This is a genomic window from Edwardsiella sp. EA181011 (assembly GCF_000800725.1).
GTDB lineage: Bacteria > Pseudomonadota > Gammaproteobacteria > Enterobacterales > Enterobacteriaceae > Edwardsiella > Edwardsiella anguillarum.
On record NZ_CP011364.1, the window covers coordinates 57,672 to 286,843 of the forward strand.

Annotated in this window: 211 protein-coding genes, 11 tRNA genes, 8 pseudogenes and 1 riboswitch (2 of these 231 cut by a window edge); of the genes and pseudogenes, 110 read left to right on the top strand and 120 right to left on the bottom strand. The window is 59.7% G+C overall.

From position 1 onward, the window contains the following. The 4 genes and pseudogenes from mtgA to QY76_RS00260 form a co-directional block, all read right to left on the bottom strand. Window positions 1–540, bottom strand: partial view of a monofunctional biosynthetic peptidoglycan transglycosylase gene (gene mtgA, locus QY76_RS00245; RefSeq protein ID WP_045425278.1) — the 5' portion only. Its footprint begins 195 nt before the window's first position; 540 of the gene's 735 nt are visible here — the first part of the coding sequence; the start codon lies at window positions 538–540; the stop codon falls past the left edge of the window. Next, window positions 537–1,189: pseudogene (elbB, locus tag QY76_RS00250) on the bottom strand (isoprenoid biosynthesis glyoxalase ElbB). The gene mtgA and the pseudogene elbB overlap by 4 nt, the downstream one beginning before the upstream one ends. A 375-nt stretch (window positions 1,190–1,564) precedes the next feature. Beyond that, on the bottom strand, window positions 1,565–3,901 hold the full coding sequence (gene arcB / locus QY76_RS00255; RefSeq protein WP_045425281.1) for an aerobic respiration two-component sensor histidine kinase ArcB: 2,337 nt from the start codon (window positions 3,899–3,901) through the stop codon (window positions 1,565–1,567). 150 nt (window positions 3,902–4,051) lie between these two features. Continuing rightward, window positions 4,052–4,957: a TIGR01212 family radical SAM protein gene (locus QY76_RS00260; RefSeq protein ID WP_034162970.1), complete on the bottom strand. Its 906-nt coding sequence runs from the start codon at window positions 4,955–4,957 to the stop codon at window positions 4,052–4,054. A 679-nt stretch (window positions 4,958–5,636) separates the two neighbouring features. Between QY76_RS00260 and gltB the strand changes: the two are divergent. Then, window positions 5,637–10,093, top strand: a pseudogene (gene gltB / locus QY76_RS00265) (glutamate synthase large subunit). Between the two features lie 15 nt (window positions 10,094–10,108). Then, on the top strand, window positions 10,109–11,527 hold the full coding sequence (locus QY76_RS00270) for an FAD-dependent oxidoreductase (protein ID WP_045425287.1): 1,419 nt from the start codon (window positions 10,109–10,111) through the stop codon (window positions 11,525–11,527). Here QY76_RS00270 and QY76_RS00275 read toward each other — a convergent pair. Continuing rightward, window positions 11,512–12,513 carry a LysR family transcriptional regulator gene (locus QY76_RS00275; RefSeq protein ID WP_045425532.1) on the bottom strand — a complete coding sequence of 334 codons (1,002 nt, stop codon included), beginning with the start codon at window positions 12,511–12,513 and terminating at the stop codon, window positions 11,512–11,514. The two genes, QY76_RS00270 and QY76_RS00275, sit on opposite strands and share 16 nt — an antisense overlap. Before the next feature lie 396 nt (window positions 12,514–12,909). Between QY76_RS00275 and QY76_RS00280 the strand changes: the two genes are divergently transcribed. The 6 genes from QY76_RS00280 to nanQ all read left to right on the top strand — a co-directional run bounded on the left by QY76_RS00280 (window position 12,910) and on the right by nanQ (window position 18,360). Continuing rightward, window positions 12,910–14,706: an aryl-sulfate sulfotransferase gene (locus QY76_RS00280; RefSeq protein ID WP_034162773.1), complete on the top strand. Its 1,797-nt coding sequence runs from the start codon at window positions 12,910–12,912 to the stop codon at window positions 14,704–14,706. A gap of 62 nt (window positions 14,707–14,768) precedes the next feature. Then, window positions 14,769–15,440 carry a thiol:disulfide interchange protein DsbA/DsbL gene (locus QY76_RS00285; RefSeq protein ID WP_034162774.1) on the top strand — a complete coding sequence of 224 codons (672 nt, stop codon included), beginning with the start codon at window positions 14,769–14,771 and terminating at the stop codon, window positions 15,438–15,440. Window positions 15,441–15,456: 16 nt separating this feature from the next. Continuing rightward, a complete protein-coding gene (gene dsbI / locus QY76_RS00290; protein ID WP_034162775.1) occupies window positions 15,457–16,158 on the top strand; it encodes a protein-disulfide oxidoreductase DsbI in 702 nt (233 codons plus the stop codon). A gap of 165 nt (window positions 16,159–16,323) precedes the next feature. Beyond that, window positions 16,324–17,031, top strand: coding sequence for an N-acetylmannosamine-6-phosphate 2-epimerase (locus QY76_RS00295; protein WP_034162776.1), 708 nt, complete (start codon window positions 16,324–16,326; stop codon window positions 17,029–17,031). Continuing rightward, entirely contained in the window at window positions 17,012–17,887 is an 876-nt protein-coding gene (locus QY76_RS00300; RefSeq protein ID WP_034162777.1) for an N-acetylmannosamine kinase, read from the top strand. The genes QY76_RS00295 and QY76_RS00300 overlap by 20 nt, the downstream gene beginning before the upstream one ends. After that, window positions 17,884–18,360, top strand: coding sequence for an N-acetylneuraminate anomerase (gene nanQ / locus QY76_RS00305; protein WP_034162778.1), 477 nt, complete (start codon window positions 17,884–17,886; stop codon window positions 18,358–18,360). Before QY76_RS00300 ends, nanQ begins: the two co-directional genes overlap by 4 nt. Before the next feature lie 213 nt (window positions 18,361–18,573). Here the strand turns inward: nanQ and sspB are convergent, their stop codons facing one another. The 5 genes from sspB to zapE form a co-directional block, all read right to left on the bottom strand. After that, window positions 18,574–19,068 carry a ClpXP protease specificity-enhancing factor gene (sspB, locus tag QY76_RS00310; protein WP_034162779.1) on the bottom strand — a complete coding sequence of 165 codons (495 nt, stop codon included), beginning with the start codon at window positions 19,066–19,068 and terminating at the stop codon, window positions 18,574–18,576. A 2-nt stretch (window positions 19,069–19,070) separates the two neighbouring features. Further along, on the bottom strand, window positions 19,071–19,712 hold the full coding sequence (gene sspA, locus QY76_RS00315; RefSeq protein ID WP_045425290.1) for a stringent starvation protein SspA: 642 nt from the start codon (window positions 19,710–19,712) through the stop codon (window positions 19,071–19,073). A gap of 335 nt (window positions 19,713–20,047) precedes the next feature. Further along, window positions 20,048–20,440, bottom strand: coding sequence for a 30S ribosomal protein S9 (rpsI, locus tag QY76_RS00320; protein WP_005281735.1), 393 nt, complete (start codon window positions 20,438–20,440; stop codon window positions 20,048–20,050). Window positions 20,441–20,454: 14 nt separating this feature from the next. Beyond that, window positions 20,455–20,883: a 50S ribosomal protein L13 gene (rplM, locus tag QY76_RS00325; protein WP_005281730.1), complete on the bottom strand. Its 429-nt coding sequence runs from the start codon at window positions 20,881–20,883 to the stop codon at window positions 20,455–20,457. Window positions 20,884–21,139: 256 nt separating this feature from the next. Then, window positions 21,140–22,255 carry a cell division protein ZapE gene (gene zapE, locus QY76_RS00330; protein WP_174434949.1) on the bottom strand — a complete coding sequence of 372 codons (1,116 nt, stop codon included), beginning with the start codon at window positions 22,253–22,255 and terminating at the stop codon, window positions 21,140–21,142. Window positions 22,256–22,470: 215 nt separating this feature from the next. Here zapE and zapG point away from each other — a divergent pair, with 215 nt between their 5' ends. The 3 genes from zapG (at window position 22,471) to degS (ending at window position 25,467) form a co-directional block, all read left to right on the top strand. Further along, entirely contained in the window at window positions 22,471–22,863 is a 393-nt protein-coding gene (gene zapG, locus QY76_RS00335) for a Z-ring associated protein ZapG (protein ID WP_034162781.1), read from the top strand. Window positions 22,864–23,018: 155 nt separating this feature from the next. After that, the gene (locus QY76_RS00340; protein WP_034162782.1) at window positions 23,019–24,314 is read left to right on the top strand and encodes a Do family serine endopeptidase; all 1,296 of its coding nucleotides are present in this window, start codon (window positions 23,019–23,021) and stop codon (window positions 24,312–24,314) included. 91 nt (window positions 24,315–24,405) lie between these two features. Beyond that, window positions 24,406–25,467 carry an outer membrane-stress sensor serine endopeptidase DegS gene (degS, locus tag QY76_RS00345; RefSeq protein ID WP_045425298.1) on the top strand — a complete coding sequence of 354 codons (1,062 nt, stop codon included), beginning with the start codon at window positions 24,406–24,408 and terminating at the stop codon, window positions 25,465–25,467. Between the two features lie 81 nt (window positions 25,468–25,548). Here the strand turns inward: degS and murA are convergent, their stop codons facing one another. The 7 genes from murA to mlaF form a co-directional block, all read right to left on the bottom strand. Then, window positions 25,549–26,805 (bottom strand): UDP-N-acetylglucosamine 1-carboxyvinyltransferase, encoded by a 1,257-nt coding sequence (gene murA / locus QY76_RS00350; RefSeq protein WP_034162785.1) that lies wholly within the window; start codon window positions 26,803–26,805, stop codon window positions 25,549–25,551. 59 nt (window positions 26,806–26,864) lie between these two features. Beyond that, entirely contained in the window at window positions 26,865–27,119 is a 255-nt protein-coding gene (gene ibaG / locus QY76_RS00355; protein WP_045425301.1) for a BolA family iron metabolism protein IbaG, read from the bottom strand. Between the two features lie 140 nt (window positions 27,120–27,259). Continuing rightward, on the bottom strand, window positions 27,260–27,574 hold the full coding sequence (gene mlaB, locus QY76_RS00360) for a lipid asymmetry maintenance protein MlaB (protein ID WP_034162787.1): 315 nt from the start codon (window positions 27,572–27,574) through the stop codon (window positions 27,260–27,262). Further along, window positions 27,571–28,221, bottom strand: coding sequence for a phospholipid-binding protein MlaC (gene mlaC / locus QY76_RS00365; RefSeq protein WP_045425304.1), 651 nt, complete (start codon window positions 28,219–28,221; stop codon window positions 27,571–27,573). Before mlaC ends, mlaB begins: the two co-directional genes overlap by 4 nt. Window positions 28,222–28,241: 20 nt before the next feature. Next, window positions 28,242–28,775 (bottom strand): outer membrane lipid asymmetry maintenance protein MlaD, encoded by a 534-nt coding sequence (gene mlaD / locus QY76_RS00370; RefSeq protein ID WP_012847378.1) that lies wholly within the window; start codon window positions 28,773–28,775, stop codon window positions 28,242–28,244. A 4-nt stretch (window positions 28,776–28,779) separates the two neighbouring features. Continuing rightward, on the bottom strand, window positions 28,780–29,562 hold the full coding sequence (gene mlaE, locus QY76_RS00375) for a lipid asymmetry maintenance ABC transporter permease subunit MlaE (protein WP_034162790.1): 783 nt from the start codon (window positions 29,560–29,562) through the stop codon (window positions 28,780–28,782). Further along, window positions 29,552–30,382, bottom strand: coding sequence for a phospholipid ABC transporter ATP-binding protein MlaF (gene mlaF, locus QY76_RS00380; protein ID WP_034162791.1), 831 nt, complete (start codon window positions 30,380–30,382; stop codon window positions 29,552–29,554). The genes mlaE and mlaF overlap by 11 nt, the downstream gene beginning before the upstream one ends. A gap of 279 nt (window positions 30,383–30,661) precedes the next feature. Between mlaF and QY76_RS00385 the strand changes: the two genes are divergently transcribed. The 12 genes and pseudogenes from QY76_RS00385 (at window position 30,662) to rnk (ending at window position 39,408) form a co-directional block, all read left to right on the top strand. Continuing rightward, complete coding sequence (locus QY76_RS00385; protein WP_034162792.1) at window positions 30,662–31,651, top strand: calcium/sodium antiporter; 990 nt, start codon at window positions 30,662–30,664, stop codon at window positions 31,649–31,651. A gap of 54 nt (window positions 31,652–31,705) precedes the next feature. Further along, window positions 31,706–32,691 (top strand): annotated as a pseudogene (kdsD, locus tag QY76_RS00390) (arabinose-5-phosphate isomerase KdsD). A gap of 15 nt (window positions 32,692–32,706) precedes the next feature. Further along, window positions 32,707–33,273 (top strand): 3-deoxy-manno-octulosonate-8-phosphatase KdsC, encoded by a 567-nt coding sequence (gene kdsC / locus QY76_RS00395; protein WP_034162795.1) that lies wholly within the window; start codon window positions 32,707–32,709, stop codon window positions 33,271–33,273. Further along, window positions 33,270–33,842, top strand: a complete 573-nt coding sequence (gene lptC / locus QY76_RS00400; RefSeq protein ID WP_034162796.1) for an LPS export ABC transporter periplasmic protein LptC — start codon at window positions 33,270–33,272, stop codon at window positions 33,840–33,842. The genes kdsC and lptC overlap by 4 nt, the downstream gene beginning before the upstream one ends. Then, the gene (lptA, locus tag QY76_RS00405; protein WP_034162797.1) at window positions 33,817–34,374 is read left to right on the top strand and encodes a lipopolysaccharide ABC transporter substrate-binding protein LptA; all 558 of its coding nucleotides are present in this window, start codon (window positions 33,817–33,819) and stop codon (window positions 34,372–34,374) included. The genes lptC and lptA overlap by 26 nt, the downstream gene beginning before the upstream one ends. A 6-nt stretch (window positions 34,375–34,380) precedes the next feature. Then, a complete protein-coding gene (lptB, locus tag QY76_RS00410; protein WP_012847370.1) occupies window positions 34,381–35,106 on the top strand; it encodes an LPS export ABC transporter ATP-binding protein in 726 nt (241 codons plus the stop codon). 123 nt (window positions 35,107–35,229) lie between these two features. After that, the gene (gene rpoN / locus QY76_RS00415; RefSeq protein ID WP_034162798.1) at window positions 35,230–36,699 is read left to right on the top strand and encodes an RNA polymerase factor sigma-54; all 1,470 of its coding nucleotides are present in this window, start codon (window positions 35,230–35,232) and stop codon (window positions 36,697–36,699) included. A 21-nt stretch (window positions 36,700–36,720) separates the two neighbouring features. Continuing rightward, entirely contained in the window at window positions 36,721–37,008 is a 288-nt protein-coding gene (gene hpf / locus QY76_RS00420) for a ribosome hibernation promoting factor (protein WP_034172536.1), read from the top strand. 119 nt (window positions 37,009–37,127) lie between these two features. After that, a complete protein-coding gene (gene ptsN, locus QY76_RS00425) occupies window positions 37,128–37,592 on the top strand; it encodes a PTS IIA-like nitrogen regulatory protein PtsN (RefSeq protein WP_071844090.1) in 465 nt (154 codons plus the stop codon). 108 nt (window positions 37,593–37,700) lie between these two features. Further along, window positions 37,701–38,552: an RNase adapter RapZ gene (gene rapZ, locus QY76_RS00430; protein ID WP_045425307.1), complete on the top strand. Its 852-nt coding sequence runs from the start codon at window positions 37,701–37,703 to the stop codon at window positions 38,550–38,552. Window positions 38,553–38,559: 7 nt separating this feature from the next. Continuing rightward, the gene (npr, locus tag QY76_RS00435) at window positions 38,560–38,832 is read left to right on the top strand and encodes a PTS phosphocarrier protein NPr (RefSeq protein WP_012847365.1); all 273 of its coding nucleotides are present in this window, start codon (window positions 38,560–38,562) and stop codon (window positions 38,830–38,832) included. Window positions 38,833–38,997: 165 nt separating this feature from the next. Further along, a complete protein-coding gene (gene rnk / locus QY76_RS00440; protein WP_034162801.1) occupies window positions 38,998–39,408 on the top strand; it encodes a nucleoside diphosphate kinase regulator in 411 nt (136 codons plus the stop codon). Between the two features lie 36 nt (window positions 39,409–39,444). On the opposite strand, the gene QY76_RS00445 is transcribed toward rnk, so the two are convergent. From QY76_RS00445 to deoC, 6 genes are all read right to left on the bottom strand, one after another. Further along, window positions 39,445–39,954 carry a cytochrome b/b6 domain-containing protein gene (locus tag QY76_RS00445; RefSeq protein WP_034162802.1) on the bottom strand — a complete coding sequence of 170 codons (510 nt, stop codon included), beginning with the start codon at window positions 39,952–39,954 and terminating at the stop codon, window positions 39,445–39,447. A gap of 6 nt (window positions 39,955–39,960) precedes the next feature. Beyond that, window positions 39,961–40,347, bottom strand: coding sequence for a cytochrome b562 (gene cybC, locus QY76_RS00450; protein ID WP_045425309.1), 387 nt, complete (start codon window positions 40,345–40,347; stop codon window positions 39,961–39,963). Window positions 40,348–40,518: 171 nt separating this feature from the next. Continuing rightward, entirely contained in the window at window positions 40,519–41,244 is a 726-nt protein-coding gene (gene deoD, locus QY76_RS00455; RefSeq protein ID WP_045425311.1) for a purine-nucleoside phosphorylase, read from the bottom strand. Between the two features lie 66 nt (window positions 41,245–41,310). Further along, a complete protein-coding gene (gene deoB, locus QY76_RS00460; protein WP_034162804.1) occupies window positions 41,311–42,534 on the bottom strand; it encodes a phosphopentomutase in 1,224 nt (407 codons plus the stop codon). A gap of 100 nt (window positions 42,535–42,634) precedes the next feature. Further along, window positions 42,635–43,957: a thymidine phosphorylase gene (gene deoA, locus QY76_RS00465; protein WP_045425314.1), complete on the bottom strand. Its 1,323-nt coding sequence runs from the start codon at window positions 43,955–43,957 to the stop codon at window positions 42,635–42,637. Between the two features lie 108 nt (window positions 43,958–44,065). Continuing rightward, on the bottom strand, window positions 44,066–44,845 hold the full coding sequence (gene deoC / locus QY76_RS00470; RefSeq protein WP_034162974.1) for a deoxyribose-phosphate aldolase: 780 nt from the start codon (window positions 44,843–44,845) through the stop codon (window positions 44,066–44,068). 473 nt (window positions 44,846–45,318) lie between these two features. Here deoC and QY76_RS00480 point away from each other — a divergent pair, with 473 nt between their 5' ends. Both QY76_RS00480 and QY76_RS00485 read left to right on the top strand, forming a co-directional pair. Then, the gene (locus QY76_RS00480) at window positions 45,319–46,869 is read left to right on the top strand and encodes a YjjI family glycine radical enzyme (RefSeq protein ID WP_034162807.1); all 1,551 of its coding nucleotides are present in this window, start codon (window positions 45,319–45,321) and stop codon (window positions 46,867–46,869) included. Then, the gene (locus QY76_RS00485) at window positions 46,841–47,704 is read left to right on the top strand and encodes a YjjW family glycine radical enzyme activase (RefSeq protein WP_034162808.1); all 864 of its coding nucleotides are present in this window, start codon (window positions 46,841–46,843) and stop codon (window positions 47,702–47,704) included. The genes QY76_RS00480 and QY76_RS00485 overlap by 29 nt, the downstream gene beginning before the upstream one ends. Before the next feature lie 60 nt (window positions 47,705–47,764). Here the strand turns inward: QY76_RS00485 and QY76_RS00490 are convergent, their stop codons facing one another. The 6 genes from QY76_RS00490 to QY76_RS00515 all read right to left on the bottom strand — a co-directional run bounded on the left by QY76_RS00490 (window position 47,765) and on the right by QY76_RS00515 (window position 53,918). After that, entirely contained in the window at window positions 47,765–49,030 is a 1,266-nt protein-coding gene (locus tag QY76_RS00490; RefSeq protein WP_174434948.1) for a NupC/NupG family nucleoside CNT transporter, read from the bottom strand. A gap of 260 nt (window positions 49,031–49,290) precedes the next feature. After that, complete coding sequence (locus QY76_RS00495; RefSeq protein WP_045425535.1) at window positions 49,291–50,079, bottom strand: TatD family hydrolase; 789 nt, start codon at window positions 50,077–50,079, stop codon at window positions 49,291–49,293. Then, a complete protein-coding gene (locus QY76_RS00500) occupies window positions 50,079–51,095 on the bottom strand; it encodes a patatin family protein (protein WP_034162810.1) in 1,017 nt (338 codons plus the stop codon). The genes QY76_RS00495 and QY76_RS00500 overlap by 1 nt, the downstream gene beginning before the upstream one ends. Window positions 51,096–51,317: 222 nt before the next feature. Beyond that, window positions 51,318–52,907, bottom strand: a complete 1,590-nt coding sequence (prfC, locus tag QY76_RS00505) for a peptide chain release factor 3 (protein ID WP_045425320.1) — start codon at window positions 52,905–52,907, stop codon at window positions 51,318–51,320. A 194-nt stretch (window positions 52,908–53,101) separates the two neighbouring features. Further along, window positions 53,102–53,548 carry a ribosomal protein S18-alanine N-acetyltransferase gene (gene rimI, locus QY76_RS00510; RefSeq protein ID WP_045425324.1) on the bottom strand — a complete coding sequence of 149 codons (447 nt, stop codon included), beginning with the start codon at window positions 53,546–53,548 and terminating at the stop codon, window positions 53,102–53,104. Further along, window positions 53,508–53,918: a DNA polymerase III subunit psi gene (locus QY76_RS00515; protein ID WP_034162814.1), complete on the bottom strand. Its 411-nt coding sequence runs from the start codon at window positions 53,916–53,918 to the stop codon at window positions 53,508–53,510. Before QY76_RS00515 ends, rimI begins: the two co-directional genes overlap by 41 nt. A gap of 195 nt (window positions 53,919–54,113) precedes the next feature. Between QY76_RS00515 and rsmC the strand changes: the two genes are divergently transcribed. The 4 genes from rsmC (at window position 54,114) to QY76_RS00535 (ending at window position 55,659) form a co-directional block, all read left to right on the top strand. After that, a complete protein-coding gene (gene rsmC / locus QY76_RS00520) occupies window positions 54,114–55,154 on the top strand; it encodes a 16S rRNA (guanine(1207)-N(2))-methyltransferase RsmC (protein WP_045425327.1) in 1,041 nt (346 codons plus the stop codon). A 176-nt stretch (window positions 55,155–55,330) separates the two neighbouring features. Continuing rightward, a tRNA-Leu gene (locus tag QY76_RS00525) sits at window positions 55,331–55,417 on the top strand. Window positions 55,418–55,452: 35 nt separating this feature from the next. After that, window positions 55,453–55,539, top strand: a tRNA-Leu gene (locus QY76_RS00530). 33 nt (window positions 55,540–55,572) lie between these two features. Continuing rightward, window positions 55,573–55,659: transfer RNA gene (locus QY76_RS00535), tRNA-Leu, on the top strand. Window positions 55,660–55,832: 173 nt separating this feature from the next. Here the strand turns inward: QY76_RS00535 and ygiD are convergent. After that, entirely contained in the window at window positions 55,833–56,618 is a 786-nt protein-coding gene (ygiD, locus tag QY76_RS00540) for a 4,5-DOPA dioxygenase extradiol (RefSeq protein ID WP_034162815.1), read from the bottom strand. 218 nt (window positions 56,619–56,836) lie between these two features. Here ygiD and zupT point away from each other — a divergent pair, with 218 nt between their 5' ends. After that, a complete protein-coding gene (gene zupT, locus QY76_RS00545) occupies window positions 56,837–57,604 on the top strand; it encodes a zinc transporter ZupT (protein WP_034162817.1) in 768 nt (255 codons plus the stop codon). A gap of 65 nt (window positions 57,605–57,669) precedes the next feature. Here zupT and ribB read toward each other — a convergent pair whose 3' ends face one another. After that, entirely contained in the window at window positions 57,670–58,329 is a 660-nt protein-coding gene (gene ribB, locus QY76_RS00550) for a 3,4-dihydroxy-2-butanone-4-phosphate synthase (RefSeq protein WP_034162977.1), read from the bottom strand. Window positions 58,330–58,442: 113 nt separating this feature from the next. Then, window positions 58,443–58,599, bottom strand: a riboswitch (FMN riboswitch). A 215-nt stretch (window positions 58,600–58,814) separates the two neighbouring features. Here ribB and QY76_RS00555 point away from each other — a divergent pair. After that, the gene (locus tag QY76_RS00555; protein ID WP_034162818.1) at window positions 58,815–59,081 is read left to right on the top strand and encodes an accessory factor UbiK family protein; all 267 of its coding nucleotides are present in this window, start codon (window positions 58,815–58,817) and stop codon (window positions 59,079–59,081) included. A 20-nt stretch (window positions 59,082–59,101) separates the two neighbouring features. On the opposite strand, the pseudogene yjeH reads toward QY76_RS00555, so the two are convergent. Continuing rightward, a pseudogene (gene yjeH, locus QY76_RS00560) lies at window positions 59,102–60,348 on the bottom strand (L-methionine/branched-chain amino acid transporter). 31 nt (window positions 60,349–60,379) lie between these two features. Continuing rightward, window positions 60,380–61,813, bottom strand: a complete 1,434-nt coding sequence (hldE, locus tag QY76_RS00565; RefSeq protein WP_034162821.1) for a bifunctional D-glycero-beta-D-manno-heptose-7-phosphate kinase/D-glycero-beta-D-manno-heptose 1-phosphate adenylyltransferase HldE — start codon at window positions 61,811–61,813, stop codon at window positions 60,380–60,382. A 106-nt stretch (window positions 61,814–61,919) separates the two neighbouring features. On the opposite strand from hldE, the gene QY76_RS00570 reads away from it, so the two are divergent. Then, window positions 61,920–62,849: a Kdo(2)-lipid IV(A) acyltransferase gene (locus QY76_RS00570; protein ID WP_034162823.1), complete on the top strand. Its 930-nt coding sequence runs from the start codon at window positions 61,920–61,922 to the stop codon at window positions 62,847–62,849. 10 nt (window positions 62,850–62,859) lie between these two features. On the opposite strand, the gene glnE is transcribed toward QY76_RS00570, so the two are convergent. Together glnE and QY76_RS00580 are read right to left on the bottom strand one after the other, a co-directional pair. Continuing rightward, window positions 62,860–65,697: a bifunctional [glutamate--ammonia ligase]-adenylyl-L-tyrosine phosphorylase/[glutamate--ammonia-ligase] adenylyltransferase gene (gene glnE / locus QY76_RS00575; protein ID WP_045425332.1), complete on the bottom strand. Its 2,838-nt coding sequence runs from the start codon at window positions 65,695–65,697 to the stop codon at window positions 62,860–62,862. 79 nt (window positions 65,698–65,776) lie between these two features. Then, entirely contained in the window at window positions 65,777–67,081 is a 1,305-nt protein-coding gene (locus tag QY76_RS00580; RefSeq protein ID WP_117026482.1) for an inorganic triphosphatase, read from the bottom strand. Between the two features lie 150 nt (window positions 67,082–67,231). On the opposite strand from QY76_RS00580, the gene QY76_RS00585 reads away from it, so the two are divergent. From QY76_RS00585 to QY76_RS00600, 4 genes are all read left to right on the top strand, one after another. Then, the gene (locus QY76_RS00585) at window positions 67,232–67,912 is read left to right on the top strand and encodes a TIGR00153 family protein (RefSeq protein WP_034162826.1); all 681 of its coding nucleotides are present in this window, start codon (window positions 67,232–67,234) and stop codon (window positions 67,910–67,912) included. 22 nt (window positions 67,913–67,934) lie between these two features. Beyond that, window positions 67,935–69,200, top strand: coding sequence for an inorganic phosphate transporter (locus QY76_RS00590; RefSeq protein WP_034162828.1), 1,266 nt, complete (start codon window positions 67,935–67,937; stop codon window positions 69,198–69,200). Window positions 69,201–69,409: 209 nt separating this feature from the next. Next, on the top strand, window positions 69,410–70,027 hold the full coding sequence (locus tag QY76_RS00595) for a TIGR04211 family SH3 domain-containing protein (protein ID WP_034162829.1): 618 nt from the start codon (window positions 69,410–69,412) through the stop codon (window positions 70,025–70,027). Window positions 70,028–70,143: 116 nt separating this feature from the next. Beyond that, a complete protein-coding gene (locus tag QY76_RS00600; protein WP_045425341.1) occupies window positions 70,144–71,388 on the top strand; it encodes a multifunctional CCA addition/repair protein in 1,245 nt (414 codons plus the stop codon). 36 nt (window positions 71,389–71,424) lie between these two features. Here QY76_RS00600 and bacA read toward each other — a convergent pair whose 3' ends face one another. Together bacA and folB are read right to left on the bottom strand one after the other, a co-directional pair. Next, entirely contained in the window at window positions 71,425–72,243 is an 819-nt protein-coding gene (gene bacA / locus QY76_RS00605) for an undecaprenyl-diphosphate phosphatase (protein WP_045425345.1), read from the bottom strand. Between the two features lie 48 nt (window positions 72,244–72,291). Then, window positions 72,292–72,657, bottom strand: coding sequence for a bifunctional dihydroneopterin aldolase/7,8-dihydroneopterin epimerase (gene folB / locus QY76_RS00610; protein ID WP_034162833.1), 366 nt, complete (start codon window positions 72,655–72,657; stop codon window positions 72,292–72,294). Between the two features lie 178 nt (window positions 72,658–72,835). Here folB and plsY point away from each other — a divergent pair, with 178 nt between their 5' ends. Beyond that, entirely contained in the window at window positions 72,836–73,501 is a 666-nt protein-coding gene (gene plsY, locus QY76_RS00615; protein ID WP_045425348.1) for a glycerol-3-phosphate 1-O-acyltransferase PlsY, read from the top strand. A gap of 21 nt (window positions 73,502–73,522) precedes the next feature. On the opposite strand, the gene tsaD is transcribed toward plsY, so the two are convergent. Beyond that, window positions 73,523–74,548 carry a tRNA (adenosine(37)-N6)-threonylcarbamoyltransferase complex transferase subunit TsaD gene (tsaD, locus tag QY76_RS00620; protein ID WP_045425352.1) on the bottom strand — a complete coding sequence of 342 codons (1,026 nt, stop codon included), beginning with the start codon at window positions 74,546–74,548 and terminating at the stop codon, window positions 73,523–73,525. Window positions 74,549–74,761: 213 nt separating this feature from the next. Here tsaD and rpsU point away from each other — a divergent pair, with 213 nt between their 5' ends. The 3 genes from rpsU to rpoD all read left to right on the top strand — a co-directional run bounded on the left by rpsU (window position 74,762) and on the right by rpoD (window position 78,984). Next, the gene (gene rpsU / locus QY76_RS17475; protein WP_005295814.1) at window positions 74,762–74,977 is read left to right on the top strand and encodes a 30S ribosomal protein S21; all 216 of its coding nucleotides are present in this window, start codon (window positions 74,762–74,764) and stop codon (window positions 74,975–74,977) included. Between the two features lie 187 nt (window positions 74,978–75,164). Continuing rightward, window positions 75,165–76,913, top strand: coding sequence for a DNA primase (gene dnaG, locus QY76_RS00630; protein ID WP_045425355.1), 1,749 nt, complete (start codon window positions 75,165–75,167; stop codon window positions 76,911–76,913). Between the two features lie 235 nt (window positions 76,914–77,148). Then, complete coding sequence (rpoD, locus tag QY76_RS00635) at window positions 77,149–78,984, top strand: RNA polymerase sigma factor RpoD (protein ID WP_034162838.1); 1,836 nt, start codon at window positions 77,149–77,151, stop codon at window positions 78,982–78,984. A gap of 98 nt (window positions 78,985–79,082) precedes the next feature. Here the strand turns inward: rpoD and mug are convergent, their stop codons facing one another. Beyond that, window positions 79,083–79,589, bottom strand: a complete 507-nt coding sequence (gene mug, locus QY76_RS00640) for a G/U mismatch-specific DNA glycosylase (RefSeq protein WP_045425358.1) — start codon at window positions 79,587–79,589, stop codon at window positions 79,083–79,085. Between the two features lie 135 nt (window positions 79,590–79,724). Here mug and QY76_RS00645 point away from each other — a divergent pair. Continuing rightward, window positions 79,725–79,800 (top strand) — tRNA-Ile (locus QY76_RS00645). A gap of 222 nt (window positions 79,801–80,022) precedes the next feature. Here QY76_RS00645 and fsa read toward each other — a convergent pair. After that, window positions 80,023–80,685: a fructose-6-phosphate aldolase gene (gene fsa / locus QY76_RS00650; protein ID WP_034162840.1), complete on the bottom strand. Its 663-nt coding sequence runs from the start codon at window positions 80,683–80,685 to the stop codon at window positions 80,023–80,025. Between the two features lie 143 nt (window positions 80,686–80,828). On the opposite strand from fsa, the gene QY76_RS00655 reads away from it, so the two are divergent. Together QY76_RS00655 and QY76_RS00660 are read left to right on the top strand one after the other, a co-directional pair. Next, a complete protein-coding gene (locus QY76_RS00655; protein ID WP_034162841.1) occupies window positions 80,829–81,728 on the top strand; it encodes a glycyl-radical enzyme activating protein in 900 nt (299 codons plus the stop codon). A gap of 4 nt (window positions 81,729–81,732) precedes the next feature. Then, window positions 81,733–84,165: a formate C-acetyltransferase/glycerol dehydratase family glycyl radical enzyme gene (locus QY76_RS00660; RefSeq protein WP_045425361.1), complete on the top strand. Its 2,433-nt coding sequence runs from the start codon at window positions 81,733–81,735 to the stop codon at window positions 84,163–84,165. A gap of 58 nt (window positions 84,166–84,223) precedes the next feature. On the opposite strand, the gene QY76_RS00665 is transcribed toward QY76_RS00660, so the two are convergent. Continuing rightward, entirely contained in the window at window positions 84,224–84,625 is a 402-nt protein-coding gene (locus QY76_RS00665) for a YgiW/YdeI family stress tolerance OB fold protein (RefSeq protein ID WP_034162843.1), read from the bottom strand. Between the two features lie 213 nt (window positions 84,626–84,838). Here QY76_RS00665 and qseB point away from each other — a divergent pair, with 213 nt between their 5' ends. Both qseB and qseC read left to right on the top strand, forming a co-directional pair. Continuing rightward, on the top strand, window positions 84,839–85,498 hold the full coding sequence (qseB, locus tag QY76_RS00670) for a quorum sensing response regulator transcription factor QseB (protein WP_034162844.1): 660 nt from the start codon (window positions 84,839–84,841) through the stop codon (window positions 85,496–85,498). After that, window positions 85,498–86,862 (top strand): quorum sensing histidine kinase QseC, encoded by a 1,365-nt coding sequence (gene qseC, locus QY76_RS00675; RefSeq protein WP_034162845.1) that lies wholly within the window; start codon window positions 85,498–85,500, stop codon window positions 86,860–86,862. The genes qseB and qseC overlap by 1 nt, the downstream gene beginning before the upstream one ends. Window positions 86,863–86,901: 39 nt before the next feature. On the opposite strand, the pseudogene QY76_RS00680 reads toward qseC, so the two are convergent. Then, a pseudogene (locus QY76_RS00680) lies at window positions 86,902–88,058 on the bottom strand (histidinol-phosphate transaminase). Window positions 88,059–88,240: 182 nt separating this feature from the next. Next, window positions 88,241–89,395 carry a 23S rRNA (guanine(1835)-N(2))-methyltransferase RlmG gene (rlmG, locus tag QY76_RS00685; RefSeq protein WP_049648742.1) on the bottom strand — a complete coding sequence of 385 codons (1,155 nt, stop codon included), beginning with the start codon at window positions 89,393–89,395 and terminating at the stop codon, window positions 88,241–88,243. A gap of 77 nt (window positions 89,396–89,472) precedes the next feature. Here rlmG and QY76_RS00690 point away from each other — a divergent pair, with 77 nt between their 5' ends. Together QY76_RS00690 and QY76_RS00695 are read left to right on the top strand one after the other, a co-directional pair. After that, on the top strand, window positions 89,473–89,976 hold the full coding sequence (locus QY76_RS00690; RefSeq protein WP_034162848.1) for a M48 family metallopeptidase: 504 nt from the start codon (window positions 89,473–89,475) through the stop codon (window positions 89,974–89,976). 55 nt (window positions 89,977–90,031) lie between these two features. After that, the gene (locus QY76_RS00695; protein ID WP_034162850.1) at window positions 90,032–91,012 is read left to right on the top strand and encodes a Gfo/Idh/MocA family protein; all 981 of its coding nucleotides are present in this window, start codon (window positions 90,032–90,034) and stop codon (window positions 91,010–91,012) included. A 35-nt stretch (window positions 91,013–91,047) separates the two neighbouring features. Here QY76_RS00695 and QY76_RS00700 read toward each other — a convergent pair whose 3' ends face one another. Continuing rightward, window positions 91,048–91,956, bottom strand: coding sequence for a DMT family transporter (locus tag QY76_RS00700; RefSeq protein WP_034162851.1), 909 nt, complete (start codon window positions 91,954–91,956; stop codon window positions 91,048–91,050). Window positions 91,957–92,341: 385 nt separating this feature from the next. On the opposite strand from QY76_RS00700, the gene QY76_RS00705 reads away from it, so the two are divergent. After that, window positions 92,342–93,331 (top strand): TerC family protein, encoded by a 990-nt coding sequence (locus QY76_RS00705; RefSeq protein ID WP_049648743.1) that lies wholly within the window; start codon window positions 92,342–92,344, stop codon window positions 93,329–93,331. A gap of 329 nt (window positions 93,332–93,660) precedes the next feature. Next, complete coding sequence (sstT, locus tag QY76_RS00710) at window positions 93,661–94,902, top strand: serine/threonine transporter SstT (protein ID WP_034162853.1); 1,242 nt, start codon at window positions 93,661–93,663, stop codon at window positions 94,900–94,902. 113 nt (window positions 94,903–95,015) lie between these two features. Here sstT and QY76_RS00715 read toward each other — a convergent pair whose 3' ends face one another. The 4 genes from QY76_RS00715 to uxaC all read right to left on the bottom strand — a co-directional run bounded on the left by QY76_RS00715 (window position 95,016) and on the right by uxaC (window position 100,102). Continuing rightward, complete coding sequence (locus QY76_RS00715) at window positions 95,016–95,537, bottom strand: YgjV family protein (RefSeq protein ID WP_034162854.1); 522 nt, start codon at window positions 95,535–95,537, stop codon at window positions 95,016–95,018. Window positions 95,538–95,598: 61 nt separating this feature from the next. Continuing rightward, window positions 95,599–97,089 carry a UxaA family hydrolase gene (locus QY76_RS00720; protein WP_034162855.1) on the bottom strand — a complete coding sequence of 497 codons (1,491 nt, stop codon included), beginning with the start codon at window positions 97,087–97,089 and terminating at the stop codon, window positions 95,599–95,601. Between the two features lie 18 nt (window positions 97,090–97,107). Further along, on the bottom strand, window positions 97,108–98,586 hold the full coding sequence (locus QY76_RS00725) for a tagaturonate reductase (protein ID WP_045425367.1): 1,479 nt from the start codon (window positions 98,584–98,586) through the stop codon (window positions 97,108–97,110). Window positions 98,587–98,692: 106 nt separating this feature from the next. Continuing rightward, window positions 98,693–100,102 (bottom strand): glucuronate isomerase, encoded by a 1,410-nt coding sequence (uxaC, locus tag QY76_RS00730; protein WP_045425370.1) that lies wholly within the window; start codon window positions 100,100–100,102, stop codon window positions 98,693–98,695. 514 nt (window positions 100,103–100,616) lie between these two features. Here uxaC and QY76_RS00735 point away from each other — a divergent pair. From QY76_RS00735 to nrdG, 11 genes are all read left to right on the top strand, one after another. Beyond that, entirely contained in the window at window positions 100,617–101,912 is a 1,296-nt protein-coding gene (locus QY76_RS00735) for an MFS transporter (protein WP_045425373.1), read from the top strand. Window positions 101,913–102,084: 172 nt separating this feature from the next. After that, entirely contained in the window at window positions 102,085–102,852 is a 768-nt protein-coding gene (exuR, locus tag QY76_RS00740; protein ID WP_012847307.1) for a transcriptional regulator ExuR, read from the top strand. A 279-nt stretch (window positions 102,853–103,131) separates the two neighbouring features. Further along, window positions 103,132–103,539 (top strand): fluoride efflux transporter CrcB, encoded by a 408-nt coding sequence (crcB, locus tag QY76_RS00745; protein ID WP_045425376.1) that lies wholly within the window; start codon window positions 103,132–103,134, stop codon window positions 103,537–103,539. 172 nt (window positions 103,540–103,711) lie between these two features. Then, window positions 103,712–104,176: a hypothetical protein gene (locus tag QY76_RS00750; protein ID WP_034162860.1), complete on the top strand. Its 465-nt coding sequence runs from the start codon at window positions 103,712–103,714 to the stop codon at window positions 104,174–104,176. Window positions 104,177–104,276: 100 nt separating this feature from the next. Beyond that, complete coding sequence (locus QY76_RS00755) at window positions 104,277–104,957, top strand: DedA family protein (RefSeq protein ID WP_012847303.1); 681 nt, start codon at window positions 104,277–104,279, stop codon at window positions 104,955–104,957. A gap of 1 nt (window position 104,958) precedes the next feature. Then, window positions 104,959–105,372: an EnvZ/OmpR regulon moderator MzrA gene (mzrA, locus tag QY76_RS00760; protein WP_071844091.1), complete on the top strand. Its 414-nt coding sequence runs from the start codon at window positions 104,959–104,961 to the stop codon at window positions 105,370–105,372. Between the two features lie 272 nt (window positions 105,373–105,644). Next, on the top strand, window positions 105,645–105,950 hold the full coding sequence (locus tag QY76_RS00765) for a YqjD family protein (protein WP_012847301.1): 306 nt from the start codon (window positions 105,645–105,647) through the stop codon (window positions 105,948–105,950). Beyond that, complete coding sequence (locus QY76_RS00770; RefSeq protein WP_034162861.1) at window positions 105,950–106,354, top strand: phage holin family protein; 405 nt, start codon at window positions 105,950–105,952, stop codon at window positions 106,352–106,354. Before QY76_RS00765 ends, QY76_RS00770 begins: the two co-directional genes overlap by 1 nt. Continuing rightward, window positions 106,351–106,638, top strand: a complete 288-nt coding sequence (locus tag QY76_RS00775) for a YqjK family protein (protein WP_034162862.1) — start codon at window positions 106,351–106,353, stop codon at window positions 106,636–106,638. Before QY76_RS00770 ends, QY76_RS00775 begins: the two co-directional genes overlap by 4 nt. Before the next feature lie 410 nt (window positions 106,639–107,048). Beyond that, complete coding sequence (gene nrdD / locus QY76_RS00780) at window positions 107,049–109,187, top strand: anaerobic ribonucleoside-triphosphate reductase (RefSeq protein ID WP_034162864.1); 2,139 nt, start codon at window positions 107,049–107,051, stop codon at window positions 109,185–109,187. 83 nt (window positions 109,188–109,270) lie between these two features. Next, entirely contained in the window at window positions 109,271–109,735 is a 465-nt protein-coding gene (gene nrdG, locus QY76_RS00785) for an anaerobic ribonucleoside-triphosphate reductase-activating protein (RefSeq protein WP_034162865.1), read from the top strand. 12 nt (window positions 109,736–109,747) lie between these two features. Here nrdG and QY76_RS00790 read toward each other — a convergent pair whose 3' ends face one another. Both QY76_RS00790 and QY76_RS00795 read right to left on the bottom strand, forming a co-directional pair. Beyond that, the gene (locus QY76_RS00790; protein WP_034162866.1) at window positions 109,748–110,398 is read right to left on the bottom strand and encodes an NAD(P)H-binding protein; all 651 of its coding nucleotides are present in this window, start codon (window positions 110,396–110,398) and stop codon (window positions 109,748–109,750) included. 106 nt (window positions 110,399–110,504) lie between these two features. After that, the gene (locus QY76_RS00795) at window positions 110,505–110,960 is read right to left on the bottom strand and encodes a YhbP family protein (protein WP_045425380.1); all 456 of its coding nucleotides are present in this window, start codon (window positions 110,958–110,960) and stop codon (window positions 110,505–110,507) included. Window positions 110,961–111,045: 85 nt separating this feature from the next. Between QY76_RS00795 and QY76_RS17480 the strand changes: the two genes are divergently transcribed. Further along, entirely contained in the window at window positions 111,046–111,426 is a 381-nt protein-coding gene (locus tag QY76_RS17480) for a GIY-YIG nuclease family protein (RefSeq protein WP_071844092.1), read from the top strand. Here QY76_RS17480 and putP read toward each other — a convergent pair. The 3 genes and pseudogenes from putP to QY76_RS00810 all read right to left on the bottom strand — a co-directional run bounded on the left by putP (window position 111,347) and on the right by QY76_RS00810 (window position 114,177). Continuing rightward, window positions 111,347–112,830: pseudogene (gene putP / locus QY76_RS00800) on the bottom strand (sodium/proline symporter PutP). The gene QY76_RS17480 and the pseudogene putP overlap by 80 nt on opposite strands. Window positions 112,831–113,158: 328 nt before the next feature. Continuing rightward, window positions 113,159–113,662 carry a GNAT family N-acetyltransferase gene (locus QY76_RS00805; RefSeq protein WP_034162870.1) on the bottom strand — a complete coding sequence of 168 codons (504 nt, stop codon included), beginning with the start codon at window positions 113,660–113,662 and terminating at the stop codon, window positions 113,159–113,161. Further along, complete coding sequence (locus tag QY76_RS00810; protein WP_034162872.1) at window positions 113,656–114,177, bottom strand: SCP2 domain-containing protein; 522 nt, start codon at window positions 114,175–114,177, stop codon at window positions 113,656–113,658. Before QY76_RS00810 ends, QY76_RS00805 begins: the two co-directional genes overlap by 7 nt. 303 nt (window positions 114,178–114,480) lie before the next feature. Between QY76_RS00810 and QY76_RS00815 the strand changes: the two genes are divergently transcribed. Together QY76_RS00815 and QY76_RS00820 are read left to right on the top strand one after the other, a co-directional pair. Next, complete coding sequence (locus QY76_RS00815) at window positions 114,481–115,476, top strand: peptidase U32 family protein (protein WP_034162874.1); 996 nt, start codon at window positions 114,481–114,483, stop codon at window positions 115,474–115,476. A gap of 11 nt (window positions 115,477–115,487) precedes the next feature. Beyond that, a complete protein-coding gene (locus QY76_RS00820) occupies window positions 115,488–116,366 on the top strand; it encodes a U32 family peptidase (protein ID WP_034162875.1) in 879 nt (292 codons plus the stop codon). Window positions 116,367–116,425: 59 nt separating this feature from the next. Here the strand turns inward: QY76_RS00820 and QY76_RS00825 are convergent, their stop codons facing one another. The 19 genes from QY76_RS00825 to rlmE all read right to left on the bottom strand — a co-directional run bounded on the left by QY76_RS00825 (window position 116,426) and on the right by rlmE (window position 137,639). Continuing rightward, window positions 116,426–117,742: a serine dehydratase subunit alpha family protein gene (locus QY76_RS00825; protein WP_034162876.1), complete on the bottom strand. Its 1,317-nt coding sequence runs from the start codon at window positions 117,740–117,742 to the stop codon at window positions 116,426–116,428. 44 nt (window positions 117,743–117,786) lie between these two features. Then, entirely contained in the window at window positions 117,787–119,118 is a 1,332-nt protein-coding gene (locus tag QY76_RS00830) for an amino acid permease (protein ID WP_034162877.1), read from the bottom strand. Window positions 119,119–119,703: 585 nt separating this feature from the next. Beyond that, window positions 119,704–121,596 carry a DEAD/DEAH family ATP-dependent RNA helicase gene (locus QY76_RS00835; protein ID WP_034162878.1) on the bottom strand — a complete coding sequence of 631 codons (1,893 nt, stop codon included), beginning with the start codon at window positions 121,594–121,596 and terminating at the stop codon, window positions 119,704–119,706. Beyond that, on the bottom strand, window positions 121,589–121,666 hold the full coding sequence (gene yrbN / locus QY76_RS19655) for a protein YrbN (RefSeq protein ID WP_107775295.1): 78 nt from the start codon (window positions 121,664–121,666) through the stop codon (window positions 121,589–121,591). The genes QY76_RS00835 and yrbN overlap by 8 nt, the downstream gene beginning before the upstream one ends. A 103-nt stretch (window positions 121,667–121,769) precedes the next feature. After that, on the bottom strand, window positions 121,770–122,654 hold the full coding sequence (gene nlpI, locus QY76_RS00840; RefSeq protein ID WP_012847283.1) for a lipoprotein NlpI: 885 nt from the start codon (window positions 122,652–122,654) through the stop codon (window positions 121,770–121,772). A 119-nt stretch (window positions 122,655–122,773) separates the two neighbouring features. Continuing rightward, entirely contained in the window at window positions 122,774–124,897 is a 2,124-nt protein-coding gene (gene pnp, locus QY76_RS00845) for a polyribonucleotide nucleotidyltransferase (RefSeq protein ID WP_034162879.1), read from the bottom strand. A 256-nt stretch (window positions 124,898–125,153) separates the two neighbouring features. Beyond that, the gene (gene rpsO / locus QY76_RS00850; protein ID WP_005281373.1) at window positions 125,154–125,423 is read right to left on the bottom strand and encodes a 30S ribosomal protein S15; all 270 of its coding nucleotides are present in this window, start codon (window positions 125,421–125,423) and stop codon (window positions 125,154–125,156) included. Between the two features lie 147 nt (window positions 125,424–125,570). Further along, window positions 125,571–126,533, bottom strand: a complete 963-nt coding sequence (truB, locus tag QY76_RS00855; RefSeq protein WP_045425401.1) for a tRNA pseudouridine(55) synthase TruB — start codon at window positions 126,531–126,533, stop codon at window positions 125,571–125,573. Then, complete coding sequence (gene rbfA, locus QY76_RS00860) at window positions 126,533–126,931, bottom strand: 30S ribosome-binding factor RbfA (protein WP_034162881.1); 399 nt, start codon at window positions 126,929–126,931, stop codon at window positions 126,533–126,535. Before rbfA ends, truB begins: the two co-directional genes overlap by 1 nt. Before the next feature lie 96 nt (window positions 126,932–127,027). Continuing rightward, window positions 127,028–129,733 carry a translation initiation factor IF-2 gene (gene infB, locus QY76_RS00865; protein WP_034162882.1) on the bottom strand — a complete coding sequence of 902 codons (2,706 nt, stop codon included), beginning with the start codon at window positions 129,731–129,733 and terminating at the stop codon, window positions 127,028–127,030. Between the two features lie 24 nt (window positions 129,734–129,757). Beyond that, window positions 129,758–131,245 carry a transcription termination factor NusA gene (gene nusA, locus QY76_RS00870; RefSeq protein WP_012847278.1) on the bottom strand — a complete coding sequence of 496 codons (1,488 nt, stop codon included), beginning with the start codon at window positions 131,243–131,245 and terminating at the stop codon, window positions 129,758–129,760. Between the two features lie 21 nt (window positions 131,246–131,266). Beyond that, window positions 131,267–131,719 (bottom strand): ribosome maturation factor RimP, encoded by a 453-nt coding sequence (rimP, locus tag QY76_RS00875; protein ID WP_071844209.1) that lies wholly within the window; start codon window positions 131,717–131,719, stop codon window positions 131,267–131,269. A gap of 215 nt (window positions 131,720–131,934) precedes the next feature. Then, a tRNA-Met gene (locus QY76_RS00880) sits at window positions 131,935–132,011 on the bottom strand. Window positions 132,012–132,067: 56 nt separating this feature from the next. After that, window positions 132,068–132,154, bottom strand: a tRNA-Leu gene (locus tag QY76_RS00885). A 51-nt stretch (window positions 132,155–132,205) separates the two neighbouring features. Beyond that, window positions 132,206–132,541: a preprotein translocase subunit SecG gene (gene secG / locus QY76_RS00890; RefSeq protein ID WP_012847276.1), complete on the bottom strand. Its 336-nt coding sequence runs from the start codon at window positions 132,539–132,541 to the stop codon at window positions 132,206–132,208. A 186-nt stretch (window positions 132,542–132,727) separates the two neighbouring features. Continuing rightward, window positions 132,728–134,065 carry a phosphoglucosamine mutase gene (gene glmM, locus QY76_RS00895; RefSeq protein ID WP_034162885.1) on the bottom strand — a complete coding sequence of 446 codons (1,338 nt, stop codon included), beginning with the start codon at window positions 134,063–134,065 and terminating at the stop codon, window positions 132,728–132,730. A gap of 7 nt (window positions 134,066–134,072) precedes the next feature. Beyond that, complete coding sequence (folP, locus tag QY76_RS00900) at window positions 134,073–134,906, bottom strand: dihydropteroate synthase (protein WP_034162887.1); 834 nt, start codon at window positions 134,904–134,906, stop codon at window positions 134,073–134,075. A gap of 91 nt (window positions 134,907–134,997) precedes the next feature. Further along, window positions 134,998–136,956, bottom strand: coding sequence for an ATP-dependent zinc metalloprotease FtsH (gene ftsH, locus QY76_RS00905; protein ID WP_045425405.1), 1,959 nt, complete (start codon window positions 136,954–136,956; stop codon window positions 134,998–135,000). A gap of 56 nt (window positions 136,957–137,012) precedes the next feature. Further along, a complete protein-coding gene (gene rlmE, locus QY76_RS00910; RefSeq protein ID WP_034162889.1) occupies window positions 137,013–137,639 on the bottom strand; it encodes a 23S rRNA (uridine(2552)-2'-O)-methyltransferase RlmE in 627 nt (208 codons plus the stop codon). 130 nt (window positions 137,640–137,769) lie between these two features. Between rlmE and yhbY the strand changes: the two genes are divergently transcribed. Next, entirely contained in the window at window positions 137,770–138,063 is a 294-nt protein-coding gene (gene yhbY, locus QY76_RS00915; RefSeq protein ID WP_012847271.1) for a ribosome assembly RNA-binding protein YhbY, read from the top strand. Window positions 138,064–138,204: 141 nt separating this feature from the next. Here the strand turns inward: yhbY and greA are convergent, their stop codons facing one another. Beyond that, the gene (greA, locus tag QY76_RS00920) at window positions 138,205–138,681 is read right to left on the bottom strand and encodes a transcription elongation factor GreA (RefSeq protein WP_034162890.1); all 477 of its coding nucleotides are present in this window, start codon (window positions 138,679–138,681) and stop codon (window positions 138,205–138,207) included. 248 nt (window positions 138,682–138,929) lie between these two features. Between greA and dacB the strand changes: the two genes are divergently transcribed. From dacB to pmrB, 3 genes are read left to right on the top strand one after another with little or no spacing between them, the layout of a single operon-like run. Continuing rightward, the gene (gene dacB, locus QY76_RS00925; RefSeq protein ID WP_045425408.1) at window positions 138,930–140,363 is read left to right on the top strand and encodes a serine-type D-Ala-D-Ala carboxypeptidase; all 1,434 of its coding nucleotides are present in this window, start codon (window positions 138,930–138,932) and stop codon (window positions 140,361–140,363) included. Window positions 140,364–140,372: 9 nt separating this feature from the next. Next, window positions 140,373–141,035, top strand: a complete 663-nt coding sequence (gene pmrA, locus QY76_RS00930) for a two-component system response regulator PmrA (RefSeq protein WP_045425411.1) — start codon at window positions 140,373–140,375, stop codon at window positions 141,033–141,035. After that, window positions 141,032–142,105: a two-component system sensor histidine kinase PmrB gene (gene pmrB / locus QY76_RS00935; protein ID WP_034162895.1), complete on the top strand. Its 1,074-nt coding sequence runs from the start codon at window positions 141,032–141,034 to the stop codon at window positions 142,103–142,105. The genes pmrA and pmrB overlap by 4 nt, the downstream gene beginning before the upstream one ends. Window positions 142,106–142,151: 46 nt before the next feature. Here pmrB and cgtA read toward each other — a convergent pair whose 3' ends face one another. The 4 genes from cgtA to rplU all read right to left on the bottom strand — a co-directional run bounded on the left by cgtA (window position 142,152) and on the right by rplU (window position 144,989). Beyond that, window positions 142,152–143,330 carry an Obg family GTPase CgtA gene (gene cgtA / locus QY76_RS00940; protein WP_034162896.1) on the bottom strand — a complete coding sequence of 393 codons (1,179 nt, stop codon included), beginning with the start codon at window positions 143,328–143,330 and terminating at the stop codon, window positions 142,152–142,154. A gap of 48 nt (window positions 143,331–143,378) precedes the next feature. Then, complete coding sequence (locus QY76_RS00945) at window positions 143,379–144,314, bottom strand: DMT family transporter (protein ID WP_034162898.1); 936 nt, start codon at window positions 144,312–144,314, stop codon at window positions 143,379–143,381. 87 nt (window positions 144,315–144,401) lie between these two features. Further along, complete coding sequence (gene rpmA / locus QY76_RS00950; RefSeq protein WP_012847264.1) at window positions 144,402–144,659, bottom strand: 50S ribosomal protein L27; 258 nt, start codon at window positions 144,657–144,659, stop codon at window positions 144,402–144,404. 18 nt (window positions 144,660–144,677) lie between these two features. Further along, window positions 144,678–144,989 (bottom strand): 50S ribosomal protein L21, encoded by a 312-nt coding sequence (rplU, locus tag QY76_RS00955; protein WP_005281302.1) that lies wholly within the window; start codon window positions 144,987–144,989, stop codon window positions 144,678–144,680. Window positions 144,990–145,248: 259 nt separating this feature from the next. Between rplU and ispB the strand changes: the two genes are divergently transcribed. After that, window positions 145,249–146,220, top strand: a complete 972-nt coding sequence (ispB, locus tag QY76_RS00960; protein WP_045425414.1) for an octaprenyl diphosphate synthase — start codon at window positions 145,249–145,251, stop codon at window positions 146,218–146,220. Window positions 146,221–146,417: 197 nt separating this feature from the next. Beyond that, complete coding sequence (locus QY76_RS00965) at window positions 146,418–146,702, top strand: helix-turn-helix transcriptional regulator (RefSeq protein WP_034162900.1); 285 nt, start codon at window positions 146,418–146,420, stop codon at window positions 146,700–146,702. Window positions 146,703–146,801: 99 nt separating this feature from the next. Here QY76_RS00965 and mdh read toward each other — a convergent pair whose 3' ends face one another. Further along, complete coding sequence (mdh, locus tag QY76_RS00970; protein WP_034162901.1) at window positions 146,802–147,740, bottom strand: malate dehydrogenase; 939 nt, start codon at window positions 147,738–147,740, stop codon at window positions 146,802–146,804. A gap of 463 nt (window positions 147,741–148,203) precedes the next feature. On the opposite strand from mdh, the gene argR reads away from it, so the two are divergent. Both argR and QY76_RS00980 read left to right on the top strand, forming a co-directional pair. After that, window positions 148,204–148,674 (top strand): transcriptional regulator ArgR, encoded by a 471-nt coding sequence (gene argR, locus QY76_RS00975; protein WP_012847259.1) that lies wholly within the window; start codon window positions 148,204–148,206, stop codon window positions 148,672–148,674. Window positions 148,675–149,015: 341 nt separating this feature from the next. Beyond that, window positions 149,016–149,246 carry a YdgH/BhsA/McbA-like domain containing protein gene (locus QY76_RS00980; RefSeq protein WP_045425419.1) on the top strand — a complete coding sequence of 77 codons (231 nt, stop codon included), beginning with the start codon at window positions 149,016–149,018 and terminating at the stop codon, window positions 149,244–149,246. A gap of 155 nt (window positions 149,247–149,401) precedes the next feature. On the opposite strand, the gene mpl is transcribed toward QY76_RS00980, so the two are convergent. Then, a complete protein-coding gene (gene mpl, locus QY76_RS00985) occupies window positions 149,402–150,778 on the bottom strand; it encodes a UDP-N-acetylmuramate:L-alanyl-gamma-D-glutamyl-meso-diaminopimelate ligase (RefSeq protein WP_045425422.1) in 1,377 nt (458 codons plus the stop codon). 166 nt (window positions 150,779–150,944) lie between these two features. On the opposite strand from mpl, the gene fbp reads away from it, so the two are divergent. Continuing rightward, window positions 150,945–151,949, top strand: coding sequence for a class 1 fructose-bisphosphatase (fbp, locus tag QY76_RS00990; protein WP_015460810.1), 1,005 nt, complete (start codon window positions 150,945–150,947; stop codon window positions 151,947–151,949). A gap of 104 nt (window positions 151,950–152,053) precedes the next feature. After that, window positions 152,054–152,584: an inorganic diphosphatase gene (ppa, locus tag QY76_RS00995; RefSeq protein WP_034162904.1), complete on the top strand. Its 531-nt coding sequence runs from the start codon at window positions 152,054–152,056 to the stop codon at window positions 152,582–152,584. 48 nt (window positions 152,585–152,632) lie between these two features. Here the strand turns inward: ppa and QY76_RS01000 are convergent, their stop codons facing one another. From QY76_RS01000 to QY76_RS01010, 3 genes and pseudogenes are all read right to left on the bottom strand, one after another. After that, window positions 152,633–152,977 (bottom strand): gamma-glutamylcyclotransferase, encoded by a 345-nt coding sequence (locus QY76_RS01000; protein WP_012847254.1) that lies wholly within the window; start codon window positions 152,975–152,977, stop codon window positions 152,633–152,635. 2 nt (window positions 152,978–152,979) lie between these two features. Further along, window positions 152,980–156,745 (bottom strand): annotated as a pseudogene (locus tag QY76_RS01005) (translocation/assembly module TamB domain-containing protein). After that, complete coding sequence (locus QY76_RS01010) at window positions 156,742–158,478, bottom strand: autotransporter assembly complex family protein (protein ID WP_034162905.1); 1,737 nt, start codon at window positions 158,476–158,478, stop codon at window positions 156,742–156,744. The pseudogene QY76_RS01005 and the gene QY76_RS01010 overlap by 4 nt, the downstream one beginning before the upstream one ends. Before the next feature lie 352 nt (window positions 158,479–158,830). Between QY76_RS01010 and msrA the strand changes: the two genes are divergently transcribed. Further along, complete coding sequence (gene msrA, locus QY76_RS01015) at window positions 158,831–159,397, top strand: peptide-methionine (S)-S-oxide reductase MsrA (RefSeq protein WP_225865191.1); 567 nt, start codon at window positions 158,831–158,833, stop codon at window positions 159,395–159,397. A gap of 272 nt (window positions 159,398–159,669) precedes the next feature. Beyond that, entirely contained in the window at window positions 159,670–161,016 is a 1,347-nt protein-coding gene (locus QY76_RS01020) for a hemolysin family protein (protein WP_034162906.1), read from the top strand. A gap of 48 nt (window positions 161,017–161,064) precedes the next feature. Here QY76_RS01020 and QY76_RS01025 read toward each other — a convergent pair whose 3' ends face one another. Together QY76_RS01025 and cysQ are read right to left on the bottom strand one after the other, a co-directional pair. After that, window positions 161,065–161,271 carry a DUF1107 domain-containing protein gene (locus tag QY76_RS01025; protein ID WP_034162907.1) on the bottom strand — a complete coding sequence of 69 codons (207 nt, stop codon included), beginning with the start codon at window positions 161,269–161,271 and terminating at the stop codon, window positions 161,065–161,067. Between the two features lie 313 nt (window positions 161,272–161,584). Further along, window positions 161,585–162,325, bottom strand: a complete 741-nt coding sequence (gene cysQ, locus QY76_RS01030) for a 3'(2'),5'-bisphosphate nucleotidase CysQ (RefSeq protein ID WP_034162908.1) — start codon at window positions 162,323–162,325, stop codon at window positions 161,585–161,587. A 242-nt stretch (window positions 162,326–162,567) separates the two neighbouring features. Here cysQ and ytfE point away from each other — a divergent pair, with 242 nt between their 5' ends. Further along, window positions 162,568–163,233, top strand: coding sequence for an iron-sulfur cluster repair protein YtfE (gene ytfE, locus QY76_RS01035; RefSeq protein ID WP_034162909.1), 666 nt, complete (start codon window positions 162,568–162,570; stop codon window positions 163,231–163,233). 54 nt (window positions 163,234–163,287) lie between these two features. Here the strand turns inward: ytfE and QY76_RS01040 are convergent, their stop codons facing one another. Then, complete coding sequence (locus QY76_RS01040; RefSeq protein ID WP_012847246.1) at window positions 163,288–163,908, bottom strand: peptidylprolyl isomerase; 621 nt, start codon at window positions 163,906–163,908, stop codon at window positions 163,288–163,290. A 248-nt stretch (window positions 163,909–164,156) separates the two neighbouring features. Between QY76_RS01040 and QY76_RS01045 the strand changes: the two genes are divergently transcribed. Beyond that, window positions 164,157–164,801, top strand: coding sequence for a LysM-like peptidoglycan-binding domain-containing protein (locus tag QY76_RS01045; protein ID WP_034162910.1), 645 nt, complete (start codon window positions 164,157–164,159; stop codon window positions 164,799–164,801). On the opposite strand, the gene QY76_RS01050 is transcribed toward QY76_RS01045, so the two are convergent. The 5 genes from QY76_RS01050 to rpsF all read right to left on the bottom strand — a co-directional run bounded on the left by QY76_RS01050 (window position 164,785) and on the right by rpsF (window position 166,796). Next, window positions 164,785–165,153 carry a DUF488 domain-containing protein gene (locus tag QY76_RS01050; protein ID WP_034162911.1) on the bottom strand — a complete coding sequence of 123 codons (369 nt, stop codon included), beginning with the start codon at window positions 165,151–165,153 and terminating at the stop codon, window positions 164,785–164,787. The genes QY76_RS01045 and QY76_RS01050 overlap by 17 nt on opposite strands. 197 nt (window positions 165,154–165,350) lie before the next feature. After that, window positions 165,351–165,800, bottom strand: coding sequence for a 50S ribosomal protein L9 (rplI, locus tag QY76_RS01055; protein ID WP_015460802.1), 450 nt, complete (start codon window positions 165,798–165,800; stop codon window positions 165,351–165,353). Window positions 165,801–165,842: 42 nt separating this feature from the next. Then, window positions 165,843–166,070, bottom strand: a complete 228-nt coding sequence (gene rpsR / locus QY76_RS01060; RefSeq protein WP_000135199.1) for a 30S ribosomal protein S18 — start codon at window positions 166,068–166,070, stop codon at window positions 165,843–165,845. A gap of 4 nt (window positions 166,071–166,074) precedes the next feature. Then, window positions 166,075–166,392, bottom strand: coding sequence for a primosomal replication protein N (priB, locus tag QY76_RS17485; RefSeq protein ID WP_071844093.1), 318 nt, complete (start codon window positions 166,390–166,392; stop codon window positions 166,075–166,077). Window positions 166,393–166,400: 8 nt separating this feature from the next. Then, window positions 166,401–166,796, bottom strand: a complete 396-nt coding sequence (gene rpsF, locus QY76_RS01070) for a 30S ribosomal protein S6 (RefSeq protein WP_012847242.1) — start codon at window positions 166,794–166,796, stop codon at window positions 166,401–166,403. Between the two features lie 301 nt (window positions 166,797–167,097). Between rpsF and QY76_RS01075 the strand changes: the two genes are divergently transcribed. Beyond that, complete coding sequence (locus QY76_RS01075) at window positions 167,098–167,367, top strand: DUF1471 domain-containing protein (RefSeq protein ID WP_034162929.1); 270 nt, start codon at window positions 167,098–167,100, stop codon at window positions 167,365–167,367. Window positions 167,368–167,405: 38 nt separating this feature from the next. Here QY76_RS01075 and yjfP read toward each other — a convergent pair whose 3' ends face one another. Continuing rightward, window positions 167,406–168,155 (bottom strand): esterase, encoded by a 750-nt coding sequence (gene yjfP / locus QY76_RS01080; RefSeq protein WP_034162931.1) that lies wholly within the window; start codon window positions 168,153–168,155, stop codon window positions 167,406–167,408. A gap of 173 nt (window positions 168,156–168,328) precedes the next feature. On the opposite strand from yjfP, the gene bsmA reads away from it, so the two are divergent. Beyond that, window positions 168,329–168,640, top strand: a complete 312-nt coding sequence (gene bsmA, locus QY76_RS01085; protein WP_034162933.1) for a biofilm peroxide resistance protein BsmA — start codon at window positions 168,329–168,331, stop codon at window positions 168,638–168,640. Window positions 168,641–168,816: 176 nt separating this feature from the next. Beyond that, a complete protein-coding gene (locus QY76_RS01090) occupies window positions 168,817–169,092 on the top strand; it encodes a DUF1471 domain-containing protein (protein WP_034162983.1) in 276 nt (91 codons plus the stop codon). A 27-nt stretch (window positions 169,093–169,119) separates the two neighbouring features. On the opposite strand, the gene rlmB is transcribed toward QY76_RS01090, so the two are convergent. The 5 genes from rlmB to QY76_RS01115 form a co-directional block, all read right to left on the bottom strand. Beyond that, window positions 169,120–169,863: a 23S rRNA (guanosine(2251)-2'-O)-methyltransferase RlmB gene (gene rlmB, locus QY76_RS01095; protein WP_034162934.1), complete on the bottom strand. Its 744-nt coding sequence runs from the start codon at window positions 169,861–169,863 to the stop codon at window positions 169,120–169,122. Between the two features lie 90 nt (window positions 169,864–169,953). Continuing rightward, window positions 169,954–172,404, bottom strand: coding sequence for a ribonuclease R (gene rnr, locus QY76_RS01100; protein WP_034162935.1), 2,451 nt, complete (start codon window positions 172,402–172,404; stop codon window positions 169,954–169,956). Window positions 172,405–172,443: 39 nt separating this feature from the next. After that, a complete protein-coding gene (nsrR, locus tag QY76_RS01105; RefSeq protein ID WP_034162936.1) occupies window positions 172,444–172,866 on the bottom strand; it encodes a nitric oxide-sensing transcriptional repressor NsrR in 423 nt (140 codons plus the stop codon). A 289-nt stretch (window positions 172,867–173,155) separates the two neighbouring features. Further along, window positions 173,156–174,454: an adenylosuccinate synthase gene (locus tag QY76_RS01110; protein WP_034162937.1), complete on the bottom strand. Its 1,299-nt coding sequence runs from the start codon at window positions 174,452–174,454 to the stop codon at window positions 173,156–173,158. 98 nt (window positions 174,455–174,552) lie between these two features. After that, window positions 174,553–174,753, bottom strand: coding sequence for a DUF2065 domain-containing protein (locus QY76_RS01115; RefSeq protein ID WP_034162938.1), 201 nt, complete (start codon window positions 174,751–174,753; stop codon window positions 174,553–174,555). A gap of 190 nt (window positions 174,754–174,943) precedes the next feature. Between QY76_RS01115 and QY76_RS01120 the strand changes: the two genes are divergently transcribed. Next, complete coding sequence (locus QY76_RS01120) at window positions 174,944–176,056, top strand: acyltransferase (protein WP_034162939.1); 1,113 nt, start codon at window positions 174,944–174,946, stop codon at window positions 176,054–176,056. A 322-nt stretch (window positions 176,057–176,378) separates the two neighbouring features. Here the strand turns inward: QY76_RS01120 and hflC are convergent, their stop codons facing one another. From hflC to nnr, 9 genes are all read right to left on the bottom strand, one after another. Next, on the bottom strand, window positions 176,379–177,383 hold the full coding sequence (gene hflC, locus QY76_RS01125; RefSeq protein ID WP_045425441.1) for a protease modulator HflC: 1,005 nt from the start codon (window positions 177,381–177,383) through the stop codon (window positions 176,379–176,381). Next, on the bottom strand, window positions 177,383–178,648 hold the full coding sequence (gene hflK / locus QY76_RS01130) for an FtsH protease activity modulator HflK (RefSeq protein ID WP_034162941.1): 1,266 nt from the start codon (window positions 178,646–178,648) through the stop codon (window positions 177,383–177,385). The genes hflC and hflK overlap by 1 nt, the downstream gene beginning before the upstream one ends. Window positions 178,649–178,706: 58 nt before the next feature. Then, window positions 178,707–179,987, bottom strand: coding sequence for a ribosome rescue GTPase HflX (hflX, locus tag QY76_RS01135; protein ID WP_034162942.1), 1,281 nt, complete (start codon window positions 179,985–179,987; stop codon window positions 178,707–178,709). Window positions 179,988–180,085: 98 nt separating this feature from the next. Then, on the bottom strand, window positions 180,086–180,394 hold the full coding sequence (gene hfq, locus QY76_RS17490; RefSeq protein WP_014524170.1) for an RNA chaperone Hfq: 309 nt from the start codon (window positions 180,392–180,394) through the stop codon (window positions 180,086–180,088). 162 nt (window positions 180,395–180,556) lie between these two features. Then, a complete protein-coding gene (gene miaA, locus QY76_RS01145; RefSeq protein WP_045425449.1) occupies window positions 180,557–181,510 on the bottom strand; it encodes a tRNA (adenosine(37)-N6)-dimethylallyltransferase MiaA in 954 nt (317 codons plus the stop codon). After that, on the bottom strand, window positions 181,503–183,413 hold the full coding sequence (gene mutL / locus QY76_RS01150; protein WP_045425452.1) for a DNA mismatch repair endonuclease MutL: 1,911 nt from the start codon (window positions 183,411–183,413) through the stop codon (window positions 181,503–181,505). Before mutL ends, miaA begins: the two co-directional genes overlap by 8 nt. Before the next feature lie 16 nt (window positions 183,414–183,429). Next, entirely contained in the window at window positions 183,430–185,088 is a 1,659-nt protein-coding gene (amiB, locus tag QY76_RS01155) for an N-acetylmuramoyl-L-alanine amidase AmiB (RefSeq protein ID WP_034162947.1), read from the bottom strand. A gap of 13 nt (window positions 185,089–185,101) precedes the next feature. After that, a complete protein-coding gene (gene tsaE / locus QY76_RS01160) occupies window positions 185,102–185,566 on the bottom strand; it encodes a tRNA (adenosine(37)-N6)-threonylcarbamoyltransferase complex ATPase subunit type 1 TsaE (RefSeq protein WP_012847224.1) in 465 nt (154 codons plus the stop codon). Between the two features lie 30 nt (window positions 185,567–185,596). After that, a complete protein-coding gene (gene nnr / locus QY76_RS01165) occupies window positions 185,597–187,093 on the bottom strand; it encodes a bifunctional ADP-dependent NAD(P)H-hydrate dehydratase/NAD(P)H-hydrate epimerase (protein WP_045425455.1) in 1,497 nt (498 codons plus the stop codon). On the opposite strand from nnr, the gene queG reads away from it, so the two are divergent. Beyond that, window positions 187,092–188,231 carry a tRNA epoxyqueuosine(34) reductase QueG gene (queG, locus tag QY76_RS01170; protein WP_034162950.1) on the top strand — a complete coding sequence of 380 codons (1,140 nt, stop codon included), beginning with the start codon at window positions 187,092–187,094 and terminating at the stop codon, window positions 188,229–188,231. The two genes, nnr and queG, sit on opposite strands and share 2 nt — an antisense overlap. A 290-nt stretch (window positions 188,232–188,521) precedes the next feature. Here queG and QY76_RS01175 read toward each other — a convergent pair. From QY76_RS01175 to orn, 5 genes are all read right to left on the bottom strand, one after another. Beyond that, window positions 188,522–188,597 (bottom strand) — tRNA-Gly (locus QY76_RS01175). Between the two features lie 51 nt (window positions 188,598–188,648). Then, window positions 188,649–188,724, bottom strand: a tRNA-Gly gene (locus QY76_RS01180). A gap of 51 nt (window positions 188,725–188,775) precedes the next feature. Beyond that, window positions 188,776–188,851 (bottom strand) — tRNA-Gly (locus QY76_RS01185). Between the two features lie 47 nt (window positions 188,852–188,898). Continuing rightward, window positions 188,899–188,974, bottom strand: a tRNA-Gly gene (locus QY76_RS01190). 181 nt (window positions 188,975–189,155) lie between these two features. Next, window positions 189,156–189,701: an oligoribonuclease gene (orn, locus tag QY76_RS01195; RefSeq protein ID WP_015460793.1), complete on the bottom strand. Its 546-nt coding sequence runs from the start codon at window positions 189,699–189,701 to the stop codon at window positions 189,156–189,158. A gap of 149 nt (window positions 189,702–189,850) precedes the next feature. Here orn and rsgA point away from each other — a divergent pair, with 149 nt between their 5' ends. The 3 genes from rsgA to mscM all read left to right on the top strand — a co-directional run bounded on the left by rsgA (window position 189,851) and on the right by mscM (window position 195,298). Continuing rightward, on the top strand, window positions 189,851–190,894 hold the full coding sequence (gene rsgA, locus QY76_RS01200) for a small ribosomal subunit biogenesis GTPase RsgA (protein ID WP_034162951.1): 1,044 nt from the start codon (window positions 189,851–189,853) through the stop codon (window positions 190,892–190,894). A 124-nt stretch (window positions 190,895–191,018) separates the two neighbouring features. After that, window positions 191,019–191,918 carry an archaetidylserine decarboxylase gene (gene asd / locus QY76_RS01205; protein ID WP_045425541.1) on the top strand — a complete coding sequence of 300 codons (900 nt, stop codon included), beginning with the start codon at window positions 191,019–191,021 and terminating at the stop codon, window positions 191,916–191,918. Between the two features lie 56 nt (window positions 191,919–191,974). Continuing rightward, window positions 191,975–195,298, top strand: a complete 3,324-nt coding sequence (gene mscM / locus QY76_RS01210; protein WP_045425457.1) for a miniconductance mechanosensitive channel MscM — start codon at window positions 191,975–191,977, stop codon at window positions 195,296–195,298. Window positions 195,299–195,349: 51 nt separating this feature from the next. Here the strand turns inward: mscM and epmA are convergent, their stop codons facing one another. Beyond that, a complete protein-coding gene (gene epmA / locus QY76_RS01215) occupies window positions 195,350–196,327 on the bottom strand; it encodes an elongation factor P--(R)-beta-lysine ligase (protein ID WP_034162954.1) in 978 nt (325 codons plus the stop codon). A gap of 467 nt (window positions 196,328–196,794) precedes the next feature. Between epmA and frdA the strand changes: the two genes are divergently transcribed. The 4 genes from frdA to frdD are packed head-to-tail and all read left to right on the top strand — an operon-like array spanning window position 196,795 to window position 200,109. Then, window positions 196,795–198,594, top strand: a complete 1,800-nt coding sequence (gene frdA, locus QY76_RS01220) for a fumarate reductase (quinol) flavoprotein subunit (protein WP_015460789.1) — start codon at window positions 196,795–196,797, stop codon at window positions 198,592–198,594. Continuing rightward, the gene (locus QY76_RS01225; protein ID WP_034162956.1) at window positions 198,587–199,321 is read left to right on the top strand and encodes a succinate dehydrogenase/fumarate reductase iron-sulfur subunit; all 735 of its coding nucleotides are present in this window, start codon (window positions 198,587–198,589) and stop codon (window positions 199,319–199,321) included. The genes frdA and QY76_RS01225 overlap by 8 nt, the downstream gene beginning before the upstream one ends. 16 nt (window positions 199,322–199,337) lie before the next feature. Then, entirely contained in the window at window positions 199,338–199,736 is a 399-nt protein-coding gene (gene frdC / locus QY76_RS01230) for a fumarate reductase subunit FrdC (RefSeq protein ID WP_014524167.1), read from the top strand. A 16-nt stretch (window positions 199,737–199,752) separates the two neighbouring features. Then, entirely contained in the window at window positions 199,753–200,109 is a 357-nt protein-coding gene (gene frdD / locus QY76_RS01235) for a fumarate reductase subunit FrdD (RefSeq protein ID WP_005281123.1), read from the top strand. Between the two features lie 66 nt (window positions 200,110–200,175). Here frdD and sugE read toward each other — a convergent pair whose 3' ends face one another. After that, window positions 200,176–200,493 (bottom strand): quaternary ammonium compound efflux SMR transporter SugE, encoded by a 318-nt coding sequence (sugE, locus tag QY76_RS01240; protein WP_034162984.1) that lies wholly within the window; start codon window positions 200,491–200,493, stop codon window positions 200,176–200,178. A 192-nt stretch (window positions 200,494–200,685) separates the two neighbouring features. Continuing rightward, window positions 200,686–201,252: an elongation factor P gene (gene efp, locus QY76_RS01245; RefSeq protein ID WP_015869834.1), complete on the bottom strand. Its 567-nt coding sequence runs from the start codon at window positions 201,250–201,252 to the stop codon at window positions 200,686–200,688. A 42-nt stretch (window positions 201,253–201,294) separates the two neighbouring features. Here efp and epmB point away from each other — a divergent pair, with 42 nt between their 5' ends. From epmB to QY76_RS01270, 5 genes are all read left to right on the top strand, one after another. After that, window positions 201,295–202,323: an EF-P beta-lysylation protein EpmB gene (epmB, locus tag QY76_RS01250; RefSeq protein WP_034162957.1), complete on the top strand. Its 1,029-nt coding sequence runs from the start codon at window positions 201,295–201,297 to the stop codon at window positions 202,321–202,323. Between the two features lie 238 nt (window positions 202,324–202,561). After that, window positions 202,562–204,115 (top strand): L-lactate permease, encoded by a 1,554-nt coding sequence (locus QY76_RS01255; protein WP_034162958.1) that lies wholly within the window; start codon window positions 202,562–202,564, stop codon window positions 204,113–204,115. A gap of 49 nt (window positions 204,116–204,164) precedes the next feature. Then, window positions 204,165–204,884 carry a (Fe-S)-binding protein gene (locus tag QY76_RS01260; protein ID WP_034162959.1) on the top strand — a complete coding sequence of 240 codons (720 nt, stop codon included), beginning with the start codon at window positions 204,165–204,167 and terminating at the stop codon, window positions 204,882–204,884. A 10-nt stretch (window positions 204,885–204,894) separates the two neighbouring features. Further along, on the top strand, window positions 204,895–206,316 hold the full coding sequence (locus QY76_RS01265; RefSeq protein WP_045425465.1) for a LutB/LldF family L-lactate oxidation iron-sulfur protein: 1,422 nt from the start codon (window positions 204,895–204,897) through the stop codon (window positions 206,314–206,316). Beyond that, window positions 206,316–207,011 carry a lactate utilization protein C gene (locus QY76_RS01270; protein WP_034162961.1) on the top strand — a complete coding sequence of 232 codons (696 nt, stop codon included), beginning with the start codon at window positions 206,316–206,318 and terminating at the stop codon, window positions 207,009–207,011. Before QY76_RS01265 ends, QY76_RS01270 begins: the two co-directional genes overlap by 1 nt. An 83-nt stretch (window positions 207,012–207,094) precedes the next feature. On the opposite strand, the gene QY76_RS01275 is transcribed toward QY76_RS01270, so the two are convergent. Further along, the gene (locus QY76_RS01275) at window positions 207,095–207,442 is read right to left on the bottom strand and encodes a DUF4156 domain-containing protein (RefSeq protein ID WP_034162985.1); all 348 of its coding nucleotides are present in this window, start codon (window positions 207,440–207,442) and stop codon (window positions 207,095–207,097) included. Window positions 207,443–207,631: 189 nt separating this feature from the next. On the opposite strand from QY76_RS01275, the pseudogene QY76_RS19125 reads away from it, so the two are divergent. The 3 genes and pseudogenes from QY76_RS19125 to QY76_RS01285 form a co-directional block, all read left to right on the top strand. Further along, window positions 207,632–207,995, top strand: a pseudogene (locus tag QY76_RS19125) (IS110 family transposase); the annotation flags it as partial. Beyond that, window positions 207,996–208,367 carry a hypothetical protein gene (locus QY76_RS18935; protein WP_156119366.1) on the top strand — a complete coding sequence of 124 codons (372 nt, stop codon included), beginning with the start codon at window positions 207,996–207,998 and terminating at the stop codon, window positions 208,365–208,367. A 216-nt stretch (window positions 208,368–208,583) separates the two neighbouring features. After that, window positions 208,584–208,916, top strand: a complete 333-nt coding sequence (locus tag QY76_RS01285) for an Ig-like domain-containing protein (RefSeq protein WP_255640318.1) — start codon at window positions 208,584–208,586, stop codon at window positions 208,914–208,916. Between the two features lie 292 nt (window positions 208,917–209,208). Here the strand turns inward: QY76_RS01285 and groL are convergent, their stop codons facing one another. From groL to QY76_RS01300, 3 genes are all read right to left on the bottom strand, one after another. After that, window positions 209,209–210,852: a chaperonin GroEL gene (groL, locus tag QY76_RS01290; protein WP_045425468.1), complete on the bottom strand. Its 1,644-nt coding sequence runs from the start codon at window positions 210,850–210,852 to the stop codon at window positions 209,209–209,211. Between the two features lie 59 nt (window positions 210,853–210,911). Next, window positions 210,912–211,205, bottom strand: a complete 294-nt coding sequence (locus QY76_RS01295; RefSeq protein ID WP_005296032.1) for a co-chaperone GroES — start codon at window positions 211,203–211,205, stop codon at window positions 210,912–210,914. Between the two features lie 218 nt (window positions 211,206–211,423). After that, window positions 211,424–211,900 (bottom strand): FxsA family protein, encoded by a 477-nt coding sequence (locus tag QY76_RS01300; protein WP_034162964.1) that lies wholly within the window; start codon window positions 211,898–211,900, stop codon window positions 211,424–211,426. Between the two features lie 364 nt (window positions 211,901–212,264). Here QY76_RS01300 and aspA point away from each other — a divergent pair, with 364 nt between their 5' ends. The 5 genes from aspA (at window position 212,265) to QY76_RS01325 (ending at window position 217,922) form a co-directional block, all read left to right on the top strand. Then, window positions 212,265–213,701, top strand: a complete 1,437-nt coding sequence (gene aspA, locus QY76_RS01305; protein WP_034162965.1) for an aspartate ammonia-lyase — start codon at window positions 212,265–212,267, stop codon at window positions 213,699–213,701. Window positions 213,702–213,816: 115 nt separating this feature from the next. Next, window positions 213,817–215,118, top strand: a complete 1,302-nt coding sequence (locus QY76_RS01310; protein ID WP_012847187.1) for an anaerobic C4-dicarboxylate transporter — start codon at window positions 213,817–213,819, stop codon at window positions 215,116–215,118. A gap of 136 nt (window positions 215,119–215,254) precedes the next feature. Continuing rightward, window positions 215,255–215,623 (top strand): divalent cation tolerance protein CutA, encoded by a 369-nt coding sequence (gene cutA / locus QY76_RS01315; protein ID WP_045425482.1) that lies wholly within the window; start codon window positions 215,255–215,257, stop codon window positions 215,621–215,623. Next, the gene (locus tag QY76_RS01320; protein WP_045425485.1) at window positions 215,599–217,314 is read left to right on the top strand and encodes a protein-disulfide reductase DsbD; all 1,716 of its coding nucleotides are present in this window, start codon (window positions 215,599–215,601) and stop codon (window positions 217,312–217,314) included. The genes cutA and QY76_RS01320 overlap by 25 nt, the downstream gene beginning before the upstream one ends. Window positions 217,315–217,346: 32 nt before the next feature. Continuing rightward, window positions 217,347–217,922: a transcriptional regulator gene (locus QY76_RS01325; protein WP_034162967.1), complete on the top strand. Its 576-nt coding sequence runs from the start codon at window positions 217,347–217,349 to the stop codon at window positions 217,920–217,922. 108 nt (window positions 217,923–218,030) lie between these two features. On the opposite strand, the gene QY76_RS01330 is transcribed toward QY76_RS01325, so the two are convergent. Further along, window positions 218,031–218,672 (bottom strand): YfdX family protein, encoded by a 642-nt coding sequence (locus QY76_RS01330; RefSeq protein WP_034162968.1) that lies wholly within the window; start codon window positions 218,670–218,672, stop codon window positions 218,031–218,033. Window positions 218,673–219,253: 581 nt separating this feature from the next. Between QY76_RS01330 and QY76_RS01335 the strand changes: the two genes are divergently transcribed. Continuing rightward, window positions 219,254–219,329: transfer RNA gene (locus QY76_RS01335), tRNA-Phe, on the top strand. Between the two features lie 334 nt (window positions 219,330–219,663). Here QY76_RS01335 and QY76_RS01340 read toward each other — a convergent pair. Together QY76_RS01340 and QY76_RS01345 are read right to left on the bottom strand one after the other, a co-directional pair. Then, on the bottom strand, window positions 219,664–220,692 hold the full coding sequence (locus QY76_RS01340; RefSeq protein WP_034165945.1) for a LacI family DNA-binding transcriptional regulator: 1,029 nt from the start codon (window positions 220,690–220,692) through the stop codon (window positions 219,664–219,666). Further along, complete coding sequence (locus QY76_RS01345; RefSeq protein ID WP_045425489.1) at window positions 220,665–222,434, bottom strand: solute:sodium symporter family transporter; 1,770 nt, start codon at window positions 222,432–222,434, stop codon at window positions 220,665–220,667. Before QY76_RS01345 ends, QY76_RS01340 begins: the two co-directional genes overlap by 28 nt. A gap of 214 nt (window positions 222,435–222,648) precedes the next feature. On the opposite strand from QY76_RS01345, the gene QY76_RS01350 reads away from it, so the two are divergent. The 7 genes in view from QY76_RS01350 to QY76_RS01380 are tightly spaced (at most 20 nt apart) and all read left to right on the top strand, a layout consistent with a single transcriptional unit that may run on beyond the window. Then, the gene (locus QY76_RS01350) at window positions 222,649–224,400 is read left to right on the top strand and encodes an IlvD/Edd family dehydratase (protein WP_034165944.1); all 1,752 of its coding nucleotides are present in this window, start codon (window positions 222,649–222,651) and stop codon (window positions 224,398–224,400) included. Between the two features lie 6 nt (window positions 224,401–224,406). Then, window positions 224,407–225,201 (top strand): HpcH/HpaI aldolase/citrate lyase family protein, encoded by a 795-nt coding sequence (locus tag QY76_RS01355; protein WP_235439436.1) that lies wholly within the window; start codon window positions 224,407–224,409, stop codon window positions 225,199–225,201. Between the two features lies 1 nt (window position 225,202). Further along, entirely contained in the window at window positions 225,203–226,081 is an 879-nt protein-coding gene (locus QY76_RS01360) for an aldose 1-epimerase (protein WP_034165942.1), read from the top strand. Then, complete coding sequence (locus QY76_RS01365; protein ID WP_034165941.1) at window positions 226,071–226,946, top strand: SMP-30/gluconolactonase/LRE family protein; 876 nt, start codon at window positions 226,071–226,073, stop codon at window positions 226,944–226,946. The genes QY76_RS01360 and QY76_RS01365 overlap by 11 nt, the downstream gene beginning before the upstream one ends. A 2-nt stretch (window positions 226,947–226,948) precedes the next feature. Then, the gene (locus tag QY76_RS01370; RefSeq protein WP_034165940.1) at window positions 226,949–227,818 is read left to right on the top strand and encodes an NAD(P)-dependent oxidoreductase; all 870 of its coding nucleotides are present in this window, start codon (window positions 226,949–226,951) and stop codon (window positions 227,816–227,818) included. Window positions 227,819–227,838: 20 nt separating this feature from the next. Continuing rightward, the gene (locus QY76_RS01375; protein ID WP_034165939.1) at window positions 227,839–228,600 is read left to right on the top strand and encodes an SDR family NAD(P)-dependent oxidoreductase; all 762 of its coding nucleotides are present in this window, start codon (window positions 227,839–227,841) and stop codon (window positions 228,598–228,600) included. A 9-nt stretch (window positions 228,601–228,609) separates the two neighbouring features. Then, on the top strand, window positions 228,610–229,172 hold the 5' portion of the coding sequence (locus tag QY76_RS01380) for a sulfite exporter TauE/SafE family protein (protein ID WP_034165938.1). 322 nt of this gene lie beyond the right edge of the window; 563 of the gene's 885 nt are visible here — the first part of the coding sequence; its start codon is at window positions 228,610–228,612; its stop codon lies off the right edge, out of view.

Genomic DNA, 229,172 nt, shown 5'->3' on the forward strand with positions numbered 1-229,172 from the left:
GGCGGCCTCTTCAACCCCGAAGACGCCGGGGCCAAACTCCGCGATGTTCAGGTACACCGTTAAAATACGCCGCTTGCTCCACACCAGCTCTTCCGCCAGCGTCAGTGGCGCCTCGAGCCCTTTGCGTAGCCAGCTGCGACCGTCCCACAGTAGCAGGTTTTTCATGGTTTGCTGCGACAGCGTCGAGGCACCGCGCAGCGGGCCTCCCCCCTCATCCGCGCTGTCCAATGCCTGCCCGATAGCAGTGAGATCAAACCCCCAGTGCTGGGGAAACTTCTGATCCTCCGCGGCGATCGCGGCCAGCGCCATCTGTGGCGCTATCTGCGACATTGGCCGCCAGGTCTGGTGGGCAACATAGCTAAAATCACCGTGTAACCAGGCCCCGATTTGTCGCTGTACCATCACCGTGGAATAGGGCACCGGCAGCACGGCGAATATCAGCAGCGCGGCGATCCACGCCCCCAGCAGCGCGAGCACCAGGCGGCTCCCCCAACGCCTGATGCGCTGAAGCACCCGACGCGACGCTGCCGTTTGACTCATCGGGTCATATCCAGCACCTGTGCGACCAGCTTATCGATCCCCTCAGCCGCCTCGGCGATAGTGTTGGCCAGCATGTAGGCCGGCGTCGTCACGACCCGCTGCGCCTCGTCGACCACGATGTCATTCACCGCACAGGCCACGTGCTCCCCGCCCATCGCCGCAATCGCGGCGGCCGTGGCGGCATCGTTACCGATGGTCACCCGCACGGGCCCCCCAGCAGCCTGGGCAGTAGCGCCGGCGCAATGCAAATGAACCCCAGCGGCTTGCCGTCGCGGTGCATACGCGTCACCAGATGCTGCAGCGCCGGATCAATGCTGCATTCCGCGCCATCCGTCGCAAAGCTACTGAGATTTTTAGCCGCGCCAAATCCACCGGGCACGATCAGCGCATCCAGCTGGCTGGCATCCGCCTGCGCCAGCGGCGTCACATCGCCGCGGGCAATCCGCGCCGCCTCCACCAAAATATTACGCCGCTCCGCCGTCGGCTCTCCGCGCAGGTGATCGATCACCTGCGCCTGCTCCCGATCCGGCGCCAAACACACCGCCTGAGTCCCGGCGCGGGACAGCGCCAGCAGCGTTAATACCGCCTCGTGGATCTCACTCCCATCAAAGACTCCGCAGCCGCTGAGTACTACGCCGACTCGTTTCATCGCCTCTCCTCATTATCGGTGAATAGGCTCCCCATCCCGCGGACGGCAAGGAGAACGCCAAAGAATTAACCACGCTTAACTATTCGCTTTTTACGCTGCATCCGTGCCGTTCCTGCGCCCTGTGCATTAGTAACTACTTTAGGGGAAGTCAACACCCTACGGCTTTGTATTGGCAAAAAAACGAACACATCACACATTTAACTGAATGAACTAACATCCATAACCAACTTATTGGTATGTTGATGACGCTGTGCGTCGAACCGATTAGATCCATTTACGCAAACTTTTTCTTGATAATTTCTTTCATCAACTATGCGTAAATGTTCGTTTTCCCTGGTGTTGGCGCAGTCGTTGCGCACCCCGACTCCGTCGGGGTCATTTTTTATTAGCCTGCGCAACCCAGTCGCGTAAAATCTGCACGTCGTGGCGCCACTCCTGTTTCAGCTCGTCGATCCACTCCTGCACATTATCCCACCAGGCCGGCAGCGTCGGCGTCTGGATCTGCTGCGCCAGCTGCTGTAAATGACGCAGTCCCACGGAGCCTGCGGCGCCTTTAATCTTGTGTCCCTCTTCGGTAATCCCTTTCTGATCGCGCGCGGTCATATTGGACTCCAGCACCGACAGATAGCCCGGCATCATCTTCTCGAATACCGCCAGACTCTGATCGATCAGCTGCGGCCCGACCAGATCCAGATACTGCTGCAGCATCTCGGTATCCAGCAGCTCACAGAGATCGTGCGCATGGGACTCTCCCGCCTCGAGCGCCGTCGCCGGGGCGCTGTCCCAGAAGCGGCGGATCACCGCCGTCAGCGCCGGCACGGCCAGCGGCTTGCTCAGCACATCATCCATCCCTGCGTCCAGATACTCTTTCTTATCTTTCAATACATTCGCCGTCAACGCCACCAGCGGCGGCAGCGCTGGTTTTCCATAGCGCTGGCACAGCGTGCGGGCGATATCCAGGCCGGTCATATCCGGCAGCTGAATATCCAGCAACACCAGGTCATACTCCTGCGGTGCAAACATGGCCAGCGCCTCGGCGCCGCTCATCGCCACATCAACGCTGTTCCCCATCTTCTCCAGCACCGAACGTGCGACGATCACGTTCAACTCAATATCCTCAACCAGCAGGACGTGCAGCGCCGGCAGCGGCATCTCCTCCTCCTCGGGCGGCTCGCTCAACGCCTCCTCGACGACCGGCGCCCGGATGCTGAGGGTAAAACAGGCTCCCTCTCCCGCCACGCTGCTCACCACGATATCGCCGCCCATGGTCTGCGCCAGACGCTTGGAGACCGCCAGGCCAATGCCAGTGCCGGTGGCCGGTTTGCCGCCATGCATATCTTTCACCTGATAGTACATGGCGAAGATCTTATCCTGCTCCTCCGGAGGAATACCGATGCCGGTATCGCGCACCTCAAACAGCAGCTTATCCTGCTGCTCACGCCAGACGCGAACGCTGACACCGCCGCGCTGAGTAAACTTGACGGCGTTGCCGATCAGGTTCCACAGGATCTGGCGCAGGCGCGTTCCGTCCGCTATCACCTTATGCGGCAGCGCGGGATCCGGCGTCAGCGTAAAGCTCAGCCCCTTCGGCTGCACCAATAGCCCGGACAGATTCTCCAGATCCGTCAGAAAGCCGGTAAAATCGATGGCCTGGTTATCCAGCTGTACCTTGCGCCGCTCAAGTTTATCCATCTCAATGATGTCATTGAAAATATTCCCCAGCGCTATCGCGCTGACGTGGATGGTCTTCAGGTATTTCAACTGCTCCTCATTCAGCTCGGTATCCAACAGGATACGGCTGAGGCCGACGATCCCGTTCAGCGGGGTACGCAGCTCATGGCTGATGGTCGAGATAAAGGTGGTTTTTTCACGGCTTGCGTTCTCCAGGGCATCCTGATAGCGCTTGCGCTCGGTGATATCGCGCCCAAAGCCCATCAGGCCGTGGCGCTTGCCCACCCGATCATAGAAGGGCACCTTGCGCAGCTCAAAGCAGGCCTTACGCCCGTCGGGATAGACCAGCCACTGCTCGTAGGTGAGGGAAACATTATGGCGGAAAACCTTTTCATCGGTCTCGATAACCTTCTGGGCGATATCCGGATCGTACACATCGCGCGGCGTCAGTCCGATCAGCTGCTTTTCACTCTTGCCGGTCAGCAGCTCCATCGCCCGATTGCAGCCGGAAAACTCACCGTTCTCATTGCGGTAGTAGACCAGATCCGGAGAGGAGTCGAGGAATGAGCGTAGCAGCGCCGACTGCTGCTCCAGCTCTACCTGCGCCAGCTCGCGCTGATCGATCTCGTGCTGCAGGGTATCCAGTACCTGCAGGCGGGCCTCTTCGGCCTTGACGCGATCGGCAATCTCTTGGTTAAGCTGGCTGATATTGTCCTTGAGCTGCTGGTTCAGCTTCAGATCGCGGTGACGCATCTCCTCCAGCTTATTCACCAGCTTGCTCAGGCGCTGACGCGACTCCTCCAGCTGTTCCACCACCACCGACAGAAAATAGACGGCCCAGGGGGTGATCAACAGGCCGAAGAAGACCGAGCGCACCACGTCGATGCTGTCCACCTGACCACGCAGAAGCATAGTCACCGCCATCTGCACCACCATGGCCAGCAGCACCAGCGCCGATGCCAGTAGGATGGAGAAGCGCACCAGCCCAAGTTTTACCATTAAATCAACGTAATACTGGGCCAATACCCGAATTTGTTTCATCTTGCACTCCCCCGGCAATTATCTCGGTGTAAACCTATCCCCGGCGGATGTCATGACGGGAGCCAACGGCGGCGCGCCCCGTACGGCGACGCCGGTCGCTTAATAGGATAAGTTATTAATCATACCGTAAAATCCGCGCAGGAGGGCAGGCTACGACAGCGCCGAAGCCTGGCCGCCGCACTCCAGCAGATAGTTATTAATGGCGACCATCCCGGTCCAGCGGTTCTCGCACCACTGGGGGGCTAGCAGCGTGGGACGGCGAGCGCTGGCGGAAATCCGGTGATAGATGACCTCTGGCGGCGTGTGGCGGATCATCTCTCCGGCGGTGTGGACATAGCTATCTAACGCCAGATCCTGCAGGCGCCCAGCCTGCCAGGCCTTGGCCAGTACGCTGCCGGTCACAATATGCAGCGGATGCAGCTTGATCCCCTCGACGCCGGTCTCCACCACCCGCTGCAGCGTGCTGAGACTGTCCGCGTGCGCCTCGCCGGGCAGTCCAACGATCAGATGGCTGCATACTTTCAGTCCACGTGCCCGGGCGGCGCGGGTCGTACGCTGATAGCAGGCGAAATCATGTCCGCGGTTAATCCGGCGCAGCGTCTTATCGTTGGCGCTCTGCAGCCCGAGCTCCAGCCACACCTCGTAACCCTGTTCACGGTACTCCGCCAGCAGATCAAGCACGCTCTCCGGTACGCAGTCGGGACGGGTCCCGACGCACAGGCCGACCATATCGGCCTGCTGCAGAGCCTCCCGATACATATCCCGCAGGATGCAGACCTCGGCATAGGTGCTGGTATAGGCCTGAAAATAGGCCAGATAGCGTCGCGCCCGGTTAACTTTGCGCGCCTGCGCCTCCAGCTGTTCGGCGATGCTGCGCCGCTGCATCTGTTCATCGGCAAAGGAGGCCACGTTGCAAAACGTACAGCCGCCGCGGCCCAGCGTTCCATCGCGGTTAGGGCAGCTAAATCCGCCGTGCAGCGTGAGCTTATGAATTTTTTCCCCATAGCGGCGCTGTAGGTCGGCGCCGAACATATTGACCAATTGCTGCAACTGCATAATAGTAAAAGAGGCCTTATATAACCCGCTGGCAAGTTCCGCCATTATACTCCATGCCGCTTTTTTACGCGCCAACGGCGATCCCCTCGCGCCACCATCGCATCACAATTCATATTAAATGACTTTAAATTCACTGTTACACACGAAACAGCGCCGCGCTCTGCGACGATCCGCACCGGAATGAGTCTGCGATGAAAAAACAAAATTAATTATCAACATCTTCTTTATATACGACATATTAGTCTTAATTAACTTGTTTAAATAGCATACAAAATAACAAACAGGCTAATTTGACAGTGTTACCCGGTAGGCACCGCCGGTCCGCTTCTCGCGACACATCAAGGCACTTTTTTATATATTTTCATTAAAAATCAATCCTGTATCACAAAACACGCCCCGATAAACTGTGATATAGCCCACATTTGACCTGCGAAATCTTTCCCGATAAGTTGAAAAGCCGCCGGAAATAAAAACAACACCCTTCCGGATGGACACAACATCACATCATAGTTATCCAGTTAGTTACGATCCCCGCGCAACGCGTGACAGTGTGCTTGTGAATACTGATGCAGGCGGCTGCCCGACGGGCGCCCCCGGTCAAACGACCGAGAACCTGCCAGCCACAGGCCGCTGCGCCCGGCGGTGGGGGCCGCGCAGAGCTTGGGGAGGTTCACTGAATATGTTGTACGATGCATCCCATGAACGGGACAACTGCGGCTTCGGCCTGATTGCCCATATAGAAGGCGAACCGAGTCACAAAGTCGTGCGTACCGCCATTCATGCGCTGGCGCGCATGCAGCACCGCGGCGCCATCCTGGCCGACGGCAAAACCGGCGACGGCTGCGGCCTGCTGCTACAAAAGCCCGATCGCTTCCTGCGCATGGTGGCAGAAGAGCGTGGCTGGCGACTGGCCAAGAACTATGCCGTCGGTATGCTGTTCCTCAGCCGCGACGAAGAGCGAGCAGGAGCCGCTCGGCGCATCGTTGAGGAGGAGCTACAGAACGAGACCCTCTCCATCGTGGGGTGGCGCGACGTCCCCGTCAACCAAGAGGTGCTGGGCGACATCGCGCTCTCCTCTATGCCGCACATTGCGCAAATCTTCATCAATGCCCCGGCCGGATGGCGCCCGCGGGATCTGGAGCGCCGTCTGTTTATCGCCCGCCGGCGCATAGAAAAGCGCATCGAGGATCCGGATTTCTATGTCTGCAGCCTCTCGAATCTGGTTACCATCTACAAAGGGCTGTGCATGCCCGCCGACCTGCCGCGCTTTTACCACGATTTGGCTGACCTGCGCATGGAGTCGGCCATCTGCCTGTTCCACCAGCGCTTCTCGACCAACACCGTACCACGCTGGCCGCTGGCGCAGCCGTTTCGTTATCTGGCACACAACGGTGAAATCAACACCATCACCGGTAATCGTCAGTGGGCACGGGCACGAACCTACAAATTTAAGACGCCGCTGATCCCCGATCTGCAGGACGCCGCCCCCTTTGTCAACGAAACCGGCTCTGACTCCAGCTCTCTCGACAACATGCTGGAGCTGCTGTTAAGCGGGGGGATGGATATTGTGCGCGCCATGCGTCTGCTGGTGCCGCCGGCCTGGCAGAACAACCCAGACATGGATCCCGACCTACGCGCCTTCTTCGACTTTAATTCGATGCATATGGAACCCTGGGATGGCCCGGCCGGCATCGTGATGTCAGACGGACGTTTCGCCGCCTGTAACCTAGATCGCAACGGCCTGCGTCCCGCGCGCTATGTGATAACCAAAGACAGGCTGATCACCTGCGCCTCAGAGGTAGGAATTTGGGACTATCAGCCGGATGAAGTGGTGGAGAAAGGGCGCGTCGGCCCCGGCGAACTGATGGTGATCGACACCCGCGCCGGGCAGATCCTGCACTCGCGGGAAACCGACGACGATCTGAAAAGCCGCCACCCCTATCGCGAATGGATGGAGAAAAATGTCCGGCGCCTGATCCCCTTTGAGGATCTGCCCGATGAGCGGGTCGGCAGCCGTACGCTGGACGATGCGGCGCTGCTCACTTACCAAAAACAGTTTGCCTACAGTCAGGAAGAGATCGACCAGACCCTGCGGGTGCTAGGGGAGAACGGCCAGGAAGCGACCGGCTCAATGGGCGACGATACGCCCTTTGCCGTCCTCTCCAGCCGCCCGCGCCTCATCTATGATTACTTCCGCCAGCAGTTCGCCCAGGTCACCAATCCGCCGATCGATCCGCTGCGCGAAGCCCACGTCATGTCGCTCTCCACCAGCATCGGGCGCGAAATGAACGTCTTCTGTGAAGCCGAGGGACAGGCGCACCGCCTTAATTTTAAGTCGCCGGTGCTGCTCTACTCTGACTTCGCCCAGCTGATCGGGCAGGAAAAAGAGCACTATCGCGCCGAAACCCTGGATATCACCTTCGATCCCGGGCAGCAGGATCTGCAACTGGCCCTCGCCGCCCTGTGCGACGAGGCCGAAGCCCAGGTGCGCCGCGGCGCGGTGCTGCTGGTTCTGTCCGATCGCGCCATCGGCGCCCAGCGTTTGCCGATCCCGGCGCCGATGGCCGTCGGGGCGGTGCAGCGGCGCCTGGTCGAACAGAGCCTGCGCTGCGACGCCAACATCATTGTCGAAACCGCCAGCGCCCGCGACCCGCATCACTTTGCCGTGCTGCTTGGCTTTGGCGCCACCGCAATCTACCCCTATCTGGCCTATGAAACCCTGGCCAAGCTGGTGGACAGCGGAGCCATCGCGCGCAGCTACCGCCAGGTGATGCTGAACTACCGCAACGGGATTAATAAAGGGCTGTACAAGATCATGTCCAAAATGGGCATCTCCACGGTGGCCTCTTACCGCTGCTCCAAGCTGTTTGAGGCCGTCGGCCTCCACCCCGCGATCTGCGATCTGTGCTTCCCCGGGGTCGTCAGCCGCATCGGTGGAGCGACCTTCAGCGACTTCCAGCAGGATCTGCACAATCTGTCCCGCCGAGCCTGGCTGCCGCGCCAGCCCTTGGATCAGGGGGGACTGCTGAAATATGTCCACGACGGTGAGTACCACGCTTACAACCCCGATGTGGTGCAGGCTCTACAGCAGGCGGTCCAGAGCGGCGACTATCGCGACTACCAGCGTTACGCTAGCCTGGTCAACCTGCGCCCGATCACCACCCTGCGCGATCTGCTGGCGCTGCGCCCCGTCGCGCAGCCCTTGGCGCTGGAGCAGGTTGAGGCGGAAAGCGCCCTGTTCCAACGCTTCGATACGGCGGCCATGTCCATCGGCGCGCTGAGCCCCGAGGCCCATGAGGCGCTGGCCCAGGCGATGAACGGCCTGGGCGGCTTCTCCAACTCCGGCGAAGGCGGAGAGGATCCGGCGCGCTACAACACCGATAAAGCCTCGCGTATCAAACAGGTCGCCTCCGGGCGCTTCGGCGTCACGCCCGCCTATCTGGTCAACGCCGATGTGATCCAGATTAAAGTGGCGCAGGGCGCCAAGCCGGGCGAAGGGGGTCAGCTGCCCGGCGATAAGGTGACCCCGTACATTGCCCGACTGCGCTATTCGGTGCCCGGCGTCACGCTGATCTCTCCCCCGCCACACCACGATATCTACTCTATCGAAGACCTGGCGCAGCTGATCTTCGATCTCAAACAGGTCAATCCGCGGGCGCTGATCTCCGTTAAGCTGGTCTCTGAACCAGGCGTGGGCACCATCGCGACCGGGGTCGCCAAGGCCTATGCCGACCTGATCACCATCGCGGGCTATGACGGCGGCACCGGCGCGAGCCCGCTCTCCTCCGTGAAACACGCGGGGTGTCCCTGGGAGCTCGGCCTGGTAGAGACCCAGCAGGCGCTGGTAGCCAACGGGCTGCGCCATAAAATCCGTCTGCAGGTGGACGGTGGCCTGAAGAGCGGCGCCGATATCATCAAAGCCGCGATCCTCGGCGCGGAAAGCTTCGGCTTCGGCACCGGTCCCATGGTGGCGCTGGGCTGCAAGTATCTGCGGATCTGCCACCTCAATAACTGCGCAACCGGCGTCGCCACCCAGGATGAAAAGCTGCGCCGCGACCACTTCCACGGCCTGCCGCTGCGCGTGACCCACTACTTCCACTTTATTGCGCGGGAAACCCGCGAGCTGATGGCACAGCTGGGCGTCAGCCGCTTGGTCGACCTGATCGGTCGCACCGATCTGCTGACGGTACTGGAAGGAGAGACCGCCAAGCAGAGCCGCCTGGATCTCGCGCCTCTGCTACATACGGCCACGCCGCATCCGGGCAAGGGACTGCACTGCAGCGAAGGCAACCCCCCTTCGATTCGGGGCAGCTCAACCAAAGCCTGCTGTCTCAGCTACAGGAGAATATCGCGGCCCGTCAGGGGCGCACGCTGTTCTGCGACATCCATAACACGGATCGCTCGGTGGGCGCCTCGCTTTCCGGAGCCATCGCCGAACGCTACGGTGAGCAGGGCATGGCCGCCTCACCGCTGAAGATCCAGTTTAGCGGTACCGCAGGTCAGAGCTTTGGCGTGTGGAATGCCGCGGGCCTCGAGCTAACCCTGACCGGCGATGCCAACGACTATGTCGGTAAGGGCATGGCGGGCGGCCGTATCGTCATCCGACCGCCGGTCGGCTCCGCCTTCCGCAGCCATGAGGCCAGCATCATCGGCAACACCTGTCTGTACGGCGCCACCGGTGGCAGGCTGTTCGCCGCCGGGCGTGCCGGCGAGCGCTTTGCCGTGCGTAACTCCGGCGCCCTCACCGTAGTTGAGGGGATCGGGGATAACGGCTGTGAATACATGACCGGCGGTATCGTCTGCGTGTTAGGCCGCACCGGTATCAACTTCGGCGCGGGCATGACCGGTGGGTTTGCCTATGTGCTCGATGAAGACGGCGAGTTCCGCCAGCGCGTCAACGCCGAGCTGGTTGAGGTGCTGGACATGGCGGCGCTGCCCATCCACGAGGAGCACCTGCGCGGGCTGATCACCGAGCACGTCCGGCTGACGGGATCCGGGCGCGCAGAGACCATCCTAGCCGACTGGCCACAGTGGGCCGCGCGCTTTGTCTTGATCAAGCCGAAATCCAGCGACGTGAAAGCGCTACTGGGACACCGTAGCCGCTCCGCAGCCGAGCTGCGCGTGCAGGCACAATAAGGGGGCGGAGAAATCATGAGTCAGAATGTCTATCAGTTTATCGACCTACAGCGTATCGATCCGCCGAAAAAGCCGCTAAAGCAGCGCCAGGGCGAATTTATCGAGATCTATGAACCCTTCTCCGACGGCCAGGCGCAAGCGCAGGCCGATCGCTGTCTCTCCTGCGGTAACCCCTACTGCGAATGGCGCTGCCCGCTGCATAATTACATTCCTAACTGGCTGAAGCTGGCCAACGAAGGACGTATTTGGGATGCGGCGACGCTCAGCCATCAGACCAACAGCCTGCCGGAGGTGTGCGGCCGGGTCTGCCCGCAGGATCGCCTATGCGAAGGCGCCTGCACGCTGCATGATGAGTTCGGCGCCGTCACGATCGGCAGCGTAGAGCGCTACATTACCGACAAAGCGCTGGCCGAGGGGTGGACGCCGGATCTCAGCGGCGTACAGCCCACCGGGAAACGGGTCGCCATCGTCGGCGCCGGCCCCGCGGGCCTTGCCTGTGCCGACGTGCTGGCCCGCAGCGGCGTACAGGCCGAACTCTTCGATCGCCACCCGGAGATCGGCGGACTGCTCACCTTTGGCATTCCCGCGTTTAAATTGGAAAAGCAGGTTATGGTCCGCCGGCGCGAGATTTTCAGCGCCATGGGGATCCGTTTCCATCTGAATACCGAGATCGGACGCGATATCACGCTGGAGAGTCTGCTGAGCCAGTTTGACGCAGTCTTTCTCGGCGTTGGCACCTACCAGGCCCTCCCCGGTGGACTGGAGCAGGAGGAGGCCAGCGGCGTACACTCCGCCCTGCCCTACCTTATCGCCACTGCCCGCCATCTGATGGGCTACCCCGAGGATCCTCAGACCCCCCACGTCTCCATGCATGGCAAACGGGTGGTGGTGCTCGGCGGGGGAGACACCGCCATGGACTGCGTACGCAGCGCCCTGCGCCAGGGGGCCACCCAGGTCACCTGCGCCTATCGCCGCGATGAGGACAATATGCCCGGCTCCCGGCGCGAAGTGAAAAACGCCCGCGAAGAGGGCGCTGCGTTTCGTTTCAACCTGCAGCCGCTGGCCATTGAAACCAACGCCGCCGGGCGGGTGTGCGGCGTTCGCATGGCACAAACAGCGCTAGCGGATCCCGATGCCGCCGGCCGACGCGCCGTGCGTCTCGTGCCCAACGCCGAGGTCACGCTGGCAGCCGATGCGGTGATACTGGCGTTCGGTTTCCGCCCGCACGCCATGACATGGCTGGCGGAGCACGGCGTGGATCTCGATGCCCAAGGGCGCATCATCGCCGCAGACCACGGCGACTATCCCCATCAGACCAGTAACCCGCAGATTTTCGCCGGCGGCGATGCGGTACGCGGATCCGATCTGGTGGTGACCGCCATCGCAGAGGGACGCCGCGCGGCTCAGGGTATCCTAAGCTATCTCTGCGTGTAGCACTCTGCGCCGGCGCGGCCTCCCGCGGCGTCGGCGTTATCCCGTCCCCTCTCCAGCGCCGCCTCCTCCGAGACAAAGCGCAAAAACAGCGCCCGTAGCCACTGGATCACCGGATCATGGTGTACCCGATGATGCCAGATCAGCCGTGTATAGAAGGCGGTCTCACCATCGGGATAGGGTAGGATCGCCAGGTTGGCCATCTGGGAGAAATGGCGGGCGGTCTGGGTGGGCAAGGTCAGGACAAAGTCGGTCTGCGCCAGGATCATCGGTGCCGCCAAAAAATAGGGCACTGACATGGCGACATCATAGTCTTTTCCCTGACGATGAACCGCGTTACCCACCGTGGCGCCAGGCTGGCCGTCGTGCAGGCTCACCTGCAGCCGACGATAGGCGTTAATCTGCGCTAAGGTCGGCGTCTCCCCACGCAGCATCTGACGCGCCAGCGGATGCCCCTGACGCACCAGGCAGGAAAAGGTGGTCTTAAACAGATTGGCCTCGTGAAAATCGGCCGGAATGTCGATCAGCGGATAGATAGCCAGATCCATGCGGCCGAACTTCAGGCTAGAAAACAGATCGTCACCGATGGGCAAGATCTCGATTCGCGCATTGGGCGCTTGCTGGAACAATGACTTCACGACCCGTGAAAAGATCATCCAGACACCGTTGTCCACCGCGCCCAAGTACAGGGTACGCCGCAGCGCCTGCGGCTCGAACTCATAGGGCATCGTCAAATGATCCAGCGCCTGCAGCGCAGCGGTGACCCGCGGCATCAGCTCTCGGGCACGTGGCGTGGCCTGCATACCATAGCCCCCCTTCACAAACAGCTGATCCTGAAAGACGGCGCGCAGCTTACTCAACGCCCGGCTCGCCGCCGCCTGACTCAGGCCAACCCGGCCTGCGGCCTGCGTCAAAGAGCCGGTTTCCGCCAGCGCGCGGAACAGAGCCAGTCGCTCACTGTCTACGGCCACATTATTCATTTTACGCATGATCATTATCCGGAAATAAGCATTTATCTCCGAATAGAGATAACCTAATATCGGTATAAAAGAAATAAAGCCTGCGGTTAATTACGTGATACGTATCAAATAATAATATTATGGCGCCGTCAAACATATACGCATCATCAAACACATCAATTAATAATAAATAAAAATAATTCAAGCAAGATTAAATTCAACAATATATATTCACCTGCGTAATATCTTGGTTTATCACGACAATGATAACCATCCATCATTGCTCATCATCGCCCTATTTATGCTGCGCCCTGCGGCGTAGCAGATACCGAATTCCCCTTTTGGGATAGCGCGGACGGCATGCAACCCAACGTGGGCTGTCCACTGATGATAAAAATGGATTTATTGCAAAGTCAGGAGAATACCATGCTCAGCACAACCAGAAAAACGCTGGTCGCAGGTGCCATTGCATTCGCCATCGGCGCCGTCTCTCCCACCGTTCACGCCGCCGGCATGCCGGCAGCCCCAGCCGTCGGTAATCTCGGCTCCGTCGTGGTTGACCCCTATGGCAACTCACCGCTCACGGCATTAATCAACCTGAATGGACACACCATCTCCGATGTTAAAGTCACCGTGCAAGGGAAAGGAAAAAATGGCGTTGCCGTCAGTTATCCCGTCGGCAAATCATCCCTGTTAACCTACGATGGCATTCCTATCTTTGGCCTGTATCAAAAACATGATAACCAGGTCACAGTTGAATATAAGGAGGGTGGAAAACTCAAAAAAGATGCCTATACCATCCGAACCTCTGCCATCGTCAATAAATATATGGATAACCGCTCACTCACCGATTTACAGCAGGTGAAACCGGTTAAAGTTGCCAAAGGGTTTGAGGACCGTCTCTATTTAGTCAATACCCATACCTTTACCTCGCAGGGATCTGATCTGCACTGGAGCGGCGAAAAAGATAAAAATGCCGGTCTGCTGGATGCGAGCCCGGCGACCGGATCCCTGCCATTCGATATCGCGCCCTTTACCTTTGTTGTCGACACCCAGGGTGAATATCGCTGGTGGCTGAATCAAGATACGCTCTATAACGGCCATGATGTTGACATCAACCAGCGCGGCTATCTGATGGGGATCCGGGAAACGCCGCGCGGAACCTTTACCGCCGTGCAGGGGCAGCGCTGGTACGAGTTCGACATGATGGGCCAGATCTTGAATAATCACCGTCTACCGCGCGGCTACCTCGACGCCACCCATGAGTCGATCGAGATCCCTAACGGCAACGTAATGCTGCGCGTCGGCAAACGCAACTACCTGCGCGACGATGGGCAGCGCGTACACACCATCCGCGACCATATTCTGGAGGTGGACAAGGCCGGACGGGTGGTCGACGTCTGGGATCTTAACCTGATCCTCGATCCGCTGCGCGACAGCCTACTCGGCGCGCTCGACGCCGGCGCCGTCTGCGTTAACGTCGATCTGGACCACGCGGGCAAACAGGCCAAGCTGGAGCCGGATACGCCGTTTGGCGATGCACTGGGCGTCGGCCCAGGGCGTAACTGGGCCCACGTCAACTCCATCGCCTACGATCCTAAAGACGACAGCATCATCCTCTCCTCCCGTCACCAGGGAGTCATCAAAATTGGCCGCGACAAGCAGGTGAAGTGGATCCTGGCACCGGCTGAGGGCTGGAACGAGAAGCTCTCCGCCAAGCTGCTCAAGCCGGTTGATGCGCAGAATAAACCACTGAACTGCAGCGCCAAGGGTGTCTGCGAAAACAGCGATTTCGATTTCACTTATACCCAGCACACCGCCTGGCTATCGCCCAAGGGCACCCTGACGGTCTTCGACAATGGCGATGGCCGCCACCTGGAGCAGCCGGCGCTGCCCACCATGAAATATTCACGCATCGTGGAGTACAAGATCGATGAAAAGAATATGACCGTGCAGCAGCTCTGGGAGTATGGCAAGGATCGAGGCTATGAATGGTATAACCCGATCACTTCGATCGTCGAATACCAGCCGGATCGCGACACCATGTTCAGCTTCGGCGGCTCCACCAATCTGTTTGAGCCGGGCCAGCCGACCACCGGTCGCCTAAATGAGATCGACTACAAGACCAAAGACGTCAAGGTCGAGCTGGACGTGCTGTCCGACAAGGCTAACCAAACCCATTACCGTGCGGCGCTGATCCGGCCGCAGGGGCTGTTCCTGTAACGTCCATGGGCGTATCCCTGGATACGCCCATTCCGTATCGCTTTAGGAAAGGAGTCTCCACTATGCATTTAACGCTGGGTAAAACACACCTGAAAGCCCTACTGGGCGCCACACTGCTGACCTGCGCCTTCGGCGCGGCCGCCTTTAGCGAAGGCACGGACTACGTGGTGTTGGAAAAGCCGATTCCCAACGCCCAGAAGACTCTGATCAAGGTCTTCAGCTACGACTGCCCCTTCTGCTACAAGTATGATAAGGCGGTCACCGGCCCCGTCAGCGAAAAGGTTAAGGATGTCGTACGCTTCGAGCCGTACCACCTGGATACCAAAGGTGTCTATGGACCACAGGGCAGCGAAATTCTCGCCGTGCTGCTCAATAAGGATCGCGCCGCCGGTGTCTCCATCTTCGACGATGCCTCTCAGTTCAAAAAGGCCAAGTTTGCCTACTACGCGGCCTACCACGATAAAAAAGAGCGCTGGAAGGATGGCAAGGATCCGGCTGCCTTTACCCAAACCGGGCTGGACGCCGCCGGCCTGAGCCACGCCGATCTGGAGGAGGGGCTGAAGGATCCCGCGGTACAAAAGACCCTGGGTGAATGGAAGGCCTCCGCCTACGACGTAGCCAAGATCCAGGGCGTACCGGCCTATGTAGTCAACGGTAAATATCTGATCATGACCAAGAGCATCAAATCCGTCGACTCCATGGCCGATTTAGTCAAAGAACTGGCTGCCAAGTAGCCTAAGGATGATCGCTATGTTTGCAAAGATGTGGAGTGACCTGCGCCAAAATCCGGTCGAAACGCTGGTTCGCTGGCAGGAGCGGCGCTTTCTCTGGCTGCTGATGGCCCTGGTCATGGGCGGACTGATCGTCCTGGCGCATGCCTTTTTTCAGATCTATCTGTACATGGCCCCCTGTGAACAGTGCGTCTATATCCGCTTTGCCATGCTGATCATGGTTATCGGCGGACTGGTCGCGGCGATCAACCCACGCAATCTGGCGCTGAAGCTGTTCGGCTGTATCGCCGCCTTCTATGGCGCCATCATCGGCATGGGATACTCCATCAAACTGAACGGGATCCATCATGCGGTGCACAGCCCGGACGCGCTGTTTGGCGTACAGGGATGCTCCACCGATCCCCACTTTCCCTTTGGACTGCCCCTGGCCGAGTGGTCACCCTCTTGGTTTAAGCCGACCGGCGACTGCGGTTATGATGCACCGGTGGTGCCACAGGGGGTGGCGCTGGACAGCGTACAGCAGTGGTTTATCGACATATACGTGCAGGCTGAGGGCTGGTATCTGATCCCCTCCATGCAGTTTATGAATATGGCGCAGGCCTGTTTCCTGGCCTTTGCGCTGTGCTTTGCGATCCTAGTGATCATGAGCGTCGCCTGGGCTATCCATCTGCTGCGCCGTCGCGCGATGCCCGCGGACCATACCGCCTCTACCCCCCGCTAAATCGCTGGCGGAGTTTAACTCCGCCACCGCTTTCCCCTGTGGTACGCTCACCAACGATAGTTTGACCCTACTCACGCTTTGCTGCATTTTACCTTGATGGAGTATTGCTCCATAATATAAATTCATATGGAGTTCAATTTTAAAGCGTAATCAAGGTGAGGTGTCATGTCTGTATTCACCACTCTGCAACAGCATATTCAACGCAACGGTGCCCTGATCGTCTCCTGCCAACCGGTGCCGGGTAGCCCGATGGATAACCCGGAGATCGTCGCCGCCATGGCCGCGGCCGCGGCCCAGGCGGGAGCCGCCGCGCTGCGTATCGAGGGCGTGGCCAACCTGCAGGCGGTGCGCCCGCGCGTCACCCTGCCGATTATCGGGATCATCAAACGCGATCTGGATGACTCGCCGGTACGCATTACCCCCTTCCTGCGCGATATTGACGATCTGGTTCAGGCCGGCGCCGATATCATCGCCTTTGATGGCACCCAGCGTCCCCGCCCGGAGCGGCGGGAGGCCCTGCTGGCGCGCATACAGCACCATGGGCGTCTGGCGATGGCCGACTGCTCCTCGCTGGAAGATGGGCTGTACTGTCAGCGCCTCGGCTGCGATTTTATCGGTACCACGCTCTCCGGCTATACCCAGGGTGAGACGCCCTGCGAGCCCGATTTTGCACTGGTGCACGCGCTGAGCAATGCCGGGTGCAGGGTGATTGCCGAAGGGCGCTACAACACGCCTGCGCAGGCGGCGCAGGCGTTATCCCAAGGGGCCTGGGCCGTCACCGTCGGCTCGGCCATCACCCGCATTGAGCACATCTGTCAGTGGTATTGCCAGGCTCTCCAGGCGGAGGCGCATCATGAATACGCTGGCCATTGATCTGGGCGGAACCAAGCTGGCAGCAGCGCTGGTCGATACCAACGGCCAGCTCAGCCAACGCTGCGAGGTCGCCACGCCGGTCAGCGGTGACCCGGAGGCCCTAACGCAGGCGCTCTCCCAGCTAATCACCCACTATCGAGGAATGGCAGACAGGGTTGCCGTCGCCTCTACCGGCATTATCCATCAGGGGATCCTCAGCGCCCTGAATCCCGATAACCTGGGCGGACTGAACCGTTTTCCGCTGCAGGCGTGCGTTGAGAGGCTCAGCGCGCTGCCCTGCCACCTTCTCAACGATGCCCAGGCCGCGGCCTGGGCTGAGTATCTTGCCCTGACCCCCAGCGGTCAGGATATGGCGTTCATTACGGTATCGACCGGCGTCGGCGGCGGGCTGGTGCTCAACGGCCGCCTTCAGATCGGGCGCGCTGCCTTCGCTGGCCACATTGGCCATACACTGGCCGATCCGGCGGGACCACGCTGCGGCTGCGGGCGTAGCGGCTGCGTAGAGTCCATCGCCTCAGGGCGGGCTATCGCCGCGGCGGCGCAGGGCGATCTGGCTGGCCTCGATGCCCGCGCTATTTTTCAACGGGCCGCCGCCGGCGATGCCCAGGCACAGCGGCTCATCGCCCGCTCGGCCCAGGCGATCGCTCAGCTGATCGCCGATCTGCGGGCGACGCTGGATATTCAGTGCGCGGTGATCGGCGGCAGCGTCGGCCTGGCTCCAGGCTATCTGGCTCAGGTTCAGCATTTTCTGCGGCAGATGCCGCACGCTTACCACGCCACGCTGTATTCAGCCCGCCATCAACGCGATGCCGGCCTGATCGGCGCGGCACTCTGGAGTCGGAGAGAAACGACATGATACTTGGACATATTGATGATTTAGCCCAGCGCAGCGACCTGCCGAACCCTATTCGCCGCGCGCTGCAGCGCGCGCTGGAAGCCGGCGCAGCGCAGCAGGAAAACGGTACTCACCCCATCGACGGCGAGCGGCTGTACATGAATGTCATGACGCTGACGCCACAGGAGGCGGAGGAAAAACTGGGCGAGATACACCGCGACTATCTGGATATTCAGCTGGTGCTGCAGGGCGAGGAGCGCATCGACTTCGCCCTGGCAGGCCAGGCGCGCGAATGCCAAGCCTACCAGCAGGAGGGAGACTATCAGCTGTGTGCCGCCATGGCGCAGCCGCAGCGCCTGATCATGACGCCGGGGATGTTTGCCGTCTTTCTCCCCGGAGAGCCCCATAAGCCCGGCTGTATCAGCCGGACGTCAGACCCCATTAGGAAAGTCGTCGTCAAGCTGCACCGCGACTGTCTTAAGGAAGAGAAATAACGACGGTTCTGGCCATGGCTCCCGGCATACCCCTGCCGGCGATGTCCGCCATCCTCTTTGACGTGTGATCGCCCTGCTCCCCCTATGCGGGGCATCACACTTTTTTCTCTTTTCCCCACGGGCCACGCGAGAACAAAACAAAACCCCCTGCTAGGCAGGGGGGTTCAACAGAAAAAAACCGGGATCAAATCCCGGTCTCTATTAACGTTCGCGTTATTTTACCACGCGTAGGGCCGGACGGCCGCGCGGCGGAGGCTCATCGCCGCCGTCATCCTCGTCTGCGGGCGTGGGGTTATCCGGCGAGCGATCGCCGTCGATCAGCGTCATGGCCGGCTCATCGCTTTCCATCTCGGCGCGCGTCTCATCGCCATCCTGGTCATAGGCGGCCTCGGGCTCAAACATCGTACCGGCGCCGTTTTCACGCGCATAGATAGCCATCACCGCCGCCATGGGCACATATACCTGACGCGGTACGCCGCCGAAGCGGGCGTTAAAGCGCACCGCATCATCCGCCAGCTCTAGCCCACCAACGGCGCGTGGCGCGATATTCAGGACAATCTGCCCATCGCGCGCGTACTCCATCGGCACCATCACGTCGGCGCAGTGTACATCCACCACCAGATGCGGCGTCAGCTGATTATCCAGCAGCCAGTCATAGAAGGCGCGCAGCAGGAAGGGACGACGCGGTGACATTTGCGACAGCTCCATCATCAGCCCCGGGTATGCAGACGCATTTCACGCTCAGCCTCGGTCAGCGAGGCCAAGAAAGCATCACGCTCAAAGACACGCGTCATATAGCCTTTCAGCTCTTTGGCACCCGCGCCGCTCAGCTCGATGCCCAGCACCGGCAGACGCCACAGCAGCGGCGCCAGATAGCAGTCCACCAGGCTGAACTCATCGCTCATAAAGTACGGTTTCTGGGCGAAGACCGGCGCGATAGCCAGCAGCTCTTCACGCAGCTGTTTGCGGGCGGCGTCCGCCTCCTGAGCGCTGCCTTTTTCGATCTTGTACAGCAGAGAGTACCAGTCACGCTCGATCTGGTGCATAAACAGGCGGCTCTCGCCGCGGGAAACCGGGTAGACCGGCATCAGCGGTGGATGCGGGAAGCGCTCATCAAGGTATTCCATGATGATGCGAGATTCATACAGCGTCAGCTCGCGGTCAACCAGCGTCGGCACCGTGCGGTAGGGGTTGAGGTCGATCAGATCCTGCGGCAGATTGTCCATATCCACCTGCTCGATCTCGACGCTGACACCCTTCTCAGCCAGGACAATGCGCACTTGATGGCTAAAGATGTCGGTCGGCCCGGAAAACAGCGTCATTACCGAACGTTTGTTGGCAGCGACAGCCATGAAAACCTCCAAGTTTATCTAGAAAACGGTATGAACAGGTGCCCGTCAGGCTCTACACAGAGAGACGCGCAGCGCCTGTTGCACGGTTACGGGCGCAAAAAGGCAAGACAACGAAAACATTGACTTATCCCGACCTGCGGCGCTCAAATTTTATACGTTGCAACAGGAGACAAAAGTGAATGCTAGTTTACCAGAAATTGGCGTACTTGTGGGGGGCAGATAATGATTTCATGGATAAAATCCTTTACAGCGAATAAACCAACGCCGTACGGAAATAAAAAAACCCGGCCAGGCCGGGTTTTTTAGCATTAAGGATCTGCCGAAGCAGAAACCCATTAACGCTTGGAGAACTGCGGACGACGACGTGCTTTGCGCAGACCGACTTTCTTACGTTCAACCTGACGAGCGTCACGAGTGACGAAGCCAGCTTTACGCAGTTCAGAGCGCAGAGTTTCATCGTACTCCATCAGAGCGCGGGTGATACCGTGACGGATCGCACCTGCCTGACCAGAGATACCACCACCTTTAACAGTGATGTACAGATCCAGTTTTTCAACCATGTCGACCAGTTCCAGCGGCTGACGAACTACCATGCGGGCAGTTTCGCGACCGAAGTACTGTTCCAGAGAACGCTGGTTGATAACGATTTTACCGCTACCCGGTTTGATAAATACGCGAGCGGCGGAGCTTTTGCGGCGACCAGTGCCGTAGTATTGATTTTCAGCCATTGCCTATATCCCGATTAAATGTCCAGAACCTGCGGTTGCTGCGCCGCGTGATTGTGCTCGTTGCCCGCGTAAACTTTCAGTTTACGGAACATTGCACGACCCAGCGGGCCTTTCGGCAGCATGCCTTTAACCGCGATTTCAATTACACGCTCAGGATGGCGAGCAATCATCTCTTCAAAGGTCGCTTCTTTGATACCGCCGATGTGGCCAGTATGGTGGAAATACTTCTTGTCCAGGCGCTTGTTACCGGTTACGGCAACTTTTTCTGCGTTCAGGACGATGATGTAATCACCAGTATCCACATGCGGGGTATACTCCGCCTTGTGCTTGCCGCGCAGGCGACGAGCCAGTTCAGTTGCCAAACGGCCTAAAGTTTTGCCGGTAGCATCAACAACATACCAGTCGCGTTTTACGGTTTCTGGTTTAGCTGTAAAAGTTTTCATTAAAAGCTTACCCAATTTTTAGTTACACGTTGGTGAACACAACGCTTCGATTTTCAGTGTTGAGGTTCACACGACCATCGTCCAGCAAACCTACCCCTTCGAATAGAGCCATGCCGGCACATAAAGTTTTTGGGAAAAAAACTTTGTTGTAACGTGGGGTCGCGAGATTATAGAGAAGTCGGCCTCAAAGATCGATCGCTTTTTCGCGCAACGGCGGAATTTATTGCCCGCGCGTGGCGATGCTCTCCGTGCGCGCTCATGGCCGATGCGGCAGGCTCAGGTAGGCTTCGCTCTGCATCTCCTGCAGACGAGACAGGCAGCGCTGATATTCAAACGCCAGGCGTTCGCCGCGATAAAGCTCGCACATATCGCAGGCCGCGCTGATAATCAGCGTCACCCGGCGCTCATAGAACTCATCCACCAGCGCCAGAAAACGCCGGGCGCACGCTTCACGGTCGGCACCCATCGTGCTGACCCCGTACAACAGCACCGTATGATAGCGCTGGGCCAGCGCAATGTAATCCCGTGAGCTGCAGGGCGCCTCGCACAGCGCAGAGAAATGCAGCGCCACCACCGCCTCTGCGCGCCGCAGCACCGGCAGCGGACGATGGTTGATCGTCAGCGTACCGCCGATCTGCCCCGCCTGACCGGCCAAGCGCAGAAACAGCGCGTCCATGGCCTGCTCCGTGTCCGCCCCCAGCGGCGTCAGGTACAGGTGCGCTCGGGTCAGGGTCCGCAGGCGGTAATCGGTCCCCCCGTCAACGTTCAGCACCTGGCAGTGCGTCTGGATTTGGGCGATGGCGGGCAGAAAGCGGCCGCGCTGCAGGCCGTTGGGGTAAAGCTGCGCCGGAGGAATATTGGACGTGGCGACCAGCGTCACCCCGCGCGTAAACAGCGCCGGCAGCAGAGTGCCCAGCAGCATGGCGTCGCCGATGTCCGTCACAAAAAACTCGTCGAAGCACAGCACATCCGCCTGTGCTGACAGCGCATCTGCCAGCGCCGACAGCGGATCGGCCTGTCCCTGTTTATCCGCCAGCGACTCATGCACCCACAGCATGAATCGGTGAAAGTGCAGACGCTGCTTGCGCTGCCCTGGCAGAGTGTCAAAAAACAGATCCATCAGCCAGGTTTTCCCCCGACCAACGCCCCCCCACAGATAGAGTCCAACGATGGGCTCGGCGATTCGCCTCCCGCCGAGCCAGCGGGGCAGCCGAGTTCGCCACGCGGCAGGCCCGGCGGTATGCCAGCGCGCCGTCCACCGACGGTGGATCTCATCCAGCGCCTCTACCGCCCGCTGCTGAGCGGCGTCCGGCTGATAGTCACCGGCGGCCAGGGCCGTGCGGTAGCGGGCCAGCGGCGTATCGTACGTCAGGGCATAGGGCGAGGACATCGGCGTGGGTATCCTTATTCTGCATTATGGACGACGGTGCAACCGCCTGCGTCATCCCCTTCAGTGAGTCATAACCATATGCAAAATAGCGACGGGATTCCACTCTGGCTCGGTTAGCGGTTATAGTGTGGGTATTAGGGGATGTCCCGTAACTGCGTAATCACACGAGCAGGATTGTTCAGACAATAGGAGTCACCATGACTTGGGAGTATGCGCTTATTGGTTTGGTTGTCGGCCTCATCATCGGTGCGCTGGCGATGCGCTTTGGCAACCGGAAACTGCGCCAGCAGAAAACGCTGCAGGATGAGCTAGAGAAAAGTAAAACCGATCTGGATCAGTACCGTCAGGAGCTGGTCAACCATTTTGCCCGCAGCGCCGAGTTGCTCGACAACATGGCGAAAGATTACCGTCAGCTGTACCAGCACATGGCGACCAGCTCAAATAATCTGCTGCCGGATATGCCAGCGCATGATAATCCGTTCCGCTACCGTCTGACGGAAGCGGATAACGATCAGGCGCCGGTCGAGATCCCGCCGCGCGATTATTCCGAGGGCGCCTCCGGCCTGCTGCGCGCCGATCGCCACGATTGACCTATCACGCGCCGCCCGACGGCGCTGATGCGCTCTGCGCGTACCCTGGATAGTCTTTCCTCCGGCGGTGCGCGTCATCGCGCGCGGCGCCGCTGTTTCCTCTTTTTTCCCTTACTCCGTCGCAGCCCTTGCGCCACAGATTGCAGGATGGTGCCATGACCCGCAGATCGCTTCCCCTTCTCCTCGCGCTGAGCCTGACGCTCGGCGCGCTGCCCACGGTCCAGGCATCGCTGCCGGCGACCCTGAACGGCCAGCCGCTGCCCAGCCTGGCGCCCATGCTGGCCAGGGTACTGCCGGCCGTGGTCAGTATCTATGTCGAGGGCGGACAGACGCCGCGCCAGCGCCGCATGGAAGGACTCGGCTCCGGCGTAATCATTAACGCGGATAAAGGCTACGTTCTGACCAATAACCACGTCATCCGCGATGCCCGAACGATCCGAGTGCAGCTGGAGGACGGGCGGGAGTACCCAGCCCGGCTGATCGGTCGCGATGCCGCCGCTGACATCGCGCTGCTCCAGCTGATCGATGCCCGTCATCTGACGGCCATTCCCCTGGCCGACTCCGATAAACTGCGCGTCGGCGACTTTGCCGTGGCCATCGGCAATCCCTTTGGGTTGGGGCAGACGGCCACCGCCGGTATCATCTCTGCGCTGGGGCGCAGCGGGCTCAATCTGGAGGGGCTGGAAAACTTTATTCAGACCGACGCCGCCATCAACAGCGGCAACTCCGGCGGGGCGCTGGTCAACCTTAAGGGCGAACTGATCGGGCTCAATACCGCGATCCTGGCCCCCGCCGGCGGCAACATCGGTATCGGCTTTGCGATCCCCAGCAATATGGCGCGTAGCCTGAGCGATCAGCTGATCAAATACGGTGAGGCCAAGCGCGGCGTGCTGGGTATCCGGGGCCGTGATATGACCGCCGAGCTGGCCAACGCCTTCAAGCTGGACAGCCCGCGCGGCACCTTCGTCAATGAGGTCTTGCCCAAGTCCGCCGCGGCCCGCGCCGGGATCCGAGCCGGAGACGTGCTGCTCTCTCTCAATGGCACCCCGATCACCAGCTTCGCTGCGCTGCGGGCCAAGGTGGGATCCGTCGCGCCCGGCACCGCGCTGCAGATTGGGCTGCTGCGTAACGGCAAGCCGATGAGCGTAACCGTTACGCTGGAAAACCGGGCGCTGGCCAGCGTGCAGGGAGAGACGCTGACGCCGGCGCTTGCCGGGGCGAGCCTCAGCCCCGGAGAGGTCCAGGGAACGCCGGGGATCCGCATCGATACGCTAGAGAAGGGATCGCCGGCGGCACAGATCGGCCTGCATAAGGCGGATCTGATCATCGGCGTCAACCGTCTGCGTACTCGCGATATCGCCACCCTGCGCAGCGCGCTGGCCGGCGACCCGCCGGTTATCGCGCTGCATCTGATCCGCGGCGGCGAAGGCATGTACCTCCTGCTGCGTTGATTGCCCGCACAAAATCGGGGGGAGGGCGCTGCCCCACTCCCCGTTTCTCTGTTATTCTTGCGATTACCCTTTCCGCTCTACGTTGATAACCATGCTGGTAAAACTGCTGCGCTCCACCCTGCTCGGTCTGGCTGTGGCGATCGTATTGATGATTGCTCTGCCCTCTCTGCGCCCCCACGGCCTGATACCGCTGTTCAGCAAGGCGAGCTTCGAGGAGCAGCCGGTGAGCTATAATGCGGCGGTCAGACGCGCCGCGCCGGCGGTGGTCAACGTGTATAACGGCAGCATGAGCGGCAGCAACAGCGGACTGGCGATCAAAACCCTGGGCTCTGGGGTGATCATGGATGAAAAGGGCTATATCCTGACCAATAAGCATGTGGTCAGCGCCGCCGATCAGATCGTGGTCGCCCTGCAGGATGGCCGCTGGTTCGAGGCGATGCTGGTCGGATCCGATACCCTGACGGATCTGGCGGTGCTCAAGATCCAGGCCAGTAACCTGCCGGTGATCACCATTAACCCCAAGCGGGTACCGCATATCGGTGACGTGGTGCTGGCCATCGGCAACCCCTATAACATTGGGCAGACCACGACCCAGGGGATCATCAGCGCCACCGGGCGGGTCGGCCTGAGCACCTACGGCCACCAGAACTTCCTACAGACCGATGCCTCCATTAACCACGGCAACTCCGGCGGGGCGCTGGTCAACTCGCTCGGCGAGCTGGTCGGCATCAATACCCTCTCCCTGGATAAAAGCAACGACGGCGAGACGCCAGAGGGCATCGGCTTCGCCATTCCCACCGCCCTCGCCACCAAGATCATGAGTAAGCTGATCCGCGATGGCCGGGTGATCCGCGGCTTCATCGGCATCGGCGGGCGGGAGATCGTACCGGTGCGTAATCAACCGGCCAGCGCCGAGCGTATTCAGGGGATTATCGTCAATAGCGTCGCCGCAAACGGGCCGGCGGCCCTGGCAGGGATCCACCCCGGCGATATCGTCCTCAATGTCAACGGAAAACCGGCGATCAGCGCCACGGAAACGATGGATCAGGTGGCTGAAATCCGCCCGGGCAGCGAAGTGCCAGTCATCATCATGCGTAACGGCGAACGCCTGAAGCTGAACGTGACCATCGCCGAGTTTCCCAACGTAGACTAGGGCTGGGACGCCGCGCGCCGTTCAGCGCATAAAAAAGCCCCCGGCCTGACGGCGGGGGGCTTTTTTGCGCAGCGGCGGTGATTACTCGCCCACGCGCTCAATCTGGGCGCCCATGGCGCTCAGCTTGTCTTCGATACGCTCATAGCCGCGATCGATATGATAAATCCGGTCTACCAGCGTGGTGCCCTGCGCGATACACCCGGCGATCACCAGGCTGGCGGAGGCGCGCAGATCCGTCGCCATCACCTGCGCGCCGGAGAGCGTTTCAACGCCGTGGCAGATGGCAGTATTGCCTTCGATCTCCGCGTGCGCGCCCATACGAATCAGCTCAGGGATGTGCATAAAGCGGTTTTCAAAGATGGTTTCCGTAATCACCCCGGTGCCTTCCGCCACCAGGTTCAGCAGGCTGAACTGCGCCTGCATATCGGTCGGGAAACCCGGATGGGGCGCGGTGCGCACCGTGACCGCCTTCGGGCGCTGCCCGTGCATATCCAGCGATATCCAGTCTTCGCCCACCTCGATATCCGCCCCGGCCTCACGCAGCTTGGCCAGCACCGCATCCAGGGTATCCGGGCGGGTGTGACGGCAGACGACGCGCCCGCGTGAGACCGCGGCGGCCACCAGGAACGTCCCGGTTTCGATGCGATCCGGCAACACGCGGTAAACCCCACCGCCCAGACGCTCGACCCCTTCAATGATGATGCGATCGGTGCCGGCGCCGCTGATCTTCGCACCTAGCGTATTCAGGAAACCAGCGGTATCGACGATCTCTGGCTCGCGAGCGGCATTTTCAATCACAGTGGTGCCCTGCGCCAGCGTGGCGGCGCTCATGATGGTCACGGTTGCGCCAACGCTGACCTTGTCCATCACGATATGCGCTCCCTGCAGACGCCCCTGCACGGAGGCTTTCACGTAGCCCTCTTCCAGGCGGATCTCCGCCCCCAACTGCTCGAGACCGGAGATGTGCAGATCCACCGGGCGAGCCCCGATGGCGCAGCCGCCTGGCAGCGAGACCTGGCCGCGACCAAAGCGCGCCACCAGCGGTCCCAGCGCCCAAATCGAGGCGCGCATGGTCTTCACCAACTCATAGGGGGCGCACAGTTCGTTGACGCCGCTGGCGTCGACGTGCACCGAGCCGTTACGCTCAACCTTGGCCCCCAGCTGACTGAGCAGCTTCATGGTGGTGTCAATGTCGCGCAGCTTGGGGACATTTTGGATCTCTACCGGCTCTTCAGCCAGCAGCGCGGCAAACAGGATCGGCAGGGCGGCGTTCTTGGCGCCGGAAATCGTCACCTCACCGTCGAGACGGGTCGGCCCCTGCAAACGAAATTTATCCATTTAATTGCGTTCTCGCTTAATCAGTTATCTACCGCCGCCCGTTGGCCGACGGCGCAAAATCACAGACCGCTCAGCTTGCGGTCGCGCTGCCACTCGTCGAGCGTATAGGCTTTGATGGTCAGTGCATGAATACGGTTGTCCGCAATGTACTCCATCAGCGGGGCGTAAACCGCCTGCTGCTGCTTAACCCGGCTCATCCCGGCAAACAGCTCACCCACTACGATAACCTGAAAATGGCTACCGTCTCCGGTGACATGGACCTCTTGTAGGGCCAATGCCTTCATCAGCACGTCTTTGATTTGATCATTGTTCATGGCGTTCGAGTCTTTTCGGGTTACCAAGCCTATGCAATAGGCGAATAGGCTGTACATATTAGAGGAAAGTGGCGTCGGCTTAAACAGTGAAAAGCCCCCATCGGCGCCGCTGACGGGGGCTTGATGATTATTGCGAGGGATTACGCAAGGTTAGCCGAAGGCGCAGCGCACAGTACGATATCCTGCAGGTTATACAGGGTGATCAGGGTGCGCAGGCGCTCACTGACGCCCCGCAGCGGTATCGGCGCCTCCGGGCTCAGGTTTTGCACATGCAGCAGCAGAGCCAGCCCCGCCGAATCCACCCGCGACAGCTCGCTGATATCCACACACGCGATGCCCGTCAGCAGCGTCTGGCGCTGCTGCCAGAGCGCGTCCAGCGAATCGCACTCCAGCGTCCCCTGCAGGTACAGGGTCGCATCGACGCGCCGCCAGCGCAGTTCACCTCCCGCTGTCACTGCTTGGCGTCCAGCGTAATGGGCTGCTTGGCCACGGCGATCAGCTGCTGCGTCAGGCCATCAACCCCTTTCTCACGCAGAATGGCGGCCCACTCGTTCTGCTTGGTGGTGATCATGCTGACCCCCTCGGCAATCATGTCAAACGCCTGCCAATGGCCGGTCTGGGTGTTTTTGCGCCATTGGAAGTCCAGACGCACCGGCGGACGCCCCTGATTGTCAAAGATCGTGACCCGGATAGTCACGATAGAGGCATCGCCCAGCGGGCGCTCCGCGGCCACCTCATAGCGCTGGCCGTGATACAGCGCCAGCGCCTGGCCATACACCTGCTCCAGATAGCTCTGGAACGCCTTAAAGTAGGCGTCGCGCTGCGCCGGTGTCGCACCGCGGTAATACTGGCCCAGCACCAGCGCACCGGCATACTTCACCTGCACATAGGGCATCAGCTCTTCACGCACGATCGTGCGCAGATAGTCGGGGTCCTGCTTGATACGCGGCTGCTCGCTCTTCAGGCGGCTAAAGGTCGCGGCGGCGGCCTGATTCATCAGGGTATAAGGGTTGCTTTGGTCCAGCGTCGGCGCGGCGCTGGCCTGCGCGGAGAACCAGGGCGCCACGCACAGCAGCGCGGCCATCACAATACGTTTCAACATGTTCAACATCCTCGCTGTGATTAATGTGCGACGGGCGCCGGCGTATTGCCGGCGGGAGCGGTACTGGCGGAGGCGTTACCGTTCTCGCCGCCGCTCTTATACAGGAACTGCCCGATCAAATCCTCCAGCACGATGGCTGACTTGGTATCCTGAATAGTGCCACCGTCTTTTAGAATGGCCGTGCCCATCTCCGGATCTTCAAACCCGACGTTGAGGGCCAGATACTGCTCTCCCAGCAGGCCAGAGGTCCGGATCGCCAGGGAGCTGGTGTCGGGAATATGGTTGTAGCGCTGGTCAATGTCCATCGCCACCCGCGGCAGATAGGTCTGAGGATCCAGCGAAATCTCCGCCACCCGGCCAATCACGACGCCGCCGATTTTCACCGGAGAGCGCGCCTTCAGACCGCCGACGTTATCAAACGTAGCGTACAGACGATACGTCGGCTCGCTCCCCAGCGATTTCACGTTGGCCACCTGTAGACAGAGGAAAACGGCGGCACACAGGGCAATCAGCATAAACAGACCGACCCACACTTCAGCTTTTTTCGTTTGCATTGCATCAATTCCCAAACATCAGTGCCGTCAGCACAAAATCCAAACCTAAAACCGCCAGCGACGCATGCACGACGGTACGCGTCGTCGCACGACTGATCCCAGCCGAGGTGGGGACCGCATCATAGCCGTTGAACAGCGCGATCCACATGACCGTTATGGCGAAGACCAGGCTCTTGATCAGACAGTTCAGCAGATCGGTGCGATAGTCCACCGCTCCCTGCATCGCCGACCAGAAGAAGCCCGCGTCGATGCCTTTCCAGTCCACGCCGACCACCGAGCCGCCCCAGATTCCCACGGCGACAAAGATCACCGTCAGCAGCGGCATGCTGATCACCCCGGCCCAGAAGCGCGGCGCGACCACGCGCCGCAGCGGATCGACCGCCATCATCTCCAGGCTAGAGAGCTGCTCCGTCGCCTTCATCAGGCCGATTTCCGCGGTCAGCGCCGAGCCGGCGCGGCCGGCGAACAGCAGGGCGGTCACCACCGGCCCCAGCTCGCGCAGCAGCGACAGCGCCACCATCATGCCCAGGCTGGCTTCGGCGCTGTAGGTCGTCAGCACCAGATACCCCTGTAGTCCCAGCACCATGCCGATAAACAGCCCTGAAACGATGATGATCAGCAGGGACTGAACCCCGACGCTGTACAGCTGGCGGCGCAGCAGCGGCCACTGCTTGCCCGGCTCTGGCCGGCCAACCAGCGCGCTAAAGAGCATCAGCCCGGCGCGGCCAAAGGCGGCGCAGACCCGGATTCCACGGCGTCCAAAGGCCGCCACTCCATTAAGCAACATGTGATGAGCCCTCCCCCGACGCCAGCAGCGCATGGCGATAGTCACCCGCCGGATAGCGGAAAGGCACCGGCCCATCGGCGATGCCGTCAAGGAACTGGCGCACCCGCGGATCCCGATTAGCACGCAGCGACTGCCGATCGCCGTGCGCGATGACGCGCTGCTCCGCCACGATATACGCGTGGTCGGCGATACTCAGCACCTCGGGGACATCGTGCGATACCACCACGCAGGTGATGCCCAGCGCGTGATTCAGCTCATCGATCAGCTTCACCAACACGCCCATGGTGATCGGATCCTGGCCGACAAAGGGCTCATCGAACAGGATCATCTGCGGATCGAGCGCGATAGCCCTAGCCAGCGCCGCCCGGCGTGCCATGCCGCCGGACAGCTCTGATGGCATGAGATCGGCGGCACCGCGTAGTCCCACGGCCTCCAGCTTCATCAGCACGGTGGTGCGCAGCAGGATCTCCGGCAGCCACGTATGCTCGCGCAGTGGAAAGGCCACGTTGTCAAACACGCTGAGATCGGTAAACAGCGCGCCGGACTGAAACAGCATGCTCATCTTCTTACGTGCTTCAAACAGGCGGCCGCGGGAGAGCGCCGGAATATTCTCCCCATCGAACCAAATCTCCCCGCAATCCGGGCGTAGCTGGCCGCCGATCAGACGCAGCAGGGTGGTTTTACCGATCCCCGATGGCCCCATGATCGCCGTCACCTTCCCACGCGGAACGGTCAGATTAATGTCGGTAAAAATCTGGCGATTTCCGCGGCTAAAGCTCATTCCACGGATATCCACCAGATTATTTTCCTGATGATTCATCCACAATTATTCCTGGTTATTGATAAGCTAACTCAAGCAAAACACAGCCATGTGCTTTTTCTAGGTTATTAATGCTATTTTTTCGTCACTATGACATTCAGACAGTGAATTTCCCGCCTTGATAGCAGCATAAGTTTTACTTTTATCCCGCCTACCGTCAAAATTAAGTGAACTACTTACTGCCAGCGGTATCGGTGGCCGACTGACCGCGTTCAGTTAGACGTTAGAACTGTGTCGCCGGACACTGAGGTCCGGACTTCATTCACCCAAGGATCCTGCATGCTGCTCGCCACCCTGCTAATGCTCATCGGTTTACTACTTTTAGTGTATGGCGCAGACCGTGTAGTGTACGGCGCAGCGGCCGTTGCGCATGCGCTGGGCGTGGCTCCGCTGGTCATCGGCATGACCATCGTCAGTATGGGGACATCCCTGCCCGAATTGACCATATCCCTGACTGCTACGTTGCATAATCAAATAGATACGGCCGTTGGTAACGTTCTGGGGTCGAACATCACCAATATCTTGCTGATCCTTGGCTGTGCGGCATTGATCCGCCCACTATCCGTGCGCTCCGATATCCTGCGGCGCGAACTGCCCCTGACCCTGGGGGCCACTATCTTGTGCGGTTTTTTGCTGTATGACAATCAGCTTAATCGTATTGATGGTGCTATTTTAATGGCCTTTTTCGGCGCATTCTTATGGTTAATGCTTAATATGGCCCACAGGGTAATGCCGGGCGGCCAGGATAGCTATGCCCGTGAGCAGATCGCGGAGCTACCGCGGGATACCGGCCTACCGGTCGCCCTGCTGTGGATGGCGCTCGGGTTTATTATCCTGCCGCTGGCCTCGCGCATGGTGATCGACAACGCCACGGTACTAGCCCGCTATCTGGGCGTCAGCGAACTGATCATCGGCCTGACGGTGATCGCCGTCGGCACCAGCCTGCCGGAGCTGGCAACGGCCTGCGCCGGCGCCATAAAGGGCGAGCATGATATTGTACTGGGGAATATCATTGGCTCCAATACCTTCAATATTCTGGTGGTACTGGGGATACCGGCGTTAATCGGCCCGCGCAATCCCCTCATCGACGGCGCCGCGTTTGCCCGCGACTACTGGGTGATGCTGGCCTTTACGCTGGTGCTGACCCTGCTGTGCCTGCGGCGTAGGCACAGCATCGGCCGCCTCGCGGGCGCGCTGCTATTGTGTGCGTTTATCGCCTATATCGGGCTGCTGTATATGCAGCCTTCGCTGATGTTGTATTGGGATTGACTCCCCGGGCAGGGTCCGCCGAGTCAGTGGTTTTGCGAGACGTGAGAAAACAAAATGTCACATATGGAATTTCAGCCGGATTTTGATTTTCAGCAGGCGGGGAAAGATGTCCTACGTATCGAGCGGGAAGGGCTTGCGCAGCTGGACCATTTCATCAACCAGGACTTCAGCCGCGCCTGTGAGGCCATGCTGCGCTGCAGCGGTAAGGTGGTGGTCATGGGGATGGGCAAATCGGGCCATATCGGGCGTAAGATTGCCGCCACCCTCGCCAGTACCGGCACCTCCGCCTTTTTTGTCCATCCGGGCGAAGCCAGCCATGGCGACCTGGGCATGGTAGAGCCGCGCGACGTCGTGCTGGCCATCTCCAACTCCGGTGAATCCCAAGAGATCCAGGCGCTGATTCCGGTCCTTAAGCGCCAGAGCGTCACGCTGATCTGCATGACTAACAATCCGGACAGCGCCATGGGCCGCGCGGCCGATATCCACCTGTGCATCCGGGTACCGCAGGAGGCCTGCCCCCTGGGTCTGGCTCCGACGACCAGCACCACCGCCACCCTGGTGATGGGCGATGCCCTAGCCGTGGCGCTGCTGCAGGCGCGCGGCTTCACCGCGCAGGATTTTGCCCTGTCTCACCCCGGCGGCGCGCTGGGCCGCAAGCTGCTGCTGCGCGTCAGCGATATTATGCACAGCGGAGACGAGGTGCCGACGGTCTCGCCAACGGCCTCGCTGCGCGACGCCCTGCTGGAGATCACCCGCAAAAATCTGGGGCTGACGGTCATCTGCGGCCCCAATGCGCATATTGATGGGATCTTTACCGACGGTGATCTGCGCCGTATATTCGATATGGGCATTGATTTAAATAATGCCAAAATCGCCGACGTCATGACCCGCGGGGGATCCGCATTCGTCCCACGGCGCTGGCGGTCGATGCCCTGAACCTCATGCAGGATCGCCACATCACCTCGCTGCTGGTCGCCGAAAACGATCGGCTGATCGGCGTGGTGCATATGCATGATATGCTGCGCGCCGGCGTAGTCTGAAGAAACGGAGCTTGCATGCAACAGAACACCTCCCCGATTGCCACCTGCTATGGACCGGTTTCCGCCGATGTCATGGCGCGCGCCGCGCAGACCCGCCTGCTGATCTGCGACGTGGACGGCGTCTTATCCGACGGGCTGATCTACATGGGCAACCAGGGTGAAGAGCTGAAGGCGTTTAACGTCCGCGATGGCTATGGCATTCGCTGCCTGGTCACCCAGGGGATTGACGTGGCGATCATCACCGGCCGCAGTTCACAGCTGGTGGCCGACAGGGCCGCCACGCTGGGCATCCGGCACCTGTATCAGGGGCAGTCCGACAAGCTTATCGCCTTTGAGCGCATCCTGTCCGATCTGCAGCTGGCCCCCCATCAGGCGGCCTATATCGGCGATGACCTGATCGACTGGCCGGTGATGGCGCGCGTCGGGCTGTCCGTCGCCGTCGCGGACGCGCACCCGCTGCTGTTGCCCAACGCGCACTACACCACCCGCATCGCCGGCGGTCGCGGTGCGGTGCGCGAGCTGTGCGACATAATCCTGCAGGCCCAGGGCAGCCTGGAACAGGCCAAAGGGCTGTCGATATGAGTACGAGCAAACGCTGGGTGATCATCCTGCTGACCCTGATCGCGCTGGCGCTGATTGGCTGGAATCTGGCGGATAACTCGCCCGACGGCGCGCCGACGACGCTAGATCCCAATACGCCGAACTACCAGAGCCAGCACACTCTGACCGTCGTCTACGATCCCAGCGGCAAGCTAAGCTATAAGCTGGTGGCGCAGGATGTACAGCACTACAGCGAACAGGGCGTGACCTGGTTTACCCGGCCGGTGCTGACGACCTTCGATCCCCAGGCCGCGGCGACCTGGTCCGTTCGCGCCGATAAGGCCAAGCTGACGAAAGATAACATGTTGTATCTCTATGGAAATGTAGAGGTCAATAGTTTGACGCCGACCTCGCAACTGGAAAGGATTACCACCGATAATGCGCAGGTGAATCTGGTTACTCAGGACATAAGCTCGGATGATGAGGTGACGCTGTACGGCAGCAATTTCACCTCTCATGGGTTGAAGATGCGCGGAAATATGCGGGATAAAACCGCACGGTTGATTGACAAGGTAAACACCTATTATGAAATTCAAAGCAAGCACCCTTAAACTGCGTGATCTGATCCTTGCCGGCGCCCTGTTGAGCGCCAGTGCCTCTGCGCTGGCCGTTACCGGTGATACCGATCAGCCGATTCACATCAACTCGATGCAGCAGTCACTGGATATGCAGGGTAACATCGCCACCTTCACCGGCGATGTTATCGTGACCCAGGGCACCATCAAGATCACCGCCGATAAGGTGGTCGTCACCCGCCCTAACGGACAGCAGGGCAGCGAAATCGTAGAGGCCTACGGTAACCCGGTCACCTTCTATCAGATGCAGGATAACGGAAAGCCGGTAGAGGGCCACAGCCAACAGCTGCGCTATGAACTGGCCAAAGACTATGTCATTCTGACCGGGAAGGCCTTTCTGAAGCAGCTCGACAGCAACATCGAGGGCGATCGGATTACCTATCTGGTGAAGCAGCAGCAGATGGAGGCCTTCAGCGATAAAGGCAAACGCGTGACGACCGTGCTGCTGCCGTCCCAGCTGCAGGATAAAGGCAACGCCAAACCGGCGCCTCAGAAGAAGAGTAACTGATTCGTTATGGCAAGATTAATTGCGGAAAACCTGGCCAAGTCCTATAAGGGGCGCAGGGTCGTAGAGAACGTCAGTCTGACGGTAAACTCCGGCGAGATCGTCGGCCTGCTCGGCCCGAACGGCGCCGGGAAAACCACCACCTTCTACATGGTGGTCGGTATCGTGCCGCGCGATGCCGGGCGCATCATCATCGATGACGATGACATCAGCCTGCTGCCGCTGCACGCCCGCGCCCGCCGCGGCATCGGCTATCTGCCGCAGGAGGCCTCCATTTTCCGCCGCCTGAGCGTTTACGATAACCTGATGGCCGTGCTGGAGATCCGCGACGATCTCAACGCAGAGCAGCGCGCCGATCGGGCCGATGAGCTGCTGGAAGAGTTTCATATCGCCCATCTGCGCGATAACCTGGGGCAATCCCTCTCCGGCGGTGAACGGCGCCGGGTGGAGATCGCCCGCGCGCTGGCCGCCAATCCCAAATTTATTCTGCTGGATGAGCCCTTTGCCGGGGTGGATCCCATCTCCGTTATCGATATCAAAAAAATTATCGAACACCTCCGCGATCGTGGCCTCGGGGTGCTGATCACCGACCACAACGTGCGTGAAACGCTGGACGTGTGCGAGCGAGCCTACATCGTCAGCCAGGGTAATCTGATAGCCTACGGCTCTCCCGACGAGATCTTGGCCGACGAGCAGGTCAAACGCGTCTATCTGGGTGAGGAGTTCCGGCTGTAAATAGGCTAGGCGTCATGTCCGCCAGGGGCGCCTTGCCATGCCGACTCTTTGTTTTTCGCCGGCGAGCTCCATTGCGCATCGCCGGCCACCACTGTCAGCAATCAAGGAACAGAACGCGCGATTATGAAGCAAGGCTTGCAACTCAGACTCAGCCAGCAGCTGGCCATGACGCCACAGCTGCAACAGGCAATCCGCCTGCTGCAGCTCTCTACGCTGGAGCTACAGCAAGAGATCCAGCAGGCGCTGGAAAGTAACCCGCTGCTGGAGCAACTGGAGCCGAATGACGAAGCCGACGGCGAAAGCGCCGACGACGACCGCGTGCAGGATGACGCCGACGCACGCGATGACGACGATCCGCTTGATACCCGCGATGCGCTGGAACAGCGCGAAATGCCGGATGAGCTGCCGCTGGACGCCAGCTGGGATGAAATTTACACCGCCGGCACCCCCTCAGGAACAGGAACGGACTACCACGACGACGAGCTGCCGGTGTTTCAGGGTGAAACGACCCAGACCCTGCAAGATTACCTGATGTGGCAGGTCGAGCTTACCCCCTTCAGCGAGACGGATCTGGCCATTGCGACCGCCATCGTGGATGCCGTCGATGACACCGGCTACCTCACGGCCTCGCTGGAGGAGATTCTGGAAAGCCTCGGCGATGAGCACGCCTTGCCGGAAGAGGTTGAGGCTGTCCTGAAGCGCATTCAGCGTTTCGATCCCGTCGGCGTTGCCGCCCGCGATCTGCGGGACTGCCTGCTAGTACAGCTCTCCCAGTTTGCGCCAGATACCCCCTATTTAAACGAGGCGCGCGGCATTGTCGATCGCCATCTCGATCTGCTGGGCAATCACGATTTCCGAAATCTGATGCGTTCGACTAAGCTAAAGGAAGAGGTGCTCAAGGAGGCGATGCAGCTCATTCAGAGCCTCGACCCGCGGCCTGGGCTCTCGATTAATACCGGCGAATCCGACTACGTTATCCCCGACGTGCTGGTCCATAAGCATCAGGGACGCTGGGTGGTCGAGCTCAATCAGGACAGCGTCCCGCGCCTGCACATTAACCAGCGCTACGCGGCGCTGGGTGCCCAGGCACGCAGCGACAGCGATAGTCAGTTTATTCGCAGCAATCTGCAGGAGGCCAAGTGGCTGATTAAGAGCCTGGAAAGCCGCAACGATACCTTGCTGAAGGTATCCCGCTGCATCGTCGAGCAGCAGCAGGCGTTTTTCGAGCACGGCGCAGAATCAATGAAGCCCATGGTGCTGGCCGACATCGCGCAGCAGGTAGAGATGCATGAGTCGACGATTTCCCGGGTGACGACGCAGAAGTTCCTGCACAGCCCGCGGGGGATCTTTGAACTGAAGTATTTCTTCTCCAGCCACGTCAATACCGAGGATGGCGGCGAAGCCTCCTCCACGGCGATCCGGGCACTGGTGAAGAAACTGATAGCGGCGGAAAATCCGGCGAAGCCACTGAGCGACAGCAAACTTACCACCCTGCTGGCAGATCAGGGTATCATGGTCGCCCGGCGTACCGTTGCAAAATACCGAGAGTCTTTGTCCATTCCACCGTCCAACCAGCGTAAACAGCTGGTGTGACACACCGAGAAGGAAGACATGATGCAGCTCAACATTACTGGACACCATCTTGAAATTACTGACGCCATCCGTCAGTTTGTCAGCGAGAAATTTGCCAAACTTGAGCAGTATTTTGACCGGATCAATCAGGTCAACGTCACTCTCAGTATTGAAAAGGTCGATCATATCGCCGAAGCAACGGTGTTTATCAACGGAGGAGAGCTGCACGCCTCGGCCCAGCAGGAAGACATGTACGCCGCTATCGATGTCCTGATAGACAAACTGGCCCGCCAGTTAAACAAGCATAAAGACAAACTGAAACAACATTAACATTGCCCTATGGCTGGCACGCCAGCCTACCGACCGGCGGCCTACCCTGCAAGGGTGGGCCGTTTAAGCCTTAGGGGCTTCGCGTCGCCGGCACACAGCAGCCTTTTTGAAAAAACACCATGAGTAATGACTTAACTATGCCCTTAAGCGTCGTGCTGACTCCGGAATGCACGCGCAACGCCGTCCACTGCGCCAGCAAGAAGCGCGTGCTGGAAATCATCAGCGAACTGGCCGCCGCCCAGCTCAACCTGCCGACTCAGGTCGTCTTCGACGCCATCCTGACCCGGGAGCGTATGGGCAGTACCGGGATCGGCAACGGGATCGCCATCCCCCACGGCAAGCTAGAAGAGGATACCCTGCGCGCCATCGCCGTCTTTATCCACCTCGATCAGCCTATCAGCTTCGACGCCATTGACAATCAACCGGTCGACCTGCTGTTTGCCCTGCTGGTACCGGCAGATCAGTGCAAAACACACCTGCAAACCCTATCGCTGATGGCGCAAAAGCTCTCGGATAAGGGCGTTTGCCGCCGCCTGCGCGCGGCGCAAAGCGATGAAGATCTGTACCAGATCATCACCGAATGATCCTCGCCCGCGCGATCCGAGGCTATCGCTGACGATCCAGGCTTGCTAGTATGATGAGCGGGCAGGCAATACCGGCCCGCGTAACAATAACAACAGGGGAGTGGTGATATGGTGCTGATGATTGTCAGCGGCCGTTCCGGTTCAGGGAAATCCGTGGCCTTGCGCGCCTTGGAAGATATGGGATTCTACTGCGTCGATAACCTACCGGTCGAGCTGCTGCCGGAGCTGGCACGCACCCTGGCCACCCGGGATACCTCCGCGGCGGTCAGCATTGACGTACGTAACATGCCCGAATCGCCGGAGGTGCTGGAGACGGCGATGGACCATCTGCCGGAGAGCTTTACGCCGCAGCTGCTGTTCCTTGATGCCGATCGCAATACGCTGATCCGCCGCTACAGCGATACTCGGCGCCTACACCCTCTATCGAGCAAAAACCTATCGCTGGAAAACGCCATCGATCAGGAGAACGAGCTGCTGGAGCCGCTGCGTTCCCGCGCCGATCTCATTATCGACACATCGGAAATGTCGGTGCATGAGCTGGCGGAGATGCTGCGCGCCCGTCTGCTGGGCAAGCGCGAACGCGAGCTAACCATGGTATTCGAATCCTTCGGCTTTAAGCACGGCATTCCCATCGACGCCGACTATGTTTTCGATGTCCGCTTCCTGCCCAATCCCCACTGGGATCCCAAGCTGCGTCCGATGACCGGGCTGGATAAGCCGGTGGCGGCGTTCCTCGATCGCCACACCGAGGTACACAACTTTATCTACCAGACCCGCAGCTACCTTGAGCAGTGGCTGCCGGCGCTGGAGAACAATAACCGTAGCTACCTGACGGTAGCCATCGGCTGCACCGGCGGTAAACACCGCTCGGTCTACGTCGCCGAGCAGCTGGCGGACTACTTCCGCTCGCGCGGAAAAAACGTGCAGTCCCGTCACAGCACCCTGGAAAAACGCAGGTAGGCCAACCATGAGCGTGACGCAAACCGTAGAGATCAAAAACCGTCTGGGCATGCATGCCCGCCCCGCCATGAAGCTGTTCGAGCTGGTGCAAACCTTCGATGCCGACGTCATTCTGCGCAATGAAAACGGCATCGAGGCCGAAGCCAACAGCGTGATAGCCCTGCTGATGCTCGACTCCGCGCAGGGGGGACAGATAGAGATTCAGGCCACCGGCCCAGACGAGCGCCAGGCGCTGGACGCCGTCGTCTCGCTGTTCAACGCCGGCTTTGACGAAGAGTGATCCTGGCCGGCGACTCCCCAATTTGTGAGCCAGCTCTCTTTTAAAAGCCCTATCGGCTTACTATGATCGCATCATGAATAGCCCTCGCCGCCCATGTCGGAACGGTGAGGGTTTTCTTTTGTGACGAGACAGGACGCAGCCATGCGTCATACCATGGAGAGAACAATGTCCCGACCAGCGATTATCATCAATGAATTGGACGCTGAGCGCCTCGACAGGCTGCTGGAGCGGCCAGCCTTTGCCGCCCAGCCCGTCGCCCAGGCGCTGAATGAAGAGCTCGATCGCGCCCAACTGCTGGCACCGGCGGCGATGCCCGCCGACGTCGTGACCATGAACAGCCGCGTACGCTTCCGCGATCTGAATACCGGTGAAGAGCATGTCCGTACCCTGGTATACCCCCACCTGCAGGATAGCGCCGGAGATGGCCTGTCTGTGATGGCGCCGATCGGCGCCGCGCTGCTGGGACTGCGCGTCGGCGATGCGATTCGCTGGACGCTGCCCAACGGCAATCAGACTCATATTGAAGTGCTGGCGCTGCTGTACCAGCCGGAGGCGGCTGGCGAGCTGCTGCGCTAAGGCTCACGCCCGCCGCTGCGGGCGTTTACGGCGGCCCTACTCCCCGCCGCGGCGCCCCGGCAGCATCGCGCTGATCAGATTCCGCCGCAGCCAAAACGACATCGCAAATACCGCCGCTATATGCACGCAGACCACCAGCGTCAGCGCATCGACCAACCAGGCATGCCAGACGTCCAACGGCCAGCGAAAAACCAGGTCGGTCCCCTGCCCCCAGCCCGTCAGCGCAATCAGTAACAGCAGTAGCCAGGTCGCCCAGATACCGAGGGCCCCCAGCGGATTGTGGTGCAGCGCCGGCGGCACCGTACGGGTGCGCAGCTCATGCAGATGGTGGATCAGCGCGCTTGGCGTCGGAATAAACGCCGAAAGGCGCGCCGCCCCACGCGCCCACGTCACGCCCCACAGCAGGCGTAACAGCACCAGCCCGGCAACCGTCAGGCCAATGGCCTGGTGCGGCGTACTGCCGGGCGCCGTCAGATACAGGCGGTTACACAGAAAGCCCAGCGCCACGCTCCAGTGCGTCAGGCGTACTATGGCATCCCAATGCATCGATGCTTAACGGTACTTTTTATGGTAGACGTTGCGCGTCTGCAGCATCTGCTGCGCCTCGGCCTTAGCCTGATCCAGCTGGCCGGCGTCCGCCAGCTTCTCCACCTTGTCTATCTGGCCGATCAGCAGATCCAGACCGTGGCGATAGTCCTTCATGTCCGCGCTGTCGGAGGCCTGTCCCTGCAGCTTGCTGGGGACCGCTGACTTCGCCGCCGTCGTCGCCGCACGCATTGCCGTCAGCGCCTGCTTAAAATCCTGCGCCGTCGTTGCCTGCTGCGCCTGTCGATAGCTTTGATTGATGACATCCATATCTTCGCTTACGCTGGCCGCCTGTGCCAGGGCACTGCCCACCATCATCGCCAGACCCGCCAATGCCAATACGCTCTTACGCATGCTTACACCCTCACGATTCATTAACATTTAATCACGCTAATAAACATAAAGAGTCTAGGGAACATTGGCAAGTCCCTGACCGGGGCAATGATGATGGTATTACCTATCGTTGTACAAAATAAAAAGGGGACCCCGAGGGTCCCCTTACGCTCGCGGCGAACGCGCTATGCGTTATGCCTGCTCCTGGTCACCCAGCAGTACAGACTCCAGCGCGATTTCGATCATGTCGTTGAACGTCGTCTGACGCTCCGCGGCCGTGGTCTGCTCGTGGGTACGGATATGGTCAGACACGGTGCAGATGGTCAACGCCTTCGCGCCAAACTCCGCGGCTACGCCGTAGATCCCGGCGGCTTCCATCTCTACGCCCAGAATGCCATATTTCTCCATCACGTCGAACATAGTCGGATCCGGAGAGTAAAACAGATCGGCGGAGAACAGATTACCTACGCGGACATCGATCCCTTTAGCCTTGGCGGCATCGGCCGCATTACGCACCATGTCGAAGTCGGCGATGGCGGCAAAGTCGTTGTCTTTAAAGCGCAGGCGGTTCACCTTGGAGTCGGTGCAGGCGCCCATGCCGATCACGACGTCACGCAGCTTCACGTCCATACGGACGGCGCCGCAGGAACCGACGCGGATGATTTTCTTCACGCCAAAGTCGGTGATCAGCTCTTTGGCATAGATGGAGCAGGAGGGGATCCCCATGCCATGGCCCATCACGGAGATCTTACGGCCCTTATAGATCCCGGTGAACCCCAGCATGCCGCGCACGTTGTTGACCTGGCGGACATCCTGCAAAAAGGTTTCTGCAATGTGTTTCGCACGCAGCGGGTCGCCCGGCATCAGAACAACATCGGCAAAATCACCCATTTCGGCATTAATATGCGGCGTAGCCATAACTTTAATCCTTCTCTCTTAACGCAATAGACAAGAAAGCGCCATCCTCATGGATGGCGCTGACAATCAGAACAGCGGCTTACCGTAAGCCATCGGCGACAGCCCGAAATAGTGGGCGACGGTCTGGCCGATATCGGCGAAAGTATCGCGCTCGCCCAGGGAGCCCGGCTTCACCTTCGGCCCGTAGACCAGCACCGGAATGTGTTCGCGGGTATGATCGCTGCCATGCCAGGTCGGATCGCAGCCGTGGTCCGCGGTGAGGATCAGGATATCATCCTCTTTAACCAGCGCCAGCATCTCCGGCAAACGGCGGTCGAACAGCTCCAGCGCGGCGGCATAGCCAGCCACATCGCGACGGTGGCCATACGAGGAGTCGAAGTCGACGAAGTTAGTAAAAACAATGGTGTCATTCCCCGCCTGACGCATCTCCTGCAGCGTGGCGTCAAACAGCGCATCGATACCGGTCGCCTTCACTTTCTTGGTGATGCCAACGTTGGCATAGATATCGGCAATTTTACCGATGGACACCACTTCACCCTGCTTTTCATCCACCAACTTCTTCAGCATGGTCGGTGCCGGCGGCTCTACCGCGAGATCATGGCGGTTACCGGTACGCTGGAAATGACCGGCTTTGTCGCCGACGAACGGCCGGGCGATAACGCGCCCGATGTTATAGCCACCCTTGTTCAGTTCATCGCGCGCAATCTCGCACAATTCATACAGTCTTTCCAGCCCGAATGTCTCTTCGTGGCAGGCGATCTGGAACACCGAGTCTGCGGAGGTATAAAAAATCGGCTTGCCGCTCTTCATATGCTCTTCGCCCAGCTGATCGAGGATCACCGTGCCGGATGAGTGACAGTTGCCCAGGTAGCCCGGCAGATTGGCGCGTTCGACCAGCGTATCCAGCAGCGCCTGCGGGAAGCTGTTCTGATGCTCGTGGAAATATCCCCAGTCAAACAGCACCGGGACACCGGCGATTTCCCAGTGGCCTGACGGCGTATCTTTACCAGAGGAGAGTTCGTTGGCATAACCATAGGCGCCGATAATCTCAGCGTTTTCATCCAACCCTTCCGGGAAACGGCCGGTCGACTCCAATGCAGCTTTACCCAGCCCCAGACGGCTCAGGTTCGGCAGATGCAGCGGCCCCTGGCGCCCAATGTCAGCCTCACCGCGTGCACAGGCACGGGCAATATGACCCAGGGTATCGGCGCCTTCGTCGCCAAAGCTTTTTGCATCCTTGGCCTCACCGATGCCAAAGGAATCCAGTACCATGATAAATGCACGTTTCATCTTACTCTCCCGCGCTTGCGCGCCAAGCGCCCGAACGGCGTCACGGGGACGGCGCGAACGGGCCAAAATCATCAGACTCGGTTTGGTATTGGCGTAACCCTTACTGCATGATACGGCGATACACCACCGGCGTCGGCTCAGGCGCACGCTCTCCCAGCGTCACCGCGGCGCGCACCGCCTCAGCGGCCTGCTGCCAGCTCGCTTCATCGCGGGCATGAACCACGGCCAGCGGACGCTGCACATCGACCGAATCACCCAGACGAACCATATCGGTTAGCCCTACGCTGTAATCAATGCTATCGCTGGCCTGACGGCGACCGCCGCCCAGCCCGACAACGGACATCCCCAGCGCACGGGTGTCCATTGCTGTGATAATACCAGCTTGTTCGGCAAATACCGGTTTGCACAGCACTGCCTGTGGCAAATAGTGGTCATAGCGCTCAACGAAGTCACGCGGACCGCCCTGCGCCGCCACCATCCGGCCAAAGATCTCTGCCGCCTTACCGTTGTCGAGCACCGCCTGCAGTTTACTGCGGGCCTCCGTCTGATCTGCGGCCAGTTTACCGGAAATCAACATCTCGACGCACAGCGCCATGGTCACCTCGAACAGACGCGGATTGCGCGCCTCGCCCGTCAGGAACTGTACCGCCTCGCGCACTTCCAACGCGTTGCCGGCGCTGGAGGCCAGAACCTGATTCATATCGGTCAGCAGCGCCGTGGTGCGGCAGCCTGCGCCGTTGGCCACGCCAACGATCGCCTGCGCCAGCGCCTCAGACAGCTCGAACGTCGGCATAAAGGCGCCGGAGCCAACCTTCACATCCATCACCAGCGCATCCAGCCCTTCGGCCAGCTTCTTGGCCAGAATAGAGGCGGTGATCAGCGGGATGGAGTCGACCGTCGCGGTGATATCGCGCGTCGCATAAAAACGCTTATCCGCCGGCGCCAACGAGCTGGTTTGCCCGATAATGGCGACGCCGACATCGGCAATAATGCTGCGGAAACGGCTGTCATCCGGGAAAATATCGAACCCAGGGATCGATTCTAGCTTATCCAGCGTACCGCCGGTATGCCCGAGGCCGCGACCGGAGATCATCGGCACATAGCCGCCGCAGGCGGCGACCATCGGCCCCAGCATCAGAGAGGTAACGTCTCCCACGCCGCCGGTCGAATGTTTATCGACAATCGGCCCGTTCAGATTCAGGGATTTCCAGTCCAACACGGTACCGGAGTCCCGCATCGCCATGGTCAGCGCCACGCGCTCCGGCATGGACATGTCATGGAAAAAGATCGTCATCGCCAGCGCGGCGATCTGCCCCTCGGAGATTGTGTTATCCCGTATCCCGTTGATAAAAAAGCGAATCTCTTCTTCACTCAGCGCATGACCGTCGCGCTTTTTGCGGATAATTTCTTGAGCCAGAAACAAGGTAACCCCCTGTTAAACTGATTGTTAGGCCAGGATCGTCTGCGCGATCCGTGAGAGGTAAATGCCCTTGACGTCAGTCAGGCCGCCCAGCGGCGGCCTGTTCCCGCATCAGTAGCTGCTGCCGGTGCCCTTGGCGTCATAGCCTAAGGTCTGCAGCAGGCTAGCCAACAGGCTGGAGGCGCCGAAGCGGAAGTGACGGCTATCCGCCCATCCTTCACCCAGCAGACGATCGGCCAGCGCCAGATACTGCGCCGCATCCTCCGCCGTACGCACGCCGCCGGCCGGCTTGAAGCCCACGCGCTTCGCCACGCCCATATCGCGGATCACGCTCATCATGATTTCAGCGCTCTCCAGCGTGGCGTTAACCGGCACCTTACCGGTCGAGGTCTTAATAAAATCAGCCCCGGCCTTAATTGAAATTTCAGACGCCTTACGGATCAGCGCAGCGTCTTTCAGCTCACCGGTTTCAATAATCACCTTCAGCAGTACATTGGCGGCGACGCAGGCCTCTTTACAGGCTTTCACCAGATCGAAGCCCACCTGCTCGTTGCCCGCCATCAGGGCACGGTACGGGAAGACTACATCCACTTCATCCGCGCCGTAGGCGATCGCCGCACGGGTTTCCACCAGCGCGATCTCGATATCATCGTTACCGTGCGGGAAGTTGGTCACCGTCGCAATGCGTACGTCCGGCGTACCCTGTTCACGCAGGGTTTTACGGGCGATGGGGATAAAACGGGGATAAATACACACCGCAGCGGTGTCACCCGCCGGGCTTTTTGCCTGATGACACAGGGCGATCACTTTCTCGTCGGTATCGTTGTCATTCAGGGTCGTCAGATCCATCAGGCGCAGTGCGCGCTGAGCGGCAGTTTGTAACTCGGTCATAATACTCTCCAACTGGCTGAACGCGGCCCATGCCGGTTCAATCAAAAAAAACGGGACGAAGGTTTTAACGGCCTGCGCCGTAAAGCGATCCCACACGTTGGCGAGCGGACTTGGTTCCCTGAAGAGACATCCGGCCACGCCGGTATGTCATTGAGATCCATCTCACCGCACACAGCCCTTCTGGTATGATTATTTGAACACAAAACCTCCGTCATATTTGTGTTCACTGTCACATTAGATGAAAATCTGAATGTAACATAGGATCGCATTATGTGATTGACATCACATATAAATCATAACTATCGCCAAAATCGATGCTAACGCGCAAACGCGCGCAGGCCACGGCATTACACTGGCCAATCTCCGCTGTCCGCCGGTGAACCCCGCAGGCGCGACGCCGGGATACCATACCGTTACAGGACACAGCCCTGCGCTCATCCTGATCATCGCTCTCATCGCCCAGGACAACGATCATGCCTGAAACCTCTGCCAATGCACTGCACCAGCGCTGTATGGCTATCGCCTGCGATCCCCATCTCTCCGCCCTGCAAAAACGCCACTTTCTTGCACTGGAGGCAGAAAACGATCTGCCTTACCCCGCCCTACCGGAAGCGGCTCGCCAGGCGCTGGACGACGGCGTCATCTGCGATATGTTTGAAGGCCATGCGCCCTATAAGCCCCGCTACGTGCTACCGGACTACGCCCGCTTCTTGGCCAACGGCTCTGAGTGGCTGGAGCTGGAGCCGGCGCAGGGCTTTGACGATGCCCTCTCCATGCTGACCATCCTGTATCACCATGTCCCATCCGTCACATCCATGCCGGTATTTTTGGGGCATTTAGATCAACTATTGCTTCCATATGTTGGAATTTTAACAGAGAACGAATTATATATCCGCATAAAACGCTTTTGGCGTTATCTGGATCGCACTTTTCCCGATGCCTTTATGCACGCAAACCTGGGGCCGTCAGATAACATCCTGACACGCCTATTTTTACGCGCGGACGCAGAGCTGGCTCAGGTCGTCCCCAACCTGACCTTCCTCTATCACCCTGATATCACACCTACAGAGCGCCTGCAGCAGGCCATTGAAAACATCTGTACCTGCAGTAAACCGCACATCGCCAACGCGCCGCTGCATGATAATATTTTCACAGCGGGCGGCTACGGCATCGTCAGCTGCTACAACGCGCTGCCGCTGGGCGGCGGCGGCAGCACCCTGGTCCGGATGAACCTGAAAGAGGTGGCCCTGCGCAGCCGGGGAGAAGAGGACTTCTTTACCCGCACCCTGCCTGACTATTGCCGGCGCCAGACCGACATTCTCCGCGCCCGCAGCGACTTTCTGTTCACCCGTTCCCATTTCTTCAGCCAGAGCTTCCTCGTGCATGAAGGGCTGATCGACGCCCAACGTTTTGTGCCGATGTTCGGCATCTTTGCCCTGGCAGAGGCGGTCGATATTCTGTGTCAGCAAAGCGGCAGCGCCGCCCGCTACGGTCAGGATGAGACGGCCAACGCCTTAGGCTATCGGATCAGCGCCTGGCTGGATGCGTTTGTCCGCGCGACCCCGCTCCCCCATGCCTGGCAGCAGCGCGCGCTGCTGCATGCCCAATCCGGGATCAGCAGCGATCGGGATACGACGCCCGGCGCCCGCCTTCCCTATGGCAGCGAGCCGGATCCGATCGGCCATCTGATGGCCGTCGCGCCGCACCACGCCTATTATCCCGCCGGGATCAGTGACATCCTGACCCTCGATCCCACGGTGAAAAGCAACCCACAGGCCCTGATGCAGCTGTGCCTCGGCGCGTTCTCCGCCGGAATGCGTGAATTCACGGCCAACGTCAGCGGCAACGATCTGGTGCGGGTAACCGGCTATATGGTGCGCCTGTCCGATCTGGCGCGCTATGGACAGGAGGGATCGCGGCTGAACACCACCTGGCTGGCGGAAGAGGCGGCGCGCAATACGGGTATGCTGGAGCGCCGGGCGCGCGTGATAAGCCATGAACAACAGACGCGCTTTAGTCAGTAAGCTGCTGCCCTTCTCCTGCGTGGATGGGCCGGGCAGTCGTCTGGTACTGTTCCTGCAGGGCTGCAACCTGCGCTGCCGCAGCTGCCATAACCCCTATACCATTGGCCGCTGCGACGACTGTGCCCAATGCGTGGCGACCTGTCCGCATCAGGCGCTGTCGCTGCAGGCGGGAAAGGTGCTCTGGGATGCGCTCTCCTGCCGGCAGTGTGATACCTGTCTACAGGGTTGCCCACGTCGGGCGAGCCCAATGGCGCTATCCCTCAGCGTCGACGATGTGTTGATGCAACTGCGCCGTCAGGCGGCATTTATCAAGGGGATCACCGTCAGCGGGGGAGAGGCGACGCTGCAGCTGCCTTTCCTGCTGGCGCTGTTTCAGGCGATACGTCGCGATCCGGGGCTGCAGGCGCTCGACTCTCTGGTCGACAGCAACGGTGAACTGTCAGAGCCTGGCTGGACACGGCTAATACCGTGGTGCGACGGCGTGATGGTCGATCTCAAGGCCTGGGACGACGAGCGCCACCGTTGGCTAACCGGGCGCGGCAATCGGCGCATCCTGCACAGTATTCGTTGGCTGGCACGGCGGCGACGCCTGGCGGAGCTGCGCCTGCTGGTGATCCCGCAGCACAGCGACTACCTGGCCCACATCGATGCGCTGGCCGAATTTATCCTGTCGTTGGGCGATGTGCCCGTCCGCCTCAATGCCTTCCATCATCACGGCGTCTATGGCCCGGCGTCAGCGTGGCGACCCGCCGCAGAGGCCGATATCGAACGGGTGGCCCAGGCGCTGGAGGGCCGCGGCGTCGGCGCGGTGATCCGCCCGGCGCTCTACCTATAAATAAAAACGCGCCCCGGCCAATGACGGCGAGGGCGCGTGACCACCTTGTGCAGCGCAGGATTACAGCGCCAGGAAGAACCCGGCGATGGTGGCGCTCATCAGGTTGGAGAGGGTTCCTGCCGCGACGGCGCGCAGGCCGAAGCGGGCAATCTCATGACGACGCTTCGGCGCCATACTGCCCAGCCCGCCCAGCAGGATCGCCACCGACGAAAGGTTGGCAAAGCCGCACAGCGCGAAAGAGATGATCGCCTTGGTATGGCCGGAAAGCACCTGCAGACCGGCCGCCGCGACGTCGGCATCCGCCTTCAGGTATTCACCGAAGTTCATATAGGCGACGAACTCGTTAACGATCAGTTTCTGGCCGATGAAAGAGCCGGCAATCTGCGCCTCGCTCCAGGGTACACCGATCAGGAAGGCGATCGGGGAGAATACCCAGCCCAGGATCAGCTCCATCGACAGCTGCGGGTAGTTAAACCAACCGCCAATCCCGCCCAGCATGCCATTCAGCAACGCGATCAGGGCAATAAACGCCAGCAGCATTGCACCGACGTTCAGCGCCAGCTGCAGACCAGAGGCTGCACCGGAGGCCGCAGCGTCAATCACGTTGGCCGGACGATCCTCTACCGCCACCAGCGTGGTAGCATCTTCACGATCGTGGGTCTGCTCGGTTTCCGGCACGATCAGCTTGGCAAACAGCAGGCCGCCCGGCGCCGCCATAAAGGAAGCGGCGATCAAATACTCCAGCGGCACGCCCATCTGGGCATAGCCGGCCAGCACCGAACCGGCAACGGAGGCCAGGCCACCGCACATGACCGCGAACAGTTCCGACTGAGTCATGGTGGCGATATAGGGGCGTACCACCAGCGGCGCTTCGGTCTGGCCGACGAAGATATTGGCCGTCGCCGACAGCGACTCGGTACGGGAGGTGCCCAGCAGCTTGTGTAGCGCGCCGCCCAGCACGCGGATCACCAGCTGCATGATCCCCAGATAATAGAGCACGGCAATCAGCGACGAGAAGAAGACGATCACCGGCAACACGCGCAGGGCAAAGACAAACCCGCCGCCGCCGAACAGCTCAAACATCTTGTCGGATACCAGCCCGCCAAACATGAACGAAATGCCCTGATTACCATAGGCGATAACGTTTGCTACGCCGGTAGACATCGCGCCCAGCATATCGCGGCCAGCGGGCACATACAGAACAAAGGCGCCAAGGCATACCTGAACGACGAAGGCGCCGGCCACGGTACGCACCCTAATGGCGCGGCGGTTGTTGGAAAGCAGTACGCCGAGCAGGATCAGCGTGACCATTCCCACAACACCCATTAAAAGTTGCATGGTTATTATCCCTGTTGTGTGAGTCTTAATAAGGCTTACACGCCCAATGGCGCAAGCCGTCTCCTGGTGCCAGGCAAAAAACAGGAGGGGTCCATCGCCGGCGGGCGGATTATAACGGGGCTCCCGCGATGTTTGCGCGCATTGCTCACAAATTTATACAACTTGAAGCAAGTTAAATTGTTAAAAAGTGACGCATATCACATCACTTAATCGTTTACGTGCGTAAAAAACCGGCGATTCGGCGCGTGTCAGGCGCGCGGGGGGAAGTGAAATAGGCGGTGCGTGTTGTCATACAGCACCTGGGCTATCTGCGCAGGCGTTTCACTGCGCAGTGCGCACAGGGCCGCAAATACCCGCGTCAGCTGCTCCGGGCGATTGGGCGCGCCCTGGTAACCGGATAATGGCATATCCGGCGCATCGGTCTCCAGCAGCAGCGCCTCCAGCGGCAGCGCCGCCACCGCGGCGCGGGTCTTGCTCGCCCGTGCGTAGGTAATCGTGCCACCGACGCCAATCGCATACCCCAGACGCACGAAGGCCTGCGCCTGGGCCAGACTGCCGGCAAACCCGTGCACCACGCCGGTGCGCGTTAGCCGCCGCTGGCGCAGCGTCTTCGCCAGCAGATCGTGGCTGCGACGTGAATGCAGGATCACCGGCAGATCGTAGCGCTGAGCTAGAGTCAGCTGATCCTGCAGCAGACTCAGTTGACGCGCCGGCTGGCGGACGTCACCGTAGTGATCCAGCCCGATCTCGCCCAGCGCGACCACCGCCGGATCGGCCTGGGCCAGCAGCGTATCCAGCGCTGCAATATCCGTATCCCGATGGTGCTCGATGTATAGAGGATGCAGCCCCAGCGCCACATGCAGCATCGGATAGCGATGGGCAAGCGCCAGCACCGGCGCAAAACGAGAGGCATCGATGCTGGGCACAATGATGTCGCAGATCCCCGCCGCCCGGGCGCGGCGCAGGCTTGCCGCCTCATCGCCGCAGAAGGGAGCGAAGTCAAAATGGCAATGGGTGTCGATCAGCGCCGCGGCGATCACAGCGTCTCCCCCGCTGGCTGACGCACGGCTTCATGCGCCAGCGGCGGCACGGACGGCCTCGCCGGGCCATGGGCATGCGCCGGCAGGTCACGCGGCAGCAGCCAGTGCCCAACGGCCGCCAGAAAATAGCGGGCGCAGCGCCGTCCCAGATGGTAATCCGTGTTCAGTGATGCCACCGTACTGCCCAAGGCATGGCTCGCCAGCGGTTTGGGCGGATAAATCTCAAAGATACGCAGACGTCCCGGCGGCTGCTCAATAAAACGCTGGGTGCGACGATAGCTCTTCTCATGGCGCTGCATCATCCGCACCATCTGCTGCAGACTGCTCTCACTGAGCAGCGACTCCATGCGTTTCACCCAGCGGGGCGTGTAGAACATCTGAGACGGCACGGTGCGTATCACCACGATGGTATCGGCGCCCAGCCGGTACGCCTCGCGCACCGGCACGGCGTCTGCGATGCCGCCGTCCTGGTAGATCACGCCGTTCAGCTCCACCCCGCTGCGGTAAAAGCCGGGGATGGCGCTGCTGGCCTTGATCACCTGCAGCCAGCTATCGCGCTGCGCCGGAAAATAGGCCGCGCTAAAGTCATCGCTACGGCTGGCGACCATATAAAACTGACGCTGCTGTCCCAGCATACGCTCGGCGCGATCGAAAGCCAGCGGCATATCGCGGTAGGTGCAATCCACCAGCCAATCCAGATCAATAAGATGCCCGCCGCGGACAAAGCGCAGCGGGTTAAAAAACTCGCTGCGGGTGGTATAGCGGGTGATCACCCGCCGGGCATAGCCAGCCTGACCACAGACAAAGGCCGACAGGTTCTGGGCTCCGGCGGAGGTTCCCAAATAGAGATCGAAGGGGTTGAAGCGCGCGCGCAGAAACTCATCCAGCACCCCGGCGGTAAAAATACCCCGCTGTCCCCCGCCCTCGCACACCAGCGCGATGTTGCCAGGATGGTAGGGTTTATAGGCCAGGGGCTCAATGTTGCCCAGCGTAATCGGTATTCTGTATCCCACTCTACAACCTCATGACAACGCGCTCAGCCGCTATGTTGCCCCGCCAAACGGGGCGGCTCACATGGATTAAGCATACCTTGGATAAGGCTTTGGGATAAGTCCAGCGCAGGAGGGAAATATTATCATTCTGTCCGCTTTAACGGACGATGCGGCGCAAATAAGACGGCGGGCCGAAAGGCCCGCCGCGATCGTCCCGCCAACGCCCAAAAGGGGCTAGACCGATCAGTGTTCGCGCGTCTTGCGGAAGCGCACCTCAGGATAACGCTCCTGGGTCAGGTTCAGGTTCACCATGGTCGGTGCGATATAGGCCAGGTTGTCGCCGCCGTCCAGCGCCAGGTGCAGCTCGTTCTTACGCTGAAACTCATCGAACTTCTTGGCGTCGTCACATTCGACCCAGCGCGCGGTAGACACGTTAACCGACTCGTAGATCGCCTCAACGTTATATTCGCTCTTCAGGCGGGCCACCACCACGTCAAACTGCAGTACGCCGACCGCGCCGACGATCAGATCGTTATTGGCCACCGGACGGAAGACCTGTACGGCCCCCTCTTCCGACAGCTGCACCAGCCCTTTCAGCAACTGCTTCTGCTTAAGCGGATCGCGCAGGCGGATGCGGCGGAACAGTTCCGGGGCGAAGTTGGGGATCCCGGTGAACCTCATCTCCTCGCCCTGGGTAAAGGTATCGCCGATCTGGATGGTACCGTGGTTGTGCAGACCGATGATATCGCCCGGGTAGGCCTCCTCCACGTGGGCGCGGTCGCCGGCCATGAAGGTCAATGCATCGGCGATCACCACATCCTTACCGGTGCGAACCTGGCGTAGCTTCATCCCCTTGTCATAGCGGCCGGAGACCACGCGCATGAAGGCGACGCGGTCGCGGTGCTTCGGATCCATGTTGGCCTGGATCTTAAACACAAAGCCGCTGAATTTTTCTTCGTCGGCGCTGACCTCGCGCACATCGGTCATCCGCGGCATCGGCGCCGGCGCCCAGGCCACCAGGCCGTCCAGCATATGATCCACGCCAAAGTTACCCAGCGCGGTACCGAAAAAGACCGGCGTCAGCTGACCGTTGAGGAAGGCCTCCTCTTCAAACTCGGTAGATGCTCCCTGCACCAGCTCCAGCTCCTCGCGCAGCTGGGCCGCCAAGTCCTCGCCCACCGCGGCGTCCAGCTGCGGGTTATCCAGCCCCTTAATCACCCGAACCTCTTGGATGGTATGCCCCTTACCGCTTTGGTACAGGTAGGTTTCATCCTTGTACAGGTGGTAGACTCCCTTGAACAGCTTACCGCAGCCGATAGGCCAGGTGATCGGCGCACAGGCGATCCTCAGCTCGCTCTCCACCTCATCCAGCAGCTCCATCGGATCGCGGATATCACGGTCGAGTTTGTTCATAAAGGTCAGGATCGGCGTATCGCGCAGGCGGGTGACTTCCATCAGTTTGCGGGTGCGATCCTCGACCCCCTTAGCCGCATCGATCACCATCAGGCAGCAGTCCACCGCCGTCAGGGTCCGGTAGGTATCCTCGGAGAAATCCTCGTGCCCCGGGGTATCCAACAGGTTGACCAGACAGTCATGATACGGAAACTGCATCACCGAGGTGGTAATGGAGATACCGCGCTGTTTCTCCATCTCCATCCAGTCTGACTTGGCATGCTGGCTGGAGCCACGGCCTTTTACCGTTCCGGCGACCTGGATCGCCTGTCCGAATAGCAGCACCTTTTCGGTGATGGTGGTTTTACCGGCATCCGGATGAGAAATAATGGCAAAGGTGCGCCGTTTGGCGACTTCGCGGGCGTATTCACTTGGCGACATGATTTTCTATTCTGTATTGAGCTGCCCTGCCCGCGGACGCGCGCAAACGGCGTCCATCGGCGGGCAACACAGGCGTAAATGGGTAATCAGCGCGCCATTTTCCCTGATTTATCCAGGTTAGACAACGCGCAATTTCAGGCGTCCTGCCGCGGGCAGGGGAATACCATCGCGCCGCGGGCGTGCGAAAAAGACGGCTACCCCAGCGGCAGCGCCATGATACGAGCATCCTCACGGCCGTCCGCGGTCGGATAGTAGCCGCGCCTCAGCGATACCTCATTGAACCCCAGCGCATGATACAACGCGATGGCGGCCCGATTGGAGTCCCGCACCTCCAGCCACAGCGTCACCACGCCGCGCTCGGTCAGATCGTCAATCAGGCGCAGCAGCAGCGTACGCCCCAGCCCCTGACGCTGATAGGCGGGGGCAACGGCCACGTTGAACAGCGTCGCCTCATCCAGCACCACCTGCGTAATGGCAAAGGCGGCCAGCTGCCCCAGAGATTCCAGCTTCAGGTTATAGTAACGCTCGCCCTGATTGCTGAGAAAGGTGCTATGGGTCCAAGGAAATGCGTGACTGGCGCACTCCACGGCATAGGCGGCATCAGTGTCCGCCGGGGTCAGAGAAGAAATGATGTTGCTCATGACAAATTTGCTGCCACAGGGCGCGCTTGGCGCCGGGGTTATGGTAAAGCGCACCGAGCGCCGGAGAGCGGAGGCAAACCTCAGGGGAGGCAGACTCCCCCAGCCACCAACACAGGTAACGCTGGCGATCGCTGAGCATCTCATACTGCTCCGGCGTCAGGATCACCGCCTGCTCCGCCGTCAGCGACAACGCGCGTAGAATATCGCACAGTAACAGATCGTCCGGCGACAGGGGAGCCTCAGACACGATAAGCAGCCGTGTCTGCGCCGACAGCGTAATCGCGACCTCGCCGCGCAGTAGCGCCGGGCGACGCAGGACCCATTGGGTTATCCCCAGCTGCTGTAAAAGTTGATCGCGTCGCGAAGTCATACTGCCCCTGTCGGTTCTGCGCCGCCGCCGCGGCGGAATCCAGTGATACCTGTCTGCGCTACTATGCTAACAAACCCGTCGCGACGGCACCATCGCACCGTGCAGCGGATCGCCAGCGCCGCGGTGAATGGTGCGTTTCAGAACGCGGGTGAAAGCTCTATAATCACCGGTCAGCCTAATGAGGAGTTTTGTGCCATGTCCGCTTTTACCCCGGCCAGCGAAGTCGTGCTTCGCCACGGCGAAGAGTTTGAGCCACGCCGCGTCCTGTTCGCCGGCGATCTGCAGGATACGCTGCCCGCGCAGTTTAACGCCGTTGAAGTCCGCGCCCACACCACCCAGTACCATCACTGGCAGGCGCTGCATCCCGCCATGGGCGAGCGCTGCCTGTTCTCTCTGACCATCACGGCAGAGTTCGCCGCCGGCGTCGATACCCTGATCTACTTCTGGCCCAAGAGTAAGCCAGAGGCGCTGTTCCAGCTGACTCAGCTACTCTCGCAGCTGCCGGTCGGCTGCGATGTGTTTATCGTCGGTGAAAACCGCGCCGGCGTCCGCAGCGCCGAAGAGCTGGCGTCCGATATGCTAACGCTGAACAAGATAGACAGCGCCCGCCGCTGCGGCCTATATCACGGTCAGCTGGCCCAGCCGCCCCGCTTCGATCTGAACGACTGGTGGATGTCCTATGACACCGGCAGCCTGCGCATCGCCACGCTGCCGGGCGTATTCAGCCGCGACGGGCTGGACATCGGCAGCCATCTGCTGCTCTCTTCGCTGCCCCACGGCCTGGAAGGACGAGTCCTGGACGTCGGCTGCGGCGCCGGGGTGTTATCCGCCGCCATCGCCCGCATGTCGCCGAAGACCCATCTCACCCTGAGCGATGTGAACGCCGCCGCCCTGACCGCCAGCCGGCAAACGCTGGCGCAGAATGAAATCGACGGCGAGGTGCTCGCCAGTAACGTCTTCTCCGATATCAGCGGCCGCTTCGATCTGATCATCTCTAACCCGCCGTTCCATGATGGCGTACAGACCAGCCTGCTGGCCGCGCAGACCCTGATCCGCGGCGCCGTCAGCCACCTGCAGCTGGGCGGCGAGCTGCGTATCGTCGCCAACGCCTTCCTGCCCTATCCGCAGGTGCTGGACGCCATATTCGGTCGCCATGAGGTCGTGGCCCAGACCGGGAAATTCAAGGTGTACTCCGCCATTCTCGACCGGGCGGCGCTGGAGCACAGCCGTCGATAGACGCCGGGGCCGGCGTGCGTCGGCCTTTTTTTCAGCGCAAAACGGTTAAATTACGCCTCACGCGCCCAAATTTGCACCGATCGCAGAAAATTCAGGAAATAACTGTTGACGCCGCGACGAAAATCTCTAGAATTCGCCTCCGTGGTTACGTTACTCCAGCAGTAACGCAGCGGTATGCGAAGGTGGCGGAATTGGTAGACGCGCTAGCTTCAGGTGTTAGTGTCTTAACGGACGTGAGGGTTCAAGTCCCTCTCTTCGCACCACATAACCACGATTGATTGCGCTTTGACGGCACCTTGCGAAGGTGGCGGAATTGGTAGACGCGCTAGCTTCAGGTGTTAGTGTCTTAACGGACGTGAGGGTTCAAGTCCCTCTCTTCGCACCAAAGCCGACGAGCGACAATCAGCAACACCCGTGTGCGAAGGTGGCGGAATTGGTAGACGCGCTAGCTTCAGGTGTTAGTGTCCTAACGGACGTGAGGGTTCAAGTCCCTCTCTTCGCACCACTCTTGCTTTTGTCCTGCATCTCTTCATTCTCTCTGTTTCCGCTTGATTCCCGCAGTTGACCTATCCCGCTATCGCTATCCAGACAGACGCTCAACGCCGTCGATATATCGCGCTCGTCGCTCATCGCCGATAACGCCGCGCCCGTATGCCTCATCCCGACCCAACGTGACGCTTAGCCTATCTGCAGCGACAGCATGCTCAGCGATCCCATGACGATCCCCTGCTCGAACACCCGCAGCGGCTCCGCGCCATCCCAGCAGCCCAGCACCGGCAGCAGCGGCAGGAAGTGCTCCGGCGTCGGATTAGCCAGCGCAGCATCCGGATCATCGGTAAACCGCAGCAATGCGGCATCCTCACCACGTTCACGCAGCCCCTGGCGGACAACGTCTTCAAAGCGCCTCGCCCAAGGATAAGGTTCGGCCTCCGCCTCCCAGCGCAGCGTACGCAGGTTATGCACCACGTTACCGCTGCCCAAGATCAGGACGTCGCGCTGCCGCAGCGGGGCGAGCGCCTGCCCCAATCGATAGTGGTACGCCGCTGGCTGGCGCGGATCGAGGCTGAGCTGTATCACCGGAATATCGGCCTGAGGATACAGGTGAACCAGCAGGCTCCACGCGCCATGGTCCAGTCCCCAGCCACCCTCATCCAGCGACAACGTATACTGCGGCGCCAATAAAGACTGCAGTTCCCGGGCCAATGCAGGACTACCTGGCGCCGGATAGCGCAGCGCAGAGAGCGCCGGCGGAAAGCCGCCAAAGTCATGCAGGGTACGCGGCTGCGCCATCGCCGTTGCCCATAGCCCCTGGGTACACCAGTGGGCCGAGATCGCTACCACGGCCTTTGGCCGCGGCAGTTCACGTCCCAGGCGCTGCCACAGGGCGCTGAACGGATTATCCTCGATGGCGTTCATCGGACTCCCGTGCGCTAAAAACAGCGCCGGCATCGTCGCCTCGCTCATAGTGTATTGCCTCGCCGTAATCGCCCGCCGCTCGCCGCGGCTGTCATAAAAAAACGGCTCCGCGCATGGAATACGCGCCAGCCTCCCGCCTGATAGTCAGAAGCATAGAATAGGCACAGACAATCGGTGGAATTGTATATAACACGCTCACATTTATTTACTTCTGCTCACACTTAATAAATAATGAAAATCATTATCATCAACTACGAGGCGTGTCCATGTCCATTCCCCTGCTTCTGACGCTGCTTGCCGGCGGAGCCACCGCCGTCGGGGCTCTGCTGGCCATCATCGGGCAAAAGCCCTCCAATCGCGTACTGGCCTTTTCGCTCGGCTTCGCCGCCGGGATCATGCTACTGATTTCGCTGATGGAGATGCTGCCCGCGGCGCTGAATACGCCGCAGATGCCGCCGCTGCTCGGCTACGCGATGTTTATTCTCGGTCTGGTCGGATACTTTCTACTGGATCGCCTGCTGCCCCACCAGCACGCCCACGATATGGTCGCACTGGGGAATCGAAAGCCGCGTAGCCTAAAACGCACCGCGCTGCTGCTTACGCTGGGTATCAGCCTGCACAATTTCCCCGAGGGTATCGCCACCTACGTCACCGCCAGCGCCGATCTGGAGCTGGGGATGGGCATCGCCCTGGCGGTAGCCATTCATAACATTCCAGAGGGGCTGGCCGTCGCGGGCCCCGTGTATGCCGCCAGCGGCTCGCGTCTGCGCGCGCTGTGGTGGGCCAGCCTGTCGGGCGTGGCGGAGATCCTCGGTGGGCTGCTGGCCTTTACCCTGCTGGGGCCAGCGGTGTCACCGGTCGGGATGGCTGCGATCATGGCGCTGGTCGCCGGGATCATGGTCGCGCTGTCGGTGGATGAGCTTATGCCGCTAGCGCGGGAGATCGATCCGCACAGCAATCCCAGCCGCGGGGTACTATGCGGCATGACCGTTATGGGACTGAGTCTGGCCCTGCTGCAGGCGACACCGCTATAAAAACGCAAGGGATAGCCGCTGGCTATCCCCTTTATATATACGTCCGAGCCGCTGAGACTGCCGAATTAGCAGGCCTGCTCCTGCGGCTCACGGGCCTGACGATAGGCCACCAGATCCTCAATGGTCACTACCGGCATCTCATGCTGTCGTGCAAAGGCCATCACCTGCGGAGCACGTGCCATCGTACCGTCATCATTGGTCAGCTCACACAGCACGCCGGCAGGGCGGAAACCCGCCAGCGAAACCAAATCGATGGTCGCCTCGGTATGACCCCGGCGCGCCAGTACGCCGCCGGGGCGAGCGCGCAGCGGGAAGACATGCCCGGGACGATGAAGATCGCTCGGCTTGGCACCGTCGGCGATGGCCGCGCGTACCGTGGTCAGGCGATCCTGCGCAGAGACCCCGGTGGTCACTCCTTCCGCCGCTTCAATCGTCACGGTGAAGGCGGTGCCATAGTGGCTGGTGTTATTGCTCACCATCATCGGCAGATCCAGCTGCTGACGACGCGCTTCGGTGATACACAGGCAGACAATACCGCTGCCGTGGCGGATGGTCAGCGCCATCTGCTCCACGGTCATCTTCTCGGCGGCAAAGATCATGTCGCCTTCATTTTCACGATTTTCATCATCCAGCACCATGACGCCACGGCCATCGCGCAGGGCGGACAAGGCGCGCTCTACGCGCTCCATCGGGGTACCGAAATCGGAAAGCAGAATCTGATTCATGGTAAAAACCTCATCAATAATCGTATGAATTACCAGAACCAGGGCAAATTTGAGGAGCGGCACACGCGGCGGCGCGGCCAAAATAACGCGAGCGGGTGAATCCCGGCAGATATCGTTACTCTCTCCCATCCGGACTGTAACCGTCGGCTCCGGAATTACACCAGATCTGCTGACCCCGCACGGTCGTACGAGCGCTCGCGGGCTTTCGGTGACGCCGAAGCGTACCAATTTACCGCCGGTAGGGACTTTCACCCCGCCCTGAGAATAAGCAGACCGACTATAGCGCCAAAGCCGGTAGCGGGCAATCATCATTGCCGATTATTGGCGTTCGCTCACAAACAGGGTCATCAAGGCTCGTTATCGCGCATTTTTTATTCTTATGCCGCGGCCTGGAGGGATAATTACGGCCCGCTCTGGCATCCGCCATGACACTACGGTAACGTATCTGCTACCGCATAACTGCTCTGAAGCCCAAGGAACGCTCCATGATTGATCCCAAGAAAATTGAACAGATTGCCCGCCAGGTGCATCAATCCATGCCAAAAGGACTGCGCGAGTTCGGTGATGATATGGAGAAGCGCGTGCGCCAAATCCTCCAACAACAGCTCAGCCGGCTGGACTTGGTCAACCGCGAGGATTTTGAGATCCAGACGCAGGTTCTGCTGCGCACCCGCGAAAAGCTGGCGCTGCTGGAGCAGCGCGTAGCCGCCCTGGAGGCGCGCCTGAGCAAGGCTGAGGACGGGCAGGCATAATCCCGCCCTCCCCGCGACGATCACCCGCCGTGCGAGGCCGCGCGGCGCGGCAGCAGGAGATACAATACCAGCAGCATCCCCAGCGCATATAGGCTCTTCCCCCCACCATCGCCAGCAGCAGCAGACACAGCACGCTGCCCGTTAGCGCCATCAGCCGGGCGTGGCCGCGCAGCAGACGGCATCCGGCCAGCATACATAGCAGATAGATCATGATGAATACGCCGTTGGCATACACGATCAGCGCGTCCAGCGACAGGCCGCTGAGGAAAATCAGCAGCGAGCACAGCAAACAGCACAGCATCACCGCCGTCAGCGCGTTGACCGGCGCCTGACGGGCGGAGAGCTGTGCCAGACGGCTTCGCGGTCGCCGCTGCGCCTGCGACCACACCAGCCGGGCGAAGCTCTGGATATAAACATTCAGGCTGGCAAAGCAGGCCAAATAACCGATGACGCAGGCTACCCACAGCGCATGGCGGCCAAACAGCTGCACCACAATCCCCGGCAGCGACGCCGCCGCCGCTCGTCCATCGCCGAAGGCGTGAAAGTGGAGCACCGCCACGCTGCAGGCCCAGTAGACGGCCCCGGCCAACAGCAGCCCCAGCAGCAACGCCCGCGGGAAATCACGCTGCGGATGACGAAACTCCGACGCCAGATGGGCAAAGGCCTCGAGACCGACAAAGCACCAAAACATCACCGCCAACGCCCCCGTCAGGGACGAGAGCGAAAGCTGCGACGGCGCAGGCCAAGGGATCTGCGTCGGTGAGATCCCGCCGCGCCACCAGACAGCGGCAATCAGCAGTACCACCAGCAGTGCGATCAGGGTTTGCAGGTTGGCGCTGGATCCCGCCCCCCGCGTCCCCAGCAGCCATACGGCCAGCAGCGTAATCAGCTCAACCGCCAGCAGGGGCGCGCCCTGCCAGCCGAACAGCGCCTGCCAGAAGCCGGCGGCGATCTGCAGCGACGCGGGCAGTCCCACCGGAATCACCGACAGAAAAAGCCAGCCGGTAACCCGCGCCATGTGCGGGCCAAAGGCCTTGCCGACAAAATGCGCGGCGCCGCCGGCGCTGGGGAAATGACGCCCCAGCGCGGCGAAGCCGATAGCGATGGGAAAAACCAGAACGATCAATAATGGCCAGGCCCACAGGCTATCGTCGCCTGCGACCTGAGCGGCCAGCGCCGGAACCGCAAAGACCCCGGTCCCCAGCAGGGAGGTGGACAGCATTCCCACCCCCTGCACCAGCCCTAACTCCTGTTTTAACGTAGCCACTGCCCTATCCTGCCAAGACGCGATAGGCGGCTCAGTCGTTCTGACCCTGACGGATGGTATTGATAATATTGGTGGTCGAGCAGCCATCCTCGAAGTTCAGGACTCGCACGTCACCACCAGCGGCGATCACCTCTTTCCCCCCGGCGATCTCTTCTGGCCTGTAGTCGCCCCCCTTGACCAGCAGGTCAGGCAGGATCTCCGCAATAATCCGCTGCGGCGTATCCTCCTCAAACGGGATCACCCAGTCGACCGACTCCAGTGCCGCCAGCACCAGCATACGCTGGGCCAATGGGTTGACCGGACGCTCCGGCCCCTTAAGGCGGCTGGTAGAGGCATCGCTGTTCACCGCCACGATCAGGCGATCGCCCAGCTTGCGGGCATTGGCCAGGTAGGAAACGTGGCCGGCGTGCAGAATATCGAAGACCCCGTTAGTCATCACCACCTTCTCGCCGCGCTGACGCGCCTGAAGAACCGCCGTTTTCAGCTCCTGCTGGCTCATCACGCCAAAGCCGGTATCGGCGCGACCACGAATGGCATTCTCCAGTTCGATGGGTGACACGGTCGAGGTCCCCAGCTTACCCACGACGACGCCGGCAGCGGCGTTGGCCAGGAAACAGGCCTCGTCCAGCGACGTTCCGGCGGCAATCGACGTCGCCAGCATCCCGATCACCGTATCGCCGGCGCCGGTTACGTCATAGACCTCCTGCGCCTGCGTCGGCATATGCAGCGGCGCAATGCCGCGCTGCAGCAGCGTCATTCCCTGCTCAGAGCGCGTCACCAGCAGCGCCGTCAGATCGAAGCGATCCATCAGCGCCAGGCCGCGATCCACGATATCCTGTTCGCTGTGACAACGCCCGACCACGGCTTCAAACTCAGACAGGTTTGGCGTCAGCAGGGTCGCGCCGCGGTAGCGCTCAAAGTCGGTTCCTTTGGGATCGATCAGCACTGGCACACCGGCATCGCGCGCCAGGCGGATCATCGCCTGCACCGACGCCAACGCCCCTTTGGCATAGTCAGAGAGGATCATCGCCCCCAGCTGCGGCAGCGCCTGGCGAATTCGCGCCAGGATCGGCTCGGGATCGACGCCACCGAACCCCTCTTCAAAGTCCAGGCGGATCAACTGCTGGTTACGCGATAGGACGCGCAGCTTGGTGATGGTTGGCTGGGTCGGTATCGCAACGAAGTCACACTCGACGTGCACCTCATCCAGGCGCGCGCTCAGCGCACGGGCGGCGTCATCGACGCCGGTCAGACCGACCAGGCGCGCGTTGGCGCCCAGGGAGGCAATGTTCATCGCCACGTTGGCCGCGCCGCCGGGACGCTCTTCGATAGTTTCCACTTTCACCACCGGCACCGGCGCCTCCGGTGAAATCCGGCTAGTCGGCCCATACCAGTAGCGATCCAGCATCACATCGCCCACCACCAGCACCTGGGCGCGGCGAAAATCAGGCAGGGTTACTTTCATCCCCAGACTCCTACATATCAAGATGGGCGCAATGTTATCACAATCGTCCTGATATCAATTACACTAGCAATCTAAATCTATTTTCGAGAATACATTAACGATAACCATGTCTGACAATCACGTTTATCCGCAGTTTCAGCGCCGCATGCTGCATCCCCGCTATTGGCTGACCTGGCTGGGCATCGGGCTCTTCTACCTGGTGATGCTGCTGCCCTATCCCTGGCTCTATCGCCTGGGCAAGATGCTGGGAAAAACGGCGATGCGCTTTATGAAAAAGCGCGTAGAGGTGACCCGGCGCAATCTGGCGCTCTGCTTCCCACAGATGCCGGTGGCGCAGCGCGAAGAGTGGGTCAGGCAGAACTTCGAGTCTGTCGGCATGGCGCTGATCGAGACCGGAATGGCCTGGTTCTGGCCCGACTGGCGCATCCATCGCTGGTGCCGGGTCGAAGGCGAGGAAAACATGCGGCAGGCCAAGCAGACAGGAAAAGGCATTTTATTGATTGGAATGCACTTTCTTACGCTGGAGCTGGGCGCGCGCATCTTCGGAATGCACAACCCGGGCGTCGGCGTCTACCGCCCTAACGATAACCCGGTTCTCGACTGGCTACAGACCTGGGGCCGGCTGCGCTCCAACAAATATATGCTCGATCGCCGCGACGTGAAGGGAATGATCCGAGCGCTGAAAGAGGGTGAAATCGTCTGGTACGCGCCGGATCATGACTACGGCCCGCGCAGCAGCGTATTCGTGCCGCTGTTTGCCGTAGAGCAGGCGGCGACCACCACTGGTACCTATATCCTGGCCCGCATGGGCAAACCGACGATCCTCCCCTTTATGCCGCTGCGCAACGCGGACGGCAGCGGCTATACCCTGCGTATTCAGCCGATGCTGCAGGACGTTCCGCTGGACGACCAAACTGCGACGGCGGCCTATATGAATCGGGTGGTGGAGCGTGAAATCATGCTGGCGCCGACCCAGTACATGTGGCTGCACCGCCGCTTCAAAACCTGCCCGCCGGGGGTCGCCTCCCGCTACTGAGGCCAGGCGCTCAGCGCGCCGTCCCCAGCCAGCGCTGCCAGCTCTCGCAGACCCGCGCCCGCTCATCAGCAAAGCGAGCGCTCTCCACCACCCCCGGCTGCGCCTGCAGCGCCAGATGGTGCAGCGCATTACGCAGCGTCACATAGGCATGGGTCAGCGCATCGGCCTCAGCCTGCGGCATCACCGCGTATTGCGCCATCATCTCAAAGATGCGTACATTGTCTGACCAGCGGATCAGACCCGGCTGTTCAGCGCCGTAGCGCAGCACCAGATACTGCGCGATAAATTCGATATCCACGATGCCACCGCGATCGGCCTTGATGTCAAACTGTGCCGCGTCACGGCTGCCCAGATGGGAGCGCATCTTTCCACGCATCTCGGCCACCTCGCGCCGCAGCATCGCCGCATCGCGCCCGCGGCACAGGATCTCGCGGCGAATGGCGTCAAACTGGCGATGCATCTGCGCGTCGCCGTAAACCGGACGCGCCCGCACCAGCGCCTGATGCTCCCAGGTCCAGGCCTCGCTGCGCTGATAGTCGCCGAAGGCGGTCAGGGTGCTGACCAGCATGCCGGCGGCGCCGGAGGGGCGCAGGCGAGCATCCACCTCGTACAGAATGCCGGAGGCGGTACGGGCGCTAAACAGGTGCATAATGCGCTGCGCCAGACGCAGGTAAAACTGGCGTCCATCGATACAGCGTGGCCCGTCGGTCATCACCTCTGCCGGACAGTCCAGCAGAAACACCAGATCCAGATCCGAGCCATAGCCCAGCTCCCAGCCCCCCAGCTTGCCGTAGCCGATCACCGCAAACCCGCGCTGCCCATGGTCAGTCAGATGCGTCGGCTGGCCGTAGCGCGCCACCATTTGCTCCCAGGCCTGCTGCACCACCGCATCGATCACCGCCTCGGCCAGATAGGTCAGGTGATCGCTCACCTTCATCACCGGCAGCGCGCCGGCGATATCGCTGGCGGCAATGCGCAACTGCTGCGCATGCTTAAACTGGCGTAGCGCCTCCAGGCGTTGCTCTTCATCATCCGGAATACGCAGCAGATACTGACGCAGCTCGTCGCGGTAGGACGCCTGATCCACCGGGCGATACAGCGTGACAGGATCGAGCAGCTCATCGAGCAGTAGCGGATAGCGGGCCAGCTGCTCGGCCAGCATCGGCGAGGCCGCACACAGACGGATCAGCTGATGCAGCGCCGCCGGAAACTCCATCAGCAGTTCCAGATAGGTCGTGCGGGTCACGATGTTGAGCAGCAGAGGCATCAGACGCTGCTGCAGCACCAGCGCGTCATCACGCACGCACACCTGCGCCAGCAGCGCTGGCATCAGCATCGCCAGCACCTCCCGCCCACGCGGACCGATAGTGCGTTTGTCCACGTCGCGGCGGAACGCCTCCAGCGTCTGCTGCAGCCGGAGGCGCTGCGCCGGATCCAGCTGCGGCATCAGTGCGGCCAGCTCGCTCTCGTCCAAACGCTCTTGCCACAGCGGCGCAAAGCGCAGCGCCGCGTCATCGCCGCCCTCCTCTTCATCCTGTTCATCATCGCCAATCAGCGCATTGAAGATCGCGCGTACCGCCGCCATATACGCCTGGAGCGCCCGGCGCAGCGCCGCCCAGTCCGTCAGCCCCATCCCATAGGCCAGGCGAGCCCGGTTGAGATCGTCCGACGGCAGCGTCTGCGTCTGCTGATCGTCAATCGCCTGCAGCAGATTCTCCAGACGGCGTAAAAAGAGATAGGCGTCGCGCAGCGCCGCCACCTGCGCCGACGTCAGCAGTCCCAGCTCGCCGATCGCCGCCAGCGCGGGCAGCAGCGCACGCTGCTGTAGGCTGCGCTCGCGTCCGCCGCGGATCAGCTGGAATACCTGGGTGATAAACTCGATCTCGCGGATCCCGCCCGCGCCGAGCTTGATATTCTCCTTCAGCCCGCGCCGGCGCACCTCTCGGGCTATCATGCCCTTCATATTGCGCAGCGACTGGATCACGCTGAAATCGATATAGCGGCGAAACACAAACGGACGCAGCAGACGGTACAGCGCTTGCCCATCGCGATCCTGCCCTTCGCCCAGCAGACGCGCCTTCACCATGGCGTAGCGCTCCCAGTCGCGCCCCTGCTCTTGGTAATAGTCCTCCAGCGCGGAGAAGCTCAGCACCAAAGGACCGCTGTCGCCGAAGGGACGCAGACGCATGTCGACCCGATAGACAAAGCCATCCTCCGTCGGCTGATCCAGCGCCTTAATCAGGCGCTGGCCGAGGCGGGTAAAAAATTGGGCATTATCCAGCTCGCGGCGGCCGCCGCGGGTGGCCCCGGACTGCGGATAGACAAAGATAAGATCGATATCCGAGGAGAAATTCAGCTCGCCGCCACCCAGTTTGCCCATCCCCAGGATCAGCAGCGGCTGGGCCTCACCGGCGGCGTTGCAGGGAACACCCCACTCCTGACAACAGCGGTGGTATAGCCAGTCGCGCGCGCCGATAACCAGCGTCTCCGCCAGCGCGCTCAGCTGGAGCAGGGTCTGCTGACAGTCGGTCTGGTCGCTGGCCTGCATCCAGGCAATCCGCGTCAGCATGTGGCGGCGAAACAGGCGCAGCGCCTGCATCAGCGTCGCCTCATCCTGCACCGGCGCCAGACACTCCGCCAGCCATCCGGCATACTGCTGCCACTCCTGCACCTGCGGCGGCATCTGCTGCAGCTGCTGCCACCATGCGGGGTGAGCGGCCAGACTGTCGGCGGCAAAGTCGCTCAGCGCCAACGCCGGCAGCGCCGCCGACGTCGCGCCCTGCAACCGCGCGGCCTGACGCGCTCCCTGACTGTACAGCAGCGCCGGCAGCGCCCGGGTCTCAGACATATTCACTCCCTGCAGAATGCGGCGGCGCCAAAGCCGCCTGGGTTAGACCGTCGCCCGCGCGCGGCGGGATATCACCGAATTAATGCGCGCCGTTGCGCCAAAAGGCCGGCTGATGCAACGCCTGTGCGCAGGCGGCCTCCGGTGTCGCCGCGGCGGAATGGGCAATGGCATGCGCCAGCGTCTGCCACGGCGCCAGGTAGTCGTCTACCGCCGCCTCGCCATACGCGCCGCCCAGCAGGCGTATCGCCAGAATCTGATGCTGCAGACGCGGCAGTTTGTCCTGATACTCCTGAGGATGGCGTACCTGGGCAAACAGCGCCTTCAGTTCAGCACCGCAGCGTCCCAGCATGATGTCGGCAAAGCGCTTGAACGAGCCGGACAGCTTGGCGCTTCCCGCTGCATCGAGATAGGATCGCCAGCCGGACTCGGCTAGCCAGCGAGTGAGTGCCCACTGGGTGGCCAGGGAGTCTCGGCCGTAGCACAGCGTCTGCGCCGCGCACGCCGGCTGCTGTATCTGCACCTCCAGCGCGCTCAGGCCGGCGCGCAGCGCCGCGCTGGCCTTACGCGGCACGATGCCGCCGAAGAGGGTCAGACTCTGCCGCAGCGCCGCCAGCGCCTCCTGGATCCCGCCCCGGGACTCCGCGTCTCCCCGCAGCCAGGCCTCTTCGTGGTATTGCCAGTGCGCCAGAATCTGCGCCAACGCGGCAGACATGCCCTGTTCGACGCTGGCGCGGGCCGCGGGCCGCAGCAGCGGGAACGCCCGCCGCCGCAGCGCGGCATTTCCCGCCGCCAGACGGTAGCCACGGGCGGCCTTACTCATGGCCCCCATCCGGATCCCATCCAGCGTCAGCAACTGTTCGGCAAAAGCGAGCAGATCGCCCCGTTCGCCCTGCAGCAGCTCCAGCTCGATTTCATGCAGCGCCTCACGCACCCCCTCGGCGCAAATATCGCCCCGATCAAGCGCCACTTCAATCTGGCTCTCACGGTACGTCACCACCCACCTCTCCCGCTGAAAGTCGGTCGAGAACAGCGGCTGCAGCGCCGTCTGCAGCGCATCGATATCGCAGTCATCCGGCCACACCTGCGCCGGAAAGCGGCGGAGATCCAGCTGCGGCGCATCCAGCGCAACGTTGTATTCCGGCCGCTGATGCAGGCCGCCGACGTCGCTACCGGCGGTTTTCAGGGTCATCTCATAGGCGCCTTCGCCGCCGCGGATCCGCAGTCCCATATCATGGCGGCGCAAAGTCTGGCACGCCGTCTCATAATAGATATTGCTCAGCGTCTGGGCGGGCGTATGCTGAAGAGGCCAACGGGCCAGGCTCGCGGGCAATGCGTGTACAGCGGAGGGGAGGGCGATGAATTTCAGTTCAATTTCCACGGTCATTTTTTCTGTCATATTAAGGTTTTACCGAGGTATTCAGCATTGCTCGGTAAAAAATGTAAAAACGGTGTCCAATGCAGGGCACATCAGTTACCATGCGCACCTTTCTGACGAACTATGCGCAGAAAACCATCAATTTAAGGTGCATGAGTGATGCCAGTAAATACTATTTTAGGCTTGTTTGCCAAGTCTCCGCTCAAACCGCTTCAAGAGCACGCCAGCCGCGTGCACGAATGCTGCAGCCTGCTGGTTCCCTTCTTTGCCGCCACCGCGCAGCAGCAGTGGGATCAGGCGCAGAAGATCCGTGAACAGATCTCCAATCTGGAAAAGCAGGCTGACACGCTGAAGCGCGAAATCCGACTGAAATTACCACGAGGTCTTTTTCTGCCGGTCGATCGCGGCGACATGCTGGAGCTGGTTACCCAACAGGATCGTCTGGCCAATCGCGCCAAGGACATCGCCGGGCGGGTCATCGGCCGCCGGTTGCAAATCCCCGCCGTCATGCAGGCTGACTTTGTAAGCTACCTACAGCGCTGCCTGGATGCGACCGCACTCTCCAGCAAGGTTATTCACGAGATGGATGAACTGCTGGAGACCGGCTTTCGCGGCCGCGAAGCCGATCTGGTCGAGCAGATGGTGATGGAGCTGGATCATATTGAGGATGATACCGACCATCAGCAGATCCTGTTACGCCAGACTCTGCTCTCCCTTGAGCACCAGCTCAACCCCGTCGACATCATGTTTCTCTATCAAATCATTGAGTGGGTCGGCGGCCTTGCCGATAAAGCGCTGCGCGTGGGTTCCCGACTGGAACTGATGCTGGCCCGTAGTTAATCACCACACCCGGACACAATAGATGGAAATCATTGCCAATCACGGCTCATTACTAATCATGGTGGCGGCCTTCTTTGGCCTGCTGATGGCTATCGGCATCGGCGCCAACGACGTCGCCAACGCGATGGGCACCTCCGTTGGCGCCCGCGCCGTCACCATCCGTCAGGCGATCGTCATCGCCATGATCTTCGAATTCGCCGGCGCCTATCTGGCCGGCGGTGAAGTCACCCAAACCATCCGCAGCGGCATCATCGATACCAATGCCTTCGCCGGTCATCCCCAGACGCTGGTCTTCGGGATGATGGCCTCGCTGCTGGCCGCCGGTATCTGGCTGATCGTCGCCTCGCTGATGGGCTGGCCTGTCTCCACCACTCACTCCATCATCGGCGCCATCATCGGCTTTGCCTGCGTATCCGTCGGCCCCGAAGCGGTCGAATGGGGCGGTGTAAAGGGGATCGTCGGCAGCTGGATCATCACACCGCTGATCTCCGGGGTGGTGGCCTATGGCATTTTCCTCAGCGCCCAGCGGCTGATTTTTAACACCGAAAACCCCTTCGCTAACGCCCGCCGCTTTGGCCCGGTGTATATGTTCCTGACCGCGCTGGTTATCTCGCTGGTCACCATCAAAAAAGGGTTAAAGCACGTCGGCCTGCACCTGACGGACGGCGAGACCTGGCTGATTTCGCTGCTGGTTTCCCTACTGGTCATGCTCGGCGGCTATCTGTACCTGTCGCGTAAATCCTTTACCGACGACGCAGACGAGCAGGATCACTTCCGCGGCGTTGAGCGGGTATTCAGCCTGCTGATGGTTATCACCGCCTGCGCCATGGCCTTCGCCCACGGCTCTAACGACGTCGCCAACGCCATTGGGCCGCTGTCTGCCATCGTCGCCATCGTGCGCGAGCCGAGCGTGCTGGCCGGCACCTCCCCCATCGTCTGGTGGATCCTGCCGCTGGGCGGTATCGGTATCGTCGTGGGTCTGGCGCTGATGGGACGTCGCGTCATGGAAACCGTGGGGACCGGCATTACCGATCTAACCCCGAGCCGCGGCTTTGCCGCCCAGTTCGCCACCGCCTCAACGGTAGTGATCGCCTCCGGTACCGGCCTGCCGATCTCCACCACCCAGACGCTGGTCGGCGCCGTGCTGGGCGTCGGCTTTGCCCGCGGTATTGCGGCGCTGAACCTTAACGTGGTACGTAACATTGTCGCGTCATGGATTGTGACCCTGCCCGCGGGAGCCGCGCTCTCCATTGCCCTGTTTTATCTGCTGCAGGCGATTTTCGGCTAATTATCTGCCCATCGCGCCAATAAGTAACAGTAAACCGGTCGCAGAGTCTCCCTCTGCGGTCGGTTTTTTGATAACCGCCACCGCGCCAGACGCCGGGGCTACGCGATAAATAGCTCGGACAGTTCTCATTTTAAGATTTTTCATTGCCTCACCCTATACTTCCCCTTACTATCAGCCCAATTCCCTCAACCAACGAACCGATTATCGCCATGCACCTATTCCGCCGGTTACTCCTGCCCCTGCTCAGCCTCTGTCTGGCCTTTCAGAGCCATGCCGAAGAACAGCGCTTTATTTCCGATGCGCTCAGTACCTACGTACACAGCGGGCCGGGTAACCAGTACCGCATCGTCGGCACGATCAACGCAGGCGATCCGGTCACGCTGCTGGGCATTAATCAACAGAGCCAGTTTGCCCAGATCCGCGATGCCAAAGGGCGCAGCGTCTGGCTTCCCCTCGATCAGCTCAGCAACCAGCCCAGTCTGCGCACGCGCGTACCGGCGCTGGAGGCTCAGCTCTCAGCCCTGACGGCCAAGCTCAGCCATATCGACGGCGAGTGGCAGCAGAAAACCGCGGAGATGCAGAACAAAGTTGCCGGCAGCGACGATGCGATCGCCCGCCTGCAGGCGGAGAATCAGCAGCTGCGTCAACAGCTAGGCAGCGCACAAAAAAGCCTCGGTGCCCTCAACTCGCAGCTGGATGACAAAAAGCGGGCCATTATCCTGCAGTGGTTCCTGTACGGCGGCGGCGTCGCCGGTGCCGGTCTGCTGCTGGGCCTGCTGTTACCGCGCCTGCTGCCCCGGCGCAGGAAAGAGCGCTGGATGAACTGATCCCCCACAACGCCGCCGCCCGCGGCGTTTTTTCTCTGGGGCGGCCGATTGCCGTCCATGGACGCTTGCGGTAACATAAGATTAACATTTAATCGGCTCTCTACCGAGGTAGGCACGTGAAGACATATCTGGTCGGTGGCGCCGTGCGCGACAAGTATCTACAGCTTCCCACTCAGGATCGCGACTGGGTCGTCGTCGGCGCAACGCCGCAGGCGCTGTTGGCGCAGGGCTACCAGCAGGTCGGTAAGGACTTCCCGGTATTTCTGCATCCGCGCAGCAAAGAGGAGTACGCCCTAGCGCGCACCGAACGCAAGGCGGGCCAGGGCTACACCGGCTTTAGCACCTATTTCGCTCCGGACGTTACCCTGGAGCAGGATCTGCTGCGGCGCGATCTGACCATCAATGCGATGGCGGAAGACGATGAGGGTCAGCTGATCGATCCCTACGGCGGCCTGCAGGATCTGCAGCAGCGTCAGCTGCGCCACGTCTCCGAGGCCTTTGTCGAAGATCCGCTGCGCGTGCTGCGCGTCGCCCGCTTTGCCGCCCGCTTCGCACCGCTGGGCTTTGAGGTCGCCGCACCGACTCTGGCGCTGATGCAGCGAATGAGCCAACGGGGCGAGCTGGCCCACCTGACGCCGGAGCGGGTCTGGCTAGAGACGGAGAAAGCGCTGTCCGGCCCCGCGCCGCAGGTTTATTTCCAGGTGCTGCGCGACTGCGACGCGCTGGCGGTGCTGTTCCCGGAGATCGATCGGCTGTTCGGGGTGCCGGCCCCCGCCAAGTGGCACCCGGAGATCGACACCGGCATCCATACCCTGCTTACCCTGGCCATGGCCAGCCATCTGAGCGACGACGTCGCCGTGCGCTTTGCCGCGCTGACCCACGATGTGGGCAAGGGACTGACTAATCCCAATTTCTGGCCCCACCATCACGGCCATGGGCCGGCAGGCGTGCGCCTGGTGCGGGAGATGTGCCTGCGCCTGCGCACGCCAAACCCGGTGCGCGATCTGGCGCTGCTGGTCGCCGAATATCACGATCTGATCCACACGGTGGAGCGCCTTCGCCCCGCGACGCTGCTCAAGCTGCTCGACACCATTGACGTCTGGCGCCGTCCCCAGCGTCTGCAGCAAATGATTCTGTGCAGCGAGGCCGACGCCCGCGGACGCACCGGTCTGGAGGCGCAACCCTACCCGCAGGCCGACTATCTGTGCGCCGCCTACCATCGGGTCGCCCAGGTTGCCGTTCGCGAGGTCATCGCCGACGGTTTTCAGGGGGCGGCTATCCGCGAAGAGCTACAGACGCGGCGCCTACAGGTGCTCAAAAGTTGGAAGGCCGCCCAGAAGGCGGCCTTAAACGCGGAATAGCGGGGAAAACGGCAGCGGGCGCATCCGCCCGCAAGATCAGCAGAAGACCAGATAAACCGCCGCCGCCACGATAAAGCGATAAATGGCGAAAGGCACAAAGGAGATCCGCTTTATCACGTTCAGGAAGGTCTTGATGGCGATCAGCGCCACCACAAACGCGGTAACAAATCCCACGCTGAACATCGGCAGATCGCCCAGCGACAGATAGGGCAAGCTTTTGTACAGCTCCAGCGCGCTGGCGCCCATCATCATCGGCACCGCCAGAAGAAAGGAGAACTCTGACGCTGCGTAGCGGCTCACGCCCATCAGCATGCCGCCAGAGATCGTCGCCCCTGAGCGGGAGAAGCCAGGCCACAGCGCCAGGCACTGAAAGCAGCCAATCATAAACGCCTGACGATAGGTGATGTCATCCAGCCCGACCGCCCACGCCTGCGCCGGCTTTAGCCATTCAGCGGCCAGCAGCAGCAGACCGCCCACCACCAGGGCATAGGCCACCGTCAACGGGGTAAACAGACTCTTGATAAAATCATGGAACAGCAGCCCCAGCACCACCGCCGGGATCATCGCCAGCACAATATGGCCCAGCGTCAGCTGCCCCTGACCGCGCCCTTCGCGCGCCACCGGGCGACCGAAGTGGATCCCGATCAGCCCAAACAGACGGCGCCAGAACATCACCACCACCGCCAGGATCGAGCCCAGTTGGATAATCACCTCAAACGTTTTCGCCTTATCCCCTTCAAAGCCCAGCCAGTGGCCAACAATAATCATATGGCCGGTGGAGGAGACCGGTAAAAACTCCGTCAATCCCTCGACGACGCCCAGAATAAACGCATTAAGCAGCGTATGCAGATCCATATACTCTCATTCTCTTCTTAGTACAGACGGCCAGTGGGCCGTAAAACGTTAGATGTCTGCCGTGCGGCAACCGCGTTCAATCACCACCCCGACGCTGTGCGCCTGGGCGACCGCGCCCGGCTTGCTCACCCGCAGGCGAACCCAGGGGCTGTTAAAGCGCGCCATCAATAGGGCGGCAACCTCTTCGGCCACCCGCTCGACCAGGGCAAAGCGATTCGGCTCTACGTGCTGTAGGATAGCCTCACTCACCTCGGCATAGCTCAGGCAGTGCGCCACGTCGTCGCTCTGTGCGGCGCGGCGGTTATCCCAGCCCAGCTCGACGTCAAATACCAGCCTCTGACGGATCGTCTGTTCCCACTCAAATACCCCGATAGTGGTGACGACGGTCAACCCTTCGATAAATACGATGTCCATCACGCGATTCTCGTTTTTTAGCCTGCTTCGGATACCACTTCTTGTAGAATGTGCGTATTATCCACAGATATCCGACGCTGTCGCGCACTAATCCATCCTGCGGCACGGGTGACCGGTCAGCGGGCGTACGGCGGCTCAACACCCTGATTTCTCTTTTACTCAAGACGGAGATGAATCCATGAGTGCGACTGCGTTAGGCATGATCATTTTCGCCTACCTGTGCGGCTCCATCTCCAGCGCCATTCTGGTTTGCAAAACGGCCGGACTCCCCGACCCAAGGGAAAATGGTTCTGGTAATCCCGGAGCAACCAACGTGCTGCGCATCGGCGGCCGCTTAGCCGCCGCCGTGCTGATCTTCGATGTGCTTAAGGGGATGATCCCGGTCTGGCTGGCCTATAAGCTAGAGGTGTCCCCCTTTTACCTCGGCCTGACGGCCATCGCGGCCTGCCTGGGCCATATTTACCCGGTATTCTTTCGCTTCCGCGGCGGTAAAGGCGTCGCGACCGCCTTTGGCGCCATCGCCCCCATCGGCTGGGATCTGACCGGGCTGATGATCGGCACCTGGCTGCTGACCGTGCTATTGAGCGGATACTCCTCGCTTGGCGCCATCGTCAGCGCGCTGATCGCCCCCTTCTACGTCTGGTGGTTTAAGCCGCAGTTTACCTTCCCGGTGGCCATGCTCTCCTGCCTGATTTTGGTGCGTCACCACGACAATATCCAGCGTCTGTGGCGTGGGAAAGAGGGAAAAATCTGGAAGAAAAAGGGCGCCAAAGACGCCCAGGATAGCGAGGGGCAGGCCACGCCTACGCCTCCCCGCGATGACGAACCGCCAACGCCGCGCTGAATACGCGAACGCCGCGGAGCGTTAACCGCCGACCGCCGCCGGCGGCAGCTCCGCCAGCGGCCAGCGCGGACGTACGCGAATAGACAGATCGGCATCGACGCCGCTCTTCAGACGCACCATGCCGGCATAGGCGATCATCGCGCCGTTATCGGTGCAGAACTCCGGACGGGCGTAGAACACCGCGCCACCGCGCTGCTGCATCATCTGCGCCAGACGCCCGCGCAGCGCACGGTTTGCGCTCACGCCGCCGGCCATCACCAGGCGCTGAAACCCGGTCTGATCCAGCGCACGGCGGCACTTGATCGCCAGCGTATCTACCACCGCATCTTCAAAGGCACGCGCAATATCGGCGCGGGTTTGCGCGTCATCGCCGTTGGCGTGAATCGTATTGGCGGCAAAGGTCTTCAGACCGGAGAAGCTGAGGTCCAGCCCCGGGCGATCGGTCATCGGACGCGGAAACACGAAGCGCCCCGGCACGCCCTGCTGCGCCATCCTGGAGAGAACCGGCCCACCGGGATAGTCTAGCCCCAGCAGCTTAGCCGTCTTGTCAAAGGCCTCCCCTGCGGCGTCGTCAATCGACTCGCCCAGCAGGCGATACTCGCCGATGCCGGTGACGCTGATAAGCTGGGTATGGCCGCCGGAGACCAGCAGCGCGACAAACGGAAACGCCGGAGGATTCTCCTCCAGCATCGGCGCCAGCAGATGCCCCTCCATGTGGTGTACCGGCACCGCCGGCACGCCCCAGGCAAACGCCAGCGACCGACCGACTGTCGCCCCGACCAGCAGCGCCCCGACCAGCCCCGGACCGGCGGTATAGGCCACGCCATCCAAATCCGCCGGGGTCAGATCCGCCTCACGCAGCGCCGCCTGAATCAGCGGCACGGTCTTCCGCACATGGTCACGCGACGCTAACTCCGGAACCACGCCGCCATAGTCAGCATGCAGCTTAATCTGGCTATACAGCTGATTGGCCAGGATCCCTTTTTCATCGTCGTAAATGGCGATACCGGTTTCATCACAGGAGGTTTCGATCCCAAGAATACGCATGGCGGCTCCAACAACACGTTCAGTACAACTCAAAGTGGCGCATAATAGCACAATTCTGCTATACTACTTCGCTTTCTTACTGCGGCCCATCGCCGTTGAAGGATGAGACAGCGCTTTACAAGCGGGTGCTGTTCGGATTAAAATTCCGCACCATTTTTGAACAGCTGGCGCATGGCCAGCGAAAATACCGATTTTTATCGAGGTGAGAGGCACATGCCGGTAATTAAAGTACGTGAAAACGAGCCGTTCGACGTAGCTCTGCGTCGCTTCAAACGTTCCTGCGAGAAAGCAGGCATCCTGGCTGAAGTTCGTCGTCGTGAATTCTATGAAAAACCGACCACCGAACGTAAGCGCGCTAAAGCGTCTGCTGTTAAACGTCACGCCAAGAAACTGGCTCGCGAAAACGCACGCCGTACTCGTCTGTACTAATTTGACCGGGGTTTTCCCCGCCGAATCCAGGTCACAGACCATGTCGTTGTTTGTATCGCACGGGCAATGACATACGAAGGCCGTGCCTTCCGAAAGGAAAGCGCGGCTTGTTCTCGTTTAGAGGCTGTAAAACTGTTTGCCTGTCGCCCTCTCAGCGCCGACGGCGGACAACCACTGTAAAGGGCTTATGGCTGGACGAATCCCACGCGTATTTATCAACGATCTGTTGGCTCGTACCGATATTGTCGAGCTGGTTGATGCGCGTGTGAAACTTAAGAAGCAGGGGAAGAACTACCACGCCTGCTGTCCATTCCACTCAGAAAAAACGCCCTCGTTTACCGTTAACGCGGACAAACAGTTTTACCACTGCTTCGGCTGCGGTGCCCACGGCAACGCCATTGATTTTTTGATGAACTATGATCGGCTTGAGTTTGTCGAAAGCATAGAAGAGCTGGCGACCATGGCGGGGCTGGAAGTGCCCTATGAGTCCGGCAGCGGGCCGAGCCAGATGGAGCGGCATCAGCGCCAGAACCTGTATCAGCTGATGGATGGCCTGTGCGGCTACTATCAGCAGTCCCTGCGTCAGCCGGGCGCAACGCAGGCGCAGCAATATCTGACCGGGCGCGGCATGAGCCAGGCCATTATGGATAGCTTTGCCATCGGCTACGCGCCGCAGGGCTGGGACAACGCCCTGAAACGCTTTGGCCGCGACGCGGGCGGTCGTACGGCGCTCAACGATGCCGGGATGCTGGTGAATAACGAGAACGGTCGTAGCTACGATCGCTTCCGTGACCGTATCATGATCCCCATCCGTGACAAACGCGGGCGGGTGATCGCCTTTGGTGGTCGGGTTCTGGGCAGCGGCACGCCGAAATACCTGAACTCGCCCGAAACGGAGATTTTCCATAAAGGCCGCCAGCTGTTTGGCCTGTATGAGGCGCTGCAGCACGCCGCACAGCCGGAGCGTCTGCTGGTCGTCGAAGGTTATATGGACGTCATCGCGCTGGCGCAGTATGGCGTCAACTATGCGGTGGCATCGCTGGGAACCTCCACGACCGCCGAGCATATCCAACTGTTGTTCCGCCATACCGACAGCGTCGTGTGCTGTTACGATGGCGATAACGCCGGGCGCGAGGCCGCCTGGCGCGCGCTGGAGACCGCACTGCCCTACCTGAGCGACGGCCGTCAGCTAAAGTTTATGTTTTTACCCGAAGGGGAAGACCCGGATACGCTGATCCGCAAAGAGGGGGCCGAGGCCTTCGAACGGCGAATGAACGATGCGCATCCCCTGTCCACCTTTCTGTTCGACAGCCTGCTGCCGCAGGTCGATTTGAGTACCCCGGATGGCCGGGCCAAGCTGAGTGCGCTGGCGCTGCCGCTTATCGGCCAGGTACCCGGCGAGACGCTGCGTCTGTACCTGCGCCAGTCGCTGGGACAGAAGCTGGGAATACTCGACGATAGCCAGCTGGAAAAGCTGCTGCCTCGGCGCAGCGAAGCGGTAAAGAATTATCAGCCGCCGCGGTTAAAACCAACGACTATGCGTATACTTATCGCATTGCTGGTACAAAACCCGGCGTTAGCCGCCGAAGTACCGACGCTGGACGGATTACGCCAGCACCCGTTGCCGGGCCTACCGCTGTTCATCGAGCTGGTAGAAACCTGCCTGGCACAGCCGGGACTGACTACCGGGCAATTGCTGGAGCTGTATCGCGATAATAAATATGCGTCACAGCTTGAAACGCTAGCAACGTGGAACCACATGATTATTGAGCCTATGGTGCTCGAAACCTTCGTGGATACCCTCGGCAGTCTGTACGACGCCGTGCTGGAGCAGCGCCTGGAGCAGCTCATCGCCCGAGCCAGAACCGACGGGCTAACGCCTGCGGAGCGCGAAGAGGTGCGCTCACTGAATGAGGCGCTGGCCAAAAAGAACTAACGCATAATAAACACCGTCGGCATTAATAGGGCGGTGACTAAACTTAATAGTAAATTTAGCGGCTTGATTGCCGATACCACGCAGGATGTAGCCCCTGCATGCCGCAATACCGGGGAGCGGCGACGAATGAAAGTAACCCGCGTACGGCCCTGATAATCCGGGCCTTAAGCATCGTTGGCGGTCATAGATAATCCGACCAACACCAATTCAAACTCTGAAGTGTGGATACCGTCTTATGGAGCAAAACCCGCAGTCACAGCTCAAACTTCTTGTTACCAAGGGCAAGGAGCAAGGCTACCTGACCTATGCTGAGGTCAATGACCATCTGCCGGAAGATATCGTCGACTCCGATCAGATCGAAGACATCATCCAAATGATTAATGACATGGGCATCCAGGTGATGGAAGAAGCACCGGATGCCGATGACCTGATGCTGGCGGAGAACATTGCCGACGAAGACGCCGCAGAGGCGGCGGTACAGGTTCTGTCCAGCGTCGAATCCGAAATTGGCCGTACCACCGACCCAGTGCGCATGTACATGCGTGAAATGGGCACCGTCGAGCTGCTGACCCGCGAAGGGGAAATCGATATCGCCAAGCGTATCGAGGACGGTATCAACCAGGTTCAGTGCTCCGTCGCCGAATACCCGGAGGCCATCACCTACCTGCTGGAGCAGTATGATCGTGTTGAAGCCAGCGAAGCGCGTCTGTCCGACCTGATCACCGGTTTTGTCGATCCCAACGCCGAAGAGGAGATGGCGCCGACCGCAACCCACGTGGGTTCTGAGCTGCCGGAAGAGGAGCTGGACGACGACGAGGATGAGGACGAAGACGAGGACGACGACAGCGACGATGACAACAGCATCGATCCGGAGCTGGCGCGTCAAAAATTCGTTGAGCTGCGCCAGCAGTACGAAAAAACCCGTCTGGCCATCAAGGCCGAAGGACGCAGCAGCGGTAAGGCGCAGGAAGAGATCCAGAATCTGTCTGAAATCTTCAAGCAGTTCCGCCTGGTGCCGAAGCAGTTTGACTATCTGGTCAGCAACATGCGCGAAATGATGGATCGCGTACGTGGTCAGGAGCGCCTGATCATGAAGCTGTGCGTTGAGCAGAGCAAGATGCCGAAGAAGAACTTCATCACCCTGTTTACCGGCAACGAAACCAGCATCACCTGGTTTGACGCCGCGCTGGCCATGGGCAAACCCTGGGGCGAAAAGCTCAAGGATATGCGTGAAGACGTTGAGCGTAGCCTGCAGAAGCTGCACCTGATTGAAGAAGAGACCGGCCTGACCATTGAACAGGTCAAAGACATCAACCGTCGTATGTCCATCGGCGAGGCCAAAGCGCGTCGTGCGAAGAAAGAGATGGTTGAGGCTAACCTGCGTCTGGTTATCTCCATCGCCAAAAAGTACACCAACCGCGGCCTGCAGTTCCTGGACCTGATCCAGGAGGGCAACATCGGTCTGATGAAGGCGGTCGATAAGTTTGAATACCGTCGCGGCTACAAGTTCTCCACCTACGCGACCTGGTGGATCCGTCAGGCGATCACCCGCTCTATCGCCGATCAGGCGCGCACCATCCGTATCCCGGTGCATATGATTGAGACTATCAATAAGCTCAACCGTATTTCACGCCAGATGCTGCAGGAGATGGGGCGAGAGCCGACGCCGGAAGAGCTGGCCGAGCGCATGATGATGCCAGAAGACAAGATCCGCAAGGTGCTGAAGATTGCCAAAGAGCCGATCTCCATGGAAACGCCGATCGGTGACGATGAAGATTCGCATCTGGGTGACTTTATCGAAGATACCACCCTGGAGCTGCCGCTGGACTCCGCGACCTCTGAAAGCCTGCGCTCCGCCACCCGCGACGTGCTGGCCGGGCTGACCGCCCGCGAGGCGAAAGTCCTGCGCATGCGCTTTGGCATCGATATGAATACCGACCACACCCTGGAAGAGGTCGGTAAGCAGTTCGATGTTACCCGTGAGCGTATCCGCCAGATCGAAGCCAAGGCGCTGCGCAAGCTGCGCCACCCAAGCCGCTCTGAAGTCCTGCGCAGCTTCCTGGACGACTAAACCCGTCTCGGCCACGCGACGCTTCCCCACCCCGGTCTGCTGGCCGGGGTTTTTCTTTTTCAGCGCGCGGCGCGTTCACCCCGCTCCCGCCAACCCGCTCAGCTATCCTGCGGCGTCAGCGCCAGATAGAGCTCCCGGTAACGCTCTACCAGCGCAGTCAGCGTCGCCCGATTCAGGCCGCTGGGGTTAGGCAGCACCCACAACATCGTATCGCCGATACCCAACGCCTGGCGTCCCCAGGCGGGGCGGCGAATCCCAAATGCCTGGGTAAAGGCCTGTTTACCCAACACCGCCAGCGCCTGTGGCTGATAGCGCGCGATCTTCGCCTGTAGCGCATCCCCCCCGGCGCGCAGCTCCGCGGCCGTCAGCTCGGCGGCCGTTACCGTCGGGCGCTGTACCAGCGCGGTGATCCCACAGCCGGTATCCAGTAGATGACGCTCCTCCTGGGGCGCCAGCTGACGATCGGTAAAGCCCGCCAGATGGATCACCGACCAGAAACGGTTATGCGGATTAGCAAAATGGTAGCCCGTATGGGCCGAGCTCAACCCCGGGTTGATGCCGCAAAAAACCACCCGTAGCCCGGGTGCCAAAATGTCCACGCTCATCACGTCGCCTTTGCATTCTCGTCGTACCCGAAATCTTACCGTAATAACAACGAGCTAGCCATGTTCAAAAAAGCGGCGTCCGCTGCGCTAGCACTGGATCTTCCCCCTTGATTTACTCTATAATCCTCGCCATTCGGCCCCTTAGCTCAGTGGTTAGAGCAGGCGACTCATAATCGCTTGGTCGTTGGTTCAAACCCAACAGGGGCCACCAAATTTTAGCTTTAGATTCAATCGATTAAGCCACCCTCAACGAGGTGGCTTTTTTGTTGGTAAACGATATTGTCCCTTTTCCTCCCCCCCGCCCACGCGCGCAAGCGACGCGTATAACGGCCTAGTCCATATTATCTACGCGGCGGGAAAGGAAAGCAGAGGCGCTAAAGGGCGGGCTCCCGTCCGCGCGGCGGCGGACGATAGTCCACACGGAAGGGAGGGATTACAGCGTGCGACGGCCAAAGGCATCCTGCCAATCCTGCTCAAACTGGGCAACCGCGGCCGTGACGGCAGGGGCGCTGATAAACTGCTCGGCGACCTCCACCGGCAGGGTAATCGCGCCGCAGCCCGCCAACAGACAGTCCAGCGCCTGACGGGCATTCTTGAAGCTGGCGGCCAGCACCGTGGCCTGCGGCGCATGCAGGGTCAGTAGACGCTGCAGCGCCTCTACCGTCTGAATCCCATCTCCCCCCTGCGCATCCAGCCGGTTAACGTAGGGCGCGATATAGTCGGCACCGGCCAGCGCCGCCAACAGCCCTTGCCCGGCCCCGTATACCGCGGTACCAAGTGTAGGAATACCTTCCTGTTTCAACAACTTAATTGCTGCTAATCCTTCCGCCGTCACCGGCACCTTCACCACCAGATTGTCCACGATGGCGCGTAGCGCGCGCGCCTCGCTCACCATGCCCTGCGCATCGTTCGCCATCACCTGGGCAAACAGACGGCCGCGGCCGCCCAGCGCATCGTACAGGCGCGGTAGCGCCTGCGCGGGCGACAGGCCACTGCGGGCCAGAATGCTGGGATTGGTGGTGACACCCGCCAGCGGCAGGAGACGGGCCAGGCGCTGAACGGCCGCGCCGTCGGCTGTGTCGAGATAGAGTTCCATGCTTATGTCCTTAATCAAAGGTGACGCAGGGCTAATTTTTGTTCAGTATAGCGGCGAAAAGCGCTCCAATTATTGATTAAAATCAAATCAACTTTCATTCGAAAGTTATTTAATCTTCATAAGAAGAAAACGGAGCCTTGACGATGATCTTTAATATCCAGCGTTACTCCACCCACGATGGCCCGGGGATCCGCACGGTGATCTTCCTCAAAGGCTGTTCCCTGGCATGCCGCTGGTGTCAGAATCCAGAGAGTCTGACCCGAACGCCCCAGCTGCTGTATGACGAACGCAGCTGTCTGGCGGAGTGCACGCTATGCCAGCGGGCCGCCCCCGCGGTCGCCATACGCACTGGCCAGGGGCTTACACTGCGGCGCCAACGGGCCGATGCCGACGCCCTTGAGCGCCTGCGCGAGTGCTGTCCCAGCCAGGCGCTGACGGTCTGCGGTGAGGCACTCCCCGTCGATGAGATCCTGCGCCAGGCTGAGCGCGATCGCCCTTTCTATCAACGCAGCGGCGGCGGCATCACGCTCTCCGGCGGCGAGCCCTTTATGCAGCCGACGCTGGCCGAAACGCTGCTCCGGCGCTGTCATCAGTCGGGGATCCACACCGCCGTTGAGACCTGTCTGCATGTGCCCTGGCGCTATATCGCCCCGGCGCTGCCCCATACCAATCTGTTCCTAGCGGATCTCAAGCACGTCGATGAAGCGCGCTTCCGTGAGTGGACCGGCGGCAGCGCGCGGCGGGTTATGGATAATCTGGCGCGCCTGGCCGCCGCAGATGCGACGCTGATCCTGCGCGTGCCGCTGATCCCCGGCTTTAACGCCAACCTCGGCGATATCCGCCGGATCGTCGACTTTGCCGCCGCAGCGCTCACCGTCCGCGAGATTCATTTCCTGCCCTACCACACACTGGGGCGCAATAAATACCGTCTGCTCGGTCAGCCTTATCTGGCACCTGCGCAGCCACTAAACGATCCCGCTTTGCTCGATGCGGCGCGCGAGTATGCGTGCCAGCGCGGTCTGAGCGTGATTCTGGGAGGATAATACGATGACCATACTGCAGCTGAACACCCTGAGTGCGCGTATCCGGGCGCATAAAGAGGCGCTGATCCATATCGTCATGCCGCCGATCTGCACCGAGCGGGCGGTTCACTACACCGAGGCCTACCAGCGTCATCTGGACAAACCTGTGCCGGTACGCCGCGCGCTGGCGCTGGCGGAGCACCTGACCCGTCGCACCATCTGGATTAACCATGATGAGCTGATCGTGGGTAATCAGGCCAGCCGGGTACGCGCGGCGCCGATCTTCCCGGAGTATACGGTAAGCTGGATCGAGAAGGAGATCGACGATCTGGCCGATCGCCCCGGCGCCGGTTTCAACGTCACGGAGGAGGACAAAGCGGTTCTGCACCGCGTCTGCCCATGGTGGCGCGGGCAAACCGTGCAAGATCGCTGCTACGGCATGTTTACCGATGAGCAGAAGGCGCTGCTGGCCAGCGGCATCATCAAGGCGGAGGGCAACATGACCTCCGGCGACGCCCACCTGGCGGTCAACTATCCGCTGCTGCTGGAGATCGGTCTAGATGGGCTGCGCGAGCGGGTTGCCGCGCGTCGTCGTCGCATCGATCTGACGCAGCTGGACGATCTGCACGGCGAACAGTTCCTCAAGGCCGTCGATATCACGCTCGAGGCGGTTAGCCAGCACTGCCTGCGTTTCGCCGCCCTGGCCCGACGCATGGTCGTCGATGAGCCGCGGGCCGAACGGCGCAGCGAGCTGCTCACCATCGCCGACGGCTGTGAACACATCGCCCACCGACCACCGCAGAGCTTCTGGCAGGCGCTGCAGCTGTGCTACTTTATCCAGCTGCTGCTGCAGATCGAATCGAACGGCCACTCCGTCTCCTTTGGCCGCATGGATCAGTATCTCTACCCCTGGTATCGCCGCGATGTCGAGCTGGAGCATCGCCTCAGCCGCGAGCAGGCCATTGAGCTGCTGCAAAGCTGCTGGCTGAAGCTGCTGGAGGTCAACAAGATCCGTTCCGGCACCCATTCCAAGGCCTCGGCGGGCAGCCCGCTATACCAGAACGTCACCATCGGCGGTCAGAATCTGGTGGACGGCACGCCGCAGGATGCGGTGAATCCCCTCTCCTACGCCATTCTGGAGTCCTGCGGACGCCTGCGCTCCACCCAACCCAATCTGAGCGTACGCTACCATGCCGGGATCAGCGACAACTTCCTCGAGGCCTGTACTCAGGTGATCCGCTGCGGCTTTGGCATGCCGGCGTTCAATAACGATGAGATCGTCATTCCGGCCTTTATCGACCTTGGCGTCGCACCACAGGATGCCTATCAGTACGCCGCCATCGGCTGTATTGAGACCGCCGTGGCGGGAAAATGGGGCTACCGCTGCACCGGGATGAGCTTTATCAACGTTGCCCGCGTCATGCTGGCGGCGCTAGAGGGGGGACGCGACGCCACCAGCGGCGACATTTTCCTACCACAGCCACAGGCGCTGTCACAGGGGAACTTCGCGGATTTCGAGCAGGTGATGACCGCCTGGGAGCACCAGATCCGCTACTACACGCGCAAATCTATCGAGATCGAATACGTGGTTGATACGGTGCTGGAGGAGAACGCCCACGACATTCTCTGCTCCGCACTGGTGGATGACTGTATCGAGCGCGCCAAGAGTATCAAACAGGGCGGGGCCAAATATGACTGGGTCTCTGGCCTACAGGTCGGTATCGCCAACCTGGGCAACAGTCTGGCCGCGGTGAAAAAGCTGGTCTTTGAGCAGGGCAGTATCCGCCAGCAGGATCTGGCCGACGCGCTGGCGCAGGACTTTAACGGCCCGCAGCATGAGCTGCTGCGCCAGCGCCTGCTCAACGGTGCGCCCAAGTACGGCAACGACGATGACAGCGTGGACGCACTGCTGGTGCGGGCCTATGACGGCTATATTGATGAGCTGTCCCACTACTGCAACCCACGTCACGGTCGCGGGCCGGTCGGCGGCGGCTACTACGCCGGCACCTCGTCGATCTCGGCCAACGTCCCCTTCGGCGCCGCCACGCTGGCCACGCCGGACGGCCGTAAGGCCCATACGCCGCTGGCGGAAGGCGCCAGTCCCGCCTCCGGCACCGACCGTATCGGACCGACGGCGGTGATGGGCTCGGTCGGCAAGCTGCCGACCCGAGCCATCCTGGGCGGGGTGCTGCTGAACCAGAAGCTCAACCCTGCAACGCTAGAGAATGAGCGCGATCGCCAAAAGCTGATGCTGCTGCTGCGCACCTTCTTTGAGGTTCATAAGGGGTGGCATATCCAGTACAACATCATCTCACGCGATACCCTGCTCGATGCCAAGGCACACCCTGAGCGCTACCGCGATCTGGTGGTACGCGTCGCCGGCTATTCGGCATTCTTTACCGCGCTGTCGCCGGATACCCAGGACGATATCATCGCCCGCACCGAACACGTGCTGTAATAAAAAACGGCGCCGTCCAACCGGGACGGCGCCGCCATGCTCACCTTCGCTGCATTAATCAGTTCATCTTATGTAGGCGCTTAACATCGATCTTGGTGGTGTTCCAATCTTTGTCGACCTCACCCTGGATCTCCACCTTGTCTTTCGGCGTTACGGTCTGCCCGTTCCAGTACTTGTGGTCGATCTCAACTTCAATGGTACCGGTGGCATCGCGGAAAGTGTAGTGGTCGCCGCGCACGCGCTGTTCAATGTTGCCCTGCAGCACAACCCAGCTGTTATCGTTGAGATCTTTCGCCTTCGCCACGGTAGTCACCGCCTGCTGGCCGCCGACAAAGCCGCCGCTCTGCTGGGTATTCTGAACCTGTTGCGTCGTACCCGGGCCAGAGAATCCACCTGTCTGAGCCAGAACCGGTGCACTGCACAGGGCCAGAATAGCGAAAATAGCAGCACTTTTTTTCATCATTGTTCTCCCGTTATGGAATTCAGAAAGCAGCCTCGCTGACTGCCGATGAGTGCATTACACCAAACAGTCCTTAACAAGATCTTAAGTATGTATCATAGCGCCCAATTTTTTTTATCACCGCCGATAGTGCCCGATTACGCAGCGCTAACGCTGTACAAAACGCTTGCCACACGGTTAAATCAGGCGCAGTAGTCAAGGGAAAATGAGCATATGCGCGTACTGTTAATTGAAGACGATCGCCTGATCGGCGACGGCATTAAAGCCGGATTGAGTAAGATGGGATTTAGCTTGGACTGGTTTACCGATGGGCTGCAGGGTATGACGGCGCTGGAGAGCGCGCCCTATGACGCCGTGATCCTCGACCTGAGCCTGCCGGGCATCGATGGGCTGGAAATCCTGCGCCGCTGGCGCGAGGCGGGGCACGCGGAGCCGGTTCTGATCCTGACCGCCCGCGATGCCCTGGAGCAGCGGGTAATCGGGCTACAGCAGGGCGCAGACGACTACCTGTGTAAGCCCTTCGCCCTGATCGAGGTCGCCGCACGCCTGCAGGCCCTGATCCGCCGCAACCACGGTCAGGCCCAAACCCTGCTCAGCCACGGCGCGGTGAGCCTCGATCCCCTGAGCCTCACCGCCACCCTCGACGGCGCGTCGCTACCGCTAAAACCCAAGGAGTTTGCCCTGCTGGAGCTGCTGCTGCGCAACGCTGGGCGCGTACTGCCGCGCTCGCTGATCGAGGAGAAGCTCTACAGTTGGGATGACGATGTCTCCAGCAACGCCGTCGAGGTCCACATTCACCATCTGCGCCGCAAGCTGGGCAGCCACTTTATCCGCACCGTGCACGGCGTCGGCTACACGCTGGGAGACGCCTGATGCGCCATCTGTCCCGCCAGCTGACCCACAGCCTGCGCGCCAGGCTGACCGGCGGCTTTTTGATCCTGGTACTGCTGGTCTGGAGCAGCGCCAGCATCCTGACCTGGTATCAGACGCGCGACGCGCTCAACGAGCTGTTCGACACCCAGCAGATGCTGTTTGCCAAACGCCTGCTGGCCTTCGATCTCAGCCAGCTAAAGCACCCGCTGCAGCTGCCACAAAGCCATGATTTGCTACGCAAACACCGCGGCGATCAGGATAAGGACGCGCTGGCCTTCGCCATCTTCAACGCCGATGGACGCATGCTGCTCAACGACGGGGACAACGGCGATAATCTGGTGTATCGCTACCAGGGGGACGGCTTTACCGATGGCTATCTGGATAACGACGATGACAGCTGGCGGCTGCTGTGGCTCACCACCCCGGACGGACGCTACCGGATTTTAGTCGGCCAGGAGTGGGACTATCGCAACGACATGGCGCTGAGCATCGTCGGGGCGCAGATGGTGCCTTGGCTGGTTGCGCTACCGGTCATGGTGATCCTGCTGCTGCTGGTGGTCAGCCGCGGGCTGGCGCCCTTGCACCGCCTGGCGGCGGCGCTGGGGCGACGGCGCCCGGACGATGCCACCCCGTTACCCCGCGATGCCATTCCCAGCGAGGTCTGGCCGGTGGTCGAATCACTCAACACCCTATTTGCCCGTACCAACGCGCAGATGGTGCGCGAGCGGCGCTTTACCTCTGACGCGGCCCATGAGCTGCGAACCCCGCTGGCGGCGCTGCGAGTTCAGGCCGAAGTGGTACAGCTGGCGCAGGATGATATCGCCCTACGTCAGCGCGCGCTGGGCCAGCTGGAGCAGGGGATCGATCGCGCGACCCGCCTGGTGGATCAGCTGTTGACCCTATCGCGCCTCGACTCGCTATCCCAGCTGGATGATGTGCAGCCGCGGGCACTGGCCGAGCTCCTACAGACGGCGGTGATCGACATGGACGCGAAGGCCCATGCCGCAGGGGTCGCCCTGGCACTATCGGTAGACGATCCCAGGGTATGCCGGCGTATCCAGCCGCTGCTGTTCTCTCTGCTGCTCCGCAACCTACTGGATAACGCGATCCGCTACAGCCCGGCGGGCAGCCAGGTCACCCTGCGGCTGACCAGCCACAGCCTGCAGATCACCGATAACGGCGCCGGCGTCAGCGACGCCGTGCTGCAGCGCTTGGGCGAGCGCTTCTACCGTCCGCCGGGCCAGGAAAAAACCGGCAGTGGACTGGGTCTCTCCATCGTCCGTCAGATAGCCTCCCTGCATGGGATGCAGGTACAGTTCAGCCACGCGCCGGACGGAGGGTTTCAGGTCACGCTGCGCTGGTAAGCGACGCGCCCGCCGACGCGCGCTAAGTCTCTCCAGGGCTCAGACCCATCCCTGACGGCGGAACGCGTGTAGCTGCGCGACAAACAGCTGCATCTCCTGCGGCGTCCCCAGCGTCAGACGGTTCCAGTTATTTAACGGAGGGAAGGGGCGGCCGACCAGGATATGGTGCTGCTTCATTCGCGCCTGGTAACGCGCGGCATCACCGTTAACCTGATGAAAAATAAAGTTGGCCTGCGACGGCAGATAGGCCAGCTTCAGCTCATCCAGCGCCGCGCACACGATCTGCGCGAGAGATCCATAGTCTTACGGCTGTGCTCCACGAAGACGCGGTCCTGCAGGGAGGCCAGCGCCGCAGTGGCGCCTGCGCTGTTGGTATTATCCAGCGACATCAACGCCTCACTCTGCGCGGCGACCGACGGCGCCGCGACCCCATAGCCCACCCGCAGCCCGGCCAGCGCGTACAGCTTAGAGAACGTGCGCGTCACCAATAGATTCTCATGCCCCGCCTGCACCAGTGTCACGGCGCTGCGAAAGGCCGGATCGCTGACAAACTCGGCATAGGCCTCATCGATGACAAAGAAGGTATCCGGCGGCGCCTGAGTGATCCACGCCGCCAGCGCATCGGCCGAGGTGAGGGTCGCCGTCGGATTGTTCGGGTTACACAGATAGACCAGCGACAGGCCACTAAACGCGCGGGTGCGCCGCTGCATCTCCGCCAGCGGGAACCCCAGCTGCGCATCCAGCGGCACCTTGACCACCTCGACCCCCAGCGGCTGCAGATACAGCTCTGCGTAGTTAAAGGTGGGATCCGGCACCACCAGCTGCACCGCCCTTCCCTGGCGCTGTGCGGCGATCGCCTGCGCCTGCAGAATGGCACGAATACACTCCGAGGAGCCATTGCCCAACGACAGGTGGGCCGGCGTCAGCGCCATCTCGCTGGCCAGCGCGGCAATCAGCGCCTCCCGCGCCGCATCGGGATAACGAAAGGCCCCGGGCAACGCGGCGGCGATCGCCTGGCGCGCCTGGGCCGACATGCCGAGGGCATTCTCGTTAAAATTCAGCGCCAGCGGATGGTCAGCATCGGGCGCGGAGGGCCCTGGGGCGACAGACTGCGCCCGGGCCAGCGCGCCCGGGCCAGAGAGCGACAGCGCGCCCAGCAGGGCGACGGAGGATTTAAGCAGGGTGCGACGATCCATGGCAAAGTCCTTTTCTTTTTCCGGCCCGACCGATGCGAAGGCAGCCCCGGATCGGTCGAGCCGGAAGACAATATTGGGATAACGGCGAAATGGGGATAACCGCGTTCAGCATAACCAAAAGTTACACTACAACCAATATCTATTCACTTTCCATGATTGTTTATTTAACTCTGACGCGATATTCAGGCCGTTTTCACCGCCTTGAGCACCACAAATTTACGGTTCATTCCCAGGGTAGCGCAGTTGCCAAACAGGCGACGCAGCTTCGGATAATAATCCAGGTGACGGTTACCGACGATATACAGCGCCCCGTTGCGCTTCAAACAGCGACGCGCGGCGACGAACATGTCCCACGCCACCTGATCGGTAATCGAATGCTGCTGATGGAACGGCGGGTTACACAGCACGGCGTCCAGCGTGCCGCCTTCGCGCCCCGCCAGCCCGTTACCGACCCAGAACTCACAGCGCGCCAAATCCTGCGGACGGTTATGCTGCACGTTCAGGTGCGCCGAAGCCACCGCCATATAGGATTCATCGGCAAACAGCACCCGCGCCTGCGGGCTGCCGCTCAGCGCCGCCAGCCCTAGCACGCCGTTGCCACAGCCCAGATCGGCCACCTCGCCCTGTAGCCCCTCCGGCAGATGCTGCAGGAAAAAGCGCGCGCCGATATCCAGGCTGCCACGGGAGAAGACACCTGCATGATTATGCATGGTGTAAGGCGTCCCCTCCAGCGACCAAACGGTCGTAGCCGGCGCCGGCGCCACCGTACGCTCGCCCACCTGACAGTAAATCAGACGGGCCTTTTTCCACGCCAGAGAGGTATGCGTCTCCCCCAGGATCGACTCAAACAGCTGTAGGGTCGAGGTATGAATATCGCGCGCCTTGGCCGCGGCGATAATGCGGGTATCCGGCGCGACCACCGCCCGCAGCGCATGCAGCGCATGCAGCTGTTGCTCCAGCAGCGCCAGCATTTTAGGCAGCTTAATCACCACCAGCGCGGGGGCCTCCGGCAGCGGGCTCAGGCTGTCTAACAGGGTAATGGCATCCTCGTCCAGCTCGTTAAGCTGCAGATTATGGCGCGTCGCCAGCTGGCTGACGTAGGAGTCGCTCACCGAGTAGGGACGCAGATCGTGCAGAGCGCAGGCCAGCGCACCAAAGGCATCGTTAAAGATGATGGTCGGGCGTCCCTGCGTCTGGCTCGGATCGATCTGCTGCAGCAGGTATTCGTCTGCGGCCTCCCAGGCCTGCAGGGAAGGATCGTCAGACTGACGGGGAAAACGCGCCAGCGTCAGGCCGGTGATAGCCGGACAACCGGCGCTGGATTCGAGTTGGCTCATCGCCCCTCCGCAAAAGTGCCCCGCCGTAGGCGGGCATAAAGTACAATAGCCCGCCATTGTACCTGAAGGAGGGCCAAATGACGCACCTGAGTTACCTTGCCGGCTATCCGGAGCCCCTGCTGGCGCAGGTTCGTACCCTGTTGGAGCACAGGCGCCTGGGCGATACGCTGCGCCGTCGCTACCCCGAACGCCATGCGATCACGACTGACCGGGCCTTATATGACTATGCACAAAGCCTGAAAAATCGCTACATGCGCAATACCCCGCCCCTCAGCCGGGTACAGTACGATAGCCGCATTCAGGTGATCCAACAGGCGCTCGGCCTACACAGCGCCATATCCCGCGTCCAGGGCAACCGACTGAAGGCCAAGGCAGAAATCCGTATCGCCAGCCTGTTCCGTCAGGGGCCGGAGGCCCTGCTGCGGATGATCGTGGTGCACGAACTGGCCCACCTGCGCGAAAAAAATCACGACAAGGCCTTCTACAGCCTGTGTTGCCATATGGAGCCCGACTATCACCAGCTGGAGTTTGATGCCCGGCTCTACCTGACCTGCCTGGATGTTGAGGGAAGCGTATATTGATCGTACAGCGAGTGTGTTAGCCTGACGGGTAATTTTTATCCTCAGGGAGACTGTCATGATCCGCCTCGCTATCATCGGAACCAACTGGATTACCCAGCGCTTTGTCGATGCCGCGCTGGCCTGCGGCCAGTATCGCCTCAGCGCCGTCTATTCACGCCGCCTGGAGCAGGCCGCCGATTTTGCCGCGCCCTACGGAGCGGTGCACTGCTTCGACAGCCTTGAGGCGCTGGCCTGCAGCCCGGAGGTCGACGCGGTCTATATCGCCAGCCCCAACGCCCTGCACTGCGCCCAGACGCTGCTGATGCTGCGCCATGGCAAGCACGTCATCTGTGAGAAACCGCTGGCCTCCACCCACGCGGAAGCCCAGCGCGCGTTCGACTGCGCCCGCGCCAACGGCGTCGTTCTGTTCGAAGCCTTTAAAACCGCCTATCTGCCCAACTTTGACGTCATCCGTAGCGCGCTGCCGCGCCTTGGGCGCCTGCGCAAAGCCTTTCTCAACTACTGCCAATACTCCTCCCGCTATCCCCGCTATCTCAACGGTGAAAACCCCAATACCTTTAACCCGGCCTTTTCCAACGGATCTATCATGGATATCGGTTTTTACTGCCTGGCCAGCGGCGTCGCGCTGTTCGGCGAGCCGCAGCGGGTGAGCGCCGGAGCGGTACTGCTGGACTCCGGCGTTGACGCCCACGGCCACGTCGCCATGCGCTATCCCGGCTTTGAGGTCGTACTGTTTCACTCCAAGGTCAGCGATTCGGCGCTGCCCAGCGAGATCCAGGGCGAGGAGGGCAGCCTGGTGATCGAGCACCTCTCCCAATGCCAACGGGTAACTCTGATCCCGCGCGGCGGCGCGGCGCAAGAGATAGGCGTCGTTCAGCGTGAAAATACCATGGAGTATGAAGCGCAGGCCTTCGCCCGCCTGATACGGGAGGGCCGGGTGGCCCACGCGGGGATCGCCCGTGCGCTCAGCACGGCCCGCCTGCTGGACGAGATACGCCGCCAAACCGGGGTAGTATTTCCCGCCGATCGCGCCTGATGCCGCGCCGGCCGCCGACGGCGGCCGGCCCAGCGCTATCGACGGGTGCTCTGCGCCTGGGGCCCCTGCCTCTTGATGCTAATCGCCGCCAGCGCCAGCGCGATCAGCACAATACCGCTCCCCTCGACCGGACCGGGGTTCTCTCCCAGCAGCCACCAGGAAAACAGCACCCCGCAGACCGGTACCGCCAGGGTGCTCAGGCTAGCGATCCCGGCCGGCAGATTTTTCAACACGAACAGCCACAGACTCCAGGCCAGCGCCGTCGCCAGAATCGCGCTGTAGGCCAACGCCCAGAACACATAGGGCTGCCAGTCCACGCTGCGCTGCGGCACCAGCCAAGCCACCACGCTCATCACCACGGCGGCATACAGCATCTGCCAGGTTGTTAGCCCCAGCAAATCAACGCCCGGATAGCGGGCGTACATCCGCTTAGCCACGATGGCGCTCGCCCCCCAGCTGATGCCGGAGAGCACCGCCAGCAGCGCACTTTGCAGCGAGGAGAGATCTAGCTTCCACGGCTGCAGCACCAGCAGCAATCCCAGGGCCGCCACCGCAATCGCGGCATACTGCAGGCGCCGCATCCGTTCGCCAAGAAACAGGGCGGCCATGATCACCACCCAAAACGGCATGGTATAGCTCAAGATCGCCACCTTGCCGGCGCCGCCGCTCATGAGCGCCCACTGGGCCAGTCCGACCATACCGCAGGTTTGCAGCAGCGCGATGGCCAGCGTATAGCCAAACGGCGTCGGCCGCATACCACGCCCGCGCAGTCGCAGCACCAGCAGCAGTAGCAGCGCGCCGCAGACGCAGCGCAGTGCGGTAAAGTCGAACGCCCCGATATACTGTGTTACCTGTTTCATCGCAATCCAGCTGTAACTCCAGATCAGCGTCAGGGCGATCAGGCCCGCTATCGCCAGTGGATTGGTTTTTCTTGCAACTGCCATGACATTGCCACCCTTCTCTTATCCAACAGGCACTATAGCGGCTTCCGCCTGGCGATGCATGGGGCGCCCCCCTGATTACTTATGCCATCTCGATCTGAGAGAACAGCGGTTCATGCCTATCCGGAACAGCGCACAGGGATTGACCAATGACACATTTTGCATTATTTTCTGCGCAGCAAAGGGGAGTAACTTCTTATTTGCCGGTTAATCGTCATTACGGTGCGCAGCACCCGGTTACCGGGCAACCCCGCGGGCTCCCGCCCGTGGATGCGTTGTAAGTGAGACCTTGCCGGAAGGCGAGGTACAGGCAACGCGTGGTTAATAAATGCACGCACGGTGTACGCCCTCCGACACCCGTTATTGATTAACCTTACAGGAGACTTCCATGCTCAACTCTGTTGGCACCCCCTGGCTATGGGGGAGCTTCGCCCTGATTATCCTGATTATGGTGGCTATCGATCTACTGCTGCAGGGGCGGCGCGGTGCCCAGGCGATGACCATGCGTCAGGCCGCCGTCTGGTCGCTGGTCTGGGTCAGCCTGGCGCTGCTGTTCAACGCCGGTCTTTGGCTCTATCTGAGTGAAACCCTAGGTCGCGCGGCCGCCGATCAGCAGGCGCTGGCATTCCTCACCGGCTATTTGATCGAAAAGGCGCTGGCGGTCGATAACGTCTTTGTCTGGCTAATGCTGTTCAGCTATTTCTCCGTTCCGGCCAGCATGCAGCGCCGGGTGCTGGTCTACGGTGTACTGGGGGCAATCATCCTGCGTACCGTAATGATCTTCGCCGGTAGCTGGCTGGTGACCCAGTTCCAGTGGATCCTCTACCTGTTCGGCGCTTTCCTGCTATTTACTGGCGTTAAGATGGCCATGGCCCACGATGACGAAGGCGATCTCGGCGACCGCCCGCTGGTGCGCTGGCTGCGCCGCCACCTGCGGATGACCGACAGCATTGAAAGCGAGCACTTCTTTACTCGCCGCAGCGGTACGCTGTTCGCCACCCCACTGCTGCTGGTGCTGATCCTGGTCGAGCTGAGCGACGTGATCTTTGCCGTCGACAGCATTCCGGCGATCTTTGCCGTGACCACCGATCCGTTCCTGGTATTGACTTCCAACCTGTTCGCCATTCTGGGACTGCGTGCCATGTACTTCCTGCTGGCCGGTGTGGCCGAGCGCTTTACGCTGTTAAAGTACGGGCTAGCGGCCATTCTGACCTTCATCGGCATCAAGATGCTGATCGTCGATTTCTACCATATTCCCATCGCCTTCTCCCTGGGTATCGTCGCCGGAATCCTGGCGCTGACCCTGCTGATTAACGCCTGGGTCAACCATCGCCGCGCAGCGCACTCCCCCGATAACTCATCTTCCCCGGTATGCTAATACCGGGGAGCTATCCCTGACAAAACGTCAGAAACCCCGCCAACCCCTATAGAATAATTCTTATATATAGGTAATTTTTTAGTGAATTATTCTAATGCCACTAATTGCCATGTGAGCAAGGTTGGCTTTTTTCCCTGCATTTCGCCGCCATAGTTAATAAATATAATAAAAAGTAGAATTTGAGTTAAATTTACGGTGCAGCGACAGAATTTTATAAATTCAGCGTTCCCTATTGGGTCGATTTCCCTATACTGGGGTGGCAAGCACATTTAGTTACAGATTGCATCCGTGACATGCAATCCAAAAATATAACAAGTGGGTAATCGATTATGGAAAGACAATCTGGATTCGTGCGTTTCATTACGCGCGGTAGCCTGGTCGGACAGATCCTGGTAGGGCTGGTACTGGGGATCGCGCTGGCTTCGTTCTCCCAATCCGGCGCCATCGCCGCCGGGCTGCTGGGTACGCTGTTCGTCAGCGCCCTGAAAGCCGTCGCGCCGGTGCTGGTCTTCATTCTGGTGGCGGCCTCCATCGCCAACCACCGTCAGGGACAGAAAACCAACATGCGGCCTATCGTGCTGCTGTATTTGCTTGGCACATTCGCCGCCGCACTGGTAGCCGTGGTGGTCAGCTTCGCCTTCCCGTCGCAGCTGGCGCTCGTCAGCCACACCAACGATATCACCCCGCCGGGCGGGATCGTCGAGGTGCTGCAGTCCCTGCTGATGAACGTCGTGGATAACCCATTCCGCGCCCTGGCCAACGGCAACTTCATCGGTATCCTGGCCTGGGCCATCGGTCTGGGCGTCGCCCTACGCCATGCCTCAGACACCACCAAACGCGTGGTGGGCGACCTCTCCTACGGCGTCACCTTTATCGTTCGCGTGGTGATCCGCTTTGCCCCGCTGGGTATCTTCGGACTGGTCTCCTCGACGCTGGCTGAAACCGGGTTTGACGCCCTGTGGGGCTACGCCCACCTGCTGATGGTGCTGATCGGCGCCATGCTGCTGGTCGCCCTGGTCCTCAACCCCCTCATCGTGTTTTGGAAAATCCGACGGAATCCCTATCCGCTGGTCTTCACCTGCCTGCGTGAAAGCGGTCTGACGGCGTTCTTTACCCGTAGCTCGGCCGCCAACATCCCGGTCAACATGGAGCTGTGCAAGAAGCTGAGGCTCAATGAGGATACCTATGCGGTCTCCATTCCGTTGGGCGCCACCATCAATATGGCCGGCGCGGCCATCACCATCACCGTCCTGACGCTGGCGGCGGCGCATACGCTGGAGATCAGCGTCGATCTGCCGACGGCGCTGCTGCTCAGCCTGGTGGCGGCGGTCTGCGCCTGCGGCGCCTCCGGGGTTGCCGGCGGCTCCCTGCTGCTGATCCCGCTGGCCTGCAGCCTGTTTGGCATCAGTAGCGATATCGCCATGCAGGTCGTCGCGGTCGGCTTTATTATCGGCGTACTGCAGGACTCCTGCGAAACCGCGCTCAACTCCTCGACGGACGTCCTGTTCACCGCGGCCGCCTGCATGGCGGCAGAGGAGAGCACCGGCGATAGCGCCGCAGAGCTGGGATAACCTCACCCCATGGCATAGCATAACGGGCGCCGCGGCGCCCGTTTCTTCACCGCCTGAAAGCCGCGGCAAGCCCGTGGGATCTCGAGTTTAGCCCGAAGACGTTTCACTGACGGCTACGAGCGGAAGGGATCGATGCCGCGCCGCTGCATGCGGTAAAAGCGGACGATGTTGTAGCCATTGATCAGCAGGAAACTGCCCTCGATCAGCGAGCCCCCCAGCGAGCCCAGCCACAGATTGTGGATCACCCAGCAGGCGGTGGAGCACCACATGACACAGCGGGTGGTCAGGCCGCGGCAGCGGAACAGCGCCCAGGTGCTAGCAATCGTCCCCACGATAGGCAGAACTTCAACCGGGTGCTTCAGCTCCCAGCCGCCCAGCCCGAGGGTCAGCGCAATAAATAGCGCCATAATCCAGACATTGCGTGTGCGCGTCGCCACCACCGAACGGATCGCGTTCAGCTCGGCGCTCATCCCGGCGGCGCTGGCGCCCATCAGAAAAAAATGGGCACCGATGATCGCGCTGTACAGCGCCAGCTGCAGACGGAAACGACGCTCATCGCGGTTGAAGAACGTCGTAATCCCGACCAGAAAGGCGACGACGCCTACCCCCTGGGCAAACAGAAGCTCACCGTTCATAGCGTTAATCCCTTAAGGGGCGGGAGCCCGCCCCGCAGCGCCTCCCGCGATCCGACGGCGGTTACAGCGTTACGCCGCTTTTAAAGATGGCCAGCTCACGAAAGTCATTCTTCTCGTTACAGGTCTGTCTGCCGTCGGCGATCGCCACAATCAGATCGATAAACTCGCTCAGCAGCAGCTCCATCGGCTTGCCCTGCAGCAGCTGACCGGCGTCAAAATCTATCCAGTGCGGTTTCTTCGCCGCCAGCGGCGTATTGGTCGCCAGCTTCACCGTCGGCACAAAGCCGCCGTAGGGCGTACCGCGGCCGGTACTAAACAGCACCATATGACACCCGGCAGCGGCCAACGCACTGGTGGCGACCGCATCGTTTCCCGGCGCGCTGAGCAGGTTCAGCCCCGGCATACGCAGGCGCTCACCGTAGCGCAGTACATCCATCACCTGGCTCTGCCCAGCCTTTTGCGTACAGCCGAGGGATTTCTCCTCCAGGGTCGTGATGCCGCCGGCCTTGTTGCCCGGCGAGGGATTCTCATAGATCGGCTGCTGATGGTCGATGAAGTAGCGTTTGAAATCGTTGACCATCGCTACCGTCTTTTCAAAGGTTTCCCCATCGCGGCAGCGACTCATCAAGATCCGCTCCGCGCCGAACATCTCCGGGACCTCGGTCAGTACGCTGGTACCGCCGTGGGCTATCACATAGTCGGAAAAGCGCCCCAGCAACGGATTGGCGCTGATGCCGGAGAAGCCGTCCGAGCCGCCGCACTCCAGACCGAACCTCAGCTCGCTGAGGCGACCCGGCTCCCGCCGATCGCCGCGCATGACGCCATACAGCTCATGCAGCGCCTCAGTCCCGGCATCAACCTCATCATCCTGCTGCTGGCATACCAGAAAACGCACCCGCGCCGGATCATAGTCGCCCAGCGTCTCACGAAACGCCGCGATCTGGTTATTCTCACAGCCGAGCCCGACCACCAGAACGCCGCCGGCGTTCGGGTGGCGCACCATATTCTGCAGCAGGGTGCGGGTATTCTGGTGATCATCGCCCAGCTGTGAACAACCGAACGGATGGGTAAACAGATGGACGCCATCGATCTCCGGCGCCCCGTCACTTTCGCGCAGAAAGCGCTGCAGCATCTGGCGAGCCATGCCATTGACGCAGCCGACGGTCGGCAGGATCCACAGCTCATTGCGGATGGCCACCTCGCCGCTGGCGCGCCGATACAGGGATATCGCGCGATCCGCCGGCTGCACCGTCGGCGCGGCGAAGTCCGGCTGATACTGGTAACTGTCCAGATCGCTGAGGTTGGTACGCAGGTTATGGGCATGCACGTGATCGCCGGCGGCGATGGCCGTAAGCGCATGGCCGATCGGCAGACCATACTTAATCACCATCGCCTGCGGCGCCAGGCGGCACAGCGCGACCTTGTGCCCGCGCGGCACCGCGTCGCGCAGCGTCAGCGCCCCGTCGTCCAGCGCTATCGTCTCTCCGGACGCGAGATCGCGCAGGGCGACCGCCACGTTATCCTGAGGGTGAATCTTAATGATGCTTTGCATATGACTCGGTCCGCTCCGTTAACAAGATGATGCCAGCAGCGCGCTCAGCGCGGCGCGCATTCCCTGCTGTTCAATCGCCAGCAGCGCGCCGCTCACCTGCTGCGTCAGCCCGGGGATACGGTTGAGATCCTCGCCCCAGTGCGCCGACTGCGCCAACACCGCGCTGACCAGCTGCTCCAGCGTCTGCTCCCCTGCGCGCACCGCCTGCCAGCCGGCGGCGTAAAAATCCAGCCAATGGGCATCATCCTGCAGCGGATAGCGCAAGCCGTCGCGCTCGCCGCGGTAAAAGGCGATCAGCGCCGCCAGCGCAAAGCTCAGGCGTACCGGCACCGCATTCCGGCAGGCGCGGTAAGAGAGCAGCTGCGGCAGGATCCGGGTTCGGAATTTGGTCATCCCATTCAGCGCTATCGACAGCAGCTGGTGCTGAATATAGGGATTACGAAAGCGTGCAATCACCGCCGCGGAAAAGGCGTTCAGCTCCTCGGCGGGCAGATCCAGCTGCGGGACGATCTCCTGAGCGATCGTCTGCGTCACAAACGCGGCCACCAGGGCATCGTCCATGCTCTGACCCACGGTATCCAGGCCGGCCAGGTAGGCCACCGGAACCAGCGCCGTATGCGCACCGTTCAAAATCGCCACCTTACGCTCTTTATAAGGACGAATATCCTCTACGATACGGATATTCAACGGCCCCTGCGCGGCGGCATAGGCATCCAGGCACAGCGCCTGCGCCAGCCACTGCGGCCCCTGAATAACAAACAGATAGAAGTATTCTGCGGTATCCAGGAAGCTATCCTGGTAGCCGAGTTCACCGCACAGTGACGAGGCCTCATCACGCGGATATCCGGTGACAATACGGTCAACCAGGGTTGAGCAAAACGTATTGTGCTCGTTCAACCAGACGGTGAACGCCGGCGGCAGATCCCACTGCTCGGCGTAGCGCAGCACCAGCTCGTGTAAGGCCCCACCGTTATAATCGATCAGTTCACAGGGCAGCAGCACCCAGCCTCTATCCGCGGCGCCGTCGAAGTGGCAAAAGCGCTCATACAGCAGACGCGTCAGCTTGGCCGGGAAGCTGGAAGGCGGCGTATCGCCCAGGCGATCCTGCGGCGCATAGCTGATGCCCGCCTCCGTGGTATTGGAGAAGACAAAGCGAATATTCGGATCGCGTGCCAGCGCCAGAAATGCATCAAACTCGCGATAGACGTTCAATTCTCGGTTAACGCTGCGGATCACCCGGCTGACCGATACCGCCTCGCCCCGTCCATTCAAGCCGCGCACGATGGTGGTATACAGGCCGTCCTGACGGTTCAGCGACGGCGGGAAATCACCGTCGATCGGGCGGACCACCACGATCCCCGCATCCAGATCGGTATGTTCATTTAACAGATCCAGCTGCCAGTCGACGAAGGCGCGCAGGAAGTTGCCCTCGCCAAACTGGATCACTTTATCCGGGTGCTGGCGGCCAGGAAAGTCACGACGGTTTAGGGTTTGCATCAGGAGCCACCTCAATAGCGGGCCCTCCGCCCTGCGGCGGCCCGTAACAGTCAAATTTGGATTCAGCGGCAGCGGGCGGCGAACGCCGGCTGCCGTAGGTCAGCGATTACAGCTCAATGGCAAAGTAGTTTTTCGCGTTGTCGAAGCAGATGTTTTTCACCATGCTACCCAACAGGGCGATATCGGCTGGCGCCTCATCCTGCGCGACCCAGCGGCCGATCATCTGGCACAGGATGCGGCGGAAATACTCATGGCGGGTATAGGAGAGGAAGCTGCGGCTATCGGTAAGCATTCCCACAAAGCGGCTCAGCAGCCCCAGCTGCGCCAACTGCGTCATCTGGCGCTGCATACCGTCCTTCTGATCGTTAAACCACCAGCCCGAGCCAAACTGCATCTTGCCAGGCATCCCCTCGCCCTGGAAATTGCCGATCATGGTTCCCAGCACTTCGTTATCGCGCGGGTTCAGACAGTACAGAATCGTTTTTGCCAGTCCGCCGTTACGGCTCTGGGCATCCAGCAGGCGCGACAGCGGCTGCGCGACCGGCGCATCGTTAATCGAATCAAAGCCGATATCCGGCCCCAGACGCTCAAACATCGGCGTATTGTTGTTGCGCAGCGCGCCGATATGGTACTGCTGCACCCAGCCGCGCTTCTGATATTCGCCGCCCAAGAACAGCAGCACAGCCGTCTTGAACTGTGCAACCTCGGTCTCGCTCGGCGTACCACCGCACAGGCGGCGGGCCAGGATCCCATCCAGGGTCGCATCATCCGCCTCGCCGTAGACCACCACATCCAGCGCGTGGTCAGAGACCTTACAACCGTGGGCGGCAAAGTAATCCATGCGCACCTTCAACGCCTGACACAGATCGGCAAAGCGGGTGATATCGACGTCGGCCACGGCGCCCAGCTGCGCAATATAGTCAGAGAACAGCGCGGCATCGATGTTAAACGCTTTATCCGGGCGCCAGCTCGGCAGCACTTTAGTGGTAAAGCTACTGTCGGCGGCGATCGTCCGGTGATGACGCAGATCGTCGATCGGATCGTCGGTGGTGCCCACCATCTTCACATTCATCTGGCCCATAATGCCGCGCGCCGTAAAGCTATCCTCCGCCAGCATTCGGTTGCAGCGGGCCCAAATATCCTCGGCCGTCGCGGCAGACAGCAGCGTATCGGTGATGCCGAAGGGGCGGCGCAGCTCCAGATGGGTCCAGTGGTATAGCGGATTACCGATGGTATGCGGCACCGTCTCGGCCCAAGCCTGAAACTTCTCGCGATCGCTGGCCTCGCCGGTGCAAAAACGCTCCGTGACCCCGTTGGTACGCATCGCGCGCCACTTGTAGTGGTCCCCCTTCAGCCAGATGTCATACAGGTTTTTGAAACGATGGTTTTCGGCGATCTGCTCCGGCGGAAGGTGGCAGTGATAATCGAAAATAGGCTGTTCTGCCGCGTAATCGTGGTACAAACGGCGGGAAAATTCGGTATCAAGCAAAAAATCTTCGGTCAAAAATGGAGACATAATCGGGGTTCCTCAGATGCGGTTGATGCACTCGCACGGGGTGCGCTAGCGGAAGTTATCACACCAATTTTAAAGTTAGTCCAGAACTTTATCCAGGATTGCGGACTGCATGACAAAAAACGTCACATCACGGTGCTAAAAGCGCCATCCAGCTCACTTTCACTACCGTTGTTCCTCCCAATTATTATTCAGCAATCCAATTATGGTTTTTGTGATAGCTCTCAACCTTTGAATCTGTATGACAAGTTATCTTAGCCGTCGCACTAACTCGGCTGTAGGTCAACCAATTTAGCCCATTGTGGTTTGGCCAATCATCCACCGGCATACCGTCGCGGAGATCTCCGCACGCCCCCCCGGCCACTGTCAGGGCCACGGGAGCGCTCGGTATACGCCAACCATGTCTTTCCAGCAGGAAAGTGAACGATCGCACCGCCGATGCGGATATGGGTCTCGGCCGCCCCGTATCCGTCATGCGTGCACTATCGGTAATACATTAAACGGGGAGAGAGTTTAAATGCGTAAAATTAAAGGATTACGCTGGTACATGATCGGCTTAGTCACCATTGGTACGGTGCTAGGCTATCTGACGCGCAACGCCATTGCCGTGGCCGCGCCCGCGCTGGAAGACACCCTGCATATCACAACCCAACAGTACTCCTATATCATCGCGACCTATTCTGCCTGCTATACCATCATGCAACCCGTGGCCGGGTATGTGCTGGATCTATTGGGTACCAAAGTCGGCTATGCGGTCTTTGCTGTACTCTGGGCGCTGTTCTGCATGGGAACGGCGCTGGCCAACAGCTGGGGTGGGCTGGCCATCGCCCGCGGCGCGGTAGGGATGGCCGAGGCCGCCATGATCCCGGCGGGTCTGAAAGCCTCGTCAGAGTGGTTCCCGGCCAAAGAGCGCTCGATAGCCGTCGGTTATTTCAACGTCGGCTCCTCTATCGGCGGTATGATTGCACCACCGCTGGTGGTCTGGGCCATCATGGTCCACAGCTGGGAAATGGCCTTTATCATTACCGGTAGCCTGAGCCTGCTGTGGGCGATCGGCTGGCTTATCTTCTACAAGCAGCCCAAGGATCAAAAGCGCCTGAGCGACCAAGAGCGCCAGTACATTCTGAGCGGCCAAGAGGCTCAGCATAAGGGCGATAACGCCACCCGCATGTCAGCCTGGCAGATTCTGCGCAACCGCCAGTTTTGGGGCATCGCCCTGCCCCGCTTCCTGGCAGAGCCGGCCTGGGGCACCTTTAACGCCTGGATCCCGCTATTTATGTTTAAGGCCTACGGTTTCAATCTGAAAGAGATCGCCATGTTCGCCTGGATGCCGATGCTGTTCGCCGATCTGGGCTGCGTCATCGGCGGCTACCTACCGCCGCTGTTTCAGAAGTATTTCAACGTCAACCTGATCGTCTCCCGTAAGCTGGTCGTCACCATGGGTGCCGTACTGATGATTGGCCCCGGCATGATCGGTCTATTCAGCAGCCCGTATATCGCGATCGCCCTTCTGTGTGTCGGAGGATTTGCCCATCAGGCGCTCTCCGGCTCGCTGATCACGCTCTCCTCCGATGTCTTTGGCCGCAATGAGGTCGCCACGGCCAACGGCCTGACCGGCATGGCGGCCTGGACCGCCAGTACCCTGTTTGCCCTGGTGGTCGGTGCGTTGGCCGATACCCTGGGCTTCAGCCCGCTGTTCGCTGCCCTGGCCGTCTTTGATCTGCTGGGCGCCCTGATCATCTGGACCGTACTGCAAAACCGTACCGCCAACGATCTGCAGCCGATCCCCCGTCCGGCTAACTCAAACGCCTAACCTATCGATATCACAGGATCCGCCCGCGGGCGGATCCTTCTCCCCACGGGTTTTGTCCACGAAGGCTCACACTCTGTATCCTTGCCGCTGGTGGCTGCACGATGAAAGTGGTATAACAACTCGCACTGTGGCAGCGAGCCACCCGCGTTACCAACCCTAGCCGAGCACGAATATGGAATGCACGAGACTCTACCAACAGCTTGCCGCCGAACTGAAACAGCGCGTTGAAGGCGGCGTTTATCCCGTCGGCGATAAGCTGCCCGCCGAGCGTTTTATCGCCGAAGAGATGGACGTCAGCCGTACCGTCGTGCGGGAGGCCATCATCATGCTGGAGGTCGAAGGCTACGTTGAGGTGCGTAAAGGCTCCGGCATTCATGTCATCAATAATCAACCCAAATCGCTGATCCAGCCGGACAACGCCATTGAGTTCGCCAGCGCCGGGCCGTTCGAACTGCTGCAGGCGCGCCAGCTTATTGAAAGCAATATCGCCGAATTTGCCGCCACCCAGGTCACCAAACAGGATATTGTCGCGCTGATGGAGATTCAGGAGCGGGCGCGCCAGGAGGATCGATTCCGCGATTCGGAGTGGGATCTCAAGTTCCACGTTCAGGTGGCGCTGGCGACCCAGAACAGCGCCATGGCCACCATCGTAGAAAAGATGTGGAGCCAGCGTACCCATAATCCCTACTGGTTAAAGCTGCACGAGCATATCGATGACAAATCGATCGAAAGCTGGTGCGAGGATCACGATAAAATTCTCAAAGCGCTGATCCGTAAAGATCCCTATGGCGCCAAGATCGCCATGTGGCAACACTTGGAGAACACCAAGCAGATGCTGTTCCACGCCACCACAGACGACTTTGAGTTCAACGTCGATCGCTACCTATTTGCCGAGAACCCCGTCGTGCATCTTGACGCGGTAGCCAACGGCGGTAAGTAATTCCCATTGTATCTGAGATAAATAGGCTCCTATAATATCCACCGGTGATGGTGTTCCACCTTTAATTCGAAAAATGAATTAAAAACCGCCGGGGATAGCCGGCAGCGCGAGCCGATAGGGGTCGCACTGCCGTCGTAGCGAGCGACCTCGCCTAATCCTGTGCTGATGACGCCTGGCAAAAGGTGTGTTTCCCATTAATGGGCGGCATGCGTTTGCCCGGCGAGATCGTTTTCCGTGGCCTGCGCATTCCCCCAGCTTAGATTTGTAAAGGAGTCTGCCATGAATTATGGTCTCACGCTGCTGGTCGTCGCCTGCGGCGGCGCTCTCGGAGCCATTAGCCGTTTTCAAATCACCAATTGGTTCGGTTCGTGGTTTGGTAGCGGTTTCCCCTACGCCACGCTCACGGTCAACATCATTGGCTGCTTCATCATGGGTGCGCTGGTCTCGATGCTGGAGAGCGGTACCCTGATCGCGCCGCACTGGCGCCCACTGATCGGCGTTGGCTTTCTCGGCGCGCTGACCACCTTTTCCACCTTCTCTTTCGATACGTTCGCCCTGTTTAGCGAAGGTTTTTTGGTGAAGGCGATGCTGAACGTCGTACTTAACCTGATCCTGTGTATGGCGGCCGTGAGCGCAGGTTACTATCTGTTACTGTCCCGCAGCGCCTGGCGCGCTGGCAGCGGATAATCCCCGCCATATCAGTCCATTCCGGCGAATTTGTAGGACAAAACCGCCGGATAAAAAACATCGGATTTCACCTGATTTGGCCAGGAAATCCCCATTTTGTGCTGTCTCCAGGTGGGCGATTTTGCTAAAGTGAGCGCCTGTTTTTCTGTCTGTATCCGGAAACGACAAAATATTGAAGCGTGTAACCTCTGCCTCTCTGCTGCTGTTACTGTGTTGCTGGGCCGCCACGGCCATCGGCAAAATAGGGACATGGCATTCCCAGGCCGTCACCACGCTTCCGCTGAGCCAGTTTCCCTGCAATACGGCTGTCTTCAGCGAAAACTACCGCGATCCGGCGGGAAGCCACTGCCTGAGCCGAATACCGCACAATCGTAAGATCACCGCGCTGATCCGACTGCATATCTGCGGCGGCAGCGAGGTGGTGCGCAACGGCCTTATCCCACCGGATGTCCCGCCGCCGGAGACCCGCCAGCCCTATCGCCCCCAGGCGCCAGGCAACAACGGCCACTATGCGCGCCTATCGCGCATTCTGCTGCGAACCCTACAGCTACCGCCCCACCAAAATCGGCTGGGGGGCTGGAAGGAGAGTAATATCCTTTACCGCGGGCAGGTCACCTATCACCCAACGCTCGCCTAACTTAACAGTGTTGTATCAGGTGATACGTTAGCGGATCGCCCGGCGCTATCACTGCGCCAGACCGGCAAACGTTCTCCGAGGTTTCTGCTAGGAATTCGCGATGGATATTATTAGAGAATTAATCACTGCCCTGTGGCATCAGGACTATGAAACGCTGGCGAACCCTTCGCTGGTCTGGACGATTTACGGCATTCTGTTCGTGATCCTCTTCCTGGAAAACGGCCTGTTGCCGGCGGCCTTCCTGCCCGGGGACAGTCTGCTTATTTTGGTCGGGGTGCTGATCGCCCGCGATACCATGGATTTTCCGCTGACGCTGCTGGTGCTGACCTCTGCCGCTAGCCTCGGCTGCTGGGTGGGTTACCTGCAGGGTCGCTGGCTGGGCAATACCCACTTAGTTCAGAAATGGCTTTCACATCTGCCCGCCCACTACCATCAGCGAGCCCACCAGCTGTTCCATCGTCATGGTCTGGCCGCGCTGTTGATTGGGCGCTTTCTCGCCTTCGTCCGCACCCTTCTGCCGCTGATTGCCGGCCTCTCCGGGCTGAACGGTCCGCGCTTCCAGTTCTTCAACTGGATAAGCGGCCTGCTGTGGGTGTTGATCTTGAGCTCCCTGGGCTATGTGCTCGGCAAAACGCCGCTGTTCCTGCGCTATGAGGATCAGCTGATGAACCTGCTGATGCTGCTGCCGCTGGTGCTGCTGGTCTTTGGCCTGTGCGGTTCTCTGCTGGTGCTGTGGCGAAAAAAGCACGCCCATGCTACCGGTAAAAGCCCGAGGAAATGACGTGAACCAGGCAAACTCACAGCCATTTACCCGCCGGCCGGGCTGGAAACGCATGTTAGGCCTGCTGCTGTTCATCGTCGCCGCTCTCACGGCGGTGATCTTACCGCAGCTGGGCCATAAAGAGGTCTCCCTACAGATCCGGGCAACCCACAGCGGCCTGGCCACGCCCGACGGCTTTTTTGTCTATCAAAAGCTGGACGAGAACGGCGTCAGTATCACCAGCATCACGCCGGACAGAGAGGGACTGGTGGTACGTCTGGCACGCCCCGAACAGCAGGCGCTGGCGTTGCAGGTGCTGCAGCGTGAGCTGCCGCCCGGCTATAGCATCGCCGATAAAATCCTGCATCGTTCGCTGTTTCATAAGAGCGAGCGCCCCGCCGCCGCCCTTTCTTACAGCGCGGGCCGCAACAGCTAACCCTCGGCGGGAAGAGACTTTCCCGCGCCTTTCATCCCGCTTGGGCTAAAAGTGAGATTATTTCCGCCCATAGGGTGCCCAGGAACAACTATGATAGAGGATGGAGGGGCGATCTCTGCCTGGCAGAATCCCTGCGGCGCGACGCTGACCGTCTGCAATATGTTACGACAAAGCTAAGTTATTACAGAATGTTATGTAGCTATACCCTTTGCACTCTCTGTAAAAGCTCGCTATGTTGAAGGTCCTAATCAGTAACGTGAAGGAGCGTAAGAATGACTAACGATTCCACCGCTGAACATCTGCGTGCCGAGCTGAAATCCCTGGCTGACGCGCTGGAAGATGTCCTCAACTCATCCACAGATAAGCCCAAGGCCGAACTGGAAAAACTGCGCGCCCGCGCCCATGATGCGCTGCACAACAGCCGTGAGCGCCTGAGTCAGGCCGGTGAAAACGTGGCGACCCAGACACGAGAAATGGCCGGGCGAGCCGATGACTATGTCCGGGATAACCCCTGGACCGGCGTTGGCATCGGCGCCGCCGTCGGCGTAGTGCTTGGCGTGCTGCTGGCCCGTCGCTAATGGCAGGCGACACCTCCCCCGCCCAGGATTCCGCCACCGGGATCCTGGGTACAGCTCGGCGCATCGTCACCCTGCTGGTCGGTATGACGGAAACCCGTTTACGTCTGGCGGTTGTCGAGCTGGAAGAGGAGAAAGCCAACCTCATTCAGCTGCTGCTGATGGCTGGCGTCACGCTCTTGTTCACCGCCTTCGGTTTGATGTGCCTGCTGGTACTGCTGTTTTGGGCCGTCGAGCCAGCCTATCGCCTGATGGCCTTGGGGATAGCCACCGCTCTGCTGCTGCTGCTGGCCTGCGTCGGTGCGATCTGGACGCTGACAAAAGCGCGCCGTTCCACTTTTTTGCTAGCCACCCGCAAACAGCTTGAGATCGATCGCCAGCTGCTGGAGCGCCGGGAGAAGTCATGAACCGTCAACGTCAGGCCCTGGCCGCTGAAAAGGCGCGACTGCTGCAAAAAATCGCGCAGCAACGCGTGGATCTGCATACCGAGTCGCTGCGCGCCGAGCGGCTGTGCATCAACGTGGACCGCACCCTGACCACGCTGTGGCGCCTGCGTCGCGCCCTGTCGCTGGCCGCTGGCCTGGCCGCCGTTTACGCAGCCCGTCATCCCTCCCGTCTGCTCAGCGGTATAAAACGGGCCGTGGGCCTGTGGAGCACCCTGCGTTTGGCACGCCGTACGTTCTACCCATGATCGCCGCCGGCATCTTCGCGTACGGACCCGCTGCGCGCCGCTGATGCCCTCTTATCGACGACGTGCTCCCGCGCTGACGCGGGCGGCATATACGCATCCATAGATTATCCCATGTGACCATTAGCACATTTTTTATACAAAAATTTATTATTACATTATTAAAAAATGGTGCTGATCACCCTCTGTATAACGATTCTACCGATGCTAAAAATCATTGATTCAGGTCAATAAAATTTGCTTTATCAAATCGTCATTCCCATATATAGTGTCTCTGAAGTAAACAAACACCTATATATAGTAGTTATCCACAAAGCATCCACACAACGCGTGTAAAGCCTGATTTCACGCGGCTTTGTGCTGTGGATAACCGGTAGATGGATGCACACCACAATCACAGGAGCGAGAAAACGGTGAAACCTATAGTGATTAAACGGGACGGTTGTCAGGTACCCTTCAACGAACAGCGTATCAAGGAAGCGGTGCTGCGTGCAGCGCAGGCAGCTGACGTGGATGATGCCGATTACTGCGCAACCGTTGCCCGCGTAGTCGCTATGCAGATGGCCGATCGCGAGCGTGTGGATATCAACGATATCCAGCACGCCGTAGAAAACCAACTGATGGCGGGCAACTATAAGCAGCTTGCGCGCGCCTACATCGAGTACCGTCACGATCGTGACGTTGCCCGTGAGCAGCGTGGCCGTCTTAATCAGGATATTCGCGGACTGATCGAACAGAGCAACGCGGCCCTGCTCAATGAGAACGCCAACAAAGACAGTAAGGTTATCCCAACCCAGCGCGATCTGCTGGCGGGGATCGTCGCCAAACACTATGCCAAACAGCATTTGCTGCCGCGTGACGTGGTGCGGGCCCATGAGCGCGGAGAGATCCACTATCACGATCTCGACTACTCGCCGTTCTTTCCCATGTTCAACTGTATGCTGATCGATCTGAAAGGCATGCTGACTAACGGCTTTAAGATGGGCAACGCAGAAATCGAGCGGCCGAAGTCCATCTCTACCGCCACCGCCGTTACCGCACAGATCATCGCGCAGGTTGCCAGCCATATCTATGGCGGAACGACCATCAACCGTATCGATGAGGTGCTGGCTCCCTTCGTCAGCGCCAGCTTCGCCAAGCATCGCCAAATCGCCGAACAGTGGAATATCCCCGACGTAGAAGGCTATGCCCACGCGCGCACCGAGAAAGAGTGCTACGATGCGTTCCAGTCGCTGGAGTATGAAGTAAATACCCTTCATACCGCCAACGGACAGACCCCGTTTGTCACTTTCGGCTTCGGCCTGGGCACCAGCTGGGAGTCGCGGATGATCCAGCAGTCGATTCTGAAGAACCGTATCGCAGGCCTGGGTAAAAACCGTAAGACCGCGGTATTCCCCAAGCTGGTCTTCGCCATTCGCGACGGACTCAATCACAAGTTCGGCGATCCGAACTACGATATCAAGCAGCTGGCCCTCGAGTGCGCCAGCAAGCGCATGTATCCGGACATCCTCAACTACGATCAGGTCGTCAACGTCACCGGCTCCTTCAAGACCCCGATGGGCTGCCGTAGCTTCCTTGGCGTCTACGAAGAGAACGGCGAGATGATCCACGACGGGCGTAATAACCTGGGGGTCATCAGCCTTAACCTGCCGCGCATTGCGCTGGAGGCCCAGGGTGATGAGACGGCCTTCTGGAAGCTGCTCGACCGCCGTCTGGAGCTGGCCCGCAAGGCGCTGATGACCCGCATCGCACGTCTGGAAGGGGTGAAGGCCCGCGTTGCGCCGATCCTGTATATGGAAGGGGCCTGCGGCGTACGCCTGAAAGCGGATGACGCCATCGCCGATATCTTTAAAAATGGCCGCGCCTCCGTATCGCTAGGCTATATCGGGATCCATGAGACCATCAACGCCCTGTTTGGCACCCAGACGCACGTTTTTGACGATGCGGCGCTGCGCGCCAAGGCTATCGCCATCGTCGAGCGTCTGCGTCAGGCTACCGATACCTGGAAACAGGAGACCGGCTATGCCTTCAGCCTGTACAGTACGCCGAGTGAAAACCTGTGCGACCGCTTCTGCCGCCTGGATACCGCCGAGTTTGGCCTCGTTGACGGGGTCACCGACAAGGGCTATTACACCAACAGCTTCCATCTGGACGTGGAGAAGCAGGTCAATCCCTACGACAAGCTGGACTTTGAGGCGCCTTACCCTCCGCTGGCTAACGGTGGATTCATCTGCTACGGCGAATATCCTAACCTGCAGCACAATCTGAAGGCGCTGGAGGATGTCTGGGACTACAGCTATAGCCGGGTTCCCTACTACGGAACCAACACGCCGATCGATGAGTGCTATGAATGCGGCTATACCGGCGAGTTTGAGTGTACCAGCAAAGGCTTTACCTGCCCGAAATGCGGTAACCATGACTCAACCAAGGTATCGGTTATCCGCCGCGTCTGCGGCTATCTGGGCAGCCCGGACGCGCGTCCGTTCAACGCCGGCAAGCAGGAAGAAGTGAAGCGCCGCATCAAGCACCTGAACAACGGTCAGATAGGCTAAACGCGCCTGGTCGATCGCCATCCCATCCCGGGCAGTCCGCTGCCCGGTTGCTTTTGCGGGGGGCGCCCCGCAGGACAAACATCATGAATTACCATCAGTATTATCCGGTCGATGTCGTCAACGGCCCGGGCACCCGCTGCACGCTGTTCGTTGCGGGCTGCGTCCACCAGTGCCCCGGCTGCTATAACAAAGCCACCTGGCGCCTGGACTCCGGCGTACCGTTCACGGCGGCGCTGGAGGATCGCATCATTGCCGATCTCAACGATACCCGGATTAACCATCAGGGGCTCTCCCTCTCGGGCGGTGACCCGCTGCACCCGCACAACGTGGCGACGATCCTACGCCTGGTACAGCGGGTACGCGCCGAGTGCCGCGGTAAAGACATCTGGCTGTGGACGGGCTATCGCCTGGAAGAGCTCACGGCGGAACAGCAGGCCGTGGTGAAGCTGATCAATGTCTTGGTGGACGGCAAGTTTGTACAGGATCTCAAAGATCCCATGCTGATCTGGCGCGGCAGCAGCAATCAAGTCGTCCACTACCTGCGCTGAGCCGCCCCGGGCTCAGACGGCACCCGCCGCCGTCTCTCCCAGACGCTGCACCTGCTCAGATTCCAGGATCTGCAGGCGATACCCCGCCGGGTACAGCGCACAGTGCAGCATGGCACGCGCCACGCTATCGGCCTCGATCGCCTTCCATTTTTCAGGCAGCAGGCGGAACAGCGGCTCGGAGATCTGCTCCAGCAGACGCGGCTTGGCCCGTTCCCCCTGCAGCAGGGAAGGGCGCAGCAGAGAGAGCCGTCGCCAGGCCTGCCGCTCTAAAGCCTGCTCCATCTCCCCCTTGGTGCGGCTGTACAAAAACGGCGATTGGGCATTGGCCCCCAGCGCGCTGACCACTACATAGTGGCGGCAGCCGTGCTGCAGCGCGACCGCGCCGCACTCGACCACCAGCGAGTAGTCCACGTAGCGAAAGTCGCTGTCGCTGCCGGCCGCTTTGCGGGTGGTTCCCAGGCAGCAAAAGGCTACGTCGCAGGGGGTATCCCAGTCCAGCATAGCCCGGCAAATATCTGCGCCGACGGGGTTAATCAGCTTGGCCGACGCCGGCAACGCCGTACGCGTCGGCGCATAGATCTGGGTAACGCGGGGCTCTGACGCCAGCAGCGTCAATAGCGTACGCCCGATAAGACCGGTCGCCCCAAGAAGCAATACGTTCATCGGTGACTCCTCCCTGTTTTTTGGCGGCTTCCGCCACGGTATACACCGTCAACGACGGAAAGGATCGCCCGTTCCGCGCCGACGTCTCGCACAGCGATAGCTACTCTTAGTATACCCCCACGGGCTCGCCCTCGCGGGCCCAGTGACGCTTATGGCCAAAGCCACAGGTATTGTCGGTCATCTTCACCCGCATCAGACGCAGTCCCCAGACCGGCGATGGCCTAGCCCTCGCCAGCGGAAAACGGCGATAGTAGGCAGCATACGCCGCCGCTGCCGCCTCTCCGCCAAGGCACGCGATCCGGCCGTGAAACTGTATTCCCTGGATCTTCGCCACGCTGCGCGTCTGATGCGCCACCGTACCGACAACCCGAGGGTTGGCCGACATCAGCTGCCCGTGATGAGACGCCGGCGAGGTCAGCAGGTACAGCGTCATCGTCGGCGCATCCAGCACATAAAAACAGTCGGCGCACCACAGCGCCTCCTCCTGCCCGGCGGCCAGCGTCACAATGTGCTGGCGAGTCAGGAAGCGCCGGATGGCCGCCAACGTCTCGTCGTTGCTCATTCCCTCTCCTACCGCCGCGCCGGGGCTCGTCCCCGGCGCCGCCGTCGCGTACACTGATCCCTCCGTTTCCCACCGAGAGATCCCAATGCAGAATACTGTAGCGCATAATGGATGGTATCTGTACATGCTGCGTACCGCCGGTGGTGCGCTGTATACCGGTATCACCACCGACGTCGCGCGCCGCCTCCGCCAGCATCAGTCGGGTCGGGGAGCCAAGGCACTGCGCGGCAAAGGACCGCTGACGCTAGCATACCAGTGCGCGCTCTCGCGCGAGCTGGCCGCACGGCTGGAGTATTGCGTTAATCAGCTGAGCAAGAAACAAAAAGAGAGGCTGGTCGCCGACCAGCCTCTCCATCTGTTACCGTGGTTAGCCAACGGCGGCTACCTTACTTCGTCAGGTAAATCTTATTCGCCTGCGCAAAACGTTCCCGCATCTGCGGCGACGGCCCCCTACCCACCAGGCTGACCAGCACGATAGCCAACGAGGCCAGAATAAAGCCGGGAATGATCTCATACAGGTGGAACCAGGCATATTGCTTCCACACGACCACGGTGGCCGCCCCTACCAGCATCCCGGCCAGCGCGCCGTTACGCGTCATGCCCGGCCACAGCAGGGAGATAATAATCACCGGGCCAAAGGCGGCGCCGAAGCCGGCCCAGGCATAGCTCACCAGATCGAGCACATAGTTGTGCGGGTTGGCCGCCAGTCCGATGGCGATTAGCGCGATCAGCATCACCATGGTGCGGCTGACGATCACCAGCTCCCGCTGATTGGCATGCTTGCGCAAAAATGCCTTATACAGATCTTCGGTCACCGCGCTGGCGCTTACCAGCAGCTGGCAGCTCAGGGTGCTCATCACCGCCGCCAGAATAGCCGACAGCAGAATCCCGGCAATCCATGGATTAAACAGCAGCTTGGAGAGGGAGATAAAGACCCGCTCTTTGTTTTCGTGCACCTCCAGCGCCAGCTGCGGGTGCGTAGAGAAGAAAGCGATACCGAAGAAGCCGACCGCAACCGCCCCCCCAGACAAAAGATCATCCACACGATGCTAATTCGACGTGCCTTACGGATCGTATGGTGGGAGTCCGCTGCCATAAATCGCGCCAGAATATGCGGCTGCCCAAAATAGCCCAGACCCCATCCCATCAGGGAGACGATCGCCACCCAGTCTAGTCCACGGAACAGATCCAGATAGGCCGGGCTGCGCTGCGCAATGGCGTTCATGGCATCGTCAAAGCCGCCGACGCTGACCACCACCATCACCGGCGTCAGGATCAGGGCAAAAATCATCAGGGTCGCCTGTACGGTATCCGTCCAGCTGATGGCCAGGAAACCGCCGATAAAGGTATAGGCAATCGTCGCCGCCGCGCCGGCCCACAGCGCGCTTTCGTAGCTCATGCCAAAGGTGCTTTCAAACAGACGGGCCCCGGCGACGACGCCGGAGGCACAGTACACGGTAAAAAATACCAGAATAATCAACGCTGAAATCAGACGTAGAATACGCTGCTTATCCTCAAAACGCTGGGTAAAGTAGTCCGGCAGCGTCAGCGCATTATTGTTCAGCTCGGTGTGCACCCGCAGGCGCCCGGCCACGATGCGCCAGTTAAGGTAGGCACCCAGCACCAGTCCGATGGCGATCCAGCTCTCCGACAAGCCGGCGACAAAGATCGCACCCGGCAGTCCCATCAGCAGCCAGCCGCTCATGTCCGACGCCCCGGCGGAGAGCGCGGTCACCACGCTGCCCAAACGGCGTCCCCCCAAAATATAGTCAGAGAAGTTATTGGTGGCGCGATAGGCCAGCAGACCGATCAAGATCATGCCGAAGATATAAATTAGAAACGTGATTAGTGTCGGTGTATTAACACTCATCCTGTACCCCTGTCATCACGGTGTCACGCACCGTTTTTTTTGTTGTTAAAGGAGGCGCTGTCCACGGCGCGGAGCTGCGGGCGAAACACAGATGATACCGCCGCTGTCTGGGCTATGGCCCGGATGCGTACGGCAGTACGGCAGTGAAACGCCCAATACGCGATCAGGCGCGGCGAGAGGCGCAGACGATGGCGATAAATGCGTGGAGCAGGCTGACTTACTCCCCCGCCCGCCGGCAGGCGAACGGGGGGAAGCATGATAGACCCAGCGGGGAAGAACGACAAGCGTTCAGAAGATAAGCGGCGGGATCGGCACCCACCGCACAGGCTTAAAAACGATTAAACGGCTCGGCGTACTCGATGCGCCCGCGGGCCTGCTCCAGCGCCTGCGGCGCCAGCGCGTATACCTGAAAGAGCGCATCGCATCCCGGCCAGCGACAGTGCAGAGCGTGCTGCGCCGCATTAACAAAGCCAAAGCGCTGATAGTAGTGTGGTTCCCCCAGCACCGTCACACCGGCATAGCCGAACTCATTCAGGGTATCCAGCCCCTCATAGACCAGCCGCTCTGCGATCCCCTGACAGCGGTAGGCCTCATCCACCGCCAACGGTGCCAGTCCAACCCACTGGCACTCCTCACCGCCGACCGTCACCGGGCTGAAGGCGGCATAGCCGACCACGCCCCCCTCATCATCCGTGGCCACGACCCCGAGGGTCAGCAGCCCGTCCTCACGCAGGCAAGAGACCAGCTCGGCCTCGTCAGCGCCCGTAAAACAGCGGCGCAGCAACCTGTCAATGCCTGGCGCATCGACGGGGATCTCAGCCCGGATCAGCATGATGTCACCGCACGCGCAGCGATCGGCGTGCCCTCCCGCAGACCGGCCTCGACAAAATCAGCCAGCTGTATCAGCGCCAGGCGTAGCGGCGCCGGCATCAGCTCAGGATCGATGGCGTCCATCAGATTTTTCACCTGCAACCCCAGCTCGGTGTCGCCCTCAATACGCAGACGACGCTGGAAGAAAAGCGTATCGGGATCCTCTTTGCGGGCGGCGATCAGGATCAGATCGTTAGCATCCGCGCTGAAGCTGACATCCGCCGATTGATGACGACCAACGTGCAGCGTCCCCTGCTGCACGGTGACAAACCAGCGCAGACCGAGATCGCGCACGTCAACCTGCAGCCAGCGCCCGTCGAGAAACGCCAGCTCGTCCTCGGCCAGCGCCTGGCGAAACTGCCAGGCCAGCAGCTGCTCCAACACATGCCGCTGCAGGACAAACGGCGTAACTTTTAACGGCAGGCTCAAAAATGCCGGCCCCTGACGCACGATGCGTGCTCGCAATTGTTCCAACACCGCAGTGACTCCTTCTGATCAGACAGCGTCTATTCTGCCACAACCGCCCATGCAGACTGCGTCTTATATCAACAAAAAGGCCCGTCATTGTCACGGACTAATACACCGCCGCCGCCATTGCACAGGCCACCTGGTAACAGTGACTCAACACGCCGGAAACTGCCTGAAATCAAAACAATTACATAACATTTTATCTAGAATGACACCTTAGCGGACAGGACACCGCCCGGGCCGCGGTGTCGATATCCATCCCCTAACACGCCACGCCCGGCGCTATCCGTGGCCAAACTCAGGAATTCACCTATGGAGCTGCTGTGCCCCGCCGGCAACCTGCCCGCCCTCAAGGCGGCCGTAGAGAATGGTGCCGACGCTGTCTATATTGGACTGAAAGACGATACCAATGCCCGCCATTTCGCTGGCCTCAATTTTAATGAGAAAAAGCTGCAGGAAGCGCTGGAGTATGTGCACCAACGCGGCCGCAAGCTGCATATCGCGATCAACACCTTTGCCCATCCCGACGGCTATATCCGCTGGCAGCGGGCGGTAGATATGGCCGCCCAGCTGGGCGCTGACGCGCTGATCCTCGCCGATTTGGCCATGTTGGAGTACGCCGCCGAGCGCTATCCCCACATTGAGCGCCACGTTTCGGTGCAGGCATCGGTGACTAACGAGGAGGCGATCCGCTTCTACCAGCGCCACTTTGCGGTCGCACGCGTGGTGTTGCCGCGCGTGCTTTCGCTGCATCAGGTAAAGCAGCTGGCGCGCTGCAGCCCGGTGCCGCTGGAGGTCTTCGCCTTCGGCAGCCTGTGTATCATGTCCGAGGGACGCTGCTACCTCTCCTCCTACCTGACCGGAGAGTCTCCCAATACCGTCGGCGCCTGTTCCCCCGCCCGCTTCGTGCGCTGGCAGCAGACACCGCAGGGCATGGAGTCCCGCCTCAACGACGTCCTGATCGATCGCTATGCCAATGACGAAAATGCGGGCTATCCCACTCTGTGCAAGGGACGCTATCTGGTTGACGGCGTGCGCTACCATACGCTGGAGGAGCCGACCAGCCTGAATACGCTTGCGCTGCTGCCGGCGCTAATGGAGGCCAATATCGCCTCGGTTAAAATCGAGGGTCGCCAGCGCAGCCCGGCCTATGTCAGCCAGGTAACGCGGGTATGGCGGCAGGCTATCGATCGCTGCCGCCGCGATCCCGAACACTTCACCCCCGACGCCGCCTGGATGGAGGCGCTCGGCGCCGTTTCAGAAGGTGCGCAGACCACCCTCGGCGCCTATCACCGCCGATGGCAGTAAGGAGTCCGACCATGCAATTCGCACTCGGCGCAGTACTGTACTGCTGGCCACAGGCCCGCCTGGAGGCTTTCTATCGGGCCGCCGCCGTCAGCGAGGCCGACATCATCTATCTGGGCGAGACGGTCTGCAGCAAACGGCGGGCCATGAAGTCCAGCGACTGGCTGGCTCTGGCCCGCACGCTGGCTGACAGCGGAAAACAGGTGGTTCTGTCGACCCTGGCGCTGCTGCAGGCGCCCTCGGAGCTGAGCGAGCTACGCCGCTATATCGAGAACGGAGAGTTTCTGATCGAGGCCAACGATCTGGCGGCAGTCAACATGGCCGCCGAGCGGCATCTGCCGTTTGTCGCTGGCCCCGCGCTCAACTGCTATAACGCCGTCACGCTGCGCCTGCTGCTGCGACAAGGGATGGTGCGCTGGTGCATGCCGGTAGAGCTGTCGCGCGACTGGCTACGCAACATTCGCCAACAGTGCGATGAGCTGGGGATCCTCGGGCAGTTTGAGACCGAAGTCTTCGCCTACGGTCATCTGCCGCTGGCCTACTCCGCCCGCTGCTTTACCGCCCGCGCGGAAAACCTGCCCAAGGATGAGTGCGACACCTGCTGCATTCGCTATCCCCAAGGGCGACGGGTCCTGTCCCAGGAGCAGCAGCAGGTTTTTGTCCTCAACGGGATCCAGACCCTGAGCGGCTATTGCTACAATCTGGGCAACCAGCTGCGGGAGATGCAGGGATTAGTCGATATCGTACGCCTTTCTCCGCAGGGGGACGAGACGCTGGAGATGCTGAGCCGTTTCCGAGCGAACCAGCAGGGAGAAGCGCCGCTGACGCTGGCGCGTCAGGCCGAATGCAACGGCTACTGGCACCAGCTGGCCGGGCTGACCCTGTCAAACTGAGCCAGCCTGACAAAACGGGCGCACTGAGCGCCCGTTTGACTTCGTCTCACCGCCGTGGCTCACGAGGCCTTGCGCGCCATGATCTCAATAATCTGGGTATCCGTCTGGCGCATCGCGCCGCTGGCCAGCGCGCACAGGTTGGCGATCGACTGATCCACGTCGTGGGCCACGATCCCCTCATTGCCGCTCACCGCGCTGTCGTCCAGCGCCATCAGCACCGCCTTGAACGCGGCGCTGGCGCTGGTGGAGACCTTCATCGCGCAGCTGTTGGAAGCCCCGTCACAAATCATTCCGCTCACGTCGCCGATCATGCTGCCGATCGCCATGGCGACCGCCTCATAGCGGCCGTCGATCAGCCAAGCGATACCGGCCGCAGCGCCCATCGCCGCCGTCGTGGCGGCGCACAAGGCTGACAGCGTCGGCAGCTTACTGTGGATGTAGATCGCCGTCAGATGCGACAGCATCAGCGCTCGCGCCAGCTGCTCCTGCGAAGCCTGCATGTGCTCGGCGACCACCACCACCGGCATGGTCGCGGTGATCCCCTGATTGCCCGATCCCGAGTTGCTCATGGCTGGCAGCACCGCCCCTCCCATACGCGCATCGGAGGCCGCAGAGGTACGGATCATGATCTCGCTGAGCAGATCGTGAGAGAGCAGGCCACGCTCACGCTGCTGGGCCAGCGTAGCGCCGATGTGCAGACCATAGCGACTGCGTAGCCCTTCACGCGACAGCGCACCGTTCAGCTCCGCCGCATCCAGAATAAAGGCGATACGCGCCAGCGGGACATCGCAGGCAAAGCGGTAGACCTGCGCCAGCGAGGCCCGGGCCAGACAGTATTCCGCCGTCGTCGCGGCGTTCGCCACATCGGCGGCGCGAAAGATCTCGCGATCGTTATGCGCAATATGCACCACACGGGTATGATCGCCGGCAATGGTCACCTCGGCCCACGCCTCACCGGCGTAAACCCGGGCGCAGGAGAGCAGCACCTGCTCACAGGGCTGCTCCATACCGACGCTAACGCGGCCCTCTGCCAGCAGCGCACGGGCGGCGGCTACCGACTCGGCAGAGGCGTGTTTAATCACCTCCAGTCCAGCGTCCGCGTCCCCTCCAAGCGCTCCCAGCGCCGCGGCGATCGGCAGGCCGACCATCCCGGTACCCGGTACCGTGACCCCCATACCGTTCTTCATCAGGTTGGGCGACACGCGGCAGACAACGCGATCCACCGGCGCAGCCAGCTGACGCGCCGCGATGGCGGCGGCCAGTGCCAGGGAGACTGGCTCGGTACAGCCGACGGCCGGCTTGACCTCATGACGCACGGCGCGAATAAACTCCGCCCACAGCGCGTCAGTATCACAGGCGTTTTGTATCGTATTCATGCTTTAAACCTTTGGTTGTTACCGCTATCGTTGCACGTTATCCCTCAGGAAAAGGCCAGCAGCGGCGAGATACACAGCAGCAGCCCGGTGATGATAATCACCAGCAGGGATACGCCCTTATACTTATGCAGCGCCGGAACCCGGTACACCAGATAGGCGGGGATCAGGCATCCCACCATCCCGAAGATCGGGCTGCAGATGGAGGTAAAGCTCAGCACCGGCGCATTGAGGATAATCGCGCCCCAGGCCAGCAGAACGGCAAACACCATGATGCCGTTTTGAACCCAACGCCCCTTAATTCGCTCCGGCGGCATCATGCGCCGCAGCAGGTTCATCACGATTCCCTGAGTGGCTTCGCGAAAGCCCAGATACACGCCAAAGAATGCCGTCATCACCGCGAAGATATTCAGGATAACGCTCACCACGGTGACCCAGTTGCCGGCCCCACCGTCGATGAACTGCGCGGCGATAGCCAGCGCGGAGATATTCTGTTGATAGGCCTTAACCGCCTCGTCATGCCCCATCGCCAGCGTGAAGGAGACCGCGTAGAAGAAGACCGTCACGAACAGAACGCCAAAGGCGATGTTCATAGCACGCAGCGCCTTGTAGCGGGCCACCTCGCGCGATTTGCAGTGCGCCCGGTATGAGATAACCATCGGGCTGAGCGTCTGAATGAACAGGATCGAGGTCAGGGTAAACGGCAGCGTGATCACCGCATTTTTCACCAGCAGCCCCAGCGGCGGCAGCGCACCCACGTTATACAGATGCCACATTCCGACCATGGCAATCCCCAGTGCGGCCACTACCAACAGTTTGGTCAGCACCATAAAGCTGGAAAGCTTAAACAGCAGCTGCTCACCGCGCGAGGAGATGGCCACCAAGACACAGATCAGCGCCAGCCCGTAAAAGGGGTTTTCAGAGAGCAGCCCCTCCGTCACGCCGAAGGTGTGCAGGTAGGAGGCGCTGTCATTGGTAATGGCGGTGGAGTAGACGAACATCCAAATCACCAGCATCACGAAGTAGAGCGCTCCCAGTAAAATCCCCCAGTTTTTTCCCAGGTAGCCGCTGATCACGCTGGGATAATCACGGCACTCCGGCGACTCGGCCAGGGTATTGATAAACAGGCGCTGAAACAAATACATCGCCGGATAACCCACGACGGACGACAGCAGGAAAACCCACAGTCCCATCAACCCAACCTGAACCGGCAAAAAGACGATGCCGGCCCCGATCGCCATCCCGATGCTCATAATCACCCAGCCCACATCGGTACTGTCAAAACGGGTCGCCTCCCGCCACTCGCTGTCGCTCATACCGTCCCGGGGGACGGCGGGATGATCTGTCAGTGCCACACTGCTCATTTGTGTCGTTTCCATCGTCGCTCTCACTTGCCATTTCAACGGCGGGATCCGTGGCCAATAGGAGTCTGTCTCTACCGTGCCGGAGCCGCCTGTAGGGAATTATCATCGTTATGATTTACAGAATCGGATGCCGCGCGGCAGAGCGATGGCGCAATAACATCATGAGGTGCAGGCATTATTATTGTGATGTGATCATAGTGCCGTCGCGGGAGAAAAATTTTTCAACTCATCGCTCTGCCATTGGAGGTCACATAAAAAACTTTCTCCATAAAGGCGGATGTTTTGAATATTTACCTACATAAAGAGGAAAAGGTAAAAATATTTTTTATATGAATAAGGAATATATTAATAACTTATTGATATCTATTTTCTTTTTCTATCGAGACGAAGATGGGAGGACGAACAAGAAAAAAGGCGTCGGGAAGAAAAGTGTGCCGCCGATCTCGTTTTTTTATAGATACAGCGCACATTTTAGTTGATTATGCTGTTTTTTTTATTATTCAAGAAAATTTCAAAATAAAAAACCAGTGAACCGCATAGGCCTGGGCCATAAAAAAGGCCAGCCCGAGGGCTGGCCTTCTATGCGCTTATCGCTGCCGATTACGCATCGTTGAAGCGACGACGGCTGTGGCCATTGTCGTCTGAGCGGGTGCTGCGACTATCGCGATTGAACCCGCGATCGCCGCGGCGATCGTCAGAGAAACGACGCTGACCGCCAAAGCTGCGGCGATCGCCATCACGACCACCGTCGCGACCGCCGAAGCTGCGACGCTCACCACCGCGCTCACGACGCGGCTCACGCGCCGGCGCATCACCGATCAGCTGCATATTCATCGGCTTGTTCAGGATACGGGTACGGGTAAAGTGCGTCAGCAGATCGCCCGGCATGCCTTTCGGCAGCTCGATGGTGGAGTGCGAACCGAACAGACGAATGTTGCCGATATAGCGGCTGCTGATATCGCCTTCGTTAGCGATTGCACCCACGATATGACGAACTTCGACGCCATCGTCACGACCCACTTCGATGCGATACAGCTCCATATCACCGACTTCGCGGCGCTCACGACGCGGGCGCTCACCGCCGCGCTCATCGCGCTCGCGACGGGCGAAGCGATCGCCACCGCGCTCATCACGCTCGCGGAATTCACGACGCGGACGACGTTCAACCACCGGGTCCGGCGGCAGGATCAGCGGACGTTCGCCCTGCGCCATCTTCAGCAGCGCGGCGGCCAGCGTCTCCATATCCTGCTCATCTTCCGGCTGCAGCTTGGCCAGCAGCGCACGGTACTGATCCAGATCGCTGCTCTCCAGCTGCTGCTGAACACGGGCAGCAAACTTGGCCAGACGGCGAGTGCTAAGCAGCTCGGCGTTCGGCAGTTCCACTTCTGGAATGGTCAGCTTCATGGTGCGCTCAATGTTGCGCAGCAGACGGCGTTCACGGTTATCAACGAACAGCAGCGCACGGCCGGCGCGACCGGCGCGGCCGGTACGGCCGATACGGTGCACATAGGACTCGGCATCCATCGGGATGTCGTAGTTGACGACCAGGCTGATGCGATCGACGTCCAGCCCACGGGCGGCCACATCGGTCGCGATCAGGATATCCAGACGACCGTCTTTCAGGCGCTCCAGGGTCTGCTCACGCAGCGCCTGGTTCATGTCGCCGTTCAGCGCCGCGCTGCTGTAGCCGTTACGCTCCAGCGCTTCGGCCACTTCCAGGGTGGCGTTCTTGGTGCGCACGAAGATGATCGCCGCATCAAAGTCTTCCGCTTCCAGGAAACGCACCAGCGCTTCGTTTTTACGCATCCCATACACCGTCCAGTAGCTCTGGCTGATGTCCGGGCGGGTCGTCACGCTAGACTGGATGCGCACTTCCTGCGGCTCATTCATAAAGCGACGGGTGATACGTCGGATCGCCTCCGGCATGGTGGCAGAAAACAGTGCAGTCTGATGCTCCGCCGGGATCTGCGCCATGATGGTCTCAACGTCTTCAATAAAGCCCATACGCAGCATTTCGTCGGCTTCGTCCAGCACCAGTCCGCGCAGGCTGGTCAGGCTCAGCGTACCGCGCTTCAGATGATCCAGCAGACGGCCCGGCGTACCGACCACGATCTGCGGCCCCTGACGCAGGGCGCGCAGCTGAACGTCATAACGCTGGCCGCCGTACAGGGCAACCACGTTGATACCGTGCATATGCTTAGAGAAATCCGCCATGGCTTCAGCCACCTGTACCGCCAGCTCGCGGGTCGGCGCCAGCACCAGTACCTGCGGTGCTTTCAGGGACGGATCGATATTGTTCAGCAGCGGCAGGGAAAACGCCGCCGTTTTACCGCTGCCGGTCTGCGCCATGCCCAGCACGTCGCGCCCGTTCAGCAGGTGGGGAATACAGGCCGCCTGAATCGGTGACGGCTTCTCATAGCCCAAATCATTCAGGGCTTCAATAATAGGTGCGGCTAACCCCAGGTCAGCAAAAGTAGTTTCGAACTCAGCCATGTAAACGTGCCTCATGTGCAATGGCGGCCAGTCTGCATAACTCGTCTAGAAAACGAACAACATTTTTCATTGAAAAGTGTGAACCGGCTCAAATTAGATGAAATGACGAACAAAAAAACCTCGCCCGTTAGGACGATTAAATCAATGATTTAAGGATATAAATGCCCGTCAGCTTATTGCTGGTCCGATTCTGGTATGTCGTCTTGCTCTTGACCCAAGCGGGCCAATTCCAACAGTGCGTAACGGTTCTCAACAAAGTTATGAACGTTGTTGGCCACCGTCAGTTTGAACAATGCAGAAGCACTGCTCTTTTCCCCCAGACTCAGGTAATGTTTACCTAAATAGAAGTCAGTTTCACTGAGATGCTCAGCGAGCGAAGTGTTATCCGTTGCATCTGCCTGTAAGCGTTCCATCAGCGTTTTCTCGCTGATTTTGCCCAGGTAGAATTCGACAATATTCCATCCCCATTGACTCCGGTTCGCTTTATTATAGCGCTGGCTTAGCGCCGTAAGCGCCTGCTCCTGATTAAGCTCACGCTCAGCCAGGTAAAGCCATAACGACCGGAACGGATCGTTGGGATCGTCTTGATAAAACGCCTGCAGATCATCTTGCGCTAGCGAATACCGCCCGCCGTAGTAGAGGGCAATACCGCGATTTAAACGCGCATAGCTGTAAGTTGGATCAAGCTCTAGTACAGAATCAAACGCTTCATAGGCGGCATCAAAGTTGCCCGCCTGCGTTAAATAAATACCCAGATAGTTAAAAACCTCTGGCATATCAGGACGAATGGCCAGCGCCTGCGAAAAATCGTTACGCGCTAACGCCCTCAGTCCGAGACTATCATACAGTACTCCGCGCTCATAGAGAAGCTGTGCGCGTTCATCATCCGTTAATGCTCGGCTGGCAAGGATCTGCTCCATGCGCGCCAGCATTACCTCCTGCTGCAGCGAGGGCTGCAAAGGAATGGCCAGTACTTCGTTTTGGCGCCAATCAGCGTTGCTGCATCCTGCCAACAGAATTGCTGTCGCAACATAACACCAGCGCAAGATAGGCTTCATTTCCCAACTCCCGAAGACCAACACGGATAAACTTCCTATCATCCATCAACGTGCCATCGCATCCTGCGATAGCGTAACAAACGGCTTCCCAACAATGGGAAGCCGTAATACCAACGAGATTACTCTGCGTCAGTCGGTGCGTCCTGACCCGCAGCTGCGCTGGCGTTAGCTTCCTTGATGCTCAGGCGTACGCGACCCTGACGGTCGACTTCCAGCACCTTAACAGCCACTTCCTGACCCATCTGCAGGTAGTCGGTCACTTTCTCTACGCGCTTGTCGGCGATCTGAGAAATATGAACCAGACCCTCTTTACCGCCGCCGATGGCCACAAAGGCGCCAAAGTCAACGATACGGGTCACTTTACCCTGATAGATACGGCCCACTTCGATCTCGGCGGTGATCTCTTCGATGCGGCGAATGGCGTGTTTGGCCTTATCACCGTCGGTCGCTGCGATCTTCACGGTACCGTCATCTTCGATTTCGATGGTGGTACCGGTCTCTTCCGTCAGCGCGCGGATCACAGAACCGCCCTTACCGATCACGTCCTTGATTTTCTCAGGATTGATCTTAATGGTATGGATACGCGGGGCGAATTCGGAAATATCGCCGCGCGGCGCATTGATCGCCTGCTCCATCACGCCCAGGATATGCAGACGCGCACCCTTGGCCTGGTTCAGGGCAACCTGCATGATCTCGCGGGTGATGCCTTCGATCTTGATATCCATCTGCAGCGCGGTCACGCCGTCGCGGCTACCGGCCACTTTAAAGTCCATATCGCCCAGGTGGTCTTCGTCACCCAGGATGTCAGACAGAACGACAAAGTTATCCTGCTCTTTTACCAGACCCATGGCGATACCCGCTACGGCAGCTTTGATCGGCACACCGGCGTCCATCAGCGCCAGAGAGGCACCGCAGACAGAGGCCATAGAGGAGGAACCGTTGGACTCAGTGATTTCAGAGACCACACGCACCGTGTACGGGAACGCATCCTGAGACGGCATTACCGCCAGCACACCGCGCTTAGCCAGACGGCCATGGCCGATTTCACGGCGCTTCGGTGAGCCCATCATCCCGGTTTCACCGACGGAGTACGGCGGGAAGTTATAGTGTAGCAGGAAACGGTCGGTGCGCTCGCCCATCAGCTCATCGATATTCTGCGCATCGCGTTCGGTGCCCAGGGTCGCAGTCACCAGCGCCTGCGTTTCGCCACGGGTAAACAGCGCAGAGCCATGGGTACGCGGCAGTACGCCGGTACGCACGTCCAGCGCACGGATCATGTCCTTCTCACGGCCATCGATACGCGGCTCACCGCGCAGAACGCGGCCACGCACCACGGCTTTCTCCAACGCACCCAGGATATCGCTGATCTCACCGGCATCCAGCGCATCGTCTTCCGCCAGCAGATCGGCGATGACGGACTCTTTGATCTCGTCAACTTTCGCGTAGCGGGACTGCTTTTCAGTGATGTGATAGGCTTCGCCCAGGCGGGCCTCGGCCATCTCGGCCACGCGGCGCTGCAGCGCAACATTCACTTCCGGCGCATGCCATTCCCAGCGCGGTTTACCGACTTCGGCGGCCAGCGCTTTGATATTTTCGATGACGATCTGCTGCTGCTCGTGGCCGAAGACCACCGCGCCCAGCATCTGATCTTCGCTGAGCAGATCGGCTTCAGATTCCACCATCAGCACGGCGTTGTCGGTACCGGCCACCACCAGATCCAGACGGCTCTGTTTGAGCTCATCCTGAGTCGGGTTCAGCACGTACTGATCGTTGATGTAACCCACGCGAGCGGCACCGATCGGGCCGTTGAACGGGATCCCAGACAGGCTCAGCGCCGCGGATGCACCGATCATCGCCACGATATCCGGGCTGACCTGCGGATTCACGGAAACTACGGTCGCAACGACCTGCACCTCATTGAGGAAGCCTTCCGGGAACAGCGGGCGGATCGGACGGTCGATCAGACGCGCGGTCAGGGTCTCACCTTCGCCCGGACGGCCTTCACGGCGGAAGAAGCCGCCGGGGAAACGACCGGCCGCGTAGGCGCGCTCCTGGTAGTTAACGGTCAGCGGGAAGAAGTCCTGACCTTCACGGGCTTTTTTCGCCCCAACCACGGTAACGAATACCGCGGTGTCATCCATGGTCACCATCACGGCTGCGGTAGCCTGGCGTGCCATCATGCCGGTTTCCAGCGTAACGGTATGCTGGCCGTATTGGAATTTGCGAACGGTTGGCGTTAACAAAGTCATATTCCTTGTATCTATCGCGCACCACCCCTGCGGAACGGTGCCTTTATATAACCGGAGGCGTTGTCACATTCTCGCGACTAATGCAAAGCGCCGTCCCCAGACGGCGGCTTGCATTAGCCGCGCGAACCTCTGTAACAAGACGCCGGCTACACCCTTTTTATCTGCAACGACAATACATTAACCTGATTTGCCATTGCTTCCTAGAAGAAAGGGGCCAACGTTGGCCCCTTTGCTTCAGAAAATCGTTAGATTAGCGACGCAGACCCAGACGCTCGATCAGGCTGGAGTAACGTGCTACATCTTTACGCTTCAGGTAGTCCAGCAGCTTACGACGCTGGGAAACCATGCGCAGCAGACCACGACGGCTGTGGTGATCTTTTTTGTGCTCAGCGAAGTGGCCCTGCAGGTGGTTAATCTGCGCGGTCAGCAGTGCAACCTGCACTTCGGTGGAACCGCTGTCGTTGGCATCACGACCGAACTCAGCAACGATTTTAGCTTTCGCTTCAACGCTTAGAGACATTATAGAACTCCAAATTTGAAAAGTTTAAAAAACGGGCGCCGATCTCTAATTCAGCAACCCAATGTATAAGCCGCGCTATTCTACTCTGCACCCCGCCCATTGGCAAGAAATCAGCCGATTCTGAGCGCGGTTGGCACGCCGCAAATCTCAGACCGGATCGTCCTCGGAGAGGCGCGATGCCACTACCATACGGCGCGGCGCCAGGCGCCCCAGCTCGTCCACCTCACCGACGCCGATAAAGCGGCGCGCCGCCCCGACGCTGATGCGCACCATGCCGCTTTGCGGCAGGTCCGGCGTCTGTACCGACTGCCCCAGCTGTATATAGCCAGCGACGATCTCCGACAGATTCACCTCCGGCAGGTGCGCGGCGGCCGTATCCATCGGCAGCAGTAGCGGATCGAGCAGCAGGCGGGGATCGCGCTCTTGCTGCTGCGCCTGCGCCAGCAGCGCCTGCAGCTGCTCCAGCGTGACCATCCGCTCGCTCGGATAGCCGGAAACCTGCAGGCGCCGCAGATAGATAACGTGCGCGCCGCAGCCGAGCACTTCGCCCAGATCGTCGATAATGGTGCGAATATAGGTGCCCTTGGAGCAGTGGATCTCCAGCTCCAGCTCATCCCCTTCCCAGCGGATAAAGCGCAGCTCAAACACCGTGATCTCACGCGATTCGCGCGGCACATCGATCCCCTGACGAGCATATTCGTACAGCGGGCGCCCCTGGTACTTGAGCGCCGAATACATAGAGGGTACCTGGCGACCAGGGCCGCGGACCCCCTCCAGCGCCTGCGCTAGCTCGGCCTCGCTGAATGTCAGCGGTCGCTCACACACCACTTGACCATCGGCGTCGGAGGTATCGGTACGCTGCCCCAGGCGGGCGACGACACGATAGCGCTTGTCGGCATCCAGCAAAAACTGAGAAAACTTGGTCGCTTCACCCAGGCAAATCGGCAGCATCCCAGTCGCCAGCGGATCCAGCGCGCCGGTATGCCCCGCCTTGTTGGCGTTATAGATGCGCTTTACCTTCTGCAGCACATCGTTAGAGGACATCCCCTGCCCTTTATCCAGCAGCAGGACGCCGTTAATATCGCGGCCGCGGCGACGGGGTCGAGACATTACGCCTCCTCATCGCGATCGGCGGCGGTCCTGCGCGCCTCATCGTCTTTCACCACGTTGCTCACCAGATTGGACATGCGCATCCCCTCAACCAGCGAGGCGTCATAGGCAAACGTCAGCTCCGGCACCACGCGCAGACGCATCGCTTTACCCAGCAGCATGCGGATAAAACCGGACGCATCCTGCAACGCCTTCAGACCGGTTTTTACCGTCTCCGGCTCACCGTCGTTCAAAAAGGTGACAAACACCTTGGCATAGGCCAGATCGCGTGAGACTTCGACGCCGGATACCGTCGCCATGCCAACCCGCGGATCTTTGACCTCACGCTGCAGGATAATGGCGATCTCTTTCTGCATTTCCTGCGCCACGCGCTGAGTGCGGCTAAATTCTCTTGCCATGATAGTTTCTCCAGACAAACAGGGGGCCTGAGCCCCCCGATTAGCATATGCTGTTGTAACGCGTATCCACCGCCCGACCCGGGCGGTGCGACAGACTTAGTCGATAGAGCGTTTCACTTCGATGGTCTCGAAGACTTCGATCACGTCGCCCGGACGGACGTCGTTGTAGTTCTTCACGCCGATACCGCACTCCATGCCGTTACGCACTTCGTTGACGTCATCCTTGAAGCGACGCAGGGATTCCAACTCGCCTTCGTAGATAACCACGTTCTCGCGCAGAACACGGATCGGGCTGTGACGCTTGACTACGCCCTCAGTCACCATACAGCCGGCGATAGCGCCAAACTTCGGTGACTTGAACACATCGCGAACTTCCGCCAGGCCGATGATTTCCTGCTTGTACTCCGGCGCCAGCATACCGCTCATCGCCTGCTTGACTTCGTCGATCAGATCATAGATCACGGAGTAGTAGCGCAGATCCAGGTTCTCGGTTTCCACCACGCGGCGGGCAGAGGCGTCGGCACGGACGTTGAAGCCCAGCAGAATGGCGTTGGACGCTGCGGCCAGGGTCGCGTCGGTTTCAGTGATACCCCCTACGCCAGAGCCCACGATCTTCACCTTCACTTCATCGGTAGACAGCTTGCGCAGAGAGTCGGCAATCGCCTCGACAGAGCCCTGAACGTCGGCTTTCAGCACGATATTCAGCTCGGACACTTCGCCTTCCACCATGTTGGAGAACATGTTCTCCAGCTTGGCTTTCTGCTGACGCGCCAGCTTCACTTCGCGGAACTTGCCCTGACGGTACAGCGCCACTTCACGGGCTTTCTTCTCGTCACGCACCACGGTCGCTTCATCACCGGCAGCCGGCACACCGGACATCCCGAGGATCTCAACCGGAATGGACGGACCGGCTTCCGTGATTTCACGGCCCAGTTCGTCACGCATGGCGCGCACGCGGCCATACTCGAAGCCACACAGCACGATGTCACCCTTGTGCAGGGTACCTTCACGTACCAGCACCGTCGCCACCGGGCCGCGGCCCTTGTCCAGGAAGGACTCGATCACTACGCCACTGGCCATGCCGTTACGCACCGCTTTCAGCTCCAGCACTTCGGACTGCAGCAGGATGGCGTCCAGCAGGTCGTCGATACCGGTCCCTGCTTTCGCGGAGACATGGACGAACTGGGCTTCACCGCCCCACTCTTCCGGCATAACACCGTACTGGGACAGCTCATTCTTCACGCGATCCGGATCGGCTTCCGGCTTATCGATCTTGTTCACCGCCACCACCAGCGGAACGCCGGCGGCCTTGGCATGCTGGACAGCCTCGATGGTCTGCGGCATCACGCCGTCATCGGCCGCTACCACCAGAACGACGATATCGGTCGCCTGGGCGCCGCGCGCACGCATTGCGGTAAACGCGGCGTGCCCCGGGGTATCCAGGAAGGTGATCATGCCGTTATCGGTCTGTACGTGATACGCACCGATATGCTGGGTAATACCGCCGGCTTCGCCCGCCGCCACCTTGGTGGAGCGGATGTAGTCCAGCAGAGAGGTTTTACCGTGGTCAACGTGGCCCATGATGGTCACGACCGGCGCACGCGGCTCAGCCGCAGCGCCGGTATCACGATCGCTCAGCACCGCCTCTTCCAGCTCGTTCTCACGACGCAGGATCACCTTATGGCCCATCTCTTCAGCGACTAACTGAGCAGTTTCCTGATCGATAACCTGGTTAATGGTCGCCATCGCGCCCATCTTCATCATCGACTTGATGACCTGGGAGCCTTTCACCGCCATCTTGTTAGCCAACTCAGCCACGGTGATGGTTTCACCGATCACCACGTCGCGGTTAACCGCCTGGGCCGGTTTGGTAAAGCCCTGCTGCAGCGAGCTCGGCTTGCGCTTACCGCCTTTGCCGCCGCGGTTGACCGCGCGGGCCTCTTCGCGATCGGCCTTAGACTCAGACAGCTTGCTGCCTTTCTTCTGCTTGGCCGCTTTGCCACCGCGGCCGCGTGCACGGCGATCGCCTTCAACCTGGCGATCGTTCTCATCTTCCGCTTCTCGAGCGTGATGAGAGGTGGTCACGTGGTAATCGCTGTTATCTTCTTCGCTAGCGTTTTCGGTCCACTTGCCTTCGTTAGCTTCGGCCATACGGCGAGCTTCCTCAGCCACCTTACGGGCGTCTTCTTCCAGCTTGCGGCGCGCTTCTTCTTCAGCCTTGCGTTTCAGTTCAGCGGCTTCAGCTTCGCGCTTGGCCTTTTCCGCCTGCGCAGCTTTAGTTTTTTCGTCGGTATGTTGGTTAGTCACTTTTTCTTTTTCCGCTGCTTCACGCTTAGCTTTTTCAGCGGCCTCACGTTTGGCTTGTTCTTCTTGTTGACGCTTGGCCTGCTCTGCAGCTTCACGCTTGGCCTGTTCGGCCATCTCACGCTGTGTCTGCTCTTCTGCCTCGCGTTTCGCCTGTTCTTCCGCTTCGCGCTTCGCCGATGCCTCGGCTTCCGCCTGCTGGGCCGCCGCGTCGCTCTTCACATAGGTGCGCTTTTTACGGACTTCAATCTGCACTGACTTGCTTTTACCGCCGGTGCCCGGGACACTCAGCGTGCTGCGAGTTTTACGCTGCAGCGTCAGTTTACCGGAAGATCCGCCGTGCTCACGGTTTAAATGAGCCAGCAGCGCTTCGCGTTCCTGGGGGCTCACAGAGTCGTCGGGTGATTTATTAATGCCTGCGTCAGCCAGCTGCTGTACCAGGCGCTCAACCGAAGTTTGGATCTCTGCTGCCAGTGATTTTACCGTTACTTCTGCCATGCTGTTCCTTCCTGCTACAGTTCATTATTCACTATCGCCAAACCAACAGATATTACGCGCAGCCATAATCAGCTCGCCCGCCTGTTCATTGTTCAGGCCTTCAATATCGGTCAGGTCGTCGACACCCTGCTCGGCAAGATCTTCCAGCGTACATACACCGCGTGCGGCCAGCTTAAAGGCCACGCTGCGTTCCATCCCCGGCAGATTGAGCAGATCGTCCGCCGGTTTGTTGTCGCCAAGGCTCTCTTCCTGCGCCAGCGCCAGCGTCGTCAGCGCGTTCTTGGCACGGGTGCGCAGTGCCTCGACGGTCTCTTCATCCAGACCGTCGATGGACAGCAGCTCACGCTCCGGTACATAGGCCAGCTCTTCCAGCGTGGAGAAGCCTTCCTCGACCAGCAGCGTAGCGAACTCTTCATCGATATCCAGATGCTTGGTGAAGGTATCGATGGCCGCATGGGCTTCCGCCTGATGCTTGGCCTGCAGATCCTCCGCCGTCATCACGTTCAGCTCCCAGCCGCTCAGCTGAGACGCCAGACGGACGTTCTGGCCGTTACGACCGATGGCCTGAGCCAGGTTGGAGGCCTCTACGGCGATATCCATGGTGTGCTTGTCTTCGTCTACCACGATGGATGCCACGTCGGCAGGCGCCATAGCGTTAATGACGAACTGCGCCGGATTATCATCCCACAGAACGATATCGATACGCTCGCCGCCCAGCTCGCTGGAAACCGCCTGCACGCGCGCACCGCGCATACCAACGCAGGCACCGACCGGATCGATGCGCTTATCATTGGTCTTCACGGCAATCTTGGCTCGGGAGCCCGGGTCGCGTGCGGCGCCCTTGATTTCGATCACTTCTTCGCCGATCTCCGGCACTTCGATGCGGAACAGTTCAATCAGCATCTCCGGACGGGAGCGGGTGACGAACAGCTGCGCACCGCGGGCCTCCGGACGCACGGCATACAGTACGCCGCGAATGCGGTCGCCCGGGCGGAAGTTTTCGCGCGGCAGCATGTCTTCACGGCCAATCACCGCTTCCGCGTTGTTGCCCAGATCCAGGGAGATGCTGTCACGGTTAACTTTCTTGACTACGCCGGTGACGATTTCGCCTTCGTGCTCGCGAAACGCATCAACCACCATCGCGCGCTCGGCCTCGCGCACTTTCTGCACAATAACCTGCTTGGCGGTCTGGGTGGTGATACGATCGAAGGTCACTGACTCGATCTGATCTTCTACATAGTCACCCAGATCCAGCGCAGGATCTTCAAAACGCGCCGCATCCAGCGTAATTTCACGAGTTGGCTGGGTCACTTCGTCAACGATAAGCCAGCGGCGGAAGGTATCGAAGTCACCGGATTTACGATCGATGGCGACACGCACATCGATTTCCTGCTCATATTTTTTCTTGGTGGCCGTGGCCAGCGCGGTTTCCAGCGCCTCAAAAATCTTCTCGCGCGGCAGCGCCTTTTCGTTGGAAACGGCCTCCACAACAGCCAGAATCTCTTTATTCATCCTAGTTGCCTCATCCGAACGTTAAAAGTGGGGTACCAGGTTCGCTTTCTGGACATTGCTCAGCGCGAACACTTCATCTTTGCCATCAACCGTGACCGTAATCATCTCGCCGTCTACCGCCTTGATGATACCCTGCCACTTCCGGCGGTTCTGCATCGCCATCCGCAGTACCAGCGTCACTTCCTCATTCAGAAAACGGGTGTAATGTTCGGCGGTAAACAGGGGGCGATCCATCCCCGGAGAGGAGACTTCCAGGTAATAGGCGACCGAAATCGGATCTTCTACGTCAAGAACAGCGCTGACCTGGTGGCTAACATCAGCACAATTATCAACAGTGATGCCTTCTTCACTATCGATATAGATTCGCAGCGTTGAATGGCGACCACGGATGAACTCAATACCAACCAGCTCAAAGCCCAGGGCTTCTACCGGCGCCGTAATCATCTCTGTTAACTTTTGCTCTAATGTGGACAAGCCCACCCCCAAGACATAAAAAAAGGGCCTTATAGCCCAGTGATTCTGTTGTCAGATAACAAAAAACCCCGAATAATCGGGGCTTTATGCAACTGGACCCTATATACCGCCAAGCGGGATTCGAAGCCAGTCTCGCAAGTATATTTTTCAAATGATACTTCGCGGCCCGAGGCTCTGCGCTAACAGTATATTTGAAAACAGATACTTAAGGAAATTGGTTGCGGGGGCCGGATTTGAACCGACGACCTTCGGGTTATGAGCCCGACGAGCTACCAGGCTGCTCCACCCCGCGTCCGAATCGTGGCGAATTCTACTCTAACAGCGTAGAAAAAACAACATATCTAGGATTGGTACCGAGGACGGGACTTGAACCCGTAAGCCCTATTGGGCACTACCACCTCAAGGTAGCGTGTCTACCAATTCCACCACCTCGGCATTTTGGCACCATGACGCCTAACGCGTCATGGCAAAACTCTGTGGGTACGATCAGTTCGGAATATCGCTGCTCGGCGTAGCCGGCGCTGCCGGAGTCGCAGGCTGTTCAGTCTTCACAGGCTGACCCAGGTTATCCCACTCACTGCCCTGCTTGCTCTGATGACCGCTCAGGTTGCCCAGCACCAGGCTCAGTACGAAAAACAGCGTGGCCAGGATGCCCGTAGTACGGGTCATAAAGTTACCGGTACCGCTGGAGCCAAACAGCGTCGCTGAGGCGCCTGCGCCGAATGAAGCGCCCATGTCAGCACCTTTACCCTGCTGCAGCATAATCAGGGCGATCAGCGCCACAGACACCAGCAGGAAAATTACCAAAAGAGCTTCATACATAGTCGTACCTGATTCCTTGCGGCCCATCCGCAGTCAAAAGCTTCCATCGAACCCATGGATAAAACATCCACTGAAGCGGGTGTGAATACTACCCAATGCCGTTAGAGGGCGCAAGGGTAAATTTTCCACGCCGACGTGATTGGAGAAAAAACCGGCAAAAGCGCGCTTCCGCCGGTCTGTTCGCCCTTAGCCGACCGCCTTCACCGCGTCGGCAATGGCGTTCGCCAGATCGGTAACCTGTTGCAAATCCTCGCCTTCCACCATGACGCGGATCAGCGGTTCGGTACCGGATTTACGCAGCAGCACCCGGCCTCGCCCGGCCAGCTGCCGCTCGACCTCGGCGCAGGCCTGCTGCACCGCGGCATCCTGCAGCGGATCGCACTGTCCGGCAAAGCGGACGTTGACCAACACCTGCGGCAGCAGGGTCATGCCGCTGCACAGATCGGCCAGACTCATATGGTTGCGCGCCATCGCCGCCAGCACCTGCAGGCCAGCGACGATCCCATCGCCGGTCGTGGTCTGATCGAGGATGATGACATGGCCAGAGTTTTCAGCCCCCATGCGCCATCCCTTCTCCTGCATCGTCTCCAGCACATAGCGGTCACCCACCTTGGCGCGCGCGAAGGGGATCCCCAGCTGCTTCAGCGCCAGCTCCAGTCCCATATTGCTCATCAGGGTGCCGACCACGCCGCCGTGCAGCTTACCCTGGCGCAGCGCCTCGCGCGCCACGATATACAGGATCTGATCGCCGTCGACCTTGTCGCCGCGGTGATCGACCATGATCAGGCGATCGCCGTCGCCGTCGAAGGCCATGCCAAGATCGGCGTTTTCCGCCAGGACACGGGCCTGCAGCGCGCGGACATCCGTCGCCCCGCACTCTTTGTTGATATTCATCCCGTCCGGCGAGGTGCCGATGGCGATCACCTCCGCACCCAGCTCGCGCAGCACGTTCGGCGCAATATGATAGGTAGCGCCGTTGGCGCAGTCGGCGACGATCTTCAGGCCGCTCAGGCTCAGCGCGTTGGGGAAGGTGCTCTTGCAGAATTCGATATAGCGCCCGGCGGCGTCAACGATACGGCTCGCCTTGCCCAGCTCGGCGGACTCCACGCAGGTCAGGGGCTTATCCAGCTCGGCCTCGATCGCTGCCTCGACCTCATCCGGCAGCTTGGTTCCGTCGATGGAGAAAAACTTGATCCCGTTATCGTAATACGGGTTATGGGACGCTGAAATAACGATACCGGCCTCGGCGCGGAAGGTACGCGTCAGGTAAGCCACCGCCGGGGTCGGCATCGGCCCGGTAAAGGCGGCAGACAGACCGGCCGCCGCCAGTCCTGCCTCCAGCGCGGACTCCAGCATATAGCCGGAGATACGGGTATCCTTACCGATAATGATTTTGCGTGAACCGTGACGCGCCAGCACCTTACCTGCGGCCCAGCCCAGCTTCAGGACGAAATCCGGGGTGATCGGGCTGCTGCCCACCTTGCCGCGAATGCCATCGGTACCAAAATATTTACGTTCGCTCATCTCTTTATTATTCCTTTGCTGAAAGCGTGGCTTCCACCACGCGCATGGCATCCACCGTTTCACGTACGTCGTGCACGCGGATAATCTGTGCCCCCTGCATGGCGGCGATCACGGCACAGGCGACACTGCCCGCCACCCGCTGCGCGGGGGGCACATTCAGCAGCTGTCCGACCATAGACTTACGCGACATTCCCACCAGTAGCGGCAGACCGTGGTGATGAAAGTGCGCCAGGTTAGCCAGAAGGCGGTAATTATGCGTCAAGTTCTTACCGAAGCCAAAGCCGGGATCGAGTAGCAGCCGCTCCCGGGCGATCCCGGCGGCCACGCAGCGCGCGATCTGCGCGCTGAGGTAAGCGTCCACTTCCGCCACCACATCGCTGTAGTGGGGGCTATGCTGCATGCCCTTCGGCTCGCCCTGCATATGCATTAGGCAGACTGGCAGGCCGCTCTCCGCCGCCGCCGCCAGCGCCCCCGGCTCGCTCAGAGAACGGACGTCGTTAATCATATCGGCCCCGGCGGCGCTACAGGCGCGGATCACCGCCGCCTTGGAGGTATCGACCGAGACCCAGACCTCAAAACGCTGCGCCAGCGCCTCCACTACCGGCACCACCCGCGCCAGCTCCTCTGCCTCGCTCACCTCGGCCGCGCCGGGCCGCGTCGACTCCCCGCCCACATCGATGATGGTCGCCCCTGCGACGATCATCGACTCTGCGTGTCGCAGCGCGGCATCCAGCGCGTTATGACGCCCTCCGTCAGAAAACGAGTCGGGGGTGACGTTCAGGATCCCCATCACCTGGGGATAGTTGAGATTCAGGGTGAGTTCACGTGACCTAAGCAGCATCGATGACACCTGTGCAAAAGAAAAATCATGCGTTATTGGAACGCAAAAAAAAACCCCGGGCAAGCCGGGGTTTTCATACGCGACGGCGTAATTACTTTTCGCCGTCGTTATGCCGATCGTCATCGCTGCGCGCGGCGTCGCTATCCGCGGCCGGCGCGACCGGCGCGACCGGCTCCGCAGCGGTAGGCTGTGCCGCCGGTTGCTGGGCCTGCGCCTGGCGATTGGCCTGCTCGTCCAACCAACCGGCCGGCGGGCGGACTTCGCGACGCGCCATCAGATCATCGACCTGCGGCGCATCGATGGTCTCATACTTCATCAGCGCATCCTTCATGGCATGCATGATATCCATATTGTCGACCAGCAGCTGGCGGGCACGCTGATAGTTATGCTCGATCAGTGCCTTGACCTCCTGATCGATAATGCGGGCCGTCTCATCGGACATGTGTTTGGTCTTGGCGACGGAGCGACCGAGGAACACCTCGCCCTCTTCTTCCGCATACAGCAGCGGCCCCAGCTTCTCGGAGAAACCCCACTGGGTCACCATGTTACGGGCGATGGTCGTCGCCTGCTTGATGTCCTGCGAGGCGCCGGTAGAAACGTGCTCGGTGCCGTAAATCAGCTCTTCAGCCAGGCGGCCGCCGTAGGCCACGGAGATCATGCTCTCCAGCTTCTGACGGCTGTAGCTGATGGAGTCGCCCTGCGGCAGGAAGAAGGTCACCCCCAGCGCACGACCACGCGGGATGATGGTGACCTTATGCACCGGATCGTGCTCTGGCACCAGGCGGCCGATGATCGCATGTCCGGCTTCGTGATACGCCGTCGACTCTTTCTGCGCTTCGGTCATCACCATGGAACGGCGCTCCGCCCCCATCATGATCTTGTCTTTGGCCTTTTCAAACTCGACCATCGACACCACTCGCTTGTTGTTACGGGCGGCAAACAGCGCCGCTTCGTTGACCAGGTTAGCCAGATCGGCACCGGAGAAGCCCGGCGTACCGCGCGCAATAACCGACGCATCAACATCGGTCGCCAGCGGAACGCGGCGCATATGCACCTTCAGGATCTGCTCACGGCCACGTACGTCCGGCAGGCCTACCACCACCTGACGGTCGAAACGGCCGGGACGCAGCAGCGCCGGGTCCAGTACGTCCGGACGGTTGGTTGCAGCGATAACGATGATCCCCTCGTTACCCTCAAAGCCATCCATCTCGACCAGCATCTGGTTCAGGGTCTGCTCACGCTCATCGTGGCCGCCGCCCAGGCCTGCGCCACGCTGGCGGCCCACGGCGTCGATCTCATCGATAAAGATAATGCACGGCGCCGCCTTCTTGGCCTGTTCGAACATATCGCGTACGCGCGAGGCGCCGACGCCGACGAACATCTCCACAAAGTCAGAACCGGAAATGGTAAAGAACGGAACCTTGGCCTCACCGGCAATGGCTTTAGCCAGCAGGGTCTTACCGGTCCCCGGCGGCCCCACCATCAGGATACCCTTGGGGATCTTGCCGCCGAGCTTCTGGAAACGGCTCGGATCGCGCAGGTACTCCACCAGCTCACCCACCTCCTCTTTGGCCTCATCGCAGCCGGCCACATCGGCAAAGGTGGTTTTGATCTGGTCTTCCGTCAACATGCGCGCTTTACTCTTGCCGAACGACATGGCGCCTTTCCCGCCGCCGCCCTGCATCTGGCGCATGAAGAAGATCCACACCCCGATCAGCAACAGCATCGGGAACCAGGAGATAAAGATGGAGGTCAGCAGGCTCGGCTCTTCCGGCGGCTCACCGATCACTTTTACATTCTTGGTTAACAGGGAATCCAACAGCTTAGGATCGTTAATCGGGATATAGGTTGTATAACGGTTACCATCCTTCTTGGTAACGTTAATCGCACGCCCGTCGATACTGACCTCGCGCACCTGATCCTGGTTAACCTCGGTCAGGAACGTCGAATAGTCCACTCTACGGCTATTTGATTCGCTGGGCCCAAAGCTCTGGAAAACCGACATCAGCACGACCGCGATGACCAGCCAGAGAATTAGGTTTTTCGCCATGTCACTCAAGGGATTAACCTCTTTTTACAACTGTGTTAACAAACAGCGTTAGGGTACTACAGTTTCCGCCCTGTCGCTACGATGTATACTTCCCGCGAACGCGCGCGCGAAGCATCCGGCTTACGAATCTTAACCTTCGTAAACAGGGAGCGTATCTGGCCCAGATACTCGTCAAACCCCTCTCCCTGAAAGACTTTCACCACAAAACTACCGCCGGGTGCCAGAACATCTTTGGCCATCTCCAGCGCCAGCTCAACCAGATACATGGCGCGCGGAATATCTACAGACGGCGTGCCGCTCATGTTCGGCGCCATATCCGACATCACCACCTGAACCTTAGCATCGCCAACCCGCTCCATCAGTGCGCCCAGCACCAATTCATCACGAAAATCCCCCTGGAGGAAATCGACGCCGACGATAGGATCCATAGGCAAAAGATCACATGCAATTATCCTGCCTTTATCGCCGATTTGTGTGACCACATACTGTGACCATCCCCCGGGAGCGGCACCCAAATCTACCACGGCCATGCCTGGCCGGAAGATCTTATCCGTGCCCTGGATCTCGTCCAGTTTAAACCAGGCGCGCGAACGCAGCCCCTTTTTCTGTGCCTGCTGCACATATTTATCGCTAAAATGTTCCTGTAACCAGCGACTCGAACTGGCCGAACGTTTTTTACCCATCTTGAATACTCACTAAATCACAGGTTCATCTGCTTTGAAAACACCGAGGCGGCGCAAGACCGATTTGGTGATAATGCTGAGATGGCGCTAGAATGTACCGTTTTCAATCCCAACCTAAGCAAAAAAGACGATGAATCTGACTAACAAGCAAAAACAGCACCTGAAAAGCTTGGCCCATTCGCTGAAGCCTGTTGTGCAACTCGGCGCGAACGGCCTTACCGAAGGGGTGCTCGCAGAAATTGAACAGGCGCTGGCGCACCATGAGCTGATCAAGGTAAAGATCGCCGCTGAAGAGCGCGAAACCAAAACCCTGATCGCCAACGCCATCGTCCGTGAAACCGGTGCGTGCAACGTTCAGCTGATCGGTAACATTCTGGTGATTTACCGCCCGAGCGAAGAACGCAAGATCAGTTTACCCCGTTAATCTCTTTTCGTATAAAGAAAAGATATAACACAAAAAGACGTGCTTTCTCAGCATAACGCAAAGGCCGCAGCGCGGCCTTTTCCTATCTTTACACTGGCGGGCACGCTGCTGCACGGACGGGGACGCAGCGCGGGTAACCTATCAGAGATACGCAACCTTCAGGATTTCGTACTCGACCTCACCGCCCGGCGTTTTAATCGTCACCACATCACCCTCTTCTTTCCCGATCAGACCGCGCGCAATCGGCGAGTTGACCGAAATCAGATTGTGTTTGAAGTCCGCCTCATCGTCGCCCACGATGCGGTAGGTCTGCTGGTCTTCCGTATCCAGATTCTCCACGCTGACGGTGGCTCCAAAGATAACCCGGCCGTTGTTGGGCATCTTGGTCACGTCAATCACCTGGGCATTGGACAGTTTGGCTTCGATCTCCTGAATGCGGCCTTCGCAGAAACCCTGCTGCTCACGCGCGGCGTGGTACTCCGCATTCTCTTTCAGGTCGCCGTGCTCGCGCGCTTCGGCGATGGCCGCAATGATCTGCGGACGACGGGTTCCCTTCAGAAAATCTAACTCTTCACGCAGTTTCTCTGCACCACGCAACGTCATCGGAATCTGATTCATTGTTTTAGTCACCTCGAAATCTGCTTTGTCGGCGCCCGAAAGCCACGGCACGGGGAGCACCCGTCCGACCCGGCGCCATACAAAAGAAACCTGACCAGAACGGCGATCCCGGTCAGGCACTATGCTGTCTTTTGTCGGCCATTCTAGCCTAGAGTCAGCGAAGTATCATCGTTTACTTTGACCCACATTGAGCCTTAGTATGACAGGCACGTTACTTATTCGATTCACTTATCGGCTTCCGCGGAACTATGCGATTTTCACGATTACTGAGTGGACTGGCCTGTGCACTGGTGTTCAGCGTCCAAGCGACACCGGTGCAAGACTATGCCCAATATCTGCCAGAAGGCACCAATCTGGCACTGATGGTGCAAAAAGTCGGCTCAACCACGCCGACCATCGACTATCACGGCCAGCAAATGGCGCTGCCCGCCAGCACCCAGAAGGTGATCACGGCGCTGGCGGCGCTGCTACAGCTGGGGCCGGACTTCCGCTTTAATACCACCTTTGAAACCCGTGGGCAGATCAGCGCAGGCACCCTAAACGGCGACCTCATCGTACGCTTTGACGGCGATCCGACGCTGCGCCGCCAGAATATCCGCAACATGGTCGCCGCCCTGAAAAAACAGGGAGTCACGCGCATCAGCGGTGATATTCTCATCGATACCTCGGTGTTTGCCAGCCATGACAAAGCCCCCGGCTGGCCCTGGAACGATCTGACCCAGTGTTTCAGCGCACCACCGGCCGCCGCCATCGTCGATCGCAACTGCTTCTCCATCTCGCTGTACAGCGCCCCGAAAGCCGGCGATCGCGCGTTTATCCGCGTCGCATCCTATTATCCGGTGCACATGTTCAGCGAGGTTAAGACCCTGGCTCGCGGCTCTGCGGAGGCCCCCTATTGCGAGCTGGACGTCGTCCCGGGCGAACTCAACCGCTACACCCTGACCGGCTGCCTGACCCAGCGCGCCGACCCGTTGCCGCTGGCCTTCGCCGTACAGGACGGCGCAGCCTACGCCGGCGCCATCGTCAAAGACGAGCTGCAGCAGGCCAACATCGATATTGCGGGCCATCTGCGCCGGGAAACCCAGGTATCCCCGCAGGGCACCGTTCTGGCGCAAACCCAGTCCGCGCCGCTGCACGATCTGCTGCGCGTGATGTTAAAAAAATCGGACAACATGATTGCCGATACCGTCTTTCGTACCATTGGCCACAGCTATTTTAACGTGCCCGGCACCTGGCGCGCCGGCTCCGATGCGGTGCGTCAGATCCTGCGCAAAAAGGCGGGAGTCAACCTGGGCAACTCCGTGGTGGTCGACGGCTCTGGCCTGTCGCGCCATAACCTGATCGCCCCGGCAACCATGATGGCGGTACTGCAGTACATCGCCCAAAATGACAGCCAGCTGAACTTCATCAGCATGCTGCCGCTGGCCGGCTACGACGGAACGCTGCAGTACCGCGGCGGTCTGCACGAAGCGGGCGTTGACGGCAAGGTCTCCGCCAAGACCGGCTCCTTGCAGGGGGTGTATAACCTGGCCGGTTTCATCACCACCGCCAGCGGACAGCGTATGGCCTTCGTGCAGTACCTGTCCGGCTATGCGGTTCCACCGCAGGATCAGCGGACCCGCCGTCAGCCGCTGGTTCGCTTTGAGAGCCGCCTGTACCGCGATATTTACCGCAATAACTGACGGGCCGCTATGAAAATTCTGATCGTGGAAGACGATACCCTGATCCAGCAGGGACTGGCCCAGGCGATGACGCGAGAAAACTATGCCTGTGATTGTGCGGACAGCGCGGCGGGCGCTAGCGCGCTGCTGCAAAGCAGTCATTACAGCCTGATCATCCTCGATCTGGGGCTGCCCGGCATGGACGGCGCCAGCGCACTGCGCCAGTGGCGGCGCGAGGGTATCGACGTACCGGTGCTGATCCTGACCGCCCGCGACACCGTCAGCGATCGGGTCGACGGGCTGGACGCTGGCGCCGATGACTACCTGGTTAAGCCTTTCGCGCTAGCCGAGCTGATGGCGCGCGTCCGCGCCCTGATCCGCCGCATGCAGGGACTATGCAACAACGTTCTGCAGGTCGACGATATTCACCTGGATCTCTCCAGCCAGCAGGTCAACTGCGGCGGCCTAGCGTTGGAGATCACCCCCAAAGAGTTCGCTATCCTGGCACGTCTGATGATGCGCGCAGGGCAGACTATCAGCCGCGAAGTTCTCCAGCAGGATCTCTACTCCTGGCAAGATGAGCTCAGCTCCAACTCGCTGGAGGTACATATCCATAACCTGCGACGCAAGCTGGGGAAAAACCGGATCAAAACCCTGCGCGGCGTCGGCTATCGCCTGGAGAAGACCCTGTGATCAGCCTGCGCCGTACGCTGCTGATCATGCTGGCGCTGATCCTGCTGGTCACCCAGTTGGTCAGCGCGCTGTGGCTATGGCACGAAAGCCGGGAGCAGATAAGCTTTCTGGTTAACGAAACGCTCAGCGCCAAGGTGCGCACGGAGCAGGTTGACAAAGAGATCCGCGAAGCCATTGCCGCCCTGCTGATCCCCTCTCTGGTGATGATGACCGTCACGTTGCTGCTCTCCTGGCTGGCCGTCAGTTGGATAGTCCGCCCGCTTAACCAGCTACAGGCACGGTTAGAGAAACGGTCGCCCAGTAACCTGACGCCTATCGATATCGACAGCAGTATGACGGAGATCACCTCGATCACCCGTACCCTCAACCACCTATTTAGCCGCCTGCAGCACACCCTGCGCCAGGAGCGTCTGTTCACGGCCGATGCCGCACACGAGCTACGCACCCCTCTCGCCGGCGTACGCCTACACCTTGAGCTGATGGAGCAGAGCGGCGTGCCGGAGGCCACTACGCTAGTGCAGCGCATCGATCAGCTGATGCACACGGTCGAGCAGCTGCTGATGCTGTCGCGCGTCGGACAGAATTTTGCCAGCGGCCACTGTCCGCAGCTGGAGCTGATAGGCGAGGTGGTGCTCGCCCAGCGCAACGAGCTGAGCGAGATGCTGGCGCTGCGCGGACAGCACCTGCGGCTGGAGACGCCGTCACGGCTACCGATGCACGGCGATGCGATGCTGCTGCGCCTGATGCTGCGTAATCTGGTGGAGAATGCCCACCGCTACAGCCCCGAGGGCAGCGATATTCTCCTGCGGGTTACGCTGAGCGCGGACAGGCACGGCTGCATTCTACAGGTCATCGACAGCGGACCCGGTATCGATGAATCGCGGGCCAGCGAGCTGACCGAGCCCTTCCACCGCCTTGATCGGCGCTTCGGCGGCAGCGGCCTGGGACTAAATATAGTGGTGCGCATCCTGCAGCTGCACAAGGGACAGCTCACTCTACGCAATAACCGCCCGGGGCCAGGCCTCAATGCCTGCTGCCGTCTGCCGCTGACGCCGCAAGAATTCGGTTAAAAAAAGGGCTGCCCTACAGGCAGCCCCGGTATTACATGCGGATTGATTAACGCTGATAGATGATTTCGACGCCTTCGTCGTCGTCTTCATCCCAGTCATCATCCTCTTCCTCTTCCCACTCGGCTTCAGCCTGCTCCAGCTGTTCACGATGGTAGTCATCCCACATGAACTCGGCTTTCTTGGCCTTCTCTTTCTCTTCTTCCACTTCCGCTTCGCGCGGATGGGCTTCCAGGAAGTTCATCACATCCCAGCACAGGGCGTTCACCCCTTCGCGGTTGGCCGCAGAGATCAGATAGTGCTCTCCTTCCCAGCCCAGCGCATCGGCGATAGCCTGAGCGCGCGCCTTCGCCTCCTCCGGCGCCAGCAGGTCAGCCTTATTGAACACCAGCCAGCGCGGCTTCTGAGACAGCTTCTCGCTGTACTTCTCCAGCTCACCGATGATCACCCGGGCATTCTCGACCGGATCGGACTCATCGATCGGCGCGAGATCGATCAGGTGCAGCAGCACTCGGCAACGCTCCAGATGACGCAGGAAACGGATCCCCAGACCGGCACCTTCCGATGCGCCTTCGATCAGCCCCGGAATATCCGCCACCACGAAGCTCTTCTCGCTGTCCATGCGCACGACGCCCAGGCTTGGCACCAGCGTGGTAAACGGATAGTCAGCCACCTTCGGCTTGGCGGCAGAGACCGCGCGGATAAAGGTGGACTTACCGGCGTTGGGCAGCCCCAGCATGCCGACGTCGGCCAGCAGCAGCAGCTCCAGGCTCAGATCGCGTTTATCCCCCGGGGTTCCGTTGGTTTTCTGGCGCGGCGTACGGTTAACAGAGGATTTAAAACGGGTGTTGCCCAGGCCATGCCATCCCCCTTTGCCGACCATCAACTTCTGCTGGTGGCGCGTCATATCGCCCAGCACCTCGCCGGTATCGACGTCCGTTATCCGGGTGCCGACCGGGACCTTAATCGTCACATCCTGGCCACGTTTACCGGTACAGTCACGGCTCTGGCCATTCTGGCCGCGTTCGGCGCGGAAAGACTTTTCAAAGCGATAGTCAATCAGCGTGTTCAGGTTCTCATCGGCCAGCAGGTATACGTCACCGCCGTCGCCGCCGTCGCCGCCGTCCGGTCCCCCTTTCGGGATATACTTCTCGCGGCGGAAGCTGACGCAGCCATTGCCACCATCACCTGCTTCGATGTGGATCACGGCTTCATCTACAAATTTCATTTACTGTCTCCGTAAATCAGTGACCGGACCGCCCGATGGCAATCCGGTTTATGCGCGCTGGCGCGGCCACCAACGGTGGCCAATCGCAGAAAACATGGCGCCGGCAACCACCACAAAAGCGCCGATATACCCCACCGTATTCAGGCTGGGCGTCATAAAGGTTTCCGGCCAGGCTAACGCCAAAACGTCAGAAAACATCAGGGTAAACAGCGGGGTCAGCGTCACGATCGCCCCCACTTTCGCTACCTGCCAGCGCACCATGGCCTCGGCCAGCGCGCCGTAGCCGACCAGTGTATTGACCCCGCAGAACAACAGGCACAGCAGCTGCCAGCCACTCAGCTGATAAATCTGGCCCGGATGCGCTAACGGCCACAGGCAGATCGCACATAAAGCATACAACAGACACAGGATCTGCTGCGAGGCCAGGCGACGCAATAATACTTTCTGGGCGATGCCATAGCATACCCAGACCCCGGCCGCCGCCATCCCGAGTAACACGCCCAGCGTGTAGTCCGTTAGACGGGTAAAAATCTCCGCCAGGCTGTTATTAAAAAACAGGAGCAGCCCACCGATCAGCAGCACCGCACCAATCACCTGCGCAGGCCGCATCCGCTCTTTCAGCACCAGTACGCTGGCGAACATCAGACCGACCGGCGAAAGCTGCCCAATCACCTGCGAGGTGGTTGGGCTCAAATACTGTAGCGAGGTGCTAAACAGGATAAAGTTCCCCAGCAGCCCCGCCGTAGCAACGGACAGCAACAGCAGCCAGCGACGCTGTCGAAATACGCGCAGCGGCGGCAGCTGACCGCGCAGGCACAGCACGCTGCCCAGCCCTAATGCCGCCATGGAGAAACGGTACCAAACGATGGTCTCAGGCGCCATGTCAGGCAGAACCTGCTTCATCGCGATCGGCAGCGCACCCCAGAAAATCGCCGTCGTCAGCGCCAACGCGATACCCAGAGCCGCACTCTGTTTACTCTCCATGGACGCCCCTGTCCCTCTCTGTCTTCATAACGCAAAAAAGCCCCGCAAAGTATTGCGGGGCCTTACATCATTCAGGACGCGAAAAACTTATTCAGCAACGATGCTGATAAATTTACGGTTTTTCGGGCCTTTAACTTCGAACTTAACTTTACCGTCAGCCAAAGCGAACAGAGTGTGGTCACGACCGCAACCTACGTTGCTACCAGCGTGGAACTTGGTACCGCGCTGACGAACGATGATGCTGCCTGCCAGAACTGATTCACCGCCGAAGCGTTTTACGCCCAGGCGTTTGCTTTCGGAATCGCGACCGTTGCGACTGGAGCCGCCAGCCTTTTTATGTGCCATTAATCCGCTCTCCTAAAATTAAGCGCTGATACCAGTGATCTTCACGTCAGTGAACCACTGACGGTGACCCTGCTGTTTACGATGATGCTTACGGCGACGGAACTTGACGATCTTCACTTTCTCGCCACGACCGTGAGCAACAACTTCAGCCTTAACTTTACCGCCAGCTACAAAAGGAACGCCAATCTTGATGTCTTCGCCGTTAGCGACCATCAGAATCTGGTCAAACTCAACAGTTTCACCAGTTGCGATGTCCAGCTTTTCCAAGCGAACGGTCTGGCCTTCGCTTACTCGGTGTTGTTTACCACCACTTTGGAAAACCGCGTACATATAAAACTCCGCATTTCCGCACGCATGGCTCATAGTCCGATACGCGCTATAAATATTCACAATAGGGCGCGAATTCTACGCAAAAATCATTCAGAAGACAAGGGTAGAATCAGGAGAAAAGAAGAAAAAAAGCACAGTTTTCTCCCCGCCGTTTATCTAAATCATTTTTCAAGTACAATCATACTATAGTTGGCTGCCCATGGCAGCCTGGCAAGGGCTGCCGCCTGGCGGGACATCCATACACAGTTGAAATAAAACAATGAATTTAGAACAAATTACTGAGTTAACCGCGCAGGATATGGCGGATGTGAACGCAAAAATTCTTCACCAGTTAAATTCGGACGTCGCGCTTATCAACCAGCTTGGTTACTACATCATCAGCGGCGGCGGTAAGCGGATCCGCCCAATGATCGCCGTACTGGCCGCGCGCGCCCTCGGTTATCAGGGCGATCGCCACGTCACCATCGCCGCGCTGATCGAATTTATCCACACCGCCACGCTGCTGCATGACGACGTGGTGGATGAATCGGATATGCGCCGCGGTAAAGCCACCGCCAACGCGGCCTTCGGCAACGCCGCCAGCGTACTGGTCGGCGACTTTATCTATACCCGTGCTTTCCAGATGATGACCAGCCTGGAGTCGCTGCGCATCCTGGCGCTGATGTCGGAGGCCACCAACGTCATCGCGGAGGGCGAGGTACAGCAGCTGATGAACGTCAATGACCCCGATATCAGCGAAGAAAACTACATGCAGGTGATCTACAGCAAAACCGCCCGTCTGTTCGAGGCGGCGGCGCAGTGCTCGGCAATCCTCGCCGGGGCAGATACCGCACAGGAGCGGGCCCTACAGGACTATGGACGCTATCTGGGCACCGCATTTCAGCTGATCGACGATCTGCTGGATTACGATGCCGATGGAAAGACGCTGGGCAAGAATACCGGTGACGATCTCAATGAGGGCAAGCCAACCCTGCCGCTGCTGCACGCCATGCACCACGGATCCGCCGAGCGATCCGCGATGATCCGTCAGGCGATCGAGCAGGGCAATGGCCGTCATCTGCTGGAGCCGGTGCTGGAAACCATGCAGCAGGCTGGCTCGCTGGACTACACCCGCAGCCGGGCAGAAGAAGAGGCCGACAAAGCCATCGCCGCCCTGGCACCGCTGCCGGACAGCCCCCATAAGCAAGCTCTGATTGGGCTGGCGAACCTGGCCGTCAACCGCAGTTTCTAAGCGGGTTCCATCGAGTCTAAGCGCCTGCGGGCGCTTTTTTTTTGCATGTGGCGCTGCAGCCACCATCACAATTTTAACTTTCTATTAATCGCATTAGTTAGAAAGCAATTGAAAAGCAGAAGAGGTTTTCAGATAGTACCGAGGAGTTTTTTTAAGCAGGCGCCATGAAGGTACTTTCAGTGATAAGGAAACCACCGATGAAAAAAACGCTCCCGGAAGACTGGCACCCGGCAGAGATCATTGCCGCATTGCACAAGCGCAGGCTGACGCTCACTCAGGTATCGCGCAACGCCGGTCTGTCCAGCTCGACGCTGGCCAACGCCCTGACGCGTCCCTGGCCCAAAGGCGAATGGCTGATCGCTGAGGCCCTCAATATCCATCCCTGCGAGATCTGGCCCAGCCGTTACTACGATCCCGTCACCCATGAACTGCTGGATCGCAAACGGCTAATACGCGACGCAACCTCGGTCAAAAAGGGCTGAGCCACGCCCACTCATCCGCCCCGCGGCCCTCCGCGCACGCTTACCGATACAAAAAAACCGCAGGCGATGCCTGCGGTTTTCTCGGGCTCACGCTCAGACTTACTTATTGATAAAGTCTTCGCCCAGCGCGATATCTTTACGCAGCACCTCCAGCATGCTCTCCAACGCATGCTGTTCAAAGGCGCTCAGTGTGCCGATATTCAGGCGCTGTACCAGCCCCTCTTTACCCAGCAGCAGCGGTTGCGCAAAGAAGCGGGCATATTCGCCGTCGCTCTCTACGTAGCCGCACTCCACGACGTTTTCATCGCCCTGCATCGCCCGTACCAGCGACAGTGCGAAACGCGCTGCCGCCTGACCCATGGCCAACGTCGCCGATCCACCACCGGCCTTAGCCTCTACCACCTCGGTGCCAGCGTTCTGAATACGCTTGGTCAGATCAGCTACCTCTTGTTCACTGAGGCTGACGCCCGGGATCTGAGAGAGCAGCGGCAGGATCGTGACGCCAGAGTGACCGCCAATCACCGGAATATCCAGCGTTGCCGGATCCAGGTGCTTCAGTTCACCCACGAAGGTGTTGGAGCGGATGATGTCCAGCGTCGTCACGCCGAACAGTTTGTTCGGGTTATATACCCCCGCCTTCTTCAGCACCTCAGCCGCAATCGGCACCATGGTATTCACCGGGTTGGTGATGATACCGATACAAGCACCCGGGCTGGTACGCGCAACCTGTCCGATCAGGTTACGGATAATACCGGCGTTAACGTTGAACAGATCGGAACGATCCATCCCGGGCTTACGGGCCACACCGGCAGAAATCAGCACGATATCCGCGCCCTCCAGGGCGGGAGAGGCATCCTCACCACCGAAACCGCGCACCGTGACCGCCGTAGGGATATGGCTGAGATCAACGGCGACGCCCGGCGTCACCGGGGCGATATCGTAAAGGGAGAGTTCTGAACCTGAAGGCAGCTGAGTCTTAAGCAGAAGAGCGAGCGCCTGGCCGATGCCACCCGCTGCGCCGAGAACCGCAACTTTCATTCTATACTCCTTGTTACTATTTAAATGGAGAATGCCGTGAATGCATTACTACGCACATTAGTAGATCACTTTATAAAAAACAATCTGTTAACACTCAGATTGCGAGCTGACACACTAATTCCATGCTCTGCTGCAAGATTTCTAGAAAAAATGACTTATTGATGAAAGATATAGCAATAATTTGTGCGTGAAATCCGCGCATACTTTACCTCGGATTACGCCTGCGTTACATCCACGCTGTATTTTACATTACAACAACATCATACTAATAACATTTCATTTACCTTTTCCGTGCGTTCGCTCTCTTTTTCCCGATCCACGCGCGGTGACGGCGTTATGATTCGTCCGCTTTACGCCGTTTGCGCCGGCCCTGCGCGAATGACACGGATATTTACAGACTAAATTGCATAAAAATTCACGAATACGCATAATAACGAGGTCTATAGCTACCTTACGGTGAAGAATGCGAAACACGACCAAACAAGAAGACCTGACCAAGGCATTCAAAGCGCTGCTCAAGGAAGAAAAATTCAGCTCTCAGGGAGAGATCGTGCAGGCGCTGCAGGAGCTGGGCTTCGACAATATCAATCAGTCCAAAGTATCGCGTATGCTGACCAAGTTTGGCGCCGTACGGACGCGCAATGCCAAAATGGAAATGGTCTATTGCCTACCGGCCGAACTCGGGGTTCCCACCACCAGCAGCCCGCTGAAGAATCTGGTGCTCGACGTCGATCACAACGACGCCATCGTGGTTATCCATACCAGCCCCGGCGCGGCACAGCTGATCGCTCGCCTGCTCGACTCACTGGGGAAATCTGAGGGAATTCTGGGCACCATCGCCGGCGATGACACCATTTTTACCACGCCCGCCAAAGGATTTGCCGTCGAACAGCTTTATGCAGCCATTCTGGCGCTGTTTGAACAAGAGCTGTAATCACCGCTGCAGGCAGCAATCGCCCCGCCATATGTCATTATAAAGCCCGCCCGCGGGCTTTCTTCTCAGGGTCCCTACCGCGCATCGCCGCCCTGCGCCGCGTAAATCGCATTTTTCGCCAAATAAAGATAACCATCTATTATTTATTTAGTTTTTTATATCTGTATCTTTTTTAGGCCGTTTTTAGCGCATTATGATCTATCCACTCCATACGCAGCGGTAAAATAACACAACAAATAATTAGTGTGATATTAATTCATGATGTTATTGTGCTATGTTCGATGATGAGATGCACATCACATTTTTACGACGACACCACGTCACAATAGAGGCATAACACAATGAAAATTAAAGAGACTATCGCCACGCTGGCTACCCTTTGCGCCCTTTCGTTCGGCACCGCCGCTGCCCAGCTCCCAGCCCATGAAATTACGACGGCTCAGGCCTGCTGCCTGCAGCCGATCGGCGTTATCTCGGTCAGCGGGCTGGGCGGCTCCATCGCCGATATCGATCAGCAGCTGGCGGCCAAGGCCCAGTCCCAGGGCGCCAGCGCCTTTCGTATTATCGAGTAGCGTATCGACGGCAACTATCACGCCACGGCGCAGATCTACCGCTGAACCTCCCTCTGAAGCGCGAGCCAGACCGTCTGGGCTCGCCCCCAAAAAGCAAAACCGCAGCCTGGACTGCGGTTTTGCTTATCCGATAGCGACGCACAGCGTCGCGCGGCTCACTCCTGATGCGCCGCGGACTTTTGCGCCAGCGCCTGCAGCAGACGATCGTGAATATCGCCAAAGCCGCCATTGCTCATCACCAAGATGTGGTCGCCCGGCTGCGCATTTTTCACGATCATCTCCACCAGCGTACCGAGATCGGCGCTCCAGTGCGCGGGCTGCACACAGGCCTCCGCCACCTCCGCCACCTGCCAGGGAATATGCTGTGGCTGATAAAGGAACACCTCATCGGCCCGGCCCAGCGCAGGCGCCAGCTCATTCTTACACACCCCCATCTTCATTGTATTGGAGCGTGGCTCCAGAACGGCCAGAATACGAGCGGTGCCGCCGACCTTACCGCGCAGCGCCGCCAGCGTCGCCAGTATCGCCGTAGGATGGTGGGCAAAATCGTCGTACACGCTGACGCCATAGGCCTGTCCACGCAGCTCTAAGCGACGGCGGGCGTTAATAAAGCTCCCCAGGGCCCGGCATGCCTCCGCGGGAGGAACGCCGACATGACGCGCCGCAGCAATCGCCATCAGCCCGTTGTGCATGTTGTGCTCCCCCACCAGCGCCCACTGAACTTCGCCGACGCATTCACCATCCAGAGAGACGCTGAAGCGGCTGGCATCGGTCGACAGACGCGTCGCGCTCCAGGCGGCCTCATCGCCGCACAGCTCCTGTTCGCTCCAGCAGCCCATCGCCATCACCTGCTTCAGGTTGGCGTCGCTGGCCGGTAGAATAATCCGCCCTTGCCCCGGAACCAGTCGCACCAGATGGTGGAACTGTCGCTGGATCGCCCGCAGATCGTCGAAGATATCCGCATGATCAAATTCCAGATTGTTCAGGATCAGGGTACGGGGGCAGTAGTGGACGAACTTAGAGCGCTTATCAAAAAAGGCGCAGTCATACTCATCCGCCTCGATAACGAAGAATGGACTGTTGCCCAGACGCGCCGATACGCTGAAGTTCCCCGGTACGCCGCCGATCACAAACCCCGGCTCATAGCCACAGGACTCCAGGATCCAGTTCACCATCCCGGCGGTCGTCGTCTTCCCGTGGGTACCGGCAACGGCGATCACCCAACGGTGACGCAAAACCTCATCATGTAACCACTGCGGCCCGGAAACGTAAGGAATATTGCGCTCCAGGATCGCTTCGACGCACGGGTTACCGCGCGCCATCGCATTGCCAATGATGACCAGATCCGGCTGGGGCTCCAGGTGGGCAGGATCATAGCCCTCCAGCAGCGTAATTCCCTGCTGCTGCAGTAGCGTACTCATCGGCGGATAGACATTGGCATCCGACCCGGTAACGTCATGCCCCAGCTGGCGGGCCAATAGCGCCAGCCCCCCCATAAACGTGCCGCAGACTCCAAGAATATGAATGCGCATAATACTTCCAGTAGATTGCATTGATTTAGTTCACATTCTAACGCTGAGTTCAGCGCAGGCGAAAGGAAATTGCCTAGGAATGCCCCGATACATTAGCTAAAATGCGCTGCGAAAACGTTGGTGGTTTGTAAAAAAACCGCTGCTCCTCACAATCAGGGAATGTGTCATGAAAACGCTAGGCGAGTTTATCGTCGAAAAACAGCAGGATTTTCCTCACGCTACCGGTGAGCTTACCGCTCTTCTCTCCGCAATCAAACTGGGTGCCAAAATTATCCACCGCGATATCAACAAGGCGGGGCTGGTCGATATCATCGGCGCCAGCGGTGCGGAAAATATTCAGGGTGAAGTGCAGATGAAGCTAGATCTGTACGCCAACGAGAAGCTCAAGGCCGCGCTGAAAGCGCGTGGTGAAGTGGCCGGCATCGCCTCAGAGGAGGAGGATGATATCGTCATCTTCGAAGGCGATCGTGCCAATAACGCCAAATACGTGGTGCTGATGGATCCACTGGACGGCTCGTCCAATATCGACGTTAACGTCTCCGTCGGTACCATCTTCTCCATCTATCGCCGGATTACCCCGCTCGGCACACCGGTCACCCGCGAAGACTTCCTGCAGCCGGGCAATCGCCAGGTCGCCGCCGGCTATGTGGTCTACGGCTCCTCCACCATGCTGGTCTATACCACCGGCAACGGCGTACACGCGTTTACCTATGATCCTTCCCTTGGGGTCTTCTGCCTGTCCCACGAGCGGCTGCGTTTCCCGCATAGCGGCAACATGTACTCCATCAACGAGGGCAACTACATTAAGTTCCCGCTGGGGGTGAAGAAGTACATCAAGTATTGTCAGGAGCAGGACAGCGCTACGCAGCGTCCCTATACCTCCCGCTATATTGGCTCCCTGGTGGCGGATTTCCACCGCAACCTGCTGAAGGGCGGCATCTATATCTACCCGAGCACTGCCAGCCATCCGCAGGGTAAGCTGCGCCTGCTGTATGAGTGCAACCCGATGTCGTTCCTGGCGGAGCAGGCCGGAGGCAAGGCAACCGACGGCTTCCGCCGCATTCTGGATATCGTGCCAGATGCGCTGCATCAACGCTGCCCGTTCTTTGTCGGCAGCTGCGCCATGGTGGAAGACGCCGAACGTTTCATGCATCAGTTCCCCGACGCATAATCCCCGCGTCGGCACGCGGCATTGCGCGTCGCGCGCTGTTCATTTTTGGAGTGGCGGCTATAATAGCCGTCACTCCATTTCTGGTTTGATGAAAGGAAACCGACATGAGCTTGATCAACGTCCCGGCCGGTAAAGATATGCCGGAAGATATCTATGTAGTGATCGAAATCCCGGCCAACGCCGATCCGATCAAATATGAAATCGATAAAGACACTGGCGCCCTGTTTGTAGACCGCTTTATGTCTACCGCTATGTTCTATCCGTGCAACTACGGCTACATCAACCACACCCTGTCTCTGGACGGTGATCCGGTAGACGTGCTGGTCCCGACGCCGTATCCGCTGCAGCCGGGATCCGTGATCCGCTGCCGTCCGGTCGGCGTACTGAAAATGACCGACGAAGCCGGCGAAGATGCCAAGCTGGTTGCCGTGCCCCACAGCAAGCTGACCAAAGAGTACGATCACATTCAGGACGTTAACGACCTGCCTGAGCTGCTGCGCGCCCAAATCGCCCATTTCTTTGAGCACTACAAAGATCTGGAAAAGGGCAAGTGGGTCAAAGTCGAGGGTTGGGCTGATGCCACCGCGGCCAAAGCGGAAATCATCGCCTCTTTCGAGCGCGCCAAGAACAAGTAATGCCTTGACGCAGATAAAAAAACACCGCCTCATGGCGGTGTTTTTCCTTCAGTCTTCCTCACGCTTTAGCCAGTCCCCGCTGGCAATGCGCGGCAGCCCCTCTACCCCGTTGAGGTAGATGTAGATCCAGGCACAGCCATAGGGCGTTTTGATCAGCTCGCGGCGATAATCCTTGCTGTTGCTCTTAAGCTCATCCAGCTCCGCTAGGATCGACGAGGTAATCCGGTACACTTCGCAGTAAACCCTTCCCTCTCCCGGAACCACCGCTGGATAATGGCCAAGATCGTACAGATCGTAGCCCTCCAGCACATAATCGCCCAACCAGGTGGCATTGGTCATCCAATGGCTGTTGCCCTGCTTACGGCGCAGACTTCCGTAGACAATCACTCGCATGGTTAAAACTCAAACTGATAGAGCAGATCAAGTGCCTGATTTACGCCAGACACCGCTTCCAGATACAGATTCGGCATCAGGCGATAACGCAGCGTCAGCGTGGCCAGCGAATCGAAGATCCCCACGCCATACTTCACCTGCAGCCCCGGCAAGACATAGCCGCTGACTACCACCTGAGAACTGTCACCCCCCCCTGCGAATCCAGCGTTAGATTGCTGACGCCGAAGGTTTCACCGATTTTGCCTACCAGTTTACCACTCTGCGCGACGCCCAGGCCTATCAGCATCGACGTCATCGCATTACTGTCCGCGCCGCTGCTGTCCAGCCCCTGACCGCGCAATAGGTAGGAGAGGGCTTCTTGTTGTGACATTGCCGGATCTGAGAATACTTCCAGTTTCGGCTGCTCGGCAAGCCCTGTAACGCGAACGCCCACAGTAACATTGTTCGCCGTCGACTCCGGGTTGCGTATCGCCTCAATATTCAGCAACGGATTTCCCGGCGGCCCGGCGAAGACCAGCTCCCCCTGACGAATCAACAGATCCTGACCATACGCGGCAAAGCGCCCCTGCGGAATCATGATCTGCCCGTTCAGTCCTAAGCCATTCTGGTTCTGGCTCACCTTCAGCTCGCCTTTTAACGCGGCCTTGAGGCCAAAGGCGGAAATACGCACGTTGTTTCCGATGGCAATGGTCAGATCGGTATGCAGCGGAATCGAGGCGGTGACCGGCCGGATCGGCTGATGCGCATTGTTCAGCATCACCTCGTCGGAGGATACGCCGACCGCGCTCTCCGGCAGCTCCTGCACCGTGATGCGCGCCCAGGGAATATCAACCCGGCCGCTCAGCGCCAGCTGGCTGGGAGAGGCATCGAACACAATATTCGGCGATACATCCAGCCGAACCATCGGCGGCACCGTCACTCGCAGACGTGTGCCGCTGGCGGCGATGCGGGCGCGCCAGGCATTCAGATTCCGCCAGTCCGCATTACCGGACAGATTCAGCTGGCCCTGCGAGGTCTTGATCACCCCCTGCAGCACCGAGCTCATGCCGTCAAAGTTGATCGCGAGGTTCGCATCGGTGACATCGAACGGCATGAACTGCCCGTCGATGTCCACACCATCCAGCGCCAGACGGCCATATAGCTGCGGATGCAGCGTACTGCCGCCCAGGCGCAGCGACGCATTGAGCATGCCCTGTGCCTTTTCCCCTTTCATCAGCGCCGGATTGAGCAGCGCCAGCGACAGGCGCTGAATATCCACACTACCGGAGAGATTACGCGCCCCCTCCAGATTTGCGATGCGCACGTCGCCGCGCAGCTGGCCGTTGCCCACAATGCCGATCAGCCAGTTAAGGCGAGCCTGCCCCTGGGCCAGGCTCGCCTCTAGCGTGACCGTACTCAGGGCCACCGGCAGCGTATTTCCCTGCACCTGCTGCGCTAGCCTAACGCCGTCGCCGCTGAGCGTAATCCGCGCCTGCGGCAGCCCTTGTCCCGCCTGCCAACGGGCCTGAGCCCGTCCGCTGAAGCGCCCGTGCAGCTGGGTATCCGGCCCCAGGAACGGCTGCAGCATCGCCAGATCAAACCGCTCCAGCACCACGCTGACATTACCGCTCTCGCCCACCTCAATGGTCTGCGGAACGCACAGACGAGCGTTGGGGTTATCCCAGCAGTGGGGGCCGATGGCCATCTGCTGCTTGGCGACGCCATACTCCAGCGCGATGGGGCGGGTAAGGCGCCACTCGCCGATCGGCGTCGTAAAGTCGGTATCCGTCAGCGTGCCGCTCCAGCGCGCCCGATCTTGCGCCAAACTGCCGTTGAGGGTCAAACGGCCGGCCAGCGGCGTCCCCTGCATCGCCAGCTGCAGCCGGTGCTTACGCTCATTACCGGCGGCGCGCAAGGTCAGCTGGCTGATATCAATATCGCCTTGCTTTAGGCTGTCCACCCGCAGATCCAGCGCCCCCTGGATCTGTTGATCCGAGCGGATATCCCCCAGCAAAGCGACGCGCTGAATGGTCAACGCCTGCCAACGCAGTCCGCGGGCCTGCAGATCGGCCAGCAACTGGGGCGCCTGACGATCACCGCGCAGCTTCAACGTCCCACGCGCGATCCCCGCCAGCCCCGGCAGCGTTCCATCCAGGCGTGGAGCATCGATACGCGCGTCCAAAGACCACAGCTTCTGCGCCAGATCGCCGTTCACCTCAATCCGATTACGTCCCAGCGCGATGTGCAGCTGGGGGATCTGCCACTGGCCGGCCTGATTGCCACGCAGCTGACCGCCAACATCCACCCCATTCTGTTTGATTCGCCCCGTCAGCTTCAGCTGTGGTACCTGCAGCTGCCAGCTGCCGCCATACAGACTCCCGCGGGTCTCTATTTTACCGTTCAGGTTCGACGGCCACGCCGGCCACTGACGCCCGGTATCGATCCCCGTCAGCGTCAGGCTACTGCGCCAGCTTATCGCTTTGCTCCAGTCGACCAGCGCCTGCATATCAGCCTTGCCACCCAGCGTCGCCAGCTGCAGCTGACTCAGGGTAAACTGACGTTCGTTCCCCTTTCCCGCGAGATCCAGCGCCGCATCCGGCAGCCCCTGACCGCTGAACGCGCCGCGCAGCTGCAGCCGATAATCATGGGCGCTCCCCGTCAGACGCAGCGCCATATTTTTCACCTGATAGTCGGGGGTTCCCCCCAGCGGCCACCGCAGGCTGGGGCTATCCAGCGACAGCGATAGCGGCAGACCGGCGTCAGCCAGACGAGTATCTCCCTTCAGGGTCGCCCTCAGCGGACCGGACAGGTTGGCATCGAGAGCCAGCGTGTCGTACATCGCCCCCTTCAGCGCCAGGCGCAGCTTTTCGCCCTTCAGCGGCGCCTGATTCACGCTAGCATTCAGCTGCAGATCCAACGGCCAGCGGCCGCTGAACGTCGCACTGCCGCGCGCCGACAGGCTCCCCTGCTGCGCCTGGACCTTCAGGGTATGCAGCGCCAGACGCTGTTGATCCAACGCCGCACGCAGTTCAAGAGACACGATATCCAGATCGGTCGCCGCCCGGATCTGCACTTGGCGCGCGGAAATGCGGCTCACCTGCATATCCAGCGGCAGATCCAGCGTCATCGCCGCCGGCAGCAGCGGCCGGGAAAACAGCGCCGTCAGCGTCTCCCCCAACGGGGCTGACGGAGCCTGCGGTGCGGCGCCCTCCGCCGGCGCGGGAGTAGCCGGCGAAGGCGGCAGCGACACCCGCAGCCCCTGAATATCGCTGGGCTGTAAACGCAGCAGCGATCCGCGCCACTCCGCTCCGCTCCGCAAGGCATCCAGCGTGATCGCCGTGCCGTCCACATTCACCTGTACGTCGTGGAGACGCAGCAGGCGCAGCACGAAGGGATAGGGGGTACTCAAGCGCCCCAGCGGAGCTGATGGCGTCACCTGCGGCTCACTCGGCGGCAGCGCCTGGGTATCGACATTCACCCGCACCCGCTGGACGCTCAGCACATTCAGACACAGCTCGCTGCGCTTCAGACAGCCGATATCCAAGGAGAGATGAAACTGCCCCACGGAGACATCAACCCCGGGCATGCGGTAGCCGACATCGCGCAGAGTCAGATCGCGCCAGCCCCCCTCCACTCGGCCAATCTCCAGCCCCGGGACCCAGCGAGCGGCGGCATTGAGTGCCAGATGCAGCCCACTTTGGGTCATCATCCCCCCAGCAGCAACGCCAGCAGCAGGAACAGCCCCAGCAGGAGCATCAGCGCATAGCGCCGGATGTTATACCACCTCATAGCTCAGGCCCCAGTCCGATATAAATCTGCACATCGTGCTTATCTTCACGCCCCACCGGGACGCCGAGGTTAAGGCGGATGGGGCCGACCGGCGATACCCAGATCACCCCGACACCGGTCCCGGTGTGAAAGTCACTCTTGGTAAAATCGTTCACTGCCTCACCGGAGTCGACAAACACGCCGCCCCACCACTTGCCGCTCAGGTTATACTGGTACTCCAGCGACCCGGTCGCCAGACGCGAGGCGCCGGTCAGCTTACCGTCGCTGCCCCGCGGCGAGATCGATTTATATTTATAGCCGCGAATACTGCGATCGCCCCCGGCAAAGAAACGCAGGGACGGCGGCACCTTATTAAAGTCATTGGTTTCTATCCAGCCCAGGTTGCCGCGCACCACGAAACGGTGTCGCTCCGCCAGCGTGCGGATCCAGACGTTCTGCGCCTGAAACACCGCAAAGTCGACCGATGACCCCCAATAGCGGTTGGACACGTCCACCGAGTAGCGCTGGGTATCGCCCCAGGTCGGCATCAGCCCGCCGCGCGAGCGCGTACGGTTTACGCTGACGCCGGGATACAGCAGCATGGCGGTCTCGGTGAGATTGCCCTGCGTAAAGTGGTCGAGGCTCCAGCGCATATTAATGCCGCGCTGCCAGCCACTGGAGAGCTCCCAGTAACGCGCCAGATTTAGGGTGGTAGAATCGGACTGAGTATCGTTCAGATCGGTGCGCTGAAAACCGCCCTGCACCAGATAGTACTGCTCCAGCGGGGCCTTCAGCAGCGGAATTTTATAGCTGAAGTCCGCCGTCTGCTCCGGCATGGAGAGATTCAGCGAGGTATCCAGGCTGTGTCCATAAGAGTTCATCCAGGGGCGCTTCCAGCTGACCTTCATCCGCGGGCCGACGTCCGTCGCATAGCCGCCCCCCAGATCGACCATATTCTGGCTGCGCGGCGTCACCACCGCCTGGAGCGGCAATGTCTGATCCGCCCCCAGCGCCTTAAAGTCGGGCGACACCACCACCGAGTTAAACCAGTTGGTCGCCGACAGGTTACCGCTGAACTTGGCCAGGTCATCGGCGCTGTAGTACTCCCCGGTCTTAAACGGGCGCAGGTTCTGTAAATAGGCGCTCTGGATCTGCGAGCCGCTAAACCGTACGTCGCCAAAGCGATAGCGGGGTCCGCTGTCGAATTCGATATCCCAAAATGCCTTGTGCTGATCTTCGATAACCCCGAGCTGATGCACCGGCATGGTGGCACCAAAGTAGCCACGCTGCAGCGCCAGCGAGTTTAAGGCATTCTTCAGATTGTCATAGTCGCCCTGATCGAGCACGCTGCCCACCGGCGGTAGAGACTTAGCCAACAGCGCCTGATAGGCAGGATCGTCCTTAGCCGCCCCACGGATACGCACATTGATCCCGGCGATACGCACCGGCTCACCGGGCATGACGTTAGCGATCAGCTGTGGGCGGGAAAAGGTTGAGCCGGGCCGATACTCAAATTCAATGGTCGGCTGAAAATAGCCCAGCGCCCTCAGCCCCTGACGGATGGCATCCGCCGCACGCACGCGAAAACGGCCATCGTTACTGATCTCATCTTCGCCGATGGTCGACAGCGTGGCACGCACATTCTGCTGCAGCTGTCCGCTCAACCCCTCTACCACCAAGCTGACCTGAGCGGCATGCGCCAGCGGCGCCGCTAATAACAGACACAGCAGGCCTATCCTGCGCAATCGTGGCATGCAAACTCCCGCATTAAACTTATCGGTAACACTTTCCGCCGCAGTACATCATCCCAGCGTGACCCGCCAGGCTAAATGCGTTCTCCTACTGCGGCCGCACAACACGGACATATTGTGCGTAAAGCCTGCGTGGGATACAACGAAACAGGAAAATAACAATTATTCGACGTTAGACTCTCTACGACACTATAACGACTCACATATAGCGTATGACATCTGAGCCTGCGTTTTCAGATTTTTCACCCATCAACTGCTCATTTATTAACGACTGGAGGGTATTTTGCACCATCACAACGACAGTAACCCTGCACCGATCACGCCTGCGCAGGCGCTTCCTGGACGCGCACAGGCCATGAGCCTCTCCGGCAAACATGCGCTTAACGGCCACGATATGTATGCCATTCCTGCCGGGATGGAGGAGGCCCTGTTCGCCATGGGCTGCTTCTGGGGTGTCGAGCGCCTGTTCTGGCAGCAGCCGGGGATCTACAGCACCGCGGCAGGCTACAGCGGCGGCCTGACCCCCAACCCAACCTATCGCGAGGTGTGCAGCGGACAGACCGGACACGCCGAAACGGTGCGGGTGGTGTTTGACCCCGCCCTTATCCACTATGACGATCTGCTACGCCTGTTCTGGCAGCACCACGATCCGGCGCAGGGGATGCGCCAGGGCAACGACATTGGCACCCAGTACCGCTCTGCGCTGTTCCCCGTAACGCCCCGGCAGATGCAGGCCGCACAGGCCAGTCAAGCCCGCTTTGCCCAGGCCATGCGTCAGGCCGGCGACCAGCGCCCGATCAGCACTGAGATCTGCGCCGCCGGGCCATTTTACTATGCCGAAGAGGAGCACCAGCAGTACCTGCACAAGCATCCGCACGGTTACTGTGGGCTGGGCGGCATCGGCGTCTGTCTGCCGGACTAAGCGCGCTATCGCCGCTAACTGGCGGCATAGCAAAGGGTTAGCGGCGTAGCGTGCACATTTTCACCACTAGCTGGTTGCTTGTTGCTCCTGCTATACTAACCGGGTTATGCGCTGCCGAGCCACCCTGTCCGGCTCGGCGCAGCGTCTAGCCCGGGCCAGCCAAGACGGCCCGGTAGACTCCGGGGGATCTTCTACCGGCCCCGATATACTCCCGATGGCGTCATACCGCCTCTCCGGCCTCCCGGACTGTTCCCGGTTAATACGGATAGATTATGTTAAACAGTATATTACTGATTATTTTACTGATAGCGATCAGTGCCTTTTTCTCGATCTCGGAAATATCCCTGGCAGCCTCGCGGAAAATAAAGCTGAAAACCATGGCGGATGAGGGCGATATCAATGCGGCGCGCGTCATGGCGCTGCAGGATCAGCCAGGCTATTTCTTTACCGTCGTACAGATCGGCCTCAACGCCGTCGCCATCCTCGGCGGTATCGTCGGCGATGCGGCATTCTCACCGGCGTTCCGTCTGCTGTTCGACCGTTTTATGCCGCTGGAGGTCTCCCAGCAGGCCAGCTTTATCTGCTCCTTCGTACTGGTCACCGGCTGCTTTATTCTGTTTGCCGACCTGACGCCGAAGCGCATCGGTATGATAGCCCCCGAAGCGGTTGCCGTGCGGATTGTCAACCCGATGCGTTTCTGCCTGCTGCTGTTCCGCCCGCTGGTCTGGTTCTTTAACGGCTTGGCCAACCTGATCTTTCACCTGTTCAAGATCCCGATGGTGCGTAAGGACGATATAACCCCGGACGATATCTATGCCGTGGTCGAGGCCGGCGCGCTAGCCGGCGTACTGCGTAAGCAAGAGCATGAGATCATTGAGAATGTGTTCGAGCTGGAGTCCCGCACCGTTCCCTCCTCAATGACGCCGCGTGAAAGCATCATCTATTTCGATCTGGGCGAAGCGGAAGAGAGCATTAAAGAGAAGGTCTCCACCCACCCCCACTCCAAGTTTCTGGTCTGCGACGGCGCCATCGACCATGTCGTCGGCTATGTCGACTCCAAGGATCTGCTCAACCGCGTGCTGGGTAACCAGAGCCTGGTGCTCAGCAGCGGAGTACAGATCCGTAACGTGCTGATCGTCCCGGATACGCTGACGCTGTCCGAGGCGCTGGAGAGTTTCAAAAACGCGGGGGAGGATTTTGCCGTCATCCTCAACGAATATGCGCTGGTCGTCGGGGTGATCACCCTGAACGACGTGATGACCACCCTGATGGGGGACTTGGTCGGCCAGGGACAGGAGGAACAAATCATCGCCCGCGATGAGAACTCTTGGCTGGTAGAGGGCGTGACGCCCATTGACGATGTGATGCGGGTGCTGGATATCGAAGAATTTCCCCAGTCCAGCAACTATGAAACTATCGGCGGCTTTATGATGTATATGCTGCGTAAGATCCCCAAACGTACCGATGCAGTGAAATACGCCGGCTACAAATTTGAGGTGGTGGATATCGATAGCTACAAGATCGATCAGCTGCTGGTTACGCGTCTCGCCGAACGGCTACCGCCGGTGTCGCCGGACGCGGGCGACGACGCAGACGCGCCACAGCAGGCGGCCAAATAATCGGCGGGCGGTGACGCTAACGCCGAGCCGCCATGCCCGTTCCGCGCCTCAGGCCATCTCTGCCTGCAGGCGCAGCACCTGACGGTTGATCTCCGACATGACGCTAAGATGGCGCTTATCCCTCACCTTGGGCAGTAAAATACGCCCCATATCAAACTCAAACGCACCGATCCCCTGAATATACAGGCGGCCGCGAAACAGCGTCTTCACGTATTTAGCCACCAGCAGCGGGTTATACCGCTGAAAAATTTTCATTGCTACCTCTCCCTCAGTGACGTCCGCAGCGGGGCAACTTCCCCCCGGCCAAACCGGCATGCGAACGTAGCGCACGATGAACGATAACTATAGACAGCTTTACCTTCGGTTAGTGCAACCGATACCGAATATTTCTCTAAATTTACCTTAGCTGACAGAATGGTATGCAAAAAGTAATAGGGTTAGTGAAATTTATATGCAATTAGTCAGGTTTTATCGTGAAAAATCGGAAGATTTATCTGTGGAGAGAGGCGAACTCGCGCACGATCGGATGACGGCGTGCGGCGGCGCCCGACCGGACGCCGCCGGCGGCTTAATACAGCGACACTCGGAATCCCGGATTCAACAATGATTCAGTTGGTATATAGCTTAACGTTTTACCCTGCCAGTCCCGCACCTGAGCTCCGGCGGCTAAGGCGATGGCATGGCCTGCCGCCGTATCCCAGATATGCGTCGGCCCAAAGCGCGGATAGAGCTGCGCGATCCCCTCCGCCACCAGACAAAACTTCAGCGATGATCCCACCATTATCGTCTGGTGCTCGCCCAGCTGCTGCAGATAGTCCGTCAGCTCCGCATCGCCGTGTGAACGGCTGATCACCACCAGCGGGGGGATTGCGTTGCGTACCCCGATCTCCATGCGCACCCCATCCTGCTCTTTCCAGGCTTTACCGTCGCAGGCACAGTACAGCACGCCGCTGGTCGGCACGTAGACGACCCCCAGCGTGGGCACTCCCCGTTCGATCAGCGCAATGTTGACGGTAAACTCACCGTTGCGCTGCAAAAACTCCTTGGTACCATCCAGCGGATCGACCAACCAATAACACTGCCAGTCGCGCCGCTGCGGCCAGGCCGGCGGTGCCTCCTCCGACAGCAGCGGGATCGGCGGGGTGATACGCAGTAAACCCGCTTTGATTATCTCATGCGCCGCCAGATCGGCGGCCGTGACCGGAGACTGATCTCCCTTATAGGCCAGCGCCAGCGGCTGATCGCCCTGATATACCGCCATTATCGCCGCCCCCGCATCGCGCGCCAGCTGACAAATCTGCTCTAACATACGCTTCCCTCCCCCTGGATCGGATACCGATACACCTGCATCATTTCACCATGCGACGCTCGCGGAATGTGTAGGCGTACCCCACTGCGCTCATCATGGATTTTGCCGCCGATAAACGCCAGCGCAAGCGCCAATTTTCCCCGGTAAATACGACAATTCCACTACACGCCGCAAAAGAGATGGCGCACACGATAAACTGCATTTAAAATACATCTTATTGAACGCACCTCAAGGAATACATCATGACATACCGCGACCGGCCGCTCGGTGAACTGGCCATCAGCATTCCACGCGCCGCACGTCTATTCCGCCACCACGCGTTAGATTTTTGCTGCGGCGGTAAGCAGACGCTCCAGCGCGCGGCGGCCCGCCAATCGCTGGATCTCGCCATGCTGGAATGTCAGTTGGCCGAGCTGGACAGCGCGCCACAGCCGCGTCGAGACTGGCAACAGGCGCCCCTGGCTGAACTGACGGCCTTCATCGTCACCCGCTATCATCAGCGTCACCGCGAGCAGCTGCCCGAACTGGTATTGATGGCGCAGAAGGTCGAACGGGTGCATACCGACAAGACGGGCTGCCCACGGGGGCTCGCCAAGCAGCTCGATGCGCTGCGCCAGGAGTTGGACAGCCACATGATGAAGGAAGAGCGCATCCTGTTTCCACTGATCGACCAGGGGGAGGGAGCCCGCTGCCAGGGCCCCATCTCGGTAATGGAGCATGAGCATCGTGATGCGGGAGAACAGCTGGAGGTCATCCGCTTTTTGACGGACAACATGACGCCGCCGGTGGGAGCCTGTACAACCTGGCGCGCGCTGTATGCCGGCATTAGCGAGCTGATTAACGATCTCATGGAACACATCAGCCTGGAAAATAATCTGCTGTTTCCACGCGCGCTCGGCGACGGCTGAAAGCACCCAAAAAAAACGGGGCCACACGGCGTGCGGCCCCGCGACAGACTCAAATTACAGAATATCCAGCAGTTCGACGTCAAAAACCAGCGCGCTGTACGGCGCGATAGCGGCGCCGGCGCCGCGCTCGCCATAGGCCAGCTGGTGCGGAATATACAGCTGCCAGCGCGAGCCGACCGGCATCATGCTCAGCGCCTCAATCCAACCGGCGATAACGCCGCCCACCGGAAATTCTGCCGGCTCACCGCGCTGCTCAGAGCTGTCAAACACCGTACCGTCGACCAGACGACCGGTGTAGTGTACCCGGACTTTATCCTGACGGGACGGAATCGCGCCCTCACCCTGCTTCAGCACTTTAAACTGCAGCCCTGACTCCGTGACGGTTACGTCATCCTGCTGCGCGTTCTCCGCCAGGAAACGCTCCCCGGCTTCCGCCAGCGCTTTCTGCTGCTCACGGCGCACCGCGTCAGCGCGCTCATGGATCTCGCGCAGCGCGCGGTGAACCGTCTCGACCGGTACCGCCGGCGCATTGCCTTCCATCGCATCGCGCAGCCCCGCCAGCAGCGCTTCCGGCTGCAGACCCTGCAGACCGGACTCATTAAGCTGCTGACCGACCTGGAGGCCAATACCATAACTTGCTTGCGCTTCTATACTGTCAAAAGCAGGGGTCGACATGATGTTTCCTTTAGTCACTGAAAGTAGAACGCGCAGCATAACAGCGCGACCGCAATGGGTAAAATCTTGTCGCCGTAAGGGTGACTTTTGTCAGCGAAAAAGAAACAATAGCCGTAAGCATACCGCTCGCGTCCGCCGCGCCTAAGCCGGCCGGATCTTTCGGATTGTTATCCTGTTTCTGTCGACCCAAAGCATATAGGCTAAGCGTGGCCACGGAGATAGCGGCCTGTCATGGTAGAGAGGTTAACATGGGCAGAATTGCGCCCAAAAAGCACAAGGTACCCGCCTGTAGCGGCGTAGCTATCCAGGATATATGGCGGCGTCTGTGCCAGGGGATCGCCCTGCCCGCCGCGCGGCCGCGGAAAGAGGATCTGCGCTGCATACCGCGGCAGTGCCGGGCGGCGCTGCGCGCGCTCTGGCACTGTCCGGATCAATTCGACTGGATGGCGCCGCTGCCTGCCTTCCACCGTCGCTGGCTCACCGTCGCCAGCGCCGTGCTGCTGCTGGCGCTACTGTGGCCCAGCGATGACGCGGCGCCGCCCACGCCGTCTCCCGCGATCCAGACGACGGAATCATCAATGCAGGCCACGCTGCAGCCGCAGCGCGCAGCGCCAATCTCCCCGGAAGTCAACGACTGGCAAGCCTACCCGATCCTGCCGGGACAAACCCTGGCCCAGCTGCTGCGGGAGCATAATCTTGACGTCACCGATGCCTTTGCCATGGCGCGGGTCGAAGGCGATGATCGCCCGCTGAGCAACCTCAAGGCAGGACAGCACGTCATGATCCGCCGCGGCCCCCAGGGGCAAATCCTCGCCTTAAAACTCGAGACCACGGACGATCGTCAAGTCACCTTCCGCCGGGAAAGCGACGGCAGCTTTATTCGCCTGCGCTAAGCTGCTCCAGCAGCCAGTCGCGTAGAGCCACGGCCTGATTGCACTGGCTATCGCGGCTGCCGTACAGCAGCGTCAGCGACTCTCCCTGGCGCAGCAGCAGCACCAGCGGCAGCCAGGCCCGTGGATTGACCGCCAGCTCGTCTCGGTAGCGAGCGACGAAGGCGGGCCAGTCCAACTGCGCATGGTGAAACGCCTGACGCAGCGCCGTCGACGGGGCGACCTCTTTCAGCCAGCTGACACCCTCCAGGCGCGCCTTGGCGATACCGCGCGGCCACAGACGGTCGGTAAGAAAAGTATGGGGAGAAAAGGGTGCCCGCACGTCATACACCCGCTGCAGCGCGATCGGTGCCATGATATTGCCTCCGCAGATGAGATCCGGTGTCCCACCGCCGCGCTGGCGTAGATGGCCAGGGATAGCTCCTGCGTTCCGCCGCGACGCGCCCTGTCGTTGAGACACCCGTCAGAACCTACCATGGTACATGCCGCAGGGCGGCCAGAAAAGCAAAACGCCGGCGCAAGGCCGGCGTTTTGGGTTATTGCACGAGTAAATTACTCAGCAACAACAACGACGTTCAGCTGTGCGAATACGTCGCTGTGAACCTGGAAGTGAACTTCGTGATCACCCAGGGTACGCAGCACGCCATTCGGCAGGCGAACTTCGCTTTTCGCGACTGCAACACCGGCAGCGGTCACTGCATCGGCGATGTCACGAGTACCGATAGAACCGAACAGTTTACCTTCATCGCCCGCTTTGGACGCGATGGTAACGGTGGCCAGTTCATTGATCTTGACAGCGCGTGCTTCAGCAGCAGACAGGGTTTCGGCCAGTTTGGCTTCCAGATCTGCGCGACGTGCTTCAAAGAACTCGACGTTTTTCTTGGTTGCCGGGACAGCTTTGCCCGTCGGAACCAGGAAGTTACGAGCGTAACCTGCTTTAACGTTAACCTGATCACCCAGGCTACCCAGGTTTGCTACCTTATCAAGCAGAATAACTTGCATTACCTTATCCTCTCAAAAGTCGTTAATTGACAACGCGGCCGATTACTGATGGCGATCAGTGTACGGCAGCAGGGACAGGTAGCGTGCGCGCTTGATAGCACGAGCCAGCTGACGCTGGTATTTTGCACGGGTACCGGTGATACGGCTCGGTACGATCTTACCGCTTTCGGTGATGTAGTTTTTCAGCGTAGCGATGTCTTTATAGTCGATCTCTTGAACGCCTTCCGCGGTAAAACGGCAGAACTTGCGACGACGGAAATAACGTGCCATTTGGCTAGTCTCCAGAATCAATCAATTCAATCTGCTCGGCATGCAGCACTAACTTGTTCAGGCCATTTCGACCCATATGGCAACTGACGAAGCCATGCACTCGCAGTGCGCTGCCGACCGTTAATCTGTGGGTCATTGCCTCGAGTCCCGCTCCGCTGACAATCACGGGCATTCTGCACCATGCCTGTCGGCTGAATCCGGCTTCCTGCTGTTGCGATCTGTGCTCAAGCACAAACTGACAGTGAGGAATGCCGGAGGGACTGACCTTTCGTATGGGTACCTTGCACACCGTGCCAGCCAACACCAGACGATTTACGGTCATTGCGACAATTACTCTTCAGAATCCCCAGCTTCAGTTTCTTCGCTGGTTTCGTTAGCGAAATCTTCGCGACGCTCACGGCGCTCGTCTTTCGCTTTAACCATCGGAGAAGCTTCGGTTACGGCGTGCTTAGTACGCATAACCATGCTGCGGATAACGGCGTCGTTGTAGCGGAAGTTAGTTTCCAGCTCATCGATCACTTCCTGCGAAGCTTCAACGTTCATCAGAACGTAGTGGGCTTTGTGCAGTTTATTGATCGGGTAAGCCAGCTGACGGCGGCCCCAATCTTCCAGACGGTGGATCTTGCCTTCTGCGCCAGTGATGGCACCAGTATAACGCTCGATCATGCCCGGAACTTGTTCGCTCTGGTCAGGATGAACCATAAAAACGATTTCGTAATGACGCATCGAAATTGCTCCTTACGGATTATTCAGCCTCCTGTCGGGGTCAGCCGCAGCCCATGGAGGCAAGGAACGTATTTGTGGGCGGCTGAAAAATGACGCGTCATAATACTGATGCTGGGGGGGAAACTCAAGCCATCGCGCAAATTAATTCTGCGCCGCCGGAGACAATTGGATACAAAAGACGAACGGACAACCGTCGTGGCGCTGCTACAGTTAAGGTAGAGGGTTAAACCGTGATACAAATCACATATCATCAGGACGATGCTCATCAGACAATACGGATCCCATCCGTAAGGAGCCTCCGATGAAATCTGCCTTCGCTTTCATCACACTGTGTCTGCTGTGCGGCAGCGCCGCGGCGGCCACTGAAATCAGCGCCAGCCAGGGAGACGCCATGCCGGCCCGTGAGTTTGCCGTCATCAGCGTCAATCACGATGTCATTAACGTGCAGGATGCCATGGGCGATATTCGGGCGCAGGCCGACGCTAACAGCGCCGCCTACTACCAGATCATCGCGATTCATGAACCGCTCTCTCACGGGCAAATCCACGTCAGCGCCGTACTCTACCACTGACGCCCCCTTAGCGCCGCGCCGCAGGGCGCGGCGCTATCTTACAGGCGACGACTAAAAAACGCCGTACCGCAGGCCAGCGCCGACGCCGTGATCTTATGGGCAATCCCCGGCTCGGTCACCACGCTGACGTTATCCATCAGATGATGCGACGTCAACGCCTGCACCAGACGCTGGCTCTCGGCCGCGGGCACCAGATCATCCGCCAAACCGTGCCAAATCAGCAGCGGCCTATCCGCCAGCTGCGCCAGACGGCCGCTGACGTCATAGTCGGCCAGCGCACTCACCCGCTGGCGAACCCACTCCCGCTCATCCTCAGTTGGCTGATGCTGACGGGGAAACAGGCGCTGCGACAGCGACAGATAAAAGCCCGATCCCATAAAGCTGGCGGTGGCGCGTAGCCAGGGATAGCGGGCCTTGGCGCCCAGCGCCGTCATTCCGCCCAGCGAGGCGCCCGCGACCCCCACCCGCCCGTCCAGAATCAGCCCCGCGCTCAGGAAATGGTCATACAGCGACGGCAGCTCATCGATATTCGATTTTAGAATGTCCCAGAAATGGGCCAGGCGGCGGCGCTCATCGCCGTCATAGCGGCTACCGTGCATATCCGCCTCCGGCAGCAGTACGCGAAATCCCGCGGCGGCAAAGGCATAGCCAAAATAGGAGTACATCTCCTTAGAGGAGGTAAACCCATGATAAAAAAAGATCGTCGGCAAAGCGCTGTCGCGCTGACCCGCGGGTACGGCGTGCAGCAGCGGAATCCCGCCCACCGTCTGTTCGAACATTTCAACCATCGACAGCCTCTCGATACACATAGCAAAAACGCATCATCGCCCGACCAGCGCATTCAGACAAGCTCTCGTATCCTCTGCGCGTGCGCGCGCAATGCGGCGTTTCTCCGGGAAATCCGCATCAGACAGCGCTAAGATAATCACCACTATCCTTTTTCCAGCCAACGGACCGCCCGATGAAAACCTGCAAACTGACCCTGACCATTCTGTTGACCCTGCTGCTGGGGGCCTGCAGCGTAATGGACGGCAAGCCGATGCCGCCGCCGCCGCCGATCGCAGGCCACGCGCAGGAGCTGCGCCGTAACCAGACCGAAGGGCTGAGTAAAATGTGGAATATTAGCGCCAGTGTCTATGGCAGCCCGATGAATGTTCAGGAGGTTATTCAGCAGAGGGCGGATGCCGCCGGCGCCCGCTATTACTATATTGTGATGCTGCAGGAGACCGGGGTGCCGGGCCAGTGGTATAGCGTGGCGACGCTGTACCGCTAAGCCGCTGTTTTTAACAAAATTTACATACTGCCAATAAAAGTCTACACCCACTGTTTCATTATAAAACGGCTGTGTAGATTTTTTGGCCGCGCGTTCACCGCGTCACGGTGAAGCAATGAGGAGGGACGGTGCAGCCAAAGTCCATGTCCATAACGGACCCTTACCTGGAGGCTGCCATGAGCCGTTCCCCGCTACTCACATCGCTGCTTTTCTCTATTGGTCTGATCGGCACCTCGGCGCAGTCGGCCGAATATGCCCGAGCCGATCTCGTCACCGATCTCAGTAGGATGGGGATGATCTCCCTCAGGGGGATCCTGGGCAATCCCCAGGATGTCGAACGGAGCATCGCTCACCAGGCAGACCAGCGCGGCGCCCGCTATTACCGCATTCTACACATGTGGGAAAGCGACGGTCAGCAGGGATGGCAGGCGACGGCCGCGCTCTACCGCTGAGCCGCCCGCCGCCCGCGACGCGCCTCGTTAGGCCTTGGTGCTACGCTGACGCACCGCCTCAAATAGGCAGATACCGGTCGCTACCGAGACGTTAAGCGACGAGACGCTGCCCGCCATCGGGATGCTGATCAGCTCATCGCAGTGCTCACGGGTTAAGCGGCGCATACCGTCGCCCTCCGCCCCCATCACCAGCGCCATCGCGCCGGTCATCCGGCTTTGATACAGGCTGTGATCCGCCTCACCGGCGGTGCCGACGATCCAGATGTTCTCCTGCTGCAGCAGACGTATCGTGCGCGCCAGATTGGTGACCCGGATCAGCGGCACGTTTTCCGCCGCGCCGCAGGCAACCTTTTTGGCGATCGCATTCAGCTGAGCGGAGCGGTCACGCGGCACAATCACCGCATCCACACCGGCGGCGTCGGCGCTGCGCAGGCAGGCGCCCAGATTATGCGGATCCGTGACCCCATCGAGGATCAGTAGGAACGGCGGGTGCTCGAGCCCGGCCAGCAGGTCCGGCAGATCGTTTTCCTGATACTGTCGTCCCGGCTTCACGCGTGCCACGATCCCCTGGTGTACCGCCCCTTCGACCTTCTCATCCAGCCACTGACGCTGGGCGACCTGTACCCGGATACCGCACTCCTCCAGCTGCTGCAGCAGCGGCAGCAGCCGGCGATCCTCGCGTCCCTTCATCACGAATACGTCGAGGAAGCGCTGCGGATCCTGCTCCAGCAGGGCCTTAACGGCATGAATACCGTAAATGATTTCACTCATAATTATCTGGTTTATTGCTCACCGCCGACCCCCAAGGGGCCGGCGTTATGATGGGTTAATCGACAATAGGGATATCGTCCGTATCGCGCATTAGTCGGTCGTTTTCTTCCGCGCCCGCTTGGCCTTGGTCGACGCGGCGATGTTACGCGTCTGAACCGACGGCTTTTTACCTTTGCCTTTTCCCCTGCCTTTCTTAGCGGGTGCGGCCTCATCGCCGCGGCGCTGAACGCTATCCGGCGCAAAATTGGCCGGCATCTTACCACCGCGCCGGGCGCTGCGCGACGGCTTCTTCTCCGTCCCGCCGTTCGCCTGACGCGCCTTGTTCCGGGCCGTCTTACCCGCGCCGCGCACGCCGCGCGCCGTCGAGATCAGGGCGAAGTCGATCTTACGCTCATCCAGATGCACCGCGTCGACCTTCACCTCTACCTTATCGCCCAGCCGATAGACCTGACCGGAGGACTCCCCGATCAGACGCTGACCTATCTGATCAAAGCGGTAATAGTCGTTATCCAGAGTCGATACATGCACCAGCCCATCGATAAATAGATCGTCAAGGCGGACAAAGAAGCCAAAACCGGTAACGCTGGTGATGATGCCGCCGTAGGTCTGGCCGACGTGATCCTGCATAAAGTCGCACTTCAGCCAGTCGGAGACATCGCGCGTCGCCTCATCGGCGCGCCGCTCCGTCATAGAGCAGTGCTCCCCCAGCTGCAGCATGTCTTCCGTGTGGTAATGCCAGCCGCCGCTCGGCGTCCAGCGCTCGGTGTGACCATGCTCGCGCGCCAACAGGTATTTAATGCCGCGGTGCAGCGACAGGTCGGGGTAGCGGCGAATCGGCGACGTAAAGTGGGCATAGGCCTGCAGCGCCAGACCGAAGTGACCGCGGTTCTCTGGATCGTATACGGCCTGCTTCATGGAGCGCAGCAGCATCGTTTGCAGCATCTCATGGTCGGGGCGATCCGCCACCTTATCCATCAGCAGAGCATAGTCCTTCGGCTCCGGCTGAGTTCCGCCCCCCAGGGAAAGCCCCAGCTCCGCCAGGACGGTACGCAGCGCCATCACATGGTCTTCGCTGGGCTTGTCATGAATACGGAACAGCGCCGGCTCGTGGTTTTTCTCCATAAAGCGCGCCGCCGAGATATTGGCCAGAATCATGCACTCTTCGATCAGCTTATGGGCATCGTTACGCACCGTGGGCTCGATACGCTCAATGCGCCGCTCGGCGTTGAAGATAAACTTAGCCTCTTCGGTCTCAAAGGAGATGCCGCCGCGCTCTTCGCGGGCGTGATCCAGCGCCTTATACAGCGCGTGCAGCTCCTCCAGCGGCTTGACCAGCGCATGGTACTGCGCGCGCAGATCCGGATCTCCAGCCAGGATATGCGCCACCTTGGTGTAGGTCAGACGCGCGTGAGAGCTCATCACCGCCTCATAAAACTTATAGGAGGAGAGGCGTCCGCTGGCGGCAATGGTCATTTCGCACACCATGCACAGACGATCCACCTGCGGGTTCAGCGAGCACAGCCCGTTGGAGAGCACCTCTGGCAGCATCGGCACCACCTGAGAGGGAAAGTACACCGAGTTGCCGCGGCTGCGCGCCTCGTGGTCCAGCGCGGTATTGGGTCGCACGTAGTAGCTGACGTCGGCAATGGCGACCCACAGGCGCCAGCCGCCGCCGCGTTTTTTCTCGCAGTACACCGCATCGTCGAAGTCGCGCGCATCCTCACCGTCAATAGTAACCAGCGGCAGATCGCGCAAATCGATACGTCCCACCTTCGCGGCCTCGGGAACCTCTTCGCTCAGATCGGCCACTTGGCGCTCGACCTGCTCCGGCCAGGCGTGGGGAATGTCATGGCTGCGCAGGGCGATATCGACCGCCATGCCGGTGCCCATATTGTCGCCGAGCACCTCAACGATCTTACCGACCGCCTTGGTACGCCGCGTCGGACGCTGGGTCAGCTCGACCACCACCACATAGCCCATGCGGGCGCCGGCGATGGCATCCGACGGGATCAGAATATCAAAGCTCAGACGACCATCGTCCGGCACCACAAAACCGGTACCGGCGTCGGTAAAGTAGCGGCCGACGATCAGTCCGGTGCGCGGCTCCACCACGCGTACCACGCGCACCTCTTTGCGCCCGCGCCGATCGGTGCCGGTCACCTGCGCCAGGATCACGTCGCCGTGCATGCACATCTTCATCTGCTCCGGCGACAGATAGAGATCCTCTTTCTGCCCCTCGCTGCGCAGGAAGCCGAAGCCATCGCGGTGACCGATCACCGTTCCTTTAATCAGATCGAGCCGCTCCGGCAGGGCATAGCACTGGCGGCGGGTAAAAATCAGCTGCCCGTCACGCTCCATGGCGCGCAGGCGACGGCGCAATGCCTCCAGATCCTCCTCGCTGCTCAGCGACAGCTCCTGGGCCAGCTCTTCTCGGCTGGCGGGCGTCTTGCGCTTGGCCAGATGCATCAGGATAAATTCACGGCTGGGGATCGGGGAGGCGTACTTTTCAGCTTCACGTTCCAGATAGGGATCTTGTGACATTGGGGTTCCTCCGTTGTCATCAGCATTCTGCCGCCGGCGCTATACCAGCAACAGTTTATAAAGCGGTGGGTTGTGCTCGATCAGATCGGCCAGGGTGCAGCAATCCAGCTCCGCCAGAAAGGCGTCCGTCGCCCGATGCAGCACCTGCTTCAGACGGCACGCCGGGGTAATATGGCAAAACGCCTGCGAACAGTTAACCAGCGTCAGCGGCTCCAGCTCCCGCACCACGTCGCCGATGCGGATCTCGCTAGCCGGCCGCCCCAGGCGGATTCCGCCATGTTTACCGCGCACCGCGGTCACAAAGCCGGCCCGGCTCAGCTGGTTGATTATCTTGACCATATGATTGCGCGACACCCCATAGACCTCCGTCACCTGGGTGATACTGGTCATCTGCCCTTCCGGCAGCGCTGCCATGTATACCAAGGCGCGCAATCCAAAATCGGTAAAACTGGTTAACTGCACGAATACCTCTATTCATCACGCCGCGTTACCGGCCGGTAACGAAGATGGGAGCGGCGCGCAGGCCCGCTCACCTCGTCCGTCAATGCGGGAAACGCGCCCCACCCGGTCTGCCCACGATCGCCGCATGCGGCGGGCGCTGCGGCGAGGCACACCCTATACTGGATAATAAACCAGCCGGATGAAAGCGACTAATTTATTTAATAAGAACGGTGGATATTACAACGGTGGGAAGTCGCTCAAAACAATAAACCGGCCAGAGGGCCGGTTTATTGGATAACGCATCGGGTCATTAAGCGTCGAACGGGTGACGCAGAACGATAGTCTCTTCGCGGTCGGGACCGGTAGAGATGATATCGACCGGCACACCGGTCACCTCTTCAATGCGTTTGATGTAGTTCAGCGCCGCCTGCGGCAGACCGTCACGCAGCTTCACGCCAAAGGTGCTCTCTTTCCAGCCCGGCAGCACTTCGTAGATCGGCTCAATGCCTTCCCAGCCTTCGGCGGCCAGCGGCGTTACGTCGACTTCGCGGCCATCCGGCAGGCGATAGCCTACGCAGATTTTCACTTCATCCAGGCCGTCCAGCACATCCAGCTTGGTCAGGCAGAAGCCAGACAGCGAGTTCAGCTCGACGGCGCGGCGCACGGCAACGGCGTCCAGCCAGCCGGTGCGGCGGCGGCGGCCGGTGGTGGCACCAAACTCGTTGCCCTTCTCGCACAGGAACTCACCGACGCTATCGAACAGCTCGGTCGGGAACGGACCGGCGCCCACGCGGGTAGAGTACGCTTTGACGATACCCAGCACATAGTCCACGCAGCGCGGGCCGATACCGGAGCCGGTCGCCACGCCACCGGCGGTCGTGTTGGAGGAGGTCACGTACGGATAGGTACCGTGGTCGATATCCAGCAGAGTGCCCTGGGCACCTTCGAACATCACATATTCGCCGTTGCGATAGGCCTTGTTCAGCAGATCGGCAACGTCAACCACCATGCTGGTCAGCAGATCGGCAACCGCCATCACTTCATCCAGCACGCTCTGGTAATCAACGGCATCGACGTGGTAGTAGTTCACCAGCTGGAAGTTATGGTACTCCATAATCTCTTTCAGCTTAACGGCGAAGCTGGCTTTATCAAACAGGTCGCCGACGCGCAGACCGCGGCGGGCCACTTTGTCTTCATAGGCCGGGCCGATGCCGCGACCGGTGGTGCCGATAGCCTTGGCACCGCGCGCTTTCTCTCGCGCATTGTCCAGCGCAACGTGATACGGCAGGATCAGCGGACAGGCTTCAGAGAGCAGCAGGCGCTCGCGCACCGGTATACCGCGCGCTTCCAGCTCGGTCATTTCGCGCAGCAGCGCATCCGGCGCCAGAACAACGCCGTTGGCAATGATACTGACGACATTTTCGCGCAGAATACCTGAGGGAATCAGATGCAGAACGGTTTTTTCACCGTTAATGACTAGCGTATGGCCCGCGTTGTGCCCGCCCTGATAGCGTACAACATACTTGGCCCGTTCAGTTAAGAGGTCTACGACCTTACCTTTACCTTCGTCACCCCATTGGGTGCCCAGTACGACGACGTTCTTGCCCATTTTAGCTATTCACCACGTTGTTAAAAATGGATTCTACCACCTCATTTTTCAGCTTTCAGCTTTTTTCGCACACGATTGCGCAAATTTTGTCTGACATATCAGCCGCCGAGGCGACTACGCAACATGTAGTAGATAACCAGTCCTGCAACCACTAGACCTCCGCCATAGCGGCGCAATAAACCATCAGGCAGCTGCGCCATCGAGGCGATCATCCGTCGCCAGGCCTGCGGAAAGAGCATCGGCCCTAGCCCTTCAACGACCAAAACCAGCGCCAATGCCATCCAAATCGTCGAATTCATTTTTCCCCGCGAACGGTCGCACAGACCGAGTGTCTGAATAAAAGCGCGATTCTATAATCGACACGGTGGAATGCAAAAATAAAACCTGCGCTATCCGCAGCATGTCGCAATAGGGGGGAATTTTCAGAACACTCCTTAGCCAATCTCGCGCGACATCCGCTATAATTCGCCAACTTTTTTTGGAGGCGATATGAAACCTGGGCGCAACCACTTCTTTGACATTCTGCGCGTCGTATCGGTGCTCTTTGTGATCACCTCGCACTACAGCTATATGTTCGATACCAGCACCGTCCTGACGTTCCCGCGCGAATACCTGACGGCGGGCATCGGCCGCCTGGGCGTCTCGTTTTTCTTTATGATCTCCGGCGCGCTCGCCTACCTGTCGCTGCGCAAATACGCGGCTCACGAATACTATCTGCGCCGCGTCTACTCGGTGCTGATCCCCTATAACATCGCCTACTTTGGCATGGCCCTGCTGCTGCTGGCTCTGGGGGTGTTCTTTACCTATCCCGGCAATCCGCTGGTCGAGGTTGGCCCCAACGGCACCCGCTCGGTGCTGGATATGCTGCCCTCGGTGCTCGGCTTCGACCACTATCTGCACGGCGTTTATGAAATTAAGACGGTGTACTTTACCGGAGAGTGGTTTATCGGCTGCATCATCCTGCTGTATGTCATTTCACCGCTGATCTACCGCGCCATTGTACGCTATCCGATGTGGACCATGCTGGCTACCGTCGCTATCACACTGATGGCCTATGACACCCGCGTCACCAATCCTTACTGGTCTGCCCAGGTGCGTATCAGCGACTTTACCTTCGGGATGCTGTTTATCCATCTGCAGGCGCAGTTCACCCGCTATGTGCGGCCGCTGGCGCTGATCGGCGCCCTGCTGATCGCCGCGGGCGTCGGCTGGGCCCATATCAGCCACCAGCCGGTGCGTGAGGTGCTGTTCCCACTGGCGCCGGTAAGCCTGCTGTTCGCCGTCGCCTTCTTCTTTATCGTTCAGGGCACCTATCAGCTGCTGCATCCGTGGCTCATCCGGCCGCGGGTCAGCCAGATACTACTCAGCCTGGCCTCCCGCGCCTACATCATCATGCTGTTGCAGCACGTGGTCGTGATCTTCCTCAGCGTCAATATGGACATGTCGGTGCTCAACGCCACCCAGGCAATCGCCCTGTACCTGATCGTGCTGGTCACCATTGAGCGGCTATCGGTTCTGTTCAAACCGCTGGCGGTGAAAACCGAACGGCTGCTGATGAACAAGACGCTGCGCCGCAGCGCTGGGCAAATGCCGGCCGCCTGACAGAAGGCCCGCCGCCGGCATACAGGAGGGATACCCAAGGGTATCCCTTTTTTCATCGCGGCACCGATGCCCGCCCGGCAGAACACGGGCGCAGCGTGCGGCCACCGCCCCTCCTCCCTCGCATCGCCCCGGCGCGGGCGCTAGCGCCCCACACAGAATGACGCTTTCCGGGCAGCCCAGGCGATGGGGTTGATACCGAGAACGCGCCCCACGTCGCCGCGGGTTTTGAGAGACAAAAAAATTCCCCGGCATCGCCGGCGCTTTTTTAGAGATAAAAAAAGGGATGCCGCACCGGCATCCCTTCTCACGTAACGTTGCGCGCTTACTTTGCGTTTTTACCGCCGTCCGGCGACTTCATATACTTGAAGAAGTCGCTGTCCGGGCGCAGCACCATCACATCCTGGCCCCCCTTAAAGCTATTCTCATAGGCTTTAAGGCTGCGGATAAAGGCAAAGAAATCCGGATCCTTGCTGAAGGCATTGGCAAACAGCTTCGCCGCCTCGGCATCACCCTCACCGCGAATGATGCGCCCTTCACGCTCCGCGCCCGCCAGGGTGCGAGTCACCTCATAGTCTGCGGTCGCGCGCAGCTTCTCAGCCTCTTCCTGCCCCTGTGAACGGTGGCGACGGGCTACCGCCTCACGCTCGGCGCGCATACGCTGATAGATAGCGTCGGACACCTCGGTCGGCAGGTTGATCTGCTTGATACGCACGTCCACCACCTGGATCCCCAGGGCCGCCATACTGTTCGGGTTCACCGCCGGCTGCTTGCCGCTGGTCTCCCGCGCCACGCGCGCCGCCGCGCTGGCGATGGCGTCATCGGCCTCGGTCGGCGCCGCCGCATCCTCCACCGTACCGGTGTTCAGGGCATTACGCACGTCTTCCATCAGCTTACCGCGCGAGTCGGTAACGATATCCTTGATATCCAGACGGCCGATCTCGGAGCGCAAACGGTCGCTGAACTTACGCTTCAGCAGCACCTCGGCCTGCGACACATCGCCGCCGCCGGTCGCCAGATAGTAACGGCTGAAATCGCTGATGCGCCACTTGATGTAGGAGTCAACGATCAGGTCTTTCTTCTCTTTGGTCACAAAGCGGTCGGCCTGGTTGTCCATCGTCTGGATACGGGCATCCAGCATCTTGACCGACTCGATAAAGGGTATCTTGAGATGCAGGCCCGGCGCATACACCAGCGGCTTGTTTTCATCATCGCGCAGCACCTTACCGAAACGCAGCACGATGCCGCGCTGCCCCTCCTGAACCACAAACAGTGAAGCGTACAGCGCCACCAGCACGACGATGAGAATCACTAACAAAGACTTACGCATTAATAATCTCTCCCCAGTCGAGTGGTATCGTTACGCTGTGCGTTGACGCGACGCTGGTCCATCACGCTGCTGTCCGTGCTGCTGCCCGCGCTGACCGACTTGCTGCTGGCCTGCGGCGGATTGAGCCGGATCAGGCTGGTATCTTTGCTGTCTCCGGCCTGGCTGGCACCTTTATCGCCCGAGCGCATGATTTGATCCAGCGGCAGCACCATCAGGTTGTTGCTCTTATCATCCACCAGCACCTTGCGGGTATGACCCAGCACGCGCTCCATGGTCTCCAGATACAGACGCTCGCGGGTGATCTCCGGCGACGCCTTGTACTCCGGCAGCAGACGGGAGAAGCGACCCACCTCACCCTGAGCCTCCAGCACGGTACGATCTTTATATGCCTTCGCATCTTCCAAGATACGCTGAGCCTGACCGTTGGCGCGCGGCTGGACTTCGTTAGCGTAGGCTTCCGCCTCACGGATGTACTGCTGTTCGTTTTCACGCGCGGCAATGGCATCGTCAAAGGCTGCCTTCACCTCTTCCGGCGGACGGGCCGCCTGGAAGTTCACGTCCAGAATGGTGATCCCCATGTGGTACGGACGGATGATCTCCTCCAGCACCTTCTGGGTATCATTACGAATAACGGTACGCCCTTCCGTCAGGATGGTGTCCATGGTGTACTTGCCGATCACCGCGCGCAGGGCGCTGTCCGTAGCCTGACGCAGGCTGTCGTCGGCATTGGTCACGTTAAACAGATACTCTTCCGGATTAGTCACCCGGTACTGTACGTTCATCTCGACGCGCACGACGTTTTCGTCGGAGGTCAGCATGACCCCAGAGGCGGCCAGCTCACGCACCGACTCGACGTTCACCGGAATGACATCATCGATAAAGGTCGGCTTCCAGTTCAGACCCGGCTGAACCAGGTGGCTGAACTTGCCAAAGCGGGTTACGACGCCGCGCTCCGCTTCCTTGATGGTGTAGAAGCCGCTGGCGGCCCAGATCACCACCACCGCCGCGACGGCCAGCCCCACCACTTTTTTACCACCGATAGATGAACGCGGGGTTCCTGCCGAGCCCGAGCCCGAGCCGCCGCTTTTGCCGCCGCCCAGTCCGCCCAGCTTCTTACTCACTTTACGGAACAGATCATCCAGATCCGGGGGCCCCTGATCGCGCCCCCCTTTATTATTGTTGCCGCCGGAGTTGCCGCCATTATTATTGCTGCTCCCCCACGGGTCGCGGTTCTGTCCGTTATTACCGGGCTGATTCCACGCCATGCTTCGCTCCATTCTTCATTGATTGGTGTTCCCCAGGACTCAATCTATCAGGCAATTGCTAAACGATAAAGTTTATCAATTCCTGCTGCTGCTTGCAGAGACGACGCCAGTCAACGACCGGCATACGGACCTGTAGTCCGATGCTGCCATCCTCTTCAATCCATTCCTTTTCGATTGCCTGAAGCTGGTAAAAACGGCTGCGCAAACGCCCCGCCGCCGCCGGCAGACGCAGCGTATAGCTGGCAATCTCGCCGCCCAGACGTTCGCTTAACGCCTGGAATAACAAATCCATCCCGCTGGCCTGCTGGGCAGAAACCCAGACCCGCAGCGGACGGTTTTCTTCATCACGATCGATGCGCGGGACAAAGTCCTGCAGCATGTCGATCTTGTTCATCACCAGCAGTACCGGAATCTCATCGGCCCCGATATCCGCCAGTACGGTATTGACCGCGTCAATATTCTCATCGACCCGCGCGTCCGATGCATCTACTACGTGTAATAAAAGTGAAGCCTGACGGGTTTCCAATAGCGTTGCCTTAAATGCCGCGACCAAATCGTGCGGCAAGTGGCGAATAAAGCCGACCGTATCGGCCAGCACCGTCGGCCCCACGTCATTAACCTCGACGCGGCGCAGGGTAGGATCGAGGGTCGCAAACAGCTGATCGGCGGCATAGACGGTCGCCGACGTCAGCGTATTGAACAGCGTCGACTTACCCGCGTTGGTATAGCCTACCAGCGAAACCGTCGGGATCTCGGCGCGCACGCGCGCCCGGCGCCCCTGCTCTCGCTGTTTCTCTACCTTCTCCAGACGCCCGAGGATCAAATGGATGCGATCGCGCAGCAGGCGACGGTCGGTCTCCAGCTGGGTCTCACCCGGGCCACGCAGGCCGATCCCCCCTTTCTGGCGCTCCAGGTGCGTCCAGCCGCGCACCAGGCGAGTCGCCAGATGACGCAGCTGCGCCAGCTCAACCTGCAGCTTACCTTCATGAGTACGCGCCCGCTGGGCGAAGATATCCAGAATCAGCCCGGTGCGATCGATGACGCGGCACTGGCACAAACGCTCCAGATTGCGCTCCTGCGCTGGCGACAGCGGGTGGTCGAACAGCACGACGGAGGCCTGGGTTTCAGCGACGGCCTGGGCAATTTCCTGCGCCTTGCCTTCGCCGACAAAATATTTGGGATGGGGAGCCTTACGGCTACCGGTAATTACGCGTAGCGCCTGTACGCCGGCGGAGGAGACCAGCGATTCAAACTCGCTCAGATCTTCGCTATCTTTTTCCTGAGAAAAATAGATATGAACCAGTACGGCCTGTTCACCGGCTTCGTAACGGTCAAACAAAGGAGGAACCTCTCAAACGGCATAGTCCGATGAGAACGGAGAGCACAGATGACGGCACGCCATCACGGCTCCCCGACGGGACTGACCAACAATACGCCTTATTCAGCGTCATCGCTGCCCTGAGTGGGCTGAGACGCGGCCTGACCACCGTGATGGTAGCTGCTGCCTGCGCTGCCCGTACCCGCATTGCCACTGTGGTGGGAAACCGGGCGGGACGGAACAACGGTAGAGATCGCGTGTTTGTAGACCATCTGGCTGACCGTGTTCTTCAACAGAATGACAAACTGATCAAAAGACTCAATCTGGCCTTGCAGCTTAATACCATTCACCAAATAGATCGAAACTGGGACACGTTCACGACGCAGCGCGTTCAAGAACGGGTCTTGTAAAGATTGCCCCTTAGCCATTCTATCTTTTCCTTATTTGCTAGTTGCTTGTTGTATATAACAATCGTTCAGTACTAAGAACCCGATGGTTCTAATCAAAAAAACTGCGTAAAAAATGCGCACGGTGTACTAATTGGTTCACAGGGCCGGGCAAACGCACAGCCATAGCCCAATTGTACACAATCAGTCAAGCGATGCACTAACAACCTGTGCCACGCAATCCAGCGCCTCAGCGGGCTTGTCGCTGTCCAGCCATTGCACTGACTCCCATCCGCGCAGCCAGGTCATCTGCCGCTTCGCCAGCTGACGAGTGGCGCATACGCCACGATAAACCATCTCATCATAATCAATTTCACCGGCCAGATAGGACCACATCTGGCGATAGCCGACGCAGCGGACCGAAGGCAGATCCGGATGCAGATCGCCGCGGGCAAACAGCCTGCGGGCCTCCTGCTCAAACCCGGCCTCCAGCATCTGCTGAAAGCGCAGCGCGATACGCTGGTGCAACAGTTCACGGCGCGACGGCGCGATGGCAAACTGGCTGACGGCGTAGTGCAACGCCTCCCCACTCACGCGGGTCAGTTCAGTTAAAGTGTTACCCGAAACGAAAAAAACTTCCAGTGCACGACTCAGTCTCTGCGGATCATTCGGATGAATTCGGGCGGCGGCGACCGGATCAATCTGCGCCAGCTCACGGTGCAGCGCCTCCCAGCCCCGCTTGCTCGCCTGCTGCTCAATGCGCGCCCGCACCGCGGCATCCGCCGGCGGCAGCGGCGATAGCCCCTCCAACAACGCCTTATAGTAGAGCATGGTGCCGCCCACCAGCAGCGGAATGCGCCCCTGAGCGCTGATCTGCGCCATCTCACGCAGCGCATCGGCGCGAAAATCGGCGGCGGAGTAGCTCTGCATCGGAGAGCGAATGTCGATCAGTCGGTGCGGCGCCCGCGCCAGCTCTTCGGCGCTGGGCTTGGCGGTGCCGATATCCATACCGCGATAGATCAGCGCCGAATCCACGCTGATGATCTCCACCGGGAAACGCTCGCGCAACGCCATGGCCAGCGCGGTCTTGCCCGAGGCGGTCGGCCCCATGATGAAAATTGCCGGGGGGAGTTTTTGCATCTGCTTGTCGTTACTCATTCAGTTGTTCTTCCTGGCGCAATCGCTCGACGCCGGGCTGTAAATCCAGCGGCTGCAGCAGCGCGCGGGGCGGCGACTGTACCAGTTGAGGACAGAGTCGTTCAAGATCGGCCAACAGCTGCACCGCCTGCGCCAGCGTCCAAGGCGCCTCGTCAGCGCTGTGCCAGTGAGCGGCGAGCCAGTCCGCCAGGGATGCGGCGTCGCACGCAGTGGACGTCGCCAGATAGCGCAGCATCTGGGGGATCAGGCGCGGCAAATTTTGCTGTCGCAGCGGCAGCGGCACCGCGTGCAGCTGCGCGTGCTGGCGCTCCGGCTGCAGGCAGATCCCCATCTGCTGCAGCAGCGGCTGCTGCGCCTGCAGCGCCTGCCGCTCCGCGGCCTCAAGGGTCAGACGCAGCGGTACCAGCAGAGGCTGCGCCTTCAGCCCCTCAGCCGATGGCTGCAGCTGGGCGCGCAGCAGGCAGCGGCGCGCATGGGGCAGGCTGACCAGCGCCACACCGCGGCGGCATTCGGTCAAGGCGACACCATCGGCGCACAGCGTCAGCACCCGCCCAAGGCTGTCGCCCGGCGCCCCGTTTTCCGCGGCGGTAGAGACCGCCACGGCGGGCGACTCGGCCGCCGCGCCCGGCGCGGCGACAAACGCGCTATCCGTCTCCGCCGCTGGGGCCGGGTTTGCCGCCAGCAGACGCTGATACAGTTCGCCCTCACGGCGGCGGAAAATATCGCCGGCGGGCATACGCGGCGCGGCCGCATGCGCCGGCCGGGGCGCTGACGCGGCCGGCGAAGAGGCCGGGCGGTTAAACCGGTTCTCCCCCGCGGAAGCCCGGTTTTCGACGCCTCGCGCGCCCTCGTCCCGCGCCGCGCCCGGGCTCGCTGGCGTCGGGTCATCGTGAGCGCTGGCAACCTGCGCCTGCTGCAGCACTTCGACGACGGCCTGATAGATAAAATCGTGCACCAGGCGCGCCTGATGAAAACGCACCTCGTGCTTGGCCGGATGGACGTTGACATCGACCTGGCGGGGGTCGATCTCCAGATACAGCACATAGGCCGGCGGCAGCTCATCGCTCAGGCGATCTTGGTAAGCCTGACGGATGGCATGGGTGATCAGCCGATCGCGCATCATCCGTCCGTTAACATAGCAATACTGCAGCTCACCTATCTGGCGGATAGCCTGCGGCGCGGCCACCCAGCCGTGAATGGCCAGATCGTCATGGCGCCACGCCAGCGCCAGCGCATGCTGCACAAACGCCGTCCCGCAGATCGCGCCCAGGCGGCGCTCCCGCGCGTCGCCCTCCCTGACCGCCCGGTACTGGCGCACCGTTTTACCGTTATGCTGCAGCGTCAGGGTTATGTCAAAGCGGGCCAGGGCAATCCGCCGCACCACCTCATCGATATGGGCAAACTCGGTCTTCTCGGTGCGCAGGAACTTGCGCCGGGCCGGGGTGTTGTAGAACAGATCCAGCACCTCTACCGTGGTACCGACCGGATGCGCCGCCGGCTTGACCGTCACCGCCATCTCCCGCCCTTCGGCATAGGCCTGCCAGGCCTCCGCCTGCCCTTCGGGACGCGAGGTCATCGTCAGGCGGGATACCGAGCTGATGCTGGCCAGCGCCTCGCCGCGAAACCCCAGGCTGACGATCGCCTCAAGATCATCCAACGTACTGATCTTACTTGTAGCATGCCGAGCCAGCGCCAGCGCCAGCTCCGCCTTACCGATGCCGCCGCCGTTATCCCGGATACGGATCAGCTTGGCGCCGCCGCGCTCAATGTCGATATCGATGCGAGTCGCGCCGGCATCCAGGCTGTTCTCGACCAGCTCTTTGACCACCGATGCCGGACGTTCCACTACCTCGCCGGCGGCAATTTGGTTCGCCAGCTGCGGCGGCAGGATCTGAATCGGCATAGGGATCTCCTTCGGGTTAACGCGACGGGATGCGCAGCCGTTGCCCCAGCTGCACCTCGTCACTCTTCATTTTGTTGGCCTGACGCAGGGCATCCATGCTGACCCCATAGTGGGCCGCAATGCGCGTCAGGGTATCACCGCGCTTCACCAGATGGATACGCGGGGCGCTGGCCGCGGCGGGCTGGGCACTACCGCCGGCGCTCGGCACCTTCAGCCGCTGCCCGACCCAGACCCCCTCTTTTTTCAGGTTGTTGAGCCGCATCATCCCGCTCAGGGTCGAACCATAGCGATTGGCGATCCCCAGCAGCGTCTCTCCGCGCTTCACCACGTGGATCCCGCCGGCGGAAGACGCTGCCGCCGTGGCCGCCGCTGCGTTACCGGCCGCGCTGGCTTGCTGCGGCCGGTTTTCCACCTTTGGGCCGCTTTGCAACGGATGCGCTAGGAAGTAGCTGCGCACCCCCATATAGATAGCCCGGGCAATCCGCTCCTGATGCTGACCACTTCCCAGCTGGCGCTCTCCTTCGCTGTTGCTGATAAACCCGGTCTCCACCAGCAGGGAGGGAATATCCGGCGAGCGCAGCACCCCAAGGCTGGCATGCTCCGGATGGCGCTTATGCAGACGCACCACGCTTTGCATTTGGCGTAGCACCTGTACCGCCACGTCATAGCCAACCCGCTGCGAATGACCGAACTGCAGATCGAGCACCGTCTGGCTCAGGTATTTATCCTGATTACTGTTAGCCAGCACGTCGCCGGCCCCGCCCAGCAGCTCGGACTGTTTCTCATGCTGCTCCAGCCACCCGGCCATCTCGCTATTGGCTCGTCGGTTCGAGAGCACCCAGACGGAGGCGCCGTTCGCGCTGCGATTGGGCGCCGCATCGGCATGGATCGAAATCAGCAGGTTCGCCTTCTGGCGACGGGCGACATCCGAACGCCCCATCACGGAGATGAAATAGTCGCCGCTGCGAGTCAGCACCGGCTGAAACATCGGATCGTCATCCATCAGCCCCCGCAGGCGACGCGCGATCGCCAGCGTCACCTCTTTTTCCCGCAGCCCATCCTGGCCGATGGCGCCGGGATCCTGCCCCCCGTGTCCGGCATCGATCGCCACGACGATCTTTGAGCCGTCATAGCGCCCGGATTTTTTTACCGCGCTCACCGGTACCGATGGTAGCGGTGCCGCTGCGGGCACGGGCGTGGGTGCCGCCGCCTGACGCGGACGGGAGTGAAATGGATTTTTGCTCGCCGAAGCGGGAGGGGACACCGGCGCGACGGCCGCCCGGCTTTCCGCCCGCAGCGTCAGCACGGCGCGATTACCGCTGCGCGTCACCGAAACCCGGGGACGCTGCGTCGTGTCCAGCACCAGTAGCACCTTGCCCGCGCGCTGCTCACCGCCATCCCGGATCCGGCTGAGCATATTCTCTCCGCTAAACTGCATCGGCAGCCCACCGGTGATCCGTTTGCTGTCGGCGATCTCAACCAGCACCCGATCCGGACTACGCTCGACGCGGTGACTCAGCTCAGGGGGGGCATTAAAGGTCAGCGTCACCACCGCCTGACGATCACCGTTGCTCACCTGAATATTGGTCAGTTGGGCGGCACCGGCCATCGTAGCCAGACACCATCCCAGCGCCAGGGGTAACGTAATGCGCAAAAACCGCTGCAACACCCTCATCCGTGCCCGTCCCTTATTGCCCGTTCAATGCGGCCAAAACGCTCTGGCCGTGTACGCTGTGTGCTTCAATCACCGCCTGGCGGCCGCCGCCGGTATAGGTCAGATGCAGGGTGATATCCGGCTCCGGTAAAAAGCCCATGCCCTGCTGCGGCCACTCCACCAACAGCAGCGCATCCTGGGCAAAGTAGTCGCGGATCCCCATAAACTCCAGCTCTTCGGGATCGGCCAGGCGATACAGATCAAAGTGATACACCGGACGCGGCGCGAGCAGATAGGGCTCCACCAGCGTATAGGTCGGGCTTTTCACCGTTCCCTGATGCCCCATGGCCTGTAGGAAACCACGGCTGAAGGTGGTTTTACCCGCCCCCAGATCGCCGTACAGATAAATTACAGTGGCACGCTGGCAGGCCCGCGCCAGCGCGCCGCCCAGGGCAATGGTTGCCGCTTCATCCGGCAGTTGCAGTACGATACTTGTCATAGTTGTGTTGTGCGTTCTGGTAGTTCAAATTCAAGGGTTAACCCAACGCCTGATCTCAGGCAGCAGGTCACTGGCCAGCATACCCCGCTCGCCGTCGCGTCGCGCAGCGGCGTCGGCCGCCACGCCGTGTAACACGGCGCCGGCGCAGGCTGCATCATACAGCGTGAGCTTTTGCGCCAGCAAACCGCCAATGATACCAGAGAGTATGTCACCCATACCGCCGCTTGCCATCCCAGGATTACCGATATCAGCAATTGCGCAGCGCGCGTTATCCGCGATCAGCGTACCGGCGCCCTTGAGAATCGCCACCCCGCCATAGCGACGCTGCAGCGCCCGCACCGCCGCGGGCCGATCGCTTTCCACATCGGCGATGTCGCAGCCGAGCAGACGCGCCGCCTCGCCAGGATGCGGCGTCATCACCCGCCATTCACAGGCGCTGGGCGCGCCGGACAGCAGGTTCAGGGCGTCGGCATCCCACAGCATCGGCTTACGCACCGATGCCAGCGCGGCCAAGGCCATCTGCCCCCACTCGCCCTGCCCCAGCCCCGGGCCCACGACCACCGCCTCGGCCCAGCTCAGCGCCTCCCTCAGCGTATCCGGGCCCAGCGCTTTCACCATCAGCTCCGGCGCCGCCGCAAGCAGCGGGGCCACGTGCTCCGCCCGGGTCAATACGCGGACCAGTCCGGCGCCGCTGCGCAGCGCAGCCTGCCCGGCCAGACGAATCGCACCGCCCATCCCGCTGTCGCCGCCGATCAGCAGCAGCCGGCCGTTATCCCCCTTATGCGCCAGCGGCGACCGCGGTACCAGCCAACGCGGCAGGCAGTGCCCATCCAGGCGCAGCAGCGGCCAGTCCTGCTGCGCCAGCCACACCGTCAACCCCAGCGGATCGCAGTGCAGCTGCCCGACGACCGCACGCGCCAGCCCGGTCAACAGCCCCGGCTTGAGACAGATAAAGCTCTGGGTATGATCGGCCCGCACCACGGCGCCGGCCGCCGCGCCCGTATCAGCATTCAGCCCGGAGGGCAGATCGATGGAGAGCACCGGCGCAGGATGGGCATTTATCGCGCTAATCAACGCATCATAGGGGGCTCGCGGCGCGGACGACAGACCGATGCCCAGCAGCGCATCCACGATCACCTCTGCCGCCGGCAGGGGCAGCGATGCCGCGATCTCGCTGCCGCCGCACTGCAACCACTGCGCACGGGCCTGCTGCGCCTCCGGCGATAGGGGAGAGTCCCCCGCCACCGCCATCAGCGTGACCTGCAGGCCGCTGGCGCGCGCCAGGCGCGCGATCACATAGCCATCGCCGCCGTTATTACCGCGACCGCACAGGATCAGCCAGCGGCGGGAGGTGGGGTAGCACTGGCGCCCGCGGTTAAAGGCAGCCAGACCGGCACGCTGCATCAGCGTCGCCAGCGCGATCCCCTGCGCCGCGACCGCGCGCGTCTCGGCGTCGCGAACCCAGTCCGCTGGCGCCACATAGTGTGATAAACTATCGGCGTTCCGGTTGCAAGAATGGCCCATCATGACTCATCCCCTCGATCTGCATCAGTTAGCCCAACATATCAAGCAATGGGGTCTATCGCTAGGTTTCCAGCAGGTCGGGATCGGCGATACGGATCTCCGCGCCGAAGAGGCGCCGCTGCAGGCGTGGCTGGACAGCGGCTACCATGGAGATATGGCGTGGATGGCGCGCCACGGCATGATGCGCGCCCGGCCGGCCGAGCTGCTGCCCGGCACGCTGCGGGTGATCAGCGTGCGCATGAATTACCTGCCGCCCAGCGCCGCCTTTGCCTCGACCCTGAAAGATCCAACGCTGGGCTACATCAGCCGCTATGCGCTGGGTCGCGACTACCACAAGGTGCTGCGCGCCCGGCTCAAAAAACTGGGTGAGATGATCCAGGCGTACTGTGGTGAGCTCCATTTCCGCCCCTTCGTGGACTCGGCGCCGCTGCTGGAGCGCCCGCTGGCCGCCAAGGCGGGACTGGGCTGGACAGGGAAACATTCGCTGCTGCTCAACCCGCAGGCCGGCTCCTGGTTCTTTCTCGGCGAACTGTTAATCGATCTGCCGCTGCCCGTCGATACGCCGCAGGCGGCGCAGTGCGGCCGCTGCGTCGCCTGTATCACCACCTGCCCGACCGACGCCATCGTCGCCCCCTATAAGGTCGACGCGCGCCGCTGCATCTCCTATCTGACGATCGAGCTGGAGGGCGCCATCCCCGAGGCGCTGCGGCCCCTGCTCGGTAATCGCATCTACGGCTGCGATGACTGCCAGATGATTTGCCCGTGGAACCGCCTAGCTCCGCTGAGCGAAGAGGCCGATTTCCTGCCGCGGGCGGCGCTGCACGCGCCGTCGCTAACCGCCCTGTTCGCCTGGGATGAGACGACCTTTCTGCGGATGACCGAAGGCTCGCCCATTCGGCGCATCGGCTATCAGCGCTGGCTGCGCAACCTGAGCGTCGCCCTAGGCAACGCGCCCTATGATGCCCATATCGTCGCCCTGCTACAGCAGCGCCTGGGCATCAGCGCGCTGTTGGATGACCATATTCACTGGGCGCTGGCGCAGCAGCTGCAAAAACGCGCGGCGCAGGCGGTAGAGGTCGTCAGCAGTCAGCAGCGCCGGCTTATTCGTGCGGTAGAGAAAGGGCTGCCGCGCGACGCCTAACGGCAAAAAAGCGCGGGCCCGATCGGCACGGCGCTGTGCATAAAAATAGAATTCTTTTGTTATTCAATCCGCACTGCGTGCGCAAACGTTCCATTTCGCTATTTTTGTTTTAATTTATTCTTTTATATCAATGAATTATATTGCAGCGCGTTTTTTATACGCCGGCGTGTATGGCGGAGAAATGCGGGAAAGCTGTGGATAAGTCTGTTTATTAAATTATGAACAGTCACGGCGGACACCGTCTGTCGACGCTGTTGATAAATCAGATGAGGAAAACAAGAGAAGAAAATTGGAGCGGGAAACGAGACTCGAACTCGCGACCCCAACCTTGGCAAGGTTGTGCTCTACCAACTGAGCTATTCCCGCAGAGTGATGCTTCTGGCATCGACACCATAACAGTAATGGTGTTTAGAAGTTTGGAGCGGGAAACGAGACTCGAACTCGCGACCCCAACCTTGGCAAGGTTGTGCTCTACCAACTGAGCTATTCCCGCAGAGTGATGCTTCTGGCATCGACACCATAACAGTAATGGTGTTTAGAAGTTTGGAGCGGGAAACAAGACTCGAACTCGCGACCCCAACCTTGGCAAGGTTGTGCTCTACCAACTGAGCTATTCCCGCAATGGCACTGCTTTTTTTCATCCAGCCGCACGACGGCCTTCTAAATTTGGAGCGGGAAACGAGACTCGAACTCGCGACCCCAACCTTGGCAAGGTTGTGCTCTACCAACTGAGCTATTCCCGCGTCGCATAGCGGACGGTGTGCGTTTGAAAAACTTCACAATTCCGTCTCGGTACGGGGAGCGCATTATACGGAGATTTTCGCCCCCCGCAAGTCCCTTTCGCGAAAAAATCGTATAAATCGCCTGACTGACGATAAAAACGCCCGGATGCGCAGATTATCGACGCCCGGGCGCGTCGCGGCACTATGGCTGGATAAAATGCGTACGGTAATACGCCAGCTCAGCCACCGATTCACGAATGTCGTCCAACGCCTGATGGGTATTCTTCTTCTTGAACCCCTCCAAGATCTCCGGCTTCCAACGGCGCGCCAGCTCTTTCAGGGTGCTGACATCCAGATAGCGGTAGTGGAAATAGCGCTCCAGCTCCGGCATATAGCGGAACAGGAAGCGACGATCCTGGCCGACGCTGTTGCCACAGATCGGAGAGACGCCCGCGGGTACCCACTGACGCAAAAAGTCGAGGGTCGCCTGTTCGGCGGCCGCATCATCGTACTGACTGGCCTTCACCCGCGCCACCAGCCCGCTGGCGGTATGGGTACGCACATTCCACTCATCCATCAGCGCCAGTTGGGCGTCATCCTGATGCAGCGCAATCACCGGCCCTTCCGCCAGCACGTTCAGATCGGCATCCGTCACCAGCGTGGCGATCTCAATGATCCGGTCGCGCTGCGGATCCAGTCCGGTCATTTCCAGATCGATCCAAATCAAACGCGTTTCACTTGCACTCATAGCTCCCCCGGCAAATAGTATTCAATGGCACGGCGTGTCCGCGCGATCGCGATGACGCTCAATTGCGGGACACAGCCCAGCGTGTATCATAGACACTTTACGCGCTGCGGGCGATCGCCGCAGCGCATCAAAAACAGAGTGAGGCGCAGTTGAGTAAGAAAAGACTATCGCACGGCCAGCAGCGACGGGTGCATGCCAATCACCAGCGTCGTCTGCAGCAGACGGACAATAGCGCAGAGATGGACGACAGCCTGTTCGGTGACGCCCAGGACGGGATTGTCGTCAGCCGTTTCGGCAAACATGCCGACGTTGAGGCCGCCGATGGCACTCAGCAGCGCTGCAACATCCGCCGTACCCTGCCATCGCTGGTGACCGGCGATCGGGTGGTCTGGCGCGCCGCGCTGCAGGCCGGCAGCAAAGGGATCGTCGAGGCCGTTCATCCGCGCAGCTCCGTACTGACGCGCCCGGACTACTACGATGGGGTGAAACCCATCGCCGCCAATATCGATCAGATCGTCATCGTCTCGGCTATCCTGCCAGAGCTGTCGCTGAACATCATCGATCGCTATCTGGTCGCCTGCGAAACCCTCAGCGTCGAGCCGCTGATCGTGTTGAACAAGGTCGATCTGCTGGACGAAGAGGGGCGCGAGTTTGTCGAACAGACGATGGCGATCTATCGTCACATTGGCTACCGGGTCGTGCTGGTCTCCAGCCACAGCGGCGAAGGCATGGCGCAGCTGCAGGATCTGCTCACCCAGCGCATCAGCATCTTCGCCGGTCAATCCGGCGTGGGTAAGTCCAGCCTGCTCAACGCGTTGCTGCCGGCGCTGGAGAGCCAGATCGAGGTCGGCGCCGTCTCCGATAACTCCGGACTGGGCCAGCACACCACTACCGCAGCCCGGCTGTATCACTTTCCGCACGGCGGTGACGTGATCGACTCGCCCGGCGTCCGTGAATTTGGCCTGTGGCATCTGGACGCGGAGCAGATAACCCAAGGGTTCATTGAATTTCGTGACTACCTGGGCGGCTGCAAGTTCCGCGACTGTAAACACGGCAACGATCCGGGCTGCGCCCTGCGAGAAGCGGTAGAGCGCGGCGATATCGCAGAAACGCGCTTTGACAACTATCATCGTATTCTTGAGGGGATGGCACAGGTTAAACTGCGCAAGAACTTCGGCAACGGTGACAGCTAACGCCGCTGCCCGGCCCGCGGTGGCCGGCATGACTTCACGGGTGCCCAGCGCGGGCGTTATCAATGTATTATCCGGCTATGCTGAGCGTAGCCGGTAGATTCTTCTGTTGGATAAAGAGGCTAACGTGCTCGATAGCATTAAAATCAGACTGCAATATCTACTGCCGAAACAGGGGCTGACGCGCCTGGCCGGCTGGGCCGCCGATAAACCGGCCGGCTGGCTGACCCAGAGCGCCATCAAGGGCTTTGCCCGCTATTACGGCATCAATATGCAGGAAGCGCTTTACCCCGATCCGGCGCACTACAAGACCTTTAACGACTTCTTCGTCCGCCCGCTGCGCGACGGGGTTCGCCCCCTCGCCGAGTTTGACGATGGCGTAGTATTGCCCGCCGACGGCGCCATCAGCCAGTTGGGCCTCATTGACGGGGATCGCATCCTGCAGGCCAAAGGCCATGACTATACGCTGGAGGCGCTGCTGGCCGGGCAGTATCCGCTGGCGGAAACCTTCCGCGGCGGTCAGTTCATCACCACCTATCTGTCGCCGCGCGATTATCACCGGGTGCATATGCCCTGCGATGGTCAGCTGCGCGAAATGATTTATGTCCCGGGCGATCTGTTCTCCGTCAACCCGCTGACCGCCGCCAATGTGCCCAATCTGTTTGCCCGCAACGAGCGGCTGATCTGTATCTTTGATACCGCCTTCGGCCCTCTGGCGCAGATCCTGGTCGGCGCCACCATCGTCGGCAGCATCGAAACGGTCTGGGGCGGCTGCGTAAACAGCGAGCGTGCCGGTATTATCCGCCGCTGGACCTACCCGGCCGAAGGCGAGCGCGCCGTCGCGCTGAAAAAAGGCCAGGAGATGGGCCGCTTTAAGCTAGGCTCCACGGTGATCAACCTGTTCGCCCCCGGCCGCATCCAGCTTGACCGCGCCCTGAGCGCCGGCTGCATCACCCGGATGGGTCGAGAGCTGGGCCACGCGCCTGCCGCAGCGCAGGAGCCCGCAGCACACGCGGAGTCCGCATAATCCCCCGGCGCGGCACCCATCGCCGCGCCCGTACCCAGCAACGGCGAGGGCCGACCATGCGCCAGATCCTCCAACGTATTCTGCTGAACGGCCTGTTGCTACTACTGCTGCCGGGACTGGCGCAGGCGACGCTGAATGAGCGCCAGCTGGCGTTGGATCTCAAGCAGGCCGAGGCGGCCAAAAGCGCGCCTGCACAGGCCGAAACCGTCGATGCATTGCAAAGCGCCCTGGGATGGATAGACGAGGCCAAGGCCTCCGCCCAGCGCACCCAGCAATACCGCAAAGCCATCAGTGATTTTCCACGCCTGACCCGCGAACTGCGCCAGCAGCTCAGCGATGAAAGCCAACCGCCCGCCCCTGCCGCCCAGCCCCCCTCCGCCGACGCGGAGCAGCGCATGCTACAGATCAGCAGCCAGCTGCTGGAGGTCGCCCGTCAGCTCCAGCAGGAGCAGGATCGCGCGCGCGACATCAGCGACTCCCTGAGCCAGGTGGCACAAAAACAGGCCGCGACGCGTAAAGCGCTGAACGAGGCAGAGCGCCGCCTGCAGGCGCTGACCGTCACGGAGACGGCGCTCTCCCAGGCCCAGTCCGCCCAGCTGCAGGCCGAAGTCACCGCCCGCAAGGCGCAGGTCGATGAGCTGGAGCTGGAGCAGCTGTCGGCCAACAACCGCCAGGAGCTGATCCGTCTGCAGAGCGAGGTGCTAAGCCGGCGTCATGAGCGCCTCGATCTGCAGCTGCAGGGGCTACGCAACAGCCTCAACAGCCAGCGCCAGCGCGACGCCGAGGAGGCCCTGGAGCGCACCCGCCGTCTGGTCGAACAGAGCGACAATCTGCCGCGCTCGATCGTCGAGCAGCTCACCATCAACCAGACCCTGTCGCGCGATCTCAACCACCAGGCGCAGCGGCTGGACGATATCGCCGGACGCCAGCGCACTATCGCCGGGCAGACCCAACAGGTTCGCCTGGCCCTCAACACGCTGCGCGAGCAGGCGCAGTGGCTGAGCGTCTCACCGGCGCTGGGTGAGACACTACGCGATCGCCTGGCGCGCCTGCCGGAGATGCCCAAGCCGCAGCAGCTGGACAGCGATATGGCACGTCTGCGCGTTCAGCGCCTACGCTATGAGACGCTGCTGGACAAACTCGCCCCCGCCAGCGACTATCGCCAGAACGACGGCGAGCCCCTCAGCGCCGCACAGCAGCGCCTGTTGGCTCCCCAGCTGGCGACCCAGCGCGAGCTGCTCAACTCCCTGCTGTCAGGCTGCGATAGCCAAATTCTAGAGCTGACCAAGCTCAAGGTCGCCAATACCCAGCTCATCGAAGCCCTGACGGAGGTCCGCGAGGCGACCCACCGTTACCTGTTCTGGGCGGCGGACATCGACCCGGTCGGACTGGGCTACCTGCTGACCACCCTGCGTGCGCTGGACCGCCTGCTGTCGCTGGATACCCTGTCCCAGCTCAGCCAGGCCGCCATGATGATGCTAACCGACCGCACCACCCTGCTGCCGCTGTGCGCGGCCCTGCTGCTCGTCGGGTTCAGCGTCTATTCGCGCCGCTACTACAGTGCGTTTCTGGCACGCGCCGCTGGGCGCGTCGGCAAGGTCAATCAGGATCATATCTCGCTAACCCTGCGTACCCTGCTGTGGTCAATACTGGTCGCGCTGCCGCTGCCGGTGCTGTGGGCCGCCGTAGGCTATGGGCTGAGTAACGCCTGGCCCTATCCGGTGGCCGTCGCCATCGGCGAGGGGGTCAGCGCAGCGCTGCCGGTGCTGTGGGCCTTCATGATCAGCGCCGCCTTCTCCCGCGACAGCGGGCTGTTCATTGTCCACTTCGGCTGGGGCGAACGTCAGGTGCGGCGCGCCATGCGCTACTACCGCATGTCTATCTGGCTTATCGTACCGCTGCTGATGGCCGTGGTGACCTTCAACAATCTGGCCGATCGCAGCTTTACCGCCACCCTCGGGCGCGCCTGCTTCATCATGCTGTGCCTAGCCCTGCTGCTGCTGACCACCAGCCTGCGCCGCGCCGGTATTCCGCTCTACCTCAATCGTGCAGGATCCGGTGAAAATCTGCTTAACCACCTGCTGTGGGGCGGGCTGCTGTGCGCGCCGGCGGCGGCGATCCTGGCCGCGCTGCTCGGCTACCTCAGCTCGGCGCAGGTACTGCTGGCGCGCCTGGAGACCTCCGTCGCCGTCTGGTTCTGCCTGCTGATGGTCTATTCGGTGATCCGCCGCTGGATGTTGATCCAACGCCGGCGCATCGCCTTCGAACGGGCCAAGCAGCGGCGCGCCGAACGACTGGAGAAACGCAGTCGCCATGATGAGGACGGCCTGCATTCCGCCGGCGTCGAAGGCAGCCAAGAGGCTGAAGAGAGCGTGGTGGATCTGGACGCCATCAGCGATCGCTCCCTGCGCCTGGTGCGCTCGATCCTGACGATGATCGCGCTGGTTTCGCTGATCTGGCTATGGTCAGAGCTGCATTCAGCCTTCTCCTTCCTGGAGAACATCCGCCTGTGGGACGTCACCGCCAGCAGCGCCGGCGGCGAGACCCTGCAGCCGATCACCTTGGGCGCGGTGCTGATCGCCGTTCTGGTGATCCTGGTCACCATCCAACTGGTCAAAAACCTGCCGGCCCTGCTGGAGCTGGGGCTACTGCAGCACTTAGAGCTGAGCCCCGGCACTGGCTATGCCATCACCACCATCACCAAATACCTGCTGATGATCGTCGGCGGTCTGATCGGCTTTTCGCTGCTGGGGATCGAGTGGTCTAAGCTACAGTGGCTGGTGGCAGCGCTGACCGTCGGCCTGGGCTTCGGCCTTGGGGAGATCTTCGGCAACTTTATCTCCGGCCTGATCATCCTGTTTGAAAAACCGATCCGTATCGGCGATACGGTGACCATCCGCGACCTGACCGGGACCATCACCCGCATCAACACCCGGGCCACGACCATCTCTGACTGGGATCGCAAGGAGATCATCGTCCCCAACAAGGCTTTTATCATGGAGCAGTTTATCAACTGGTCCTTAAGCGATCCCATTACCCGCGTGGTGCTGACGGTGCCCGCGGAGGCCAGCGCCAACAGCCAGCGGGTAACCGAGCTGCTGCTGCAGGCGGCCGGACAGTGTTCACTGGTACTGGCTACCCCGGCGCCAGAGGCCTATCTGGTCGATATTCAGCAGGGGATCCAGATCTTCGAGCTGCGTATCTACGCCTCGGAGATGGCACACCGCATGCCGCTGCGCCACGAGCTGCACCAGCTGATCCTGGCCGCCTACCGCCAGCACGATCTGGTGCTGCCGTTCCCGCCGATCCAAATCGGCAGCGACTCGCTGCGTCAGGCGCGCGCAGGGCAGCGGCGCGGCTTTAGCGCCGGCGGCGTATGACTGGCATAAAAAACCCGCGCCGGGCGCGGGTCTGGGAAGTCACCGTGAGGGTCAGGCCCGATCGACGGAGAAGGCGATCACCTCGCTGAGACGCTCGGCCGACAGCGCCAGCATGATCAGGCGATCGACGCCCAGCGCGACCCCGGAGCTGTCCGGCATTCCATGCTCCAGCGCCGCCAGCAGATGTTCGTCGATCGGTTGCTGCGGCAGCCCCGCCGCCGCCCGCTTGCGGTTATCTTGCTCAAAGCGCAGGCGCTGCTCCGCCGCGTCGGTCAGCTCATGGAAACCGTTGGCCAGCTCTACACCGCGGTAGTACACCTCAAAGCGCTCCGCGACACGATGGTCCTCGGTACTGATCTGCGCCAGCGATGCCTGGCTGGCCGGAAAATGGTAGACGAAAGCCGGACGATCTTTACCAATATGAGGCTCGACGCCAAAGGCAAATAACAGCTGTAGCAGCGTATCGCGATCCTCTTCATTATCGGCGACATTGCTTAAATCCAGTTTCGCCGCCGCTTCACGCAGCTGCGTTTTATCGGCAGAGAGTGGATCGACGTCCAGGTGACGAATAAAGGCCTGCTGATACGAGAGCGTTTCAGCGCTTTCACATTCAAGCACCTGCTGCAACAAATCATCCACTTCATTCATTAAGCGATACATATCGTAATGCGGACGATACCACTCCAGCATGGTAAATTCTGGATTGTGATAGCGCCCGGACTCTTCATTGCGGAAGCTGCGGCACAGCTGATAGATGGGGCCGCTGCCGGCAGCCAGCAGCCGCTTCATGTGATACTCCGGGCTGGTCATCAGATACAGCGTCATCCCCTGCGCTACCCCGGGACCGACAAAGTGGGTCTGAAAAGGGACCAGGTGAACATCCGTTACCGTGGCCTGGCTCATCGACGGGGTGTCGACCTCCAGCACGCCGCGATCTGAGAAAAACCGCCGGATGGTGGACAGGATGCTGGCGCGCTTCAACAAATTGGCCACAGGTGCACTGGGCTGCCAGCTTGCCGTATCGCTCATGATGATAACTCCGAAATAAAACAGGATGGGCAGTCTACCCGCTTCTCAGCGCAGATGACAGTTTTCGTCGCCGGGGCTCGCCGGCCCCAATCCCGCCTCATCGGCCAAGGCGCGTCGCCAACGGCGATGGAGGGCGACTAGCTTCCTAATAGATGCGGCCGCACATTATTTACATTGTTCTAAAAAGCAAATAAAACATATTAAAAATAGAATATAACGACAGAAACATTATTAAGATCACGTTTTACTATTTTTTCCCGCCCTAAAAAGGATAAAACACCCAACCACGTCAATTTTCTACTACTTCAATATGGGTATAATTTTTGGATTCGAACTTATAAAACATAACCATTCCCATGCGTAATAAAGACAGCGGCTACATCTATGCTACCTTTCTTTAATACGTATTCTGGAATGGTTATTCGTTTTTACACGTTACTTTACCATTGAACACCCGGAGGAATGCAGTGCAAACCTTTAACGCAGACCTTGCCATCGTCGGGGCTGGGGGTGCTGGCTTACGAGCAGCGATTGCCGCCGCCGAGGCCAACCCTCAACTGAAGATTGCCTTAATCTCAAAAGTGTACCCGATGCGCAGCCATACCGTGGCGGCGGAAGGCGGTTCCGCGGCCGTCACTCAGGCTCATGACTCTTTCGATTTCCACTTCCACGATACCGTTGCCGGTGGTGACTGGCTGTGTGAGCAGGATGTCGTCGATCACTTCGTACATAACTGCCCGCGCGAAATGACCCAGCTGGAGCTGTGGGGCTGTCCGTGGAGCCGTAAACCTGACGGTTCGGTCAACGTACGTCGTTTCGGTGGCATGAAGATTGAACGCACCTGGTTTGCCGCGGACAAGACCGGCTTCCACATGCTGCACACCCTATTCCAGACCTCGCTGAAGTATCCGCAGATCCAGCGTTTCGACGAGCACTTCGTGCTGGATATCCTGGTGGATGACGGCCAGGCCCGCGGCGTCGTCGCCATCAATATGATGGAAGGCACCATGGTGCAGATCCGCGCCAACGCCGTTATCCTGGCGACCGGCGGCGCTGGCCGCGTATACCGTTACAATACCAACGGCGGCATCGTCACCGGCGACGGTATGGGCATGGCCTTCAAACACGGCATTCCGCTGCGCGACATGGAGTTCGTTCAGTATCACCCGACCGGTCTGCCGGGCTCAGGTATCCTGATGACCGAAGGCTGCCGCGGCGAAGGCGGTATTCTGGTCAACAAAGACGGCTACCGTTACCTGCAGGATTACGGTCTCGGGCCGGAAACGCCGCTGGGCGAGCCGAAGAACAAGTACATGGAGCTGGGGCCGCGCGACAAAGTGTCTCAGGCTTTCTGGCACGAATGGCGCGCAGGCCGCACGATCTCCACGCCGCGCGGCGATGTGGTCTATCTGGATCTGCGTCACCTCGGCGCCAAGAAGCTGCACGAGCGCCTGCCGTTCATCTGTGAGCTGGCCAAGGCCTACGTCGGCGTCGATCCGGTCAACGAGCCGATCCCGGTACGTCCGACCGCACACTACACCATGGGCGGTATCGAAACCGACCAGAACTGCGAAACCCGCATCAAGGGTCTGTTCGCCGTCGGCGAATGCTCCTCTGTCGGTCTGCACGGCGCCAACCGCCTGGGCTCCAACTCCCTGGCTGAGCTGGTGGTCTTTGGCCGCGTCGCCGGCGAAAGCGCCCTGCAGCATCTGCAGAATGTCACCCCGGCGAACGGCACGGCGCTGGACGCACAGGTGAAAGACATCGAGGGCAACCTCAAAGCACTGGTTAACCAGGAAGGCAACGAAAACTGGGCGACCCTGCGCGATGAAATGGGCACCTCCATGGAAGAGGGCTGCGGTATCTACCGTACCACCGATCTGATGCAGAAGACGGTCGACAAACTGGCCGAGCTGAAAGAGCGCTTCAAACGCGTCAAGATCACCGATACCTCCAGCGTATTCAACACCGAACTGCTATATGCCATCGAGCTGGAGCACGGTCTGAACGTCGCCGAGTGTATGGCGCACTCCGCCATTAACCGTCGCGAATCCCGCGGTGCTCACCAGCGTCTGGATGAAGGCTGTACCGAGCGTGATGACGTAAACTTCCTGAAGCATACGCTGACCTACTTCAATGAGAGCGGCGCACCGCGCATTGAGTACAGCGATGTGAAGATCACCAAGCTGCCGCCGGCCAAACGTGTATACGGTGCCGAAGCAGAAGCTCAGGAAGCCAAGAAGAAAGAGGAAAAAGCGAATGGCTGAGATGAAAAACCTGAAAATGGAAGTCATGCGCTACAACCCGGAACAGGATGCCGAGCCGCGCTTTGTGACTTACGAGGTTCCGTATGATGACGCAACTTCCCTGCTGGATGCCCTGCTGTATGTGAAGGACAATCTGGCGCCGGACCTCTCCTTCCGCTGGTCCTGCCGCATGGCTATCTGTGGCTCCTGTGGGATGATGGTCGATAACGTACCGAAACTGGCCTGCAAAACCTTCCTACGCGACCACCCGAACGGGATGCGCGTCGAGGCGCTGGCCAACTTCCCGGTTGAGCGCGATCTGGTGGTCGATATGACCCACTTTATCGAGAGCCTGGAAGCGATCAAACCGTATGTCATCGGTAACGATCGTAAACCGGAAGACGGGACTAACAAGCAGACCCCGGCGGAGATGGAGAAATACCATCAGTTCTCCGGCTGCATCAACTGTGGCCTGTGCTATGCCGCCTGCCCGCAGTTTGGTCTGAATCCGGAGTTCATCGGCCCGGCCGCGATCACCCTGGCTCACCGCTACAACCTAGACAACCGCGACCACGGTAAGAAAGAGCGTATGCCGGTACTGAACACCCAAAACGGTGTTTGGAGCTGTACCTTCGTCGGTTATTGCTCTGAAGTCTGCCCGAAACACGTGGATCCGGCTGCGGCCATCCAGCAGGGCAAGGTAGAAAGTGCCAAAGACTTCATGATCGCAATGCTGAAACCGCAATAAGGGAGACTCGATTGCAATGACGACTTCAACCAAACGCAAACCCTATGTGCGGGGTATGTCATCCAACTGGTGGCAAAAGCTGGGTTTCTATAAGTTCTACATGCTGCGCGAAAGTTCAGCGCTGGAAAACGTCTGGTTCAGCATCGTGCTGATCTACGGCGTATTCTCGCTGAAAGACGGTGCCGCAGGCTGGGAAAGCTTCGTTGCGTTCCTGCAAAACCCGCTGGTATTGGTCCTCAATATCATCTCCCTGCTGCTGGCCGTGCTGCATACCAAGACCTGGTTTGAGCTGGCGCCGAAAGCGGCCAACATCGTGGTAAACGATGAGAAGATGGGCCCGGCACCGATTATCAAGGCGCTGTGGGTTGTCACTATCGTCGCTACCGTGGTGGTTCTGGGCCTGGCCCTGCTGTAACCGAGGAGAAAGTATGATGAACAATAAAGTCTACAAACGTTCTGACGAGCCGGTTTTTTGGGGTTTGTTTGGCGCGGGCGGTATGTGGGGAGCCATCTTCGCGCCGGCCGTGATCCTGATCGTCGGCATTCTGCTGCCGCTGGGGATGTTCCCAGATGCGCTGACCTTTGAGCGCGCCCTGAGCTTCAGCCAGAGCATCATCGGCCGTATCTTCTGGCTACTGATGATCATTCTGCCGCTGTGGTGTGGTCTGCACCGTCTACATCACATGATGCACGATCTGAAGATCCACGTGCCGGCAGGCAGCTGGGTATTCTATGGCCTGGCGGCCATTCTGAGCGTGGTGGCGCTGATCGGGATCTTTACCCTGTAATCCACCCTGTAACGAAAAGCCTCCTGCGGGAGGCTTTTTTATCGAGCCCGCATCCGCGCGGCAACGCTAGGCGTAGCTAAACTTAAGCCCCAGTATCCCGCAGAGGATAAGCCCCAGGCTCAACAGGCGCATAGGGCTGGTCGACTCACCCAGCAGTATTATCCCCATGATCGCGGCGCCGACGGCGCCAATGCCGGTCCAGACCGCATAGGCGGTACCGGCTGGCAGGGTTTTCATCGCATGGGCCAACAGCAGCACGCTAGCGGCCATCGCCAGCAGTGTAACCACGCTGGGCCACAGGCGAGTAAATCCATGGGAGTACTTTAAACTGATGGCCCAGACCACTTCGAGCAGGCCGGCTATCAGCAAGACTATCCAAGACATAATGGTGTCCAACGACGGGCAGGGGCGTCCCTGAAAAAAGCAGCATGTGCGGGTCGTCCCGCACAGGGGGAGCCGTAGGCGGCCTCCCGGTGGTTTATCCACCATACCCCTCCCGGTGAAGAATAGGAACGGCATGCGTCGCGCTGAGCAAAAAAAAACCGCGCCTGGCGCGGTTTTCTTCAGCGTGGGAGATTACTTCACGCGGGAGACATATTCGCCAGAGCGGGTATCTACCTTGATGACTTCGCCGATCTGAACGAACAGCGGAACCTTAACCACGGCGCCGGTGGTCAGAGTTGCCGGCTTGCCGCCGGTACCGGCGGTATCCCCTTTCAGGCCCGGATCGGTCTCAACGATTTCCAGCTCAACGAAGTTCGGCGGGGTAACCGCGATAGGCTGGCCGTTCCACAGGGTAACCACGCACTCGGCCTGATCCAGCAGCCACTTCGCGTTGTCGCCAACGGCTTTGGCATCGGCGGCCAGCTGCTCAAAAGTGTCATTGTTCATGAAGTGCCAGAACTCACCGTCGTTGTACAGGTAAGTCAGGTTCACATCCATCACGTCGGCACCTTCGGCGCTATCGGTAGACTTGAAGGTCTTTTCGATCAGCTTGCCGGTCAGCAGACGGCGCAGCTTAACGCGGGCAAAGGCCTGGCCTTTACCCGGTTTGACGAATTCACTGGATTCAACGGCGTAAGGTTCACCGTCCATCATGATTTTAAGACCGGAGCGGAAATCGTTGCTAGAATACGTTGCCATAAAGGCCCTCTGAATAATTTACTTGGTAGCTTAGCCAAAAAAATGGCACATATTGTAACCCAAAAAGGGCAGCCGAGAGAAGATTGGCTGCAACAACTTGCCGACGTTGTCACCGACCCCGCCGACTTACTGGCCCAGCTGGGCCTTTCTGCCCATCCACAGTGGCTGGCGGGCTGCGAGGCCCGTCGCCTGTTTCCTCTGCGGGTACCGCGCGCCTTCATCAGCCGGATCCGCCGCGGCGATCCTCTCGATCCCCTGCTGCGCCAGGTGATGAGTGACGCCGCCGAGTTTATTGAAACGCCCGGTTTCTCCACCGATCCGCTGGAGGAGCAGCACAGCGTCGTTCCCGGTCTACTGCACAAATACCAAAACCGCGCGCTGCTGTTGGTCAAGGGCGGCTGCGCCGTCAATTGCCGCTACTGCTTCCGCCGCCACTTTCCCTATCAAGAAAATCAGGGAACCCGCGCCAACTGGCAACGGGCGGTGGCGTATCTGCGTGAACACCCGGAGCTGGATGAGATCATTTTCTCCGGCGGCGATCCGCTGATGGCCAAAGATCACGAGCTGGACTGGCTGTTCACCCAGCTGGAGCAGCTGCAGCACCTCCGGCGGCTGCGTATCCACAGCCGCCTGCCGGTGGTGATCCCGGCGCGCGTGACCGATGCGCTGTGCCAGCGCATGGCGGACTCCCGTCTGCAGATGGTGCTGGTCACCCATATTAACCACGCCAACGAGATTGATGAAGCGCTGAGCGAGGCCATGGGTCGACTGAAGCAAGCCGGCGTGACCCTGCTGAATCAGAGCGTTCTGCTGCGCGGCGTTAACGACAGCGCCGATACGCTGGCGGCCCTGAGCAACGCGCTGTTTGACGCCGGTATTCTCCCCTACTATCTGCATGTTCTGGACAAGGTGCAGGGCGGCGCCCACTTTATGGTGCCGGATGATGAGGCACGTCGCCTGATGCATGGGCTGCTGGCTCGGGTCTCCGGTTATCTGGTACCGCGTCTAACCCGCGAAATCGGCGGTGAACCGAGCAAAACCCAGCTGGATCTGCATCTGCGCCAGCAGTAATTCCCCGCAAACGCTGTATCGGCCTGCGCCCCCGGCGCGCAGGCCGCCTCTCCATAGCCACGCAAGCGGCAACAAACATCACACTTCAGAAACAAAATAGTGCTAATAACCATAAATTTTAACTATTTGTTAAACTGAAGCGATCCAGCCATATGCTTTAACCGGCCATTTACGTTATAAATACACCGCGATAATTCATCATACCAATAATGTTAATCTGCGTTCGTTAGGGAAATTTATGCCTGCATACTTACCATTTTTTCTGGGTATCCTGCCGCTTGCTGTCATGATCGTCCTGATCCTGAAACTGAAAACCCCGATCCATCTCGCCGTGCTGATCACGCTGGCGCTGACGCTGGCAGTCACCGGCCTGTATTGGCATACGCCGCTGCAAACCCTAGGATCAGCGCTGATCTACGGTGCCTTAAAAGGGCTGTGGCCGATCGTCATCGTGATCCTTGGCGCTATCTACAGCTATAACCTGATGCTGAAGACCGGCAGCATGGACATCCTGCGCGACGTACTGGCCGCCGTCAGCGATGATAAGCGTATTCAGGTTCTGCTGATCGCCTGGTGCTTCGGTGGCTTCCTGGAGGCGGCCGCCGGCTACGGTACCGCGGTGGCCATCCCCATCGGGATCCTGATCGCGCTGGGCTTTAACCCGCTCAAGGCCGCCATCGCCTCACTGGTTGCCAATACCGTACCGACCGCCTTTGGCGCCGTCGGCATCCCGGTTTCTATTCTGGCCGAGCAGGTCAATCTGCCGGTCACCGCGCTGAGCGGAACCATCATCTCCCAGCTGGCCCTGTTTAATATTCTGCTGCCGTTTGTCATCGTCGCCATCATCGGCGGCGGCGTCAAAGCCCTGCGCGGCGTCTTCACGCTGACCCTGCTGTGCGGCATCTCGACCCTGATCCCACAGTATCTGGTCGCCATCAAGCTGGGCGCCGAGCTGCCCGCCTTTGCCGGTAGCCTGGTCAGCCTGATCGTCGTCACCCTGATGGCCAAGGCGCGGCGCGGCGAGACCGCCGCCGAATACCGTATTGACGGCGCCCATCTCAAGGGCAACGTCCGCTATTCCGCCCCGCAGTTGCTGCGCGCCTGCGCAATCTATCTGCTGATCTTTATTTTCATTCTGCTGTGCTCACCGCTGTTTCCGGCGATCCGCTCGACCGTTGCCCAGGTCGCCAGCGTTCTGCCCTTCCCGCTGGCCAACGGCCAGGTGCTGAAGCTGAAGATCGACTGGATAGCGACGCCAGGCGTTCTGATCATCATCGCCACCCTGATCGGCGGAGTGATTCAGGGCGCGGCCCTGCGCCAGATGCTGCAGGTTTTCGTCGACACGGTAAAGCAGCTGAAAAACTCCATCATCGCCATCAGCGCCATCGTCGCCATGGCGACGGTCATGGACGTCAGCGGGCTGATCGCCACCCTTGCGCAGACGCTGGTTAACGTCACCGGCGGCGGCTATCTGTTCATTGCCCCGATCATCGGTGCACTGGGGACCTTCGTCACCGGCAGCGACACCAACTCCAACGTGCTGTTTGGCAAGCTGCAGACCATGGCGGCGGAAAAGCTGCACGTCGATCCGCTGTGGCTGGCAGCCGCCAATACCTCCGGAGCCACCGGCGGCAAGATGATTTCGCCGCAGAGCATCGCCATTGCCGTCTCAGCCACCCGCATGGATGGCCAGGGCAGCGCCATCATGTCTGGAACCCTGAAGTACTGCTGCGCCTATATCGTTATTCTGGGGCTGAAGGTCGGTCTGGTCTATTACTTATTTATGGCTTAATTGGTTGAATTAAATAATATTTTATTTTCTGCAATGGAGATTTTTTGTCGTGAACGTCAACTTTTTCGTCACTTGTCTTGGAGACGCCCTAAAGTCGCGCATGGCGCGCGATAGCGTACTGCTGTTGGAGCAGCTGGGCTGTACGGTCCACTTCCCAGAAAAGCAGGGCTGCTGCGGCCAGCCTGCCATCAACGGCGGCTACGTTAAGGATGCCATTCCAGGCATGAAGACCCTGATCCGTGCGCTGGAGGAGAACGACGATCCGATCATCTCGCCGGCGGGCTCCTGCACCTATGCGGTCAAGAGCTATCCCAGCTACCTGAGCGACGAGCCCGAGTGGGCGCTACGCGCCGAGCGCGTCGCCAACCGGATGGTCGACCTCACCTCTTTTATCGTCAACGCCCTCGGCGTTCAGGACGTGGGCGCCCGTCTGCCAGGGCGGGCGGTCTACCACCCCTCTTGCAGCCTGCTGCGTAAAATGAAGGTCCGCGATGAGCCCCTGACGCTGCTGAGCCACGTCCGGGGGCTGGAGCTGCTGCCGTTCCCCGCCGCCGAGACCTGCTGCGGCTTTGGCGGCACCTTCTCCATAAAAATGGCCGAGATCTCTGGAGAGATGGTAAAAGAAAAGGTCAGTCATATGATGGAGGCCCAGCCGGAGTATCTGATTGGTGCCGATATCAGCTGCCTGATCAACATTGGCGGCCGCCTGCAGCGCGAAGGGCTACCGGTCAAGGTGATGCACATCGCCGAAGTGCTGATGAGCCGTTAAGGGGGATGCCATGTCATTGAAAACCAGCGATGTAAAATTTAAGGATCGCATTCGGCTTCAGCTGGATGATGCAGTCATGCGCAAGGCGGTAGCCAATGCCCAAGAACGCATCGGCGCCAACCGGCAAAAAATGGTGGATGAGCTGGGGCACTGGGATGAGTGGCGCGAGCGCGCCGAACAGATCCGCGATCACGTGCTCGATAACCTGGATGCCTACCTGTATCAGCTGGCGGAGAAGGTGACGGAGAACGGCGGAAAGGTCTACTTTGCCAAGACCAAAGAGGACGCAACCCGCTATATTCTGCAGGTAGCCCAGGCCAAAAACGCCAAAAAGGTGGTGAAAGCCAAGTCGATGGTCACCGAAGAGATCGGCATGAACCACGCACTGCAGCAGGCAGGAATCCAGGTGGTGGAGACCGATCTGGGCGAATACATTCTGCAGTTGGATCAAGATCCGCCCTCCCACGTGGTGGTGCCCGCGATCCACAAGGATCGCACCCAGATCCGCCGGGTGCTTCATGAGACCCTGGGCTATGATGGTCCGGAGACGCCGGAGGCGATGACCTTGTTTATCCGCCAGAAGATCCGCCAGGACTTCCTCAGCGCCGATATCGGCGTCACCGGCTGTAACTTTGCCGTCGCCGAAACCGGCTCGGTCTGTCTAGTCACCAACGAAGGCAACGCCAGGATGTGCACGACCCTGCCGCCGACTCATATCGCCGTGATGGGAATGGAGCGCATTGCCCCCACCTTCGAAGAGGTGGATGTGCTGATCACCATGCTGGCGCGCAGTGCGGTCGGCGCCAGGCTGACCGGCTACAACACCTGGCTGACCGGCCCGCGCGAGGCGGACAACCTTGACGGTCCGCAGGAGTTCCACCTGGTGATCGTCGATAATGGCCGCTCCAGCATTCTCGGCTCACCCTTCCGCGACGTCCTGCGTTGTATCCGCTGTGGCGCCTGCATGAACACCTGCCCGGCCTATCGCCACATTGGCGGCCACGGCTACGGCTCCATCTATCCGGGCCCGATTGGGGCGGTGATCTCGCCGCTACTGGGCGGCTATGCGAATTTTAAGGATCTTCCCTACGCCTGTTCGCTGTGTACCGCCTGCGACAGCGTCTGTCCGGTCAATATCCCGCTCTCCAAGCTGATCCTGCGCCATCGCCGGGCGATGGTCGAAGCCGGCCTGCCGCCGAAGGCGGAGCAGCGAGCCACCCGCCTGTTCACGTATGCCAACAGCCATCCAGGGCTATGGAAGGTCGGCATGATCGCCGGTGCTAGGGCCGCCAGCTGGTTTATTAAAGGCGGCAAGGCTCCTATCAACGCAGGAGCGCTGGCGGAGTGGACCGCAGCGCGCGATCTGCCGCAGGCCGATGGCGAGAGCTTCCGCAGTTGGTTTAAACAGCACAAGGCGCAGGGGAGTAAATAATGAACAATCGCGATGAATTTCTGGCCACGATCGCCCGCCAGCTGGGACGCGAAGTCCGCCATACCCCACAGCCTCGTCCCCAGCCCATCAATGACTATGCCCAAACCCGTCTGACCGGGCTCAGCGTACAGCAGCGCTGCGACGCCTTTATCGACGTCGCCAGCAATGTCATGCTGGCGCACTGTGAGCGCTGCAGCGAAGCCGATGCGGCCCAAGCGGCACTGCGTCTCTGTCAGCGCTATGGCCAGACGCCGACCATCGTCAGCGGAGATGACCGTCTGGCGCAGTTGGGGATCACCGAAACGCTGGTGAGGGAGTGCCCAGCGACGGTATGGGATCCGGCGCTCGGCGCAGAGAATCTGCGCATGGCGGAGCAGGCCAAGGTTGGCGTAGTCTACGCCGAATACGGGCTGACCGAATCCGGCGGCGTGGTGCTGTTCTCCTCGGCGCTGCGCGGGCGCGCTCTGAGCCTGCTACCGGAGTCTTCTGTCTTTGTGCTGCGTAAGAGCACCATTCTGCCGCGGGTGGCGCAGCTGGCCAGCCTGCTGCACCAGCGCGCGCAGCAGGGAGAGCGGATGCCATCCTGCATCAACCTGATCGGGGGGCCCAGTTCGACCGCGGATATCGAGCTGATTAAGGTCGTCGGGGTGCACGGGCCGGTAAACGCCGCCTATCTGATCGTTGAGGACTGCTAAACAGCGGCCTCTGTGCCCGCACTAAAAAAGCCGCGGCCCTCAGGCCGCGGCTTTTTTGAACCGATGCTTCCTGTCCCAATCTCTCAGTTCGGGCATTTATAAACCTGTCCGCTCATCTTGCTGTCCAGCGGTGCAAAGCTGGACCAGAAGCTTTCGCTCGGGCTGACCGCGCCGTAAACCACGTTTCCACCCATTGCGGCTGCCTTATTGCGCAGATCGTTAGCGGCAGCGCGCATAGAGCTGGTTTCACCGCCCTGACCCGATAGCCAGTTGCTCTGGGTTCCCACCGCTTCGCCCAGCAGTTGGCATTCAGCGCCCGGCTTCGCATCGGTAAACTTCACCTGCTGCCCGGCGGAAGACAGCTGAGTCATGGTACTGCACCCTGCCAGCAGCATGACGGCTGCCAGACCCAGTAACCCTTTAATCCGCATCTTATTCCCCATTTGATGTGTAAATGTTATCCGAATAATACCAGAATCCGTTGGTAACACTGAATAAATGTGGCGTACTGGCTCGTAGACGGCTCAGGAGCCCTCCGGCCGATCCCGGTATATCACCGCATACTAGTGTATCTGAAACCCGCTATGCCACAATGCTATGACAAAATTTCGCGCGGCATCATGAACGTTAAACCTATTAGCATCGATTTGACGAAAGACGTTCTCCAGATCCTCTGGGGTTGACGAGCACGGCAAACGATTGTTTAACAAACAGCTCAGACGGGCACAAATGACCTCCTTTTTTCCCGTTTTATCGGCATAAAGGCCTGTGCATCTGCTCATTTCTGAGCCAACAAACTGATGTTGATGGACCATAACGTCAAATTGATAGCTCCTCAGTTCGTCAAACCCTATGTTAAAACCAATAAGCGCGATACTGCGGATGCAGAAACTATTTGTGAAGCCGTCACACGCTCCAACATGCGGCTCGTATCGGTCATCCTTGCCCCCCGAGCAGCAAGTCGTATTAGTACTTCACCGAAGTGTGGATCAGGCAACGCCTAGCGTAACAATATTACTCACCATTACGGGCAACAGCTACACGATGACGGCCGCCGCCGATGGCTCTTGGTCTATCAATATTTCCCAGCTATTAAACGAGGACCACAATGGCTATACGGTCGTCGCCATCGATCCCAGCAGAGGCTTGTTATCCACCATCAATAGCAATATCTTTATTGACCTACTCTCTCCCGGCACTACAGTTGTATCAACCGATGAAAGCGGCAGCTATATTAAAGGCGATATGATTACCTGGAGTCGACGCCCCCAGTTCACCGATAAAACCGAGCCGGGAGCAGCGGTCCCCCTCATCATTGATAGCGTGCAGCCGATCAAAACGGCAACTGACTTTTAGGCCCGTCACACACGCTCCCAAACGGCCCCCTAAGTTACAGCGCGGTCATAACGGATATCGCGGGAAACCAAAACGTCACCCTGGAAAACATCACCAGCGATGACGATACGATTACGGCTAGAGGCACGGCGGGTAATGAGCCTCAGCAGCATCATCAGTTAACCGTCGATCCCCCTTTCCCCTACGCAGGCCGACGCGCGCGCTGGGGTCAGCACCATCGATGACTCGGTGACCCTAAAAGGTACCGTGGAGATTCAGGACAGTATACAGATCACAGTGACAGTGGATGACCATGACTATCAGGCCAGCATCGACGGTGAACGCTGGCAGGTCACTCTCCCGGCGCAGGAGGTCAAACCGGGCGAGAATCCCTACACCATCACCGCGACCGACGCGGCCGGCAATACAGCGACCGCCAGCGGTACCTTCACCCCTACGGGTATCAGCGAAACGCCGCCGGATCACGATTATCAGGCGCATGAGATGACTGCGCTGAGCGAAATTGTTAAGGATCACATGAGCGTTGAGGCGGAGCATTATGAGCTATAGAGCCGCCGTCACGCTCGGGGCGCAAGTGGCATAGACGCCGCCTGCGTGTGCCTGTGTGTGACAGACAGAACGTTTGCTGTGTGACGCCACTCCCCATGCCAAGCGCTCGGTTTCCCCTATCCCCACCCCCTAGGCCTGGGGCCATCGACACGGCAAAAAAAATCCGGACCTGTATTCAGGCCCGGATTCATTTTTCTCACGTGCTGTTTCAGCGGGAACCCCGTGACCACCACCGATGAGAGTCAATGGTCACGATGTGCCGTCCGCTAGGTTAACAGCGGCTCGCGGCGCATTACATCATGCCGCCCATGCCGCCCATGCCACCCATACCGGCAGCACCCAGATCAGCCTTCTCTTCCTTCGGCAGATCAGTCACCATGCACTCGGTGGTGATCATCAGACCGGCAACGGAGGAAGCGTACTGCAGCGCAGAACGGGTTACCTTGGTCGGATCCAGGATACCCATCTCGATCATGTCGCCGTACTGTTCGGTCGCCGCGTTATAACCGTAGTTACCTTCGCCAGCCTTCACGTTGTTGGTGACCACTGACGGCTCTTCACCGGCGTTGGCCACGATCTGACGCAGCGGAGCTTCCATCGCACGCAGCGCAACCTTGATACCGACGTTCTGCTCTTCGTTGATGCCTTTCAGGTCAACCAGCTTGGCCGCTACGCGAACCAACGCCACGCCGCCGCCGGCAACCACACCTTCTTCCACCGCAGCACGGGTTGCGTGCAGGGCGTCTTCTACGCGCGCTTTCTTCTCTTTCATTTCAACTTCAGTTGCCGCGCCAACCTTGATAACGGCTACGCCGCCTGCCAGTTTAGCCACGCGCTCCTGCAGTTTTTCACGATCGTAGTCAGAGGTCGCTTCTTCGATCTGCTGACGGATCTGGGTAACACGGCCCTGAATGGCAGACTCTTCGCCCACGCCATCGATGATGGTGGTGGTGTCTTTGTTGATGACCACGCGTTTAGCCTGGCCCAGATCTTCCAGCGTCGCTTTTTCCAGCTCCATACCGATCTCTTCAGAGATAACGGTACCGGCGGTCAGGGTAGCGATATCCTGCAGCATCGCCTTACGACGATCGCCGAAGCCCGGCGCTTTCACCGCAGCTACTTTCACGATACCGCGCATGTTGTTAACCACCAGGGTCGCCAGCGCTTCGCCTTCAACGTCTTCGGCGATGATCAGCAGCGGCTTACCGGCTTTAGCAACGGCTTCCAGCACCGGCAGCATTTCGCGGATGTTGGAGATCTTCTTGTCAGCCAGCAGAATGAACGGGCTTTCCAGCTCAACGGCGCCGGTTTCCGGCTTGTTGATGAAGTACGGAGACAGATAGCCGCGATCGAACTGCATACCTTCAACCACGTCCAGCTCGTCCTGCAGGCCGGTGCCTTCTTCAACGGTGATAACGCCTTCTTTACCAACTTTTTCCATGGCTTTAGCGATCAGCTGGCCCACGGTGTCGTCGGCGTTGGCGGAGATGGTCCCTACCTGCGCAATGGCTTTAGAGTCAGAGCACGGTACAGAGAGCGCCTTCAGCTCTTCAACTGCGGCGATCACGGCTTTATCGATACCGCGCTTCAGATCCATCGGGTTCATACCTGCGGCGACGGCTTTCAGACCTTCATTAACGATAGCCTGCGCCAGTACGGTCGCGGTGGTGGTGCCGTCACCGGCGGCGTCATTCGCCTTGGAGGCGACTTCTTTCACCATCTGTGCGCCCATGTTCTCGAACTTGTCCTCCAGTTCAATTTCACGCGCAACGGATACGCCGTCTTTGGTGATAGTCGGAGACCCGAAGGATTTATCCAGGACCACGTTACGGCCTTTCGGGCCCAGGGTCACTTTCACTGCGTCTGCCAGAACGTTCACGCCGCGCAGCATTTTTACGCGGGCGTCATTACCAAATTTTACGTCTTTAGCTGCCATTATCTTTGTCCCTTAAATTCGTTCAATTGGATATTGCGAGCGCTATGCGGATACGGCGATTACGCCTCAACGATGGCCAGAATGTCGCTTTCGGACATGATCAACACTTCTTCATTGTCGATCTTCTCGGCTTTCACGCCATAACCATCGTTGAAAATCACGGTGTCACCAACCTTCACGTCCAGCGGTTTCACGTCGCCATTCTCCAGAATGCGACCATGACCCACGGCGATGACTTCACCACGCGTGGATTTGCCCGCTGCGGAACCGGTCAGAACGATGCCGCCAGCAGACTTGGACTCAACTTCTTTGCGCTTGACGATCACACGGTCATGCAATGGACGAATTTTCATTGATAGCTCTCCTTTGAGAAAGTCCATATCGTTTAGGGTTGAAAGCCAGACACGGGCGATGGCGCCACGCTCCGGACTCATGCTTTGCTAGATTGGGGCGTCGCTTCCCGCCTTCAAGGGGGCGCGAAAAAAAAAAATTCGCTTTTTTTTAACCTGCGAAAGCCGAAGATGCAACCCTGAAATGACAGCGGCCCGCCGGAAAGGCGGGCCGAAGGGATTCATTTATTATCCAGACGCTGACGATCGTCATCTTTGCGCTCAAACTCACCGTCAAAGGTATGGCCGCCGCCGCCCGGTCCACCGTCGAAACCGCCGCCGTCGCCCGGCCCACCGCCGCGGTAAATACGGAAATAAGGAAGCAGCTTCAGCGCCAGACGCTTCTGCACCGGCGGCAGCATCAGCAGCAGGCCGAGGAAGTCCGTAAAGAACCCCGGCAGCAACAGCAGCAGACCCGCCATCACCAGCGACACGCTTTTAATCATCTCTGCAGCGGGGCTCTCCCCCATCGCCAGCTTCTGCTGCATCTGCATCAGGGTCTTCATTCCCTGATTACGCACCAGCGATGCGCCGAGGCAGGAGGTCAAGATCACCAGCAGCAGCGTCAATGCAACGCCTAAAACGGCAGCGACTTTGATAAAGATCGATATTTCAATATAGACATAAAAAAATATCAGGATAAAGGGCAACCAGCGCAAATGGTGTCTCCTATTTAAACGACTGTTTCATTGTTTACACGAATGTAAATAAAAAACGAGTACTTTAAAAATAAAATTATATTGGAGTCAAAAAAAACGTCCATATAATTCGTGTGGTGTTATTTTAATCGCTGTTTTTTCGCTAACTCTTGTTAGTTATTTACACTATCTGTGAGTATTATCACAGATATGAGAATCAAAGGGATAAGATACACCATATAGTGATCTAGGTTCATACTTTTCCCTCCTAGCAGCATATGATCGTGCCCATAAAAGAGAGAACGGTGAATTCTCTCTGTTGTTCCTTAAAGAAAATTAATTTATTAGCTAATTTACTATTCGGCATCAATGAAAGAAGGTTCTCATGTCAAATAACATCCGTATTGAAGAAGATCTATTAGGCACCCGTGAAGTTCCCGCAGACGCTTATTATGGCGTTCACACCCTGCGTGCGATGGAAAACTTCTACATTAGCAACAACAAAATCAGCGATATTCCTGAATTTGTTCGCGGCATGGTAATGGTTAAAAAAGCGGCAGCGCTGGCTAACCGTGAACTGCAGACTATCCCGCGTAAAATTGCTGATACCATCCTCCTGGCCTGCGACGAAGTGCTGAACAACGGCAAATGCATGGACCAGTTCCCGGTAGATGTTTTCCAAGGCGGCGCCGGTACCTCCGTTAACATGAACACCAACGAAGTGCTGGCCAACATCGGTCTGGAGCTGCTGGGTCACAAAAAAGGTGAATACCAGTACCTGAACCCGAACGACCACCTGAACAAATGCCAGTCTACCAACGACGCTTACCCGACCGGTTTCCGCATCGCCGTTTACGCTTCCATCATGAAGCTGATCGAAGCGATCAAAAACCTGCGTGAAGGCGTTGACCGTAAAGCTGACGAATTCAAAAACATCCTGAAGATGGGCCGCACCCAGCTGCAGGACGCCGTACCGATGACCTTGGGCCAGGAATTCCACGCATTCAGCGTACTGCTGAACGAAGAAGTGAAAAACCTGCAGCGCACCGCTGAACTGCTGCTGGAAATCAACCTGGGCGCTACCGCTATCGGTACCGGTCTGAACACGCCGGAAGGTTACCAGAAACTGGCCGTGCAGAAGCTGGCAGAAGTCAGCGGCCTGCCGTGCGTACCGGCTGAAGACCTGATCGAAGCCACCTCTGACTGCGGTTCTTACGTCATGGTTCACGGCGCGCTGAAACGCACCGCGGTTAAACTGTCCAAAATCTGTAATGACCTGCGTCTGCTCTCCTCTGGTCCGCGCGCTGGCCTGAACGAAATCAACCTGCCGGAGCTGCAGGCGGGTTCCTCCATCATGCCGGCTAAAGTTAACCCGGTTGTGCCGGAAGTGGTTAACCAGCTGTGCTTCAAAGTCATCGGTAACGACACCTGCGTCACCATGGCAGCGGAAGCCGGTCAGCTGCAGCTGAACGTTATGGAGCCGGTTATCGGCCAGGCCATGTTCGAATCCATCTCTCTGCTGACCAACGGTTGCTACAACCTGCGTGAGAAATGCATCGACGGCATCACTGCCAACAAAGAAACCTGCGAAAAATTCGTCTTCAACTCTATCGGTATCGTTACCTACCTGAACCCGTTCATCGGTCACCACAATGGTGATATCGTAGGTAAAATCTGTGCTGAAACCGGTAAGAGCGTGCGCGAAGTTGTGCTGGAGCGCGGCCTGCTGACTGAAGCGCAGCTGGACGACATCTTCTCTGTTGAAAACCTGATGCACCCGGCTTACAAAGCTAAACGCTATACCGATGAAAGCGAAAAATAATTAACGCATCGGATTGTTAAAGGCACGTCTGGTCCCATGGTCAGCCGTGCCTTTTTATTGACAGAGCTGAGAGTAAAACAAGAATTATTATCATTACATTTTAAGGAGAAACACTATGCTAGTCCTAGAACTGGTAATTGTTCTGCTGGCGATTTTCTTGGGGGCCAGACTGGGCGGGATCGGGATCGGCTTCGCCGGTGGTCTCGGGGTATTAGTGCTAGCCGCCATCGGCGTTGCACCGGGTAAAATTCCGTTCGACGTAATCTCTATCATCATGGCCGTTATCGCCGCGATCTCTGCGATGCAGGTTGCCGGTGGTATGGACTACCTGGTTCACCAGACTGAAAAAGTTCTGCGTAAGAACCCGAAATACATCACCATTCTGGCGCCGATCGTCACCTACCTCCTGACCATTTTCGCCGGTACTGGTAACATCTCCCTGTCTGCGCTGCCGGTTATCGCCGAAGTCGCCAAAGAGCAGGGCATCAAACCATGCCGTCCGCTGTCTACCGCCGTGGTATCTGCACAGATCGCCATTACCGCATCCCCGATCTCTGCCGCCGTGGTTTACATGTCTTCCGTGATGGAAGGCCATGGTATCAGCTACCTGCATCTGCTGATGGTTGTGCTGCCGTCCACCTTCCTGGCGGTCCTGGTAATGTCTCTGATCGTCTCCTGGTGCTTTGACTCCAAGCTGTCCAACGATCCGGTATACCGCAAGCGTCTGGAAGAGGGTCTGATCACGCTGCGCGGCGACAAGCAGATTGAAATCAAAAAAGGCGCACAGACCTCTGTATGGCTGTTCCTGCTGGGCGTAGTTGCCGTGGTGGCCTATGCCATCATCAACAGCCCGAGCCTGGGCCTGGTTGCCAAACCGCTGATGAACACCACCAACGCCATCCTGATCATCATGCTGAGCGTGGCCACCCTGACCACCATCATCTGCCGCGTCGATACCGATAACGTACTGAACTCCAGCACGTTCAAAGCCGGTATGAGCGCCTGTATCTGTATCCTGGGCGTGGCTTGGCTGGGCGATACCTTCGTCTCCGCCAACATCGACTGGATCAAAGAAACCGCCGGTACCGTTATCCAGAATCATCCGTGGCTGCTGGCTGTCATCTTCTTCTTCGCCTCTGCCCTGCTGTACTCTCAGGCCGCTACCGCCAAGGCACTGATGCCGATGGCCCTGGCCCTGAACGTCTCTCCGCTGACCGCCGTTGCCTCCTTCGCCGCTGTGTCTGGCCTGTTCATCCTGCCGACCTACCCGACGCTGGTTGCCGCAGTACAGATGGACGACACCGGTACCACCCGCATCGGTAAACTGGTCTTTAACCACCCGTTCTTCATCCCGGGTACCCTGGGTGTGGCCCTGTCAGTTTGCTTCGGCTTCCTGCTGGGCAGCGTTATGCTGTAATCCCGCACACCTCACGTTAACGGGGCGCGCTGCGCCCCGTTGTCATTTTTGCGCCCGTTTACGCCTGACAAGCCCGCCCCCCTCACGGTATAGTGTCGAAATCATCATCAACACTGGCAACGCCGCGAGGTCCACTATGTCCCAGAACGTGACTCCCTTTACCGCCGCTGCGGCGGTTCCCGCTGACCACAGCGATGCCGTCGTGGTTCTGTGCACTGCGCCGGACGAGGCCTGCGCTCAGGAGCTTGCCGCCGCCCTGCTCGGCGAAAAGCTGGCGGCCTGCGTGACCCTGATCCCTGGCGCCACCTCCCTCTACTACTGGGAAGGAAAGCTTGAGCAGGAGTATGAAGTGCAGATGATCATCAAAAGCGAACGGCGCCATCAGCAGGCGCTGCTCGCCTATCTGAAACACCAGCATCCTTACCAAACGCCGGAGCTACTGGTCATTCCGGTGCAGGCAGGAGATCAAGACTACCTATCATGGCTCAACGCATCTTTGCGCTGATTGCGCTGTTTATGACGACCCTGCTGCCCGCCCAGGCCTCCCTGTTCGGCGAGCAGCCTCGCTTTGTTCCGGTCAATCAGGCCTTTGCCTTTGACTTTCAGCAGCAGGGCGAAAATCTGACGCTGCGCTGGCAGATCCAGCCCGGCTATTACCTGTACCGTCAACAGATCCGGATTACGCCCCATCAGGCCCAGCTAGGTCCTTGGCAGCTACCGCCGGGGATCCCCCATCACGACGAGTTTCAGGGGGAAACCGCCATCTTCCGCGACGGTCTCAGCCTGAGGCTGCCCCTGCTCAGCGCCGCGGCGGGGGGCGAGATAAGCGTCACCTATCAGGGCTGTGCCGCCGCGGGCTTCTGCTACCCGCCGGAGACGCGGCGCATTCCCCTCGAGGCGATAACCGCGACCGACGGCGCCGGCGCGTCGCCCGGCACGGCGGCGAACACGGAGCACGCGCCAACGCTGCCCTTTCCTGCGCTGTGGGCGCTGCTGATCGGCATCGGCATCGCCTTTACCCCCTGCGTCCTGCCGATGTACCCCTTGATATCGGCGCTGATCCTGGGCCAGAAACAGCGCCACGGCTGGGGGCATACCGCCCTGCTGGCGCTGGTCTATGTACAGGGAATGGCCATCACCTACACCGTGCTTGGTATGGTGGTAGCCGCCGCCGGGCTGCGCTTCCAGGCCGCGTTTCAGCACCCCTACGTGCTGATCGGTCTCTCGCTGCTGTTTATCCTGCTGGCGCTCTCCATGTTCGGGGCGTTCACTCTGCAGCTGCCCGCTTCGCTGCAAACCCGGCTGACGCTATGGAGCAACCGCCAGCGCAGCGGGTCGCTGCTCGGCGTCTTCGTGATGGGTGCCCTCGCCGGCCTGATCTGCTCTCCCTGCACCACCGCGCCCCTCAGCGCCATTCTGCTGTATATCGCCCAAAGCGGTAACCTGTGGGTCGGCGGCGGTACGCTCTACCTCTACGCGCTGGGAATGGGGATCCCGCTGATCGCGGTCACGCTGTTTGGTAACCGGCTGCTGCCGCGCAGCGGGCCGTGGATGCAGCATGTGAAAGAGGGATTTGGCTTTGTAATCCTGGCGCTGCCGGTATTTCTGCTGGAGCGTATACTGGGCGAAGTCTGGGGTATACGGCTGTGGAGCCTGCTTGGCATCGCCTTCTTCCTGTGGGGATTCAGCCTCTCCCTGCACGCACAGCGCCGCGGCACCCGCCTTTGGCAGATCCTGCTGCTGGGCGCCGCGCTGATCTGCGCCCGTCCGCTGCAGGATTGGATCTTCGACGGCGCACCGCGCGCTGGCACCAACGTCAGTGAAACCCTGGCGTTCCAGCCTATCGACTCCCCACGGCAGCTGGCTCAGGCGCTGGCGCAGGCCAAGGCCCGCAGGCAGCCGGTGATGCTGGACTTCTATGCCGACTGGTGCACCGCCTGCAAAGAGTTTGAGAAATATACCTTCAGCAATGATGCCGTGCGTAGCCAGCTGGCGGGCACCCTGCTATTGCAGGCAAACGTGACCGCCAATACCGAGCAGCACGCCCAGCTGCTGCAGCAGCTTAACGTACTGGGGCTGCCGTCGATCCTGTTTTTCACTCCCGATGGGCAGCCGTTAGACGACGCACGCGTCACCGGTTTTATGGACGCCGAACGTTTTCTGGCGCACCTGCGGCAGCTGCCGCAGGTGCAGTGACGGGCCTCGCCCTTCATCATAAGGAGAACCGAATGCAACGGGAGCAAATCCTGACGCAGGCGCTGCGGCGCCTGGAGCGACATGGCCTAGCTGGCGCCACGCTGCCCGCCCTGATCGACAGCGAAACGCTATCCCTCGATCAGGCGCGCCGCTACTGGCCAGACAGCGAGGCCCTACTGTACGACTGTCTGCGTTTCCACGGCCAGCAGATCGATACCTGGCGCCGACAGCTCCTGCTGAATGACACCCTGAGCCACGATGACAAAATCCTGGCCCGCTATCCAGTGCTGGCAGAGCATGTTGAGCAGGGGCGTTTCCCCGGCTGCCTGTTTATTTCGGCCTGCATCCAATACCCCGCCGCCGACCACCCGATCCATCAGCTGGCGTCTCGACAAAAGCAGGCGTCGTTTGATTTTACGCTGCGGCTGCTGCAGGAGAGTGAGATTGGCGATGCCTCGCTGGTCGCACACCAGATGGAGCTAGTGCAGGAGGGGTGTCTGAACCGGCTGCTGGTCAGCCGCCGACGTGAGGATGTCGATATCGCGCTGCATCTGGCGCAGGACATCCTGCACATCGCCCACTGCCGACGACACGACGCCCTGAGTTAACCCGCGTAAAAAATAAATACCCCCGGCACAGCCGGAGGTTTTCAAGACACAAAAAAGCCACCTCACAGGGAGGTGGCATGCACAACACACTACGGAAACAACGGGCGATTATTTGCCATCGACCAGCGTTACGCTGTCGGTAATAATCCCCTCTTCAGCGCCCTTCAGCGCCAGGTTGGCCTCATAGTACTTGCCCGCCTTCAGCAGGCTCTGCGCATGGGCTACGGCCTGACGGGTCTGCTTCAGCGGCATCAGGTACTGGGTTTCGGTAATCCCCACGCCTGCTACGCGCAGCGCCTCCAGCGCACCCTTATGATCGCCCTTGCTCAGTTTTTCGTTCGCCTTAGCGATCGCCTTCTGTTTCTCCGGCGTCGCCACAAAATCTTCAGAAAGCGCAATAGATGCGTTGATGATCACATAGTTATCACCGGCCAGCGGCGCTTTTTTATCCGACTTGATAAAGGACTTCCAGTCAGTACTATCGTCGGCCAGCAGAGCCGCAGACTGATCGGTCAGCTTGGTCGCCACATCCGGATAGCCGCGGAACAGCGCAACGCGCGCATACTGCATATCACGCATTGCCGTAAAGCCCTGCTGAGCCACTTTAGCCACATCCTGCACCTGTTGGGCAGACAAACCGGCGGCTGCAGCAGCGGCGCTCGCTGGCGCGGTCGGCGCGGCGTCGGCTGCCCAGGTAAAGGTAGAAAACATCGCCAGAGAAAGAGCAGTTGCTGTCAAAATACGTTTCATAATCTTGGCCCGTTTATCCCATACTGGTTAAATCGTTAACTCACTCGTTGCGGCGGAGGCGCTATACACTTTCCTCCCGCTGACCCACTTAGTTATAGACGCCGGCGAAGTCATGTCAATTGCATCGCCTCCCCTGCCGTTCGGCGGCAAAAAAAGCGCACACTCCCCGGCCTGCGCCGCGTACAGCGCGGACCCAAAATTTAATCTTCATTACATGGATAAATAACACTATGTTTTAAAGCATATTATTTATTTCTAACGTTGACAGAATAGCGCGCTTAGCTACCCTGGCGGCGCCAACACCGCGTTCGACGCCAGCGTTGATGCCGCCATTAGCCTGAAAAACAGCGTGTCCAGACACCCCAGAGACAAAAGTTGACAAAACGTCGGCGAGTGAAATGTACCCTGTCCCGTAGCGAAGAGCCCCCGTTAAGGCTCTGGCAACGAGACGCCGCGGGTGACGCGGCGGCCACCCTCTGTCGCCTGACTATTGGGGAAACGCTGATTTTATCTCCAGATGAATCACCTGGCCGATAAAATCGTTGACGCGCCGGGCGCAATACGGTTTAATGCGCCCCGTTGCCCGGATAGCTCAGTCGGTAGAGCAGGGGATTGAAAATCCCCGTGTCCTTGGTTCGATTCCGAGTCCGGGCACCACTTCTTCTGAAAACCCTGCCTTATGGCGGGGTTTTTACTTTTTGAATCAGCAAATTGTTGGCTCCTCTGTCGTTGGCATCCTTATCCTTCCCCAGCGCCGCTTCCCGGTGCTAAAGAATAAGCATCATGATGCAGCTCGGCAAAGGCCTCCCACTGATACTGTCGCCCCATTCATTGCTGTAGCCGGCAACACGATACCCGACTGAATGGTAGCCCTTGTGCTGGTTGCGTTATAGCTGTTTTCCCACGGGATAGCACTGTTGTACATCAGGTCACAAGCACTGATAAATATATTTCATAAAACAGGCGATAATACCCGGCAACCGGGCATTTTTCAGAAAGGCAAACGGGTGCTACCGCGCGGCATGATCTCAAAACCGACATCAACAACATCCCCCACATAGCCTCTGTTGGCGCTCATTTTGAGCATCATCTCCGCTGTACGTGTCGCAATCTCATCTGCATTCAGGTTCACACTACTAAGAGTGACGGGTGACAACCAGGCACTGGAGGGGAAATCGCCGTAACCCAGAATACTGAGCTTATCGGGAACGGAAATGCCCCGCGCCTGTGCTTCCATTAACAACGCGGTCGCAATAGAATCGCTGGTGCAGAAAATCCCATCCAGACCGCGCTCTTTTACCAGCGTTTTCATCAAAATTTCCCGACTCCCCTGCCAAATATTTTCACCGTTAGGTATATCCACCAGAAGAGGCGTTTTACCCTGCTCCTCCAGTGCACAGCAGAAACCTGTGTAGCGAATGCGTGCCCGGATGTCATCTTCAAAACGCGTAGTGAAATAAGCCAGTTTGCGACACCCCGTTTCAAGTAGATAACGGGCTGCCTCATAACCGATTTTTTCGTGATCATTGCCGACCTGCGCGGCAAACGTTCCGCCGTCAACCTGCCACATCTGAATCACCGGGACGCCGCTGTTGTGCAGCATTTTCAGCGTCGAGGTTTTGTGATCCGCCCCGGCAATGGCAATCACCGCAGGCGACCATTGCAGAATTGAGCGGATCTGTTCCTCTTCTTTGTCGAGGCTGTGATCGTGAGAGGCAATCGAGAGCTGGAAGCCCTGCGCACTAACGGTGGATTCGATGCGCTGCACGACATGGCTGAAAAAGATGTTCGCTAGCGAAGGCAGCACCACGGCCATGTTACTACTCTGCCCGCCGGTAAACTGGCTGGCAATTTTATTATGCACATAACCCAAGGCATCAATGGCGGCCTGAATTTTTTTACCGGTTTTGTCAGAGACGCGTTCGGGCTGGCGGATATACAGCGAAACCGTTGAAGGCGATACCCCCGCCTTTTGCGCGACATTATCAAGTTTTACGATTTGGCGTGATCTCTGGCGCATTCCTCTCCCGCACTTTCCTCAGTTACCCACGCCCCTAGCGCGTTCCGGCCGGAACGCTGGCGTTGTGTTAATACCAGAACGAATATAAGCGCCACTCCCCAGACGGCGGCGATAAGCCAGACGAAACTCTCAGGGATACCGGTTTTCGCAGTTAGGCCAAGTGGCGATAACGTGATAAATATGCTGATTAAAGCAGCCAACATCATAATACTTGCCCGTTCCACGTAACGCCATTTTTCCATGGGGATTTTGGCAGGCGATACATGCAGATCCACCCAGTTAACGGGCTGAAGCTTACCGATTAGCAGCATGAGGGCGACTTCAATCACGAACAAAATCCCCATCACGTGGATAAAATGCACGGGGATCAGTTTATTCAGACCGGTAAACGTGTACAGGCCGTAAGCGATAATATGGAAAATCAGCACGCATTTCGCCGCTCGTGCGGGAACGTGACACGTCAGGAACCCCACCAGCACAATGGTGATGATCGGGATGCTATAAAACCCGGCGAAGCGCCGCATTAAATCAAAAATGCCGTTGGGCGTATGCAGTAGCAGCGGCGCGATAATAATCGACACTAGCGAAAAAATCACCGAGGCCACTTTACCTACGCGAACCAGCTTTTTCTCATCTTGGCAGCCGGTCAGTGGGCCATAGAGATCGATAACAAACAGCGTCGCGCTGGAGTTAATAATCGAGTTGAAATGGCTGATGACCGTACCGAAAATTGCCGCCGCGAACATGCCGATAAGCCACCACGGTAGCACCGCCTTCACCAGCGCCGGATACGTGTAATCCGCGTTGCTGAACACGGGGCCAAACATGTTGAAGGCGATTAACCCCGGCAGCACCATCGCCAGCGGAACCAGCAGTTTAATCGTGCCCGCCAGCAGCACCCCTTTCTGGCTTTCCGCCAGAGACTTCGCGCCCAGCGTGCGCTGAATTATCATCTGGTTGGTACACCAGTAAAACAGGTTGGCGCAGATCATCCCGGTGAATATCGTACTAAAAGGAACCGATGACGTTTCATTGCCAATCGCATTCAGCTGTTCCGGGTGATTTAGCAGGATTTTACCCCCCGACAGCAGCGAGCCATCCCCCAACGCGAACAGGCCTAAAACCGGAATTAACAGCGCGGCAATGAGCAAAATAATACCGCTAATGGTGTCAGAGATCGCCACCGCTTTCAGGCCGCCAAGCGTAGCATACAGACCGCCTACCGCCCCCATCGCAAACGCCAGCACACCGATGGAGCCCCATGCAGGCAGATTAAAAATCTTCTGAAAATCAAACAGTTCATTCATGGTGATAGCGCCAAGATAGAGGCTGCAAGGGTTAGCCATCACCGCGTACCCCACCAGCAGCATGATGCTGACCATGCGGCGGGTGTTGCGATCGAAGCGGTTTTCCAGAAATTGCGGCATGGTTGTTATTCCACGGCGCAAAAAGCGCGGCAGAAAAAACATCGCCATCACCACCGTTGCTACGGCGGCGGTGCTCTCCCAGGCCATTCCGCTGATATCAAAACGGTAGGCGTTGCCGTTCAGCCCTACCAACTGTTCAGCAGAAAGATTAGAAAGCAGCAGCGAACCAGCAATGAAATATCCTGACAGTCCGCGTCCGGCGAGAAAAAAGCCCTCGACGCCAGATTCTGAAACCCCCTTCGTTTTATGATAAGAATATAGCGCTACGAAAATAAGGAAGAGAAAAAAAGTACCAACGGAAAATAACATTTTCATAAATGTACCCTGCCGATTTCAGTATCTAGACACTATCACATATGCCTTTCAGACTAAGAAGTTCGCCTATTATGAGAATTTGAAGCTCGCCAGAAAACCTTGACATTATGCGTATTAATTGTGTTGTTGGTCACACATTTCATCTTCACCATATTGATAATCGTAGCGCTACAATATTAACGTGAAAGCACATTAATCGTAGGGCACTGAAAATATGTTCAACAAAGATCGCTTAACTCGCCGTGAGATCGGAGAACTGCGCAGCCAACGCTGGTACGCGCCAGAAACGATCAGAGCTTTCGCGCATCGGCAACGCACACAGCAGATGGGTTTTGCCCGCGAAGAGTTCCTCGGTAAACCTGTTATCGGCATCATCAACACCTGGAGCGACATGAGCGCCTGCCACTCGCATCTGCGCGAACGGGCGGAAGCAGTCAAACGCGGCGTCTGGGCGGCGGGCGGTTTCCCGGTCGAACTTCCAGCCCTGTCGATGGGCGAAGTGATGGTGAAACCCACCACCATGCTGTACCGCAACTTCCTCGCGATGGAAGCGGAAGAGCTACTGCGCCAGCATCCGATTGACGGCGTAGTTCTGCTGGGTGGCTGTGATAAATCTACGCCTGCGCTGCTGATGGGCGCACTGTCGATGGATATCCCGTTGATTTTTTGCCCGGCAGGCCCGATGACGACTGGCAAATGGCACGGCCAGGCAACGGGCGCGGGTACGCACACCAAAAAATACTGGGACCAGTTGCGCCTTGGCGCAATTACCCAGCACGACTGGATCGAACTGGAAGGCGCGATGACACGCTCAATCGGGACCTGCAACACCATGGGAACCGCCTCCACCATGACCTCTATCGCGGATGCGATGGGCTTCACATTTCCGGGCGCCAGCTCCATTCCGGCGGCGGACTGCCGTCACCCGCAGATGGCGGCGCAGTGTGGTCTGACCATTGTCGATATGGTGTGGTACGGCCATAAACCGTCTACGTGGCTGAAAAAAGAGAACTTCCTCAATGGCATCGTGGCGTACATGGCGCTGGGCGGCTCAACCAACGCCGCTATCCACCTGATTTCGATGGCAAACCGCGCGAGCATTCCGCTGAATCTGGAAGATATGGAAATCATTGCCCGAAAAATTCCGGTTCTGGCGAATCTCTTCCCGTCGGGCTCTAACCTGATGGATGACTTCTTCTTCGCAGGCGGCATGAAAGCGCTGATGAAAAAACTCAGCGGATTTTTACATCTCGACGCTGTCGGGGTGACCAACTACCCAATTAGTCAGTGGGTTGAACAGGCGGAGTGTTTTGACGACGACGTAATCCGCGATCTCAGCAATCCAGTTATTCCGCTTTCACAGGGCTGCGCACTGGCGGTACTACGCGGAAACCTCTGCCCGAACGGCTCGGTCATGAAATCCTCTGCCGCCAGCCCGCAGCTGCGCAAACATATCGGCCCGGCGCTGGTGTTTGATACGCACCAGGCCCTGTCCGATCAGATTGACGACCCGGCGCTGGATGTTAGCAAAGACACAGTGATTATTCTGCGCAACGCCGGGCCGGTCGGCGCGCCGGGAATGCCGGAATGGGGCAACCTGCCTATTCCGAAAAAGCTGTTGCAGCAGGGTGTCACCGATATGGTGCGCATCTCTGATGCCCGGATGTCCGGTACCCACTACGGCACCTGCATTCTGCACGTCGCGCCTGAAGCCGCGATTGGCGGGCCGCTCGCTCTGGTGAAAACCGGCGATTTGATCGAACTGGATATCGCGGCGGGTTCGCTGAATATGCTGGTCGATGATGCCGAGCTCGACCGTCGCCGTGCCGCGTATACCCCACAACATAAAGTCTTTGGCCGCTCCTGGGCCGCACTCTATCAGCAGCATGTCACCCAGGCGAACGAAGGCTGTGATTTCGACTTCCTGCAATCCGGCAGCGATGTCCCCGAACCGCCCATTTTTTGAGGAGTCATGATGAATAACTTTAAGCACGCGATTTTGTCAGGGCAGTGCCTGTTCGGCACCTGGATGATGACCGGGAGCGATACGGTTGCAGAAGCGATGGCAACCGTGGGTTTCGATTTTCTGGTGCTGGATCAGGAACATGTCGCAGTTGATACGCTGGATGCTATTTGCATCGATCGCGCCATTCGCAGCGTTAACGCCGAAACTACGCCCCTGTACCGTCTCGCTGGAAATGACGTGGTGCTGATTAAACGCGCGCTTGACGGCGGCGCGATGTCGCTGATGATCCCGTTTATTAACACCCCGGAAGAAGCGAAAAAAGCCGTAGAGTCAGCCTATTATCCGCCGTATGGCAAGCGCGGCTTCGCCGCCATGCACCGAGCATCTGGTTGGGGTGGGAATGCGCAGTTTGTGCAGGAGGCCCGCGATGAACTGTGCCTGATCCTGCAACTGGAAACACCGGAAGCCATCGACAATATCGACGCGATTAACAACGTGGACGGGATCACAGGTTTCTTCATTGGCCCAGGCGACCTCTCCTCAGCGATGGGCCATCCTGGCAATCCATCACACCCGGACGTACAGGCGATGATCAAGCGCGGGCTGGAAACATGCCAGCGTCTTGGTAAACCATGCGGCATCGTCGGCGGTAACCCGAATCTAGTCAACAGATACCAGCAGATGGGCTTTACTTTCGTGGCGCTGGCCTCTGACATGAGCTTCCTGCTGGCGCGCGCGAAAGAACAGCTGGCGGAGATCCGCGGTGAGAAACTGAGCATTAGCGGCGGTGAGGTCTACTAAGATGACCCGGCTGATTGAACGCACCTGCGGCGATGTGTCCATCGCCGTTGCGCCTGAACTGGGTGGCGCACTGGCCTGGCTACGCTGGCGCGGTCACGATATTTTTCGCCCTTTCAACCCGGGCGGGGAAAAGCGCGCCAATCTATGCGGTAGCTACCCACTTGTTCCCTGGTCGAACCGGATTGCGCAGGGAGAGTTTCATTTTTCCGATCGCCGCTGGCAGGTGGCGCGCAATTTCGGCAATCATCCACACGCGCTGCACGGCAACGGCTGGCAGTGCGAATGGCAGGAACAGGACCGCGAAGAGTCCGTCACGCTGACTCTGGAACGCCCGGCATCAGAGGTCTGGCCCTGGCCGTGGCGCGCCACGCAGGTTTTCGCCCTTACACCGGATAGCCTGACCCTCACCCTGCGCTATCACAATCTGGCGGACATTCCCGTACCGGCTGGGCTTGGTTTTCATCCTTTCTTTGCCGATGCGAGCGATAGCGAGGTGCAGTTCAGCGCGGCGCGCGTGTGGCTGAACGATGACAACAGCCTGCCTTACAAAGAGATACCGACGCCTGAGAAATGGGATTACCGCGCTTTTCGCGCGCCGGTTCCCAACTCCGTGGATAACTGTTTTACCCACTGGTGCGGTGAAGCCATCGTGCGCTGGCCACGGCGCGGCATTCGCGCAACATTAACCAGCGACGTGCCCAACGCCGTATTTTTTATTCCCGGTACGGAGCGAAATGTGGTGGCCATTGAGCCGGTCAGCCATATCAACAACGCGATTAATCTGTTCTCTCCCGGCAACGGCGAGCAGGCAATGGATGTTGTCGCCCCAGGCTGCTCGTTATCACTTCATATGACAGTAAGGATGTCCGATGAAAAATAACCCGACACCGCTTTTTGATTATCAGGGCGAGCTGCCCGAATGCCCTACCTGGGACGCCGACACCCAATCACTATTCTGGACCGACATCCTTAAAAAGCAGATCCATCGCTATCAACCGCAGACCGGCGAGCAAACTGTTTTTCATTTTGAAGAAGAGGTGGGCTGTTTCGCTCTGCGCGAGCGTGGCGGCTTTATCGTGGCAATGCGCTCGGGCATCTGGCTAGCTGACCAGATAGGCGCGCTGACGCAAAAGGTCTGCGATAACCCGAATAACCCGCAACTGGCGCGCTTCAACGACGGAGGTACCGACTGGCTGGGGCGCTTTTATGCCGGCACTTATTGGGGGCCGCGCGACTATAACGGCGCACTGCTGTGCCGGGTAGACGCAGCGTTAAAAACCACGGTGGTGCAGTGCGACATCCTTGGCGCAAACGGACTGGCTTTTTCCGCCGACAAAAAGTGGATGTACACCAGCGATACGCCGAATCATGTGATTTATCGCACACCGCTGGATGCGGACGGCAATCCCGGCCAGCGCCAGGTGTGGGAAACCTTCCCGCGCGGTAACGGTAGACCTGACGGTGCTGCGATGGACACTGAAGGTTGCTACTGGAGCGCACTGTTTGATGGCTGGCGCATCGCACGTTTCTCACCGCAGGGCGAGATTATCGAAGAGTACGCGCTACCGGTGCGTTGTCCGACCATGGTCTGCTTCGGCGGCGACGATCTGAAAACGCTGTTTATCACCACCACGCGGGAAAACATGACCGCAGAAGAAATTATCGAGCGCCCGCTTTCCGGGGCAATTTTTACCCTGCAGGTGGCTGTCGCCGGGGTAGCAAAAGCAAAATTTAAAGAGAGTTAATAATGAATACGATTGGATTTATCGGTCTCGGCCTGATGGGCGAAGCCATGTCGAAAAATATCGTCAACGCCTTCTCCGGCAATGTCGTGGTTTACGATCTCAACCCAGAAGCCGTGAATCGCCTGGTCGCGTACGGCGCGCAAGCCGCCGTCTCCATTGCGGATGTTGCGCAGCAGGCAGACGTGATTATCAGCATGGTGCCGCGCTCTGAGCACGTTCTCGATGTATACCAACAGTTGCTTCCCCATTTACACGCGGGTCAAATCACCATTGATATGTCGACTATCGACCCGTCTGTCTCAATGGACATTTCCGCTGAAGTGGCGAAAACCGGCGCGGTGATGCTGGATGCGCCGGTGGTGAAATCCGTTCCGGCAGCAGTCAAAGCGGAGCTGGGTATCTACGTCGGCGGCGACAAAGCGGCGTGGGGAAAAGTAAAACCGGTGCTGGCAATGATGGGCAATAATCAAATCCATATGGGTGAGAATGGCCGCGGGCTGGTAATGAAAATTATACACAACCTGATGGTGGCGGGCATTCAGAACAGCGTCAACGAGATGCTGACCACCGCCGATCGCTACGGCATTGATAAAACTGATTTTCACACGGCGATTTCCTATGGCGGCGCGACCAACTGGTATCTCGACAGCAAAATTAACAGCCTGATCGCGGAGGATTACCGTACCGCGTTTTCCCTTCAGAACATGGCGAAAGACGTCAACATCATGAAAACCCTACTTCAGGAGTCCGGGTTAACGCTGCCGGGCGTCGACGTGGTAAAAGCCGTTTATGACCGCGGTATCGAAAGCGGCCTCGGCGGCGAAGATTTCTGCGCAACATTCAAAGTCGTGAAAGACCATTCCAGCAAATAAAATTAGAAGGAAACAGCATCATGCAAGCAAGTGCGATTTATAACAGCCTGAAAGATAAAATCGTCGCGATTACCGGCGGCGCCAGCGGTATCGGTGAAGCGTATGTCCGCGCTTTTGTTGACCAGGGCGCGCGCGTCGCGTTCCTCGATTTCAATAAAGACGCAGGCGAAGCGCTGGCAAAAGAGCTGAACTGCCTCTTTTTACCGTGCAATGTTACCGACATTCCTCAGTTAAAAAGCTGCTTCGGGACGATTATCGCACAACTTGGCGACGTCGATGTGCTGATTAACAACGCCGGTAGCGACGATCATCACACGATTGACGAACTCACCGAAGAGTATTTCAACAACCGTATCAACGTGAACCTGCGTCATCACCTGTTTGCAATTCAGGCAGTGATCCCAGGCATGGCGCGTAAAGGTACCGGCAGCATTATCAATATGGGTTCCATTAACTGGATGCGCGGCCGCCCGGGGCGCGTGTGCTATTCCCTTTCCAAAGCCGCTATCCACGGTTTTACCCGCACTCTGGCACAGGAACTGGGCGAGCGTGGCATTCGCGTTAACAGCCTGGTGCCGGGCGCTATCCGTACGGCGAAGCAGGACGCCATGTGGGCCAAACTCGACCCTGCCGCAGTAAATCAGTTTATTGAATTACAGGCACTGAAGCTGCGTCTTGACGGCACGCACTGCGCCCGGCTCGCTCTGTTCCTCGCATCTGATGAATCCTGCGGCTGTACTGGCCAGGATTTCGTTATTGATGCAGGACTTTCGCTTAACTAAGAGGCCAATATGGATTTCTTTAACCTGTTAACCCCGGACGGTGCGCCGCTGGAAACCAGCACGATGCTGATTGTTATCGGTGTCATGTTTCTCTATACCTTCATCGGTATTTGCGCAGGCTTTGGCGGTGGGCTGACCGCCATGCCGCTGATTACGATGGTGCTGCCTCTGAAAATGGCTGCGCCGATATCGGTGATGGTCGGCACCGCAACCGCGCTTTATGCGACGTGGCTTTCGCGCAAAGAGACGGACTGGAAATCAGCGGCGGTTCTGATCCTCTTTTCGTTCGCGGGTATCCCAGTCGGGCTGTATGCATTGTCGTATCTTCCTGATCACATTATGAAAATCTGGCTTGGCGGCTTTATTATTATTTACTCGTTTTACAGCCTGTTTATTCCTCGTTTGCCGGTCTACGACAAACGCTGGATTGCCGCACCGATGGGCGCTATCGCCGGAGCCTTAGGCGCAGCCTTCTCCACGAACGGGCCGCCGGTGGTGATGTACGGTATGCTGCGTAATCTGGGCCCGGCTGCGTTTCGCGGCACGCTGAACGCCTTCTTCACTGCAAACAA

Excerpts from the sequence above, each read along its gene's own strand:
- QY76_RS01050 (WP_034162911.1), bottom strand. The coding sequence starts at position 165,153 with ATGGCACCGATCGCGCTGCAGCGGGTGTATGACGTGCGGGCACCCTTT.
- QY76_RS01225 (WP_034162956.1), top strand. The coding sequence starts at position 198,587 with ATGGCTGAGATGAAAAACCTGAAAATGGAAGTCATGCGCTACAACCCG.
- QY76_RS00720 (WP_034162855.1), bottom strand. The coding sequence starts at position 97,089 with ATGCAAAGCATCATTAAGATTCACCCTCAGGATAACGTGGCGGTCGCC.
- folB (WP_034162833.1), bottom strand. The coding sequence starts at position 72,657 with ATGGACATCGTATTTATCGAAGGGTTGACCGTCGTCACCACTATCGGG.
- rpoN (WP_034162798.1), top strand. The coding sequence starts at position 35,230 with ATGAAGCAAGGCTTGCAACTCAGACTCAGCCAGCAGCTGGCCATGACG.
- hpf (WP_034172536.1), top strand. The coding sequence starts at position 36,721 with ATGCAGCTCAACATTACTGGACACCATCTTGAAATTACTGACGCCATC.
- QY76_RS00735 (WP_045425373.1), top strand. The coding sequence starts at position 100,617 with ATGCGTAAAATTAAAGGATTACGCTGGTACATGATCGGCTTAGTCACC.
- bacA (WP_045425345.1), bottom strand. The coding sequence starts at position 72,243 with ATGGATCTGCATACGCTGCTTAATGCGTTTATTCTGGGCGTCGTCGAG.
- yjfP (WP_034162931.1), bottom strand. The coding sequence starts at position 168,155 with ATGGTTGAAATGTTCGAACAGACGGTGGGCGGGATTCCGCTGCTGCAC.
- nanQ (WP_034162778.1), top strand. The coding sequence starts at position 17,884 with ATGATACTTGGACATATTGATGATTTAGCCCAGCGCAGCGACCTGCCG.
- QY76_RS01090 (WP_034162983.1), top strand. The coding sequence starts at position 168,817 with ATGAGCCGTTCCCCGCTACTCACATCGCTGCTTTTCTCTATTGGTCTG.
- QY76_RS00700 (WP_034162851.1), bottom strand. The coding sequence starts at position 91,956 with ATGGCAGTTGCAAGAAAAACCAATCCACTGGCGATAGCGGGCCTGATC.
- secG (WP_012847276.1), bottom strand. The coding sequence starts at position 132,541 with ATGTATGAAGCTCTTTTGGTAATTTTCCTGCTGGTGTCTGTGGCGCTG.
- ribB (WP_034162977.1), bottom strand. The coding sequence starts at position 58,329 with ATGAATCAGATTCTGCTTTCCGATTTCGGTACCCCGATGGAGCGCGTA.
- QY76_RS00655 (WP_034162841.1), top strand. The coding sequence starts at position 80,829 with ATGATCTTTAATATCCAGCGTTACTCCACCCACGATGGCCCGGGGATC.
- QY76_RS00790 (WP_034162866.1), bottom strand. The coding sequence starts at position 110,398 with ATGAACGTATTGCTTCTTGGGGCGACCGGTCTTATCGGGCGTACGCTA.
- degS (WP_045425298.1), top strand. The coding sequence starts at position 24,406 with ATGCTGGTAAAACTGCTGCGCTCCACCCTGCTCGGTCTGGCTGTGGCG.
- QY76_RS01365 (WP_034165941.1), top strand. The coding sequence starts at position 226,071 with ATGAAAAATAACCCGACACCGCTTTTTGATTATCAGGGCGAGCTGCCC.
- QY76_RS00515 (WP_034162814.1), bottom strand. The coding sequence starts at position 53,918 with ATGACTTCGCGACGCGATCAACTTTTACAGCAGCTGGGGATAACCCAA.
- QY76_RS00815 (WP_034162874.1), top strand. The coding sequence starts at position 114,481 with ATGGAGCTGCTGTGCCCCGCCGGCAACCTGCCCGCCCTCAAGGCGGCC.
- QY76_RS00570 (WP_034162823.1), top strand. The coding sequence starts at position 61,920 with ATGTCTGACAATCACGTTTATCCGCAGTTTCAGCGCCGCATGCTGCAT.
- dacB (WP_045425408.1), top strand. The coding sequence starts at position 138,930 with ATGCGATTTTCACGATTACTGAGTGGACTGGCCTGTGCACTGGTGTTC.
- prfC (WP_045425320.1), bottom strand. The coding sequence starts at position 52,907 with ATGTCGCCAAGTGAATACGCCCGCGAAGTCGCCAAACGGCGCACCTTT.
- plsY (WP_045425348.1), top strand. The coding sequence starts at position 72,836 with ATGAGTGCGACTGCGTTAGGCATGATCATTTTCGCCTACCTGTGCGGC.
- QY76_RS00765 (WP_012847301.1), top strand. The coding sequence starts at position 105,645 with ATGACTAACGATTCCACCGCTGAACATCTGCGTGCCGAGCTGAAATCC.
- cgtA (WP_034162896.1), bottom strand. The coding sequence starts at position 143,330 with ATGAAATTTGTAGATGAAGCCGTGATCCACATCGAAGCAGGTGATGGT.
- rbfA (WP_034162881.1), bottom strand. The coding sequence starts at position 126,931 with ATGGCAAGAGAATTTAGCCGCACTCAGCGCGTGGCGCAGGAAATGCAG.
- QY76_RS01325 (WP_034162967.1), top strand. The coding sequence starts at position 217,347 with ATGCAACGGGAGCAAATCCTGACGCAGGCGCTGCGGCGCCTGGAGCGA.
- QY76_RS00485 (WP_034162808.1), top strand. The coding sequence starts at position 46,841 with ATGAACAACAGACGCGCTTTAGTCAGTAAGCTGCTGCCCTTCTCCTGC.
- deoD (WP_045425311.1), bottom strand. The coding sequence starts at position 41,244 with ATGGCTACGCCGCATATTAATGCCGAAATGGGTGATTTTGCCGATGTT.
- QY76_RS00835 (WP_034162878.1), bottom strand. The coding sequence starts at position 121,596 with ATGGCTGAGTTCGAAACTACTTTTGCTGACCTGGGGTTAGCCGCACCT.
- QY76_RS00480 (WP_034162807.1), top strand. The coding sequence starts at position 45,319 with ATGCCTGAAACCTCTGCCAATGCACTGCACCAGCGCTGTATGGCTATC.
- mlaF (WP_034162791.1), bottom strand. The coding sequence starts at position 30,382 with ATGAATCATCAGGAAAATAATCTGGTGGATATCCGTGGAATGAGCTTT.
- QY76_RS00295 (WP_034162776.1), top strand. The coding sequence starts at position 16,324 with ATGTCTGTATTCACCACTCTGCAACAGCATATTCAACGCAACGGTGCC.
- rpsR (WP_000135199.1), bottom strand. The coding sequence starts at position 166,070 with ATGGCACGTTATTTCCGTCGTCGCAAGTTCTGCCGTTTTACCGCGGAA.
- QY76_RS00580 (WP_117026482.1), bottom strand. The coding sequence starts at position 67,081 with ATGACCGTGGAAATTGAACTGAAATTCATCGCCCTCCCCTCCGCTGTA.
- QY76_RS00590 (WP_034162828.1), top strand. The coding sequence starts at position 67,935 with ATGGAAATCATTGCCAATCACGGCTCATTACTAATCATGGTGGCGGCC.
- rpoD (WP_034162838.1), top strand. The coding sequence starts at position 77,149 with ATGGAGCAAAACCCGCAGTCACAGCTCAAACTTCTTGTTACCAAGGGC.
- QY76_RS00705 (WP_049648743.1), top strand. The coding sequence starts at position 92,342 with ATGCTCAACTCTGTTGGCACCCCCTGGCTATGGGGGAGCTTCGCCCTG.
- QY76_RS00820 (WP_034162875.1), top strand. The coding sequence starts at position 115,488 with ATGCAATTCGCACTCGGCGCAGTACTGTACTGCTGGCCACAGGCCCGC.
- QY76_RS01000 (WP_012847254.1), bottom strand. The coding sequence starts at position 152,977 with ATGCGAGTGATTGTCTACGGAAGTCTGCGCCGTAAGCAGGGCAACAGC.
- rimI (WP_045425324.1), bottom strand. The coding sequence starts at position 53,548 with ATGAGCAACATCATTTCTTCTCTGACCCCGGCGGACACTGATGCCGCC.
- QY76_RS00340 (WP_034162782.1), top strand. The coding sequence starts at position 23,019 with ATGACCCGCAGATCGCTTCCCCTTCTCCTCGCGCTGAGCCTGACGCTC.
- QY76_RS01010 (WP_034162905.1), bottom strand. The coding sequence starts at position 158,478 with ATGCCACGATTGCGCAGGATAGGCCTGCTGTGTCTGTTATTAGCGGCG.
- hfq (WP_014524170.1), bottom strand. The coding sequence starts at position 180,394 with ATGGCTAAGGGGCAATCTTTACAAGACCCGTTCTTGAACGCGCTGCGT.
- crcB (WP_045425376.1), top strand. The coding sequence starts at position 103,132 with ATGAATTATGGTCTCACGCTGCTGGTCGTCGCCTGCGGCGGCGCTCTC.
- nlpI (WP_012847283.1), bottom strand. The coding sequence starts at position 122,654 with ATGAAGCCTATCTTGCGCTGGTGTTATGTTGCGACAGCAATTCTGTTG.
- QY76_RS00385 (WP_034162792.1), top strand. The coding sequence starts at position 30,662 with ATGCTGCTCGCCACCCTGCTAATGCTCATCGGTTTACTACTTTTAGTG.
- dnaG (WP_045425355.1), top strand. The coding sequence starts at position 75,165 with ATGGCTGGACGAATCCCACGCGTATTTATCAACGATCTGTTGGCTCGT.
- ftsH (WP_045425405.1), bottom strand. The coding sequence starts at position 136,956 with ATGGCGAAAAACCTAATTCTCTGGCTGGTCATCGCGGTCGTGCTGATG.
- tsaD (WP_045425352.1), bottom strand. The coding sequence starts at position 74,548 with ATGCGTATTCTTGGGATCGAAACCTCCTGTGATGAAACCGGTATCGCC.
- QY76_RS00775 (WP_034162862.1), top strand. The coding sequence starts at position 106,351 with ATGAACCGTCAACGTCAGGCCCTGGCCGCTGAAAAGGCGCGACTGCTG.
- QY76_RS00490 (WP_174434948.1), bottom strand. The coding sequence starts at position 49,030 with ATGGGTGTTGTGGGAATGGTCACGCTGATCCTGCTCGGCGTACTGCTT.
- rpsU (WP_005295814.1), top strand. The coding sequence starts at position 74,762 with ATGCCGGTAATTAAAGTACGTGAAAACGAGCCGTTCGACGTAGCTCTG.
- nnr (WP_045425455.1), bottom strand. The coding sequence starts at position 187,093 with ATGATGGGCCATTCTTGCAACCGGAACGCCGATAGTTTATCACACTAT.
- QY76_RS01255 (WP_034162958.1), top strand. The coding sequence starts at position 202,562 with ATGCCTGCATACTTACCATTTTTTCTGGGTATCCTGCCGCTTGCTGTC.
- mlaC (WP_045425304.1), bottom strand. The coding sequence starts at position 28,221 with ATGTTGAAACGTATTGTGATGGCCGCGCTGCTGTGCGTGGCGCCCTGG.
- zapG (WP_034162781.1), top strand. The coding sequence starts at position 22,471 with ATGACTTGGGAGTATGCGCTTATTGGTTTGGTTGTCGGCCTCATCATC.
- argR (WP_012847259.1), top strand. The coding sequence starts at position 148,204 with ATGCGAAACACGACCAAACAAGAAGACCTGACCAAGGCATTCAAAGCG.
- nusA (WP_012847278.1), bottom strand. The coding sequence starts at position 131,245 with ATGAATAAAGAGATTCTGGCTGTTGTGGAGGCCGTTTCCAACGAAAAG.
- ptsN (WP_071844090.1), top strand. The coding sequence starts at position 37,128 with ATGAGTAATGACTTAACTATGCCCTTAAGCGTCGTGCTGACTCCGGAA.
- pmrA (WP_045425411.1), top strand. The coding sequence starts at position 140,373 with ATGAAAATTCTGATCGTGGAAGACGATACCCTGATCCAGCAGGGACTG.
- rplM (WP_005281730.1), bottom strand. The coding sequence starts at position 20,883 with ATGAAAACTTTTACAGCTAAACCAGAAACCGTAAAACGCGACTGGTAT.
- QY76_RS00945 (WP_034162898.1), bottom strand. The coding sequence starts at position 144,314 with ATGGAGAGTAAACAGAGTGCGGCTCTGGGTATCGCGTTGGCGCTGACG.
- ppa (WP_034162904.1), top strand. The coding sequence starts at position 152,054 with ATGAGCTTGATCAACGTCCCGGCCGGTAAAGATATGCCGGAAGATATC.
- deoB (WP_034162804.1), bottom strand. The coding sequence starts at position 42,534 with ATGAAACGTGCATTTATCATGGTACTGGATTCCTTTGGCATCGGTGAG.
- frdD (WP_005281123.1), top strand. The coding sequence starts at position 199,753 with ATGAACAATAAAGTCTACAAACGTTCTGACGAGCCGGTTTTTTGGGGT.
- rpsO (WP_005281373.1), bottom strand. The coding sequence starts at position 125,423 with ATGTCTCTAAGCGTTGAAGCGAAAGCTAAAATCGTTGCTGAGTTCGGT.
- QY76_RS00770 (WP_034162861.1), top strand. The coding sequence starts at position 105,950 with ATGGCAGGCGACACCTCCCCCGCCCAGGATTCCGCCACCGGGATCCTG.
- mdh (WP_034162901.1), bottom strand. The coding sequence starts at position 147,740 with ATGAAAGTTGCGGTTCTCGGCGCAGCGGGTGGCATCGGCCAGGCGCTC.
- QY76_RS01295 (WP_005296032.1), bottom strand. The coding sequence starts at position 211,205 with ATGAAAATTCGTCCATTGCATGACCGTGTGATCGTCAAGCGCAAAGAA.
- sugE (WP_034162984.1), bottom strand. The coding sequence starts at position 200,493 with ATGTCTTGGATAGTCTTGCTGATAGCCGGCCTGCTCGAAGTGGTCTGG.
- exuR (WP_012847307.1), top strand. The coding sequence starts at position 102,085 with ATGGAATGCACGAGACTCTACCAACAGCTTGCCGCCGAACTGAAACAG.
- rapZ (WP_045425307.1), top strand. The coding sequence starts at position 37,701 with ATGGTGCTGATGATTGTCAGCGGCCGTTCCGGTTCAGGGAAATCCGTG.
- greA (WP_034162890.1), bottom strand. The coding sequence starts at position 138,681 with ATGAATCAGATTCCGATGACGTTGCGTGGTGCAGAGAAACTGCGTGAA.
- uxaC (WP_045425370.1), bottom strand. The coding sequence starts at position 100,102 with ATGTCTCCATTTTTGACCGAAGATTTTTTGCTTGATACCGAATTTTCC.
- QY76_RS01115 (WP_034162938.1), bottom strand. The coding sequence starts at position 174,753 with ATGAATTCGACGATTTGGATGGCATTGGCGCTGGTTTTGGTCGTTGAA.
- QY76_RS00980 (WP_045425419.1), top strand. The coding sequence starts at position 149,016 with ATGAAAATTAAAGAGACTATCGCCACGCTGGCTACCCTTTGCGCCCTT.
- mlaD (WP_012847378.1), bottom strand. The coding sequence starts at position 28,775 with ATGCAAACGAAAAAAGCTGAAGTGTGGGTCGGTCTGTTTATGCTGATT.
- QY76_RS17480 (WP_071844092.1), top strand. The coding sequence starts at position 111,046 with ATGCAGAATACTGTAGCGCATAATGGATGGTATCTGTACATGCTGCGT.
- dsbI (WP_034162775.1), top strand. The coding sequence starts at position 15,457 with ATGTTTGCAAAGATGTGGAGTGACCTGCGCCAAAATCCGGTCGAAACG.
- cutA (WP_045425482.1), top strand. The coding sequence starts at position 215,255 with ATGTCCCAGAACGTGACTCCCTTTACCGCCGCTGCGGCGGTTCCCGCT.
- QY76_RS01340 (WP_034165945.1), bottom strand. The coding sequence starts at position 220,692 with ATGCGCCAGAGATCACGCCAAATCGTAAAACTTGATAATGTCGCGCAA.
- QY76_RS01040 (WP_012847246.1), bottom strand. The coding sequence starts at position 163,908 with ATGTCGACCCCTGCTTTTGACAGTATAGAAGCGCAAGCAAGTTATGGT.
- rnk (WP_034162801.1), top strand. The coding sequence starts at position 38,998 with ATGTCCCGACCAGCGATTATCATCAATGAATTGGACGCTGAGCGCCTC.
- lptA (WP_034162797.1), top strand. The coding sequence starts at position 33,817 with ATGAAATTCAAAGCAAGCACCCTTAAACTGCGTGATCTGATCCTTGCC.
- nrdG (WP_034162865.1), top strand. The coding sequence starts at position 109,271 with ATGAATTACCATCAGTATTATCCGGTCGATGTCGTCAACGGCCCGGGC.
- rpsI (WP_005281735.1), bottom strand. The coding sequence starts at position 20,440 with ATGGCTGAAAATCAATACTACGGCACTGGTCGCCGCAAAAGCTCCGCC.
- infB (WP_034162882.1), bottom strand. The coding sequence starts at position 129,733 with ATGGCAGAAGTAACGGTAAAATCACTGGCAGCAGAGATCCAAACTTCG.
- QY76_RS01020 (WP_034162906.1), top strand. The coding sequence starts at position 159,670 with ATGTTAAACAGTATATTACTGATTATTTTACTGATAGCGATCAGTGCC.
- QY76_RS01310 (WP_012847187.1), top strand. The coding sequence starts at position 213,817 with ATGCTAGTCCTAGAACTGGTAATTGTTCTGCTGGCGATTTTCTTGGGG.
- kdsC (WP_034162795.1), top strand. The coding sequence starts at position 32,707 with ATGCAACAGAACACCTCCCCGATTGCCACCTGCTATGGACCGGTTTCC.
- QY76_RS01355 (WP_235439436.1), top strand. The coding sequence starts at position 224,407 with ATGATGAATAACTTTAAGCACGCGATTTTGTCAGGGCAGTGCCTGTTC.
- groL (WP_045425468.1), bottom strand. The coding sequence starts at position 210,852 with ATGGCAGCTAAAGACGTAAAATTTGGTAATGACGCCCGCGTAAAAATG.
- QY76_RS00300 (WP_034162777.1), top strand. The coding sequence starts at position 17,012 with ATGAATACGCTGGCCATTGATCTGGGCGGAACCAAGCTGGCAGCAGCG.
- fsa (WP_034162840.1), bottom strand. The coding sequence starts at position 80,685 with ATGGAACTCTATCTCGACACAGCCGACGGCGCGGCCGTTCAGCGCCTG.
- hflK (WP_034162941.1), bottom strand. The coding sequence starts at position 178,648 with ATGGCGTGGAATCAGCCCGGTAATAACGGACAGAACCGCGACCCGTGG.
- arcB (WP_045425281.1), bottom strand. The coding sequence starts at position 3,901 with ATGAAACAAATTCGGGTATTGGCCCAGTATTACGTTGATTTAATGGTA.
- QY76_RS00270 (WP_045425287.1), top strand. The coding sequence starts at position 10,109 with ATGAGTCAGAATGTCTATCAGTTTATCGACCTACAGCGTATCGATCCG.
- QY76_RS00695 (WP_034162850.1), top strand. The coding sequence starts at position 90,032 with ATGATCCGCCTCGCTATCATCGGAACCAACTGGATTACCCAGCGCTTT.
- mug (WP_045425358.1), bottom strand. The coding sequence starts at position 79,589 with ATGAGCGTGGACATTTTGGCACCCGGGCTACGGGTGGTTTTTTGCGGC.
- QY76_RS01360 (WP_034165942.1), top strand. The coding sequence starts at position 225,203 with ATGACCCGGCTGATTGAACGCACCTGCGGCGATGTGTCCATCGCCGTT.
- bsmA (WP_034162933.1), top strand. The coding sequence starts at position 168,329 with ATGAAAACCTGCAAACTGACCCTGACCATTCTGTTGACCCTGCTGCTG.
- sspA (WP_045425290.1), bottom strand. The coding sequence starts at position 19,712 with ATGGCTGTCGCTGCCAACAAACGTTCGGTAATGACGCTGTTTTCCGGG.
- QY76_RS01265 (WP_045425465.1), top strand. The coding sequence starts at position 204,895 with ATGTCATTGAAAACCAGCGATGTAAAATTTAAGGATCGCATTCGGCTT.
- cybC (WP_045425309.1), bottom strand. The coding sequence starts at position 40,347 with ATGCGTAAGAGCGTATTGGCATTGGCGGGTCTGGCGATGATGGTGGGC.
- yrbN (WP_107775295.1), bottom strand. The coding sequence starts at position 121,666 with ATGAAAAATGTTGTTCGTTTTCTAGACGAGTTATGCAGACTGGCCGCC.
- rpsF (WP_012847242.1), bottom strand. The coding sequence starts at position 166,796 with ATGCGTCATTACGAAATCGTTTTTATGGTTCATCCTGACCAGAGCGAA.
- priB (WP_071844093.1), bottom strand. The coding sequence starts at position 166,392 with ATGACCGTAAATCGTCTGGTGTTGGCTGGCACGGTGTGCAAGGTACCC.
- npr (WP_012847365.1), top strand. The coding sequence starts at position 38,560 with ATGAGCGTGACGCAAACCGTAGAGATCAAAAACCGTCTGGGCATGCAT.
- qseC (WP_034162845.1), top strand. The coding sequence starts at position 85,498 with ATGCGCCATCTGTCCCGCCAGCTGACCCACAGCCTGCGCGCCAGGCTG.
- hldE (WP_034162821.1), bottom strand. The coding sequence starts at position 61,813 with ATGAAAGTAACCCTGCCTGATTTTCGCCGCGCCCAGGTGCTGGTGGTG.
- rlmE (WP_034162889.1), bottom strand. The coding sequence starts at position 137,639 with ATGGGTAAAAAACGTTCGGCCAGTTCGAGTCGCTGGTTACAGGAACAT.
- mscM (WP_045425457.1), top strand. The coding sequence starts at position 191,975 with ATGCGCCAGATCCTCCAACGTATTCTGCTGAACGGCCTGTTGCTACTA.
- aspA (WP_034162965.1), top strand. The coding sequence starts at position 212,265 with ATGTCAAATAACATCCGTATTGAAGAAGATCTATTAGGCACCCGTGAA.
- lptB (WP_012847370.1), top strand. The coding sequence starts at position 34,381 with ATGGCAAGATTAATTGCGGAAAACCTGGCCAAGTCCTATAAGGGGCGC.
- rsmC (WP_045425327.1), top strand. The coding sequence starts at position 54,114 with ATGTCCGCTTTTACCCCGGCCAGCGAAGTCGTGCTTCGCCACGGCGAA.
- rnr (WP_034162935.1), bottom strand. The coding sequence starts at position 172,404 with ATGTCACAAGATCCCTATCTGGAACGTGAAGCTGAAAAGTACGCCTCC.
- truB (WP_045425401.1), bottom strand. The coding sequence starts at position 126,533 with ATGTCTCGACCCCGTCGCCGCGGCCGCGATATTAACGGCGTCCTGCTG.
- amiB (WP_034162947.1), bottom strand. The coding sequence starts at position 185,088 with ATGAGGGTGTTGCAGCGGTTTTTGCGCATTACGTTACCCCTGGCGCTG.
- QY76_RS00585 (WP_034162826.1), top strand. The coding sequence starts at position 67,232 with ATGCCAGTAAATACTATTTTAGGCTTGTTTGCCAAGTCTCCGCTCAAA.
- rlmB (WP_034162934.1), bottom strand. The coding sequence starts at position 169,863 with ATGAGTGAAATCATTTACGGTATTCATGCCGTTAAGGCCCTGCTGGAG.
- epmA (WP_034162954.1), bottom strand. The coding sequence starts at position 196,327 with ATGAGCGATACGGCAAGCTGGCAGCCCAGTGCACCTGTGGCCAATTTG.
- folP (WP_034162887.1), bottom strand. The coding sequence starts at position 134,906 with ATGCTGCTTAGGTCACGTGAACTCACCCTGAATCTCAACTATCCCCAG.
- QY76_RS00285 (WP_034162774.1), top strand. The coding sequence starts at position 14,769 with ATGCATTTAACGCTGGGTAAAACACACCTGAAAGCCCTACTGGGCGCC.
- QY76_RS01270 (WP_034162961.1), top strand. The coding sequence starts at position 206,316 with ATGAACAATCGCGATGAATTTCTGGCCACGATCGCCCGCCAGCTGGGA.
- rpmA (WP_012847264.1), bottom strand. The coding sequence starts at position 144,659 with ATGGCACATAAAAAGGCTGGCGGCTCCAGTCGCAACGGTCGCGATTCC.
- QY76_RS01045 (WP_034162910.1), top strand. The coding sequence starts at position 164,157 with ATGGGCAGAATTGCGCCCAAAAAGCACAAGGTACCCGCCTGTAGCGGC.
- miaA (WP_045425449.1), bottom strand. The coding sequence starts at position 181,510 with ATGAGTAACGACAAGCAGATGCAAAAACTCCCCCCGGCAATTTTCATC.
- QY76_RS00260 (WP_034162970.1), bottom strand. The coding sequence starts at position 4,957 with ATGCAGTTGCAGCAATTGGTCAATATGTTCGGCGCCGACCTACAGCGC.
- fbp (WP_015460810.1), top strand. The coding sequence starts at position 150,945 with ATGAAAACGCTAGGCGAGTTTATCGTCGAAAAACAGCAGGATTTTCCT.
- QY76_RS00665 (WP_034162843.1), bottom strand. The coding sequence starts at position 84,625 with ATGAAAAAAAGTGCTGCTATTTTCGCTATTCTGGCCCTGTGCAGTGCA.
- rlmG (WP_049648742.1), bottom strand. The coding sequence starts at position 89,395 with ATGAGCCAACTCGAATCCAGCGCCGGTTGTCCGGCTATCACCGGCCTG.
- murA (WP_034162785.1), bottom strand. The coding sequence starts at position 26,805 with ATGGATAAATTTCGTTTGCAGGGGCCGACCCGTCTCGACGGTGAGGTG.
- QY76_RS01320 (WP_045425485.1), top strand. The coding sequence starts at position 215,599 with ATGGCTCAACGCATCTTTGCGCTGATTGCGCTGTTTATGACGACCCTG.
- QY76_RS01110 (WP_034162937.1), bottom strand. The coding sequence starts at position 174,454 with ATGGGCAAGAACGTCGTCGTACTGGGCACCCAATGGGGTGACGAAGGT.
- hflC (WP_045425441.1), bottom strand. The coding sequence starts at position 177,383 with ATGCGTAAGTCTTTGTTAGTGATTCTCATCGTCGTGCTGGTGGCGCTG.
- ibaG (WP_045425301.1), bottom strand. The coding sequence starts at position 27,119 with ATGAACAATGATCAAATCAAAGACGTGCTGATGAAGGCATTGGCCCTA.
- QY76_RS00660 (WP_045425361.1), top strand. The coding sequence starts at position 81,733 with ATGACCATACTGCAGCTGAACACCCTGAGTGCGCGTATCCGGGCGCAT.
- QY76_RS00830 (WP_034162877.1), bottom strand. The coding sequence starts at position 119,118 with ATGGAAACGACACAAATGAGCAGTGTGGCACTGACAGATCATCCCGCC.
- QY76_RS00445 (WP_034162802.1), bottom strand. The coding sequence starts at position 39,954 with ATGCATTGGGATGCCATAGTACGCCTGACGCACTGGAGCGTGGCGCTG.
- QY76_RS01345 (WP_045425489.1), bottom strand. The coding sequence starts at position 222,434 with ATGAAAATGTTATTTTCCGTTGGTACTTTTTTTCTCTTCCTTATTTTC.
- QY76_RS01025 (WP_034162907.1), bottom strand. The coding sequence starts at position 161,271 with ATGAAAATTTTTCAGCGGTATAACCCGCTGCTGGTGGCTAAATACGTG.
- QY76_RS00715 (WP_034162854.1), bottom strand. The coding sequence starts at position 95,537 with ATGAACGGTGAGCTTCTGTTTGCCCAGGGGGTAGGCGTCGTCGCCTTT.
- lptC (WP_034162796.1), top strand. The coding sequence starts at position 33,270 with ATGAGTACGAGCAAACGCTGGGTGATCATCCTGCTGACCCTGATCGCG.
- QY76_RS00595 (WP_034162829.1), top strand. The coding sequence starts at position 69,410 with ATGCACCTATTCCGCCGGTTACTCCTGCCCCTGCTCAGCCTCTGTCTG.
- QY76_RS00755 (WP_012847303.1), top strand. The coding sequence starts at position 104,277 with ATGGATATTATTAGAGAATTAATCACTGCCCTGTGGCATCAGGACTAT.
- QY76_RS00795 (WP_045425380.1), bottom strand. The coding sequence starts at position 110,960 with ATGAGCAACGACGAGACGTTGGCGGCCATCCGGCGCTTCCTGACTCGC.
- mpl (WP_045425422.1), bottom strand. The coding sequence starts at position 150,778 with ATGCGCATTCATATTCTTGGAGTCTGCGGCACGTTTATGGGGGGGCTG.
- QY76_RS01075 (WP_034162929.1), top strand. The coding sequence starts at position 167,098 with ATGAAATCTGCCTTCGCTTTCATCACACTGTGTCTGCTGTGCGGCAGC.
- orn (WP_015460793.1), bottom strand. The coding sequence starts at position 189,701 with ATGAGTGCAAGTGAAACGCGTTTGATTTGGATCGATCTGGAAATGACC.
- QY76_RS01120 (WP_034162939.1), top strand. The coding sequence starts at position 174,944 with ATGAAACCTGGGCGCAACCACTTCTTTGACATTCTGCGCGTCGTATCG.
- glnE (WP_045425332.1), bottom strand. The coding sequence starts at position 65,697 with ATGTCTGAGACCCGGGCGCTGCCGGCGCTGCTGTACAGTCAGGGAGCG.
- QY76_RS00690 (WP_034162848.1), top strand. The coding sequence starts at position 89,473 with ATGACGCACCTGAGTTACCTTGCCGGCTATCCGGAGCCCCTGCTGGCG.
- glmM (WP_034162885.1), bottom strand. The coding sequence starts at position 134,065 with ATGAGCGAACGTAAATATTTTGGTACCGATGGCATTCGCGGCAAGGTG.
- rplI (WP_015460802.1), bottom strand. The coding sequence starts at position 165,800 with ATGCAAGTTATTCTGCTTGATAAGGTAGCAAACCTGGGTAGCCTGGGT.
- zupT (WP_034162817.1), top strand. The coding sequence starts at position 56,837 with ATGTCCATTCCCCTGCTTCTGACGCTGCTTGCCGGCGGAGCCACCGCC.
- QY76_RS00805 (WP_034162870.1), bottom strand. The coding sequence starts at position 113,662 with ATGCTGATCCGGGCTGAGATCCCCGTCGATGCGCCAGGCATTGACAGG.
- QY76_RS00275 (WP_045425532.1), bottom strand. The coding sequence starts at position 12,513 with ATGCGTAAAATGAATAATGTGGCCGTAGACAGTGAGCGACTGGCTCTG.
- cysQ (WP_034162908.1), bottom strand. The coding sequence starts at position 162,325 with ATGTTAGAGCAGATTTGTCAGCTGGCGCGCGATGCGGGGGCGGCGATA.
- frdC (WP_014524167.1), top strand. The coding sequence starts at position 199,338 with ATGACGACTTCAACCAAACGCAAACCCTATGTGCGGGGTATGTCATCC.
- rplU (WP_005281302.1), bottom strand. The coding sequence starts at position 144,989 with ATGTACGCGGTTTTCCAAAGTGGTGGTAAACAACACCGAGTAAGCGAA.
- QY76_RS01350 (WP_034165944.1), top strand. The coding sequence starts at position 222,649 with ATGTTCAACAAAGATCGCTTAACTCGCCGTGAGATCGGAGAACTGCGC.
- ygiD (WP_034162815.1), bottom strand. The coding sequence starts at position 56,618 with ATGAGCGAGGCGACGATGCCGGCGCTGTTTTTAGCGCACGGGAGTCCG.
- ispB (WP_045425414.1), top strand. The coding sequence starts at position 145,249 with ATGAATTTAGAACAAATTACTGAGTTAACCGCGCAGGATATGGCGGAT.
- msrA (WP_225865191.1), top strand. The coding sequence starts at position 158,831 with ATGAGCCTCTCCGGCAAACATGCGCTTAACGGCCACGATATGTATGCC.
- QY76_RS01275 (WP_034162985.1), bottom strand. The coding sequence starts at position 207,442 with ATGCGGATTAAAGGGTTACTGGGTCTGGCAGCCGTCATGCTGCTGGCA.
- QY76_RS00280 (WP_034162773.1), top strand. The coding sequence starts at position 12,910 with ATGCTCAGCACAACCAGAAAAACGCTGGTCGCAGGTGCCATTGCATTC.
- ytfE (WP_034162909.1), top strand. The coding sequence starts at position 162,568 with ATGACATACCGCGACCGGCCGCTCGGTGAACTGGCCATCAGCATTCCA.
- QY76_RS01330 (WP_034162968.1), bottom strand. The coding sequence starts at position 218,672 with ATGAAACGTATTTTGACAGCAACTGCTCTTTCTCTGGCGATGTTTTCT.
- yhbY (WP_012847271.1), top strand. The coding sequence starts at position 137,770 with ATGAATCTGACTAACAAGCAAAAACAGCACCTGAAAAGCTTGGCCCAT.
- QY76_RS00825 (WP_034162876.1), bottom strand. The coding sequence starts at position 117,742 with ATGAATACGATACAAAACGCCTGTGATACTGACGCGCTGTGGGCGGAG.
- epmB (WP_034162957.1), top strand. The coding sequence starts at position 201,295 with ATGGCACATATTGTAACCCAAAAAGGGCAGCCGAGAGAAGATTGGCTG.
- QY76_RS00555 (WP_034162818.1), top strand. The coding sequence starts at position 58,815 with ATGATTGATCCCAAGAAAATTGAACAGATTGCCCGCCAGGTGCATCAA.
- mlaE (WP_034162790.1), bottom strand. The coding sequence starts at position 29,562 with ATGTTGCTTAATGGAGTGGCGGCCTTTGGACGCCGTGGAATCCGGGTC.
- QY76_RS00725 (WP_045425367.1), bottom strand. The coding sequence starts at position 98,586 with ATGCAAACCCTAAACCGTCGTGACTTTCCTGGCCGCCAGCACCCGGAT.
- tsaE (WP_012847224.1), bottom strand. The coding sequence starts at position 185,566 with ATGACAAGTATCGTACTGCAACTGCCGGATGAAGCGGCAACCATTGCC.
- qseB (WP_034162844.1), top strand. The coding sequence starts at position 84,839 with ATGCGCGTACTGTTAATTGAAGACGATCGCCTGATCGGCGACGGCATT.
- sspB (WP_034162779.1), bottom strand. The coding sequence starts at position 19,068 with ATGGAGCTGTCGCAAATGTCACCGCGTCGTCCCTTCCTGCTGCGCGCC.
- QY76_RS01370 (WP_034165940.1), top strand. The coding sequence starts at position 226,949 with ATGAATACGATTGGATTTATCGGTCTCGGCCTGATGGGCGAAGCCATG.
- queG (WP_034162950.1), top strand. The coding sequence starts at position 187,092 with ATGACTCATCCCCTCGATCTGCATCAGTTAGCCCAACATATCAAGCAA.
- QY76_RS01375 (WP_034165939.1), top strand. The coding sequence starts at position 227,839 with ATGCAAGCAAGTGCGATTTATAACAGCCTGAAAGATAAAATCGTCGCG.
- deoC (WP_034162974.1), bottom strand. The coding sequence starts at position 44,845 with ATGACCGAGTTACAAACTGCCGCTCAGCGCGCACTGCGCCTGATGGAT.
- mutL (WP_045425452.1), bottom strand. The coding sequence starts at position 183,413 with ATGCCGATTCAGATCCTGCCGCCGCAGCTGGCGAACCAAATTGCCGCC.
- sstT (WP_034162853.1), top strand. The coding sequence starts at position 93,661 with ATGGAAAGACAATCTGGATTCGTGCGTTTCATTACGCGCGGTAGCCTG.
- QY76_RS00965 (WP_034162900.1), top strand. The coding sequence starts at position 146,418 with ATGAAAAAAACGCTCCCGGAAGACTGGCACCCGGCAGAGATCATTGCC.
- efp (WP_015869834.1), bottom strand. The coding sequence starts at position 201,252 with ATGGCAACGTATTCTAGCAACGATTTCCGCTCCGGTCTTAAAATCATG.